Annotated in this window: 179 protein-coding genes, 3 tRNA genes, 2 pseudogenes and 2 riboswitches (1 of these 186 cut by a window edge); of the genes and pseudogenes, 75 read left to right on the top strand and 109 right to left on the bottom strand. The window is 62.8% G+C overall.

Annotated features, from left to right (window positions below):
* The first annotated feature begins 121 nt into the window (after nt 1-121).
* Entirely contained in the window at nt 122-1,018 is an 897-nt protein-coding gene (locus tag STHERM_RS01380; RefSeq protein ID WP_013313089.1) for a 1-acyl-sn-glycerol-3-phosphate acyltransferase, read from the top strand.
* On the opposite strand, the gene STHERM_RS01375 is transcribed toward STHERM_RS01380, so the two are convergent.
* The 3 genes from STHERM_RS01375 to STHERM_RS01365 are packed head-to-tail and all read right to left on the bottom strand — an operon-like array spanning nt 990 to nt 5,743.
* Nucleotides 990-1,886 carry a UPF0158 family protein gene (locus STHERM_RS01375; RefSeq protein WP_013313088.1) on the bottom strand — a complete coding sequence of 299 codons (897 nt, stop codon included), beginning with the start codon at nt 1,884-1,886 and terminating at the stop codon, nt 990-992. The genes STHERM_RS01380 and STHERM_RS01375 overlap by 29 nt on opposite strands.
* Nucleotides 1,873-3,570, bottom strand: a complete 1,698-nt coding sequence (locus tag STHERM_RS01370) for a proline--tRNA ligase (RefSeq protein WP_041623691.1) — start codon at nt 3,568-3,570, stop codon at nt 1,873-1,875. Before STHERM_RS01370 ends, STHERM_RS01375 begins: the two co-directional genes overlap by 14 nt.
* A 43-nt stretch (nt 3,571-3,613) precedes the next feature.
* Nucleotides 3,614-5,743, bottom strand: a complete 2,130-nt coding sequence (locus STHERM_RS01365) for a substrate-binding domain-containing protein (protein WP_013313086.1) — start codon at nt 5,741-5,743, stop codon at nt 3,614-3,616.
* 39 nt (nt 5,744-5,782) lie between these two features.
* Here STHERM_RS01365 and STHERM_RS12495 point away from each other — a divergent pair, with 39 nt between their 5' ends.
* Nucleotides 5,783-6,451, top strand: coding sequence for a sensor histidine kinase (locus tag STHERM_RS12495; protein ID WP_257719907.1), 669 nt, complete (start codon nt 5,783-5,785; stop codon nt 6,449-6,451).
* 113 nt (nt 6,452-6,564) lie between these two features.
* Nucleotides 6,565-7,218: a peroxiredoxin gene (locus STHERM_RS01355; protein ID WP_013313084.1), complete on the top strand. Its 654-nt coding sequence runs from the start codon at nt 6,565-6,567 to the stop codon at nt 7,216-7,218.
* Nucleotides 7,219-7,275: 57 nt separating this feature from the next.
* Here the strand turns inward: STHERM_RS01355 and STHERM_RS01350 are convergent, their stop codons facing one another.
* The 15 genes from STHERM_RS01350 to STHERM_RS01280 form a co-directional block, all read right to left on the bottom strand.
* Complete coding sequence (locus tag STHERM_RS01350) at nt 7,276-7,995, bottom strand: hypothetical protein (protein WP_041623131.1); 720 nt, start codon at nt 7,993-7,995, stop codon at nt 7,276-7,278.
* A gap of 61 nt (nt 7,996-8,056) precedes the next feature.
* Nucleotides 8,057-8,449: a hypothetical protein gene (locus STHERM_RS11550; RefSeq protein ID WP_041623129.1), complete on the bottom strand. Its 393-nt coding sequence runs from the start codon at nt 8,447-8,449 to the stop codon at nt 8,057-8,059.
* Between the two features lie 76 nt (nt 8,450-8,525).
* Nucleotides 8,526-8,930 carry a metallophosphoesterase gene (locus tag STHERM_RS01340; RefSeq protein ID WP_013313082.1) on the bottom strand — a complete coding sequence of 135 codons (405 nt, stop codon included), beginning with the start codon at nt 8,928-8,930 and terminating at the stop codon, nt 8,526-8,528.
* Nucleotides 8,931-8,939: 9 nt separating this feature from the next.
* Nucleotides 8,940-10,250 (bottom strand): ATP-dependent 6-phosphofructokinase, encoded by a 1,311-nt coding sequence (locus STHERM_RS01335; RefSeq protein ID WP_081439527.1) that lies wholly within the window; start codon nt 10,248-10,250, stop codon nt 8,940-8,942.
* 56 nt (nt 10,251-10,306) lie between these two features.
* Nucleotides 10,307-11,980, bottom strand: a complete 1,674-nt coding sequence (locus STHERM_RS01330; protein ID WP_013313080.1) for a glycoside hydrolase family 9 protein — start codon at nt 11,978-11,980, stop codon at nt 10,307-10,309.
* A 53-nt stretch (nt 11,981-12,033) separates the two neighbouring features.
* A complete protein-coding gene (locus tag STHERM_RS01325; RefSeq protein ID WP_013313079.1) occupies nt 12,034-13,896 on the bottom strand; it encodes a methyl-accepting chemotaxis protein in 1,863 nt (620 codons plus the stop codon).
* A gap of 24 nt (nt 13,897-13,920) precedes the next feature.
* Nucleotides 13,921-15,726 carry a beta-N-acetylhexosaminidase gene (locus STHERM_RS01320; protein WP_013313078.1) on the bottom strand — a complete coding sequence of 602 codons (1,806 nt, stop codon included), beginning with the start codon at nt 15,724-15,726 and terminating at the stop codon, nt 13,921-13,923.
* A 6-nt stretch (nt 15,727-15,732) separates the two neighbouring features.
* A complete protein-coding gene (locus tag STHERM_RS01315; RefSeq protein ID WP_013313077.1) occupies nt 15,733-16,869 on the bottom strand; it encodes a carbohydrate ABC transporter permease in 1,137 nt (378 codons plus the stop codon).
* Nucleotides 16,869-17,783 carry a carbohydrate ABC transporter permease gene (locus STHERM_RS01310; RefSeq protein ID WP_013313076.1) on the bottom strand — a complete coding sequence of 305 codons (915 nt, stop codon included), beginning with the start codon at nt 17,781-17,783 and terminating at the stop codon, nt 16,869-16,871. The genes STHERM_RS01315 and STHERM_RS01310 overlap by 1 nt, the downstream gene beginning before the upstream one ends.
* Before the next feature lie 82 nt (nt 17,784-17,865).
* A complete protein-coding gene (locus tag STHERM_RS01305) occupies nt 17,866-19,152 on the bottom strand; it encodes an extracellular solute-binding protein (protein WP_013313075.1) in 1,287 nt (428 codons plus the stop codon).
* Between the two features lie 199 nt (nt 19,153-19,351).
* Nucleotides 19,352-20,281, bottom strand: coding sequence for an aldose 1-epimerase (locus STHERM_RS01300; protein WP_013313074.1), 930 nt, complete (start codon nt 20,279-20,281; stop codon nt 19,352-19,354).
* Nucleotides 20,262-21,071 carry a PIG-L deacetylase family protein gene (locus STHERM_RS01295; RefSeq protein WP_013313073.1) on the bottom strand — a complete coding sequence of 270 codons (810 nt, stop codon included), beginning with the start codon at nt 21,069-21,071 and terminating at the stop codon, nt 20,262-20,264. The genes STHERM_RS01300 and STHERM_RS01295 overlap by 20 nt, the downstream gene beginning before the upstream one ends.
* Nucleotides 21,072-21,075: 4 nt before the next feature.
* Nucleotides 21,076-22,086, bottom strand: coding sequence for an SIS domain-containing protein (locus tag STHERM_RS01290; RefSeq protein WP_052295653.1), 1,011 nt, complete (start codon nt 22,084-22,086; stop codon nt 21,076-21,078).
* An 18-nt stretch (nt 22,087-22,104) separates the two neighbouring features.
* Nucleotides 22,105-23,286: a diphosphate--fructose-6-phosphate 1-phosphotransferase gene (locus STHERM_RS01285; RefSeq protein WP_013313071.1), complete on the bottom strand. Its 1,182-nt coding sequence runs from the start codon at nt 23,284-23,286 to the stop codon at nt 22,105-22,107.
* Between the two features lie 230 nt (nt 23,287-23,516).
* Complete coding sequence (locus tag STHERM_RS01280; RefSeq protein ID WP_041623122.1) at nt 23,517-24,548, bottom strand: aldose epimerase family protein; 1,032 nt, start codon at nt 24,546-24,548, stop codon at nt 23,517-23,519.
* A 140-nt stretch (nt 24,549-24,688) separates the two neighbouring features.
* On the opposite strand from STHERM_RS01280, the gene STHERM_RS01275 reads away from it, so the two are divergent.
* The 4 genes from STHERM_RS01275 to STHERM_RS01260 all read left to right on the top strand — a co-directional run bounded on the left by STHERM_RS01275 (nt 24,689) and on the right by STHERM_RS01260 (nt 28,256).
* On the top strand, nt 24,689-25,852 hold the full coding sequence (locus tag STHERM_RS01275; RefSeq protein ID WP_237223320.1) for a M20/M25/M40 family metallo-hydrolase: 1,164 nt from the start codon (nt 24,689-24,691) through the stop codon (nt 25,850-25,852).
* Nucleotides 25,836-26,876 carry a glucosyl-3-phosphoglycerate synthase gene (locus STHERM_RS01270; RefSeq protein WP_013313068.1) on the top strand — a complete coding sequence of 347 codons (1,041 nt, stop codon included), beginning with the start codon at nt 25,836-25,838 and terminating at the stop codon, nt 26,874-26,876. The genes STHERM_RS01275 and STHERM_RS01270 overlap by 17 nt, the downstream gene beginning before the upstream one ends.
* 41 nt (nt 26,877-26,917) lie before the next feature.
* Nucleotides 26,918-26,990: transfer RNA gene (locus STHERM_RS01265), tRNA-Pro, on the top strand.
* Nucleotides 26,991-27,059: 69 nt separating this feature from the next.
* A complete protein-coding gene (locus STHERM_RS01260) occupies nt 27,060-28,256 on the top strand; it encodes a hypothetical protein (RefSeq protein ID WP_013313067.1) in 1,197 nt (398 codons plus the stop codon).
* A 9-nt stretch (nt 28,257-28,265) separates the two neighbouring features.
* Here the strand turns inward: STHERM_RS01260 and STHERM_RS01255 are convergent, their stop codons facing one another.
* Nucleotides 28,266-29,465, bottom strand: coding sequence for an ROK family transcriptional regulator (locus STHERM_RS01255; RefSeq protein ID WP_013313066.1), 1,200 nt, complete (start codon nt 29,463-29,465; stop codon nt 28,266-28,268).
* 131 nt (nt 29,466-29,596) lie between these two features.
* Between STHERM_RS01255 and STHERM_RS01250 the strand changes: the two genes are divergently transcribed.
* Nucleotides 29,597-32,026 carry a beta-mannosidase gene (locus STHERM_RS01250; protein WP_013313065.1) on the top strand — a complete coding sequence of 810 codons (2,430 nt, stop codon included), beginning with the start codon at nt 29,597-29,599 and terminating at the stop codon, nt 32,024-32,026.
* Between the two features lie 56 nt (nt 32,027-32,082).
* Here the strand turns inward: STHERM_RS01250 and STHERM_RS01245 are convergent, their stop codons facing one another.
* Nucleotides 32,083-32,970, bottom strand: coding sequence for a hypothetical protein (locus tag STHERM_RS01245; RefSeq protein WP_041623118.1), 888 nt, complete (start codon nt 32,968-32,970; stop codon nt 32,083-32,085).
* Nucleotides 32,971-33,506: 536 nt separating this feature from the next.
* Between STHERM_RS01245 and STHERM_RS01240 the strand changes: the two genes are divergently transcribed.
* The gene (locus tag STHERM_RS01240) at nt 33,507-35,630 is read left to right on the top strand and encodes a methyl-accepting chemotaxis protein (protein WP_013313063.1); all 2,124 of its coding nucleotides are present in this window, start codon (nt 33,507-33,509) and stop codon (nt 35,628-35,630) included.
* On the opposite strand, the gene STHERM_RS01235 is transcribed toward STHERM_RS01240, so the two are convergent.
* On the bottom strand, nt 35,605-37,905 hold the full coding sequence (locus STHERM_RS01235) for a substrate-binding domain-containing protein (RefSeq protein ID WP_013313061.1): 2,301 nt from the start codon (nt 37,903-37,905) through the stop codon (nt 35,605-35,607). The genes STHERM_RS01240 and STHERM_RS01235 overlap by 26 nt on opposite strands.
* 144 nt (nt 37,906-38,049) lie before the next feature.
* Between STHERM_RS01235 and STHERM_RS01230 the strand changes: the two genes are divergently transcribed.
* Both STHERM_RS01230 and epsC read left to right on the top strand, forming a co-directional pair.
* Nucleotides 38,050-38,970 (top strand): patatin-like phospholipase family protein, encoded by a 921-nt coding sequence (locus STHERM_RS01230; RefSeq protein ID WP_041623116.1) that lies wholly within the window; start codon nt 38,050-38,052, stop codon nt 38,968-38,970.
* On the top strand, nt 38,946-39,869 hold the full coding sequence (gene epsC, locus STHERM_RS01225; RefSeq protein ID WP_013313059.1) for a serine O-acetyltransferase EpsC: 924 nt from the start codon (nt 38,946-38,948) through the stop codon (nt 39,867-39,869). The genes STHERM_RS01230 and epsC overlap by 25 nt, the downstream gene beginning before the upstream one ends.
* Before the next feature lies 1 nt (nt 39,870).
* Here epsC and STHERM_RS01220 read toward each other — a convergent pair whose 3' ends face one another.
* The 15 genes and pseudogenes from STHERM_RS01220 to STHERM_RS01155 all read right to left on the bottom strand — a co-directional run bounded on the left by STHERM_RS01220 (nt 39,871) and on the right by STHERM_RS01155 (nt 56,821).
* Nucleotides 39,871-40,545, bottom strand: coding sequence for an SPOR domain-containing protein (locus STHERM_RS01220; protein WP_013313058.1), 675 nt, complete (start codon nt 40,543-40,545; stop codon nt 39,871-39,873).
* A gap of 3 nt (nt 40,546-40,548) precedes the next feature.
* A complete protein-coding gene (gene coaE / locus STHERM_RS01215) occupies nt 40,549-41,166 on the bottom strand; it encodes a dephospho-CoA kinase (protein ID WP_013313057.1) in 618 nt (205 codons plus the stop codon).
* Between the two features lie 8 nt (nt 41,167-41,174).
* Nucleotides 41,175-43,868 carry a DNA polymerase I gene (gene polA, locus STHERM_RS01210; protein WP_013313056.1) on the bottom strand — a complete coding sequence of 898 codons (2,694 nt, stop codon included), beginning with the start codon at nt 43,866-43,868 and terminating at the stop codon, nt 41,175-41,177.
* Nucleotides 43,869-43,870: 2 nt separating this feature from the next.
* The gene (flgN, locus tag STHERM_RS01205) at nt 43,871-44,335 is read right to left on the bottom strand and encodes a flagellar export chaperone FlgN (protein WP_013313055.1); all 465 of its coding nucleotides are present in this window, start codon (nt 44,333-44,335) and stop codon (nt 43,871-43,873) included.
* An 8-nt stretch (nt 44,336-44,343) separates the two neighbouring features.
* A complete protein-coding gene (gene fliS, locus STHERM_RS01200; protein ID WP_013313054.1) occupies nt 44,344-44,739 on the bottom strand; it encodes a flagellar export chaperone FliS in 396 nt (131 codons plus the stop codon).
* A 70-nt stretch (nt 44,740-44,809) separates the two neighbouring features.
* Nucleotides 44,810-47,092 carry a polysaccharide deacetylase family protein gene (locus tag STHERM_RS01195; protein ID WP_013313053.1) on the bottom strand — a complete coding sequence of 761 codons (2,283 nt, stop codon included), beginning with the start codon at nt 47,090-47,092 and terminating at the stop codon, nt 44,810-44,812.
* A 47-nt stretch (nt 47,093-47,139) separates the two neighbouring features.
* Nucleotides 47,140-48,426, bottom strand: a complete 1,287-nt coding sequence (locus STHERM_RS01190; RefSeq protein ID WP_013313052.1) for a PhoH family protein — start codon at nt 48,424-48,426, stop codon at nt 47,140-47,142.
* A gap of 121 nt (nt 48,427-48,547) precedes the next feature.
* Nucleotides 48,548-49,171 carry a class II SORL domain-containing protein gene (locus STHERM_RS12100; protein ID WP_237223317.1) on the bottom strand — a complete coding sequence of 208 codons (624 nt, stop codon included), beginning with the start codon at nt 49,169-49,171 and terminating at the stop codon, nt 48,548-48,550.
* 134 nt (nt 49,172-49,305) lie between these two features.
* Nucleotides 49,306-49,497, bottom strand: coding sequence for a 50S ribosomal protein L28 (rpmB, locus tag STHERM_RS01180; RefSeq protein WP_013313050.1), 192 nt, complete (start codon nt 49,495-49,497; stop codon nt 49,306-49,308).
* 122 nt (nt 49,498-49,619) lie between these two features.
* Nucleotides 49,620-52,982, bottom strand: a complete 3,363-nt coding sequence (locus STHERM_RS01175; RefSeq protein WP_013313049.1) for an adenosylcobalamin-dependent ribonucleoside-diphosphate reductase — start codon at nt 52,980-52,982, stop codon at nt 49,620-49,622.
* 158 nt (nt 52,983-53,140) lie between these two features.
* Nucleotides 53,141-53,689 carry a methylated-DNA--[protein]-cysteine S-methyltransferase gene (locus tag STHERM_RS01170; protein WP_052295652.1) on the bottom strand — a complete coding sequence of 183 codons (549 nt, stop codon included), beginning with the start codon at nt 53,687-53,689 and terminating at the stop codon, nt 53,141-53,143.
* Nucleotides 53,690-53,885: 196 nt separating this feature from the next.
* Nucleotides 53,886-54,059, bottom strand: a pseudogene (locus tag STHERM_RS12735) (putative signal transducing protein); the annotation flags it as partial.
* Nucleotides 54,060-54,138: 79 nt separating this feature from the next.
* On the bottom strand, nt 54,139-55,062 hold the full coding sequence (locus STHERM_RS01165) for an AEC family transporter (RefSeq protein ID WP_148223924.1): 924 nt from the start codon (nt 55,060-55,062) through the stop codon (nt 54,139-54,141).
* 32 nt (nt 55,063-55,094) lie between these two features.
* Nucleotides 55,095-56,024: a hypothetical protein gene (locus STHERM_RS01160; protein WP_013313046.1), complete on the bottom strand. Its 930-nt coding sequence runs from the start codon at nt 56,022-56,024 to the stop codon at nt 55,095-55,097.
* The gene (locus STHERM_RS01155; RefSeq protein WP_013313045.1) at nt 56,021-56,821 is read right to left on the bottom strand and encodes a DUF4037 domain-containing protein; all 801 of its coding nucleotides are present in this window, start codon (nt 56,819-56,821) and stop codon (nt 56,021-56,023) included. Before STHERM_RS01155 ends, STHERM_RS01160 begins: the two co-directional genes overlap by 4 nt.
* A gap of 74 nt (nt 56,822-56,895) precedes the next feature.
* On the opposite strand from STHERM_RS01155, the gene STHERM_RS01150 reads away from it, so the two are divergent.
* The 7 genes from STHERM_RS01150 to STHERM_RS01120 all read left to right on the top strand — a co-directional run bounded on the left by STHERM_RS01150 (nt 56,896) and on the right by STHERM_RS01120 (nt 61,613).
* A complete protein-coding gene (locus STHERM_RS01150) occupies nt 56,896-57,441 on the top strand; it encodes a hypothetical protein (protein ID WP_013313044.1) in 546 nt (181 codons plus the stop codon).
* A gap of 95 nt (nt 57,442-57,536) precedes the next feature.
* Entirely contained in the window at nt 57,537-58,058 is a 522-nt protein-coding gene (locus tag STHERM_RS01145) for an STAS domain-containing protein (RefSeq protein ID WP_013313043.1), read from the top strand.
* An 85-nt stretch (nt 58,059-58,143) separates the two neighbouring features.
* Nucleotides 58,144-58,788 carry a lactate utilization protein gene (locus STHERM_RS01140; RefSeq protein WP_013313042.1) on the top strand — a complete coding sequence of 215 codons (645 nt, stop codon included), beginning with the start codon at nt 58,144-58,146 and terminating at the stop codon, nt 58,786-58,788.
* Between the two features lie 23 nt (nt 58,789-58,811).
* The gene (locus STHERM_RS01135; protein WP_013313041.1) at nt 58,812-59,186 is read left to right on the top strand and encodes a RidA family protein; all 375 of its coding nucleotides are present in this window, start codon (nt 58,812-58,814) and stop codon (nt 59,184-59,186) included.
* On the top strand, nt 59,183-59,737 hold the full coding sequence (locus tag STHERM_RS01130) for a 5-formyltetrahydrofolate cyclo-ligase (protein ID WP_013313040.1): 555 nt from the start codon (nt 59,183-59,185) through the stop codon (nt 59,735-59,737). The genes STHERM_RS01135 and STHERM_RS01130 overlap by 4 nt, the downstream gene beginning before the upstream one ends.
* Before the next feature lie 33 nt (nt 59,738-59,770).
* The gene (locus tag STHERM_RS01125) at nt 59,771-60,358 is read left to right on the top strand and encodes a DUF6657 family protein (RefSeq protein ID WP_013313039.1); all 588 of its coding nucleotides are present in this window, start codon (nt 59,771-59,773) and stop codon (nt 60,356-60,358) included.
* A gap of 31 nt (nt 60,359-60,389) precedes the next feature.
* Nucleotides 60,390-61,613 (top strand): MFS transporter, encoded by a 1,224-nt coding sequence (locus STHERM_RS01120; protein ID WP_013313038.1) that lies wholly within the window; start codon nt 60,390-60,392, stop codon nt 61,611-61,613.
* Here STHERM_RS01120 and STHERM_RS01115 read toward each other — a convergent pair.
* Nucleotides 61,567-64,269 carry an ATP-binding protein gene (locus STHERM_RS01115; RefSeq protein ID WP_013313037.1) on the bottom strand — a complete coding sequence of 901 codons (2,703 nt, stop codon included), beginning with the start codon at nt 64,267-64,269 and terminating at the stop codon, nt 61,567-61,569. The genes STHERM_RS01120 and STHERM_RS01115 overlap by 47 nt on opposite strands.
* A gap of 98 nt (nt 64,270-64,367) precedes the next feature.
* Between STHERM_RS01115 and STHERM_RS12095 the strand changes: the two genes are divergently transcribed.
* Both STHERM_RS12095 and STHERM_RS12490 read left to right on the top strand, forming a co-directional pair.
* Nucleotides 64,368-65,612 (top strand): cache domain-containing protein, encoded by a 1,245-nt coding sequence (locus tag STHERM_RS12095; RefSeq protein WP_013313036.1) that lies wholly within the window; start codon nt 64,368-64,370, stop codon nt 65,610-65,612.
* Nucleotides 65,507-66,337, top strand: coding sequence for a methyl-accepting chemotaxis protein (locus STHERM_RS12490; protein ID WP_081439526.1), 831 nt, complete (start codon nt 65,507-65,509; stop codon nt 66,335-66,337). The genes STHERM_RS12095 and STHERM_RS12490 overlap by 106 nt, the downstream gene beginning before the upstream one ends.
* 121 nt (nt 66,338-66,458) lie before the next feature.
* On the opposite strand, the gene STHERM_RS01095 is transcribed toward STHERM_RS12490, so the two are convergent.
* Nucleotides 66,459-66,845 carry a hypothetical protein gene (locus tag STHERM_RS01095; RefSeq protein ID WP_013313034.1) on the bottom strand — a complete coding sequence of 129 codons (387 nt, stop codon included), beginning with the start codon at nt 66,843-66,845 and terminating at the stop codon, nt 66,459-66,461.
* A 95-nt stretch (nt 66,846-66,940) separates the two neighbouring features.
* A complete protein-coding gene (locus STHERM_RS01090) occupies nt 66,941-67,957 on the bottom strand; it encodes an Ldh family oxidoreductase (protein WP_013313033.1) in 1,017 nt (338 codons plus the stop codon).
* Between the two features lie 170 nt (nt 67,958-68,127).
* Here STHERM_RS01090 and STHERM_RS01085 point away from each other — a divergent pair, with 170 nt between their 5' ends.
* The 3 genes from STHERM_RS01085 to metH are packed head-to-tail and all read left to right on the top strand — an operon-like array spanning nt 68,128 to nt 73,446.
* Nucleotides 68,128-69,033: a pantoate kinase gene (locus STHERM_RS01085; protein ID WP_013313032.1), complete on the top strand. Its 906-nt coding sequence runs from the start codon at nt 68,128-68,130 to the stop codon at nt 69,031-69,033.
* A complete protein-coding gene (locus STHERM_RS01080) occupies nt 69,030-69,788 on the top strand; it encodes a 4-phosphopantoate--beta-alanine ligase (RefSeq protein ID WP_013313031.1) in 759 nt (252 codons plus the stop codon). Before STHERM_RS01085 ends, STHERM_RS01080 begins: the two co-directional genes overlap by 4 nt.
* Nucleotides 69,789-69,804: 16 nt before the next feature.
* Nucleotides 69,805-73,446, top strand: coding sequence for a methionine synthase (gene metH / locus STHERM_RS01075; RefSeq protein ID WP_013313030.1), 3,642 nt, complete (start codon nt 69,805-69,807; stop codon nt 73,444-73,446).
* On the opposite strand, the gene panD is transcribed toward metH, so the two are convergent.
* The 4 genes from panD to panB all read right to left on the bottom strand — a co-directional run bounded on the left by panD (nt 73,441) and on the right by panB (nt 75,939).
* Nucleotides 73,441-73,803 (bottom strand): aspartate 1-decarboxylase, encoded by a 363-nt coding sequence (panD, locus tag STHERM_RS01070; RefSeq protein WP_013313029.1) that lies wholly within the window; start codon nt 73,801-73,803, stop codon nt 73,441-73,443. The genes metH and panD overlap by 6 nt on opposite strands.
* Nucleotides 73,804-73,864: 61 nt before the next feature.
* Nucleotides 73,865-74,551, bottom strand: a complete 687-nt coding sequence (locus STHERM_RS01065; RefSeq protein WP_013313028.1) for a phosphopantothenoylcysteine decarboxylase — start codon at nt 74,549-74,551, stop codon at nt 73,865-73,867.
* A complete protein-coding gene (locus STHERM_RS01060) occupies nt 74,548-75,087 on the bottom strand; it encodes a flavoprotein (RefSeq protein ID WP_013313027.1) in 540 nt (179 codons plus the stop codon). The genes STHERM_RS01065 and STHERM_RS01060 overlap by 4 nt, the downstream gene beginning before the upstream one ends.
* Before the next feature lie 57 nt (nt 75,088-75,144).
* A complete protein-coding gene (panB, locus tag STHERM_RS01055) occupies nt 75,145-75,939 on the bottom strand; it encodes a 3-methyl-2-oxobutanoate hydroxymethyltransferase (protein WP_014623885.1) in 795 nt (264 codons plus the stop codon).
* Nucleotides 75,940-76,119: 180 nt separating this feature from the next.
* Between panB and STHERM_RS01050 the strand changes: the two genes are divergently transcribed.
* The 6 genes from STHERM_RS01050 to STHERM_RS01025 are packed head-to-tail and all read left to right on the top strand — an operon-like array spanning nt 76,120 to nt 81,952.
* On the top strand, nt 76,120-76,839 hold the full coding sequence (locus STHERM_RS01050) for a TetR/AcrR family transcriptional regulator (protein WP_013313025.1): 720 nt from the start codon (nt 76,120-76,122) through the stop codon (nt 76,837-76,839).
* Nucleotides 76,826-77,515 (top strand): ABC transporter ATP-binding protein, encoded by a 690-nt coding sequence (locus tag STHERM_RS01045; RefSeq protein WP_013313024.1) that lies wholly within the window; start codon nt 76,826-76,828, stop codon nt 77,513-77,515. The genes STHERM_RS01050 and STHERM_RS01045 overlap by 14 nt, the downstream gene beginning before the upstream one ends.
* Entirely contained in the window at nt 77,512-78,777 is a 1,266-nt protein-coding gene (locus STHERM_RS01040; RefSeq protein ID WP_013313023.1) for an ABC transporter permease, read from the top strand. The genes STHERM_RS01045 and STHERM_RS01040 overlap by 4 nt, the downstream gene beginning before the upstream one ends.
* Nucleotides 78,778-78,787: 10 nt before the next feature.
* Complete coding sequence (locus STHERM_RS01035) at nt 78,788-80,041, top strand: ABC transporter permease (protein WP_013313022.1); 1,254 nt, start codon at nt 78,788-78,790, stop codon at nt 80,039-80,041.
* A 10-nt stretch (nt 80,042-80,051) separates the two neighbouring features.
* Nucleotides 80,052-80,792: an outer membrane lipoprotein-sorting protein gene (locus STHERM_RS01030; protein WP_013313021.1), complete on the top strand. Its 741-nt coding sequence runs from the start codon at nt 80,052-80,054 to the stop codon at nt 80,790-80,792.
* Entirely contained in the window at nt 80,786-81,952 is a 1,167-nt protein-coding gene (locus tag STHERM_RS01025) for a hypothetical protein (RefSeq protein ID WP_013313020.1), read from the top strand. The genes STHERM_RS01030 and STHERM_RS01025 overlap by 7 nt, the downstream gene beginning before the upstream one ends.
* A gap of 38 nt (nt 81,953-81,990) precedes the next feature.
* Here the strand turns inward: STHERM_RS01025 and STHERM_RS01020 are convergent, their stop codons facing one another.
* Nucleotides 81,991-83,565 carry a DUF5312 family protein gene (locus tag STHERM_RS01020; protein ID WP_013313018.1) on the bottom strand — a complete coding sequence of 525 codons (1,575 nt, stop codon included), beginning with the start codon at nt 83,563-83,565 and terminating at the stop codon, nt 81,991-81,993.
* A 43-nt stretch (nt 83,566-83,608) separates the two neighbouring features.
* Between STHERM_RS01020 and STHERM_RS12485 the strand changes: the two genes are divergently transcribed.
* Both STHERM_RS12485 and STHERM_RS01010 read left to right on the top strand, forming a co-directional pair.
* Nucleotides 83,609-84,559 (top strand): epoxyqueuosine reductase, encoded by a 951-nt coding sequence (locus tag STHERM_RS12485; protein ID WP_148223841.1) that lies wholly within the window; start codon nt 83,609-83,611, stop codon nt 84,557-84,559.
* 93 nt (nt 84,560-84,652) lie between these two features.
* Nucleotides 84,653-85,945, top strand: a complete 1,293-nt coding sequence (locus STHERM_RS01010; RefSeq protein ID WP_013313017.1) for an aminotransferase class I/II-fold pyridoxal phosphate-dependent enzyme — start codon at nt 84,653-84,655, stop codon at nt 85,943-85,945.
* Nucleotides 85,946-85,986: 41 nt separating this feature from the next.
* On the opposite strand, the gene STHERM_RS01005 is transcribed toward STHERM_RS01010, so the two are convergent.
* Nucleotides 85,987-87,612: a methyl-accepting chemotaxis protein gene (locus STHERM_RS01005; protein ID WP_041623107.1), complete on the bottom strand. Its 1,626-nt coding sequence runs from the start codon at nt 87,610-87,612 to the stop codon at nt 85,987-85,989.
* Nucleotides 87,613-87,710: 98 nt separating this feature from the next.
* Complete coding sequence (locus STHERM_RS01000; protein ID WP_041623682.1) at nt 87,711-88,664, bottom strand: TIGR01212 family radical SAM protein; 954 nt, start codon at nt 88,662-88,664, stop codon at nt 87,711-87,713.
* 64 nt (nt 88,665-88,728) lie between these two features.
* On the opposite strand from STHERM_RS01000, the gene STHERM_RS00995 reads away from it, so the two are divergent.
* Together STHERM_RS00995 and STHERM_RS00990 are read left to right on the top strand one after the other, a co-directional pair.
* Nucleotides 88,729-89,913, top strand: a complete 1,185-nt coding sequence (locus tag STHERM_RS00995) for a substrate-binding domain-containing protein (protein WP_013313014.1) — start codon at nt 88,729-88,731, stop codon at nt 89,911-89,913.
* 69 nt (nt 89,914-89,982) lie between these two features.
* A complete protein-coding gene (locus STHERM_RS00990; RefSeq protein ID WP_013313013.1) occupies nt 89,983-91,080 on the top strand; it encodes an ABC transporter ATP-binding protein in 1,098 nt (365 codons plus the stop codon).
* Nucleotides 91,081-91,146: 66 nt separating this feature from the next.
* Here STHERM_RS00990 and STHERM_RS00985 read toward each other — a convergent pair whose 3' ends face one another.
* The 3 genes from STHERM_RS00985 to STHERM_RS00975 are packed head-to-tail and all read right to left on the bottom strand — an operon-like array spanning nt 91,147 to nt 94,158.
* Nucleotides 91,147-92,211 (bottom strand): FecR family protein, encoded by a 1,065-nt coding sequence (locus STHERM_RS00985; protein ID WP_013313012.1) that lies wholly within the window; start codon nt 92,209-92,211, stop codon nt 91,147-91,149.
* Nucleotides 92,208-93,296, bottom strand: a complete 1,089-nt coding sequence (locus STHERM_RS00980) for an SPL family radical SAM protein (RefSeq protein WP_013313011.1) — start codon at nt 93,294-93,296, stop codon at nt 92,208-92,210. The genes STHERM_RS00985 and STHERM_RS00980 overlap by 4 nt, the downstream gene beginning before the upstream one ends.
* Nucleotides 93,271-94,158 carry a hypothetical protein gene (locus STHERM_RS00975; RefSeq protein ID WP_013313010.1) on the bottom strand — a complete coding sequence of 296 codons (888 nt, stop codon included), beginning with the start codon at nt 94,156-94,158 and terminating at the stop codon, nt 93,271-93,273. Before STHERM_RS00975 ends, STHERM_RS00980 begins: the two co-directional genes overlap by 26 nt.
* Before the next feature lie 95 nt (nt 94,159-94,253).
* Between STHERM_RS00975 and STHERM_RS00970 the strand changes: the two genes are divergently transcribed.
* On the top strand, nt 94,254-95,576 hold the full coding sequence (locus STHERM_RS00970) for a homoserine dehydrogenase (protein ID WP_013313009.1): 1,323 nt from the start codon (nt 94,254-94,256) through the stop codon (nt 95,574-95,576).
* Nucleotides 95,577-95,615: 39 nt separating this feature from the next.
* Here the strand turns inward: STHERM_RS00970 and STHERM_RS00965 are convergent, their stop codons facing one another.
* On the bottom strand, nt 95,616-96,302 hold the full coding sequence (locus STHERM_RS00965) for a DUF554 domain-containing protein (RefSeq protein ID WP_013313008.1): 687 nt from the start codon (nt 96,300-96,302) through the stop codon (nt 95,616-95,618).
* 253 nt (nt 96,303-96,555) lie between these two features.
* Here STHERM_RS00965 and STHERM_RS12080 point away from each other — a divergent pair, with 253 nt between their 5' ends.
* Both STHERM_RS12080 and STHERM_RS00955 read left to right on the top strand, forming a co-directional pair.
* On the top strand, nt 96,556-96,711 hold the full coding sequence (locus STHERM_RS12080) for a hypothetical protein (protein ID WP_237223315.1): 156 nt from the start codon (nt 96,556-96,558) through the stop codon (nt 96,709-96,711).
* 20 nt (nt 96,712-96,731) lie between these two features.
* The gene (locus STHERM_RS00955) at nt 96,732-97,145 is read left to right on the top strand and encodes a tetratricopeptide repeat protein (protein ID WP_013313006.1); all 414 of its coding nucleotides are present in this window, start codon (nt 96,732-96,734) and stop codon (nt 97,143-97,145) included.
* Between the two features lies 1 nt (nt 97,146).
* Here STHERM_RS00955 and STHERM_RS00950 read toward each other — a convergent pair whose 3' ends face one another.
* The 3 genes from STHERM_RS00950 to STHERM_RS00940 form a co-directional block, all read right to left on the bottom strand.
* A complete protein-coding gene (locus STHERM_RS00950) occupies nt 97,147-98,250 on the bottom strand; it encodes a vWA domain-containing protein (protein WP_013313005.1) in 1,104 nt (367 codons plus the stop codon).
* Nucleotides 98,251-98,294: 44 nt separating this feature from the next.
* Nucleotides 98,295-100,118: a glutamine--fructose-6-phosphate transaminase (isomerizing) gene (glmS, locus tag STHERM_RS00945; RefSeq protein WP_013313004.1), complete on the bottom strand. Its 1,824-nt coding sequence runs from the start codon at nt 100,116-100,118 to the stop codon at nt 98,295-98,297.
* Between the two features lie 70 nt (nt 100,119-100,188).
* On the bottom strand, nt 100,189-100,812 hold the full coding sequence (locus tag STHERM_RS00940; RefSeq protein WP_013313003.1) for a Crp/Fnr family transcriptional regulator: 624 nt from the start codon (nt 100,810-100,812) through the stop codon (nt 100,189-100,191).
* A 51-nt stretch (nt 100,813-100,863) separates the two neighbouring features.
* Here STHERM_RS00940 and STHERM_RS00935 point away from each other — a divergent pair, with 51 nt between their 5' ends.
* Nucleotides 100,864-101,868, top strand: a complete 1,005-nt coding sequence (locus tag STHERM_RS00935) for a hypothetical protein (RefSeq protein WP_013313002.1) — start codon at nt 100,864-100,866, stop codon at nt 101,866-101,868.
* Here the strand turns inward: STHERM_RS00935 and trxA (STHERM_RS00930) are convergent.
* The 8 genes from trxA (STHERM_RS00930) to STHERM_RS00895 form a co-directional block, all read right to left on the bottom strand.
* Complete coding sequence (trxA, locus tag STHERM_RS00930) at nt 101,865-102,185, bottom strand: thioredoxin (protein ID WP_013313001.1); 321 nt, start codon at nt 102,183-102,185, stop codon at nt 101,865-101,867. The genes STHERM_RS00935 and trxA (STHERM_RS00930) overlap by 4 nt on opposite strands.
* Nucleotides 102,186-102,233: 48 nt before the next feature.
* Nucleotides 102,234-103,007, bottom strand: coding sequence for a tryptophan synthase subunit alpha (trpA, locus tag STHERM_RS00925; protein ID WP_013313000.1), 774 nt, complete (start codon nt 103,005-103,007; stop codon nt 102,234-102,236).
* Nucleotides 103,004-104,227 carry a tryptophan synthase subunit beta gene (gene trpB / locus STHERM_RS00920; RefSeq protein WP_013312999.1) on the bottom strand — a complete coding sequence of 408 codons (1,224 nt, stop codon included), beginning with the start codon at nt 104,225-104,227 and terminating at the stop codon, nt 103,004-103,006. Before trpB ends, trpA begins: the two co-directional genes overlap by 4 nt.
* Nucleotides 104,211-105,653 (bottom strand): bifunctional indole-3-glycerol phosphate synthase/phosphoribosylanthranilate isomerase, encoded by a 1,443-nt coding sequence (locus STHERM_RS00915; protein ID WP_013312998.1) that lies wholly within the window; start codon nt 105,651-105,653, stop codon nt 104,211-104,213. Before STHERM_RS00915 ends, trpB begins: the two co-directional genes overlap by 17 nt.
* The gene (locus STHERM_RS00910; protein ID WP_013312997.1) at nt 105,650-107,248 is read right to left on the bottom strand and encodes a bifunctional anthranilate synthase component II/anthranilate phosphoribosyltransferase; all 1,599 of its coding nucleotides are present in this window, start codon (nt 107,246-107,248) and stop codon (nt 105,650-105,652) included. Before STHERM_RS00910 ends, STHERM_RS00915 begins: the two co-directional genes overlap by 4 nt.
* Nucleotides 107,229-108,647 (bottom strand): anthranilate synthase component I, encoded by a 1,419-nt coding sequence (locus STHERM_RS00905; protein WP_013312996.1) that lies wholly within the window; start codon nt 108,645-108,647, stop codon nt 107,229-107,231. Before STHERM_RS00905 ends, STHERM_RS00910 begins: the two co-directional genes overlap by 20 nt.
* Nucleotides 108,648-108,834: 187 nt before the next feature.
* The gene (locus tag STHERM_RS00900) at nt 108,835-110,289 is read right to left on the bottom strand and encodes a hypothetical protein (protein ID WP_237223313.1); all 1,455 of its coding nucleotides are present in this window, start codon (nt 110,287-110,289) and stop codon (nt 108,835-108,837) included.
* A gap of 89 nt (nt 110,290-110,378) precedes the next feature.
* Nucleotides 110,379-111,437, bottom strand: coding sequence for a mannose-1-phosphate guanylyltransferase (locus STHERM_RS00895; protein WP_013312994.1), 1,059 nt, complete (start codon nt 111,435-111,437; stop codon nt 110,379-110,381).
* A 155-nt stretch (nt 111,438-111,592) separates the two neighbouring features.
* On the opposite strand from STHERM_RS00895, the gene ilvE reads away from it, so the two are divergent.
* On the top strand, nt 111,593-112,687 hold the full coding sequence (ilvE, locus tag STHERM_RS00890) for a branched-chain-amino-acid transaminase (protein WP_013312993.1): 1,095 nt from the start codon (nt 111,593-111,595) through the stop codon (nt 112,685-112,687).
* 69 nt (nt 112,688-112,756) lie between these two features.
* Here ilvE and flcA read toward each other — a convergent pair whose 3' ends face one another.
* Nucleotides 112,757-115,651, bottom strand: a complete 2,895-nt coding sequence (gene flcA / locus STHERM_RS00885; protein ID WP_013312992.1) for a periplasmic flagellar collar protein FlcA — start codon at nt 115,649-115,651, stop codon at nt 112,757-112,759.
* A gap of 88 nt (nt 115,652-115,739) precedes the next feature.
* Here flcA and STHERM_RS00880 point away from each other — a divergent pair, with 88 nt between their 5' ends.
* The 3 genes from STHERM_RS00880 to STHERM_RS00870 all read left to right on the top strand — a co-directional run bounded on the left by STHERM_RS00880 (nt 115,740) and on the right by STHERM_RS00870 (nt 116,662).
* Nucleotides 115,740-116,462 carry a hypothetical protein gene (locus tag STHERM_RS00880; RefSeq protein ID WP_013312991.1) on the top strand — a complete coding sequence of 241 codons (723 nt, stop codon included), beginning with the start codon at nt 115,740-115,742 and terminating at the stop codon, nt 116,460-116,462.
* Nucleotides 116,463-116,501: 39 nt separating this feature from the next.
* Nucleotides 116,502-116,575 (top strand) — tRNA-Arg (locus STHERM_RS00875).
* A 13-nt stretch (nt 116,576-116,588) separates the two neighbouring features.
* A tRNA-Arg gene (locus tag STHERM_RS00870) sits at nt 116,589-116,662 on the top strand.
* Nucleotides 116,663-116,730: 68 nt separating this feature from the next.
* Here the strand turns inward: STHERM_RS00870 and STHERM_RS00865 are convergent.
* The 3 genes from STHERM_RS00865 to STHERM_RS00855 all read right to left on the bottom strand — a co-directional run bounded on the left by STHERM_RS00865 (nt 116,731) and on the right by STHERM_RS00855 (nt 126,324).
* A complete protein-coding gene (locus STHERM_RS00865) occupies nt 116,731-121,419 on the bottom strand; it encodes a hypothetical protein (RefSeq protein WP_013312990.1) in 4,689 nt (1,562 codons plus the stop codon).
* Between the two features lie 14 nt (nt 121,420-121,433).
* A complete protein-coding gene (locus STHERM_RS00860) occupies nt 121,434-125,951 on the bottom strand; it encodes a hypothetical protein (protein ID WP_013312989.1) in 4,518 nt (1,505 codons plus the stop codon).
* A 151-nt stretch (nt 125,952-126,102) separates the two neighbouring features.
* Entirely contained in the window at nt 126,103-126,324 is a 222-nt protein-coding gene (locus STHERM_RS00855; RefSeq protein WP_041623102.1) for a YgaP family membrane protein, read from the bottom strand.
* A 91-nt stretch (nt 126,325-126,415) separates the two neighbouring features.
* A riboswitch (ZMP/ZTP riboswitch) is annotated at nt 126,416-126,501 on the top strand.
* Nucleotides 126,502-126,525: 24 nt separating this feature from the next.
* On the opposite strand from STHERM_RS00855, the gene STHERM_RS00850 reads away from it, so the two are divergent.
* Nucleotides 126,526-128,034, top strand: a complete 1,509-nt coding sequence (locus STHERM_RS00850; RefSeq protein WP_041623680.1) for a glycine hydroxymethyltransferase — start codon at nt 126,526-126,528, stop codon at nt 128,032-128,034.
* Nucleotides 128,035-128,047: 13 nt separating this feature from the next.
* On the opposite strand, the gene STHERM_RS00845 is transcribed toward STHERM_RS00850, so the two are convergent.
* Nucleotides 128,048-128,575: a nitroreductase family protein gene (locus tag STHERM_RS00845; protein ID WP_013312986.1), complete on the bottom strand. Its 528-nt coding sequence runs from the start codon at nt 128,573-128,575 to the stop codon at nt 128,048-128,050.
* Between the two features lie 51 nt (nt 128,576-128,626).
* On the opposite strand from STHERM_RS00845, the gene STHERM_RS00840 reads away from it, so the two are divergent.
* The 5 genes from STHERM_RS00840 (at nt 128,627) to STHERM_RS00820 (ending at nt 134,026) form a co-directional block, all read left to right on the top strand.
* Nucleotides 128,627-129,271, top strand: a complete 645-nt coding sequence (locus tag STHERM_RS00840; protein ID WP_013312985.1) for an NUDIX hydrolase — start codon at nt 128,627-128,629, stop codon at nt 129,269-129,271.
* Between the two features lie 41 nt (nt 129,272-129,312).
* Complete coding sequence (locus STHERM_RS00835) at nt 129,313-131,706, top strand: Lon protease family protein (protein ID WP_013312984.1); 2,394 nt, start codon at nt 129,313-129,315, stop codon at nt 131,704-131,706.
* Between the two features lie 104 nt (nt 131,707-131,810).
* The gene (locus tag STHERM_RS00830; protein WP_013312983.1) at nt 131,811-133,304 is read left to right on the top strand and encodes an HDOD domain-containing protein; all 1,494 of its coding nucleotides are present in this window, start codon (nt 131,811-131,813) and stop codon (nt 133,302-133,304) included.
* Between the two features lie 72 nt (nt 133,305-133,376).
* Nucleotides 133,377-133,610, top strand: coding sequence for a glutaredoxin family protein (locus tag STHERM_RS00825; RefSeq protein ID WP_013312982.1), 234 nt, complete (start codon nt 133,377-133,379; stop codon nt 133,608-133,610).
* On the top strand, nt 133,610-134,026 hold the full coding sequence (locus STHERM_RS00820; RefSeq protein ID WP_013312981.1) for an OsmC family protein: 417 nt from the start codon (nt 133,610-133,612) through the stop codon (nt 134,024-134,026). Before STHERM_RS00825 ends, STHERM_RS00820 begins: the two co-directional genes overlap by 1 nt.
* Here the strand turns inward: STHERM_RS00820 and STHERM_RS00815 are convergent.
* Genes STHERM_RS00815 through rsmI form a run of 4 tightly spaced genes read right to left on the bottom strand, consistent with a single transcriptional unit; the run spans nt 134,010 to nt 136,983 of the window.
* Entirely contained in the window at nt 134,010-134,807 is a 798-nt protein-coding gene (locus tag STHERM_RS00815) for a TrmH family RNA methyltransferase (protein WP_013312980.1), read from the bottom strand. The two genes, STHERM_RS00820 and STHERM_RS00815, sit on opposite strands and share 17 nt — an antisense overlap.
* Nucleotides 134,808-134,809: 2 nt before the next feature.
* A complete protein-coding gene (locus STHERM_RS00810; RefSeq protein WP_013312979.1) occupies nt 134,810-135,949 on the bottom strand; it encodes an iron-containing alcohol dehydrogenase in 1,140 nt (379 codons plus the stop codon).
* A 22-nt stretch (nt 135,950-135,971) separates the two neighbouring features.
* On the bottom strand, nt 135,972-136,256 hold the full coding sequence (locus tag STHERM_RS00805) for a flagellar biosynthesis anti-sigma factor FlgM (RefSeq protein WP_013312978.1): 285 nt from the start codon (nt 136,254-136,256) through the stop codon (nt 135,972-135,974).
* 46 nt (nt 136,257-136,302) lie between these two features.
* Nucleotides 136,303-136,983 (bottom strand): 16S rRNA (cytidine(1402)-2'-O)-methyltransferase, encoded by a 681-nt coding sequence (gene rsmI / locus STHERM_RS00800; RefSeq protein WP_013312977.1) that lies wholly within the window; start codon nt 136,981-136,983, stop codon nt 136,303-136,305.
* Between the two features lie 51 nt (nt 136,984-137,034).
* Here rsmI and STHERM_RS00795 point away from each other — a divergent pair, with 51 nt between their 5' ends.
* From STHERM_RS00795 to aspS, 3 genes are read left to right on the top strand one after another with little or no spacing between them, the layout of a single operon-like run.
* Nucleotides 137,035-137,448, top strand: a complete 414-nt coding sequence (locus tag STHERM_RS00795) for a hypothetical protein (RefSeq protein WP_013312976.1) — start codon at nt 137,035-137,037, stop codon at nt 137,446-137,448.
* Nucleotides 137,411-138,382, top strand: a complete 972-nt coding sequence (locus STHERM_RS00790) for a cation diffusion facilitator family transporter (protein ID WP_013312975.1) — start codon at nt 137,411-137,413, stop codon at nt 138,380-138,382. Before STHERM_RS00795 ends, STHERM_RS00790 begins: the two co-directional genes overlap by 38 nt.
* Before the next feature lie 46 nt (nt 138,383-138,428).
* Entirely contained in the window at nt 138,429-140,222 is a 1,794-nt protein-coding gene (gene aspS, locus STHERM_RS00785; RefSeq protein WP_041623100.1) for an aspartate--tRNA ligase, read from the top strand.
* Here aspS and STHERM_RS00780 read toward each other — a convergent pair.
* The gene (locus STHERM_RS00780; protein ID WP_013312973.1) at nt 140,219-140,929 is read right to left on the bottom strand and encodes an RNA methyltransferase; all 711 of its coding nucleotides are present in this window, start codon (nt 140,927-140,929) and stop codon (nt 140,219-140,221) included. The two genes, aspS and STHERM_RS00780, sit on opposite strands and share 4 nt — an antisense overlap.
* Nucleotides 140,930-141,031: 102 nt before the next feature.
* On the opposite strand from STHERM_RS00780, the gene STHERM_RS00775 reads away from it, so the two are divergent.
* The 3 genes from STHERM_RS00775 (at nt 141,032) to STHERM_RS00765 (ending at nt 148,221) form a co-directional block, all read left to right on the top strand.
* On the top strand, nt 141,032-142,015 hold the full coding sequence (locus STHERM_RS00775; RefSeq protein ID WP_013312972.1) for a LysM peptidoglycan-binding domain-containing protein: 984 nt from the start codon (nt 141,032-141,034) through the stop codon (nt 142,013-142,015).
* A gap of 214 nt (nt 142,016-142,229) precedes the next feature.
* Nucleotides 142,230-147,095 (top strand): Ig-like domain-containing protein, encoded by a 4,866-nt coding sequence (locus STHERM_RS00770; protein ID WP_013312971.1) that lies wholly within the window; start codon nt 142,230-142,232, stop codon nt 147,093-147,095.
* Between the two features lie 127 nt (nt 147,096-147,222).
* Complete coding sequence (locus tag STHERM_RS00765; RefSeq protein WP_013312970.1) at nt 147,223-148,221, top strand: hypothetical protein; 999 nt, start codon at nt 147,223-147,225, stop codon at nt 148,219-148,221.
* 85 nt (nt 148,222-148,306) lie between these two features.
* On the opposite strand, the gene STHERM_RS00760 is transcribed toward STHERM_RS00765, so the two are convergent.
* Together STHERM_RS00760 and STHERM_RS12075 are read right to left on the bottom strand one after the other, a co-directional pair.
* Complete coding sequence (locus STHERM_RS00760; RefSeq protein WP_237223397.1) at nt 148,307-154,933, bottom strand: Ig-like domain-containing protein; 6,627 nt, start codon at nt 154,931-154,933, stop codon at nt 148,307-148,309.
* A gap of 1,614 nt (nt 154,934-156,547) precedes the next feature.
* A pseudogene (locus tag STHERM_RS12075) lies at nt 156,548-156,814 on the bottom strand (Ig-like domain-containing protein); the annotation flags it as partial.
* A gap of 307 nt (nt 156,815-157,121) precedes the next feature.
* Between STHERM_RS12075 and STHERM_RS00755 the strand changes: the two are divergent.
* The 9 genes from STHERM_RS00755 to thiC all read left to right on the top strand — a co-directional run bounded on the left by STHERM_RS00755 (nt 157,122) and on the right by thiC (nt 165,578).
* Nucleotides 157,122-157,811 (top strand): winged-helix domain-containing protein, encoded by a 690-nt coding sequence (locus STHERM_RS00755; RefSeq protein ID WP_013312968.1) that lies wholly within the window; start codon nt 157,122-157,124, stop codon nt 157,809-157,811.
* Complete coding sequence (gene serC / locus STHERM_RS00750) at nt 157,808-158,899, top strand: 3-phosphoserine/phosphohydroxythreonine transaminase (RefSeq protein ID WP_041623097.1); 1,092 nt, start codon at nt 157,808-157,810, stop codon at nt 158,897-158,899. Before STHERM_RS00755 ends, serC begins: the two co-directional genes overlap by 4 nt.
* Nucleotides 158,899-160,092 carry a phosphoglycerate dehydrogenase gene (locus tag STHERM_RS00745; RefSeq protein ID WP_013312966.1) on the top strand — a complete coding sequence of 398 codons (1,194 nt, stop codon included), beginning with the start codon at nt 158,899-158,901 and terminating at the stop codon, nt 160,090-160,092. Before serC ends, STHERM_RS00745 begins: the two co-directional genes overlap by 1 nt.
* Nucleotides 160,093-160,135: 43 nt before the next feature.
* A riboswitch (TPP riboswitch) is annotated at nt 160,136-160,245 on the top strand.
* A gap of 106 nt (nt 160,246-160,351) precedes the next feature.
* A complete protein-coding gene (gene thiS / locus STHERM_RS00740; protein WP_013312965.1) occupies nt 160,352-160,549 on the top strand; it encodes a sulfur carrier protein ThiS in 198 nt (65 codons plus the stop codon).
* Nucleotides 160,549-161,334 (top strand): thiazole synthase, encoded by a 786-nt coding sequence (locus STHERM_RS00735; RefSeq protein ID WP_013312964.1) that lies wholly within the window; start codon nt 160,549-160,551, stop codon nt 161,332-161,334. The genes thiS and STHERM_RS00735 overlap by 1 nt, the downstream gene beginning before the upstream one ends.
* Nucleotides 161,331-162,458, top strand: a complete 1,128-nt coding sequence (thiH, locus tag STHERM_RS00730) for a 2-iminoacetate synthase ThiH (RefSeq protein WP_013312963.1) — start codon at nt 161,331-161,333, stop codon at nt 162,456-162,458. The genes STHERM_RS00735 and thiH overlap by 4 nt, the downstream gene beginning before the upstream one ends.
* The gene (thiF, locus tag STHERM_RS00725; RefSeq protein WP_013312962.1) at nt 162,455-163,159 is read left to right on the top strand and encodes a sulfur carrier protein ThiS adenylyltransferase ThiF; all 705 of its coding nucleotides are present in this window, start codon (nt 162,455-162,457) and stop codon (nt 163,157-163,159) included. Before thiH ends, thiF begins: the two co-directional genes overlap by 4 nt.
* Entirely contained in the window at nt 163,156-164,307 is a 1,152-nt protein-coding gene (gene thiE, locus STHERM_RS00720; protein WP_013312961.1) for a thiamine phosphate synthase, read from the top strand. Before thiF ends, thiE begins: the two co-directional genes overlap by 4 nt.
* Nucleotides 164,304-165,578 (top strand): phosphomethylpyrimidine synthase ThiC, encoded by a 1,275-nt coding sequence (gene thiC / locus STHERM_RS00715; protein ID WP_013312960.1) that lies wholly within the window; start codon nt 164,304-164,306, stop codon nt 165,576-165,578. The genes thiE and thiC overlap by 4 nt, the downstream gene beginning before the upstream one ends.
* A 4-nt stretch (nt 165,579-165,582) precedes the next feature.
* Here the strand turns inward: thiC and radA are convergent, their stop codons facing one another.
* Genes radA through STHERM_RS00685 form a run of 6 tightly spaced genes read right to left on the bottom strand, consistent with a single transcriptional unit; the run spans nt 165,583 to nt 173,488 of the window.
* Nucleotides 165,583-166,926 carry a DNA repair protein RadA gene (gene radA, locus STHERM_RS00710; RefSeq protein ID WP_013312959.1) on the bottom strand — a complete coding sequence of 448 codons (1,344 nt, stop codon included), beginning with the start codon at nt 166,924-166,926 and terminating at the stop codon, nt 165,583-165,585.
* Between the two features lie 10 nt (nt 166,927-166,936).
* A complete protein-coding gene (locus tag STHERM_RS00705) occupies nt 166,937-169,192 on the bottom strand; it encodes an ATP-binding protein (protein WP_013312958.1) in 2,256 nt (751 codons plus the stop codon).
* A gap of 31 nt (nt 169,193-169,223) precedes the next feature.
* Entirely contained in the window at nt 169,224-169,973 is a 750-nt protein-coding gene (locus tag STHERM_RS00700) for a YdcF family protein (RefSeq protein ID WP_013312957.1), read from the bottom strand.
* Nucleotide 169,974: 1 nt separating this feature from the next.
* On the bottom strand, nt 169,975-171,168 hold the full coding sequence (locus STHERM_RS00695; RefSeq protein ID WP_013312956.1) for a TraB/GumN family protein: 1,194 nt from the start codon (nt 171,166-171,168) through the stop codon (nt 169,975-169,977).
* Nucleotides 171,165-172,127, bottom strand: a complete 963-nt coding sequence (locus tag STHERM_RS00690; protein ID WP_013312955.1) for a DHH family phosphoesterase — start codon at nt 172,125-172,127, stop codon at nt 171,165-171,167. The genes STHERM_RS00695 and STHERM_RS00690 overlap by 4 nt, the downstream gene beginning before the upstream one ends.
* Nucleotides 172,124-173,488 carry a tetratricopeptide repeat protein gene (locus STHERM_RS00685; RefSeq protein WP_013312954.1) on the bottom strand — a complete coding sequence of 455 codons (1,365 nt, stop codon included), beginning with the start codon at nt 173,486-173,488 and terminating at the stop codon, nt 172,124-172,126. Before STHERM_RS00685 ends, STHERM_RS00690 begins: the two co-directional genes overlap by 4 nt.
* 117 nt (nt 173,489-173,605) lie before the next feature.
* On the opposite strand from STHERM_RS00685, the gene STHERM_RS00680 reads away from it, so the two are divergent.
* Nucleotides 173,606-175,426: a hypothetical protein gene (locus STHERM_RS00680; protein WP_148223840.1), complete on the top strand. Its 1,821-nt coding sequence runs from the start codon at nt 173,606-173,608 to the stop codon at nt 175,424-175,426.
* Nucleotides 175,427-175,484: 58 nt separating this feature from the next.
* Here the strand turns inward: STHERM_RS00680 and STHERM_RS00675 are convergent, their stop codons facing one another.
* From STHERM_RS00675 to STHERM_RS00650, 6 genes are all read right to left on the bottom strand, one after another.
* On the bottom strand, nt 175,485-176,987 hold the full coding sequence (locus STHERM_RS00675) for a xylulokinase (protein WP_013312952.1): 1,503 nt from the start codon (nt 176,985-176,987) through the stop codon (nt 175,485-175,487).
* Nucleotides 176,988-177,117: 130 nt separating this feature from the next.
* Complete coding sequence (gene tkt / locus STHERM_RS00670) at nt 177,118-179,088, bottom strand: transketolase (protein ID WP_013312951.1); 1,971 nt, start codon at nt 179,086-179,088, stop codon at nt 177,118-177,120.
* Nucleotides 179,089-179,171: 83 nt separating this feature from the next.
* On the bottom strand, nt 179,172-180,713 hold the full coding sequence (locus tag STHERM_RS00665; RefSeq protein WP_013312950.1) for a hypothetical protein: 1,542 nt from the start codon (nt 180,711-180,713) through the stop codon (nt 179,172-179,174).
* 2 nt (nt 180,714-180,715) lie between these two features.
* The gene (locus STHERM_RS00660) at nt 180,716-181,855 is read right to left on the bottom strand and encodes an ABC transporter substrate-binding protein (RefSeq protein ID WP_013312949.1); all 1,140 of its coding nucleotides are present in this window, start codon (nt 181,853-181,855) and stop codon (nt 180,716-180,718) included.
* Between the two features lie 6 nt (nt 181,856-181,861).
* Nucleotides 181,862-182,431: a phosphoribosyl-ATP diphosphatase gene (hisE, locus tag STHERM_RS00655; protein WP_013312948.1), complete on the bottom strand. Its 570-nt coding sequence runs from the start codon at nt 182,429-182,431 to the stop codon at nt 181,862-181,864.
* Nucleotides 182,428-183,189: a HisA/HisF-related TIM barrel protein gene (locus STHERM_RS00650; RefSeq protein WP_041623094.1), complete on the bottom strand. Its 762-nt coding sequence runs from the start codon at nt 183,187-183,189 to the stop codon at nt 182,428-182,430. Before STHERM_RS00650 ends, hisE begins: the two co-directional genes overlap by 4 nt.
* A gap of 112 nt (nt 183,190-183,301) precedes the next feature.
* Between STHERM_RS00650 and STHERM_RS00645 the strand changes: the two genes are divergently transcribed.
* The 4 genes from STHERM_RS00645 (at nt 183,302) to STHERM_RS00630 (ending at nt 186,356) form a co-directional block, all read left to right on the top strand.
* Nucleotides 183,302-183,856 (top strand): DUF4230 domain-containing protein, encoded by a 555-nt coding sequence (locus STHERM_RS00645; RefSeq protein ID WP_013312946.1) that lies wholly within the window; start codon nt 183,302-183,304, stop codon nt 183,854-183,856.
* Entirely contained in the window at nt 183,853-184,527 is a 675-nt protein-coding gene (locus STHERM_RS00640; protein WP_013312945.1) for a DUF4230 domain-containing protein, read from the top strand. The genes STHERM_RS00645 and STHERM_RS00640 overlap by 4 nt, the downstream gene beginning before the upstream one ends.
* Before the next feature lie 27 nt (nt 184,528-184,554).
* Entirely contained in the window at nt 184,555-184,911 is a 357-nt protein-coding gene (gene trxA / locus STHERM_RS00635; protein WP_013312944.1) for a thioredoxin, read from the top strand.
* 182 nt (nt 184,912-185,093) lie between these two features.
* Nucleotides 185,094-186,356: a hemolysin family protein gene (locus tag STHERM_RS00630; protein ID WP_013312943.1), complete on the top strand. Its 1,263-nt coding sequence runs from the start codon at nt 185,094-185,096 to the stop codon at nt 186,354-186,356.
* Here STHERM_RS00630 and STHERM_RS00625 read toward each other — a convergent pair.
* The 12 genes from STHERM_RS00625 to pyk form a co-directional block, all read right to left on the bottom strand.
* Complete coding sequence (locus STHERM_RS00625; RefSeq protein WP_148223839.1) at nt 186,353-187,474, bottom strand: aminopeptidase; 1,122 nt, start codon at nt 187,472-187,474, stop codon at nt 186,353-186,355. The genes STHERM_RS00630 and STHERM_RS00625 overlap by 4 nt on opposite strands.
* 53 nt (nt 187,475-187,527) lie before the next feature.
* Nucleotides 187,528-188,124 carry a 3-isopropylmalate dehydratase small subunit gene (gene leuD / locus STHERM_RS00620; protein ID WP_013312941.1) on the bottom strand — a complete coding sequence of 199 codons (597 nt, stop codon included), beginning with the start codon at nt 188,122-188,124 and terminating at the stop codon, nt 187,528-187,530.
* 9 nt (nt 188,125-188,133) lie between these two features.
* Entirely contained in the window at nt 188,134-189,537 is a 1,404-nt protein-coding gene (gene leuC / locus STHERM_RS00615) for a 3-isopropylmalate dehydratase large subunit (RefSeq protein ID WP_013312940.1), read from the bottom strand.
* A 55-nt stretch (nt 189,538-189,592) separates the two neighbouring features.
* On the bottom strand, nt 189,593-190,660 hold the full coding sequence (locus tag STHERM_RS00610) for a protein-glutamate methylesterase/protein-glutamine glutaminase (RefSeq protein ID WP_013312939.1): 1,068 nt from the start codon (nt 190,658-190,660) through the stop codon (nt 189,593-189,595).
* A 3-nt stretch (nt 190,661-190,663) separates the two neighbouring features.
* Complete coding sequence (locus tag STHERM_RS00605; RefSeq protein ID WP_013312938.1) at nt 190,664-191,152, bottom strand: chemotaxis protein CheD; 489 nt, start codon at nt 191,150-191,152, stop codon at nt 190,664-190,666.
* Between the two features lies 1 nt (nt 191,153).
* Nucleotides 191,154-191,966, bottom strand: a complete 813-nt coding sequence (locus STHERM_RS00600) for a CheR family methyltransferase (protein WP_013312937.1) — start codon at nt 191,964-191,966, stop codon at nt 191,154-191,156.
* A 9-nt stretch (nt 191,967-191,975) separates the two neighbouring features.
* On the bottom strand, nt 191,976-193,553 hold the full coding sequence (locus STHERM_RS00595; protein ID WP_013312936.1) for a methyl-accepting chemotaxis protein: 1,578 nt from the start codon (nt 193,551-193,553) through the stop codon (nt 191,976-191,978).
* Nucleotides 193,554-193,555: 2 nt separating this feature from the next.
* Nucleotides 193,556-194,077, bottom strand: coding sequence for a chemotaxis protein CheW (locus tag STHERM_RS00590; RefSeq protein ID WP_013312935.1), 522 nt, complete (start codon nt 194,075-194,077; stop codon nt 193,556-193,558).
* 17 nt (nt 194,078-194,094) lie between these two features.
* Entirely contained in the window at nt 194,095-194,460 is a 366-nt protein-coding gene (locus STHERM_RS00585) for a response regulator (protein ID WP_013312934.1), read from the bottom strand.
* Nucleotides 194,461-196,671: a chemotaxis protein CheA gene (locus STHERM_RS00580; protein ID WP_013312933.1), complete on the bottom strand. Its 2,211-nt coding sequence runs from the start codon at nt 196,669-196,671 to the stop codon at nt 194,461-194,463.
* A gap of 106 nt (nt 196,672-196,777) precedes the next feature.
* Nucleotides 196,778-199,078, bottom strand: coding sequence for an MFS transporter (locus STHERM_RS00575; protein WP_013312932.1), 2,301 nt, complete (start codon nt 199,076-199,078; stop codon nt 196,778-196,780).
* 50 nt (nt 199,079-199,128) lie between these two features.
* The gene (gene pyk / locus STHERM_RS00570) at nt 199,129-200,553 is read right to left on the bottom strand and encodes a pyruvate kinase (RefSeq protein ID WP_013312931.1); all 1,425 of its coding nucleotides are present in this window, start codon (nt 200,551-200,553) and stop codon (nt 199,129-199,131) included.
* Between the two features lie 165 nt (nt 200,554-200,718).
* On the opposite strand from pyk, the gene STHERM_RS00565 reads away from it, so the two are divergent.
* Entirely contained in the window at nt 200,719-202,323 is a 1,605-nt protein-coding gene (locus STHERM_RS00565) for a methyl-accepting chemotaxis protein (RefSeq protein ID WP_013312930.1), read from the top strand.
* Nucleotides 202,324-202,443: 120 nt separating this feature from the next.
* A complete protein-coding gene (locus STHERM_RS00560; RefSeq protein ID WP_013312929.1) occupies nt 202,444-204,840 on the top strand; it encodes a hypothetical protein in 2,397 nt (798 codons plus the stop codon).
* Between the two features lie 4 nt (nt 204,841-204,844).
* Here the strand turns inward: STHERM_RS00560 and STHERM_RS00555 are convergent, their stop codons facing one another.
* From STHERM_RS00555 to STHERM_RS00530, 6 genes are read right to left on the bottom strand one after another with little or no spacing between them, the layout of a single operon-like run.
* On the bottom strand, nt 204,845-205,879 hold the full coding sequence (locus STHERM_RS00555) for a hypothetical protein (protein ID WP_013312928.1): 1,035 nt from the start codon (nt 205,877-205,879) through the stop codon (nt 204,845-204,847).
* Nucleotides 205,873-207,054 carry a hypothetical protein gene (locus tag STHERM_RS00550; protein WP_013312927.1) on the bottom strand — a complete coding sequence of 394 codons (1,182 nt, stop codon included), beginning with the start codon at nt 207,052-207,054 and terminating at the stop codon, nt 205,873-205,875. The genes STHERM_RS00555 and STHERM_RS00550 overlap by 7 nt, the downstream gene beginning before the upstream one ends.
* Complete coding sequence (locus STHERM_RS00545; RefSeq protein ID WP_013312926.1) at nt 207,045-208,004, bottom strand: hypothetical protein; 960 nt, start codon at nt 208,002-208,004, stop codon at nt 207,045-207,047. Before STHERM_RS00545 ends, STHERM_RS00550 begins: the two co-directional genes overlap by 10 nt.
* On the bottom strand, nt 207,998-209,089 hold the full coding sequence (locus tag STHERM_RS00540) for a hypothetical protein (protein WP_237223310.1): 1,092 nt from the start codon (nt 209,087-209,089) through the stop codon (nt 207,998-208,000). Before STHERM_RS00540 ends, STHERM_RS00545 begins: the two co-directional genes overlap by 7 nt.
* 33 nt (nt 209,090-209,122) lie before the next feature.
* Entirely contained in the window at nt 209,123-210,784 is a 1,662-nt protein-coding gene (locus STHERM_RS00535) for an adenylate/guanylate cyclase domain-containing protein (protein WP_013312924.1), read from the bottom strand.
* A 13-nt stretch (nt 210,785-210,797) separates the two neighbouring features.
* The gene (locus STHERM_RS00530; RefSeq protein WP_013312923.1) at nt 210,798-212,987 is read right to left on the bottom strand and encodes a methyl-accepting chemotaxis protein; all 2,190 of its coding nucleotides are present in this window, start codon (nt 212,985-212,987) and stop codon (nt 210,798-210,800) included.
* Nucleotides 212,988-213,040: 53 nt separating this feature from the next.
* Between STHERM_RS00530 and STHERM_RS00525 the strand changes: the two genes are divergently transcribed.
* A complete protein-coding gene (locus STHERM_RS00525) occupies nt 213,041-214,045 on the top strand; it encodes a tRNA dihydrouridine synthase (RefSeq protein ID WP_013312922.1) in 1,005 nt (334 codons plus the stop codon).
* 11 nt (nt 214,046-214,056) lie between these two features.
* Here STHERM_RS00525 and STHERM_RS12610 read toward each other — a convergent pair whose 3' ends face one another.
* Nucleotides 214,057-214,737, bottom strand: coding sequence for a hypothetical protein (locus STHERM_RS12610; protein WP_013312921.1), 681 nt, complete (start codon nt 214,735-214,737; stop codon nt 214,057-214,059).
* A 21-nt stretch (nt 214,738-214,758) separates the two neighbouring features.
* On the bottom strand, nt 214,759-215,859 hold the full coding sequence (locus STHERM_RS00515) for a hybrid sensor histidine kinase/response regulator (RefSeq protein WP_013312920.1): 1,101 nt from the start codon (nt 215,857-215,859) through the stop codon (nt 214,759-214,761).
* Nucleotides 215,860-215,987: 128 nt separating this feature from the next.
* Between STHERM_RS00515 and STHERM_RS00510 the strand changes: the two genes are divergently transcribed.
* On the top strand, nt 215,988-216,842 hold the full coding sequence (locus STHERM_RS00510) for a UTP--glucose-1-phosphate uridylyltransferase (protein WP_041623082.1): 855 nt from the start codon (nt 215,988-215,990) through the stop codon (nt 216,840-216,842).
* On the opposite strand, the gene STHERM_RS00505 is transcribed toward STHERM_RS00510, so the two are convergent.
* The 3 genes from STHERM_RS00505 to STHERM_RS00495 form a co-directional block, all read right to left on the bottom strand.
* Entirely contained in the window at nt 216,810-217,694 is an 885-nt protein-coding gene (locus tag STHERM_RS00505) for a glycosyltransferase family 2 protein (RefSeq protein WP_013312918.1), read from the bottom strand. The genes STHERM_RS00510 and STHERM_RS00505 overlap by 33 nt on opposite strands.
* A complete protein-coding gene (locus STHERM_RS00500; RefSeq protein WP_013312917.1) occupies nt 217,660-219,555 on the bottom strand; it encodes a methyl-accepting chemotaxis protein in 1,896 nt (631 codons plus the stop codon). The genes STHERM_RS00505 and STHERM_RS00500 overlap by 35 nt, the downstream gene beginning before the upstream one ends.
* A 163-nt stretch (nt 219,556-219,718) precedes the next feature.
* Entirely contained in the window at nt 219,719-220,426 is a 708-nt protein-coding gene (locus tag STHERM_RS00495) for an acyl-[acyl-carrier-protein] thioesterase (protein WP_013312916.1), read from the bottom strand.
* 66 nt (nt 220,427-220,492) lie between these two features.
* Between STHERM_RS00495 and STHERM_RS00490 the strand changes: the two genes are divergently transcribed.
* Nucleotides 220,493-220,957: a peroxiredoxin gene (locus STHERM_RS00490; protein ID WP_013312915.1), complete on the top strand. Its 465-nt coding sequence runs from the start codon at nt 220,493-220,495 to the stop codon at nt 220,955-220,957.
* A 1-nt stretch (nt 220,958) separates the two neighbouring features.
* On the top strand, nt 220,959-222,092 hold the full coding sequence (locus STHERM_RS00485) for a hypothetical protein (RefSeq protein WP_013312914.1): 1,134 nt from the start codon (nt 220,959-220,961) through the stop codon (nt 222,090-222,092).
* Nucleotides 222,093-222,122: 30 nt separating this feature from the next.
* Here STHERM_RS00485 and STHERM_RS00480 read toward each other — a convergent pair whose 3' ends face one another.
* On the bottom strand, nt 222,123-229,067 hold the full coding sequence (locus STHERM_RS00480; protein ID WP_013312913.1) for a FlgD immunoglobulin-like domain containing protein: 6,945 nt from the start codon (nt 229,065-229,067) through the stop codon (nt 222,123-222,125).
* A 103-nt stretch (nt 229,068-229,170) separates the two neighbouring features.
* On the opposite strand from STHERM_RS00480, the gene STHERM_RS00475 reads away from it, so the two are divergent.
* Together STHERM_RS00475 and STHERM_RS00470 are read left to right on the top strand one after the other, a co-directional pair.
* A complete protein-coding gene (locus STHERM_RS00475; protein ID WP_013312912.1) occupies nt 229,171-230,391 on the top strand; it encodes an AGE family epimerase/isomerase in 1,221 nt (406 codons plus the stop codon).
* Nucleotides 230,388-230,686, top strand: the 5' portion of a protein-coding gene (locus STHERM_RS00470; protein ID WP_013312911.1) for a glycoside hydrolase family 130 protein. 883 nt of this gene lie beyond the right edge of the window; only the first 299 of its 1,182 coding nucleotides appear in the window; the start codon lies at nt 230,388-230,390; its stop codon lies beyond the right edge, outside the window. The genes STHERM_RS00475 and STHERM_RS00470 overlap by 4 nt, the downstream gene beginning before the upstream one ends.

Here is a 230,686-nt window from a genome sequence, read left to right as displayed (position 1 = left end):
ATATTATCGTATCGTAAATATAGTATTTTTGCAAATGCTTTCGCCCCCTCCCTTCTCAGCCCACAGCCGAATTTGTATACTATAGTGCTGGAAACGACATCGAAGAGGAGTGAACCACGCCATGAAAGGCCCCATTTCCAAGGTATACGCCCATCTCATCGAGGAGATGCTCGACAAGACCCGTCATCCACAGAGGATCACCCCCGAGACCGTGTGGCAGCCCGCCAATCTCGAGATCAGGCCCTACATCCACAGGATCATAGAAGAACTCCTCCTCCCCGGAAGCAGGATCGAAGGCCTGGAACACCTCTACACACTCCACAAGGAAGCTCGAAAGGGAAAATCGTGCCTCCTCCTGGTGGAGCACTACAGCAACTTCGACCTTCCTGTGCTCGTGTACCTTCTCGAGAGACAAGGGGGAGAGCGAGGGAGGCAGGTCGCTGACGCCATCGTCGCGATCGCCGGCCTCAAACTCAACGAGGCGAACCCCCTGGTGAAGGCCTTCACCGAGGCCTACTCACGCATCGTCATCTACCCCTCCCGTAGCCTCTCCAGGCTCGATCCGTTGAAGATGCCCCAGGAACTCCTCAAGAGCAGGGCCATCAACAGGGCGGCGATGCACGAGCTCATACGACGAAAACATTCCGGCTACATCACCCTCGTCTTCCCCGCAGGCACCCGATACCGACCGGGCAAACCCGAGACCAAACGGGGGGTGAAGGAGATCGATTCCTACCTGCGGAGCTTCGATCTCGTCTCCTTCGTGGGGATCGCAGGGAACATCCTCAGGATCAATCCCGACGACGAACGAATGGAGGACGACCTGGTGGTTGAGGACAAGGTGGTGATCCTCGTATCCCCACCGGAAGACGCGCAGCAATTCCGCTCGTCAGTCCGTGAGACGGCGCCCCACCTCGCGGACAAGAAGCAGTGGGTCGCCGACAAGATCATGGAACGCCTCGAGGAACTCCACACGGAGGCGGAGGCCCTCAGGGCGAGCGATCCTCCTCGGGGATGAAGAGGTAGGTCGTGCTCGCGGCCTGAAACCCCGCCATCTTCACCTCGTCCTCGAGTTCCTTCGCCTTTCCGGGAAGCTCCACGAGGGCAGTCCCGCCTCTGCGCTCCACCCCTTCCCACCACCTCCGCCACAAGGCCTTCTCGAGTCCCAGCCCCTGGAACTCGGGGAAGACGTGGAGGAGCAGCAAGTGGTGCAGGGAGTCCCCCGCCACCTTGTACCAGCAGAGTCCTGCGATCTCATCGGAGGGCGTGAGACACACGAGGTACCGGTCCTCACCCTCGAGAGCAGACATCACCTCCTTCATCCTCAGCCCGATCACCCCTCTCCCCCCCGGGAAAAGCTCCGTCCACGCGCCATCCACGAGGGGGGTCACGGCGTGGGAAAGACTCTCGCCCTTCAGATCGAAGAAGGAGAACTCACCCTCCAGGAGCCCCTCGATCTCCAGGTCGTCCTCCATCTCCAGGGGGAGAGAGGAGAGCCCCCAGGACTGTCTCAAGGCATTGTACCACTGGACCACTTCGCGGCGCATCCATCGATCCTTGAAGGCGAACCAACGCCTCTCCACGAGTGGGAACTCCTTGAGGGCATCCTTGAACCTGCGGAATACCTTCTCCCGGGAAGAGAGGATGCGCCTCAGGCGTTCCTTCACCACCCGGTTCCTGAGCGAGGCCACGAAACTCTCCATGAGACGATAACCCTGTACCGGTCCCCATGGGGGCAGGTCCACGTAACGGTCCTCACCCTCTTCCCTCCCCTCCACGGGGCAGAGGGTGCAGGTCTCCGTATCGAAACAGAGCGCCCGCTCCTGGTTCTCCATGCCGTAGACGATCAGGTCGATGATCTCCGGGGTGAGGTCAAACCGGGCCATACTGCTCCTCCAGGTAGTGCACGAAATCCTCCACCCGCTGGTAGGCCAGCTTCCACACCTTGCCGGTGCTCCGTTCTTTCACCTCCACCTTCCCTTCTTCGAGGAGCTCCTGGGTGAGGAGGATACGGTACGGGATCCCCAGGAGGTCTGCATCGAGGAACTTCCGGCCGGGGGAGAGGTGCCGGTCGTCCAGGAGGGCCCGATCCCCCAGGGCCTCCGCAAGGGCCTCGACTTTCCGCTTCATCGAAAGCGAATTACCGATCGACATGAGAAAGACCATGAAGGGGGCCACCTGGGGAGGCCACACGATACCGTGCTCATCGCTGTTCGTCTCCACGATCATGGAGATGAGCCGTCCCATCCCTATACCGTACGAGCCCATGTAGGGGTGGATCTCCCGTCCCCTCTCGTCGACGAACGAGAGTCCCATGCGCTGCGAGTAGAAGTCCCCCAGCTTGAAGATGTGCCCTATCTCCACGGCGCGTTCCTCCTGCATGGGGGTACCGCAGTAGTAGCACCTGTGACCCGCCCACACCTTCGCGATGTCCGCCACGAGATCCCCTTCGAAATCCCTCCCGAAGTTCGCATTCACGTAGTGATGGTCCTCACGCCCCGATCCTATCACCAGGTTCGAGGAGTCCGCCACCGCGGTATCGACCACCACCACGATCCCGTCCCTGCGGTCGAGGGGCGAGAGGTAACCGGGAACGAGCCCCCTCTCACGCAGCTCGGTGGAGGAGGCGAGGCCGAAGACAGGGGTTCCGAGCACCTGGGAGAGCTTCTCGGTACTCACCTCGTAGTCCCCCCGCACCACGGCGAGGACGAGCCCCTTCCCCGTGTGATAGGCCATAGTCTTTGCGAGACCACTCTTCGGTACGGAGAGGTGCGTCACCAGATCATCCATTGATACGCATCCTGGTGTCTCCACCTCCTCCATGGGAAGAGGGATCTGGGTCCTGAGGGGCTTGATCCCGATCGCGATATCCTGGTTGGCCGTATATCCGCACGAAGGACATCGGATCACCACGTTGTCTCCCCTCTCCGAGGGGACGAGGAACTCGTAGGATCGTTCACCCCCCATGTACCCCACCCCCGCCTCGGCCACGATATAGGGGACATTACAGGTTCGGAACACCCGCTCGTACGCGTGAAACACCTTGGGGAAGAAGTTGTTGAGATCCGCGTAGGTTCTGTGGAAAGAATAGCCGTCCTTCATGATGAACTCCCGGGATCTCAGGAGACCGATCCTCACGCGCTCCTCGTCGCGATACTTGGTCTGGAACTGGTAGAGAAACACGGGGAGCATCCTGTACGACCGCATGCTCTGCCGGAGAAGCTCGACCATGGCCTCCTCGTGGGTGGGAGAGATCACCATCTGACGTCCCGCCCTGTCGGAGAACTTCACGAGGTCACCCCCCACCAGGAGGTCCCTCCCCGAACGCTCCCAGAGCTCCATCGGGTTCACGAGAGGCGCCAGCACCTCCTGGCCGCCGAGGCGCTTCATCTCACCGGCGATGAGGCGTTTGAGCTTGTAGAAGACCCGAAGCCCCAGGGGGAGGAAGGAGTAGAGCCCTTGCCCCAGCCCTCTCACATACCCCCCCTTCACGAGGAGGCCGTACGGTGTCCCCTCGTGCTCTCTCGGGAGGGTCCTGAGGGTGTGCGGGAAGAGCTGCGAATACCGCATGCGTGTATTGTGAGGGATGTACACACGCGAGGTCAAGCATTTCCTAGGTAGAAAGCTCCCGGACCCCGTCGTCCCCCTTTATGAGCGATGAGAGTACCGAGAACAAGAAGGAGTGGTACCCCACCTGCGCCACCTGGTATTCCTTGAGCACCTTGAAGAAATCGTCCCTGTTGCTCACCCCCACCTCGTTGTAGATGGAACTGAGGTGCACCTTCACCGTATTCTCGGAGATCCCCAGACGCTTCGCGATCTCCTTCCGGCTGTAGCCCTGTATGTAGAGGAGGAGCACCTCCTTTTCCCGGGGGGTGAAGTGGTAGTGCGAGAAGAAGATCTCCTCAGGCATGATGATCGAGGAGAGGAACGGTTCCACCTCGAGACCCACCACCCTCACTCCCCCGCACCGTCCCTCATGCACGATCGGACCGCCCTGAGCGAGCACGTGATGCACGACCCCTTCCGGAGTGGCGATCCTGAACTGGGTGGAGGAGACCTCTCGCCCCGCCTTTATCCGTTCGAGGAACTCCTCTACGTGCTCCTGATCGAGATCCTCCACGAGCATGAGGAAAGGAAACGGCGACTCGAGCCCCTTCTTCTGGATGAGCCTCCGGGCCGTGTGATTCGCGAAACTCACCATCCCCTCTTCATCGAGTTCCCAGATGAGGACGGGAAGGAAAAGCGCCATCTCCCGGAAATAGTGCTCACGCTTCCTCAGTTCCTCCTCAACCTGCCTCCTCTTGTCGATCTCACGGTTGAGGGTTTCGTTAGACCGGGCGAGTGCCTCGCTCTTCACCTCGAGGATCCTCGTCTTCTCCGAGAGTTCCCGTACGAGTCGTGCCACGGCATAGCCCACGCTCACTCCGTGTCGTATGCCCTCGTACACGTGCACGTTTTCCCAGGAGAAGTCGAAGAGGATGTATCCGATGTGCTCCTCCCCCTTGAAGAGGGCGTGGAGCACACCGACGAAGGGGTGGGGTAATGTCTCCCATTCCTCGTCCGGGAGCAGGAGGCGGGAGTCGAGCCCCTTCTCGCCCTCCCCGTATTCCCGCCTTCTCTCATCCACGGAAAAGAAACGGAGGGAGGCCCCCTTCAAGGGATCGGAAGGGGCATCATACGTGGCGACGGCACAGCAGTCTATGCCGAGTTCGGGGAGATGAGTCCTCAGCTTCTCGTGTATCTGGGGGATGCTGGTGGAGGAGATGATCTCCTCTTCGAGTGACTTCGCCTTCTCGTACGCATAGCTCACCACTCCCATCTCCACCACCTCCTCCAGATAAGAGGACCGATATCCCTGCTCCGCGACATCCTCCCTCCACCTGCACCCGCACGAGTCCCTCATCACCATGCCGGTGGGGATGATCCGGGGACGGGCCTCTCCCCCCTCGCAGAGGAGGTGGAGGAGCTCGCACCCTTCCTTGCCGAGAAGCTCCGGAGGCTGGCGCACCGAGGTGAGCCCCACGAATCGGGAAGGGGCGAGATCGTCATACCCCGTGACGGCGAGCTCCTCCGGCACCCTCACCCCCGCTTCCCAGAGCGCGCTGAGCGCCCCCAGGGCCACGAGGTCGTTGCTCCCGACGATCACCTCCACGGGGAACCGGCTCCTGCGTTCCCGCTCCTCGAGCAGGCTCCTCGCCACCCCCACCCCGTCCTCCATCACGAGCGAAGTGGGAAACACCCAGACATCGGACTGGGCAATCCCCACCTCCTTCGCCTCCTCCATGAAGAGGCGGTACCGGATCTCCATCTCCGGATTCTCGAGTGGCCCCCGGAGAAAGGCCACGCGCCTGTAGCCGTGGTCGCGGAACAGGTGCCGGAGGAGGGCGGAAAATCCCTCCCGGTTGTCGAAGGCCACATAGGGCATGGTCCCGAGCGGTGCGCCGAGGCTCACTGCAGGCCTGGAAAGACCCGACACCAGTTCCTGGAGGCGGGCATCCCCCTCCCACGAGATGAGCGACGGTGTGAGGAAGAGGAAGGCGTCGAAGCGGGGTGAATCCAGGAACTGGAGAAAGATGTTCCGACTCCACTCCAGAGGGTTGCGGCACCCTATGCGCCCGCTCACCACACACATGAGATCCCACCCCCTCGCCCTGCACCCCGCGGCCGCCCCTTTCACCACGTTCACATGATAGGGTGAGCTGAGCCAGTCGAGGAAGAGCCCTACCGTGAAACGAGACATACCTCCCCCTTTACGGAAGTATATCATGGACCCACAGAAATAAGCAAATCCAACGATCCTCGAACCACCGACGGGGGACACGCGTGCAGGCAGTCCCAACGGCTCCAGGAACGGAACACCCTCCTCAAGGAAGTCCATCACCGCACGAAGAATACCCTCCAGCTCATCGTCTCCCTCCTCTCACTCAAGGGGGCCGACGCGCACTGCGAAGCAGACAGAAGGCTGCTCTCCGATATAGAGACCAGGATCCGTGCGCTCGCCCTCCTCTACAATCGTCTCTATCAGGAGGGACTCCTCGCCCGGGTGGATCTCTCCTCCTACCTCAGGGACGTGGTGGAAACCATCGTGCAGATCGGGCACACCGCGCCCCATCTCATCCGGCGGGATCTCCACCTCACCTCCCTCCAGCTTCCCCCGGAAAAGGCCGTCCCTCTCGCCCTCATCCTCTCCGAATGCCTCCTCAACTCCCTCACGCATGCCTTCGGTAGGACTGAAAAGGGACACATCCGTGTGGAACTCCTCGAAGAAAGCGACCGTGGACACCTCACCTACGAGGATTCAGGCCCCGGTGTGCCGGAGGGAACGCCCCGGAGGTTCGGGTTCACCATCATGGAATCCCTCGCGCGGAGTCAGCTCAAGGGCACCATCGAGTTCTCCTCCTCTCCCGAGTTGGGAGGATGGAAGGTCTCGATCGAGTTCCCCCTCTGAAAGGGAGCACTCAGAGGTTGTATCAAATACAAGATGACACTTGACACAATTTAAGGAATGAGGTATGCTCTGTGTGTGTTTTAGAAACAAAACTATATGCGAGGGAGGAAACCATGTATCAGCAGGAAACAGGACGATTCCCTTTGATCGGTGAGGCGTTTCCGGAGATGGAGGTGCAGACCACCCACGGGCCGAAGCGGCTCCCCTCCGATTACAAGGGGAAGTGGGTGGTCCTCTTCAGCCATCCGGCGGATTTCACGCCGGTGTGTACCACCGAGTTCGTGGCGTTCGCCAAACGCTACGACCAGTTCAAGGAGCTCAACGCCGAGCTCGTGGGCCTCTCCATCGACCAGGTCTTCAGCCACATCAAGTGGGTGGAGTGGATAGAGGAGAAATTGGGCGTCCAGATCCCCTTCCCCATCATCGCCGACGACCAGGGGAGGGTGGCACAGCGACTCGGCATGCTCCACCTCGAGGCCGGCAGCAATACCGTGAGGGCCGTGTTCCTCATCGATCCCGAGGGTACGGTGCGCCTCGTCCTCTACTATCCCCCGGAGGTGGGGAGGAACATCGATGAGGTCGTGCGGGTCATCAGGGCCTTCCAGCTTTCAGACAAGCTCAAGGTCGCCATACCCGCCAATTGGCCCAACAATGAGCTCATCGGGGACAAGGTCATCGTGCCTCCACCCACGAGCCAGAAGGAGGCGAAGGAACGCCTCAAGAAGTACGAGGGCTACGACTGGTGGTTCTGCTACAGGGATGCGTGATCGGTTCCTCAATCGCGGCATAGGGGCCGTCCGGCTGCGCCCGGCGGCCCCGTCTTTTCAGGGACCGGGAACGGCCCCCGACTGGATGTCGTACGTGCTGGTGAGGAGATAGCGCTCGTAGAGGCGTTCCTCGTAGGAGGGGGTGGAGAGCATCCTGATGCCGCTCACCACCGCACCGAGACTACCGGTGAGCCAGTAGCCGTCCACCCCCTCGCCCCAATCCTTGCCCTGGACGAGGTTCACCCCTATGAGGGTCCCGAGGGCGACCACCGGGGTGAGGATGGTCCACGTTCCCTGCCTGGTCCTCCGCTGGCGTGCGGCCTCGGCCACGTCCCTGAGCACACCGGAGGCGAGCACCTCCCTGGTGGCCGGGTCGGAGACCTTGAGGACCTCTGCGTAGGCCGCCTCGACAGCCGGCCGGGGCACGGCGAGACCGTGGAGCCCCACCGTGGTGAGCACGATCCCCCCTCCTGTGAGGACCCACGCCGCGGTGTAGGTGGTGCCGTACGACCAGGAGGGATTGCCCGAAGCCATGAGGGATGTCACGTCGTCGAGCCAGATGAAGAGACTCGATCCTGCCCCGATGAGCACCAGACCCGTCATGAAGGAGGCGAACTCGTCCACCTGAGAGGCTGCTTCGAGCTGCTTGTGTGCCACGTACTCCCGCAGGAGGACGGTGGCCACCCCGGGCTCATCCACCACGGACACGGCCTCCTGCCCGAAAAAGGGAAGCGCCACACACACCACGAGGAGACATCCCGCTGTGATCCGTTTCATGTTCCTGCTCCTTTCGGTTCCACTTCTATCATCATAGCGCATCGGGTTCCGTATCGCCACCTCATACCGACGTATCGTCGAAGACGAGCTCCCGCTCCTCCCCTTCATCCGTGAGATAGACCCCCCATCCCTTCCCTTCTTCGATGAGGAGGTAGGAGATGCCTCCCACGCCATAGAGCCTGGAGTAGACCATCCCGGTGTCCACACAGAGGTACCGCCCTTCGTACCCCAGGAAGAAACGCCCCTCCTGCTGAGGGGTGTGGCCGCAGATGTAACGCACACCTTCGTTCCTCTCCAGGAACGAGGCGAGCCGGTCCGCGAACGCAGCCTCCTCCCCCATCTGCGCATCCCTGCACCACAGCACGCTCCGCGCCTCGTCGAACAGCCCCGGCCACGCCCCGAGCTCCCCCACCCCCGCACCTCCCCCACCTCCCGCACCTGCCCCATCACCCACGCATCCCCCTCCTCCACCCGCACCTCCTCCCACCCCACCGGCACGTCGCCGTGACCGAAGACGTACGGCCCCACCCTCACCACCGCGTGCTGCCGCTCCAGCCACTCCCGCACCCACCCCCCTTCCCGAACGCGCGCCGCACCGCTACCCGGGGATCTTCGTCCCCGTTCACGTACCCCTCCATCTCCTCGACGGTCATGTAGGGCGAGATCCCCGCGAGGTTGAGGGCCTCGTGGTTCCCCACCAGGAACACCACCCGGGAGTCGCACTCCGGCGCCTCCCCCTGCCACCGCTGGATCGCTCGGTAGAGCGAGGCCGAATCGTATCCCCGGTCACACACATCCCCCAGGAACACGAGACACACCCCCTCCGCACACCACCGCCCCTCCCCATCCACCACCCCCGCGTGCGAAAGCAGCCCCACCGCCTCCCGGTAGAGCCCATGCAGATCCCCCACCACCACGATCCTCCGCCACCCCATAGCCCCTCCCTAGTCGTTCTTCATCCGCAAAGGCTGCTGCGTGGCCTCGAGCACATCCCGCCACAGACTCCCCTCGGGATCGATCCTCTTCCGCTGGGAGACCACCACCTCCATCGGGAGGTGGACGAAGTGGTTGTTCACCAGCCCGATCACGAGCCGCGTCTTACCCGCCATGGCCGCGTGCACCGCATTCGTCCCCAGCCTCGAGCAGTACACCGAATCGGAGGCACACGCCGGCGCGCTGCGGATCATGTAGCTCGGATCGATGTAGCGCAGGTTGATGGGGATACCGCGCCTGGAGAAGTGCTCCTTTATGCGATCCTTCAGGAACGCCCCGACGTCCCGCAGTTTCACGTTCCCCGACTCGTCCCGCTCCTCGGAGGGGCCCATCAGGTCCTGACCCGCCCCCTCCGCCACGATGATCACCGCGTGGTTGCGACGCGCGAGCCGCCGCTCCAGGTGGGCCAGCAGGCCGTTCTCACCCTCGAGGTCGAACGGCACCTCGGGGATGAGCACGAAGTTCGCCTCGTGCACCGCCAGCGCCGTGTGCGCCGCGATGAACCCCGACTCCCTCCCCATCACCTTCACCAACCCTATCCCATTGATGGCCGAGTGCGCCTCGGTGTGCGCCGCCGAGACCGCCTGGGCCGCGAGCGCCACCGCGGTTTCGAACCCGAACGACTTGTCGATGTACATGATGTCGTTGTCGATGGTCTTCGGCACCCCCACCACCGCGATCTTGAGCCCCCGGCGCTCGATCTCCTTCGCCATCCGCAACGCCCCCCGCTGGGTCCCGTCCCCCCCGATCGTGAAGAGCACGTTGATGTTGAGCTGCTCGAGGGCATCCACCAGCTCCTCGGTCCGCTCCCCCCCGCCCCGGGAAGAACCCAGAATCGTACCTCCCAGCTTGTGGATATCGTCCACCACCTCGGGATCGAGGGGGATCACCGGGTACTGGTACTCGGGGAGCAGCCCCCGATAGCCGAACTGGATACCGGAGATCCTCCTCACCCCGTAGCGGAGCCACAAACACCGGACGATCGACCGTATCACATCGTTGAGCCCCGGACAGAGCCCCCCGCAGGTGACGATCCCTGCGTGCACGTGCTTGGGATCGAAGTAGAGCCGCTCGCGGGGCCCCGCCTTCTCGAGCACCACGGTCTCATCCGCGGCCACCTGCTCGCCCTTCCGCACCTCTATTCGGTGGAGGACCCCCTCCTCGTCGCTCACATAGTTGGCGATCGAATCCCCCACCACCGTGGAAAGACCGATGGGGGAAGGGATCTTGGGAGTACCCAGCGTGGCAATCTCGAACGACATCTTCTCCATACCTGTAACTATAGCCGGGAGCCCCCCCTCCTGCAAGCCGAAGCCCCTCACCCCCTGTAGTGTGCGTATATCGACAGGGCGAGGAAGAACCATGCCGCGTGAGGGATCCACTGCTCCGCCCACCGCCACCGGTGCGCCATGTCCGAGGCGTACGGCTCGGGAAGGAAGGCGATGTCCTCCTCGTCCTCCACCCCCGAGGTGATCCCGTTGCAGATCCCTCCCGGCGCGTTGGGGAAGCCCCGCTCATACGCAGGGCTATGACGCCCCTTCCCCTGCATCATGCACACGTCGAAGGGATTGAGCCCCAGTATCCAGTAGATCGGCGCCTCGCCGTAGGCCCAGAGCTCCCCGTCCCCTATCCCCTCACCGGCAGCCCAGAAGGCCGCAGCCGCGAGGGAGGCCAGGCGCGCGTTCTCCCCCTGCCACCAGTAGCCGCTCTCGTTCTCGTGCGGGATGAAGAACTGGACCCGCCCCTCCCTTCCGGGAAGCTTCACGTACTGACGAGGATAGCCGAACGGGTTGGGCACCTCATGTGTCCGTTCCACCTCGGCGGAAAGCCCTCGAGCCACAAACTCCTCGGCCCTCGCCCCCAGTCCCCCCTCGTCCAGCACCTCACGCATCCGGAGCACGCTCACATACGGGAAGCCCGCCTCCACCGCATGGAAGAACGACCGCTGGCCCCTCTCGTCCGCCATGAGCACCCCCTCGGGAGTGAGCCGCCCCTCGAGCCGTGAGAAGAACTCCTCGGCCGCCTTCCGGTATGCCACCTTCCCGGTGGCCCTGTAGAGCTCCACCGCCGCGAGCAGGCCACAGTACTCGTCGATGATGTTCTCCGTTCCATCGGGAAGGTACTCCGCATTGTGTGCGCGAAGGTGCGCGAACCCCCGCTCCGCGGTGGCGAGGTACACCTCAGGGGTGTAGTCGGAGGCCTCCCCGAGGAGAGAGGCCCGTGCGAGGGCGGCGATCGCCGCCCCTGCCCCCATCCTGAGCCCCGCCTTGTAGTCCGCGGTCTTCATCCCCTGCTGGGTCTCGTAGCTGCAGACCTCCCGCTCTTCAGGATCGTGCGACCACCGGTCGAAGACCGTGAGGTAGAAGAACCCCTCCGGATCCTGCATCCGCACCAGGAAGTCGGCGCCGTAGAGCGCCTCCTCCCGTATGCGCGCGAGACTGAACTCCGGGAACCCTCGGCTTTTGAGGAGATCGTGCCCGTGAAGAAAGGCCCACACGACCAGACCCGTATGCTGAGGGCACATGAAGTTGGTGTAGGCCAGGTGGGAGAGATACTTGCTGAAATCCCCTGCCGCATCGTACCAGCCCCCGTGCACGTCCACCTTCCGGTCCGAACCGAAGAGAGGCACCCCCCGGTCCTTTCTGTCGTACACCCCCGAGCACCGCTGGCCCCTGAAGTAGAAGACGATATCCTCGAGGAAGAGCGAGGGAAACCCTTCGACAATAGGAAAGTACTCCGACCGCACCCCATCCTCGAGACACACCGCGTACTCACCCGGCTCCCTCACCTCAGAGAACTCACCCCTCGCGAACCACCCACGCCTCCATCCTGGCACCTTCACCGGGGGATCGAACCTGCCCTCGTATACCACCTCTCCTCTCGTATCCACCACCCGGAACACCCCCTCCACAGGCACCTCTGACTCCACCACCACGTACTTCATCCCCTCTCTGGGATACCCTGCATGGGAGATGAATACCTGCTTCTTCATACACTTTCCTTGTAAGTATCATAGCATACGGAAGCTCATAGAAGAGACTTCCGCTATTCAATCCGAAATAGGGAGAGGTGGTCCCGGAGGGAGGCTACCACAGTCGCCGTCTGCTGGGCGAGCTCCCGAGTATGCGTCACCGCTTGGAGGATCTCCCGGCCTCCTAACGCAATCTCGTCCATACCGCGGGAGAGGGTCTCCGCACGCGAACGGGCATCCTGGGCAGCGACGTGGATCCCTTCGGTCTCCTTGGTGATCGTCCTCACACCCTCGGTGATCCTTCTCGCCCCCTCAGAAAACAGTCTCAGCACCTCGTGCACTGTGCCGGTCGAGTCGGCAAGCTGGTGAATCGCCTCCATGATCTCACCAAGGGCATCCTCCACCCTCCTCATCAGATCCGAGACCTCGTGGTAGGCCTGCTCGCTTCCCTCACTCTGTTTGAGTGCCAGGGAGACCTCCTCTACGATCTTCCTGAGCGACCCTTCTATGCGCGAAGCATACTGAGAGGAAGATTCCGCAAGCTTTCGTATCTCCTCCGCCACCACAGAAAATCCCTTGCCGTACTCACCCGCGTGCGCACTCTCGATGGCCGCATTGATCGAGAGCAGGTTGGTCTGGGAGGCAATGGTGTTGATGATCTCGATGATCTCCTGAATCTTGTGCACCTCGCTGTGGATATCCCCCACCACCGAGGCACTCTCACGGACCTTCTCGCCCGAAACCTCTAGCTGGCGCACAAGGTGCAACACCTGTTCCCTATAGTCAGAAGAAAGCTCGCTCACTCTCCTCACGAGGGCATGGACCTTCTCGAGCGCCGCCGTGCTCTCATCCACCCTCGCCGCATACGTGGCCGTCTCCTCGGTGATGGTTGCCATCTCCTTATGTATCCTATCGATGGCATCAAGGGTCTGCTGCGAGCTCCGATCCACCCCCCGTGCCACCTCTTGAAGGGAGGCGAGGTTGCGGTTGATCTCCTCCACCGAGGCCACCACCTCTTCCGAACTCGTGCTGAGCGCCCTGTGAAGCTCCGCAACCTTCTCCACAAGGTTCGAGACCGCGGTGAGGAAACCCCTGAACTCCCTTACCACCGTGTTGAACCCCTCGCGTATCCTCCCAAGCTCATCAGAGCGAGCACCCTCAAGAGATGCGGTAAGGTCCTTCTCCTCCACTACATGGACCACCCCCTGAGAGATAGAGGAGATTCCCTGACCAAGGGCATGGATCACCAAAAAGACAAACACCCCGCTCGAGAGGAGCACCGCCACACTCACCCCAATCTGCACCAAAGAGGCGGTACGAGAGAGGGTACCCACGTAGTGGGTAATCTCCTCGCTCAAAGGGGCGAGCTGCCTTCCCACAAAGTCCTGAAAGGTGGCATTGAGCCCCTTCAGTTTCGTCCACGTGTTCTGCACACTCCACACGAGATCTGAGGGAGGTTCCGGCAGGGCCATGAGGTAGCGATGCACCTCCATGAGCCCCCTTGTCTGCTCAAGCGGCAGGAGTTCTGAGCGTACGATACGCGCTATCCCTTCGGAGATCTCAGGAAGCCCCTTCCTCGCCTCCTCCCAGAAACGGGATGCCTTCATGAGGTTATCGCGAAGCTCCGCAGGAAGCCAGACAATACCTCTCATGTCCATGAGGTCGGTGAAGGCCCGTTCAAACGCCCCCACCTTCTCCTCCCACTCCTTCACCACCAGGTGCAGATAGTTGTTTGGCCGCAGATCTATCTCATAGGCAATGAGATCCACGTTTTCCACCATCACCTCATGAGCAAGCGAAAGCACCCTGAGGGCCTGGACCTGCACCTCGCGCACCTCCTCCACCACCCGATCCTTGAATCGGCCCACCACCAGCACCACCACGAAACTCACCACGATGAGTCCGAGCACAAGACCGAGGCGCTGTCGAATACTCACATTAGCACCTCCCACAGGGAAGACCTAGCGCTCAAGCAGGACCTTGAGCGCCCGTAACCTCCCCACACTGTCCGCGAATCCCCCCTCCCTGTTCCTCAGCTTCCATCGCACCTCGTACTCGAAGAGAAGCGTGTCGAGATGCTCCGCGAGGCTCCTTCGCACCTCCCGAGGTATCTCCACCACCGAAAAGTCGGGAGTGGCGAGGAAGTGCCGTGCGAATTCCACCGCAAACTCCAGCATCCTGGCGGTGAAGGCGAGCTCCTCCCTCAGGATCCCCCCGCCTCCCACGCCTGCGATGAGGGAAGAGGCGCGCTCGATCTGCTCCCCGTCCTCATCGAAACTCATAGCGGCGAGCCGTGGATACTCCTTCCGGTAGTAAGGATACACGTGGTCGATGAGGAGTACTGCAAAGGGCGAACTGTTGTGAAAGCGGGCCTTCTCGATGGCAGGGAGAGAGGAGAGGAGGAGGTGTGCCTCTGCGAGGGCCCCGGAGCCATCCCTGTATATGTGGGAGGAGAGGACCCGTGTGGTCTCATCCTCCCACTCCTCCACACCATCCAAGATCGAGATGTGCCATGAGGCCAGGGCATAGGCAACGAGGGGGAGGAGCATCGCGACCCACTGCTGGAAATGTCCCTGATCACCCCACTCAGTGAGGAGCACCCCCTCTCCACCATGGGCGGCGGCAGCCTGAACCCCACGCCGTATGTTCTCCCGGGCATTCGGCCATCGCCCACCGAGGGAGAGCCAGCATGAGGTTCCCACACACGTGGAAAAGGGGATCCCCGCCTCTGCGAGGAGGGCAGCGTTCCGCTCGAAGGGACAGTCCGCCTCGTACCCCCAGTCGGCCACCTCCACGTCACGGGGGAGCTCCCCCAGTATCTCAGGGTGGGAGAGCACGAAGTCCCCCCACATCTGCATCCTTTTCCCGAAGCGCTCCACCATCCCCTTGAGCCGCATCATGTAGGCGAGGTACACCTTCACCGCCCCCTTCCTCTTCACCTCATCCGCACTCCTTCCCGTCCCGAATTCGAAAGGCTCATCTCCTCCCACATTACACAGCCCTGCCGGGAAGAGGGGGAGAAGCTGGGAGAAGAGACCCTCCAGGAAGGGGAAGACCCGCTCGTCCACAGGGCACAGGGTGGTGGGGATCTCCCGCCACACCCCCCACGGATCCATGAAGCCCTCGGGCTTCTCGGCCAGGATACGGTACTCCGGGTGGGCGAACCACCGTTCCATGTGGCCCAGGGAGTTCTGATTGGGGATCACCGTGATACCCCGCTCGGCCGCGTACGAGACGATACGGGAGACATCCTCAGGGGTATAGGCGCCCGCATCCTTCCAGACCCGCTCGTGTCCCAGATACGCAAAGGTGTGCTCGGTGTAGAGCTGGAGCTCGTTGATCCCCAGGAGGGCGCACACATCGATGAGCCAGAAAAGCGTGGAGAGGCGGGGCACCTTGTCCCTGCTCACATCGATCATGAGCCCTCTTCGGGGAAGATCCGGCCAGTCCTCCAACTCCACGAACGGCACCCACACCATGCCACACTCCTTCTCCCGATCGGCGAGGAGCCGCAGAGTCTGGACCGCGCGGAAGGCCCCTGGATCGCCCCCCGCCTCGATCGAGATTCCCCCCGCGCCCACCGCGATCCGGAACCCCTCAGGGGGAAGACCGGAGGATCGGGTGAACGAGACAGGCCCGGCAGGGGGCGGGCCGTACCGCCCCCCCTCGAGCCCCGCCCACTCGCCGGCCGGCACCTCCAGCACACCCCCTCTCACCACCAGACGCCTCGGCCGATGGACGAGCCGTCTCAGGATCTGCTCTTCCATACCACATCACCCCTTGATCGCCCCGGCCACGACCCCCTCCGTGATCCGCTTGTTGAAGGCGAGATACAGGATCACCACCGGAAGGGTCACCAGCACGAGGGCGGCGAGCTGCCACCCGAGCTGTGTGCTCGTGAGCGAGGTAAAGGCATACACCGCCACAGGCAGCGACTTGGTCGCCTCGGAGCTCGCGAGCACCAGCACGAGGACGAACTCGTTCCATATCCCCAACCCGTTGATGATGGCGATGGTGACCGCCACCGGCATGGACATGGGGAGGATCACGCTCCAGAAGGTCCTGAAGACCGAGGCCCCGTCTATCGCCGCGGACTCCACCAGGCTCGACGGAAGCCCCGAGATGAACTGGGTGGAGAGCATCACCCCGAGAGGGAGCCCAAAGGCGGTGTAGACGAGGATCACCCCGATCCTGGTGTCCACCAGGTGCAGGCTCCTCATGAGAAGGAACAGGGGGATGATGATCGAGGGAATGCTCAGGAGGTACCCCAGGCCGAAGTACCCACCGATGATCTGTGAGAGCCTCCGAAAGGGGAACTTGCTGAGACCAAACCCCACCATGATGCTCAAGAGCACGATGAGCACCGTGGACACGCCCGCATAGATCACGCTGTTGACAAACTTACCGGCCAGCTTTCCGTAGGAGATCGCCGAGATGTAGTTGAAGAACACCGTCTTCCAGTGGATCTCACGCTGGAACTTCGGAGGAAGGTCCCTCACCCGCAGGGTGTCCCCCGGTTCGAGGGAGGCGATGTGCGGGGGCAACTCGTCCTTGGGAAGGAAGAACACGTGGATCCGCCGCTGGGGGGCGATAGAGGTGGACTCGATGATGAGCCGCTCACGCGTATCCTTCTTAGGATCATAGGGATACCTAAGGGTCGGGCTGGGCCGTATCACCACATACTCGTCTTCACTGTTGGCGAAGAGCTCGTACGGAAACGCGAAGATGTCCCTGTTGAGCTCCTCGTTCGACTTGAACGAGGAATACGAGAGCCAGAACAGGGGGAGAAGCGTCACCAGGGCCCATGACCCGAGGAACACGTAGGCGAACACCCTCGAGACTATGATGAGCACCCGCTCGGGAAGCGATCTTTTACCTTCCACGATGTGCGTGCCGTTGGTTCCTGTCATCACTCCACTCCTCTCGATGCGAACCGTCGCGATATGAAATTCGCGAGGAGGATGAGTCCCACGCTGATGAAGATGATGCTGTTGGCGATGGTCGCCCCGTAGGCGAAGCGGAGCGGATCATCGTAGTTGTGGAATCCCACCTGATACATGTAGATCGAGAGTACCAGGGCATTCTGACGGGTGAGCCCCCTGTCGGTGATGGCAAAGATGAGATCGAAGCTCTTGAGCGACCCTGCAATGGCGAGTATGGAGGAGACGAGGATGGTCCCCGACAGAAGGGGCATGATGATCTTCACGAAGATCTGCGGCTCCGTGGCCCCGTCTATCTTCGCCGCCTCGATGAGCTGGGCGTCGAGCTTCTGCAGATTGGCGAGAAAGACCACCATGTAGAACCCTGTGTACATCCACAGGAGCACGAAGGCGATGGGATACATCACGGTCTCCGGCCGTAACATGTAATCGAACTGTGCTGAAGGATCTCGGGTGAACCACTGAATGAGCCGTGCCACCGGGCCATCCGCCTCGAAGAGGCGTTTCCAGAGGATACCCACCACGATCGTGGAGAGAAACTGTGGGAGGAAGATCACGGACTGGAAGAATCTCGGTGAGCGTATCATCTTCCGATAGAGGATGTACGCGAGGACGAAGCCTATGGGGATCTGTCCGAAGACCGAGACCGCCACTACGATAAGATTGTTCTTGAAGGCATGCCAGAAGAGGGGATCCCGGACCATCCTCAGATAGTGAGACACCCCCACGAACTTCCCCGTACCCTCGACGTTGGGATTGTAGTCCGTGAAACTCAAGCCCAGGGAGAACACCACCGGATAGGCGAGAATGAGGGTGTACAGGAGCAGGGCCGGCCCCACCAGGGAAAAGTAGCCCATCAATTCTCTTCGTTCTCGAACGGTCATCAACGCACGCTCCTTTCCTGCGAAAGTGTGGGGGAGGGAACTCCTCCCCCACACGCACACTTTCCCTCTACCGAGAATCCTATTACTGTCTGGCGAGCTTTTCCACCTGAGCAGCCACCTCTTCAGGCGTGGCCTGGCCACCCACGATCTTCTGCATCCCTGCGTTGAGGGCGTCATTGGCGGCGCCCGAGAGATGAGCGTCGATCACGTCGGTGATCACCTTCACGCCCTGCGCGAAGACCACCTTCCTCTTCACGATGGTGGGAAGGTCATCCGGAAGCGGGAAGTTCTTGAGAATGGGGGCCACGATGGCACCGTCCCGGAGCCGCTGCTCGACCCACATCGGGCTGTTGAAGTACTGGAGGAACCTGAGTCCCGCCTCGCGCTTCGCAGGATCCTCAGCCCCAACCTTGGTGAGACCGTATCCCACCGAGATGGCGGCTGCAGCGGAGCCGGCCACATTGGATTTCTCACCAGGAAGCGTGGGAATCGGAAGGAGCTCCACGTTCTCGGCAAGGGTAGGATCTATACCACCGGCTCTCCACTGCCCGTCGATCATGAAGAGCGCCTTCTGGTTGTTGAAGTTGGAGAGGGCGGTTCCGTAGTTCACGAGCAGAGATTTGGAGGAGAGCACCCCGTCGTCCACCATCTTCTTCAGCAGCGCGAGAGAGGCGACAAACTCGGGATCGGTGAACTTCTTCTCCCCCTTCACCGCCTTCTGCACCCAGGCGGGATCGCCGGTGACCCTGCCCACGATCCCCGACATGAGACAGGAGCCCCACACCCATCCATCGGCCCCTGCGATCTCGACCACATTGAGGCCCTTCGCCCGGGCGGCAGGCACCATGGCGACGAGATCCTCATAGGTCTTGGGTGCGGAGAAGCCGAGCTGCTCCACCAGGGCACGGTTCATGTAGAGGACCGTGGTGATGTTGGAGGTGCCGAGCGGCACGTACCATACCTCGCCGTTGGGCCCCATGGACGGGATGAGGCTCAGGTCATAGTATTCAGGATCGAGCCACTCCCTGTGATCCACGAGAAGGCCCGCCTCCATCCAGTCCTTTCCCCACCTCGCATCGGCGCCCAGATAGGCGAGATCGGGCACATCGCCGGCTGCGATACGAGCCGTCCGCTTCTGGTGATACGCCTCGTCGTAGAGGAGCTCATACTTGATCTCGATGTTGGGATTCTCGCTCATGAATCCCTCCACTATATTGATCCACTGCTGTCCCTCCACGTTGGCCGCATCACCGTACGCGAGCACGTCGAGCGTGACTTTGCCAGCCACCGCCCCTTCCTTTTCCCCGCCAGCGAAGATCGTTCCCGCCAGCAGGAAAAGCGTGAGCATGAGGCACAAGACTCTCTTCATCACATCCTCCTCACTCATCAAACGAAAGGTCGTCCTCCCCAACGGGGATCCTCGAGTATTGTACAACGGGTCCATGCCGCTGTCAATAAAAACTTTTTAACTTGTTTATTTATTTTTTATCTTTTGATCGCAAGTAAAAGAAAAATGATGAATTAGTTTATAAAATGAATTATTTGATATTGGTTTATAAATCGAACTTTCACCTCTCCGCCCTTATCCACACCTCTCCCCACCTGTGCTCCCCCGGCTTGAGGACGGGCGCGCCCCACTCAGGATGATTGAAGCCGTCCGTGAGCGACGCCACCGGCTCCACCGCAACCCCATCCCTCTGAGGCGGCACGAAGACCTGGACATAGGAGAAGATCCCCCCGAGGCGCATGATGAGGCGATACCTGTCCGCGGAAACCGCGATCATCCTCTCCTTCCCGAAAAGAAAGAAGCCCATGTCGCAGGGGGTCGAGCCCAACCTTCGCCCGGCCCTGAAATCCCACGGCGTCCCACCGACCGGAAGTATCCTGCCCGTAGGGAGAAGCCGTTCGTCCACCTCGAGTACAGCCTCTGCAGGAATCCGGAGCACCAGATCGTCCACCTGCATCCCGGCCCCTGGAGAGACATAGGGGTGCCACCCTATGCTCACGGGCGCCGCGACACCTCCCGCGTTCCACACGTGGGCACGCAGAGAGAACCCGTCTCCCCCCACCTCATACCTCACACGCAGCCCCACCTCGAACGGGTATCCTCTGTCCGACCCATCGGTGACGTACTCGCACTCCAGCCATTCCCCCTCTCTCGTCTCCCCACCCCGCCTCACCCTCATGGGTCTCTGCCAGAGGAAACCGTGAAGCGCATCATCTCCTTCGGTGCACGGAAATGCGTATTCCCTCCCCTCAAAGCAATACACACCACCCGGAATACGATCATTGAACGGAAAGAGAAGCCGCCCCCGAAACCAGGGGTTCGCGAGGAGCTCCTCAGGCGCATCCTCCACGAGGAGTCGGTGGGGCTCCCCCCCGAAGACCCACCACATCTGCCTCACGATACCCCCCAACCCGGGAATCACCTCCACTGCGCAACGCTCCCCCTCCAGCCTCACCACCTCCACACCGCAGTCAAGAGAAAAACGCTTCATACACTGCAGGATCGTAGAGCTTGAAACCGTACTCCCTCACATACTCGACCGCCGGACGCTCCCTCAGGATGGACACCAGCGAGGCGATAATCTCCTTCTGGGAGACGAAGAGATCGAGCGCCCGGAGTTTTCGCTCCTTCAATTCCTTGGTTCCCTCCACGCGAATCGAAGGAAGGGCCACAAAATCACCGTATGCGGCGAGTTCATAGACCCGAGGGAACCCACCGGTGGGTGGGCCGAGCTCCGCCCATATGGGATTGTGCGCATGAAACAAAGAGATAATGGCCTCCTCGTGGACCACCTTGTGGTCCGGGTGATAGTCGTTGAGGGACATGAGGAACACCCGCGAAGGGAGGAGCTTCCGATAGAAAAAGGTGAGGGCATTCTGAAGTCCCGTGTACCCCTCAATCATCCCAGGATCACCATCCTGAGCCCTCCGCCTCCCCTTGAACAGATGAAGGCTCCCATCGGGAAAATCCAGGAGATGGACCTGGTGCACCCCTATCGCTCGATACGCGAGGGCCGTCTCCTCCCTCCGCACTTCGACAATAGAATCCCGGAGGGAGAGATCACAGTACCCCTGCGCCCCATCCGTGGTCACCAGGACGTGGACATCCACCCCCTCTTCCAGTGCCCGTTGAAGGAGAATACCTCCACCGATGAGCACATCGTCATCATGGGGAGATATGAAGAGCCACCGTTCCTGCGGTTGCCACCGAGGAAAGGCCTCGGCAAGACGCTCATGTACGACCACCTTTCCCGTGCGTTCATCTCGTATCTTTACCTGCATACACTCACCCCACGAATTCGTTTCCGACTTTACGTGCTCTCTGCGGCTTGTCGAGATGTATACCCGACCGCACCCCCACCTCCACGAGAAGATTCCACCCTGCCACCAACTGAAGATAGGGAGCGCACCCTTGCTCCACCTGGGGAAGCAGAATCGTGGGGAAACGGGTCTCCCTGTGCGCGATAGCGAGCACCTTCACACCCACCCCCTCCTCGAGCACAGAGGCGAATTTATCCTCTTCCTCCTCAAAGGGGTCGATGAGCACCACCACCTCTTCGGGACTCATCACCTCTTCGATCCCATGGACCGCGTATGTACCCTCGAGGTAGTCCGACTTCTTCCGGGTAATCTCGTTCGTCTTGAGGGTGAGCTCCTCCGCCACCCCGTTGTTCCGACCGGCGAAGTACAGCACAGGGGCTCCCACGAGAGGCCGGACCAGTTCCTCAGGAAGATCCATCCAAAAGACCTCCTCGATGAGGGCGGCGAGCTCATCCCTTCGAGCGGCAGCCTTCTCGCCCCTCAGAACCACATCGTAGAAAAAGGCCTGCTCCACCACCGACTTGGTCGCCGCCACCGCCTCCTCAGGACCGCACCGGAGCTCGTACACCGCATCCGCTCCCCTCCCTATAGGGGAGTCCTTCCTCCCCACCACTGCACCCACCACCACATCACGCGCCTTCTCCCGGAGCGAAGCGAGGAGCCTCACCCCCTCTGCCGTCTTCCCCGAGTTGGAAGCCACAAAGACCCCCCACCCATCCAGGGTATACTCCCGGGCCTGCATCGCCCCTTCCACCTCCACCCTCACGGGGCTCCCCTCACGAAGCAGCGAGGCCCTCACATTCCCTGCGGGGAAGATCCGGGAAGAGCCCTCGCCTGTGAGGAGGAGGCGGCCCCTCTCCCCCACCAACGAGAACTCCTCCCGCACCTCGTCCACCGGAAACCTCCTGATGACTTCCGGAGTCTCTGCCATCTCTTTTACAAGAGAAAACCGCATATAGTCCTGCGTGCGCTTCATCATCACCTCCACACATTCCTAAAAGAGTCGGGCAAAGCGTTCGATATCGCCCACCAGCGGGCGGATGTACTCCTCAAAAGCCTCACTCACGAAATGACCCTCCGGAGTGAGGAACTCATCGGGCATAGGTTTGGTCTTACGAGCCACCTCCCCCAGGGGAATGCTCCCCAACGTGAACCGGTACGGCTTCGAAGAGCTCCTCTCTATGGTCACCATGATCCCCGAACGCCCTTCGCTCGCATACGTGACAGCCTTTCGCCCACAGGCATAGGCCTCTTCCCTGTCGATCGCCGAGACCCGATCACTCGCACACATCGCGAGCGACTCGGGAATCTGAAACTCGCCCCTGAGACCGAGCCGATCCTTGAGGATGCGATGGAGGGTCAACGCTGCACTGGCTCCTCCCATCGCGCCGAACTCTATGTTGGAGAAGCTGTCCTTTTCCTGCGAGGCCGAGACCGGGGTGCCGTCCTCCCACACCACCCCTTCACCCACCACGATGTAGCAGTACCCGTACGATGCAATGGCGCGCTCCACGTCCGCGAGAAAGCGATCCAGGGTGAGGGGACGCTCGGGAACACAGATGAGGTGAGGCGCCTCGTCAGGACGCCGCTTCGCCACCACACTCGCGGCTGCGAGCCACCCCGTATCCCGCCCTACGGTTTGGTAGATGGCGAACTTGTCCACACGCTGCATGTCGGCCGCAAGGCGCCCCCCCTGGAGCACGGAGAGAGCGACGTACCGCGCCGCGGAGGGATACCCCGGCGTGTGATCGGTGCCCACGAGGTCGTTGTCCACGGTCTTCGGCACACCTACGCCGAAGAGCTCGTATCCGGTACGCCGACAGTAGGCCTCGACCCTGTGGATGGTCTCCATGGTATCATTCCCACCGATGAGAAAGAGGTAACGGATATCGTACTTTTCGAGGAGCTCCCTCACCCGCGGCAGATCCTCGTCAGTGAGCTTCCTTCTCGTGGACCCCAGGGCGGAGCCGGGCGTGGCCTTGAGAAGTCCCACCTCCTGATCCGGCAGGGAAGAGAGGTCGAGGAGATCCCCCTCGAGGAAGCCCTCGATCCCGAACCTCATGCCGTAGATCCTGCCTCCGGATCTCTCCCGTACCCCTTCGATGATGCCGGCGAGACTCGCATTGATCACCGAAGTCGGCCCGCCCGACTGTCCCACGAGTGCGGCTCCCTTCATGAACCATCCTCCCACGTGCGGTCTTCAATGGAGATACTAACGCATATAACATAAATAGTCAATATTTATGTCAAATATTTTTATCCAGCAAAAAAGTTTAAAAAATAAATTAAACGAATAATTTCTTTAATGAACCAAATCGCCCTCTTCTGGAACCCGCGCCTCCGCCCCCTTTACGGACACAAGAAAAGGGGCCGGGATCCCGGCCCCTCGGGCGCACCACCGTGCGATCACTCCACCGAGAACCTGAGCTCGGTCCTGTGACGATAGGTCTCACCCGGCCTCAGGATACACGGGGGGAATACGGGCTTGTTTGGGCTATCGGGAAAGTACTGGGTTTCCAGACAGAAAGCCCCATACGAGGGCACGGTCACCCCACCTGCGATCTCGATGTCGTTGAGATGGTTGCCCGTGTAGAACTGTACCCCCGGCTTCGTGCTCCACACCTCCATCCTCCTTCCCGTCGAAGGTTCCCGGACCACAGCCACCTGACGGAATCCCTCACCATCCACCACGAAACAGTGATCGTATCCCCCCTTCACCTCATCGAAATCTCTTCCTATCGGCTTTTCCTCCCTGAAGTCGAAGGGCGTACCCTCCACGGGGATCATCCGCCCCGTGGGGATGAGGCCCTCGTCTACTTCGAGGTAGTATGAAGCGCGGAGCGTGAGCAGGTGGTCGAGCACCAGACCCGAACCCGGCCCTGAGAGGTTCCAGTACGCGTGGTTGGTGAGGTTCACGGGCGTGGGTCTGTCCGTCTCTGCGGCGTACTCCAGGATGAGGTGTCCCTCTTCGGTGAGGGTGTAGGATGCCGTAACCTCGAGGTTCCCCGGGAACCCCTGATCGCCATCCGGGCTCCGGTACGAGAGGACCACGGTCGCGGCATCCTCCCGCGAAAAGGCCTCGGACTCCCAGACCACGGCATGAAACCCGCCCGGCCCGCCGTGAAGCTGATTGGCTCCCTCGTTGGCCACCAGCCGGTACTCCACTCCATCCAGGACGAAACGCGCCCCTCCGATCCGATTCGCGAACCGCCCTATGGTGCTCCCGAAATAGGGGTTCCTCTCCTCGTAGTCGGAGAGCGAGTCGAAGCCGCAGGTGATCTCCCCCACCCGCCCCTCTCGATCGGGCATCCTGAACGAGAGCAGGGTGGCGCCGTAACTGATCACCGTACACGAGAACCCTTTTTCGGTGTCGAGGGTATAGGCATACACCTCCCTTCCGTCGCGCGTGGTTCCGAAGGTCTTCTTGTCCACCTGCATCGATCGCCTCCTTGATCGTTTTCGGGCTCCGTAGATCATATCCCCCCATCCCCCGTTGCACAAGGGAGAGGAGTATTCTACACTATTGTCATGCATCCGTACACTTCCCTTTCTTGAAAGGAAAAAACATGCATCCCGGAATGAAAGAAATCCTGGAGCTCCTACCGCTCATCCAGGAGAAGACCCGTGTAGCGAACGAGATCCTCCTCTCGAACCTCATCATGATAAGCGAAATACCGGCTCCCACCTTTCAAGAGGAGAAGCGCACCGAGTTTCTCCTGTGGAGGTTGAGCGAGCACAACCTCATCAACTGTTCCACCGACGAGATAGGCAACGCCCTCGCCATCCTTCCGGGAACCGAAGGGACTCGGAACATCCTCATCACGGCCCACGTGGACACCCCCTTCCCGGAGTCGGTGGATCACACCATCAACGTCCTCCCCGGAACGGTCACCGGCCCCGGTGTGGGGGACAACGGGCTCGGGGTGGCCGCCCTCGCGACCCTTCCTGTGTACCTCGAGCATCTCGGGTTCCAGCTCTCCTCGAACCTCATCCTCATGGGATCCGTGAAGAGCCTGGGCAAAGGGAACATCGCAGGGATGCGCTTTTTCCTCGACCACACCAACTATCCCATTCACGCGGGCATCTGTATCGAGGGAGTACGACTGGGGAGACTCAGTTACTCGTCCATCGGCATGCTGCGGGGGGAGATCGCAAACAGGGTGCCGGAAGAATACGACTGGAGCAGGTTCGGGGCGGGGGGAGCCATCGTCAACATCAACGAGGTGATCAATCGGATCCTGGAGATCCCCATCCCGAGGAGGCCGCGCACGAGCATCATCTTCGGATCCATAGAGGGGGGCTCATCATTCAACGTCATCCCCACCACGGCCACGCTCCGACTCGAGATCCGCAGCGAATCCGATGAAATGGTGGAACGGCTCAAGGAGGAGATCCAGAACATCGCGGCCGAGGTCTCCTCCCAGACAGGGACCGAGGTGGAATTCAGGGAGTACGCCCGAAGGAGGCCCGGGGGCCTCCGTTTCTCCCATCCGCTCGCCGAGAACGCCCGGACCATCCTGGAGAGTCTGGGGACCATCCCCCGCATTTCGCCGAGCACCTCCGAGCTGTCGGCCTTCATCGACCACAAGATACCCGCGGTCACCATCGGCCTCACACACGGGGAGAACCTCAACGAGGTCAACGAGACTATCGAGATAGAACCCATCACACAGGGCATCGCCCAGCTCATCGCGCTCATTCTCGCCATCGACAGGGGGTACTGTGATGAAGCTCAACCTTAACGCATGGATCAGGGAACATACGTTCCACCACTCCCAGTTCGCCGATCTCGCGGCCCTCGTGCAGGAGAAGGAGCGCCAAGGTCTTTCCATCTCGCTCTGCATCCCCACCCTCAACGAGGAGAAGACCATCGGAAAGGAGGTGGTGATCTTCAAGTCGGAACTCATGCATCGTTACCCCCTTCTCGATGAAATCGCCGTCATCGATTCGGGCTCCACGGACAAGACGAGGGAGATCGCCGCCTCCTTCGGAGCGGACGTGTACCTTTCCTCCGAGATCCTCCCCCACCTGGGGGAGCGGAAGGGCAAGGGAGAGAACCTGTGGAAGGCCATCTATCAGCTCAAGGGTGATATCATCGTATACATCGATGCCGACATAAAGAACATCCATCCCCGCTTCGTCTACGGCCTGGTGGGACCACTCATCTACAACCCTTCCCTCAAGTACATCAAGGCCTTCTACGACAGGCCCCTCGCCTTTTCCCAGGGTATACGTCCCACCGGCGGCGGGCGGGTCACCGAGATACTGGTGCGCCCCCTTTTCTCGCTCTTCTTTCCAGAACTCACCGCCATCATCCAGCCCCTATCGGGTGAATATGCAGTGCGCCGCGAGGTGTTGGAACAGATACCCTTCCCCATCGGCTACGGAGTTGAGACCGCCCACCTCATCGACGTCTATCGGATCTACGGCCTCGAGGTCTTCGGACAAACCGACCTCGACCAGCGGGTCCATCGCAACCAGGAGACCAGGGCGCTGGGGAAGATGGCCTTCGGCATACTCCAGACCTTCCTGAGACGCATGGAAGCCTACGAACTCCTCACCCCCAACACCGAGTTCTCCACTATACTGAGGCAGTTCCAAGTGAAGGAAGACCAATTCGAGCTGGTGGAGTATCGTATTCAAGAAGAAGAACGTCCTCCGATGAACACCATAGACGAATACATCGAGAAGAGGCCCACGTCCTCACCGAGGAAAAAGCGGAGGAGCAAGAAGGCCGGGAGCCCCTCCCTTCCTGAGGATACATAATTGACACACCCCCCGCTCCATGCTATCTTGTACTCGTACATCGGGCTGTAGCGCAGGGGTTAGCGTACAGGTCTGGGGGACCTGGGGTCGGCGGTTCAAATCCGCCCAGCCCGACTCCTGCAGGAGCTGTTCCTGCAGGTTTTTCTTTATCTATCTCCATTATTCTGAGATCCAGGTGTTCCTTTGAGCCATCGCAGGGTCATTCTCCTGGCACTCCTTTTCAAGTGCTTCACCATCACCGCGGAGAACATCCGGGTGCCCGAGGACTATCCCACCCTTCAGGAGGCCCTGGATCGAGCCCGAGACGGAGACAGGATCCTTATCGCGGGGGGAACACATCGAGGCCCCTTTTCAATCCGCACCTCGGTCTCGATAGAAGGAGAGAAGGGGACCCTCCCCATTCTCTACGACGACACCTCGCCGGTCCGTATCATACCCCTCCTGCTCGTCCAGAACGCAGGGGAAGTCCGCCTTTCGAATCTCATCATCCAGGGTGGAGATCCCTCCCAGGGCGTAGGGGCCACCTCGGTGGGGATCCTGGCCATCCAGAGCCGCATCCGGCTCTCCGAGGTGAGCTTCAGGAACATCCTCCAGTACGGACTCCTCCAGATCGGAGGAGAATTCGAAGCCGAGGCGGTGAGTTTCCTCACCCCCTCGCTCCCCGGAAGGCTCACCGATACGGGCCTCGCCTTCTTCGGCGTATCCGGAGTGACCACCGAGCACCTCGTGTGCGACGACCCCATACTCAGACAGGGGATCACGATCAACAGCGGCCTCCCTTTCGGGGCGAGGACCTCGCTATCCCGACCATTCATCTTCCATCCCTCCACCGGGGCTCCGCTCACCCTTCCCTCACCACCCTCGGACCCCACCCAGGCGAGGCTCTCGGGGATACGTCTCCGCATCCCGTCCGAAGAGGAGACAGCCGGCGTCGTAGTGGGGGGACCGACCACCCTCACCATAGAGGACAGCTACTTCTACATGGGCCCGACCCGTCCCCGCCCCCTCTCTCCCACCGCCGTCATCGCGCGGGGAAACCCGCGGATCGTGATTCGGAACACCACCTTCAGCGGCGTCACCCGGGGGATCCTCCTCACCACCGGCAGCCCCTCCCTCCTCCTCGAAGACGACACCTTCACCCAGCTCGGCACGGCGCTCACCCTCCGGGAAAACCCCGGCTCGGTACTCGACTTGGGAGGAGGGCCGCTCGGCAGCCGGGGAGGCAACCGCTTCCAAGGCAACACCTCCGACATCCTCCTCGATCCCCTGTCCGTCCCCCTCCCCATCCCCGCCAGGAACAACCTCTTCTCGCCCTCCCCCCTCGTACACAGCACGAGAGAGGACGGCGGCCTGCCCGAGAGGATACTCCTCACCGAATGAGAGATGCACCTATGCCCGACTCCGTTTCACAAGGGGGAGCGTATGCCGTACGAGGACCGGGAGAAACGCCTTGTCCCCCCTCTTGTCCCAGAAGCTCTGGTGGAGACGGTTCCTGAAGATCCTGTCGAGAATCATCCCCGCGGCACCGTACGCCACGGCGAAATCATGGAGCGAGGAGAGAGAGACGTTACATGGGATGGGGAGGGGATACATCCAATTCCTTCTTACATACGACATGAACGTATCGCAGATCTCCTCCCCCAGACCCTCGATATCCCCGCCGAAGAAGACATGGGACACATTGAGGGTGTTGACGATACACGCGAGATTCGAGAACAGTTCGTGGAGGAACTTGTTGAGCAGCACCCTGTTGTGGGGAAGTTGAGCGAGCTCCTCGGGGGAGAGGGAGAACTGGGAGGGCATGGTCCCCTCGGAGAAGACCGATCTGAATTCCCCCGCGGAAAACGTGTGCCCGTAATGGAGGCGGCCGTCCAGGACGATCCCGAACCCGACGCCCACACCCCCGAAATCCTTGATGTGAGACCGCTCCTCCTTGAACTCCACGAGCACGAAGATGAAATCCTTGTAGGACTCGCCCTTCTTGAAGGCGAGCTCCCCCCATGCGCAGGAATTGGAATCGTTCTCCACGAAGACGGGAACATCCAGGAACTCCGCGAGCTCTGCACACACCTGAAACGGCTCATAGATGGAGAGAGGGATGGAATAGACGATACTCCCGTCCTCGGGGTTGATGATACCTCCGGCCCCTATCCCTACACCCAGCACATGGACGTAACCCTTCTCCTCGAGGATCCTCGAGAGTTCCTCCATGGCCTCCAGGAAGAGGGGGATGAAGTTTCTCCGGGTGATGGGGCCGGTATCCTTTTGCCACTTGAGGAGCACGGTCCCGGCCAGATCCACGGTCACCGCCCTCATGGCCTCGGCCTGGACCCCTACACCGATGACGACCCCATACTCCTTGTTCAATCCCAGTGCTATGGGTTTCCTCCCCCCGGTAGAGACCACGTTCTTCTGTGCCCTCTCTTCCACCAACCCCAGTTCGATGAGCTCGGCCACGAGGTTCGTCACCGTGGACTTATTGAGTCCCACACGTTTTGCGATTTCGATCCTACTGATTCCCTCCTCGTACCAGATCTGTTGGAGGATGAGTCCCATGTTCTCTATCTTGGTTCGACGTTTTCCATTCATGATCCATCACTCCCATCTTTTTGACTGGTTGATACGAAGGCTCAGACAATATATCATACATTTCCCACATGGTCAAAGACATGCCATGACCAGGAAACTGATATATTAGTTTTCGAAAAGAAGGAGATAGTATGAAATACATCGACCTGAGCGGAACCTGGAACCTCTCCTGCATCACCAGGGACCTCCCCGAGGTCCCCATGGAGGTACCGGGGGACGTGCACTCCGCGCTCATCCAAGCCGGGATCATCCCCGATCCCTACCAGGGCACCAATGAGCTCGAAGTCCAGTGGGTAGGCCGCGAGGACTGGAGGCTCTCCACCACCGTGTCCCTTTCGGAGATCCCCAGGGGGCCTGTATTCTTCAGGGCAGAGAGCATCGATACCATCTGCGAGGTACTCATAAACGGCCACTCCGCAGGAAGGGGAGAGAACATGTTCCTTCCCGTGGAACTCCGGATAGGGGAGTATCTCAGAGAAGGCGAGAACACCATCGAGGTGCTCATCCGTTCAGCGGAGCGAACGGCCGTGGAAAGGGCCGGGCGACTCCCCTATCCCATTCCCCACACCTCTCATCCTGTGCAGTCCCCCCACAGAAACTTGGTCCGCAAGGCCCAGTGTCATGCGGGGTGGGACTGGGGCCCCTGCCTCATGGTGGCCGGGATCTACGGCGGAGTGGGACTCATCGACGCCTCCGAGGGCTACATACGGTGCGTGCATACGGATCAGCGCTGGGAGGGGGACGACTGCCTCCTCGACATTCACGTCGAGTTCCTCTCCTCCGAGCCGGGTGCGATACCCCTCTCCATCTCCTGCGCCGGAGTACGCCACGAAGCACATGTGGAGGTCGGGGAAGGGTCCTCCACCATCACCCGCACCCTTCGTATCCGGTCGCCTGAGCGTTGGTGGCCGGCGGGCTACGGCCCTCAGAGGCTCTACGACCTAGATGTGACGGTCGGATCACACCAGGTTCACAAGCGGGTGGGATTCCGCACCGTTCGGCTCATCACCGACGAGGATACCCATGGATCCCGGTTCGTCTTTGAAGTAAACGGGGTGGAAGTCTTCTGCAAGGGTGCGAACTGGATCCCCCAGGACGCCCTCCCTTCGAGGGAAACCCCGGCCCGGGCGCGCTACCTCCTCCAAAGCATGAGAGAGGCACACATGAACATGGTGAGGGTGTGGGGAGGAGGAAAGTATGAACCTGAGTACTTCTACGACCTCTGCGACCAACTCGGGATCATGGTGTGGCAGGACTTCATGTTCGCCTGTGCCATGTACCCCTCAGATCATGGATTCCTCCGGACGGTCGAGGAGGAGGCCCGCTACCAGGTGAAACGGCTCAAAGACCATCCTTCCCTGGTCCTCTGGTGTGGAAACAACGAGAACCTCGGCGCCATTGGCTGGTTCGAGGAGACTCGAGCCAATCCCGCGCGGTATCTCGTGGACTTCGATCGCCTCTACGAGGCCACCATAGGACGGGTCTGTGACACCCTCGATCCCGGAAGACCCTACTGGCCGAGCTCCCCGTCCGCGGGAAGGGATGTCTACGACTACAACTGGCACGACGACTCACGAGGCGACATGCACTACTGGGACGTGTGGCACGGGGGAAAATCCTTCGACGCATTCTACCTGGTGAGACCCCGGTTCTGCAGCGAGTTCGGGTTCCAGTCGTTCCCATCTCCCGAGACCATACGGACGTTCTGTCCTGAAGACCAGATGAACCCCACGAGCCCCGTGATGGAACACCATCAGCGGAGCCCGAAAGGAAACAGGGTCATCATCGAGAGCATGGCGAGGTACTTCCGCTTCCCCGAATCACCCGAGGCCTTCCTCTATCTCAGCCAGGTACAACAGGCCTACGGGATCCAACACGCGGTGGAATACTGGCGTGCCTTACGACCGCGGAACATGGGAATCCTCTACTGGCAGCTCAACGACAACTGGCCGGTGGCATCCTGGTCTTCCATAGAATACACGGGACGCTGGAAACCTCTCCACTACGTGGTGGGGAGGGCCTTCGCCCCGGTGCACACCGCTGCCTTCATGAAGACCCCTGGGATCCTCACGGTGGTCGTCTACAACGATACGAGAGAACCCCTTCCTGGGAAACTCTCTGCCACCTTCTACGACTTTGAAGGAAAGGAGAGGAAAGGCATCGAATGGGAAGTATGTCTCGAAGGGGAAGCATCCTCCATCATCGAGCAGGTCCCCCTCGATCGACAGGGAATCGATCCTCACAACACCTTCGTTCGGCTCGAGCTCGAACTCGAGAACGGGATGCGGACGAGCAACACCCACTTCCTCTCCCTCCCCAAGCAGTGTCCCCTCGCAAGAGCCGCGGTCCATGCGACCGTCGAAGGCGATCGGATCACCCTCACCGCCGACGCTCCCGCCTTCTTCGTGGTGCTCGATCACCCCGGCGGCAGGTTCTCGGACAACTGTCTCCACCTCCTCCCAGGAGAGGAGAGGACCATCCGGTTCATCCCGAGAGAAGAGGGGATCACCCTCGATCCCTCCCGCCTCTCGGTCATGCATCTCAGGGAGACGTATCGATAAAAAAACAGGTGGGGGATTTCCCCCACCTGCCAAGGAGGGATGAGAGAAAGGTTCTGCTACTTCCTCTTCTTGTCTTTTTCCTTCTTGCCCTGCTCTCTCTCGGATGCCTCGGTCACTGACGCAAGGATCTTCCGGAGTTCCTGGGCGATCCTCTTCAGTTCCTTGTCCTTCTTGTGCTCCTTCCAGAGGTCCTGGAGATCGTCCCTGAGCTCCTCGGGATCATCGGAGATCGCAAGCTCATACGTCCCCTGGTCGGTGCTGATCACGAGATACCCCGCTCCGTCGATGACGACCTTCCCTGTCAGATCCTTCGAGGCGGCCACCGCTTCTTCGAGAGCCGCAAGGAGGGAATCCTCTTCCGCCTCAGCGGCGTCTCCGCCCGCCACGGCCCCGCTCTCCTCGTCCGCACCCTGGCCGTCCGCACTCACCTCTGCGACCACGTCCTCGCTCCCCGACGCGGATCCGGCGGCGCTCTCCGCCTCAGCGGCAGCTCCGCCCGCCACGACCCCGGTCCCCTCGTCCGCACCCTGGCCGTCCGCACTCACCTCTGCGACCACGTCCTCGCTCCCCGACGCGGATCCGGCGGCGCTCTCCGCCTCAGCGGCGTCTCCGCCCGCCACGACCCCGGTCCCCTCGTCCGCACCCTGGCCGTCCGCACTCACCTCTGCGGCCGCCTCCCCACTGCTCTGGGAAACCGTCGGCTGTGGATCCTCTCCACTCTGTTCCGCCGTAAGATCCTCCGAAGACTCGTTCCCGGTCTGGGGAGTATCGGCGGAGAGGTCGACATCGTCCGTGCTCTGGGACCCGTCTTCCGACGTCACGGAAGCCGCGATACGTTCTATATCGCTGTTCACCGGGTTGGCGCATCCTACGGTGAGCAGCAGTCCCAGGAGAACCAGGAGCATCGATCCGATCACCAAGGTTCTCTTGTCTCTGTGCTTCATGGTATATCCTCCATGTGGTGTTTCGGAGATCAATAAGCAGGAATCGTGCCAACCTTTTCGTCTCCTCCACCACTCTTTCGCCTTGTCCTGTCGTGAGATACACATCCCCCTCCCCTTCCCTCCCCACATCGCCGTTCCATCTGCATGGCACAGTGCATAGTCCCCCTCTCTTCTATGCTCTTTGCATACCATTCCCCCGACTCCCGGAATTCCATTGTGCATAACACCCCCACCTTGCATTGCAAAACGCATAGGTATCCCCCGAAAGCACCCCCCTCCCATACCCGTGCTGCCATACATCTCTTTTCATGAAAACAAGATACTATCAGCCACCGCCTCTGGTGCATTGGCACGTGAATTGCTTATGATATCGATGAATCCCTCCCCCATAATAACCCCCTTCCATTTGGGCTGCTTCGTATGAAGCAGCCCTTCTTGATCTCCCTTCTCTCACAGACATGAACACAGGTACGAATCTCGATGTTGCACACCGCCCGCGTTTGCCCTATAGTGAACAAGAGAACGAGGAGGATTCCATGCCGAAACGAAAACTCGGACCGGGTAAACTCTTCATACGTCTCACACTCGCCATGCTTCTCGTCATGGGGATCGCAGGCGCCGTCACGCTCGTCCTCACCTATGGGAACGTAAGGGACTATGTCCTCGCCGTGCAGAAAGAGAACCTCACGGAGATCGTGGAGGAGGGAGGGACGCTCCTGAGGATCTACATCTCTCAAATGAGGCTCCTCCTTCAACTCTCCTCCCAGAACCCCAACGTCCTCTCGGCGTTCCGGAACCCCACCCCTTCGATCCTCGATGAGGTGGAAACCACCATCTCACTCCAGACCGAAGGGGTGTGCAAGGACGTGATATTCCTCTCCCCCTCGGGAGAAGCCCTCGCAGCACGGGACAGGAGCACGGTGTCACAGCTCGGTCTCTCTCCATCTTCGATCGCATCGAACTACAGCCGCACCCGGTCACCCGTCCTCCTCGACACATACCTCCCCACTCAGGGAGGAGTCCTCGCCTATCTGGTGACACCCGTGTTCCGACCGGGGAGCGAAGAACTTGAAGGCTATTTGGCCTGGGGACTGGACCTCTATTTTCTGTTCGTACGCTTCCTCTATCACTCACAGGGAAAGACCGGAGGCACCATTCTCATCGACGACGAGGGCACGGTCCTCGGCTACAGAGATGCCACACAGCTCCTCACCTCATTTCGGGATACTCCACTCTTCCAGGCCCTTTCGACCGAACGGACGAACAAGGGAAGCACCGCCGGCTCCCTCTCCTTGAAAGGGGAAAGGGGCAACATCGTGGTCGCCTACTACTGGATCCCCCAGGAGGATATGCCCTGGGCCGTGGCGTTCTCTATTGAAGAGGCTGACCTCCTCTCGACCCTCCGTCGGAGTTTCACCTACTCGGCAGGCATCATCCTCCTCGGCCTGGCCGGGGCAGTGGTATTGATTCTCCTCATACTCCGGGCCTTGGTGGGAAGGAGGATAGAACTCCTTCAGACCTACTTCACCAGGGCCTCCCAGGGCGATCTCACCGTCCAGCCACGGGTGAGAGGCGACGACGAAATCGCCTACATCTTCCACCTCTTGAGGGAATTCCTCGCCACCCTCCGGAACCTGCTTCTCGACGTACGGCGCAGGATGGGGGCGCTCGAGCATACGGGCATCACCCTGGAAGAGATCGCCGAGGAGACATCCACCGCGGTCGAGCAAATACAGCGGACCATGGAACAACTCACCCAGCACGCCCACAGCCAGACCACCAGCGTGGTGGAAACCTCGGCAGCCATGGAGCAGATGGCGAAGAACATAGAGACCCTCACGAGGGCCATCGAACATCACACCTCCACCATCGAGGTCTCCTCGGCTTCCATCGAAGAGCTCGTGGCCAACATAGACTCCCTCGCGGAGGTCGCGAACCGCCTCATGAAGGGGGTCGAGGACCTCCATCAGGCCTCCGACACCGGCAAGGAAAAGCTCTCTTCGCTCATCGATCTCACCGGTCTGGTTCAGGAGGCCTCTGCGAAGCTCCAGGACGCCAACACCGTCATCGCGACCATCGCTTCACAGACCAACCTCCTCGCGATGAACGCCGCCATAGAGGCCGCCCATGCGGGAGAGAGGGGCAAGGGCTTCGCCGTGGTGGCCGATGAGATCCGAAAGCTGGCAGAGGAGGCGGGCTCCCACTCCAAACGGATCCGGCTCCAGATCAAGGACATCACCGGCGCCATCGAACAGATGGCCGCAGCCTCTGGGGAGGCGGATACCGCCTTCGGCACCATCCTGGGGAGGATCAACGAGCTGACCGGCCTCATCCAGGAGATTCAGGCGGCCCTCACCCAGCAACGCACGGGGAGTCAGGAGATCGTCTCCTCCCTCGTGGAGATGAAGGACCTCACCCACCAGGTGAGGAGCGGCGCACGGGAGATGGAACAGGGCAACAGGCAGATACTGGAAGCCACCACCAACCTCAAGGAGATCACTGAAGAGGTGAAGCAGGCCATACGTGAGGTGGAAGAGGGCACGTCCCGCATCGTGGACTCCATCCTCAAGGTCCGCGCCCAGAGCGAGGAGAACCGTACCCACATACAGGCCCTCTCGCAGGCCCTCTCACAATTCAAGATCCATGAGGAAGGGGATTAGGGGCCCCCTCCGGTTGCTCCACCAGGGAGGCAAGTCTCCTCCCCTGATCAGAGAACCGAGAAAGGTGCGCTTCAATAGTAGTGAGCGCGGTCTTGAACTTGTCCATCTCCTCCTTCAAACCTGCATACGTATTGTAGAGGTTCTCTCCAAGCGTCCGAGAAGTTTCTATGTTGGCAACCACCTGCTTGAGCACCTCAGTCGTCTCCTTCGCCCGCCGGGCGGTGGTATCCGCGAGTTTTCTCACCTCCTCCGCGATCACCTTGAACCCCCTGCCGTGCTCTCCGGCCCGGGCGGCCTCTATCGAGGCATTGATGGCCAGGAGATTGATCCGCTGAGTCACATCGTCGATCAGCGAGAGCAGGTCCTGCATGAACCGGGTGTGCTCTGCGATGGAAGTGGTGAGCTGGAGATTCTGTTCGAACATCCCACTCTTCCGCGAGATCTCCTCGGTGATCCTCGTCATCTCCTGAACCTGTTCCCCCGATATGGCCCCCACCGACTCGAGTGCATCGAAGAGCGAGGAGACCGTGGTCCGGATCTCATCGGCCCACACCTGGAGCTGGTCCGCGGTCTTTCGCATCATCACGAGAGTACGAATGGAAAGCACCGTGCTCGCCACCTGGGAGGCGAGCGAATGGTAGAACCCGGTGAAGATCTCACCGGCTGACACCATCATGTAGCCCAGATAACGCTGCCCGATGAGCAGAGGGAAGATGGAGAAGGCGCCGGGGCGCTCCGGGGGAAGGATGCGGGGAGGAAGCAACTCGAGTGTGTTGAAACCGACATCGCCTTCCCCTCCGGTTTTTCCTGAAACGAGGAGCGAGGAGGTCTCCGGAAGGACGGCCCCGGTATAGCAGGATTCCCACTTCTCGGAGGGGAAGAGGACGAGATGGAGATCCGAGATCGCGAGCCTCTCCTTCAGTTCCAGGAGCGAAGACTTCAGCATTCCCATGTCTTCGGACGAGCGGATCGCCCGCAGGAGATCCTGCGAACGAAGGAACTTCTCCGTGGTGCTCATGAGATGACTCTGTGCCTCGTGGGAGACCGCCTCTATGAAGAGCACGTAGGCCTTCTGGAGGAATATCGTGAACTGGGAATACCGCTCGGGCCTGTAATGCTGATACGAGGAGGCGATCGCCCCCAAGATCCGGAGCCACCGCTCCATGTCCTGGTTTTCCCTCCTCTCGTGGACGAATACGGCGAACGCGGTCCTCAGACAGGCCTCCAGGTGGTCCCTGTCCGGCAGATCGAGGTAGGCATCCAGATGTCCCACGAGTGTGCTCAGGAGGGACTCCTCGACAGGCGTGAAGGATATGTCGAGACGCTCCTCGCAGAAACGAATGAGGACCTCCTCCGGTCTCTCTTCCTCGCCCTTTTCGAAGGTGAAGGCCATCTCTCCTCCCGCCATCTCCACGTTCCGCGAGAAACACCCACAGGAATCCCGGAACCGCGCCTGCGCGACGGCGACCTTCGACCCGGGCCTCTCCCCGGAGGAGATCCACTCGTGGAGGAGCCGGAGCGCCTCCATCCCCTGCTCCTTGACGGGCTGATACACCGTGGAGAGCGGCACCTCATTGCTCCTCGCGGCGGGGATATCGTCGAATCCGGCGAGGAGTACATCATCAGGAACTCCCACACCCCGCTTCACGAGGTACTCATAGGCTCCCAGGGCCATGAGGTCGTTCGCAGCGACTACTGCCCGGGGTTTCCTGTCGGAGGCCTCCCATATCGCCTCCATGGCCGCAGAGCCGCTCTCCTTCTCGAAGCTACCTTTCCCTACCCACTCTTCTCTCACGGGAATTCCATGCGCATCGAGGACGCTCTCGAATACCCTCCACCGAGTCCGAGCCTCCGGGTTGTGGTGCGGCCCCCCGATGAAGGCGAGCTCCCGCACCCCATGGTGACGAACCAGATGTTCCACGAGGAGACGCATGCCGGCCTCGTTGTCCACCCCGACCACGGGCAGGCCTTCGTACTCCACCCCGATGGAGACGAGCGGCACCGAGGTACGCTCCCTCACATAGGAAAGGATCCGGGCGGGGTCCCCATGTGTCGCATACGTGCTCGTCGCCACGATGCACCCATCCCACGAGGGATTCCTCAAGAAGTCGTAGAGGGTGTTGACCACCCGGTCTTCGGGATCGGGGCTGTCGATGAGTTCTCCGGGCAACGCGATGCACTGGACACCCAGCTTCTCGGCCTCCTCCTGCACCCCCTCCCAGAGTGCGAGCTGATAGTCGTTCATGAGCCTGTTGATAAGGAATGCCACCCGCATACCCCATCCTCCTGCGCATTGTCCTCTTGCAGTATAGTATAAAACCGTACATATACTGCGTGCAACTCGTTTACGACCGATCCCTCACTCCCGCTCTCTATTGACAGCGCCATGTCCATATTCTACTGTGACCCCGGGGGTGACATGGCGAAACGATGGGCACTGGTACTCTCAGGCGGTGGAGCCAAGGGCCTCGCTCACGTGGGCGTCCTCGAGGCCCTCGAGGAGCTGGGGTACAGACCCTCGCTCGTGGTGGGCACCTCCATGGGCGCCATCGTGGGCGGTCTCTACGCCACGGGCATAGGTCCTGCCCGCATGAGGGACTTCCTCGAGGACTTCGACATCAGGGACTACCTCACAGGCTTCTCATTCCAGCTCCCCGAGAATCTCCCCTTCATCCGCATCCTCCAGGCAGGCGAGGCACTCGGCAATCTCCTCAAGGACACCGGGATGGAACCCGGCACCAAGATCTACGAACTGATCAGGGACCTCACCCAGGATCTCTCGTTCGAGGAGCTCGCCCTTCCCTTCAGGTGCAATGCCGTGGACCTCATCTCCGGCATCCAGCAGGTCTTCTCCGAGGGAAGGCTTGCCGATGCGATCAGGGCCTCCATGTCCTTCCCCGGTGTCTTCAAGCCCTGGAAGATAGGCGAGGGCCTCTACGTGGACGGCGGGATCGTGGACAACATGCCCGTGTGGATCGCGAGGATGATGGGTTACTCTCCGGTCATCGCCGTGAACGTGGCGCCGAAGACCCCGGTGAAGGAGGTGCACATCCAGAACGGGATCGACGTGATCATGCGCTCCTTCTCCCTCGTCGCGTCCCGGATACCGCGCCACTACCAGAACGTACCCGACCTTGAGATCGTGGCGAGCGATGGGACTTCCCCCTTCGACTTCTCACGGAAGGACGTCCTCATCCGCCTGGGAAAGGACCTCACCCTCGCCCACAGGGACAGGATAAAGGCCCTCGTGAGACCGGGGCTCTCCCGTCTCATACACCTCCCCGACAGGCTCATCTCATACATAAGGAGGAAACGATGGGTGCCAGACTGGAGAAGATAACCGGTATGCTCATATCCTCCTACGAGAGAGAGGGGGGCATCAACTACACGGATGAGTGCAACCTCCCTTCGAAGATGGGGGTGATCCGCATCCTCTCCGATATAGAGGCTCTCCTCTTCCCGGGTTTCAGGGAGAACGACGGGATACGCCGGGACACCGTCCGCCTCTTCACGCAGGAGATCCTCACACGCCTCTTCCGCGACCTCTCCGAGGAGGTGGAGAAGAGCATCCACTTCAGCGAACGGCGCACGCGGGGCGGGCTCTCCCGGGAACACAGGATCAAGGTGAGGGAGGAGGCCGAGGAGATCACCTATCGCTTCCTGGAGCGCCTCCCCGAGGTGCGACGGCTTCTCATGTACGACGTGAAGGCCACCCTCGAGGGCGACCCGGCCGCGAAATCGGAGGAAGAGGTGATCCTCTCCTACCCGGGGATCGAGGCCATCCTGGTGTATCGTGTGGCCCACATTCTCTGGACCGAAGGCGTCCCCCTCATCCCCCGGATGATGACGGAGTACGTCCACGGAAAGACGGGGATCGACATCCATCCCGGCGCCACCATAGGGGAAGGACTCTGCATCGACCACGGTACCGGTGTGGTGATAGGCGAGACCACGGTCATAGGCAACAACGTGAAGATCTATCAGGGGGTCACCCTGGGCGCCTTGAGTGTGAAGAAATCGGAAGCGAATGTGAAGCGTCATCCCACCATCGAGGACAACGTCACCATCTACGCTGGCGCCACCATCCTCGGGGGGAGCACCGTGATAGGACACCACTCCATCATCGGGGGCAACGTGTGGCTCACGAGCTCGGTGCCTCCCTACAGCAAGATCTACAACCAGCCTTCCCGTTACGTGATAAAACCCGGGAAAGAGGAGCCACACGACTTCCAGATATAGCCTAGGGATCCCTTCGGTACACCAGGGAGATGTAGCTCTTCTCGTACCCCTCGAGATTCCGTATGGAAGCGAGGAACTTCTCGGCTTCGGCCTTTTTCTCGTAGGGACCGAGGCGTACCCTGTAGTAGGTGACCCCATCCATGGTCTTGGTGACGATCCTGGCCGTGATCCCCTTCTCCCTGAGATCCTCGACCACGTGGGCGGCCCTCGCCTGGGACGTGAACGAGGCAATCTGGATCCAGAACTCCTCCCGCACCACGGGAGTGGGAGTATGCTCCACCGCCCTCGTCTCCACCCGGGGAGCCGGGGTTCGGGTGGGAGCGGGGACGGGAGCCCGGTCACCCCGGGAGACCGGGCGCACCGGGGTCGGTGAGGGGGCGGCCTGTACCGCCACGGGGGCAGGAGAGGGCGTGGCGGACTCGCTCCCGAAGAGGGTCTCGGTCACGATGAACTCGTCTTCCAGGGGCTCCTCCCCTTCGAGGAGGCCGGGGAACCCCTCCCCCTCCCTCACCCACTCCACTGCATCGAAGCCGCTCTGCTGGGGCTGCTCCCCGGCGGTCACCACCTGCACAGGCTTCTCCTCCCGAGGGGAAAGCCACCACATCCCCACGAGAACCACCACGAGGAGAAATACACTCACACCCACGAGCACGACAAGGATGCGTTCTCTGTCCATATCCTATGAAACCCCCTCTCTGAGATACCCCCACCGTACGAGGAGGGTGGCGATCTTCTGTCTGAGATGCCGTTTCGATCCCACGTTGATCACATATTCAGTATCGACACCGCAGGAAAAAGGTTGAGAGAAGAGACCACGTTGCGCCCGGAGGATCCTCACCGCCTCGCACACCGACCTCCCATCCCTCCGCACAAGCCGCCACACCCGCACCCACCACGGCGCCCGCACCACCAGCACCCGATCACACACCGCCTCCAGCCCCATCCTCCCCAGCAGCGCCGCATCCACCACCACCGGCCCCCTCCTCCCCCCCACCCGCCGTATCACCTCCTCCCGCATCCACGGGTGCACCACCCGTTCCAGCCGTTCCCGCGCCCTCCCGTCGCCGAAGACCAGCCTGCCGAGCGCCCACCTGTCCACCCGCCCCTCCCTCACCACCCCCTCCCCGAAGATCCGCACCACCTCCCCCCGACACACATCCAACGCCTTGTGGCCCACCTCGTCCACATCCACCACCTCTCCGCCGAGCAGCTCCGCCACCATCCGCGCCACCAGGCTCTTCCCCGCCCCTGCAGGCCCCGTCACCCCTATCACCGGCGGCCGTACACCCTCTCCCACACGCCCCCCTAGTGGGCCTCTCCCCAGTTCCTCCCCACACCCATCTCCACCCGGAGCGGCACCGAGAGCCGCACCACCCCCTCCATCCGCTCCCTCACCAGCCGCTTCATCACCTCAAGCTCCTCGGGAGGCACCTCGAAGATGAGCTCGTCGTGCACCTGGAGGATCATCCGGGAGGCGAGCCCCATCCTGCGCATCTGGGCGTCCAGATCGATCATCGCCAGCTTGATGATATCCGCTCCCGACCCCTGGATCGGCGTGTTCACCGCGATCCGCTCCGCTCCTGTCTTCTGCGTCTTGTTCCGGCTCGTGATGTAGGGAAGCGGCCGCTTCCTCCCGAAGAGGGTGGTCACGTACCCCTTCTCCTCCGCCTCGGCGATCGTCCGTTCGATGAACGCCCTCACCCCCGCATACGTGGTGAAGTACGCATCGATGAACCGTTCGGCCTCCTTACGCGGGATACCGAGCTCCCTCGAGAGCCGGAAGGCCGACATCCCGTAGATCACGCCAAAGTTGATCGTCTTGGCGATCCTCCGCTGCTCGGGCGTCACCGCCTCGGGCGGTACCCCGAAGAGGAGACTCCCCGTAGCCCGGTGTACGTCCTCGCCCTCCCTGAAGGCCCTGCAGAGAGCCGGATCCTCCGAAAGATGGGCCAGGATCACCAGCTCGATCTGGGAGTAGTCCGCGCTCAGGAACCACCAGCCCCGCTGCGGCACGAACGCCTCCCTGATCCGGCGGCCCTCCTCGGTCTTGATCGGGATGTTCTGGAGGTTGGGATCCTTGCTCGAGAGCCGACCCGTGGCCGTCCCCACCTGGCTGAACCACGTGTGAAGCCGACCCGTCCCCGGGTTCACGAGCCCGGGAAGCACGTCCACATAGGTGTTCTTCAACTTGGTGAGACTTCGGTACTCCAGCACCTTCGCCGCCACCGGATCCCGAGCGGCCAGCTCCTCCAACACGCTCGTGTCCGTGGAAAAACCGGTCTTGGTCTTCTTCACCGGCGGCAGCCCCCGCTCCACGAACAACACCTCCTGGAGCTGCTTGGTGGAACCCACGTTGAACTCGTGCCCGACGAGCTCGAATATCTCCTTCTCTATGGTAGAGATGCGTTCCTCGAGCTCCCTGCCGAAGGCCGACAGGGCCTCCCCGTCGAGCCCGATCCCCCACTCCTCCATCCGAGCGAGGATGGAGAGGAGCGGCATCTCCATCTCGTAGAAGACCCGCCCGAGCCCCTCGGCCTCGAGACGCTCCTTCAAGACCCGGGAGAGCCGCAAGGCGATGTCCGCATCCTCGGCCGCGTACACCCCTGCCTCCGCCACCGGCACCGTCTCGAACGAGGCCCCCTTCTCCACCACGTCCTTGTAATGGATGGTGCGCCACCCCAGATACTTCTCCGCGAGCCTGTCGAGGTTGTAGCGCCCGGCATCCGACTCCAACAGCCATGCCGCCACCATGGTGTCGAAGAACGGCCCCTCCGGACGGACGCCCCACCGCCTGAGCACGTGGTAATCGAACTTCAGATTCTGCCCGACCTTCACCACCTCGGTGGACACGAGGAGCGGTGAGAGGACCTCGCGTACCACGTCGGCGGGAAGCGGCCGCACATCCGGGGCCGCGAGCGGCACGTAGCACGCCCGCCCCTCGTCCACCGCGAACGAGACACCCACGAGACGGCACGTGAGGGGGTCGAGCCCATCGGTCTCGGTGTCCACGGCCACCGCCCCCCTCTCCAGGGCCTCCTCCACCCATCGGGAGAGGGAGGCCCGGTCGGTGACCACCTCGTAGGAGACACCCGCCCTGGAGGGACCCTCCACCTCGAGGGTCGGCTTCTCCCCCACGGAAGGACTCCCCCCCACCTCCTGAGCCAGGCTCCGTATGTCGTAGGCCAGGAAGAGCTCCCTCGCCCGCTGTACCTCGGGTTCCCTGCGCCTGAGATCCCCTATCGTGAGGGAGAGATCGAGATCCGTCCGTATCGTGGCGAGATCCCTGCTCAGGAAGGCCCGCTCCCTTCCCTCCTCGAGCTTTCTCCTCAGCGAAGGGGAGAGCTCGTCGAGGTGGGCATAGACTCCCTCGAGCGACCCATACTCGGCGAGGAGTCGCTGGGCCGTCTTCTCACCGATCCCCTCCACACCCGGGATGTTGTCGGATGCATCCCCCACCAGGGCCAGGAAGTCCACGATCTGATCGGCCCGCACCCCCCACTTCTCCTTCACCCCCTCCTCGTCGAGCACCACGAAATCGTCCTTGTCCATCCGGACGATTTTTACGCCCTTCGTGACCAGCTGGGCGAGGTCCTTGTCGCCCGATACCACGAAACACGGACGCCCCTCCGCCTGGGCCATGGCGGCGAGCGTACCCATCACGTCGTCCGCCTCGAACCCGTTCATCCGGACGGTGGCGAACCCCAAGGCCTCGAGGATCTCCTCGATCACCGGGATCTGCGGGTGGAGATCCTCCGGCGTCTTCTGCCTGGTGGCCTTGTAGGCCTCGAAGGTCTTCTCCCTGAAGGTGGGCGTGAGGGAATCGAGCACCACTCCGCAGTAGACCGGATCGTACTCCTTCACGAACCTGAAAAGCATACGGAAGAAACCGTAGATCGCGGACGTGTTGCGCCCGTCCTTGGTCCGCATGGGGGCCCGGATGAGGGCGAAGTAGGCGCGATAGATGAGGCCGTAGGCATCTATGAGGAAGAGCGGTTTCATCCTTAGGTGAGGATATCAACCGAATGGGAGGTATGGGAAGAGGCGAAGAGATTCTTCCTGAACTGAGGGATACGCAGGGCCTCTATCCGCTCTTTGAGCGAAGCCATCTGGAGCTGGAGGAGCTTCCGGTTCTCCTCGTTGTGCGCGAAGGCCTTGCGGGTGAGCTCTCCCACCGATCGTTCCAGGTGCTCGATCTCTCTGTGTCCCGTGGGATACATGGCCCGGTACATCTCCTTGAGAGGGACGATCACCCTCTGGAGCGAGAAGAGATCCTTGAGGATGCGGTGCTCCATCTCCACGTGGATGTGGAGCCGCTCCACGTCCTCAGAGGTGATGGCCTCCTCCTCGCGATCAAGGAGCTCGAGGTAGTCCACCAGCCGTTCCCGCTGTTTTACGAGGTAGTCCCTCAATCTCCTGAGGAGCGCCACACGGGCGTCAAGCTCCTCCATGGTGAGCATATCCGCCATGCATCCTCCTACACCTGCGCCTCAGGGGCCATGTGGGCGATCTGCGCCCACGCCTCCCGGAGGGAAGCGAGCATATCCCGCACCTTCCTGAGCAGCTCCGGATCCTTGCGGATGTTGGCCTCCATGAGCTGTTCGTCGAAGAAGAGGTAGAGACTCAAGAGGTTCTTCGCGAGGTCCCCCCCCCGATCGAGATCCAGAGAGGAGGCCAGTTCAGCCACGATATCCTGAGCCTTGATGACGGCATTGTGGACCCTGTCGAGCTGCCTGGTCCCCTGCTCGAGGAGCTCGATCGCCGTATCGATGTTCCTTATGGCCCCGTCGTAGAGCATGACGATGAGCTTCCCCTGGCTCGCGGTCTTGATCGAGGTCTGTTTGTAGGCATTGATGGCGTTCTGTGGTTTCAAGGTCCTACCCCTCTCTGCATTATCTATCGGAGCGACGGACGCTCCCCTTTATGGAAATGTCCCGAGGATCTCACCGCGCGTGCTCCATGAGTTCCGAGACCGTCACGAACCGGTATCCCCTCGCGATGAGTTCATTCAGGAACACGTCGAGCTTCTGGAAGAGATAGTCCTCACGCCGCCGAACCGGGTCCTTCTCGTCCGGCCTTCCCACGGTGAAGGCCACGATCGACCCAGGCTTCTTCATACGCACGATCCGTTCCACGAGCTGGGCGGCCGGGGCGTAGAGCCTCGACTCCCCCTCCCTTGTGAACTGGGGCACCCAGTCGAGGCTGTCGACATCACAGCCCACGTACACGTAGTTCATGGCCGCCGCCGCCTTGAGGAGATCCTCCCTCACGAAATAATACGGCGCGTGCCACAGAAGGGCAAGCTCTCTGCCGGTGATCTCGAAATACTCGTCCTCGGTACGGGCGAGTCCCTGTTGTATGAACTCTTCGGAGAGTGAGAAGCGGGAATCCGACATGTCGAAATGGGTGTAGAAGAGCGATCCCACCTCAGCCGCGAAGGTGGAGATCTGCCTCGTAGCCCCGGGATTCTCCCTCATGAAGTCGCCGTTCAAGAAGAACGTGGCCTTCACCCCGTACTCCTTGAGGAGCTCGAGGACCCGGGCCAACCCCTCGGCAGAGGAGATCGCGTTGAACACCAGGGCCACCTCCCGTCTCCTGAGCCGGGAGCCATGCGTGAAGTAGATGAAGTCCACCGGTTCGTCTTTCTCGGGAAAGGGTTCGTACGAACGCTCGGGCGGGGGGAAGAGCGGGTATGTCGAGAGCCCCTGCAGATCCCTCACCATCACGATGTTCCGGTAGGGCTGTTCGGGGAGATCCTGGAGATACACACGGTAGGCACTCGTGCTGAGGACGGGCGCCCCGGCGGCAGGACGATCCTCCCGCACCTCGAAGACCGCCCGGTCGACATCCCACTGCACCGTATCCTCCCCTGCCCACACCACGGGCCGGTAGTCCCCCACCGTGAAACCGAGTCCTTCCGGCTGAGAGATGCAGAGCAGGGCCTTGAGCCTCCCGTCCCTGCCGTATCGGGACACCGACCACCTGCCGCCCACCACGAGGTCGTCTCCTGCCCATGCGAGCACCACGGGCTCGGGGTGATCGATCCTCCCCACCTCGGTCCACGAGTCGTAGCGGTAGAGGCGGATCCCATCCTCCATGGCCAGGGCGAGGTAGGACCCGTCCTCGGACAGGGCCCACACCTGAGGTCGTTCCTCTCGTTCCTCGAAGGCCCGCTGGGAACCCACCACCATCCAGAAGAGGCGCCTCTCCACCGTGCCGTCGTGCACCTCCTTCACGAACAGGGTGAGCTTTCCCTCGTCGTCCCACACCACGTCCTCGAGGTACATGCGTCGTGGGAGCACGAGCGACGGTTCCTGAAGGGCACCCCCCTCGTAGTCCTCACGGTCGAGGGGATAGAGGAAGATGTCCCGCCCTGCCCTGCAGAGCAACACGAAGTTCTCCTCCGGTCCGATCCACAATCGGTCGAAATTGGGATCAAAATGGAAGGGGAGCTTCCCCACCACACGGCCCACCTTCACCACCCCGTAGTAGAACCCATGGGTGAAGATCTCCTCCTTCCGGAAGACCTTTATGACCGTGCCCTCCACGAAGTAGAGACGCCCTCCCCCTCCCCAGAACACCGAGCCGATCTTTCCCCGCCCTATCACCCTCCGCTCCGGAGAGAGAACCCGCCCCTCCCGCCACTGGGAGATCGAGAAGTAGTAGACCATACCATCGTGGGCGTAGAGAAAGAGCGAGCTGTCAGGGGCCCAGGAGACAGGGATCTCCCGGTACGAGAGCTCGATCCCCTCGGCCACCACCGCCTCCTCCCCGGTCTCGAGGTCCACCATCACGAGGCTGCCGTAGGCCGGGGAGTCCTTCTCGAAGTGGACCAGGTACCGGCCGTCGGGCGAAGTAGCGATGGGAAGCGGAGAAGTGGTCGCGATCTCGGCTCCTTTCACGAAGGCGGGGAATCCCTCCACCACCTCGACCCTTCCCCCCTCGAGAGGGATACGGAAGAGGCCGTAGCGATTGTAGATCTGCACCTTTCCCAGGGCGGGAAGGAACCTCATCCGTTCAGGGAAGAACGAGAGCTGCTGGAGTGTGCCGGTACCCGGCTCGGCCCAGAAGGCGGTACGATACGCTCCTACTCCGGGCACGGAGAGCGAGGCGGTGAAGAGCACGGTGTTGAGCGGAGAGAGCACGAGGTCCGAGAAGACCACCTCCTCCGCAACGAGAGGAAACGAGCAGAGGAGACCCAGACTCACGAGGAGACGACGCCACATCTCTCTTACTCTCGGCAGATCACACCTCCCGGTTGAGGAGAACCTCCCTAGAGGAGCTCGGCGGCGAGCTCCGCAAGGGTGCTCCGTTCGGACTTGTGGAGCGTCACGTGACCGAAGATCTCCTCACCCTTGAAGGCCTCCACGAGATAGGTGAGGCCGTTGGAGTTCGCATCGAGGTAAGGGCTGTCGATCTGGAAAGGATCGCCGGTGAGGACCATCTTGGTGTGGTGGCCCGCCCTGCTCACGATGGTCTTTATCTCGTGGGGCGAGAGATTCTGTGCTTCGTCGATGATGATGTACTGGTAGGGAAGGGACCTCCCCCTGATGAAGGAAAGCGCCTCCATCTCGATCACGTCCTGTGCGAGGAGCTCCTCCACGCTCTTGACGTGTCCCCTGGAGTACACGCTCACCAGGTAGTCGAGGTTGTCGAAGATCGGCTGCATCCAGTGGGAGAGCTTCTCCTCCTTGTCGCCGGGGAGGAAGCCGATATCCTTGCCCATGGGCACCACCGGACGGGTCACGAGGAGACGTTTGTACGCCTTCTCCTCGAGCACCTTCTTGAGTCCCGCGGCGAGGGCGAGAAGGGTCTTTCCCGTACCGGCCTTGCCCACCAGGGTCACGAGCTGCACCTCGTCGTCGAGGAGCAGGTCGAAGACCATTTCCTGCTCGCGATTGCGCGGCTTCACCCCCCAGACGCTCGAAGGTCGGGGGATCACGTACCTGAGGGTATTGGTCTCGTGGTGGTACCGCGTGAGCATCTCCCTGCCCGAGTGCGCACCCTTGAGCACCACGAACTGGTTGGGATAGAACGCGCCGGGCGCCGGCACGGCCTCCTCCCGGTCGAGCTCGTCGAGTGTCTCCTCCTTTGCGTCCTGCTCCACGTACCCGCTGTAGAGACTCTCGATGTTCACCTTCTGCTTCTCGTAGTCCACGGCCTTGAGCCCGAGGGCCGTGGCCTTCACCCGGGCATTGATGTCCTTCGAGACGAAGAAGACCTCCTTCCCGTGTTTCTGCAGGTGGTAAGCGGCGAGGAGGATCTGGTTGTCCGGCCTTTCCGAGAGGAACCCCTTCTCGTCTTTCCAGAAGCCGAGGAGCACACGGAGCACGATCCCGTGCTCTATCGCCACTCCCTCGCTCAGGTTTCCCCTCTTGCGTCGCTCGTCCAGGAACCTGATCGCGGCACGGGCGTTCCTGCCCCGCTCATCGCTGAACGTCTTGAGCTTGTCGAGCTCCTCGAGCACCCAGATGGGTATCACCACCTCGTTGTCCTTGAAGCTGAGGATGGCATCAGGCCTGTGGATGAGGACGTTGGTGTCGAGGACGAATGTCTTCATGGTCCCTCCCCTCCTGGCGGAGCGGCCCGTCGCAAAGCCCTCCAGAGGCACAGGGCCGTGGCTCCCATTCCAGGATACACCACAGCCCTTGCTTTTTCCTGTGAAGGGAGGACAGGCCTCCTCAGGCCTCCGGCTTCACCTCCACACTGCTCTCCCAGAGGCCGTGGATGTTGCAGTAGCTCTCGGCCACCAAGGTGCCGGGTGTGTCGAGCTTCACCTTGAAGACCGCCACCGGCTCGGTGTAGGCAGGACCGGTGTTCGGCCCCGCAGTGGTGGCGCCATGGGCATTGAACTCGGCACACCCCAGGTCGATGGCGAACTTTCCATCCACATCCTTGTAGTAGAGGCGGATCCATTGGATGAAGTGCTCGGTGGTGTTGGGATGGGGGATCTCCTTGCCCACCGTCACCGTGACGAGCACCGCCTCCCCCTTCTTCACCTCCCGGGGAAGCTCGATGACCGGCACATGTTTCTCGGTCTTGAAGTCGTCGCTCTTGATCCATTCTCCAAGGGCCATACGCTCCTCCTCGTGATTCTGATCGACAGGAAAAGTATATACCCTCGCCCGGGCGGGCGCAAGGAGCGCTCCTCTTCCTCCGGAACCGGGGGGCGATCCGGAGGCGAGGTGCACGGAGGAACACCGCCTCACCATCCCCGAGACCATCCAGATCCACGCGGGGCGGCCTTCCCCCACACCTCCCGCATCCCCTCGAAGGCGGGGAGGCCCGTGGGCTCGGGCCGGCACACCACCCCTCCTCTTCCAGTCCATGGGCACCCCGCAGCCGACAGGAAGCGGGGCCCTGTCTCCTCCGAACGAGAAGGCCGGGGACGAAAAAAGACTCCCCTCTCCGGGGAGCCCTCTCTGCACAGAGGTCCGCGTCAGACCGCCTTCACCACTTTCCCCGACTTCAGACACCTCGTACAGATCTTGATGGTCCTCACGCGCTTACCGTCCACGATCTGGATCTTCTGGATATTCGGCTTGAAGGTGCGCTTGCTCCGGTTGTGGGCATGGCTCACCGTAAATCCACTGCGCGTCTGTTTCCCACAGATTTCACAACGCCGTGCCATCGGTAACTCCCTCGTGCGAAATGTGGCACCACTATACCAGAAACCCGTATCCCTGTAAAGTTACCCCCATCCCGGCCCACCGCACCTCGCCTCGAAGACCGTTCCAACAGAGTCCACCCGTCTCACGAACACCCGGTGGTGGCCCCGCAGGTCTCACACTTGAGGCAGGTACCGTTCCTCACCATGGTGAAGTTGCCGCACACGGGGCACGGATCGCCCTCGTAGCCCCTCCTGCGGGCCTCTTCCCGCAGGACATCCTTCCGCGAACGAGGGACCTCCTCTCCTCGATGCAGAGGTTCCTCGAGGGATACCTCCCTCCGCAACTCGGTGGAAGAGAGGTCCTCCGGAGTCACGTGGGCGAGATCGTAGCGCTTGAGGTAGGAGATGGCCAGATCACGGAAGATGAGGTCGATGACCGAGGTGGCCATCTTGATGTAGGGGTGTCCCTGCACCATGCCGTTGGGCTCGAACCGGGTGAAGACGAAGGCGTCCACGAACTCCTCGAGCGGCACACCGTACTGGAGCCCCAGAGAGACTGCGATGGCGAAACTGTTGAGGAGGGATCTGAAGGCTGCACCCTCCTTGTACATGTCGAGGAAGATCTCGCCCGGGGTTCCATCCTCGTACTCGCCGGTTCTGATGAAGAGGCTGTGTCCCCCTATCTTCGCCTTCTGCGTGTACCCCGTACGCCGTGGCGGGAGGACCCGTCGCTTCCCCCGAGGGAGTCCCCCATCCTCCACCCGCCCGGCAGGCCGTGCCGTCCCCACCCCCCTCTCCGTCTCCGCGATCACCTCCGCGGCCCTGTCCCGCGCGCTCCCCGCCCCCACGAGCGGCTGGCTGAGCTTCGACCCGTCCCGATAGAGGGCCACCGCCTTGAGCATGCTCCGCCAGGAGAGGAGGTAGGCCTCCTCGACATCCCGCACCGTGGCGCTCTGGGGCATGTTGATGGTCTTGGAGATCGCCCCGCTCACGAACGGCTGCACCGCCGCCATCATGAGGATATGTCCCCGCCACGAGATCGCCCGGCTCCCCTTCCGCCCCGAAGGGGTAGCCGTGTCGAAGACCGGCAGGTGCTCCTCGCGAAGATGCGGCGCTCCCTCGAGGGTCATGGCACCGCAGGCCCACTCCTCGGCCGCCGACACCTCCTCCTCCGAGAACCCCAGGAACCCGAGGAGATCGAACGACGGATCCTTGCGCGCCTCTTCCGGCACCCCGAGCCGATCGAGCGTCCCCGGCGAGAAGGCCCACACCCCCAGGACGCCCCTCAAGGAGAAAGCCCCCCTGAGCCGCTCCTCCACGGCCTCGAGCTCCTCCTCGGGGATCCCCTTCTCCCTCAGGGCCTCGTACGAGACCCCGGGCGCACCCTTGAGCGTCCCTCGCCCCACGCAGTACCGCACGATCTCCTCCACCTGCTCGGCCGAATAGCCGAGCCGTCTGAGGGCCGGCGGTACCGACCGGTTGATGATCTTGAAGTACCCCCCTCCTGCGAGCTTCTTGAACTTCACGAGGGCGTAATCCGGCTCTATCCCCGTGGTATCGCAGTCCATGAGCAGCCCTATCGTCCCCGTGGGGGCGATGGCGCTCACCTGCGCGTTCCTGAAGCCGTGCCGTTCCCCCCATTCCAGGGCCTCGTCCCACACCCGCCTCGCAGTCTCCAACAGGTACCCCGGGGTGTGGTCGGGATCGAGGCCCATGGGAGTGACCGAGAGCCCCTCGTACTCCTCCGGCGGGGCGTGACGCGCCGCCCTCGCGTGGTTGCGGATCACCCGCAACATGTGCTCCCTGTTCGCCTCGAACCTGGGGAACGGCCCCCACTCGGCCGCCATCCTCGCCGACATGTGATACGCCCTTCCGGTCATGATCGCCGCGATCGCCCCCGCCACCGCACGACCCTCCTCGCTGTCGTAGGGAAGCCCCATCACCATGAGGAGGCTCCCCAGATTGGCGAAGCCGAGGCCCAGCGTCCGGTAGAGGTAGCTCCTCCGGGCCACTTCGGCGGAAGGAAACTGGGCCATCACCACACTGATCTCGAGGATGAGGGTCCAGATGTCCACCGCATGGACGAAGGACTCCACGTCGAACCTCCCCTCTTCCTCGTCGTAGAAGGCGAGGAGGTTGAGGGAGGCCAGGTTGCATGCCGTATCGTCGAGGAACATGTACTCCGAACAGGGGTTGGAGGCCCGGATACGACCGTCCGCGGGACACGTGTGCCACTCGTTGATGGTGGTATCGAACTGGAGTCCGGGATCCGCACACCGCCAGGCCGCGAGCACGATCTCGTTCCACAGGTCCCGCGCCCTCACCGTGCGCACCACCTCCCCCGTGGTGCGGGCGGTGAGCGGCCACTCCCTGTCCTCCTGCACCGCGAGCATGAACTCGTGCGGGACCCTCACGGAGTTGTTCGAGGACTGCCCGCTCACCGTGGCATAGGCCTCGCCCTCCCAGTCGGTGGTGTACACCGGAAACTCCTCGGGCCCCATCCCCTCCTCGGCGAGCCTGAGCACCTGATGGACGAACTGTTCCGGCACGCCCGCCTCCAGGGCCCTCCCCACCGCGTCGCGGACGGCCGCGGCCCCCACATCACCTTCGCTCCGGTAGGCCGAGAGGATCTCCCGGGCGTGTCGTGCCACGAGGCGGCTGCCCGCCACCAGGGACGCCACTTTGTACTCCTCTTCCACCTTCCACCGCACGAAGGTGAGGATATCCGGATGATCCACATCGAGGACCACCATCTTCGCCGCGCGTCTCGTGGTACCACCGCTCTTTATCGCCGCGGCCGACCGGTCGAAGACCTTGAGGAACGACATGAGCCCGGAGGACATCCCCCCGCCGCTGAGGGGTTCGCCCTCGGCCCGGATCTTGGAGAAATTGCTCCCGGTTCCGGACCCGTACTTGAAGATGCGGGCCTCCCTGTGGAGGGCGTCCATGATCCCCCCCTCACCAACCAGGTCGTCCTCCACGTCGAGGATGAAGCAGGCATGCGGCTGGGGCCTGCTGTAGGCATTCGCGGACTTCTTGAGCTCCCCCGTCCGGTGATCCACGTAGTAGTGGCCCTGCGGCGGCCCCTCTATCCCGTAGACCGCGTGGAGCCCCGTGTTGAACCACTGCGGCGAGTTGGGCGCCGCCATCTGGTGAGCGAGCATGTAACACACCTCGTCATAGAAGACCCGCGCATCCTCCTCTGAGTCGAAGTAGCCCGCCTCCTTGCCCCACCACATCCAGGTGTAGGCGAGCCGGTGGAAGACCTGCCGTGCGTCATACTCCCTTCCGTCGGGAGAGACCTCCACCGGCACTCCCCTGCGCCTGAAGTACTTCTGCGCGAGGATATCGGTGGCGATCTGTGACCAGAAGGAGGGTACCACCACGTTCTCCTGGCGGAAGATCACCCTCCCCTCCACATCCCGGATCTCACTCACCCTCGTCTCCCAGGTGATCCCATCGTACGGATCGGAGAGCCCCTCCGTGAAACGACGCGCTATCTTCATCCTCCACTCCTTGCGCTATATGTAGGGTTCTATCTCACAAGTATGGAATATATCACCTATATGTGGGGCTGTAAAGGGTAGACGACAAAAAAAGTCAAGAAACCGCACCCAGCCCGACGATCGGAGCGTCCTCACGAGGCGTCTTCACATATCCGGTCTTATCCCCGCCATCCCTCCCGCTCCAGGAGCACCCTCTTCCTCCACACCCCCCATCGATAGCCCCCCAGGCTCCCCCCGGCTCCCACCACCCGGTGGCACGGCACCAGCACCGCCACCCTGTTCGCCCCGCACGCTGCACCCACGGCCCTCGCCGCCCCCGGCCGCCCCACCGCCCGCGCCACCTCGCCGTACGTCCTCACCTGCCCCGCCGGAATCCCCCGAAGCGCATCCCACACCGCCAGCTGGAACGGCGTCCCCACGAGGTCGACGTCCATCCCCACCTCCCCCCCCGGCTCCTCCACCGCCTCCAGCACGCCGGCCAGCACCCCCTCGCGAAACCCCTCTCCCCCCTCCTCGAGCAGGGCCCCCGCGAACTCCCTCACGAGCAGCCCCACGAGCTCCCCCTCCCCCTCGCCGAACGCCACCCTGCACACCCCCCGCTCCGTCGCCGCCGCCAGCACCCACCCCAAACCGCACTCGGCCGTCCCGTACCACACCCTCCGATCCCGCCATGCGTCCGTCCTCTTTCCTTCGAGCACCATCTTCATACCTCCCGACACGTGTGCTTCTCCACCAGACGAGCCCGCAGCCGCGACACCCCACCCGCTCTAGCCCCGCGAGCCTCCCCAGCGCTCCGAACACCCCTCCCGCAGGCCTCGGCTCCGGCTCCCCCCCGCAGACAGGACAGGCGGGAGGAACAGACCTCAACACCGAGAACGGCGCCTCGAGGAGCCCCGCCTCCTGCAGCACCCCCACCGCCTCGTCTCTGTCCTCCTCCCTCACCAGCACCCGACACGCAGGCTGCGCATCCGGCACCGGGAAGAGACGGAAGACCCCCTCCTCGGGCACCACGCACCCCACCCCTGCCTCCTCCAGTGCCTGCCTCGCCCGCTCCGCCTCGAGCCAGTCGCCTGTCACGAGCACCGCCACCAGCCTCACACGAAAAGTATACGCACCGCCCCTCTCCCCATCAATAGAACCACCCACCCCGAGGATCTCACCCCCACCCCGCCGTGACCGCCGCGATCCCCCACAGGAGGAAGAAACTCACCACCACCGAGACATTCGCATACGTCCCCGCGTACTCCACATCGAGCCCGTGCTCCACCGCATAGGGGATCACCACCAACGGAGCCGGGAGGACCACCCCCATGAGCACCAACCGCCGGAGAAACACATCGAGCGGGAGGATCACCCAGAGGAGAAGACCCGCCGCAAGCCCCACCCCATACCGGAACAAGAGGGTCCTCCCCAGGAGGCGGCGCACCTCACGAGGGAAGCGGAACCTGAGGGTCATCCCCAGCACGAGAAGCACGAGACCGTTGTTCGCCCGTGCGAGGAGCCCGAGCACCTCCTCCACCGGTCCGGGAAAGGAGAGCCCCGAGAGATTCATCCCCGCCCCCACCATGTAGCTCATGAACGGGATGGACCCCAGGAGGGTCCGCGCGATCCTCCCTGCAGAGATCCGCTTCTCCCCCTCCCCCCCGAAGTACCACGAGACCAGGTAGAGCAACCCGAAGGTGAGGAAGGCGTTCCCCACGTCGAACATCGCCATCCCCGCGAGCCCCTCCCTGCCGTAGAGCCCCTCGACGAGCGGATAGGCGAAGAGCCCTATGTTGTAGCCCACCACCACGAGGAGGGCGTTCCCCAGGAAGGGCCGTTCGAGCCTGCCGAAGAGGAGACCCGCGAGGAGCAGGTTCAGCATCCCCACACCCAGACAGATGAGGGGGAAGGAGAGGAGCGCCGGTACCAGTTCCACCTCGGGCAGGGTCGTGAGGATCACCGCGGGGAGGGTCACGTTGATCACCAGCCTCGAGGCACTCCGCCCCATCTCGAGCGAGAGCACCCCCGCACGCGTGAGCCCATACCCCAGGACGATCACCGAGAGCGAGAGGAGAAACGGGTAGTGTATCCCCACCATGACCTCCGGAGACATCACATGATCTTCCCCAGCTACTGAAGTGGATCCTCAGTCGCACCCCCCGCCACCCGTCCCGAGGTAGCCCCTGCACCGAACCCGAACCCCCTCTCCAGCGACTCCTCGAGTGCAGCCGCCCCCTGGAGGAGTTCCCCCACCACCCGCTCGGGCGGCTGCTCAGGCCCCATCCCCACCGCCCCGGCCCGTGGGAGGATCCGGGCACGGATGTACCAGGGGAGCTCAGGAAGAGGCTGCTGGAGGAGATAGGCGAAGAGCTCCTTCACCACCAGACCGTAGGAACCCACATCGTAGCCCATCCAGGAGAGGAACCCCCTGAAGACCCGCCGGGTCTCCTCCGAGAATCCCTCCCACACCCGATACGTCGCCATCCTGAGACGAGGGTCGGCGTAGTAGAGTGCGTGGAGCGACTCGTGCGTGAGGAGCATCGAGAGGAGGGCGGGAGGACTCTCCCTGCTCACGGAAATGAGCCCTCCCCCGCCCGGTGCATACCCCGCCCTCAGCGGGACGAGCACCCCGGCGGACACGAGCACCTCCCTCAGCCACTCCTCCTCTTCCAAAAGGGGCACTCCCCTCTCCCGGGCCATGGAGAAGAACCGCGCGAGCACGACGTCCTCGTAGTCGTGGGCGTTCCATCCGTGGAGAGAGGCGACCTCCTCCCACGAAGGTATCCGCCCACGATACCCCGGCTTCTCCGCAAAAAAGGCGAGTCGCTTGAGCGTCCTGTCCTGCCTCCCGTAGGAATCGAACACGAGGATGAGGAAATCGGGCAGCACCTCCCACCGGAAGACGTGCACCGGCTGGGATTGGGGCATCTCGAGCACCCGGTCGAGGCTCACCCTCGGTACGGAGGCAGGCTCCGGGGGCTGCGCACCCAGGGAGACGCCCATCGGAACCAGTGCGAGCAGGCAGGCGCCGAGGAGGCCCGAAGGAAAGGAAGATCTCATGATCCCTCGTCCGCGAGACACATCTTCACGACATGACGGGCCAGGTTCTCGGCGATCTCCCGCTTCTTCTCCATGGGGAAGTCGTGCGAGTACCTCACGAACTGCTGGAAGTAGCCCTTGAACGAGTAGGGGAGCTGAGGAAGGGAGAAGACATGGCGCTCCATCTCCCTTCCCCCCGGTTCGAAACGCCGGTTGACGGCGAAGAGCACGGCGCACACGCTCTGGATGAACCCGGAGGCCGAGACGAGGAAGAAGTACTCGTCCTCGAGGGCCGCTGCGGCACAGAGATCGGAGAGAAAGTGCTCCATCTTGGCCCTCGCCTCGTCGCGGAGTACCCTCCAGAAGGAGGAGGGCAGATCCTCGAGCCGCTCACGCACCGAGGCGAGCCAGTCGGAGCGGGAGAAGAGGATCGTGCCGTTCACGAGGCGGTAGAACATGTAGCTGACCCTGTCCTCCACCAGTTCGAAGGCCCCGGGCTCCGCACCCAGCACGGCTTCCACGTCCGGTATGGACTTGTATTCGAGCCTCACGGGCAGATCGCCCACCAGGAACCGGTCCTTGCGATTGCCGGGCGCGGACTCGAAGGCCCCGGTGAAGGACAGCTCTTCCATCCGCTCCTTGTAGGAGGGAAGCTCGCCCGAGAAATACACGTCGAGGCTGATGAAGAAGTAGGGGTCGTAGATGTCCTCGCGATCCCGATCGAGGAAACACACGGTATCCACCGCATCCCAGCGTGAGAGCACCTCCACGAGTCTCTCCAGGACCGCTTCGATCTTCATCCGCATCGGAACCCCCATGAAGACTCCTTGTACCGCCTCCTCTTACATAGTAGCATGCGACAGGGACAATGAGAAGTGAAGAGGGAGGAACCATGGAGCTGGTGGTGACCGGCGTACGGCTCCCGGGGAACATGGAGGCCCTCGTCGAGGAGGCACGGGCCAGGCTCTTCCACGAGCACGGGATACTCACCGCACGGTCCGCCTTCCCCTTCTACGCCCTCAGGGTGGACGAGGAGCCCCTCCCCGTATCCGTGCTCGAGGGGGCGCGGAAGGTGGGATTCCTCCCCTTCCGGGGCGGCCTCGTCCGCCGGGAAGGCGATTTCCTCGTCCTCCCCACCCTTCCCCCGGACCCGTGGGACCGCCTCAGGAGATGGCTCGAAGGCACGGCCGGCGCGCAAGGCCCGTGGCCGCACTGGGTCCCGGGGACGGGGTTCTTCATCGCCGTCCGAGAGAAGGCGCCCCCACCCCTCGAACCGCTCGCGGGGCGCACCATCAAGGCGCCGATCCTCTTCTCGGCCCTCTTCGACTGGGAGGACGGGGAGGAGCCCTGGCGGGCGGTGCGTTGGAAGGTGCTCTGGCAGAAACCCCTTTTCAAACATCACGTGCGCAAGGGGGTATTGCCCGACGAGGTTGTGTGATGCTATAAACCAATCATGGGTTACCTGAGTCGCCTCCAGGGGTGGATGAAGTCGCATGTATGTGGTATCTTAGTTAGGTAGAGAAATTAGAGATTATGGAGACTTTAGAGATCATTCATTACCTCAAGGAAGGTGACAAGCTCATCTTCTTCCTTCCCCGCCACCTGAGGGCGGTGGGCGCGTATTCCCTCTTCACCCATGCAGAGAAGCTCATCCAGGAACACAACCCCTCGGCGCTTCTCCTCGACCTGAGTGGTACCGAATACATCGACAGCACCACCATCGGCACCTTCCTCAAACTCAGGGCCTGTATGCTCGGAAGGCAGGGGGCCTTCCTCCTCGCCAATCTCCACCCCAAGGTGGCGCGCATCCTCTCGGACATGCACCTCTACGACTATTTCTCCCGTTTCAGCGACGAGGCGCTCTCACGGGTGCGGGAGAAGGTGCTCGACTCCGTGCCGATGATCGACAAGAGGTTCCTCGCACCGTGGTACCTCAAGGAGACCCACGAGTGCCTGGTGAAGGCCGCGCCGGCCTTGAAGGAGTCCTTCCTCCCCCTGCTCAGGGCCCTCGAGGCGAAGATCGCCCTCTCGTGCAACCAACGCGCCGGGGTCTGATTCCCCTTCACATATCCCCTCTCAACGGGTAGGCTGATACCTCGAGAGGCCGCGAGAGGCCTCACGTCTCAGACAGGAGGTGCGTATGCCGACCGCAGAGGTGCTCAGGGAGTTCTCGCTCGCACGCGCAAAGGAGGTCAAACGTGTCTTCGAGCGCCGGGGTTTCGAGGTGTTCGTGGCTTCGTCGGTGGCCGAGTCACGCGAGGTGGTGGAGCGGATCGTGCCCGAGGATGCACTGGTCGCCTGGGGAGGGTCCATGACCCTCGAGGAGTCGGGGATAAAGGACCTGCTTCGGACGGGCCCCTATCGGGTCCTCGACAGGGACAGGGCCGCCTCCGCCGAGGAGGTGGAGCGGATCTACAGGGAGACCTTCTCCTGTGACTACTTCTTCATGAGCGCCAATGCCCTCTCGCTCGATGGACACATCGTGAATATCGACGGCAGGGGCAACAGGCTCGCGGCCCTGCTCTTCGGCCCCAGGTACGTGGTGATGGTGGTGGGGTGGAACAAGGTGGTAGCGACCCTCGACGAGGCCCTCGCCAGGGCGAAACACCTAGCCGCGCCACTCAACGCGACGCGCCTCGAGAAGCACACGCCGTGCAGGAGGAGCACGGTGTGCGAGGACTGCCTGGGGGACGAGTCGATCTGCTCCCACACGGTGATCACCAGGCGTTCCGTGCCCCGGGGAAGGATCAAGCTCATCCTGGTGGGACAGAGGCTGGGATTCTAGAAGACCCGTCACGAGGAGGTGGTATGGAGTACGTGCATGCCGAAGGTGCTCCCGAGGCGATAGGCCCCTACTCCCAGGCCGTTCGCGCAGGGGAGATGGTGTTCTGCTCGGGCCAGATAGGGCTCGATCCCGCCACGGGGAGCCTGGTGAGCGGCTCCATCGAGGCGGAGGTACGGAGGGCGCTCGAGAACCTCACGGCGGTGCTCGAGGCTGCAGGCTGCACGAGGGAGGACGTGGTGAAGACCACGATCTTCCTCGTCGATATGGCGGACTTCGAGGCCGTGAACCGGATCTACGGCGGGTACTTCCCGCACCGGCCCGCCCGCTCCACGGTGGCGGTCAAGGCCCTCCCGAGGGGGGCGCGGGTGGAGGTGGAGTGCATCGCGGTGCGCCGATGAGTGAGGAGAAGGCGCGGCTGCGGGCCGTGCTGCGGGCGCGTGTGGCCGGTATGGGGGCGCAGGCACGCGAGGAGGCGGGCAGGGCGATACGGGAGCGCATCGCAGCCTGGGAGCGCTGGCGCGAGGCGAGGGTGGTGGGCGGGTTCCTCCCGCTGCGCGACGAGCCGGACGTGCGCCCGCTCCTGGACGAGGCCCTGCGAGAGGGGAAACGTGTGTACGTGCCGAGGATCGCGGGAGGGCGCATAGGGTGGGGGCGGTATGGCCCGGGGGTCGGGCTCGTGCGGCAGGAGCTCGGGTTCCTGCAGCCGGAGGAGGAGGGGGAGAGTGGGGTGAGGCCCGAGGTGGTGCTGGTGCCGGGGCTGGGGTTCGACAGGGCGGGGAGGCGGCTGGGGAGGGGTGGGGGGTGGTACGACCGGCTGCTCGCGGGGGAGGCGCGGGCGGTGGGGGTGTGCTTCGGGTGCCAGGTGGTGGAAGCGGTCCCCGAGGAAGAACACGACGTGCGGGTGGCGTATGTGGTGACCGAACAAGGATTTTTCCGCTGTTACACTTGACAGGCGTCCCCCTTCATGCGCATTCTATAGCACATGGGAGAGATAAAATCGGCACTGGAGAAGGCCCTCGAGCGGGCTGCCGCGATAGAGCCCGACAAGGGAAAGCTCGAAGAGGAACGGTGGATCACGAAGGGCAAGCAGAGCGCCGCCCGTTTTCTCGAGGACCGCGAGTTCGACATAAAGAAGGAACTCAAAGGGCTTTCCGCCGAACAGCGGTCATGGTTCGTGAAAGGATCCGTGGAGACATTCCTCGCCAACCTCACCCTTCCTTCACGAGAGGAGGAGCTCGAGCGGCTTCCCCTCGTCATGGAGGGGCTGAGGAAGGTGCTCGGAGAGGCCCCTCTCTTCGGCATGCTCGAGCAACAGCTCTCGCAGTTCTTCTCCCAGTATCTGGCCACCTACCGGCAGGTTGAGACGGCCCTCCTCCAGCAGTTCGCACCCAGGTTCCGGGAGAAAGAGACGCTCCTCTCCCAGCAACTCGGCATGCCCGTGAAGGTCGCCCCGGAGACCGATCCCGAATACCAGGCGGCCTTCAGACAGCACATCGGCCAGGTGAGGGCACAGTATGAACAGCATCTCTCCCAGGTAAAGGCCCAGATCCGGAAGATGCTCCTCGCCTAGCACACCCTGTACATGATCCGGAGACTCGCACATGGGAGCCCCCTCGGAGAAGTTCAGACTCTATCTCCTCCAGTTCTTTTACTTCTTCGCAGGGGGGAGCGCCCTTCCCTTCCTCACCCTCTACTTGAAGGAGGTGCTCCTCTACCCCGACGGCAGCCCCGCCTACAGTCTCATAGGGGGGCTCTTCCTCGTCTCCGGGCTCGCGGGCCTCGTCGCCTCGCCGGCGGCAGGCTATATCGCCGACACCTTTCATGCGGAGAACAGGCTCCTCTCCATCTCGGGACTCATGTACGCCCTGGGAAGTTTCCTCTACATGGTGCTCTGGTTCCTCCCCCCTTCCTATTACGGCCTCGCGTACGCCCTCGTGATCGCGGGGAGCGTCCTGAGGGGCATATTCATGCGCCCCATCATCCCCCTCCTCGACGCACAGATCCTCGCCTACTTCCACCATGCGGAGGGCAACGCCCGTAACTACGGAACCATCCGTTGGATGGGCTCGTTCGCCTGGGCCTTCAGCCTCGTGGCGAGCGGCATCCTCCTCCAGCTCACCGGAAAGCTCGTCTACCCCATCGCGGTCCACGTGACCGGACTCCTCCTCTTCGCCTTCATCGCCCTTCCCCCCAGTGGGACACCCCGCACCTCCGAGCCCACGAGATGGGAACACCTCCTCAAGGACCGCCTCTTCTTCGGCTACCTCTCCGTCATCTTCCTGGTGGGCTTCAGCGTGATGGGGAGCTACAGCTTCACCACCTACCTCATGGAGGAATCCGAGGTGAGCTACCTCCTCATGGGTCTCTCGTTCGCAGTGGCGAGCCTCCCCGAGATCCCCCTCATGTACCTGGGCAGGAGGTTGCTCGCGCGCTGGGGTATGAGCTCCCTCTTCCTCATGGGTGTGGGGCTCCATGCCCTCAAGCTCGTCCTCTTCCTGCTCATCCCGCAGGGGTCATCCGCCCTCCTCTTCGTCCTTGTCCAGATCCTCCACGGGTGCGGGTACGCCTTCTACTACCTGGGACACATCTCCATCGTGGACGGATTGTCCCATCACACGCTGCGTGCGACCTACCAGAACCTCCAGCAGTTCGCATGGGGCCTGGGCGCCTCCATCGGAGGGCTCGCCGGAGGCATCATCATAGAGCACACCTCGGTGCGGGTCTTCTTCGGCGTGGATGCCGCCATACTCGTCCTCGCGATGGGCATCTTCTCATCCTTCATCCTCCCGGCTCTCCACCGCCGCGCCCTGCGAGAAACGTCCTGATCTCCTCCTGGAGACGGGAGAGCTCCCTCCGTACCGCATCGAGTAGGTCGGGCATCCTTCCCTCGTCGTGCTGCCTCGCCGCCTCCTGTGCCGCGAGGGCCGCGTCCCGGAGCGACCGGGCGTAGAGGTTGGCCGCTCCCCCCTTGAGGGCGTGCACCTCCCGGTGGAGGGCCTCCCAATCCCGCCCTTCCCAGGCACCTTCGATCCTCTCCCACTGGCGCTCCGCCTCATCCAGGAATCCTTCCAGTATCTCGAAGGCCCGTTCCCGGAGATCGCCGAACTCCTCCACGAACGCCCCGATCCCTTCCCGGGCGTCCTCCTCCCCCTCCGATCCCCCGCGTCCCGAGAGCAGCCGCCGCACCTCCTCGACCATCTCCTTCCGGCGGATCGGTTTTATGAGGACCCCGTCCATCCCCGCCTCCCTGCACCGCCGCACGTCCTCCCGGTAGGCATCGGCCGTGAGCCCCACGATGGGGAGATCCCCTCCCACCAGGGCCCTGATACGCCGCGTGGCCTCCAGTCCGTCCATCACCGGCATGTGGACATCCATGAGCACCAGGTCGTACCGTCCCTGCGCCACCTTCTCCAGCGCCTCTCTCCCGTTCACCGCCACCTCCACCTCGGCCCCCGCCTCCGAGAGCACGAGGGAGACGATCTTCTGGTTGGGCATGTAGTCCTCGACCACCAGGATGCGGTGGCCCTCCAGCACTCCCCTCGTCCCCTCCTCCAGGGCTCCACCTTCCGCCTCCACCCCGGCCATCGCCTCCACACAGGGGATCCTGAACCACACCCTCGTCCCCTTTCCCACCTCGCTCTCGAGCCATACGTCCCCTCCCATGAGCCGCACGAGCTCCCGCGCGATCGTCATCCCCAATCCCGACCCACCGTACCGCCGGGTAGTGCTCGTATCTGCCTGGACGAAACTCTCGAAGACCTTCTCCCGCATCTCCTCCGGTATCCCTATCCCCGTATCCCGCACCTCGACCTCGATCCAACGCCCTTCCCCCTCCTCCACACACCCCACCCTCACCCGCACCCCCCCCTCCTCGGTGAACTTCACCGCATTCCCCACGAGGTTCATGATCACCTGTTGCAACCTGAACGGATCCCCCACCACCCACACGGGCACACCGTCCTCTATCTCGAAAGAGAACGAGAGCCCCTTCCTTCGCGCATTCTCCTCCATCACCCTGCACACATACCCCACCACCTCGTGGAGGTTGAACGGACTCTCATCGAGCGTGAGCTTCCCCTGCTCCATCTTCTCCACGTCCAGGATCTCGTCGATGAGCACCTTGAGACGCTGAGCCTCCGAGAGCAGGAGCTGGAGGTGTCCCTCACGCTCCCTCGGATCCTGCTCTCCCTTGAGGGCCTCGGCGAAACCCATGATCGCGTGGAGCGGGGTCCGCATCTCGTGGCTCACGTTGGCGAGGAACTCGCTCTTGGCCCGGTTCGCCTTCTCGAGGAGCCGGTTCGCCTCTCTGAGCTCCCGGGTCCTCCGCGCCACCTCCTCTTCGATCCCCGTGGAGTACTCCTCGAGCCTCGCGTACACCCGCATGGTGCGCGAAGCGAGCGTGATGAAGATCATGGCCTCGAAGATGAAGATCCCTATCCCCTGGAGCCATACGAACGGTTCCCGACCCATCACCTTGTAGACGATATCGTGCCCTCCCAGGAGCACGAGGAGACCGGTACCGATGAGGAGGAATCCCCCTTCCCGTGCTCCATGCCGGAAGATGATGATACTTATTACCACGTATGACACGAGGAAGGCGAACCCGAGCACGAGGGATGACGCGAACACGCGTTCCGCATCCTGGAGGGTCTGAGGCACGAGCACCATGAACCCTCCCACCACCCAAACGAGGGTGAGGACATACCGTTTGAGACGATCCGAACCCCGGAGCGAGAAGAATTCGAAATAGAAGACGAACAGATATCCCAGGGAGACGATGAGCCCAGCCTTCGAGACCGAGTAGCTGAGGACGGGGGGCAGAAAGGCGAGGGGGGATGCCATGCGCACGAAATAGAGGGCGATCCCCAGATTGCTCACCGCATAGAAGAAGAACCCCCGCTCCCTCCTCCGGTTCGCGTAGAGACCGAAGAAGTAGAGAGAGACGAAGAGACTCAGGAACGCGAAATACCCGTAGATGCGGGCGTTGAGGACATTGCGCACGTTCCGCACAAGGAAGGCTTCCCTCTCGTCCACGAGGGCCACGCGTCGGATACGTATCCTGCTCCTCTCCTCATAGGCCACGATGACGAGCTCGTTCTCCTCCCTGAGCTGCATGGGGGGGATGTACCGCACATAGATATCCCTCCTCGAATGGGCGAACCGTGGAGGGAACCCTCCCTCTTCGTCGAGGAACACGCCGTTCAAGATGTAGCGGTAGGCTCCCGGAAGACGATCCACCAGGAGGTACACCGGCTCCGTGGGAGACGAGGGGAGGGTGAACGTACAGCGGAGGAGGATCTCTCCCCGCGGTCCGGCGGGTCGATAATCGAGGGGAAGCGAGACATCCTGGGGTCCACCACCCGGGAAGAGGGGGACGAGGGTCCATCCCGAGGAAAGCTCATGGGGAAGGACGAACCCCTCCTCCCCGCTCAGGATCCCCACGACAAGGGAGAGGAGCAGGACACAGGACACACCTTTCATGTGCACCTATAGTGTAGTGGGAGCAGGGATGGATTGCAACGAACCCACCCAAAAAACGCTTGCACGCCACCGGAGTCCTCTATACTATGGTAGGTAGGATGAAGTGGTACAGAATCCTCTTCCCTCTCTATCTCATCATCCTCGCAGCCTTTCCTTTCCTGCTCACCTTGTCGTTCCCGCAACAGGACATCGATCACGCAGAAACCCTGCTCCGGTCCGAGATCCGGCGGATCTCCGACCTGTACACCCGTCACTACCAGAGCGTAGAGGCCCGCATACGAGAAGAGAAGGAAGAGATCAGATCCGAACTCGAGAAACGGCTCAGTATAGGTCTCGCCATCGTGGAGACCTACCATGAACTCTCCCGTGTCCGTCTCCTCTCCACCAAGGAGGCCCAACGGAGGGCCCGGGAGGCTCTCCGGAACATCCGTTACGAGGACGAAGGCTACTTCTTCGCAGACACCGTCACCTACATCTCCCTGGTGAATCCGCCCAACCCGGAGCAGGAGGGACTCGACAGGGAGAACCTCACCGACATCACCGGCACCCCCTATGTGAAACAGATGATCGACACCGCAAAGGCCCGTGGAGAGAGCTTCCAGGAGTACTACTTCCCCCACCTCTCCGGAGGGGAACCGGTGAAGAAGTGGGGATATGCGAGGCTCTTCGAGCCGTGGGGCTGGGTCCTCGGCACCTCGGAGTACATGGACACTCACGAGAGGAGGTGGGAGCGCCTCCTCGAAGAAGCCCGCCGGGCCCTCCCCCTCCAGTCGGACACCGAAGGAATCCGCCTCGCCCTCCTCTCCCCCGACGGGGAAGTGGAGGGGGTCCCCATCCTCTCCTCCCTCTCCCCGGAGGAGCGTCGAGCCCTCATCCAGGAGGCCTTGACAAGCCCTCGTGAAGTGCACGGCCAGCTCATCGCGGCCTCTCCCCTCCCCGACGGCCGCACCCTCGTCGCCGTCCTCCCCCTCACCCCCACACCCGCCGACCGCCTCCCACTCGTCCTCTCCGTGTCTCTCGTGCTCATCACCCTCCCCTTCCTGCGATGGCGGACCGGGCGGAGGGAACAGCGCGCACATCCGGCATCCTCGACCGCCGCTCCCCCGAACGCGAACCCGAGCCCTCCTCCATTCCACAGCCCGTCCCCCCGTCCACGGAGGAACCCTCACCCCCTGAGCCCCCCTCCGCACCGCCCTCCTCCACTCCCCCTGAACCCCCCACCACGCCTCCACACCCCATCCCGGAACCCCCGACACCCGCCCCCACCGCTCCTCCGACCCTACCCGCCACCCTCCACCTCGCATCCCTCACCCCGCTCCTTGAGCGGCAACGGGAAGTCCTGAGTTCGCTCCTCAAGGCCGTAGAATCCCTCACCCCGCCCCCCCGGCTCGAAGCCCTCCTCTCCTCCATCGACACCGCACTCGCAGAGATCTCTGCACCCTCCCCCTCCCGCCCCCCCTCCTCACTCCAGCACCTCACCGAGACCATCCGGTCGCTCCTCGAAGACCTGGAACGCTACGAAGACGAAGCGGAAGAGGCCCTCCTCCACATGGAGACCGTCCAGACCACTACCCACGAAGTGGAGGAGTTCCTCCAGGCCATAGACGAGATCTCGGAACGCATCAACATCCTCGCCCTCAACGCAGCCATCGAGGCCGCCCACGCAGGCGAAGCAGGAAGGGGCTTCTCGGTGGTGGCGGACGAGATCAAGAAACTCGCCGAGGCCACGGCGGAGCACACCACCTCCATCTCCTCGGCCGTCACCACCCTCACCACCACCCTCAAGACGACCACCACCCTCACCCCCGAACGGACCCTCTCCCCCCTCAAGACCCGGCTCCAGGAACTCCTCGATCGGATCCTCCAGCTCGAGGAAGACCTCGCGCGCCCCACCCTCGAAGGAGAGAGGGGCAGCCTCACCTCGCGCCTCCGGACGCTCAAGGAGGAGCTGGTCTCCCTCCAGGAACGCACCCTCCACTCCTTCCAAGAGACGAAGCAACGCATGACACACGGACTCCGCGAACTCGAGGACATCCTCGAGACCCTGGAAGACCGGATCCAGCCCTGAGCGTGCCGACCGGAGCTGCCCTTCACCGAAGGGCACCCGCGGGGACGCGTTCACGGACCCCGCATGTGCGGTTCCCCGAGGGCACACCCCGGCGCAGTCATGGGGACGTGCTCCCGGGGATCTATCCGGGGAGCCTCCATTCCTTGCGCACGCAGCGGCAGAACCCGTGCATGGTGGCGCACACCCCGCCAAGGATGGCGAAGACCCCCCAGAAGAGGGGCTGGCCGAGGATCTGGAGGAGGGAGAGCCTCCCCGTCTCCTCGACCGCGCGCTGGACGATCGGGGCGTAGTACACCCCGGCGGCCACCAGGAGCGCGCCGCAGGTCATGATGAGGTGGCCGAGGAGCACGAGGGCCCAGCGGGCCTCGGTGAACGAGACCGCGATGAGGCCTCCCCCTATGAGGAGCTTCACCACGGCCCAGAGGGTAAGCCCCACCACGAAGTGGTACACCGCATACCCGAGCAGCAGGAGACCGATGACGAAGGTGAGGGGACTCGGTCTACGCATCGTGTCCTCCTTTTTTGTGTTCATCGTATCATCGATTGTTGGGGAAAACAACCAGTCCGTCCGGAGAATCCCCTCTGCGAGGGGGGGGAGATCCCTCACCGCCCCTCTTCGAGATAGCGCCACACCGGTTCGGCGAGGGGGATCCCCTCCTTGAGATACCGTTCCATGGTCCTCTGCTCCGGTTCCCCGGGAACCATCACCTGCTCACCCGAGACAGAGGGCTGTGCGTGGATCTCGTCCACCAGCTCCTGACAGAGAGCCTTCACCTCGTCGGCGGCCCTGAACAGCCCGGGGTCGATGAAGAGCATCCACATGGCGAGGTTGCGCTGTTTCTCCAGCTCGCCGTACATCTTCACCAGGTGAGGTCCGAAGGCCCCGCCTATGAGCACACTGGTGAGGAGCTCGATCATGAGGATGATACCGTAGCCCTTGTAGCCGCCGAACGGGAGGAGCCACTTCGCCCTGTGGGGATCGGTGGTGGGATTGCCCTCCTCGTCCACGGCCCAGGTGGGCGGGATGGTGGTGTTCTTCTCCCTCGCGTAGAGCACCTTCCCCAGGGCCACCTCGCTCGTCGCCATGTCGAGGAGCACGTGGTCCTTCAGCCCCGGAAAGCCGAAGGCGAGGGGGTTCGTGCCGAGAAAGGGAACCTTGCCGCCGGGAGGGACCACCGCGGGATCGGTGTTCGCCACCACGAGGGCCGCAACCCCCGCATCGAGGGCTTTCTGCACGTAGTACGACATGGCGCCGGCGTGGCTGGTACGACGGATGCCGGCGAGGGCGAGTCCCTCCTTCGAGACGAGCTCCAGAGCGGCTTCGGTGGCCTTGTTCGCAGCCACGTGTCCCATCCCTCCCTGGGCATCCAGGAGAAAGGCCACTCTGCCCCGGGGAGAGATCGGGAAGGTGGAGGAGGTGTTGATGCCTCCCCTCCTGATCCGCTCGGCATAGTGGGGGATCCGCATCACCCCGTGGGAATGGACGCCCCGCAGGTCGGCGAAGACGAGCACCTCGGCCACAACAGCGGCCTGGTCACGAGGCAACCCTGCCTCCGAGAGCCTGAGTACAGCCTTCTCCTTGAGCCATTCGGGCGTGGTGGTGATCATGCGCTCTGACATATACCCTCCTCAACAACAGATGGATACCCCATGCTCACAAGTAACACGGTCTACGGAAAGACTAATATATTTGATCTCAGAAGTCTATCCCCCTCAGACCGATGATGTTGACAACTTCCCCATACCCTTCTACTGTAAAGAGACGCGTATCTTTCACAGCGAGGGGTGCGATGCAGCAGGTAACCGTCTTCTGTCCCGGTCACGTCACCGGGCTCTTCCATGTCCCCCCGCAGCCGGACGACCTCCTCTCACAGGGATCGCTCGGTGCGGGTTTTTCCATCGACCGTGGGGTGCGCACCACGGTCTCGATCGAAAAGGGCGAGGGGATCGAGGTGTACATCGGCGGCACGGAGGCCGAGGATCCGCAGCTTTCGGTGCAGACCGTGGCCGCCTTTGCCCGCGCGGCCGGAGGGCTCCCCGAGGGCAAGGTGGTGGTGCGCCACGAGCCCGAGGTGCCGGTGGGCGCAGGACTCGGGACGAGCGGGGCCGCGGCCGTGGGGATCGCCCTCGGCCTCAACGCCCTCGTGGGGGGGAAGCTCTCGGAGGAAGAGGTCTACCAGGTGGCCCACAAGGCCGAGATACTCGCACAGACCGGCCTCGGCACGGTCCTCGGCCTCTACGCCGGGGGATGCAAGGTGAGCGTGACGATGGGCGCGCCGGGGAGGGGCGAGGCGCGGACCATTGAGGCACCCGAGACGATCCGGGTGGTGATAGGGGTGGCAGGCCCCTTCCCCACCCAGACGGCCCTCCAGGACGAGGGGGTGAGGGCCCGGGTGGAGGAGGCAGGGAGGGCCCTCCATGCGGCACTCGCCGCAGAGCCCACCTTCGAGCGGTTCCTCGACCTCTCCCGGGAGTTCTCCCGCAGGGTGGACCTCTTCTCCCCTGCGGTCCGCCCCCTTGCAGAGGCCTGCGCCAAGGAGGGGATCCACCACGCCATGCTCATGTTCGGCGACGGCCTCTACTCCCTGGTGGAGGAGGCCCGCGCCCCCGAGGTGGAGGCCCTCTACCGAAGGCTCCTCCCCGGCGCCACGATCTTCGTGTGCTCCATCACCAGGGAGAGGGGGAAGGTGGTATGAGCGTGGAGATCCCCCCCGACCATCCGAGGTACCGTTCCCTCCTCTACAGGGAACGGCTCATCGAAGGGATGGAGAAGAAGGTCACCGCGCCCGCAGGGCTCATCGCCCACGGGAGGGGCGAGGCCTTCGACTATCTCCTGGGCGAGCGGACCCATCCCCACGCCCACACGGCCATACGTCAGGCGGCCTTCCTCTTCCTCACGAGCAGGCACCCGGTCGTCTCGGTGAACGGGAACGTGGCGGCCCTCTGCCCCGAGGAGCTGGTCCGCCTCTCCAAGGTGACGGGGGCCCCCCTCGAGGTGAACCTCTTCTACCGGAGCCGCGAGCGCGAGGAGGCGATCACACGGGTGCTCAGGGAACACGGTGCCGAGCGGGTGCTCGGCGTGGGGGCCGAGGCCGTCATCCCCGAGCTCTCGAGCGAGCGGCGCAGGGTCGATCCCGAGGGGATCCTCGAGGCGGACTGCGTCTTCGTGCCTCTGGAGGACGGCGACCGCACCGAGGCCCTCGTGCGCCTGGGAAAGAAGGTCATCACCGTGGACCTCAACCCCCTCTCCCGCACGGCCCGGACCGCCACGGTGACCATCGTGGACAACATCGTGCGCGCCCTTCCCCTCTTCATAGAGGTGATCGAACGCCACAGGGATGACCCCTCCTCCCTCGCGGTCCCCGACTACGACAATAAGAGGATCCTGGCCGAGGCCCTCTCGGCCATCGTGCGCCACCTCACCGCCATAGCCCACGAGCTCTCAGACTGAGTGCACGGGAGGTCCGATGACCCACCCTATAGAGGAGCTCCTCAAGGAGCGCATCCTCATCCTCGACGGTGCCATGGGCACTATGATCCAACGCTACCACCTCTCGGAGGCCGACTACCGGGGGACCTTGTTCGAGAGGGGGCCCACGGTGGACGGACGCGAGGTCGCTCTCAAGGGGAATCACGACCTCCTCGTGCTCACCCGGCCCCACGTGATAGAGGAGATCCACCGGGCCTACCTCGAGGCGGGCGCCGACATCATCGAGACCAACACCTTCAACGCCACCAGGGTCTCCCAGCGCGAGTACGGGACCGAGGACCTGGTGGAGCGGATCAACCGTGAGGCGGCGCGCCTCGCCCGTCGCGTAGCCGACGAGTACTCGGCCCGTACCCCTCACAGGCCGCGGTTCGTCGCAGGGGTGGTCGGCCCTACGAGCAAGACCCTTTCCCTCTCGCCCCGGGCGGACGACCCGGCCTTCCGCGAGCTCTCGTTCGGGGAGCTGGAGGAGGACTATTTCGGTGCGGTGCGTGCCCTCGTGGAGGGCGGGGCGGACCTCATCCTCATCGAGACGGTGTTCGACACCCTCAACGCCAAGGCGGCCCTCGCAGCGGTCGCGCGGTTCCGCAGGGAGAGCGGGCGGGCGGTGCCAGTGATGCTCTCGGCCACCATAAGCGATGCGGCGGGCCGTCTCCTCTCGGGTCAGACCCCCCGCGCCTTCCTCCACTCGGTGCTCCACGGCCGGCCCCTCTCGGTGGGGTTCAACTGCGCCTTCGGCCCCGAGATGATGCGCCCGCACCTCAAGGCCATCCAGGATGCGCCCTGCGCCGTGAGCGTGCATCCGAACGCCGGGCTCCCCAATGCCCTCGGTGAGTACGACCAGGGGCCGGACCAGATGGCCGCAACCCTCGCCCTCTACGCGAGGGAGGGGCTCCTCAACATCGCAGGCGGGTGCTGCGGCACCACGCCGGACCACATCCGGGCGATCGCAGGGACCCTGGAGGGGATCGCGCCCCGTCCCATTCCCTCCCCCCGACCGGTGGCGGTCTTCACCGGGCTGGAGGTGCTCGACCAGGAGGTGGCGGGCTTCATCCTGGTGGGCGAGCGCACCAACGTGGCGGGATCGGCGAGGTTCCGCCGCCTCCTCAGGGAGGAGCGGTGGGAGGAGGCCCTGGAGGTGGCGCGGGCACAGATCTCCGCGGGCGCCCACATGATCGACGTGAACGTGGACGATCCGCTCCTCGATCCTCCTCGTCTCATGCGGCACTTCCTCTCCCTCGCCGCCTCTGAGCCCACGGTGGCGCGCGTGCCGGTGATGATCGATTCCTCTGACTGGGAGGTGCTGCGGGCAGGGCTCGAGTGCCTCCAGGGTAAGGGGGTGGTCAACTCCTTGAGCCTCAAGGACGGGGAGGCGATCTTCCTCGAACGGGCCCGGGTGGTACGGGAGATGGGGGCTTCGGTCCTCGTGATGTGCTTCGACGAGGAGGGCCAGGCCGAGACCTTCGAGCGCAAGATCGCCGTGGCACAGCGGGCCTACCGGCTCCTGGTGGAGGAGGTGGGGATCCCGCCCTGGGATATCGTGATCGATCCGAACATCTTCGCCATCGGGACGGGGATGGAGGAGCACGCCCGCTACGGCGTGGACTACCTGGAGGCGGTGCGCTGGATCAAGGAGCATCTCCCCCACGCGCGCACCTCGGGTGGGATCAGCAACGTCTCGTTCGCCTTCAGGGGGCACGAGGGCCTTCGCGATGCGATCCACGCGGTCTTCCTCCACCACGCGAGGGCGGCGGGGCTCGACATGGCGATCGTGAATCCCCAGCGGATGATGGCCTACGAGGAGGTGCCGGAGGAGGTGCGGGCTCTGATCGAGGATCTTATCTTCGCCCGGCGGAGGGATGCGACGGAGCGCCTGCTCGAGGCAGCCCAGGGGCTTTCCAGTGCCGGGCCGAGGGGGCGGGGGGAGGATCGGGCGTGGAGGGAGCTGCCGGTGGAGGAGCGGCTCGCCTATGCCCTGAAGGAAGGGATCCAGGGGTACCTCGGAGAGGATCTGGAGGAGGCGCACCGGAAGGCGGGGAGCGCGCTGGGGGTGATCGAGGGGCCGCTCCTTACGGGGATGGAGGAGGTGGGGAGGCTCTTCGGCGAGGGGAGGTTGTTCCTGCCGCAGGTGGTGAGGGCGGCGCGGGTGATGAGGGAGGCGGTGGCGATCCTGGAGCCGAGGCTCAAGGCGGAGCAGGGAGGGGTCGGGAAGGCGAGGGGGGTGGTGGTGCTCGCCACGGTGAAGGGGGATGTCCACGATATCGGGAAGAACATCGTGAAGGTGGTGCTCGAGTGCAACGGGTACCGTGTGGTGGATCTGGGGGTGATGGTGCCGCCCGAGAGGGTGGTGGAGGCGGCGCGGCAGGGGGCCGATGCGGTGGGGCTGTCGGGGCTCATCACGCCGTCGCTCGAGCGGATGCGGGAGACGGCCGAGGCCCTCGATCGGGCGGGGCTGGCGGTGCCGCTCCTCATAGGGGGGGCGGCGACGAGCAGGCTCCACACGGCGCTCAGGATCGCCCCGGCCTACCGAGGGCCGGTGATCCACGTGCGGGATGCCTCGGAGGCGGTGCAGGTGATGGGGCGGCTCCTCTCGGAGGGGCGGGAGGAGTTCGTCCGGGAAGTGAGGGCGGAGCAGGCGCGGCTGAGGGAGCAGGGGGTGAAGGGGAGAGGGGGCGTGCTGGGGCTGGGGGAGGCGCGGCGGAGGAGGCTGCGGCCGGGGCCGGCTTCGCCGGTTGAGCCACGGGTGCGGGGGCCTCAGGTGGTGCGGATGGGGGTGGCGGAGGTGCGCCCCTACCTGGACTGGCGGATGTTCTACAAGGGATGGGGACTCCCTGCGCGCACGCCCGAGCGGATGCGGGAGGCGGAGCGGGCGGAGGCGGTGCGACTGCGGGAGGAGGCGGAGGGGGTGCTCGCGCGGATGGAGGGGAGGGTGCGGATCGAGGGGGTGGTGGGGTTCTTCCCGGCGCGGGATGTGGGGGAGGACTGCATCGGGGTGCTGGGGTGGGGGGGAGAGGGGGTGATCCGGCGGCTGCCCATGCTACGGCAGCAGGCGGTGAAGGAAGGGGAGCCCACCCGGTCCCTCGTGGATTTCCTGCCTCACGAAGGGCATGACTATCTCGGCCTCTTCGTCATTACCGCAGGCAAGGACATAGAGCACTTCCTCGCAGAGGAGGGGCCTGGAGAACCCTATCGCGAGCTCATGGTACGGCTCCTCGCCGACAGACTCGCCGAGGCGGCGAGCGAGTACCTCCACATGCTCGTGCGCACCACCCTCTGGGGCTATGCCCCTGAGGAACACCTCTCCCCCGAGGAGGTGCTCGCAGGCACGTACCGGGGCATCCGACCTGCGCCCGGACACGCCGCCTGCCCCGACCACAGCCTCAAACAGGACATCTTCGAGCTCCTCGGGGCGGAAGAACGCCTCGGGATCAGGCTCACCGAGTCGTTCATGATGGTCCCCCCATCCTCGGTGGCGGGCTTCTACTTCTCGCATCCCGAGAGCCGCTACTTCGCCGTGGGACGCATCACCGAGGAACAACTCCGCGACTATGCACGCCGCAGGGAAAGGCCTGTTGACGAAGTGCGAGGCTGGCTCGACCACATCGTGGTCGCAGATTCATGAGCCGGGCTTCAGCACCTCCTTCACCGTGTTTCGATCGTCCACCAGCACCACGGTGGGCTGCCAGGAAGAGGCCTCTTCCGGGGTGAGGTGCGCATAGGAGACGATGATCACCAGGTCGCCGGGCTGGGCGAGCCTCGCGGCCGCGCCGTTTATGCAGATCTCCCCGGGTCTCCCGTCGATGAGGTAGGTGGTGAAGCGGGCGCCGTTGTTGAGGTTGAACACATCGACCTTCTCGTGCGGGAACATACCCGCCGCTCGGTAGAGCTCGGGATCCACCGAGATCGACCCCTCGTAGTCGAGTCTCGTCTCGGTCACCACAGCCCTATGGATCTTGGACTTGAGCACCTCTATGAACATCAGCCTCTTCCTTACATCCCTCAAAGGAATCTTTTAAGAAAAGATACTAGAAACTCACTGTTCAGGAAAGGACCCGCGCTTCCAGAAGGCCCACAAGCCGGGAGGCGAGCGCCTCGGTGGTAGGCACCTCCTCCGCCTCCCCCGGCGAGGTGAAGATCCGCGCCCTCACCCCCCTCCCCATCTCCTCCATGTCGTTGTGCACCACGAGATCGGCCCCCTCCTCGAAGATACGTCTCACCGCCTCCTCCATCACCTCGTCCCGCGCCCCCACCGTGAGCTTGAACCCGACGAGCACCACCCCCGGCGCCCATCCCTTGATCCCGGCGAGGAGCTTCTCGTTCCTCGCGAGCCCGATCCAGACCGGCCCGGCCGAGTCCACCTTCCCGCCCCCCTCCACCCGCCTCAGCACCACCCGCAGTCTCCCTTCCTCCTCCTCCCTCGCCTCCTCCTCCCACACCCCTGCCACGCTGAAATCGCTCACCGCAGCCGCATGCACCACCGCATCCCAGACACCCCCACGCAGGAGCCCCTCGAGCCGCCCGGCAAGCTCGGCGAAACAGGAGAAGCGCACCACCTCCACCCCCTCCGGCACCACCTCCGCCACCCCCACCAGGGCCGTCACCTCATGCCCCCTCCGCGCCGCCTCCTCTGCCACCAGGGCCGCGGTCCTCCCCGTGGAGGTGTTCACCAGGGCACGCACCCCGTCCACCGGCTCCCGGCACCCCCCACCCGTCACCAGGATCCTCACAGCTCCTCCTTTATCTTCTGGAAGACGAGCTCGGGATCCGCGAGCTTCCCGGTCCCCACCGTGCCGCAGGCGAGCCTCCCCTCCACCGGGGCAAGGATCACCACCCCCCACTCCTCCAGGACCTTCAGGTTGCGCTGGGTGGCGGGGTGGAGGTACATCTGCGTGTTCATCGCCGGGGCGAGCCACACCGGCCTCTGGAAGTTGTTCGCGAGGAAGATCGCGCCGAACAGGTCGTCGGCAAGCCCTGCAGCCAGGCGCGCGATGCAGTTCGCCGAGGCGGGATACACCAGGAGCAGATCGGCCCACTCCTGGGCGAGGGTGATGTGGGGGATGAAGTCGGGCCGGCCCGCGAACATGTCGGTGAGCACGGGCCGTCCGGTGATCCCCTCGAAGGTTGCAGGGCCAATGAACCGGAGGGCGCGCTCGGTGGCCGTGGCCTGGACCTCGTACCCATCCTTCACGAGCATCGAGGCGAGGGCCGCCGCCTTGAAACAGGCCACCGAGCCCGTCAGGTGCAGGAGTATGCGCTTCGCCATCGTCACCATCCTCCTCATCCGTTCATGCGCGGGGGAGGCCCATCGAAGAGACCGGCCTCACTCGTCCTCGAAACTCTCCTCCCGGGTGGGGAACCGACCCTCCACCACGTCCTCCACGAACCGATCCACCGCCTCTTTCACCGCGAGCCCCACCTCGGCGTACCGCCTCACGAACCTGAAAGGCTTCTCCAGCCCCACCCCCCCAAGGTCGTAGAGCACGAGCACCTGGCCATCGGTGTCGGATCCCGCCCCTATCCCGATCGTGGGAATGGAGATGCGCTCCGTCACCACACGGGCGAGTCCGGAGGGGATGCACTCCAGCACGATCCCGAAGCACCCGAGCGCCTCCAGCCTCCCGGCGCCCTCCAGGATGTAGGTGCGGGAGGCCTCGTCCCTCCCCTGCACCCTGAACCCGCCGAAGGCGTAGTAGAACTGCGGGGTGAGGCCCAGATGCCCCATCACCGGTATCCCGGCCTGCACCAGGTGGGCGATCTCCTCCTCGATCCCCTTCCACCCCTCCACCTTCACCGCATCGGCCCCTGCCCGTATGAGCTCCCCTGCAGCGTGCACCGCATGGGCCTTGCCCTGCTGCATCGAGAGGAAGGGCATGTCGGCGATGATCATCTTGTCGGGCGCCCCCCGTCGCACCGCCTCGGTGTGCCGGACCATCATCTCCAGGGTTGCGTGCACCGTGGTGGGATACCCGTAGATCACCATGGCGAGGCTGTCCCCCACGAGCAGGCAATCCACCTCGGTCTCGTTGAGGACCCGTGCGAAGCTCGCATCGTAACACGTCACCATGGAGATCTTCTTGCCCTGCCTCTTACGGGCAAGGAAACTCCGAACGTTCACCTCTTGCCTCCTCGATCCGTAAGAGTAGCACAAAAGGGTCCATTCTGTCCAATCGTGTCGCCCGGTTCGAGCAGGGATTGCGATATTTCGAGCATCGCGCTTGACGATGCGCACGAAACACACTATACTTCCCATTAGACCGACGGTCGGTCGAGTACGTCCTGCGGAGGAATTGCCTGCATGACCGGATCAGATCTTCACACGGTCCGCGACACACGCGCCCGTATCATAGAGACCGCCTCCCGACTCTTCTGGGAGCACGGCTACGATCGCGTCCCTGTAGAGCGGATCATTCGTGAGGTGGGCATCGCAAAAGGCACCTTCTACCACCACTTCCGGTCGAAGGAAGACCTGCTGGACGCCGTGGTCGAGACCTTCACCGACTCGATCATCGACCGGCTGGACAAGACCCTTCGTGACACCTCCATCCCCATCGAGGAGAAGCTCACGCTCCTCATCAACCAGTCCGTGCAGTTCAAGCTCGAGAGCATCCCCCTCATGCTCACCATCCTCAAGACATGGCTCGACCCCGCCAATGTCACCTTCCGCGAGAAGATGGAGCAGCTCTCACTCGAGAAATTCCTCCCCCTCATGGCCCGCTTCATCGAGGAAGGTACCGAGGCCGGGATCTTCCACATAGGCAGGATGAGGCCCCGGGACGTGGCGCGATTCATCATGACCCTCTCGTTCGCCATCACCAACGAGACCGCCGAATACCTCCTGGGCCTTAAGGATCATCCCGAGTACGAGGAGAAGTTCACCACCCTCTACGAGAGCTTCCAGTACGCCTACGAGCGGATGCTGGGGCTCCCGGAGGGATATCTGGACTCCAGGATCGGAGAGTTTCTCCGGGCCACCAAGGCATACCTAGAGAAAGGAGCAGACAATGGCGATCGTTGAACTTTCCGGAGTGAAGAAGGACTACCACACGGGAGAGACCGTGGTACACGCCCTCAGGGGGGTGGACCTCCAGGTGGAACCGGGCGAGTTCCTCGCCATCGCCGGACCCTCGGGTTCGGGCAAGACCACCCTCCTCAACATCGTCGGCACCCTCGATTCCGCGGACGAGGGGACGGTGATCATCGACCACACCGATATCCCGTCCCTCGATCCGAAGGAGCGAGCCCGCTTCAGACGCGGAAAGATCGGCTTCGTCTTCCAGACCTTCAACCTCATCCCCGTACTCACGGCCTACGAGAACGTGGCCTTCGCCCTCGACCTCCTCGACCTTCCTGAACGCGAGGTGAGGGAGCGCACCATGCAGATCCTCAAGGACGTGGGGCTCGAGGGCATGGAGGACAGGAGACCGGCCCAGCTCTCGGGTGGTCAGCAACAGCGCGTGGCCATCGCCAGGGCCCTGGTGAAGAACCCCATCCTCGTCCTGGCCGACGAGCCCACCGCCAACCTCGACTCCGAGACCGGAGAGGCCATCGTCCACCTCATGCAGGAGCTCAACGAGAAGTACGGCACCACCTTCATCTTCTCCACCCACGACAAGATGGTGATGGACCACGCCCGCAGGCTCGTGCTCCTGCACGACGGACTCATCCAGGAAGACATAAGGAGGGAGTCATGAAGGCAAAGACCCTCTTCTCACTCTCTCTGAAGAACCTCACGCGCTACACCAGGCGTACCATCATCACCGCCTCGGCCGTGGCCGTGGGGATCCTCCTCTTCATCTTCGTGGACTCCATACTCAAAGGTGCAGAGAGGGACTCGGAACGCAACCTCCTCTGGTACGAGACCGGGAGCGCTCAGGTCTTCACCGGGGAGTTCTGGGAGGAGAAGGACCGCCTCCCCCTCAACAAGGGTATCGAGGAGCCGGACGAGGTGGTCTCGTTCCTCGCCTCGAAAGGCGTGAAGGCAGCCCCCCGCATCACCGCCCTGGGCGAGCTCGTGGTCTACAAGGACCCCTATCCCGAGGACGGCTCGCTCCAGGTACGGATCACCGCCGTGGACCCGGTACGTGACCCCGAGGTCTTCAGGCTCGAGGACGAGGTGGTGGAGGGCTCCTGGTTCTCGGGATCGCCCGGTGAGGAGGGCGTGATCCTGGGCCAGTGGCTCGCAGAGGACCTCGGCGCCAGGGTGGGCTACCCCGTCACGCTCGTCACCCGCACCCGGGACGGGGCCTATCAGACCATGGACCTCACCATCGTGGGGATCGTGGCGACCCCCAACCCCGTGGTAAACCGGACCGGGGTGTATCTCCCCCTCGACACCGCCGACTTCTACCTGGACATGGGAGGGACGGTCACCTCCATCGCCCTCTCCCTGCCCGAGCACATCCCCGTGGAGGAACAGGTCGCCGCACTCGGGCCCGAGCTTGCGGCCCGTTTCCCCGGCCTCACCCTCAAGACGTGGAAGGACCTCGCACCGGGGTACGTGGCCATCGCCCAGGCAAAGCAGGGAGGCACGAGCATGATCCTGCTCCTCCTCTTCGTCATCGCCGCGGTGGGGATCTCCAACACCATGCTCATGTCCATCTACGAGCGGTTCCGCGAGATCGGCATGATGCGGGCCCTGGGCATGAAGGAGTCGCAGATCGGACTCTCCTTCCTCCTCGAGGCGGCGGGCATAGGCTTCCTCGGCGCCCTCATGGGGGTGATCCTCGCCGTTCCCATCAACTACTTCCTGGTGGAGTACGGGATCGACTACGGCTGGCTCATCAGAGAGATGGACGTGGGCTACCGCATCGCCGGGGCCTTCAAAGGGACATGGGATCCGGGCTCCTTCCTCACCGCGTTCGTCATGGGTGTGCTCATCGCCACGGTGGTCGCCGTATTCCCGGTCCGCAGGGCCTTCAAGAAGAGCATCGTGGACTGCCTCTACTACCACTAAGGAGGAGATGATGAAACTCTCACAGATCGCCTGGCGCAACATCTTCAGGAACAGGAGGAGGAGCCTCCTCTCGGTGCTCGCCCTGGCCATCGCGGCCATGAGCCTGGTGCTCCTCTTCGGCCTCATAGACTGGATGAAGGACGACTTCAGGACCAACCTCTTCAGGTTCTACACCGGCCAGATCCGCATCCGGGACAGAGAGTTCGACACCTACGAGCACCTCTCCCCCCTCCACCTCAAGGTGGAGCACGCCCTCGACCTGGTGGAAAAGATCGAACAGATCCCCGGCGTGAGGGCGGCCGCAGCCCGCATAGGCTTCCCGGCCATGGTCCTGGAAGAGGAGGGCACCTTCCTCGGCGTCTACGGCAGGGCCATGGATATGGAACAGGAGCGAAAGGTGGCGAACCTCGACGAGTACCTCCTCACTGGCGAGTTCCCGAAGGCAGGGTCGAGGGAGATCCTCCTCACCCCCTCCCTCGCAGAGGAACTCGGCAAACAGGTGGGGGACACCCTCACCCTCATGGCCCGGACCGCCACCTACGGCACCAACGCCATGACCTTCACGATCACCGGACTGGTCCGCTTTCCCTTCAGCTCACTCGACCGGGCCTTCTTCATCCCCCTCGACACCGGACAACGGCTCCTCAGGATGCGATCCCAGGACGGGAGCACATTCGATGCCGCGAGCGAGGTGGTGGTGCTCCTCGAGGAGGGGGTGAAGGAACGAGACGTGCTGCCGCACATCCAGTCGCTCCTCGCCACGGGGAGCTACGGAGACGTCGAGGCCAGGCCCTGGCAGGAGCTTCCCACCCTCTACTCCGTCATCCGGATCACCGAGATCACCTACAACGTGATAGGGCTCCTCTTCCTCCTCCTGGGCAGCACGGTCATCATCAACACCACCATGATGGTCATCTACGAGCGCATGAGGGAGATAGGGACCATGAGCGCCATGGGCATGGAGGGGGGCCAGCTCGTGCGGCTCTTCTTCCTCGAGGCCCTCTACCTCGCACTCATCGGGGCCGCGGTGGGGGTGGGCCTCGGCGCACTCTTCGCCTACCCCTTGGGCATCTACGGCATCGACTACACCGCCGCCACCCAGGACATCCAGTGGCCGGTCTCCAGCATCTACTACTGCACCCCCACGTGGCGCACCTACCTCTTCGTCTTCCTCTTCTCCGTGGTGGTGGGGGCCGTCACATCCTTCATCCCCTCACGGAGGGCGGCGAAGCTCAATCCCATACAGGCACTCAGGACCATATAGGAGGCGTGTCATGAACACACGACGCATCGCATCGACACTGCTCGTATTCCTCCTCGCAGGAGGGCTCCTCTCCGCCCTCACGCCCGAGGAGATCCTCGACCTGGTGGAGGAGAATCAGACCTTCTCCACCTTCCGGGGAGAGGGCAAGATGGTGATCACCGACAGGTTCGGCACCCGCACCAAGACCTTCAGATTCTACGCAAAAGGCGAGGAACAGTCCCTCATCGAGTTCACGAGCATAGACGAGGCAGGACAGAAGATCCTCCGCACCGAGGACGAGATCTACCTCTACTACCCCGACGCCGAGGAGCTCATCCGCCTCCAAGGGGCGGCCTTGAGGGAATCGGTCGCAGGCTCCGACCTCTCGTACGAGGACCTCACCGGCGGCAAGGAGCTCAAGGACAAGTACCGCGTGAGACTCGAAGGCGAGGAGACGGCCAACGGTCGTCCCTGCTACGTGCTGGTGCTCGAGGCCAAGGTGAAGGACGTGGCCTATCCCAGACAGAAGCTCTGGGTGGACAAAGAGCTGTTCGTGGGATGGAAGGCCCAGTACTTCGCCCTCTCGGGCAAGGTGCTCAAGGAGGTCGAGGTGAAGGAGATCGAGGAGATAAAGGGCCACTCCATACCGGTCCACTACGTCTTCAGGGACATGCTGAAGCGCAACTCCTCCACCGAGTTCCTCATCTCCGGGATCGAAGTGGACATCCCCCTCGACGAACGCATCTTCTCGCTGGAGGAGCTCACATGGTAACCCACCGCTCGAAGTGGATCATCCTCTCGACGGTCCTGCTCCTCGGGGTCATCCCCCTGTGGTCGGAGCAACAGATCAGGGTGATCATGGATACCGCCCTCTTCGGTATGCGTATCGACGAGGAGACGTGGTCGCTCTTCTCGACGGGGAGCGGTGAACTCGACCTCCAGAGCAGGGGGAACAGGAACGTGCGGGCCCGTCTCTCCCTCACCGCCTCACTCGGCCAGGAGGTGGGCACCGACGAAGGCACGTCGAGCCTCACGGGAAGGGAGACCGCCACCTTCGGCATCCACTACGCCTACGTGAAGGTCCGCATCCCCCTCGCCGAGCGGTACGCCGTGCGTCTCTCCATGGGAAAGAACGCCCTCACCTGGGGGGTCGGCTCGCTCTTCAACGCGGGAAACATCGCCTTCAACCCCACGGCCACGCAAGGGGCGAGTCTGCTCGCGGTGGAAGGCCCGGTGAGGGAGGACACCGCGTGGTACGCCTCCCTCTACCTCCCGCTCGGCACCTACGCCTTCCTCGAACCGGTGGCCCTCGTGGCCCTCGCCCCTGCCTCGGAGGCCCCCCTCTTCCCCACACCGGAGGAGACATCGCTCGGCGCACGGCTCCACACCAAGGCCGGCCCCCTTCTCCTCGAGGCCGCCTACCTCCATGACGGAAGAGAGGCCCGGCACGTAGGGGCCCTTACCCTCCAGGGCAACCTGGGGGCCGACCTCTACCTCTCCGTCTCTTCCTCCCTCCCGGGCGAGACGGACGACATCCTCTCCTCCCTTAAAGAGGGCCTCATCATCTCCACCGGCGCCTTCTGGCTCAACCCCATAGAGGTGGGTGAGGGGCTCAGCCTCAGGATCGAGGCCCTCGTCATCCCCGACGCATCGTGGGAGGAGGGAACGGCAGGAGACCTCTCGGACTACGGCATCCACCTCTACCACGAGCTCAGCCTGGCCCCCTCGGACCGGCTGACCCTCCTCTTCCGGGGGCTCCTCTCTCCCATCGATCTGAGCGGCGTGGGAATCGCCGGTCTCGACTGGAACCTCGACCAGGGCCTCCACCTCTACTCCTTCTTCTCCCTCCAGGTGGGGGAGGAAACCGACCTCTACAGCCCCTCGCACCCCGGAGGCATCGCCCTCGCAGGAGGGGTTCGCTACACCTTCTGAACCACACGGGGAAGGGGAAACCCCCTTCCCCTTTTCACTCACTCCTCGGGTTGCCGCTTCCTGGTGAAGAACAGCTGGAGGATCTGGATGAAGTAGTAGATCTTCTTGTACGTTTCGACCATATCCCTCTGGAGGTCTTCCCCCTCATAGGCGTTCTCCACCTCGCGCCAGTTGAGGATGACCTCCCGTTTCGACCCCTGGGAGTCCTCTATGAGACTCTTGAAGATCTTGCCTATCGAGATGAGGTTCTGGGCGGTCTCCATCACCATCCGCCGGACGGCCTCGTTCACGTCGTCTATGTACTGCTTGAGGACGCGCTTCACCGCCGGTTCCTTTCCGCTCCCGCTCCGGTGGAGGTACTGACGGATCTTCTGTCCCCGCTCCCCCTCATCGCTCAGGGACTCGTCGAGCTCCACCACCTCCTGGGCGATGTCCATCACCCGGTAGTAGGCGTCCGAGAGCTCCTGGGAGACCTGGGGAGCGGTCCACTTCCCGCGCACGATGAAAAGCTCGGCGAGCATCCTCACGTCGCGCTTGTAGAAGTCCAGGAGAAAGGCCTTGAGGTAGTTGAACGGCTCCACGTAGAGGAAGGTCCCCACATCGTGACGGGCGAAGGCCGAAGCCGTGGCCTCCGTGTAGTACCGGGACCTCGCCACGGCATCGGTCCCGAAGACCATCCTGAGGAGCTGGCCGAGCTTCACCTTCCGCTTCTCTTCCCTGAGTCCTCGTATCACGGCCTCCGCATCCCGTCTGAGCTCTTCGAGCACCCCCTCGACGATATCCTGGCGTGAGCCCCTCACCTCCGGCTGAAAGGCAGGATTCTTCTCCACATGCTGCACGATCTTCACCAGGATATCGCTCCGCTTCACCGCCATGAGGGCGTTGAACATCCGCTGCCAGAGCCTCGGATCGACCACCTCCACGCCCTTGTAGAGCCTGAGGACGGGAAAGACCTCCTGCCACGGAAGGGCTGGATCGAGGGGCCCTATCACATCCAGGAAGTCCTTGAGATCGTCCACCACGTACTCGGCCGAGATGGGTTCGAACCTGGGGGTATACGAGGGGTCCTGCTCGGGGAAGGAAGCGTCGAACTTCTTGAGGAGGAAGTAGAAATCGAACTTCACGAATCCCACGAGGTAGAGGATGGTCTCGTAGACCCTGTTCATCCGCTCGGCTCTGTCGCGGCTGCACAGATCGTAGAGCTCGACGAGGTCGCCCTTCACCTCCTCGGTGAGCTGTTCGAGCGACACCTCCTTCACCCTCACGCGGAGCGCCCCTGGATCGAGCCGGGCGAGGATACCTCGCTTCTCCTCGGGGAGGAAGGACTCCACCACGAGACGCCTCAGCGCCTTCGAAGAATCGGCGTGCTGGAGGAGTGTCTGCGCTGGACCGATCACCTGGTATATCTGGAAGAAGAACTGGGCGAGCTGTGGGAGGGCTTCATCCGACCGGGGGTTGTAGAAGCGATACTTGCTCCTGCGTATCTCCTTCGCGATCTGTCTGAGGGCGCGCCTCTTCTGACGAGCGGGATCGTTCGCCCCCAGGATGATGTCGAGTATCCTCCCCAGAAACCCTTTCCGCACCGGAGCGGTTCCCGGAATACCGTCACTCATACTTTACATACTAGGTGAAAATATACTGAACTGTCAACGAAATATGAGCAAGGGCCTCACCTTCGAAGCGATTCTCGACCTCTCCCGGGAGACGGGTCTCACGGAGGTCTACCCGGCCTCTTCCGAAGGCATCCCCGGCCTCGACCCGCACCGCCACCCCTCCTTCCTCATCACCCACCTCCCCTACACCGTCCCCACCCCCCGCCCCTCCCCCCTCCCCTCCGCCCGCATCGCCCCCTTCGCCTGCGCGAACCACTACCGGGAACTCTCCCACACCCTAAGAAGGCTCGTCTCACTCATCGGGCAGCGCACCGGCCACCCGAAGTCCGCCTTCCGCGTCTTCTCCAACTCACCCCTCCCCGAACGGGCCATGGCCCACCGTGCGGGACTCGGGGTCCCCGGGAGGAACGGGCTCATCATCCACCCGGTCTACGGCTCCTACATCGCACTCGGCGGCATCCTCCTCCCCTTCCCCCTCGACATCCCCCCACCCCCACCCCCCCCGCCACCCCTCTCCCCCTGCGGCCCCTGCACCGCCTGCCTCACCGCCTGCCCCACCCACGCCCTCCCCGGCGACGGCACCCTCAGGAAGGACCGGTGCATCCAGTACTGGGCGGGCACCCACGGGATCGTCCCCGACCCCGTCAAGGCCGCCTGGGGCCCCACCCTCTACGGCTGCCCCCACTGCCAAGCCGCCTGCCCCTACAATAGACGCCCCGCCCCCGGACGCAGGCCCGTCCTCCGCGGCCGGATAGGCCCCACCCTCCCCCTCACCCTCCTCCTCGGCACCCCCGCCTCCCTCCTCAAGGCCCTCCTCCGGAGCTCCGCTCTCCAGCTCGGCTGGCTCTCCCCCCTCACCCTCCAGCGCAACGCCCTCCTCGCCGCAGCCGCCACCGGAGCCCGCCCCCTCTTCCACTACGTGGAACCCTACCTCACCCACCCAGACCCCGTCCTCAGGGACGCGGCCCGGTGGGCCCTCCACCGTCTCTCATGAACCTGGATGAAAGCATAAATATACAGAAACGTCCCTATTTTTGCATTAATATGCATTGACAAACCTCTCCCGTTCCGCCATCATAGGCTTGCCATGAAACTCAACCCACTCGCCCAGTCTCTCAACCAGACCCTGGAAGGGAGCGTCGCCTACAGGCTCCTGTCGGATGTGGGGAAACGCATGTTCTTCCCCAGAGGAGTCGCAGCCCAGAGCATGGAGGCCAAGGAGAAGGCCCACCGATTCGACGCCACCGTGGGCATCGCGAACGTGGAGCAGGGAAGACCCATCATCCTCGAAGAGATCCACCGGTGGGTCCCCGAGCTCTCCCCTGCGGAGATCGTCTCCTACGCCCCCACCCCCGGCGATCCGGAACTCAGGAAGCTCTGGCAGCAGGAGATCCTCAGGAAAAACCCTGAGGTACCACTGGATCGCATCTCCCTCCCCATGGTCACCTCGGGTCTCACCGGTGCCCTGAGCCAGGTGGCCGACCTCTTCGTGAACCCGCACGACCACGTCCTCGTCTCCGACTTCTTCTGGGGCAACTACCGCCTCCTCTTCGAAGGACGGCGCGAGGCTCAGCTCGTCACCTATCCCCTCTTCACCGAGGAAGGCTCCCTCAACCTGGAGGCCATGGAGCGCACGCTCAGGGAGATCCCCGCGAAGAAGGCCGTCCTCGTCCTCAACTTCCCCAACAACCCCACCGGCTACACCCCCACCGTGGATGAGGCACAGGCCATGGCCGGCCTCCTTGCCAGGTGCGCCGAGGAGAAAGACCTCCTTGTGGTCTGCGACGACGCCTACTTCGGCCTCTTCTACGAGGAAGGGATCTACCCCCACTCCCTCTTCAACCTCCTCGCCACCGCGCACCCCAACCTCCTCGCCGTCAAGGTGGACGGCCCCACCAAAGAGCTCTACGTGTGGGGCTTCCGCATCGGCTTCCTCACCTTCGGATCCCCGGTCCTCACCGCAGCCCAGTTCGACGCACTCAACCAGAAGCTCGCAGGATCCCTCCGCGCCACCGTCTCCAACTCCAACCGCCTCGCCCAGAGCCTCCTCAAGCGCGCCCTCACGAGCGCCCACACCCCCTCAGAACTCGCGAAGTGGGCCGACCTCCTCAAGGCCCGCTATCAGAAGACCCGCCAGATCCTCTCGCGCATGGGCGACGACGTCCCCCTCGTCCCCCAACCCTTCAACTCGGGCTACTTCATGTGCTTCAAGACCAGGGGGATCGATGCAGAGGCACTCAGACAGACTCTCCTGGAGAAGGGCATCGGGACCATCTCTCTGGGAAGGGACGTGCTCCGCGTGACCTTCGCGAGTATCCCTGAGGAACACCTGGAGGAACTCTTCTCGGAGATCTTCGAGACCGCCCGCAACCTCGCATGAGAGGCGATCCACCACGGTCCGGAGAGGTCTCCGGACCGTTCTCATCCCATCCTGTCGAGCTCCTTAAGCCCCTCCATCACCCGCCTGTAGGCCGCGAGGTTCTCCTCACCCTTCCGGGAGAGCTCCCGTGTGCTCTCCAAGACGGCATCCGCATGAGACGCCACGCGTTCCACCTCCTCGCGCACCACATCCACCAGATTCCGCATCCTCTTGATGGAAGCCCCGCTCGCATCCAGTTCTCCCTCCATCCTCCCGAGCGCCTCCTCCACCTCCTGGGAAAGCGTGGAGAGGCTCGCCACGGCCTCCTCTATCTGACGATACCCGGCCGCCGACTCACTCATGCCTCCGAGTATCTCCACGAGCGAATCCCTCGTCTCCTCTATCCTCTCCTTCATCCCCGCGAACACCTCCCTGAACTCCTCCAATGCCTGGACGGCCTCCTGCACCAGGGCGTTGTTCTCCCCAAGCGTCTCGCCGATCCTCCGGGCCTGGGCGTTACTCTCCTCCGCGAGCTTACGGATCTCCTCGGCCACCACGGCAAACCCCTTACCCGCCTCACCGGCATGGGCCGCCTCTATGGCCGCATTGAGGGCAAGGAGGTTGGTGCTTCCGGCGATCTTCGTGATGGTCTGGACGATCTGGAGGATCTCTCCGGAGTGCGCACCGATCCTGTGGAAGAGCTCCCGCGCCCCCTCGAACCTCCCGAGCACTGCAGCCGCCTCGCCCGCAAGAGCCTCCAGCTCCTCCCGACGTGAAGAAGCAGTGGAGGCCATGTTCCGCACCTGCGCCTGGAGCTCCTCCACCGCAGAGGAGGTCTGGGCCACCGCCTCCTTCACCGCCCCCATCCGTTCCCTCACGAGCCCCCTCGCCCCCTTCACCCGCCCTTCCGCCTCTCCGGCGCTCGCCGCATAGTCCGAGAGCTGAAGGACGAGCTCACCCATGCGAACGAGCCCCTCCCTCATCTCGGAGGACCGTTGGGCGTTCCTCGCGGCGTGCTCGCTCAGGTGCTCGCCGAGGTTGAAGGCCACGGCCGACTCCTCCACCAGGCCGTGAAGGCCTCGGTACCGGGCCACGGCAACCTGCGCCTGTTCCTGGAGTTCCCTGAACGAACGGTACTGGAGGTTGAAGATGTGTACGATGAACGCAGCGCTGAAGATCATGAGGATGAGGGCCACCAGCGCCTCAGAAAGGCCATCCCCCGCACCGGCAGAGAGGGCCACGGGTCGGATCCGGACCGCATACGCGAAGACGAGCGTGAGCACGTTCAGGACGATGAGGGTGATCACCTGCCACGAGGCATAGGCGAGCAGGGGAAGAGAGATGAGCGTGGGAATGAGATACGTCGCCTGGACGTAGATGTCCCGAGGGGAGACGATCTCCCGCATGAAGAAGAAGACGAGCGCAGCCAACCACATGAGGAAGACGTTCCCCGTGCTCACCAGCTTGAAACGGCCCAGCAGCAGGAGTGCCACGTAGACGAGGAACACCCCCGCCACGACCAGCTCCCCCACCCCCATCCGCACCATCCCCTGGAAGAGGCGCACCAGGGCGAGGCACACGAACCCTATACCAAGGAACGTATCGAGGAAGAGGAGGGAGGAGACCTTCCGCTTCACGATGAGGTCGGCCCCCTGATACGATCTCTCCAATACACGTTTCCACCACATACCTCGTTCCTCCTTGCTAATGTCTGTATCGTCAACATCCAGGGGAAAACCAAGCCTTCGGACACGAACCTCCAGGATCATCGATCTCCCTATTATGTTCACCTCGTATTTCTCCCCCCGGCTTCAACCCACAGCCTCCCCTGCCGTGTCCCCCTCCTCCTCATCTCATCCTCGAGCCTCCTCAAGAACCGGCCCTTGGGCATGTAGTGTCTCGGCATCCCCCTCCTCTCAGGCGGGGTGTCGGTGACGAGCCGCATCACCACCATCTCGGGCCGTATCCGTTCCAGGGCTCCCATCACGTAGTCCAGGTAGCGCTCCCGTGAGAGGAGGGAGAGCTCACCCCTCAGGTACTCCCGGAAGAGGGGTGCACCCACCGGGAGGTGGAGATCGTGGAACTTGATCCCCTCCACTCCGGATTCGGCCACGAACCGGGCGCTCTCCCAGAACTCCTCCCGCCCCTCCCCGGGGAGGCCTGCGATGAGATGGGCCGCGCGGAGGAGCCCGGCCTCACCTGCCCGCCGCACCGCATCCTCCCACTGGGCCACGGTGTGCCCCCGCCGTATCCGCCTGAGCGTCTCGTCGAAGGCGGACTGGAGCCCCAGCTCCACCCACACCTCGAGGCCCCGCGCCTTGTAGGAAGCGAGGAGGTCGAGCACCTCGTCGGGAAGGCAGTCCGGTCGGGTAGAGACGATCAGCCCCACCCATTCCCCCTCATCCGCCGCGAGCCCCGCCTCGTACACCCTCCGGAGCTCCTCCACCGGGCCGTACGTATTGGTGTACGCCTGGAAGTAGAGCAGGAACCGCGAGGCCCCGTAGCGCGCCTTCAGGAACCCCTTGGCCCGCCGCACCTGCTCCTCGAGCCCCCGGACATCACCGAGATAGGGAGCCCGGGACCCCTCCACATCGCAGAAGGCGCACCCCCGTCCCTCCCTCGAGTCCCGATGGGGGCAGGAGAATCCCGCATCGACTCCCACCCGGTAGACCATCCCGCCGAAGCGTTCCTTGAGATAACGCGAGAACGAGCGGTATCGCAGTCCTTCTCGGTTTCCCATCATCTCAATAGTCACCCATACACCACGGATTGACAAGAGCGTGCACCGTCTCTAGAGTGAGGCCATGAGAGGCGTGCTCCTCTTCCTCCTCATCGTGTTTTCCTTCATAGGATGCGAGACCACCGTGGATTTCTCGGCCCGTCTCCTCACCACGATCCCGGAGACCACCCTGTGGGTGGAGGCCTTCCATCGCACCTATTCTCACGACCACATCGAGGTCCTCTATGCTCCCTCGCTCGAGGAAGGCCTCTCACGCTACCGCGACATCGACCTCGTCATCTCGGAAGAAACCCTCCCGGCCTCCAGGCTCTTCCCCTATCCTCCGGGAGCGGAGAACCCCCTGTGTGACCCGGATTCGTTCTATCCCGGTATCCTCGCGGCCCTGGGCAACGGCAGCACCCTCATCCGGTATCCCCTCTCGTTCTCTCTTCCCGTGCTTGCCTATGAGAGTGCGTCCCTCACCGAGCTCCAACCCGGTTCCCTCACCGATCTCGAGACCATCATCGAACTGAGCGCAGACCATACCACCACGAGGAGGGGCGCCATCACCCGCATCGGATTCTTCCCGGGGCTCGCACCCTCGTGGGTGGAACACTACCTGCCCCTCTTCGACGTCACCTTCCTCCTCGGCCCCGGCGGGAAGATCATATGGGACCAGCGCTCGCTCGAAGGATTCATGGACTTTCTGACCTCCTGGTATAACCGGGCCGGCATCTCCCATCGGGAGGTCGTCCATTACAGGGAACGCTACCTCACCCTCCCCCCTGCAGAGAACCTCCGCCAGGGGAGGGCTACCATGGTATACCTCTCCCTCGCGACCTTCTTCATGATACCGGAGGAGGCCCGATCCTCCCTCGATTTCGTCTACCTCTCCCATCGGGGACGGGTGCCGGCCATTCCCCCCGTGACCACCGCCTCCATACTGAGAGATGCCCCCCACCGCGATACCGCCGAGCACTTCCTCCGATGGCTCCTCAGCCCCGAGGGACAGGAAGAGATCCTCGCCCACCTGGGCCGTACGGGGATCCCCTTTTTCGGCCTCGCGGGAGGCCTGAGCAGCCTCGTGGAGGTGAGTGAAGGCATCCTCCCGCGCATCCACCCCCGACTCGCAGGAGAGATCCCACCCCCGAACGCCATCCTCTTCACCCCCCCTCCCCGTGAAGAGGTGAGACGGTTCTACGCCGAATCATTCCTCCCCTGGCTCGAGGCGGCACTCGAAGGGGAAGCCGGGAAACCCCTCTCCCCGTGAGAATTGTTTGACAAATCCTCCGCCATACCGTATCATGGGAACGATAAGATATACCTATCGGAGGTTCGTATGGCAACGGTAGAACTCAAGAACGTCACCAAGGTCTACGGCGGCAAGGTGACGGCGGTGAAGGACGCGAACATCAGCGTGGAAGACGGTGAGTTCGTGGTCCTCGTCGGCCCCTCGGGATGTGGGAAGACCACCACGCTCCGCATGATCGCAGGCCTCGAAGACATCACCGAGGGCGATCTGTTCATCGACGGGGCCAGGATGAACGACGTGCCCCCCAAGGACAGGGACATCGCCATGGTGTTCCAGAACTACGCCCTCTACCCGCACATGAGCGTGTATGACAACATGGCCTTCGGGCTCAAGATCCGCAAGTTCCCCAAGGAGGAGATCGACCAGAGGGTCCACAAGGCCGCGCAGATCCTCGACATCGAGGAGCTCCTCGAGCGGAAACCCAAGGAACTCTCGGGCGGTCAGAGGCAGCGTGTGGCCGTGGGAAGGGCCATCGTTCGTGAGCCCAAGGTCTTCCTCTTCGACGAGCCGCTCTCCAACCTCGACGCGAAGCTCAGGGTGCAGATGAGAGCCGAGCTCTCCGCCCTCCACCACAGGCTGGGCAAGACGATGATCTACGTCACACACGACCAGGTGGAAGCCATGACCATGGCCGACCGCATCGTGGTCATGAGGGACGGCCTCATACAGCAGATCGGAACCCCGCTCCAGCTCTACAACCATCCCGTGAACCTCTTCGTGGCGGGCTTCATAGGGTCGCCTCCGATGAACTTCATCTCCTCCACCATCAGGGAGGAAGGCGCCCACCTCGTGGCCGACGAAGGCGACTTCCAGATCATCGTGCCTGAGAAGTACGAGAAGGCCCTCAAGCCCTACGTGGGCAAACAGATCATCTTCGGTATCCGACCGGAGGACCTCACCTACGATCCCTCGGGCAAGGGCGAGATCAAGGCCACCGTCACCGTGGTGGAGCCCCTCGGTGCTGAGATCCACCTCTACATCACCACAGGCCAGAACCAGATCATCGCCCGCACCCCACCGCAGCACGAGTTCAAGGTGGGCGAGAAGGTCTCCTTCAAGCCGAACCTCGAGCGTGCACACTTCTTCGATCCCGAGACCGAGCGCTCGCTCACGGCGGAACTCTGAACCTACCCTTCAAACCGACGGGGCTGCCGTACGGCAGCCCCTTTCTCCATAGGCGCACCCCTCATTTTAGTCCTCGAAGAGGAGCGACTCGCCCAGGAGCGAACGTCCCCGCTGTTCAAAGAGGAACATGACGAACCGCACGTACTGGAGCCTCGAGGCCAGCTCCCTCGCCTCTTTCTCCACCTGTGCGACGAAGCTCCCTATCCCCTCGCCGGTATCGAGCCTGCCGTGCCCCACTCCCTCGTGGTAGTACGACACCAGCTCGACCAACCTGTAGTAGACGCGCGAGAAGAGGAACAGTTCCTTCCTCAATCGGAGCATGACCCCCGCAAGCTCCTTGCGTTCCCGTAAGGCCTCGGGTCCCCCTTCAGAAAGCCTCCCCTGCTTGTAGCGCCGTATCCACTCGTTCACCACCTCCTGCCTCCTGAGGAGATCCCTGTAGGCCTCATCGAAGGCCCCCTTCCTCTCCCGATAGAGGCGGGCATAGAGCGAAAAGACGCGGGGTGCGTTGGCCCTGAAGGCCTCCATCCGCTCGGTGAGCCAGTTCCGCTTGAGGTCCTCGGCCTCGGCGAGCCGGAAGAGCACGGTTCTCAGCCGTTCCCCCACCCGGCGCTCCACGGCCTTACCCGGCTCGGCGAAGGCGGTCTCTCCCTCCCCAGTCCGGCACGCCACCCTCCCTTCGGTACAGACCACCAGGAGATCGCCCCCCGCGGAGGTGATCACCTCGAACTCCGTCCCCCGTACCCCCATCGCCGCACCCTCGGTACGCACCACCACCTCGTCGGTGCCCGCGAGCCGCTTCACCTTCAGGAAGACCTGACCGGCGAAGAGTTCCATGGCCGTGGTCTTCTCCTCTTCCTCGCGCACCACCTGGAACACGCTTCCCGGCCGTATCTCCACCGAACCGGATATGCCCCCCTCCTCCAGGAAGTCCACCACCACGTACCCGTCGTCCCCCGTCCTTATGAGGTCGTACTCTCGCACCTCCATCCCGAAGTCCACCGGGAGAGGCTCCCTGTCCTCTCTGAGGAGCACCACCTCGCCTTCCACATAGCTCACCATACCCACCTCGGAGCCCGCGGCATACAGGCCCACCCATACGAGCAGGGACACGAGCACCATACGTTTCATCGCTTCCCCCTTTCTCCTGAGAGTGCTACCCTCTCAAATATAGCCCAAAGCCCGGGAATTTTCTGGGGGAGCGCACCGAATACGCGGTACCAGACCGCGGCGCTCTCCATGCACAGGTACACGGGGACCCCGGGCCAGATACCCGTGACGAGGTCCCTCATCCGCCGGTACACCTCCACCCTCATCGACTGGAGGTACCTGAACTTGCCGTCCCGGGAGAGGACGAACTCGTCGTAGAGATAGGGGCGCCCCGCCATCCTCTCCTTCAGGGCCGGCAGGTACCGGATGGTCCCCAGACTCACCCATGCGATCCGCTCGGCCGGGAACGAGGCGAGGGCCTTCACCACCCGGGCATAGGCATCCTCCCAGCCGGGAAAACGAAAGACGGGGTCGAAATGGAAGGAGAGGCGGAATCCGGCATCAAGGGCCTTCCCCGCCGCCTCGAGACGTTCCTCCAGCGGAGCAGCGGCTCCTTCCTCTTCCGCCACCACCCGGGGAGGATTGAGGGAGAATCCCACCACGGCCCGTCCCTTGGGAGTCACCCCGAGCAGGTGATCCACCGACGCGGTCTTGGTCTTCAGCTCGAAGCTCACATGGGGATAAGGGGCGAGAGCCTGGATGAACTCCTCCGAGAGCCTGAACACAGGGTCGAGGAATAGCGAATCCCCCACCTCACCCGTGCCCACCCGTATCGGCCGGTCGGGATGGGTCTCCGCGAGCCGCACCAGCTCCTCCACGGCGGGTCGAGGATCCACGTGCACCACCAGCGGGGAGAAGTTGAGATATCCCCTCATCACACAGTAGGAACAGCCGAGCGGGCATCCCACGTAGAGGTCCACCGTGAGGTAGTTGCAGCACACGTGCCCTCGTGACCCGGGACACCGCCCGACGATCCTCCCCTTCGGCCGGGTGAGGAAGAGCGTCCTGCTGTTGAGGTCTTCGGGAGGTATCTCCTCCTTCCCTTCCACCACGTGCCACGAGGCCCCTGCGAGGGACTCCCTCGCCCGCTCAACTGCAGGGAGGGAGAGCGCGCCCCGCTCTACGTAGACGTGACCGATCTCAGCCAAGGAACGAAAGGAACTCATCCAGATGCTCCTCGAGTTTCGAGAGCGCCTTCATCCTCCGCGCAAACTCCGTACGGGAGGAGAACCGGAAACTCACCCTCAGGGAATGCCCCTCGAATCCCGGGGGCGCCTCCAGTGCCACCCCGGTACCGTCGAGGAGCCTTCGCCTCGACGCAGTGAAGGAATCCTCCATGCCGGCGAGGCGTGGGAAACGGGCCCTCCGCACCGCTTCGAGGGGTTTGGGCGACGCGAGCAGTTCCCCCGCGCGGTGCATCGCCGCACGCTCGTCGAGCCCCTCCCGCCGGACGATCTCGGCCAGCATCACGAGGATCTGTCTCCTTTCCGAGAAGGTCATCCTGTGGGGATAGTAGGAAACGAGCCCTCCCACCGGATCCGGGAGATCCCTCACCTCCCAGGCCGTCTTGAGATCCACCTTGCCCTCACGGACCATCTCCCTGAACGACGCAGGAAGGGACAGGTAACGCTCCACGTGGGAGAAATCGCGCTTGCCCGGAACCACGAGAGGGACGATCCGCTCCGCCTCCTCGAGGAGGCCGTAGGTCCTGCAGAGCTCGTAGATATGCGCCTGTTCCTCCCAGGTGTAGGCCCCTGCCCTGTTCTCGCACTCCAAGGCGGCCGTGATCCGGTTGAGGGGACGTGCCTCCTCCCCCTCGAGCAGTACCACGGGGATCTCCTTCCACCCCGCCTCCCGGAGACGATCGCAGAGGGCCCCGCTCCACACGAGCCCGTCAGGGGCCCAGAGGAGCGGGGGGACCACCCCCCTTCGGAGCGCACCCTCGGAAGGGAGGGAAGGCTCCTCCCAGATCTCCGCCTCGGGGAGTCTCCTCTTCAACGCCGATACAGGATAGACCGCACGCTTCATGCCCCTACTCTACCATGCAACCCGGTCATGCGGCCACCGCCGATATTGACACCTCCACGAGGTTGCCCGTACCATACCGGCACCAAGGAGCAGCTATGGACCGACACAAGATCGCCCTCATAGGTTGCGGCACGGTGGGGAGCGGCGTGGCCGCCCTCCTCACGAAGGATGCGGATCTTCTCGCACAGAGGACCGGTCGACACCTCCATCTCGCCTATGTCGTGGACAGGGACTTCTCCCGGGCGCGCGCCCTGGGCCTCGACGAGCGCCTCTTCTGCGACGACTACCGGAAGGCCCTCGCAGACCCCGAGGTGGAGATCGTCGTGGAGCTCGTGGGCGGCACCGGTGTAGCGAAGACCATCACCGAGGAGGCCCTCAAGGCGGGCAAACACGTGGTCACCGCGAACAAGGCCCTCCTCGCGCACCACGGCCCCGACCTCCTGCGCCTCGCGAGGGAGCATGGAGTGGCCGTCGCCTTCGAGGCAAGCTGTGGAGGAGGGATCCCGATCATCCGCGCCCTCTACGACGGCCTCATCGCCAACCGCATCGACGCCCTCTACGGCATCGTGAACGGCACCTGCAACTACATTCTCACCCGCATGATAGGAGAGGGGATACCCTATGAAGCGGCCTTGAAAGAGGCGCAGGAACAGGGTTTTGCAGAGGCAGACCCCACCCTCGACGTCTCGGGCATGGACTCCGCACACAAACTCACCATCATGGCATCGCTCGCCTTCGGTTGCAGAGTCGATCTCAACGCCGTCCCCGTGCAGGGTATCCACAGGCTCGAGCTCCTCGACATCACCTACGGTCGAGAGCTCGGATACGTGATGAAGCTCCTCGCCGTGGCGAGACGGGAGGAAGGGGGTCTCTCTCTGGTGGTGAGACCCTCCTTCATCTCCACCGAACACCCCCTCGCGTGGGTCTCCGGCTCGTTCAACGCCGTGAGCGTCTACGGCCATGCGACAGGCCACACCATGTACTACGGGAGGGGCGCCGGCTCCCGTCCCACCGCCTCCGCCATCGTGGCCGACATCGTGGCCCTGGTGACGGGCACCTATCCCCGGCTGTTCCAGGCCCTCCCCCTCTGGCCCGACAGGGGGACTCCTCCGACATACCTCCCCCTCGAGGCCACCATCTCGCGGTTCTATCTCCGCATCATGGTGGAAGACCGTCCCGGTGTCCTCGCCCGGATCACCGGTATCCTGGGAGAGCACGACATCAGCATCTCCTCCGTGCTCCAGAAGGAAGTCCCCGAGGGCAGGAGCACGAACCACGTGCCCATCGTGATCATCACCCACACGGTGGGAGAAGCCCGTGTTCAGGAGGCGGCGGACCGCATAGGGAACCTTCCCACGGTACACGAGCGACCCGTCATCATCCCCATCGTGGACGAACACGAAGAGTCCATAGGATAGGGGGCGAGGGAACCCCTCGCCCCCTTCCACATACAACCATCAAAACCAGGGCACGAAACAGAGGGGGACCACCAGGATGAGGGCGGGAAAGAAGTTGCCGGTCTTGATCCTGGTCACTCCCAGGAGGTTGAGACCTATCATCATCACCATGGCCCCTCCCACCCCTGTCACCTCATTGAGGATCGTCTCCGTGACGAGAGGCTGGAGGAACCCCGAGAGCAGGGTGAGCCCCCCCTGATACACCAGTATGGTGAGGGCGGAGAAGGCCACCCCCATCCCCAGGGCCGCGGTGAGGAGGATGGCCATGAAGCCGTCCATCACCGACTTGGTGAGGAGGAGGGTGTAATCCCCCTCGGTCCCGGCCTTGAAGGCCCCCACCAGGGTCATGGCACCCACGCAGAACAGGATGGAGGCGTCGAGGAACCCCGAGGCGAAGGTACTCTCACCCTCCGCCCGCGCCACCCTGCGCTTGAGGAACTCCCCGAAGCGGTAGATCCCTCCCTCTATGTCCCACCACGTGCCGAGGATCCCTCCCGCGACGAGGGAAAGGGCCATCCAGAGCACCCGCTGGCTCTCGAGGGCCATGCTCAACCCGATCACCAGGGTGAAGATCCCCACCCCCTGGTAGACCACCTTTTTGAAGTCCTCCGAGATCCTCGCATGGAACAGAAGCCCCAGCAGGGATCCCACGATCACCGTCACCATGTTCACGAACGTCGCTATCATGAAGCGTAGTATATCAGAAGCTCGTTACATGTAAAAGAGATATATCTAAACTATTGACCGGTAAACCACGATGATAGTAGTATACCGGTGCCAAGGGGGGAGGATGGGAAAGTCGGGTTCCACTCTCTCATCCAGAGAGAAAAAGAAGAAGATCTACTGTGCAAACTGCATTCACTGCAAGGTGTCTGCAGAACCAACCGGAGGGGGGTACCTGCTCAGGGTACGTTGTGCTGCGGGCAAATGGAGGAAGAAGATGGGTGCCGAGAAGCTCTACCGCCTCTCCACCGTCATGAGAAGGGTGATGACGGAATGTGAGGCCTATGAACCGATGGGAGACGAGGAGGAGTTTCTCAGGGAACTCAAGAAGACCCTTCCCGTGCAGGACGACCCCTACGAGATTTCATCCTAACCATCAGGTGGAGGCATGCGATGCGGCGTACAGCGTTTCTGGTCGGCGTCCTTGTGATCACGATCCTCTCGACAGGTGCATGCAAGAGCACCCCGCCCGAGATCCCCGAGGGTCTTTCCCGGGAAGAGCTCTTCCAGCGGGCACAGGAGGCCGTCGATCGGGGGGACGAACAGACGGCGCTCCTCTACTATCAGACGGTCCTCGAACGCTATCCCGACGATCTCGAGGGACGGGCCGCCGCGGAGTACGAGATCGCCCACATCTACTACAAACAGGGGCTCTACGGAGAAGCGAAGGACCTCTTCCTCACCATCCTGTCCTACTATGACACGCAGGAGGGAACCTCGCTTCCCCTCTGGATCAAGGTCCTCTCCGAGAAACACCTCTCCTGGATCCAGGAGAAGGAAGCCGAACAGGAGGCACAGGGTTCCTGACCTACTGGGGGAGGAGCACGGGGTAGATCCGCACCTTCTTCCTCTCCGCCTCCCGGCGTACCATCTCCTCGGTGACCGCCCCACGGGGTCTGGGATGAGGAGGTGCGTCTCCCACCAGTATGATCTTCCTGTCCTCGGCCTGCCAGTCGAATCGGACGAGGGCCGCATACAAGGCCTCATGGACCGCCTCGGGGAGATCCCGCCCGCCTGAGACCCTTATGCCCTGGACGAGGCGCTGGAACTCCCCCATATCCCTCTCGAACGGTATCACCTTGTTGAGATATTCCTCCATGTAATCCTTGTAGAGCACCACACCTATCCTCACGCTCCGGTAGGGGGCACACACACGTCGGACGAGCGGCCCGAGCTCCCGTTTCACGTATGGAATATCGTCTTCCATGCTCTGTGTGGTATCGAGCACGACCACCAGGTCGAGGGTGTCCCCCTCCCTCTCCGAGAGCACCTCCTCTATCCTCTTGAGCACATCCTCCTGTCCCGTGGAATAGAGGAGGGGAGTCCGGCTCTCCTCGGCGAGCTTCCTGAAACTCTCCACGGCCGCGGGCATGTAGTTCTCCTCAGGGGGGCCCTCGAACGGCTTCTGTATCACCCTGAGGATGAAGGGATTGTCCTGGAAGGCCCCGGTGTAGTCGGCATAGCGCTTCTCGAAGGTGCGCACATTGAGGTAGGTCCCGTCCACCACGAGGAGCTCACCCGAACGCGACCATGGATAGCCGTAGATCACCACGTACGGGATAAAGATGTGAAAGGCCTCGCCAAAGACAGGGTGGGATTCCGGGGTTGAATCCACCAGGTGGTAGCCCCTCGAGGTATCGAGGAACTCACCGTCGAGGATCCGCCGCTCGTCCCCGTTCACGGGATTGTACACCGTGGTGCGGAAGGCGTAGGATGCCACCTTTCTCGCTGGGTCCTCCGTGGACTCCGTGAGCAGGACCGAGGCGATGTCCGGTTTCTTCCTGATCCAGAGGTGATACCCCCCCTCCAGGGCCTGTTCGACGAGAAGGTCGTCCGAGGAAAGAGAGAGATCGAGTCCTCCGAGCGCGCCGACGGAGAGGAGGAGACACGCCAAGACACCACTGCCTTTCATCCCACTATACAGGATCGGCACCCATGGGGAGGTGGTTTATCCCGTCATTCCACCGTGACGCTCTTCGCGAGGTTCCGCGGCTGATCCACATCGCGTCCCAGTTCGAGGGCCATGTAGTAGGCGAAGAGCTGGAGAGGAACCACCATGAGGTAGGGATACATGTACCGGTAGACCGCCGGAATCTCGATCACATCATCGGCGATCTCCCTCACGTCCGGATCTCCCTCGGTGCACAGGGCGACCACCTTCCCCCCTCGTGACTTGACCTCCTTCATGTTGCTCAGGACCTTCTCACGTAGCTCATCATGGGGCACCAGAAACACGCTCGGCGTCTCGGGATTGATGAGCGCGATGGGGCCATGCTTGATCTCCGCCGCACTGTAGCCCTCGGCGTGGATGTACGAGACCTCCTTGAGCTTGAGCGCCCCCTCGAGGGCCACCGGATAGTTGAGACCTCTTCCGAGGAAGAGGAAGTTCTTCGCCCATGCGTACTTCCGGGCAAGGGCCTTGATCTCCGGAGCCTTCTCGAGCACCTCCCGCAGTCTTTCCGGAACCTCGCGGAGAGCCCGTATGAACAGGAGGCCCTCCTCGTAGGAGAGATGGCGCATCCTCGCCATGAGGAGCGCGAAGAGGTAGAAGGCCGTCACCTGCGAAGTGAAGGCCTTGGTGGATGCCACCGCGATCTCCGGTCCCGAGTGGATGTAGACCCCGCCGTCGGACTCCCTGGGGATGGAGGAGCCCACCACGTTGCAGATCCCGAGGATGCGGGCCCCCTTCCGCTTGAGCTCTCGAAGGGCGTAGAGGGTGTCAGCCGTCTCACCCGACTGCGAGACCGCGAAATAGAGGGTGTTCTTCCTCACCACTGGATTTCGATAGCGGATCTCGGAAGAGAGCTCCGCCACCGAAGGGATCCTCGCGAGCTGCTCGATCACATACGCCCCGAGCATTCCTGCGTAGTAGGAGGTGCCTGCACCGATGATCACCACCTGCTCCACCTCGAGGAGCTCGCGACTGGTCATGTTGAGCCCTCCCAGGTGGGCGGTGGCATACTCCTCGTCGATCCTCCCCTGCATGGCACGCTTGATCGACTCAGGCTGTTCGAAAATCTCCTTGAGCATGTAGTGCTGGTAGGGTCCCTTCTCTATTTCCTCCAGCTCCCACGTGATGAGTTCTACCTTCTTGTCGATGACGGTGTTCCTCAGGTCCGTGGTGAGGAACTCCTCAGGGGTGACCCTCACCACCTCGTTGTCCTCCAGGTAGACCACCTGTCGGGTATGCCCCAGGAGGGCGGAGACATCGGAGGCGAGGAACATCTCGTGTTCCCCCACTCCCAACACGAGAGGGGAGCCGTTCCGCGCACCGACGATCACCTGAGGCTCGTCCGCGTGCACACACAGGAGACCGTACGTACCCTTCACCAGGGAGAGGGCGCGTTTCACCGCCTCTTCGAGCGATCCCTCATAGAAATCCTCGATGAGGTGGGCGAGCACCTCGGAATCGGTCTCGGATACGAACCGATATCCTCGCTCCTCCAGGGTCTCCTTGAGCGACTGGAAGTTCTCGATGATCCCGTTGTGGACCACGGCGATCTTTCCGTTTTGGGAAACATGCGGATGGGCATTGGTGTCGGTGACCCCCCCGTGCGTGGCCCACCTGGTATGCCCTATCCCATACTCGCCGTCGAGATCCTGCGGGACGATCCCCTCGAGGTCCTTGATCTTGCCCGCCCGTTTGATCACCGTGAGCGCGCCGTCCCGCACGGTGGCGATCCCCGCGGAGTCATAGCCCCGATACTCGAGTCGTTTGAGCCCCTCGAGCAGGACCCGAGCGGTGGGTTTTGGACCACAATAGCCGATGATTCCACACATGGAAGGGCCCCCTTCACGAAGTTCTATACATCAACATACCACATGGGAACGCTCTCTTCAATTTCCCACGTTATCTTTCGGCCCCGTCGACCATGGCCTTGAGGCCGTCCATGTCCATGAGCACGAGGTCGTTCCCCGATCGTTCCAGGATCCCCCGCGCGATGAGATCCTGTATCGCGCGCTCCACCTCAGCCGCATCCACTTCCTTGTTGAGGGCGATCTCGTGCACGGTCTGGTTGTAGGGGACGGTCCGGACGAGCCCCTGCGTCCCCTTGAAGACGAAGTAGAGATCCAGGAGGATGAGGTTCTTGAGGTTGCGTCGGACCAGATACTGGAGCTGGAGGTTGGTCTGATTGAGCCTGCGGCAGAGCTTGTCGATGATGGCGAGGGCGATACGCGCGTTCTTCTCCACCATGCTCTGAAACCCCTCGCGGGTGAAACCCAGGGCGAGCACATCGGTGACCGCCGTGGCCGTGGCGGTGCGAGGCGATCTCATCACCAGGGCCATCTCTCCGAAAAAGTCCCCTTTCTCGAGTATCGCGAGCGTATGGTCCTTCCCTCCCACTTGCTTCGAGATCCGTACCTTGCCTTCCTGGATGATGTACATCTTATCGCCGGGATCTCCTTCCTTGAAGATGATCCTACCCGCGGGAAACAGCTGTCCGTACTTCTCCACGAGGGGGTTTCCTGCCATGCATGCTCCTTTCTTGAAGCAGATTCACCGAATATCCAGTATAGCCCTATGATGAGAGAAGTGCAAATACTCCTTGTCGTCATCTCTTGCGTGATAGCGAGTGCATGCCTCGAGGAGGGGATAGAAGAGGCCTTCGACCTTTCACCTCCGGAACTCGTCTCATGGGAGGCGGTCTCCGAAGAGGAGATCCTCATCACCTTCACAGAAGAGGTGAAGGCCTCACCGGATGACTTCTTCCTTCCACAAGGGAAAACGCTCACCTCCCTCACCGTGGAAGGTGAGGACCTGCGGCTCACCATCTCCCCCCCCTCCTTACCGGGGGAACCTCTCCCCCTCGAGGGGAGAGTGAGGGACAGGGTCGGCAACTCCCTCACCTTCTTCCTCGTGGTCTACGGGTACAACGAAAGGGTCCCCGAGGTGCTCATCAACGAGTTCACCACACAGGGGAGCTCCTCGCACCCCGATTGCGTGGAACTCTACCTGGTCACCGAGGGGAACATAGGCGGCCTCGTCTTCTACGAGGGCACAGACACGGACTGGGATCAGATGTTCGTCTTCCCCCCTCTCGACCTTCCTGCGGGAAGCTTCGTGATCCTCCACACCAAACCCGACGGGATCCCGGGAGAGATCGATGAGACCACCGACCCCGCCGCCTCGGGAGGAAAGGACAGTCACCCTTCCGCCTGGGACTTCTGGCTTCCCGACGGGAAGGGACTTTCCGGCAACAACGGGGTCCTCACCCTCTATACACGCCCAGGGGGCCGCCTCCTCGATGCGGTGGTCTACAGTACTGGGACCTCTGAGAGATACGAAGGGTTCGCCCAGAAAAAAGTCCTCGATCGGGTGAGAGAGGTGGAGGATCTCGGCGGGTGGAAGGGGGCATCCTCTCCCCTCACTCCCGACGACTGTATCGACCCGGACCCCTCCACTGCCACGCGGTCCATCTGCAGGGCCTCTGTTCCTCAAGACACCGACACCAAGGAGGACTGGCACATCGTCACCACGGGAGGGGCCACGTTCGGCGGGCCCAACTCGGACGAGGTCTACACCCCCTAGCCGAGATGGGGCTGGATCATCTGCTCGAAGACCTGGCGGGGAGCGGCCCCTATCTGCTGGGCTGCCACCTGACCATTCTTGAAGAGAAGGATGGTGGGAATACTCACGATGCCGAACCTGCTCGCAAGGTCCGGCTCCTCGTCCACGTTCACCTTCACCACTTTGAGTTTCCCAGCATACTCCTCGGCAAGCTCGTCGAGGATGGGCGAGACCATCCGGCACGGCATGCACCACTCCGCCCAGAAGTCCACCAGCACGGGGATATCGGCCTGCAAGACTTCCTTTTCAAAGTCGGCTGTCTTCACATGAAGCGACATGACGACCTCCTGCCTGCTATGGTTGTCAGGAAAAATATCACAAAAAATTTATATACCGTCTACTCTCGACGGTTCCCCCTCCTCTGAGCAGAGGAGTTCCCGTATCTTCGCCTTGAGGGGAGCCGCAGGGCTCCCGCTGCATGAGGCGATCACCCGGACAAACGCCGATCCCACCACCACCGCGTGGACGTGGGGTGCGAGGAGGGCCACCTGCTCGGGCGAATCGATGCCGAACCCAGCGAGCGTCCTCGTCCCTGCGGCCTCGAGCGTGCCGAGCAAGGAGAGGTTCTCCTCGCCGATCTCGGTGTGATACCCGGTGATGCCCTTCCTGAGGGCCGCATACACATAGGCAGGGGAAAGGGAGAGGATACGGGAAAGTCGTTCACCTCGAATCTGCGGAATCACCACCGGCACCACCGGGACCCCATGACGGGCTCCGGCACCGTAGAGGCCTTCGTCGTAGTCAGGAGGAAGGTCGGGAACGATGAGGCCCTCGAGTCCGAGATCTGCACACCGGGCTACAAACGCCTCTACCCCCTTTCGCACCGGGATACTCCCATAACACATGAGGAAGACCGGGAGATCGGGCCACCGTCCCTTCAGCCATTCGAGGAACCGGAACCCCTTCTCCACGGTGAAACCCGCCTCCAAAGCCCGCGTGCAGGCCTCCTGGATGGCCGGTCCATCTGCCGTGGGATCCGAGAAAGGGAACTGGACCTCGAGGGCCCAGGCACCGCCCTCCACGAGAGCCTGTGCCACCTCCCTGGAACGTGCCTCGTCCGGGAAGAACGAGACCATGTGGGCCATGATGCGTGCACTCATGAGGAAGCCTCTCTCAGCAGGAATTCCCGCCACTTCTCCCCGTCGATCGCCTTGGCGGTGATAAAGATGTCCTTGTCCCCCCTCCCGGACATGTTCACGATGATCGCCTTGTCGGGAGAGCCCTCCCTCGCCATCTTCATGGCCACCGCCCCTGCATGTGCGCTCTCGAGGGCGAAGACCACCCCTTCGTGCCGGGCGAAGAACTTCAGGGCCTCGAGGGCCTCCGCGTCCGAGGCCGTGGTGAACCTGATCCGCCCAATCCTCCCGAGGTAGGCGAGTTGGGGACCTATGCCGGGGTAGTCGAGCCCGGCCGAGATCGAGTGGGTAGGGAGCACCTGCCCGTCCTCATCGAGGAGGAAGAGGCTCTTGTAGCCGTGGACCACCCCCTCCACCCCTGCCCCGCTCATCCGGGCGGCATGCTCCCCCGGACCGTTCCCCCTCCCCCCGGCTTCCACCCCTATGAGTTTCGGCCGGTCGGCCTCGATGAACGGGGCGAAGAACCCGATGGCGTTCGACCCTCCCCCCACGCATGCCACGAGGGCCTCCACCTCCTCACCCACCTGCTCCCGGATCTGCTCCACCACCTCCCTTCCCACCACCGACTGGAACTCACGCACCATGTCGGGGAAGGGACTCGGCCCCAGGGCCGAACCGAGCAGGTAGTGGGTGTCCTCCCAGGAGGCGGCCCAGTCGCGCAGGGCCTCGTTCACCGCATCCTTGAGGGTGCGAGACCCGCTGCGCACCGGCACCACCTTTGCGCCGAAGAGCTCCATGAGGTAGACATTGGGCCGCTGTCTCGCCATGTCCACCTCGCCCATGTACACCGTACACTCAAGCCCCAGTCTCGCGCACACGCTCGCCGTCGCAACCCCGTGCTGCCCGGCCCCGGTCTCTGCGATGATCCTGCGCTTCCCCATCCGCTTCGCGAGCAGGGCCTGCCCGAGGGCGTTGTTGATCTTGTGGGCCCCTGTGTTGGCCAGGCCTTCGAGCTTTATGTAGATCCTGCTCCCCCCCAGCGCCCTGGTGGCATTCTCCGCATACATGAGAGGCGTGGGACGTCCCACAAAATGGCGCTGGGCCTCGGCGAGTTCTGCATGGAAGGAAGGATCAGCCATAGCCTCCAGAAACGCCTGTTCCAGCTCGTCGAGGGGGCACCTGAGGACCTCCGCCACATACCTGCCTCCGAACGTCCCGAAAAAGTCGTTATACACCTTCTGCATCGCGGATCTCCCTGAAGAATCGTTCGAGCTTCTCCCTGTCCTTCACCCCCGGCGCCGCCTCGAGCCCGGAGGAGGCATCCACCAGTTCAGGCCTGAACCGCCGCACCACCTCCCCCACATTCCCCGGCCCTAGCCCCCCCGCCAGCCACACCGGCCCCCTCCTCGCCGCCTCCTCCACCACCTCCTCCGGCACCCGCACCCCCGTGCCCCCACACACCCCCTCGACCCGCGCATCCAGCAGCACCCGCACCGCCCCGTAGCGCTCCCCCCCCTCCAGATCCCCCCGCTCCCTCACCCGCACCGCCTTGTACCACGGCACACACAGCGATCCCACCACCTCCGGATCCTCCTCACCGTGGCACTGGATCCCGTCCAGGAGACCTTCCTCCACCAAACGCACCGCCTCCTCCAGCCCACCCCCCTGCTCTCCGACCACCACCCCCACCCTCCTCGCCCGCACCGGCCCTATCCGCTCGAGGAACGAGCGATCCACCTGCCGGGGAGAGGGGGCGAGGATGAAGCCCAGAAGATCGGCCCCCAGCCTATCCGCCAACGCCACATCCTCCTCACGCGTGAGGCCGCACACCTTCACGAGCGTCCTCCCGGCTGGGAGCCCGCTCCAGAACCGCCTCCCCCGCACCCAATCCCGCTTACCGGCGGCAAGCCCCTCCATGATCTCCCGCACCCTCCCCTGCTCTCGCATCACCGCCTCTCCCACCAGCACCCCCCACGCCCCGCTGCTCCCCGCCACATACCCATGCGCCCTCGTCCAAAGCCCCGACTCGAAGACCACCCTCGCATCCCAGTCCACGAGGCCCCGCAGCCTCACGGGATGAAGGAGATCCACCCTGAACGTCGCGAGATCCCGTGCATTGATCCCCACCAACGGCGGCTCGAACCTCCGCACCTTCTCCACATCCTCAGGCGTGTGCACCTCCACCAGGGCCGTCATCCCACACCTCCCCGTCAGATCGAGCATCCTCCCGAGACGATCCTGCGGCAACACGCGGGCGATGAGCAACACCGCATCCGCCCCGGCCCGATAGGAGACCTCCACATCCTCCTCCGAGAGGAGAAAATCTTTCCGGAGCACTGCAAGATGCGGGAACCGCTCCTTCACCCGCATGAGATCAGCGAGCGACCCACCGAAATACGCCTCCTCGGTGAGCACCGAGACCGCCCGCACCCCCTGCGCCACGTAGGCACCCACCTGGACCACGGGATCCGCCTCGTCGCAGATCGCCCCGCGGGAGGGGGAACGGCGCTTGAACTCCGCAATCACACAGGGCTCCTGCACGAGGGGCACCAGCGGCACCTCCCTCCACGCAGGAATGCGAACCCCCTGGGCAGGCCCCTCCTCCGCCACACGCCTCCGCCGCTCCTCCACGATCCTATCGAGGATATCCCCTGAGACCCCGCTCCTCATACCCGCTCCTTCCCGTAGGAGGCGAGCCGCTCCACCAGCTCCCTCACCCTCCCCGAGGAGAGCACATCGAGCGCCATCCGCACCCCCTCCTGCGGACTCCCCGCCGCCCCTGCCACGTAGAGGGCCACGCCCGCATTCGCCGCCACTGCATCCCGGATCGCAGGCCTCCCCTCACCCGCAAAGAGCCGCCGCGCCTCCTCCACGTTCTCCTCAGGCGTCCCGCCGAGCACCTCCTCGAGCGGGTGGCGCCCCACCCCAAGCTCCTCCGGCTCGAAGACCCCCTCCTCCCTCCTCCCCTCCGCATCCAGGTACACATAGAACGTGCGACCGGTCACCGAGACCTCGTCCTGCCCGTCCTCCCCGTGCACCGCCATCACCCGCCTCACCCCCAGCTGGAGCGCCGCCTCGGCCATGAGCTCGAGGTAGTCCCGCGAGAACACGCCCACCAGCTGGTACTTCGCGCCCGCCGGATTCGAAAGCGGACCCACGAAGTTCATGATGGTCTTGATTCCCAGATCCCTCCTGGGCCCTGCCGCATACTTCATGGCGCCGTGGTACCGCGGGGCAAAGAGGAAGACAAACCCCTCCTCTCTAAGCATCCTGGCCGCCTCATCGGGGCCGAGGTCTACCGGGATCCCCAGCGCTCCATAGAAATCCGCACTCCCAGACTTCGAGCTCACCGCCCGGTTCCCGTGTTTCGCCACCGGCACCCCACACGCAGCCGCCACCAGAGCCGCACACGAGGAGATATTGAACGTACCGAGCCCATCCCCCCCCGTACCGCACGTATCGAGGAACTCGCCCCGCGCAGGAAACGGGACCGCCTTTCGCCTCAGCACCGCCGCACAGCCCGCCACCTCCTGCGGGGCAAATCCCTTGGCATTGAGGGCCACCAGCACCCCTGCGATCTGCGCAGGCGTGAGATTCCCGCTCGTGAGCTCATCCATGAACTCCTCGGCCTCCTCCCGGGAGGCATCCTCACCCTCGAGGAGCCTGCCCAGAAACCCACGGTAGTCGAACGGCTCGCGCTTGTAGGAGAGGAAATTGGCGAGCATACGCTTTCCCTCCTCGGTGGCGATCGACTCGGGATGGAACTGCACCCCCTCCAGGACCCACTCCTTGTGCCGAATCCCCATGATCTCGCCGTCGGAGCTTCGGGCCGTCACCTCGAACTCGGGGGGGAGACTCTCCTCGTCGATCACCAGAGAGTGATAGCGGACACAGGTGAGCGTCCTGGGAAGCATCCTGAAGATCCCCCTCCCGTCCAGGTGCACGGTGTCGGTCTTGCCGTGCATGATGCGTTTTGCCTGCACGATCCGCGCACCGAAGGCCTGGCCGATGCACTGGTGCCCCAGGCACACCCCCAGGATGGGCACCCTCCCGGCGAACCGGCGGATCACCTCCAGGGAGATCCCCGCATCCTCGGGCCGCCCCGGACCGGGCGAGATGATGATCCCCTCGGGCCGAAACTCCTCCACCTCTTCCACCGTGATCTCGTCGTTCCGCACCACCCTCACCGGCTCGCCCGTGAGCTCACAGAGGTACTGATAGATGTTGTAGGTGAACGAATCGTAGTTATCGATGAGAAGGTACATGGGCATCCTCCAGTCCTATGGCATGCATGAGGGCAGCGAGCTTCTCCTCGGTCTCTTCGAACTCCCGTTCGGGCCGCGAGTCGTAGACCACACCAGCGCCCGCCTGGAGGAAGAGCATATCGCCCTTCTTGAGCCCGCTCCGTATGGTAATGCACGTATCGAGGCTCCCGTCCGGCTCGAGATACCCCACCACCCCGGCATAGAAGCTCCTCGCCACCGGCTCGAGCCCGCTCACCACCTCCATGGCCTTGATCTTGGGGGCCCCGGTCACCGTCCCCGCGGGGAAGCTCGCGCGCAGGGCATCGATCCCGGTCTTTCCTTCCCTAAGCCTCCCCCGCACCTCAGAGACGATGTGCATCACGTGGGAGTAGCGCTCCACCACCATGAGGTCGGCGACGTGTACGCTCGCAGGCTCGCAGACCCTCCCCAGGTCGTTCCGCGCGAGATCCACGAGCATGAGGTGCTCGGCCCGTTCCTTCTCGTCGGCCAGGAGCTCGGCCTCGAGGGCCCTGTCCTCCTCCTGATCGCGCCCCCTCCTCCTCGTCCCTGCGATGGGCCTGATGACCGCCTCGCCGTCCTTCACCTTCACGTGCACCTCGGGAGAGGAGCCGAAGAGCTGGAACGACCCGAAGTCGAGGAAGAAGAGATAAGGCGAGGGGTTCACCGACCTGAGGATCCGGTAGGCCTCGAAGGCAGGCACCGCGGTCCTGAGTGTCTTCCTGCGGGAGGGCACGGCCTGGAGCAGGTTGCCCCGCACGATATGGTCCTTTATCACGGTCACCGCGTCGAGAAACCACTGCTGATCCCCTGAGAGATCCTCCACGGGATACCGACCCTCCTCAGGGGCCTCCAAGAAGGAAAAGTCCAGGTTCTCCAGTCTCCTCTCCACGGCATCGAGCGCACGCTCAAGATCCACCTCGGCCTCGCGGTAGTTCATCCCCACCAAGTACATCCTGTCGGTATAGTGGTCCATCACCACCCACACGTGGCCGAAGAGGAAGGCCCCCAGCGGAAGACCGATCGGATCGGGCCTCTCCTCGAGGCGGATGGTATCGCAGTAGGTGCAGAACTCGTAGGAAAGGAACCCCACCCCCCCTGCGGGGAACGGAAGCCCGCCGTCGAGTGGCGCGTGTTGTCGTGCGAAGTAGGAGAGCACGTCGAGGAGGTCGCGCCCCTGATGCCTTACCCTGAAGGTCTTTTCCCCCCGAGAGAGGAAGACGCCCTCCCTGGTCTGAGAGACCCTGAAGGCCTCGTCCACTAGAAGCAGGGAGTACCGTCCCCTCCCCTGCTGGAGCGAGGCCGACTCCAGCAACACCCTGGCCCCAAGCTTTCTCGCGAGGCTGAACGGCGTGAACCTCTCCGCGGGGAGCATCCGCACCCGGATATCTGGTCGCTCCACAGCGCGCTCCTTTTCAAGGGATCTTTCGTTTCTTTAAATAGAAACACATGCAGCACTATACCACACCTTATACCCCCTGTCAAGGCACTTTTACGAGGAAGTGGGGCCTTTCCTAACGAGGAGTGGTCTACACAAAAAAAACGCGCCCTACCTTAAGGCAGGGCGCGGACTCGTCACCAGGTATGGTTTAGTAACTGATCTTGATGGCGAAGGTGATCTCACCGAGGCGGGCACCGCTGTCGTTGGTGTACACATCAGCGGTGTAATTAGCCACAGACTCCTCATGGGTGAGGTCACCCGAGGCATACTGCAGGGTGAAGGTGGTGTTGGGCACCACAGTGATATCAGTACCCACCTTGATCATGAGGTCGGTCTTTGCATCGTCGGTGGTTGCATCATCACCAAGATCCTGCTCGTAGATAACCCCAGCATAGGGACGGGCTACACCAAGAGCCGCATCCAGATCAACGGTAAGGGCCATAGCGGAGTCTTCAGCCTTGGTGTTATCGTTCTTGGACATACCGTACTCAGCCTTGAGCCCGAAACCGGCAACAGGCACCACGCCACCATCGGCAGGCTCGGAGACGCTACCCTTCACAAGCAGGCGGCTCTCCTTCTCGGCAGGGAGCACGTAGATGGTATCCACGCCGGCAGAGAGGCCGCTGTAGCTCACAGAGACACCACCCTTCACCTCCTGGGCACTCTCATCACCCTTCTTGATGAAGTCATAGGCCACAGCGGGGGTGATAGAGATACCGGAGGCATCCACGCTCACCGCGAGATCAGCACCAAGGATGAGAGGATTGTTCGCATCCTCGCCGATACTCTTTCCACCCTTACCAAACACACCAGTGGTCTTCACACCAAGGGACACGGGAGCCACATTCACGCTCACCTCACCGGAGATGAGACCGGCATTCTCATTGCTTCCGTTCCAGTCGTCGTTCGACCCAAGGGTGACGGATGCACTCACCATGTCCACATCCACGCCGAAGGTGAGGGTGTTGTCATCCTCATCGAGGCTCACTGCCGAGACATCGCTCCCACCAAAGGCCTCTTCCTTGATGTAGTCAGGCTCAAGGCTCGCCTTGTTCACATCGGTATCCTTGGTGGTGATAAGGAGGTAGGCAGGACCCATCATGAGCTTGGCGGTGATGCTGGGAGGAGTGATCACGAAGTCACTCTTCGCCTTGATGGAGTCCACATTAACCCCGCTGCTTGCAAGTACACTCTTCACATCCTCTGTGATGTCGTTGCCATCTGCATCGTAGAGGACCACATCCTCTTCAACGATGTTGTTCCCGGCCTTTGCGGAGAAGCCTTCGAGCTTGATCCAGCCGTAGACCGGGCCGTCACCGCCCTTTTCCTCTGTGCCCTCCACAAAGGTGATGGTGAGATCAGCAGAGGTCTCATTCTTGATCCCGAAGGTCTTTCCATCGAGATCGTACCCTACCGTGGAGGTTGCGCTCCCACTTATCGAATATTCAACCTGAGCCGAGGTCTCGGCAAAGGCAAGGGAGGCCACCACGGTCAACGCCAGCAAGAGCATCAACCCTCTCTTCATAGCAAGTTCCCTCCTTGCACAAGATTGGAGTTCCGAGGGGGATGATCGAAGATCATCCTTATCCTCTTTAGCGGTCATTATATCCGTCCCCTCTTATAGTTGTCAAGGTTTTTTCGCTGCGAAAACAAATCTTTTTCGATCTGTCACATCCAGGAAAGGGCCGTCCTTCACGCTTCCCATCCTTTTCCCTCCCATCTCATCCGCTCCACCGCCTTCTTCACGAGCTGTCCCCTCCCCTTCCTGAGCACCAGTATCCGGCCGTTCCGGCAGGAGACCACCAGGTCCTCCACCCCGCAGAGCACCACCGGTAGGTCGCTCACCACGGTACACCCTTCCGACTCCACCTCGAGCACCTCGCCCAGGTGATCGCCCAACCAGGCCGTATACTCCTCCCAGCTCCCTATATCGCTCCAGGAGAACCTCGCCGGCACCATGGCGGCACGCTCGGTGTGCTCCATGAGGGCGTAGTCTATGGAGTCGGCGGGGATCCGGGCGTAGAGCTCCTCGAGGACATCCCCCCTCACAGGTCCCCCTGCAGAGGCGAGTCCCCCGAGCCCCGCCTCGAGGAAGGGCCGGGCGATCCGGGGGGCGTAGCGCTCCATCTCCTCGAGGAACACGTCCCGCCTGAAGAGGAACATCCCCGAGTTCCAGTAGTAGGTCCCCTCTTCCACGTAACGCCGGGCAGTGGCCTCATCCGGCTTCTCGGTGAACGACTCCACGATAAACCCTCCTTTATAAGGGGCGCCCACGTGGATGTACCCGTATCCTGTCTCGGGACGTACGGGGGGTATCCCGAAGGTCACATGGTAGCCATCGCGGGCGATCTGGGCCGCCTTCCCTACATCCTCCACAAAGGTCTCGAGCGGCCTCACCAGGTGGTCCGCGGTGAGCACCACCATCACCCCCTCCCTCTCTCTCATGAGAGTTGCGGCACACATCACGGCCGGGGCGGTGTTCTTCCCCTCTGGTTCCCCCACCAGGCGCGTGGCCTCCCTCTGCTCCCGGGGGAGCCGGTCTACGATCTCCTCCGTGGCCTCCAGGTACCGATCGCCTGTCACCACGATCACACCCTCTCCCGGGGCAAGGGCCCAGGCCCGCAGGAGGGCCTCCTCGAGGAGCGTCCTCCCTCCCTCCACCGTAAGGAACTGCTTGGGATGGGCCTCGGTAGAGGCAGGCCAGAGCCTCGTGCCCTTGCCCCCGGCGAGTACGACCACCACGTCCACCATACGACACCTCCTCTCTATCGTCGCTCATGTTCTCTCACCTCAAGACTACCTTTTTTTCGGAGTCGAGACCACCCCGGAGGAGGATTCTCCTTGACGCATCCCCTTCTCCGGCATACAATTCATGCTATCTTCCATCAGCAAGGAGCACGGAGTCCATGGCAAAGAGCTTCAGCCTCTCCCTCTACCCCTGGGTGTACAAGGCCCAACACCAGCCCGACGGCTCGTGGCAGGAAGCGTTCGAGGCGAAGGTGCACCTCGCCCCCGAGGCCGAGGCGACCCTCCCCCACGAGGCGAGGATGGCCCTCCTCGCGAGGCGCAACTCCTTCCCCGACCTCCCGCTCGTCAACTACAGCACCCAGTACGGGTTCTCGGTCTTCGAGGGGCTCAAGGCCTTTCCTCAGAAGGACGGCTCGCTCAAGCTCTTCCGTCCCGAGGAGAACGCGAGGCGCATGCGCCGGTCCATGGAAGGACTCAAGATGCCCGGGTTTCCAGAAGAGCTCTTCGTACGTGCGGTAAAGGAGGTAGTGCGCCGCAACAAGGAGCTGGGGTTCTATCCCCGCTACAACCCCGAGTGGGAGAAAGACGGTTTCCTCTCAGGCCATGCGGTCTACGTACGCCCCTTCTCCTACACCGAGCCGGGAATCGGGCTCGACCTCTCGCACCACCCCTGGGTGGTCATCATCACCACACCGGTGGGCCCCTACTTCGAGGGCCCCAACAACAAGGCCGTCACCACCGACAGGATACGCGCCACCCCCAAGGGTACTGGCTGGATCAAGTGTTCCGCGAACTACGTGATCCCCACGCTCGTCAAGAAGGAAGCGAACGAACAGGGCTACATGGAAGCGATCTTCCTCGATGCCCGCGAGCAGCGGTACGTGGAGGAAGGCTCCTCCTGCAACATCTTCTTCTATCTGAAGAACGGCACCCTCGTCACCCCTGAGCTGGGCGACACCATCCTCCCCGGCATCACGAGAAAGAGCGTGCTCGCCCTCGCCGCCCACGTGGGCATCCCCACCGAGGAGCGCAAGATCTCCATAGACGAGGTCCTCTCCGAGGCAAAGGAGGTCTTCGTCACGGGTACGGCTGCGGGCATCTCCTACATCGAGTCGATCACCCACAAAGGAAAGACCGTGGTCTTCAACAACGGGAAGATGGGGGAAGTGACCCGGACCCTGCTCCTCACCTTGAAGGGGATCCAGTACGGAGCGAAGGAGGATCCCTTCGGCTGGATGATCCCCGTGGAGTGATCGGGCCATACATCCGATTCCCGAAACCGACACCGGGGCGAGTCTCCAGTGTGTTCATGGCTCTCCCCCCTACGGCCCCGAGAGCCCCCGAGCCTTCACATCCACGGGAAGGCTCCGGTAGATGGCGAGGGGAAGCTGATCGAACGGCACGGTGGGATGGAGGATGGCGTCCATGTTGAGGTAGGCGAGGTTCACCGCTCCAGCTCGCTCCATGGTCTCGGGATCACGGTAGAGGTTGACAAAGAGCTCCTGGGCGTCGGTGAGGAAGGTGAGGGCCTCAGGATAGGCGGGGTGCCCTTCTCTCCCTCCGGATCTCTTGAAGAGCGTCACCCCCAGGTTGTTCTCCACCCTGATGATACCTTCGACCAGAGCCCGGTGGTCGGGGTTCTCGTCCACCCTGACGGCCGGAAGGGCGGCCTTCTCCCGCTCCAGCATGTCGAGGAGACGCCGGTAGTAGCCTTCGGCGGCCGTGTAACTGGCCTTGAAATAGAGCGCATTGGCCAGGGCGAAGAGCACCACCCGGTTGTTTCTGAAGGCTTCCTCGGACTTCGCGAACTCCGTGAGCGCCCTGTCGTAGAGCCCCTTGCGGTAGAGCAGCCGCCCTTTCTTGTACGCGTTCTCCGGCGTCACGTAGCCATGCGATTCGGCCGTCTCGTAGAGGGTGAGCGCGGTCTCCTCTTCGGCTGAGTGGTAATAGTAGATATCGGCGAGGGAGGCGTAGATGCTCCCGAAGCGGGCGGAGCGCTTGAGGAGCCTCGAGGAAAGGGCCTGCTCGTAGAGCCGGATGGCCTCCCGGTAGGCGTCCTCCGCCGACAGGAGTTCCCCTTGAGCGTAAAAGAGATCCCCCTGCCGCCGGTAGGTATCGACGAGTTGGGCGGTCTGACGGCGCGTACGCATCGGGAGCTCTTCGAGGAGAAGGCGTGCAGCCTGGAGGGCCTTGGCCTCGTCAGCCGGGCGCTCCACTATCCGGAAGTACCGGGCGAGCTGGTAGTGGACCTCCGGATGGGGGTCCTGGATCTCTCTCGCCCTGAAGAGGACGTCCCGGACCCTGTCGATACGGTTCCTGTCGATGAGATATCCCCCCGCCCGGGCGAGCTCTCCCGCATCGACGGCCAGCTTCGGACGCTCCAGGATGTACTCCACCAGTTGCTCCACGTGGGAGAGGTTGTCCACATCGGTCCTCCCCAGTTCCAGCGCCTTCTCCTCCTGGTGCACGAAGTACATCAACATGCGCTGGACGATCGGGGCCCTGCTTCCGTGATACTCCATGGCGCGGGCATACATCTTGCGGGCCTCTTCGAACCTGTCGAAGTCCTCGGCTCCTCCCTCGTCGGCCCATCTGAGGAAATTGTCCCCACGGGCGAGGAGCACGTCGAGATCCTTCAGGTTCTCGAGCCGGAGGTACCGCTCGAGGGGCTGGTCGGCCTTCTCGTAGTTGGCGAGCACCCTGCTCTCGAAGTCCGCGTACTCGAGCGTGGCCTCCTTGTCCAGCGGATAATGAGCGAGGAGCTGCTCGTACTTCTCCTCGGCGAGAGGATACTGGCGCATCTCGGTATAGGCCCGTGCGTATCTGAAGAACCACCCCTTCATGCGCCACAGCCTCAGTCCCTGCTCGAACCTGAGCAGCGAAGCGTCATACTCTTCCTGGAAGATCTGACGGTAGCCCTCGGTATAGAGGAGGTGGGCCCTGACCGGACGATAGATGAACTGGAATACCGCGGCCGTGAGACCTGCGAGGATGAGGGTACCCACCAGCACGGCCCTCACCACGGGGAGCAGGCGGTACCTCACGAGATACCAGAGTCCGCCCTTCGCCTTCTCGAATTCGGCCCCCGTACCCCGCTCGTAACGGGCCGGTATCCGTATGCGCTTGCCCGTGAGGCGGCCCACGAAGGCCGCGAGCGCCCGGGGGGACTCCCCCTCGACGAGCATCCTCACGAGCCGCTCCAGGTCCTCCCCCCCCACCTTCGCCTCGGCCACCAGGGACTCGATCTCCATCTTCAGGTTCCGGGGCAGGGAGAAGAGGTGCTCCTGCAGGCGTCTGAACTCCTGCTCGGTGAGGCCGAACCCCGTCTCGGGAAGCTCTTCCACCGCCTCGGGGGTGATGGCCATGGCGGGGTTGAGGGATTCCTCCTCGGCGATGAGTCCGGGCTCCTCCTCCACCACGCCGAATTCCTCACCCAGATCCCTGAGGCTGAACTCTTCGACCTCTATGTCCTCGGGGAATTCCTCGGCGAGGAGGGCCTCCTCCTCCAGGGCGAGATCCTCAGGGGATGGGACCGAAGGGATCTCTTCTTCCGGAGGCGCCGGTGCGGCCTCTCCCTCCTCTTCGGTGAAATCGAGGGAAAGGCCGAGATCCTCGTCAGGCCCCGGAACCGCCTCCCCTGACTCCTCCTCGAGGTCATGGAAATCGGGGAGTACGAATTCCTCCGTCCCCTCCCCGGCCGGTTCCTCGCTCCCCACCCCCTCCACCGCTGAAGTCACCCCGGCGTCCTCCGGCGACACCCCTTCCGGGCCTTCGAGCGGCGGGACCGCCTCCTCCGGCCCTTCTCCTCCGGGTTCCGGAAGCTCCTCGAGCACTCCCAGGTCCTCACCGGCGGAAGCCGCCTCCTCCTCGAGGTCGAAGAGACCCTCGGGGAGCTCCTCCGGGAGCTCCGCCTGCGGCATCTCGCCCTCGACCTCCTCCTCGAGAGGCTCGAACCCGAGCGCCTCGAAGGCATCCCCCTCGGGCGCCTCCTCCTCGGCCTGCTCGTCCCCGAACCTCGAGAGGAGCCCCTCTATCGACTCGTCCCCTTCATCGGCACGCGCCCCTTCCTCCTCCGTGTGCGGGACCCGCGGGTGGACCTCGGGCTCCACCGGGGGAGGGATCTCCACCGTCTCCCCCCATTCGTCGAGCACACGGGGCTCTTCCCTGAGCTTGAGGAGTTCCCGGCCCAGCCGTTCTATGTCGCGCTCTTCAGGCATCGTCCCTCTGTATATGAGTCGGCCGTTATGGGCCTGGGATAAAACCCTTTACTTCGCCGGCCCATCTTCCGAATACTGTAGCAGAAAGATGGAAAAAAGCAAATTCGTCCTTGCGGGTGTGTGGCTCCTCTGCTTCGGTCTTTCCCTCTCCTCCCAGGACCTCGGATTCATCGTCGAGGACAAGGACCTCCACCTCTACCTCCTCGATCTCAAGGAGGCGAGGCCTCCACACACGAAGAAGAACCGCCTCGTCTTCACCTTCCAGGGGAGCCCGCGGACGAGGAGCGTGGGCATCGCCTTTTCCTTCGAACGTTTCCGAACCGTCCACCTCATGGCCCGCAATCCCTCCCGCATCTTCTTCTATGTACTCGATCCACCGGAGGACCGATTCACCTACCGTCTCGTGGTCGACGGCGTGTGGATGGCGGACCCTTCCAACCCCCTGGTCGTGGAGGACGAAGACGGCGTGCGCCTCTCACTCGTATCCCTGACGCCCCTTCCTGCGGAGGAGGCAGGGCCGGTCCCGTTGGAAGGGGAGGTCGCATTCCTCTTCAGGTACACACCGGGTAGACAGGTCTTCCTGGTGGGCGAGTTCTGCAACTGGGACCCCTTCCTCCTCCCCATGGAAGAGGTGGAGCCCGGACTCTACCGGAAGACCCTCTCCCTCCCTGCAGGGACCTATGCCTACTACTTCCTGGCCGACGGGAAGCGCATCGCCGATCCCGAGAACCCGCGTCGGGTGTATCTGGACGCGATCCCGGTGTCGCTCGTGGAGGTACCGCCCCGCATCTCGGCCCGGCTGCAAGATTGACACAACCCCTTCGATATGGATACTATATAGAGACGGAATGCCCCGGTAGCTCAGTCGGATAGAGCGACTCCCTCCTAAGGAGTAGGTCATGCGTTCGAATCGCATCCGGGGTAGGAGCAAAGACATGCCCCGGTAGCTCAGGTGGATAGAGCGACTGCCTCCGGAGCAGTAGGTCGGACGTTCGAGTCGTCTCCGGGGTATGTGAAAGGCGGGGGTGCCCAGCATCCCCGCCTTTTCTCTGCCACCTCAACTAAGAAGGTAGGGCCCCTCATTCACGCAAATAGTCACGGATGAACACCTCTCCATCACCCTCACGGGCGAAGATGAACTCACCTCTATACTGCCCATTGATAGTCGCATAGAGGCTGGTCTGGATACGCCTGCTCTCACCTGGAAAGAGGGGATAGTACTCTCTGAAGGGCACAAAGGCGTTCTTGCTCCACCCCCATCGCCACGGCCCCCTCGCCGCCTCCTCTACGGTGGAGGGTGTGGTGCCCCAGAGGAGTCCGATGTAGGTGGTGGAGACCACCTCCCACGTCACCCAGTACCACTCCTGAGGATCTGAGGAGAGTTGGGTCATGAGTCTTACACCCGAGTAGTCGTAGTGATTCCACGAGAGGGGGAGTCCGGGGATGGTGGGGGGACCTGCCTTATCGTCGCTCCCCCGTACCCACATCGACTCCGGGAGAGTGCTGTCATTCACCACAAGCTCATTGGTATTCCTATCGTAGAGCGGGCCGCCTGGATAGTCGGGAATCGCATCCCCCCTCCCCCCGTCATAGATGAAGCTTACTACCGACTTAAAGGCTACCTCGTTGGCTATCTCTGAAGGCTCACTCCCCTTATAGGCGCGGGCCTTGATCCAGCACTTATATCCCTGGAGGGTATCCGCAGCGCCCCCAATCTCAAACGGAGCCGTATACTGAGTAGAAGCGCTCGCAGGATCAGCCGGCTCAGAGGGGCCAGGATCAGGAGTAGGCGGATTGCCCTCCGGATTCGCCACCGGATCTGGATCGAAGAGCGCCTCTGAGATGGTGTAGTAGATCTCCACCCCGGGAGTAGGGGAATTCATCTTTAGCCACACGGTAAGCGGCTGGACTGCCACCACCCTTCCATTCCGTTCAGTAAGAGTCTCCGAACGCCGGTCTATCCGAATCACGGGAGGATCCACACCGGGGAGAGAGATATTCCTTTCCGATGAGAGGCTCGGGTGACCCACTGTATCAACCATAAACGCGGAAGGAATGCTCACTGTGTAAGAGGCCCCTCGTACAGGGAGGGCGTAGCTCCCACTGAGAGAGACACGCACCACCTTTCCGGAGATCGTGACAAACGAGGACTCCACAGGGATGCGTCTCTCATGGAGCGAGGCTGCGGTATAGGAGGATACAAGGGCAGGATCATCGGGGTCCTTATCGAACTCTAGCACATACACAGGATCGAGGAGAGGCTCTCCAGAGGAGGTAGCCCCGTTGGTCATATACCTGTAGTGTGCTGCGAGGTCTGGCGCCTCCTGGGATACGATCTCATACTCCCTCTCACTGAGGACTACAGGGACCTTAAGGCCCTCCTCATGTTGGGTGATCGTGAGCTCTCCCACACCCCTATAGACGGCTCTATCAAACTCGATCCAGAGCTCCTCCCCCGAAGGTGAAATCTCGATAGAGACGACCTCAGGAGGAGTGGTAATGAGACGGATGCTCCGCTGTCCCGAGAGACGGTTCTCCTGATCAAGGTCATCAAGCGATATCCACTGGGTCACATCCGTGCCGCTCTCATCGGTAATCTCTACTCCGGTAAGGTCGATCCCCACCACATCGAGCACACCGTCGTTCGCTATCGCATCCCCCTCCTGTATGGTATAAGAGAACACAAAGGCAGTGGTGCCGGAGCCACTCTCGTAACCCGCAGTACGCTGTGGCTCGGTGTTGAGCACCAGCGACGGTGTTCCACTCTCTACGATGAGAGGCTTCCTAAAGGTGAGGACGATGTGGAGGGTCTGGCCTTCCTTGTAGATACCGTCGGGTTCTTGAGAGGAGATGCGTGTAAGAAGACTGCCATTGTCCACCCTGATCTGTACAGGAGTACTTTTAGGAGAGGTGTTTCCCGCCTCATCGATCTGGCGCGCCACAATGGTGTACGTGCCACTTGTCGTGAGAGAGGCCCCTGTCCCTGTAAGCCACGTTTGCCCGCCATTTGTGGAGTACTGCACCCATGCCCCATCTTCAACACCTTCCACAGTAAAGGAGACTTCTCCGTAGTAGGTAGCCCCATCCGAGATGCCCGCAATCTCCGGGGCCTGTGGAGGCACCGTATCCACCCTTACCTCTCTGTCGAGGGCTCCGCTATCGGGAAGGGCCGTGCTGAGAGGATTCCCGGCTCGATCAGAGATCGTCCCACTCTGGAGATCGATCCCCTCCACCGCAAGAGGTGAGGCATTCTCCCCAGCTGCCACGGTGTAGGAAAAGCGGAGATAGTCTCCCATATTCCCCTCATAGAGGGCATAGGCACCGTCCCCGGAGGAGAGGGCGAGGCGCGGGGCCTCATTCACCACCACCTCTTCCGAGACATAGGCTGCGATCACCACGGTAGCACCTGCGCGATAGGCATCCGCATGGGAAAGCACCACAAACTGTGTGAACTCAGGAGGCGTGGTATCTATGATAATATCCTTCCCTCCTGCGAGGCTGTTTACCCCTGTGGGAAGAGTGGAGAAATCCACCTCTGCGCCACTCTCATCGATCACCGGGCCCTCGCACACCACCTCTACCACATCGAGGTCGTCCACATCCTCCCCGCTGGCGACTGTGTAGGAGAACTCAAGCCTGGCGCTTCCCTCCCCTCCCACGTACGAGGCCGTGGCGCTGTTGTTGAGGGTAATGGAAGGCGGTGTTCCCCCAAAGCTCACCGGCTTGTTGAACTCGAGATAGATAGGCACTTCATCTCCCACACTGTAGTACCCGTTGGGGAGGAGACTCGTAATCCTCACGAGGAAGGGGAGATGAGTCTCAACACGTACTGAGCGAACACTCGAGGCCTCATTCCCTCCGATATCCCGAATCCGGGCCTCAAGGGTAAGGACGGCTACACTCTCAAATGGGATGTGGTCGCTCTCCCATGTGGCATCGGAGTTGCGTGTGGTGGATACCGGGACCCCATTACAGGAAAGCTCCACCTCTCCAATCCGGGAAGCATCCTGCCAGTGGGTGGTGGTATTGTCACTCCAGGATCCTCTGAATCGGATCTCATCGCCATCCTGAGGAGGGGGAAGGATAAGGTTGTCGTCAATCGTATAGGTCTCTTCCTGAAGATCAGCATGCCGCACAATAACAGCGTCAATGCTCACCTCCGGAGGGGTGGTATCGCCCTGGAGGGTGTGCTTCACGGTGGAGGCCCTCCCGTTCGTATCTTCCACCCTGAAGACAAAGGTCTGAGTACTAAGGGGAAGAGAAAGGGATATCCCGAGATCATCGAAGAGATTGATCGTACGAGAGAAGGGACGCTCATACCGGCCAGTACCGGGATTGTAGGTCTGATTCCCCAGGGAGACAGAGAACACGATGTTGCCACTACCGTCCGGTCCAGTAGACTCCCATCCTTCATAGTCCCTGTTAAGATACGAGAGGAGACTCTCATCGTAGTGGGAGGGGTGAATCCACACGAGCTTCACACTCTCCACGCCTGAATCATCATCGGCATACCCTGAGAACACAAGATTCCCTTGTTCATCCCCGAGGGCGAGTTCCCCTTCTGGAGGAGACTCTACTATCACTCGAGGGGTATTGACATCCGCCACATCTATGTAAGAAGTCCTCTCCTCCCCGGCCTGTCCATTGATATCAGAGACGGTGGCCTTAATTCGATAGATACCGCTTTCCTGGGGTGCGTTCACGTACCATGCGTAGGAGGTAACCCCTCCAAACTCATCACTCCTTACGCTGAGGGAACTCACCTCCTCCCACCCTGCTCCTGTCTCCCTTTCCACCACTACCTGAAGCGATCCCAGCCCGTCATCGTCGTAGGCATATCCCTCGAGGCGCTGTCCGGGATAGGTGGTCTCCACAGGGGGGTATCCCGCCTCACCGGGCATCTCCACCCATGGGATATCGGCCTCTGGCCAATAACAGAACCACCCATGTGCTCTCTCATCTACATTCCCTGCGGCGTCCGTGCTCTTTACCACCACCTGGATGAGGGTCTTTCCCTGTATCCCCTGGAGCTCCTCCTGGGGAACGGTGAGGGAGAAATTCCGCAGCATGGATCCGTCTTCCAGGACCTTACTCCATAGCACAGTCCCTTCATGATCGGTAAGTCTGATCTCGAGGGAAGAGAGCTTCGCGTTCTCCTCCTGATACCCGCGTATCTCCACATCCCCATTGAGAAGCTCAGAGAGCACGGTATGATCTTCGAGCTGGTACGATGCGTACTTCGTCTGGGCCTCATCGTAGCTCCCTACAAAAAGTATCGGCTTGGTGAGGTGGACCTTGGGGGGGATGACGTCTACCACCACGGTACGCCGCTCTATAGAGAGGGATCCCACATTCCCAAAGGCGTCCTCGCAGCGAATCTCGAGCACGATCTCCCCTGTGTGGTCCGGGGGAAGTACGATCTCCACCGACCAACGGATGGTTCCATCCTTTTGAGTCTCCCATGTCCCGCTGGCCGGGGCCCACTCCCTTCCGTTCTGGGTGTACCTCCACCGACCATCCTGGTGTTTCCACTGATACGCGCTTCCCACCAGGTTCACTACCAGCACCCTCACCTCTGAGTCGTCTTTCACCGTACCTTCCAGGGTGAAGGTGGACTGCACGTTCTCCATGTAGTCGGGGCGTACTACCCTCAGCACAGGAGGGCTCAGATCTACATCGGGACCCAGTCCCGGCGTGAGGAGATCACATCCTCCCATCACGAGGAGTATGCCTATAAGTCCCATCCAGCGCGTGATATGCCGTGTCATTTCATCCCTCCTTATTACCAGTAGGGCTGGTTTTCTCTATAAGTGAGCGCCCCATAGTCTCCTGGATTGTAATTCTGCTGCCAATTGCTGCGATAGCTGGTCTGCATCCAGGAGGTCACGATCTCCCACGAGATCCACACCCAGTCGTTGTTCCCGAATTGGTACATGTACTTGCTGTAGCGTGGGTCGGGATCCGCATCCCGTAAGGGGAATCCCGGCGTGGTAGGAGGCGCACCAGCCTCCTCGGTTCCCTGAATCTGGACAGGAGCCGATCCCCCTTGCGGATCTACTAGGACCACCACGGTCTTGAAGGCCCCTGCGTAGCCATACGAGCTACCCAGCTGGGGATGTTCGGCCACTGCCTTTATGTAGATGCGCTGGGGATCGTCTTCGTTCGCTGCCTGGCTGGTACCCGGGGTGAGGGGCTTTCCAGCTGCGAGAAAATCGGTGTAGGAGGCGTGTGTAAAGCCATAGACGGTGGAAGGCTCACCAGGCACTTGGGGATCATCCGTCACGAGGTACCTGATGGTGACACCCGGGGTCTGGGAGTCTATCCTTACCCGGACAAACCCCGTGGGCTCGGTAGTCGTATCCCCAGGTCCTACGTCCCTGTATCCTGTGATGGTACCCGTAAGGCCATCTCCCGCGGGAGTAGCCTCGGGTTCCCTCGCCCCTTCCCCATGGCTGTACCTGTCTATCCTTATGATAGGAGGAGAGACCCCGTCCGACCAAAAGCTACACGTGATCTCTGGTGAGGGATTGCCTGCGCTATCCCGAAAAGCCCCTGCATCTATCACGAGATCCCACTGGATCCCCGGGGGAATCCCTTCAGGAAGGGATATGGTGACCACCTCACCCTGGATCTGTATCCGTGAGGAGGTCACATTGACATCAAGGAAGATGTGATATCCGGCCTTCTCCAGGACTGTGCGAATCTGCTCATCAGCAAGGCCTCGTTCAAACGCCAGGACATACTTTGTGCTGAGATCCGGCACATACTCACCGCCCTCCTGCAGGAGCCCATGGGTAAGCTTTCGATACGGGCCTACAGGCTGACCCGTCTGATCGAGGAGAGGAGCACCCTGATCATCTGTCTCCATCAGGACCTGTCTGTCCTCTGAGGTGAGTGCAGAAGCATAGTAGACCGCGGTGAACTCCTCTTCACTCATCACAGGTGGGATGAGCCATCCCTGATGGCGCCTCACCACTACCGCTCCCGATTCCTTGAATACAGGCTCGTCGAAGGTCAGCGTGAGATTACCTCCCGTGAGGATACCTCCCTCAGTCGGAGAGGTACTCTGGAGCGCAGGAGGTACTGCATCAACGCGGAGATTCGGCCTTCCGAGATCCGGGAGGGTGTCCCCCTCGAGCACAGGAGGCGCAAGATTCCCACAGAGGTCCTCCACATGGGAAAGGGTAAGTCGAGTAGCCTCTACAGGGTTGAGGAACGCCCCATCAGGCACGGTGAACGCAAAGTAGAGGACATACGCCCCGTCGGGATCCTCCTCCACCCCGGCTGTATAGGCGTTGTTGAGTTCAAGTGCCGCGTCTCCGCCTGTGGTACGGACCTTCTCGGAGAATACCACCTTGAAGGTGAGCGTAGCCCCTGCGCCGTACACTCCGTCAGGGTTGACGCAGGCGACCTCCACTACCTGAGGAGCTCCTGTATCGATCCCTATCTCCTTCACAGGAGAGACCTCAGAGACATTACCCGCCTCATCGATCTGGCGGGCGCATACCTGGTACACCCCATCCCCGGTTATCTGAGGAGGATTATCCTGATCATACTGGAACCAGCTGAGCCCCCCATCAAGGGAGTACTCCACCACAGCCCCCTGTTCTATCCCCTCTATCGTGAGGGTCTGGGGTGTGTTATAGATACCCTCACCAAGGGTAATCACCGGTGGATCCGGGGATGTGGTGTCGATCGTTATGGGGAGTGTGCCGTCGGTGAGGGAAGAGAGGTCGAGGGGATTCCCCGCCGCATCGGTAATACGTGAAGGATCGTTCACCAGCGTGGCCACTGTATAGGAGAGGGAGGCGGCGTTGATCCCGTCCTCAACGAGATACACAAAGATGAGATCCCCATTCTCAACCCTGTCGAACTGGCCCTCGATCGTATCCGCACCTGCAGCACAGACCAACCTCACATCCCCACTCACCAGGACATCATCCTCCACCGAGAGGGAGAGCTCCACTGTCTGAGCTGCGCGGTACGTCCCACTCCCTGTGAGCCCGGTAGCTCGGGGGGCGATACCGTCACATCCTATACTGCTCCTCCCCTGGAGGGTATCCTGCTCCTCCAGTAGAGGGATCTCTACCTCTCCCCCTTCTGCACCGACGATGCTTCCCCCTGAAAGGTCAAATGGTTCCTCATACGCGGTGTAGAGCTTATCTACCTGCACCCCGGAGGGCACGGTGAACGAGAAGAGCAGGGTGGACGATCCAGCACCACTATGGTACGTGGCGTAGGCATCTGGTGAGTCCAGTGTGGCGTCGTAGTAGAGCTTGAGTCTGGGTGTTCCCGAGACCTCCACCGGAGAGGAAAAGACCGCCTCAAAGAGGAGCTCATCGCCAGCCTTGTACACACCATCGGCGAGTGGGGTACCTATGTACTGAAGTACAGGACGGGAAGTGATGCGGACCGTACGTTCTTCCTCGCATATGTTCCCAAACACATCCGTGGCAACAAACCGAAAGCTCCTTAGCCCCTCTTCCAAGGGAGGAGAGAAAGTGTATGAGAGCGGGGAGGTGCTCCCTGTAGTAAGAAGCACCGGATCTCCTGAGGTCACCTCATACAGTGCGAGTGTGTGAATGGGTATCCCGTTCTCCTTAGAGGCCGAGAAGGAGAGGGTGAGCTCCTCATCTGATGTGTAGAGCTGATAGTCCTCTTCCGGCTGGGAGATACCAATAACGGGCAAGGAGGTGTCCCCGACGAGCCGGAAGGCCGTGTATGCCTCGTTCCCACTGTCATCCTTCACATAGAGGAGGAAGAGCTTGGTCGTATTCTCGAGTACTCCTTCATACATAAAGTCCTGAAGCACATCCACCTCTTGTGCGAAGGGATACCGCTTGTAGGTCCTTCCCCCTATCGTGATCTCCTCCGGTCCAGAGAGGGAAAGCCCCCACACGACCATACCGGCGTCATCCACCACCTTATCGCCCGGTCCCACGGAAACAGAGGAGAGGAGCTGCCGTGTCTCTTCGAGATGAGCCTCGGCCCCTCCGGGAAGCCCCTCCGGCACCCACGCGAGCCTCGCCTCTTCCACCGCACTGTTATCAATGCAAGCACCCTGGAGTACCCACCTTCCTGCAGGATCCACCGCAGGAAAGGTATTCTCCTCCGGTGAGGTGATCACCCCAAGGGGTTGATCAGGATCCGTGACCGTGAGGCGATAGGCTGCCCCAGACCACACCGGGGGATCATCGTAGGGCTTGGTATCCCGCACCAGCGCCACCAGGACGTAGGATCCTGCATCCTGAGGGGCAGAGAGGGTGTGGTTGTACGAGCGTGCCCCATTCCCCTGAAGAGCAGGACCGAGGAGCGCCTCTCGCATATCATCATCCTCTTCAAGGGTGGCGAGCTTCTCACCATCGGTCTCTCCCTGGATACTCTCCCACGCCGACTGCGAGAGCACACCTACATATATGAGATCCAGCCCGTCATCATCGACAAACGAGAAGGGAACCTCAGCGCCCTGTCCTACGGTAATCACCCCCTCCCTGGCATCACCCTGGATAATACGGGGGAGATCGGCCTCAGGATAATAACAGAACCATCCTCCCTGATCGGTATTCTCGTTGCCTCCTATGTCCGTGGAGGAGACCGTGACCCTGAAGTATGCCCGTCCACTCACGTATCCCGTACCTTCAAAATCAGAGGCAGAGAGCGTGAAGACCGGAGAGAGAGGAGGCGCATCATCATCCACCGGTTTGGTGAGCACCTCTCTCCCCTGCTCATCCAGGAGGTGGAGCGTGACATCGTGCACTGTGAAGTTCTCTCTAATCTCACCCTTTATCCTGAAGGTGCCGTTTTGAAAGTAGTCAAGGAACTGGATATCCTCTGGATCATACCCCTGAAGCTCCTCTCTGCTCTTGAGCGGAACCGTGTAGCCAGGGCCCCTCTCAAGGGAGAGCCCTTCCAGAAAGGGCGGCGTTGCATCTACAAGCAGGGTGATCTGATCCATTGATTGGTCGGAGCTGTTGTTCCACACATCATACCCCGTGACCCGAACCGTCTGCTCACCCTCGGGGAGCGTGAGCCATATGGACCACTCCTTCCCCTGGATACGCGCCTTCCCCACGGTCTCCCCTGTCTCAGGTAAGGAGACCAGGATTCTTGAGATCCCTGACTCGTCATACCATGAACCACGCAGCTCACACTCCCGGGGGACATAGTCCATGTTCGAGTGGCTCTCTATGGTGATGACAGGCCCCTGGAGATCGGTCTCGGGCCCCAATCCCACCTCACAGGAGAAGAAGAGCACCGCGTATGTGAGACATACCGACCAGAAGACTCTCCTCTTGTTCATAGACACACCTCCCTCCCTATGCCCTCTCTTTCTGGATAACAGGAGGATCGCTCACCTCGCTTCACTTATACAGTCAATCAACCTGTTGCCATGCACAAAAAGAACGCCCCTCCCGAGAGGGAGGGGCTGTTTCAGATGCCCGTGAGCGCCTTCAGGTCTTCGAGGAGTCTGTCCCCTCCTTGCGGGGGCAAGTGGAGATCCCGAAGAGGGTGTAGAGCCCGCAGAAGCCCACCGCTCCCGTGACGAGGGAGATAGCCCCGATCACGGTGAGCCACCAGTAGGCCCCACCCCGGACGAAGACCCCCAGGCCGATGAGCACCAGTCCCAGGACCACCCTGATGATCCTGTCGATCGTTCCGACGTTTCCTTTCATGCCTCGCTCCTCAAGATATAGTCTTTTACTAATATACTCAGGATCAGAGGCGCCGTCTGCCTTCATTGACACCCCCCTGCACTTCCCGCGATAATGGGACGACGACTGGCGCCCTCCGAGGCGGAATCGACCGCCGGGGAGTCTTTTCCTCACCTGTCGCGCGCCTGGGCAGGGGGAGATACCACACGCATGGAGGAAAGGATGGCCTCTACACTCCTTGGTTCGTACCTCGCGCGCACTCCGCAGGCTGCGTCCAACCCCGAGATGGTGGGTTTCGTGGCCCAGCTCGAGGTGATCGCCCGGACTGCGCCGGACGTGGCCCGGGCGATCGTGAAGGAACTGCGGGATCAGCGGCGGAACATCAAGCTCATCGCGAGCGAGAACTACTCCTCGCTCGCCACGCAGTTCGCCATGGCGAACCTCTTCACCGACAAGTACGCCGAAGGCTACCCCGGTCACAGGTTCTATGCCGGTTGCGACAACGTGGACGAGGTGGAAAGCCTCGCCTGCGAGGAGGCAAAGGCCCTCTTCGGTGCCCAGCACGCCTATGTCCAGCCCCACAGCGGGGCAGACGCCAATCTGGTGGCCTTCTGGGCCGTACTCCAGTGGAAGGTTCAGGCCCCGGCCCTGGAGAAGCTGGGGAAGAAAAACCTCTACGACCTCTCACGCGAGGAGTGGGAGGCCCTGCGGAAGGAGCTCGGCAACCAGCGGCTCCTGGGACTCGACTACTACTCGGGAGGCCACCTCACCCACGGCTACCGCTACAACGTCTCGGCCCAGATGTTTGAGGCCTACTCGTACGGCGTGAACCCGGAGACCGGGCTCCTCGACTACGACGAGATCGCCCGCCTCGCACGGGAGATACGTCCCCTCATCCTCCTCGCCGGGTACAGCGCCTATCCCCGAAAGATCGACTTCGCCCGGCTACGCGAGATCGCCGACGAGGTGGGGGCCGTCCTCATGGTGGACATGGCCCACTTCGCAGGCCTCGTGGCGGGCGGGGTCTTCGAAGGCCCCTACAACCCCGTGCCCCACGCCCACATCGTCACCTCCACCACCCACAAGACCCTCCGCGGGCCTCGGGGGGGCATCGTCCTCTGCGTGAAGGAGCTCGCCGAGTTCGTGGACAAGGGGTGCCCCATGGTCCTCGGCGGCCCGCTCCCCCACGTGATCGCGGCCAAGGCCGTGGCCCTGAGGGAGGCGCGGAGCCCGGCCTTCCGGGAGTATGCGCATAAGATCGTCGAGAACGCCCAGGCCCTCGCCGCCTTCCTCCAGGAAGAGGGGATCACCGTGGCCACAGGTGGCACGGACAACCACCTCATGCTCATCGACGTGCGGCCCTTCGGGATCACCGGCCGCCAGGCAGAGGCGGCGGTGAGGGAGTGCAGCATCACCCTCAACCGCAACGCGCTCCCCTACGATCCCAACGGCCCCTGGTACACGAGCGGGCTCCGCATAGGCACCCCCGCGGTCACCACCCTCGGGATGGGCAGAGAAGAAATGAGGGAGATCGCCCGTATCTTCAAGCTCATCCTCACCCACGTGAGGCCCGAGGTGAAGGACGGCTCCCCCAGCAAGGCCCGCTACCGCCTCGACCCTTCGGCCAAGGAAGAGGCCCGCGCCCGGGTGGAGGCCCTCCTCTCCCGCTTCCCCCTCTACCCCCGGCTCGACCTCGCCTTCCTGGAGGAGGCCCTCGGCCTGCAGGGCTGACCCCTGCAGGCCCCTACCCGGTCGGCCGCCATACCCTCCCCCACCGCCCGTGGAAGACCCGCCCCTCCATCCACCCCTCGTGAGGCCGCTTCGTCTCCGCAGGGTAGCCCAACACCACCAGGGAGAACGGCACCACCTCGGGCGGCAGGCCGCACACCTCGCGAAGCACCCCCATCCTGTCCTCGTGCGGGAAGAGCCCCACCCACACACTCCCCAACCCCAGCTCCGTGGCAGCGATGAGCACGTTCTCCGTGGCCGCAGAGAGGTCCTGCGGCAGGAAGTCCGGCTCCTTCATCCCCTCCGGGAGCCCGCACACCAGCACCGCCACCGGCGCCTCCCTGCACATCGCCGCATACCCATGCCGCCGCGCGATCTCCTCCAGGGCCGCAGGATCATCGATCACCACGAAGGCCCACGGTCTGCCGTTCCACGAGCTGGGAGCCGCCATCCCCGCCCTCAGGACCTCCTTCAGAACCCCATCCGGCACGGGATCGGACCGGTACCTTCGGATACTCCTCCTCGCGAATATCGCATCGAGCATCGCGCACCTCCTTGCCTGTTTTCCAGGATTGTACCATAGTTTTCCCCGAATATGGAGGACTTCCCCCTTCCCGGCATCCCCTGCACCCCCGACGCCCCTCCCTCCCCCCTCATCCTCAACGCCCCCGAGTTCACCCAGGCCGCCGTCCTCGTCCCCTGCATCCCCACCCCCACCGGCTGGCACATCGGCTTCGAGGTCCGGGCGCACGGCATCCCCCAGGAAGGGGAGATCTGCTTCCCCGGAGGCCTCGTCGAGCCCCACGACCCCTCCCCCCTCCACACCGCCCTCAGGGAGACCCATGAGGAACTCGGTATCCCCGGTTCCCGCATCCCCCACATCCGGTACGCAGGCGCCTTCCTCTCGGCGAGTGGAAGGCTCATCCACGTCTTCCCTGCCCTCGTCCCCTCGTGGGACGAAGCGCACCCCTCCCCGGACGAAGTCTCCCACCTCTTCACCCTCCCCCTCTCCTGGCTCCGCACCACCCCTCCCCGCATCCACCACGTCCGCCTCACCCTTCACCCACGCGAAGGCGAGACCGAGCTCCTCCCCGCCTCTAGGCTCGGCCTCCCCTCCCTCTACCACACCCCCTGGAAAGGCCCCCTCAGGCCCATCTACCTCTGGCACACCCCCCACGGTCCGCTCTGGGGCATCACCGCCGGCATCCTCTACCACCTCCTCCACCCTTCCAGAGGGTGATTTACTCTCGGACCCCACTTCGCTACCATAGAGGCCACACCATGCAGCACGAACCATACAGACTCTCCCCGGAAGAGGTGGGATTCTCCATTCCCGAGGAACACATCCAGGCCCTGCAGGAGGGCGTCCAGCCCGGCACCATCATCGGTCAACCCCGGGCCGTGGAGGCCCTCACCCTCGGCATACAGCTCTCAGGCAAGGGCTACAACATCTTCGTGGCAGGACCCCCGGGCACGGGCCGGCACACCGCCATACGCCGTATCCTCGAATCCCTCTCGCCCCCCAACCGCTGGGGGAAGGACATCGCCTACGCCTACAACTTCCAGAACCCGCAAACCCCCCGCGTGCTCTACTTCCCTGCACGGACCGCCGCACGGTTCAAGCGCGCCCTCAGGCGCACCTTGGAGAAGCTCACCAAGGGCATCCGCCACAGGCTCACGAGCGAGAGCTACCTCAGGAAGAAGACTGCCCTCATGCGGGAGGTGGAAGCGGAGGAACGCAGACTCCTCGAACAGTTCCAGGAGGAACTGCGCCGCGAGGGCTTCACCATGCTCGAGCGGCCCGGTGACAGCCAGACCTTCACCGACCTCGTTCCTCTGTGGCACGGACAACCCATCGAGTTCGACGAGCTCGCCCAGAAGGCCTCACGGGGCGAGGTGCCCCACGAACTCGTCGAGGAGCGAAGGCAGAAGTACTTCCCCCTCCTCGAGAAACTCCAGGACCTCTTCGCCACCTTCGATCTCAAGCGCCTCGCCGCAGAGGAACGACTCGCCGAGATCCAGCGCACACACGTGGCACCCGACGTGAGGGCAGAGATCCAGCGCCTCGCCGCCTCCTTCCACGCCGAAGGGCCCCTCCTCCAGCACCTCAAGGAGATGGAACGAGACATCCTCGAGCATCTTGCCGCCTTCCTCGAAGAGGACACGGCCGGCGAAGAGGACGGCATGCCCATCTCCCTCCGCTACACCATCCACATCATGCACGAAGTGGAGGATCCGGACCGGGCCCCTGTGGTCTTCGAGTCCCAACCCGACTACACCACCCTCTTCGGCACCATCGAGAGCATACCCGAGAAGGCCGGCGAGGAGCGGGCCAACTTCCTCATGATAAGGCCCGGATCCATCCTCAAGGCCAACGGCGGCTTCATCATCCTCAGGGTGGAGGACCTGCTCCGTCACGAGGAGCTGTGGGCCACCCTCAAGCGCGTGCTCCTCGACGGCCGACTCGAGATCCGCACCCCTCCCGGCCCCTTCAGTGCACCGAGCGCCCTCAAACCCGAACCCATCCAGGTGGACGTAAAGGCCATCCTCATAGGCAACGAGTTCCAGTACGAGTACCTCTTCCTCCAGGACGAGGACTTCGGCAAGCTCTTCAAGATCCCCGCGGAGTTCGACACCACCATCCCCTTAAACGACCAGACGATACGCGAGTACATCGGCTTCATACGCGCCACGTGCGAACGCAAGCACCTCCTGCCCGTGGACACCTCGGGGATCGCCGCCCTCCTCGAGTACGGTGTACGTCTCAGCGAGGAGCGTGACAAACTCACGGCCCGCTTTTCCCTCGTGACCGACATCCTCAGGGAGGCGGACCATTGGGCGCGTACCATGGGGAGCGACCACATCGACCGCCACGTGGTCGAGGCGGTCCAGCGCCACAGGAACCACCTCTTCGGGCTCCTCGAGGAGAAGATCGACGAACAGATCCTCTCGGGAGAGCTCCTCATCCAGCTCGAAGGCACGGCCGTGGGAAAGATCAACGGCCTGGTCATCCTCGACCGGGGATTCCACTCCTTCGCCAGACCAGTGCTCATCACGGCGCGCACGGCCCCCGGCACCGAGGGCATCGTGAACATCGAGCGCGAGTCCGGGCTCTCGGGCGAGCTCCACGACAAAGGGGTCTACATCATCCAGGGCTACCTCCAGAGCCGGTATGCGCGTCGCTTCCCCCTCTCCATCAAGGCGAGCATCGCCTTCGAACAATCGTACGTGGAGATCGACGGCGATTCGGCCTCGCTCGCCGAGATGTGCGCCTTGCTTTCCGACATCGCAGGGATCCCCCTTAGGCAGGAGATCGCGGTCACCGGGTCCATCAACCAGATGGGCCAGGTGCAACCCGTGGGAGGGATCAGCGAGAAGGTGGAGGGCTTCTTCAAGGTGTGCAGGAAGAAGGGACTCTCCGGCACCCAGGGGGTCATCATCCCGCGACTCAACCTCAAGAACCTCATCCTCGAAAAGGAGGTCCAGGAGGCAGCGCGCGAGGGCCTCTTTCACATCTATGCGGTGGAGACCATCGATCAGGCCATGGAGGTGCTCACCGGGATGGAGGCGGGCACTCGCACGAGCAAGGGGATGTTTCCTCCGGGTACCATCAACGAGCGCATCGAGACCAGGCTCAGGGAGATGGCCCGTGTGGTGAAGGAGTTCGGGAGCTGATTCCGGGAAAGGTACGCTCAAACCGCTCCGAAATTTTCTTGACACCGTGACCTCGAGAACCCATACTGAAAAGGAGGGGGTTCTGTCATGACAAGGAGAGACTCGTGAAGAAGGCAGTCGTGGACAACTCCAAGGTACTTCAGGCGATCCGCCACAACCTGCCTGTCACCATCAAGATCCACGCGATGACACCCGAGATCGAAGAGCGTGTGGAGGAGATCCTCGACCTCGTCCTCACCGACATAGGCAGGGAGAAGATGCGGGACGCCCTCCTCTACTGTCTCAAGGAACTCGTCGCCAACGCACAGAAGGCCAATGCCAAACGGGCCTTCTTCCACGAGCGGGGTCTCGACATAGAGGACGAGGAGGAGTACGAAGAGGGCATGCGGGTTTTCCACGAAGTCCTCTCGGAGGACCCCCGCCACTACTTCGAGCTCCTCAAGGAGCTGGGGCTCTACACCCGCATCACCTTCCAGCTCAAGAACGACATCCTCTACCTTATTGTGGCGAACAACTCCCCCCTTCTTAAGGAAGAGCAGATTCGTATCTTCGACAGGGTGGCGAGGGCACGGCTCTTCGAGACCCTGGAGGAGGCCCTCAGCACCGCCTACGACGTCACCGAGGGAGCGGGCCTGGGTATCGTGACCCTCATCATGATCCTCAAGCGACTAGGCCTCTCCGAGGAGGCCTTCGACATCGACGTGGTGGGGGAAGAGACCGTGGCCCGGCTCACCATCCCCATGGACCGGATACACCTCTCACGGCTCACGGAACTCACGGAACGGGTGGTGGACGAGATCGAGTCCCTCCCCCAGTTTCCGGAGAACGTCCTCTATCTGCAGAAGCTCATCGACGACCCGAACAGCACGGTACAGGACATCGCCCGGCAGATCTCCACGGATCCCTCGCTCACCGCCGACCTCCTCAAGGTGGTGAACTCCGCCCAGTTCATGCTGCCGAAGAAAGTGGACTCCATCCTCGAGGGGGTGAAGATACTGGGTCTCAGGGGACTCAAGAACCTCCTCTATACCTACGGGACCCAGAAGATCCTGGGCCTCGGCACCGAGGAGCAGCAGCACCTGTGGGACCACTCGCTCCGGACTGCCTACTATGCCTACAACCTCGCACAGACCGTCTTCAGGGACAAGGAGCTCATGGAGGACGTGTACGTGGGGGGCATCCTCCACGACATGGGAAAGATCGTCTTCTCCCGGGTGCACCCCACCCTCCTCGAGAAGATAGAGATGCTCCGCAGGGAAAGGGACATTCCTCAGAACCTCCTGGAGGAACTCTACGGAGGGCTCCACCACGCCGAGATAGGGGCGCTTCTCGCCGAGAAGTGGAACTTCCCCGACCTTCTCGTCGCCGCGATACGCTTCCACCACACTCCGGAGGGCGCACCGGGTGAGATGGATCGGATCGTCCAGACGGTATACGCGGCGAATGCCATCGCCATGTTCGAGGAAGGACGGCTCACCTGGGAACAGATGGACCACGGAATCCTCTCCCGGTTCCAGATCACGGACAAGGAGGGCCTCGATCAGCTCAGACGTTCCCTGAGAAGGAGCTTCGAGCGGGAGATGAAGCGTCGGTCCTGAACCGCCTCTTGACGGCACGATGCAAATGCATCATCTTATATTAAGAAAATCTAATACAACATGGAGGAGACGATGAAGGTCGTGCTCTATACGACTCCCACGTGTGCCTACTGCAAGATGGCCAAGGACTACTTCCGGAAGAACAGGATCCCCTTCGTGGAGTACAACGTGGCCCAGGACATGCGCAGGGCCGAGGAGATGGTGCGCAAGTCGGGGCAGATGGGCGTGCCGGTCATCGACATCAACGGCAAGGTCATCGTGGGTTTCAACCTGCCCGAGATCGAACGTGCCTTGAGGAGCGCGTGATGGCGGCTAAGGTCACAGCCCGCCATACCGGGGATATGGCCTTCGACGTGGAGGTGGACGGTCACACCCTCACGGTGGACGCCCACCCGGAGTTCGGGGGAAAGGATGCGGGCCCCCGGCCCAAGAACCTCCTGCTCGCCGGGCTCGCGGGATGCACGGGGATGGACGTGGTCTCCATCCTCGGCAAGATGCGCATGCCGTACGACTCGTTCACCCTGCACATCGAGGCGGACCTCAGCGAGGAGCATCCCAAGGTCTTCACCCGGATCCACCTCGTGTACGCCTTCACCGGGGATGCGCTCGACAGGGAGAAGATCGAGAAGGCGGTGCGTCTCTCCCAGGAGAAGTACTGCGGGGTCTCGGCGATGCTGGGGAAGACGGCCCGGATCACCTACGAGATCAGGCTCGACGGGTGAGGGCCCTGCTCCAGTAGCAGAGGAGGATCCCTGCGGCCACGCTCACGTTGAGCGATCCCTTGGTCCCCACGAGGGGGATGCTCACCCTTCCCTGCGAGGACTCGGCGAGGGCGAGGAGTTCGGGGCTCACGCCGAGTTCTTCGTTTCCCACCACGACAATTCCCTCAGGAGGAAATGGATAGGTATCGATGGGGGTCCCTCCTGTCTCCAGGGCAAGGATGGGGAGACCGAGCCCGCCGAGTCGTTCGGCCGGGAGGCGCTCCCAGGGGAGCACGTGCTGGGTGCCGCGGGCGGTGCGCGCGGCACGGGGATGGTCGGGTGTCGGGGTGGCGGGCGAGAGGTAGATGCCAGAGGCGCCGAAGGCCTCGGCGCTCCGGAAGATGGCGCCCACGTTGTAGGGGGAACGCAGATCTTCGAGGTAGACCCAGATGGGGAGCGAGGTGCGGGGAGGGAGCGCTCCCCGGGGCTCGAGTGAGAGGTCCCAGTCGGCGGTCCAGGTGCCGAGGAGTTCGTCGAGGAGGATCTCGGCCCTGAGGAAGGGCCGGGCGAGAGCTTCGGGGTCGGTGGTCTGGGAGATGTAGGGGAGGAGCCCGGCGCAGGCTTCGCGGAGCGACGCTGGGGCCTCCTCGTCCCGTGCCACGAAGAAGAGGATGTCGCGTACCATGGGCCGCACGGTCTCCCATTCGGGGGGGGAGAGGGTGCGCCAGGCGCGCAGCAGGGTGCGGAGTTTCCGCAGCCGGGCCGAGGGGGTAAGACGCGCGAACTTGCGGGGAGTGATCATGGCTAGCAGGCGGCTTCGAGGAGATTGAGGAGGAAGGCCTGGTCGGGCGAGGAGGGGAAGGCGGCGAGCTGGCGGAGGGGGTGGTCGAGGTCCCAGGCGGTACGGGCGATCTCGGGGAGGGCGGCGCGGGGGAGTTCGAGGTCGGTGAGGCGGGTGGGAAGGCCTGCGCGGGCGAGGAGGCGGCGCACGAACGAGGCGGTCTCGGCGGCGGCGACTTCTGCCGCTACGCCGGTGATTCCGAGGGAGGCGGCGACTTCCTCGAGGACTTCGGGCGCGAGTTCGGCGAGCCGCGGGGCGGCGTGGACGAAGAGGAGGGCGGTGGTCCAGGAACCGGGGAGACCGCGGCACGAGAGGGCGAGGGAGAGGAGGGTGAGAGGGCCGTCGGGGGTGAAGCGACGGGCGAGGGCGGAGAGGAGGCCTGCCTGGAGGAGGGCGGGACGGAGGGGGGATGGGTCGGGCCGGAGCACGGTGGGTTCGGCGGTGCGGGAGAGGATGGCGAGGGTGTGGGAGGCGCAGGCAGCGGCAAGGCCGGGGGGCGAGACGAGGAGGGTCTCGGCGGCGTCGGCGAGGAGGGCGAGGAGGGTGGAGGCGGTGGCTCGGGGGGGGAGGGTGCGGGTGAGGACAGGGTCGGCGAGGAGGAGCGAGGGGACGTGGGGAAGGGGGACGAGGAGGTGGGGGTCGGGGGGGTCCTGGACGAGGAGGACGCGGGGGGCGAAGAGGTGGGGGATGCGGGGGGTGGTGGGGAGGGCGACGAGGGGGAGGGGGTGGAGGGGGACGGACCGGGGAAGGGACTGGAGGAGGTCGAGGTCGCCGCGGGTGGCGGAGAGGAGACGGGCGGTGCGGAGGGCGGTGGGCCCGCCGAGGGCGACCACCACCTGGGCGCGGGAAGCCGAGAGGATGCGGCCGATGCGCACCAGGTCGTGGAGAGAGGTCGTGTGCGAGATCTCGTGGAAGAGCACGGCCTCGACGCGGGAGGCCTTGAGCAGCTGGAGTACAGGGGTATGCAGGTCGTGCTCCACCGCCACGGGGTCGGCGAGCACAAAGGCACGGTCCCCCATCCCTGCGACGAGGGGTCCCAGCCGCGAGAGTGCATCCGTTCCTTCTACGATGGTGAAGGGAAATTCGAGTTCTCGATAGGCCACGGTATGCCCCGGGGAGGAGGGCCTAGAGGCCGAACATCTTGAGGACCCTGTCGGCCACCACCTCGATCACCTTGTCGTCGATATAGGAGGGGTCTTCGAGCTTCTTCCTGATCTCCTCGACGCGGTCCTGTCGAATGTCCGGAGCCTGCTTCACCAGTTCGATCGACTTGTGCAGTTCTGCGCGAAACTTCGCCTCTTCCGAGAGGGTGATGCTGTCGCCTTCCTGTTTCTTCACCACCTTTTCGGTCTTCTGGGTCTTGAGGTACCGACCGATGGGATCGACAGGTCCGGTTCGTTCGACTGTCATGGCTCCGTCCTTTCACTAGCAGTATCGTCACCCGCTCCCTTCAATTTTACCCCTTTTTGGTCCCACAGACAAGCACAGAAAACTCTCCTCGAACGGAATTTCCCTCCTTGAGCGAGGTTGCGACCTCTTCAGGGGTGCCGCTGAGTATCTCCTCGTGTATCTTGGTGAGCTCGCGTCCCACTACGATGGTCCTGTCGGGGGAGAGGACCGAGAGATCGTCGAGGAGCTTGAGGATGCGGTGGGGCGCCTCGTAGAGGAAGAAGGCCTCGCCCCGGTCCAGGAGCTCGGCGAGCCGGCGTCTCCTCCTCCCCTGTTTGGGCGAGAGAAAGCCCTCGAACGTGATGGTCTTCTCCTCTATGCCGCTCGCGCTCACGAGGGTGGTGAAGGCCGATGGACCGGGCACCGGAACCACCCTGAACCCCGCCTCCCTCACCTTCGCCACGAGAAAGGCGCCGGGATCGCTCAAGGCCGGTGTGCCCGCATCGGTCACGTAGGCCACGTCCTTGCCTTCCTCGAGGGCCGAGAGTATGGGGGGCACGCCTTCCTCCCGCTTGTGGCTGTGATAGCTTATGGTGCGGGTCGCGATGCCGTAGTGTGAGAGGAGGATGCGGGTCCGTCGGGTGTCCTCGCAGGCGATGAGCGACACCTCCTTGAGCACCCTGAGTGCCCTCAGGGTGATGTCCTCGAGGTTGCCTATGGGGGTCGCGACCACGAAGAGACTCGCCACGTATCCTCCCTCGTGTGGTAAAAATGCGCGGGTTCCAGTATAGTACACCTCGTGGACCCTGTCATCCTGATACTGGGGACGGTCACCGTGATCCTCATAGGCCTGCTCGCCGCCGGGATGGTGAAGGACGTGCTGAGCAGGGAACGGGCCCGGATCTCCGGGAGAGATTCCTCTGCCCTTCCCCGCTGTCCGGTCTGCAGGACGCCCCTCGCCCCGGGCGAGCGGGTCTCATCCCGCGTCTTCTCCAGAGGGAAACAGGCGAACCATCTGGGCATCGTGGAGAGCATGGCCCACATCCTTGGATGTCCCCACTGCTACCCCGCCCCCCGGGAGGTGAGACGGAGGTGCCCGGTGTGCGGGAAAGACCTGCTGGTCACGGACGTGCTCGTGGCCCGCATGTTCGAGAACACCAGAACAGGGAGGAAACATGTACGGATCCTCGGATGCTCAAGGTGCAGGGACTAGCGGAACGACCGGCCACGAGATGCGGACGATTCAGAGGGCAGGCTTCCTCTCCATCGTGGGAAACGTGGTCCTCTTCGGCATAAAACTCGCCGCAGGACTCACCAGCGGATCCATCGCCGTGGTGGCCGATGCCTGGCACACCCTCTCGGACAGCATCTCGTCGATCGTCCTGCTGGTGGGAGCCCGTACCGCCCGCAAACCCGCCGACGACGACCACCCTTTCGGCCATGGGCGGGCCGAACTCATAAGCACGGTGATGATCGGCACCATCCTGGGGATGATCGGCATCACCTTCGCCCTCGACGCCGTGGAACGCCTCTTCCACCATGAGGGGGCCCACTACACCGACTTCACCCTCTGGGTGGTGGGGTTCTCCATCCTCGCCAAAGAGGCCATGGCCCAGTACGCCTTTGCGGTGGCCCGGAAGACCGGCTACTCTTCGGTAAAGGCCGACGGCTGGCACCACAGGAGCGACGCCCTCTCCTCGCTCCTCCTCCTCGTGGGTATCCTCGCAGGCGGCAGGTTCTGGTGGATGGACAGCGCCCTCGCCCTGGGCGTGAGCGTGTTTCTGGGCTACACCTCGTACAGCATCCTGAAGGAGGCCTTCTCTCCCCTTCTCGGTGAGGCTCCCCCTGAGGAGCTGGAGACCCGGATACAGGATGTGGTGCGGCGAACCCAGCCAGAAGGCCCTGATATCCACCACCTCCACGTCCACCACTACGGGCGGCACACCGAGGTCACCTTCCACGTGGTCCTCGATGGGGAGACCTCGCTGAGGAAGGCCCACGAGATCGTCTCGGTCATCGAGCAGGATCTGAGGAGGGAGCTGGGGCTCGAGGCTACCATCCACGTGGAACCCTTCGAGACATGGAAGGATCGCCAGCTCCGTCGGCGATCGAGGAGTAATGAGCCCCCCGCGGATCCGGGTGCATGAGAGCTCTTCCTTGCCTTTGCCCTCTCACTGTGTTAGAGTTGCACCCATGGCACACGAGACCCCTTTTTCGGCGTGGAAACGCACCACCACCTGCGGAGCACTGCGGGCAACAGACGCAGGGAAGGAGGTGATCCTCAACGGCTGGGTCCACAGAAAGCGTGACCACGGGGGGATCCACTTCATCAACCTGAGGGACAGGTACGGGATCACCCAGGTGGTGGTCGACGAGGAGAGCCCCGAGGAGGTGCGCAGGCTCGTCGAAGCACTCAAGTACGAGTACTGTATCGCGGTGAAGGGCGTGGTACGACTGCGGCCCGAAACCATGCGCAACCCCCAGATGCCCACAGGGGACATCGAGGTGCTCGCCACAGGGATCCGCCCGCTCTCGGCCTCGGAGATCCTCCCCTTTCCCATAGACGACGCCATCGATGCCCGGGAGGAGCTCAGGCTCCAGTACCGGTACCTCGACCTGAGGCGGCCCCGCATGCAGCGCAACCTCACCCTCCGGCACCTGGTGGCCTGGCACGCGCGGGAGTACCTCGTGGGAAAGGGGTTCTACGAGATCGAGACCCCGACCTTCATCCGATCCACGCCGGAAGGGGCGCGGGACTTCCTGGTGCCTGCGAGGCTCCATCCCGGCAGGTTCTACGCCCTTCCCCAGTCGCCGCAGCTCTTCAAGCAGCTCCTCATGGTGGCGGGGTTCGACAAGTACTTTCAGATCGCCCGATGCTACCGCGACGAGGACGCAAGGGGAGACCGCCAGCCCGAGTTCACCCAGATCGATATGGAGATGAGCTTCGTGACCCAGGACGACGTCCTCGCCGAGACCGAGGGGCTCATGGCCCACATCTTCCAGAAGGCCCTGGGCGTAGACCTCTCCCTCCCCTTCCCCCGCCTCACCTATGAGGAGGCCCTCGACCGTTACGGCACCGACAAGCCCGATCTCCGCTACGGGCTGGAGCTCAAGGACTTCACCCCTCACGTGGACAAGGGTTCGTTCCAGGCCTTCCGTAACGTGGTGGCTCAGGGCGGCGTAGTGAAGGCCCTCGTCGTAGAGGGAGGAGCCTCGTTCTCGCGCAAGGAGATAGAAGCCCTCGAGGAGGTGGCGAAGACGTATCGGGCTGCAGGTCTCGCCTGGATGAAGGTGACCGAAGGGGGGCTCGAAGGAGGCGTCGGCAAGTTCTACCAGGGAACCGCTCCTGCGCTCATCACGTCCCTCGGCGCCCGTCCGGGTGATCTCATCCTGCTCGTAGGGGATGCCTGGAAGACGGCGTGTACCGCACTTGGCGCGGTGAGGACGGCCGTGGCCCGCACGCGCGGGCTCATCCCGGAGGGAGCCTTCTCCTTCTGCTGGGTGGTGGACTTTCCCATGTTCGAGTGGAACGAAGAGGAACAGAAGTGGGATCCGGCCCACCACATGTTCACCATGCCCAGAGAGGAACACCTGCCGCTCCTCGAGGAGGACCCCGGTGCGGTCAAGGCGGCGGCCTACGACCTCGTGTGCAATGGATATGAGCTCGCCTCAGGGTCCATCAGGATACACGATCCAGAGCTCCAGAGGCGCATCTTCAAGGTGGTGGGATTCAGCGAAGAGGAAGCCGCCTCCCGGTTCGGGTTCCTCACCACGGCCTTCAAGTACGGCCCGCCCCCTCACGGAGGCATCGCCCCCGGGCTCGACAGGCTCGTGATGATCATGGCGGGGGAGGAGACCATACGAGAGGTCATCGCCTTTCCCAAGACCGCCGCAGGACTCTCCCCGCTCGACGGATCACCCGCCGAGGTCGACCCTGCACAGCTCGAGGAACTCCACCTGCGGGTGGTACTCCCCGAAGAGGACTAGTCCTTCCCGTGGAGGTCGAGCCTGGCCGCCACGTGCGAGAAGAAGCGGGAGACCCTCACGGCGGTCTCCCTGTCCCTCACCATGCGGGCGATCACCTTCCTCACCGCGAAGGCCACCTTTTCCTCGGGGATGTTCCGGTAGTAGCCCAGTTTTTCGAGCACCTCCCTGGCCCTGACAACCGCCTCGTCGAGATAGGGCCGCAGATCCTCCTCCCGCCTGGGCGCGAGCGAGAGGAAACTCGCCCGCATGAGCTCGTAGAGCACCACCATCACCGCCTGGGCGAGATTGAGCGAAGGACACGCCCCCGACGAGGGAATGGTGAGGATGAGGTCGCACGCCTGCACTTCTTCTGAGGTGAGGCCTGTCCGTTCCCTTCCGAAGACGAGCGCCACGTCCCTCCCCGTGAACTCCGCGAGAAAGGCGGGGAACTCCGGGAGGTAGAGATCGGGCATCCGGTACTGGCCGTGCCGGCGGGTGACCGCCACCCTGAGATCCACACCATCCAGGGCTTCCGCCAGGGTCTCACACACCCTCGCCCCTTCCAGGATGGATTCGGCGTGCACCGCATAGCGCCGGGCCGGTGGAGAGAGGTGGTCACACGCAGGCCGCACCAGGACGAGTCTTTCGTGTCCCATGTTCGCCATGGCACGGGCCACCATCCCCACGTTCTCCGCTCCTTCAGGCTCAACCAGTATCACGCGGACCATGGCCCTATCTCACCACAAGATCGTACGCCGTGCAAGGGACCCCTTGTTTTTATACCTTGGAGTGACGATAATTAACATAGACAGTCAGTAGAGAGGATCCCCATGGCACGACCCCGTATCGCCATAAGGCTCGCCGACAACAGCCTCTTTCCCGTCCTGGAAGAGGGGACCCCTTCGCGGAAGCGCGTGGTGCTTGAGCCTGCCCACACCCATCAACGAGCGGTCCACATAGACCTCTATCGCACCCTCGACGAGGAAGGAGGGGAATACCTCGGGACCCTCACCGTCGACCTCCCCGACTACAACGGCGAGAAGCCCGAGGTGGAACTCGTCCTGGAGATGGACGAACACGAGCACCTCTCCGCCACCGCCCGGGAGAGGACCTCGGGGGAGACTCGGCACCTCGAGCTCACCATGGAGGAGCCCTCTCCCGACACAGACTTCTCCATGCTCACCCGAATGCACGAAGAAGGGGAATACGAGGAGGAGGCATCCCTCCCGGAACGTTCCTACGACGAGGACTTCGGCACCCCGTTCGATGAGGAGGCTTCCCTCTCATACGAGGAGGGCGAGGAAGAGGAAGGGTTTTCGTTCGAAGAAGAGCGACGTGCCTCCTCCAGCCTCATGAGCGAGGAGGAACAGAACCTGCTGCAGTCGGGATTCGAGCGGGAGGAAGAAGAACGGTCGGCCGCCCTTCCCGTCGAGAGAAGGCCCTCCATGTGGGTCCCCTTCATCCTCGGCTTCATCCTGGGCGTGCTCGTAGGGGGAGTACTCTCCTACCTGTTCCTCCCCCGTGTCCTCGGAGAGGTGCCGGCTCCCCAGGTCTCCACCGCACCCCGGCCCACCCCCGCCGTAACTTCGACCCCCGCCCCCACCCAGGCACCCGAGGCAGCACGACCTGCACCCTCCGAGTTCACCATCATCTACACCCCCACGTGGGGGGATACCCTCTGGGACCTTGCCGACTCGTTCTACAACAACCCATGGCTCTATCCCATCATCGCCGAGGAGAACCGCATCGCCAATCCGGACCTCATCTATGCGGGAAGGCCCCTCAGGATCCCGCACATCAGGCCGCAGGAGTAAAACCTATGCATTTCGCATAGAACTCCTCCTTGGGGAGAAGAGCCTCTCCTCCCTCCCCTGATGGAAGGGTGTATTCTCCTGTATGAATGCGAGATACCTTCCCCAACATGTCTGAACACAGATGAAGCGCGATGCGCTTTTGGTATGTTATTTGCATTGAAAGATGTGCGTCACAAGGGCATGCGACAACTATACCCAGTAAGGAGGGCCTTATATGAAGCTCCGCAGCCTCACGATGTTCTTCCTCTTTCTCCTCATCTCCACCTGGCTGTATGCCGGTGGTACCACTGAGTGGCAGGAAGCAGAGGGGGAAGAGGACTGGAAAAAAGAGTTCAACATCCAGGACGAAAAACCCGGTACCCACAACGTGATCATAAAGGCCATCGATTTTGCAGGAAACGAGTCCATCGCCGGACCGTTCAACATCAAGGTGGATCCTGCCTCCGATCTCCCGGTCGTCCGTATCGTCTCCCCACAGGAGCACGAGGTGGTGCGTAATGCCTTCAACATCGTGGGCGTGGCGGTCGACGACGACGGCGTGGCACGGGTCCTCGTGAAGCTCGACGACGGCTCCTACCAGACGGCCGAGGGAACCGAGTACTGGCGGGTCGCAGTACCCGCCTCCCGACTCACCGAGGGAACCCACACCATCTCGGTGAAGGCGGTCGACGTGAACGGCACCGAGGGACCGGAGATCACCTCCACCTTCGCACTCGACACCACCCCACCAGTGATCGAGGTGACCTCTCATCAGAGCGGGGTCCTTGTGTCGGGAAAGATCGTGCTCGAGGGGGTGGTGAGGGATGAAAATGGCGTAAGAGGCCTCAGCGTGACCATACCCACCTATACCACGGTAAACAAAAAGGGAGAGGAGGAACAGATCCCGGAGAAGACCCTTACCCTTGGTGTTAAGTACGACAAGGGTGAAGGAGTCTATCGATTCTCCCTCCCCGTCGATACTAGATCCTTCCCCGACGGTCCCTATGTGTGGTGGTTCACCGCCACCGACGGCACCGGCACAGAGGTCCGCAGCCCCTTCCTCCTCTTTGTGGACAACGAACCTGCGGCCCTCAACGTGCTCAGCCCTGAAGACGAGGCCGTAGTCTTCGGGAAGGTGGGCATCACCGGCACGGTGAGGGATGCCATAGGGGTGAAACGGCTCTGGTACACCTTCAAGGGCGAAGAGCACGACCTTGAGCTCATACCAGGCAATCCGTACTGGCACCTCACCTTCGACACCTCGCAGGAAAAGGACGGAACCCTCGAACTCACCGTGCACGCCGAGGATGCGAGCGGCAATCGCTCCTCCCAGAAGATCAGGCTCAAAAACGACAGAAAGGCCTTCCAACCTCAGGTAGAACTCCTCTTCCCCGCCCTGGAAGAGGGAGAACCGGTGCTCACCCCGGATGAGGTGCTCGTGGGCCGTATCGTGGGACCCAACCCGCCTGAGAAGGTAAAGGTGCTCGGCATGGGAGACGATCCCAAACAGGGAGTGGAGATCCCCGCCTCCATGGGGTTCTACGTGCCCCTCGAGGGACTTCCTCCGGGCCGACACACCCTCACCCTCATAGGGGTGGACGTCTATGGCCTGGAGAGCCCTCCGGTGAAGGTCTCGTTCCAGATCGCCCCCACCGCGCCGGTCCTCACGGTCGAGGAGCTGGTCTATACCGACACCGGGGAATCCCTCACGTGGAAGAACGGCCTCACCTACGAAGCCTCGCGCAAGGCCGTGCTCCGGGGAAGGATTGTGAGCCAGGAGAAGCCCTCTTCCGGTGTGCTCTACGTGGGAGGGGAGGACCTCTGGGCACTCATGCCTCTCGATCCCGAGAACCTCCCGCAGTTCCCGAACACGGTGAGAAAGACGAGTCTCAAGATCAGTCCTGCCGAAGAAGGCGGCTATGTCTTCGAGGCCTCCCTCGATCCCAAGGCAGGCCACGGGGCCCTCGCCGCGGTCTTTGCGCTCACCATGCGCGACGGGAAGAGGTATCTCTTTCCCCAGGTGATCTCCTACCAGGCACCTCCGCCGAAGAAGGAAGGCGAGACCCTCCCCCCGCCCACCAAGCCCGATGAGGTGTTCCTCCTCGACCACCGCCTCTCCAACGGGACCATGATCTGGACGGATCGCACCCCACTCATAGGCTTCTTCTCCGGGGAAGGGGTGCGAGAGGTGGTCCTCGAAGGGGCCGGCGACCTTCTCACCGTGAGACACGAGGGCAACCACCTCATCATCACGCCCCAGAAGGCGGGGAAGGCCTCGGGGGTGCAGGTGGTGGTGACCTCGACCGACGGCCGCACCTACCGCTCATCTCGCTTCACCGCCGAGATCGATCTCGAGGCCCCTGTGCTCACGCTTCAGACCCCCTCAGATGGCGCGTACCTCAACACGTCGCTCACCATCGAGGGGGAGGTGCAGGACGACGCCGGCCTCCCAGGGCTCGCCTACAGGCTCGACGGCGCCCCCTGGGTGAGCATATCCGTCTCAGAGCTCCGCTTCTCCACCACGATGGCCGTGTCCCAGCTCACCCCCGGCCCACACCTCCTGGAACTCAAGGCAGAGGACGGCGCAGGCCATGTGAGGTATCAACGCATCCATCTCTTCTACGATGCCACCCCGCCTACCCTCGCCTTCACCACCCCAGAGGTGGGGAAGACGGTGAACGGCACCATCCTGGTGGCAGGATCCATCGCCTCCGAGGCCCCGGTGATCCGTTTCGGCTACCTGCTGGAACAGGGCCCTCCTGAACCCTCTGGCTCACCAGGGGAGTCCGAGGAAGCAGCCGCCAGTACCCCGGAACCCTCCTTCACCCCCCTCTCTCCGGAAGACGGGATCTTCTCGTTCACGGTCGATTTCTCCCGCCTCGCCGAGGAGGGGAAGACCATGAAGCTGATTGCGGAAGATGCGGCAGGCAACACCTCCGAGACCCTCCTCTCACCCTCCGTGGACCTTTCGCTCGACAAACCCCGCGTGGAGATCCAGACACCGCCCGACGACTTCGTGGTCACCAAGGACGTGACGATTGCGGGCATGGCCTTCGACGACGACGGCATCTCCAAGATCGTGTGGAAGCTCGACGACGGCACCTGGCAGGAGGTGCCTGCGCAGCACACCTTCTCCTTCACCATTCCCCTCTCCTCCCTCTCCGACAATGAACACACCGTGGAGATCTACGCCGTGGATCTCTTCGGGCTGCAGGGGGAGATCGCCTCGAAGACCCTCAGGGTGAGTCTCAGCGAGCCGGAGGGGGCCATGGTCTCACCCACGGTCGAGGAGACCGTAAAGGGAACGGTGATCCTCAAGGGAACGGCGAGCGATGCGAACGGAATCGACTCGGTACGGGTCTCCTTCGACAACGGAAACTCCTTCCACTTCGCGCACCTCACCATAGACGGCACGGAGTGGACCTATCCGCTCGATACCACCATCCTCACGGACGGTACATACGCGGTGCAGTTCGTGGTGCGCGACGGCTACGGGATAGAGGCCTCCTACTCCGCGCTGGTGAACGTGGACAATACGCCTCCCGAGATCACCCTCACCACCCCGGAAGAAGGGGTCACCGTCTCAGGAGAGGTCCGGCTCTCAGGCCGCGTCTCCGACAACATACAGCTCACCTCCTTCAAGGGGATCCTCGAGCCCATCAACAACCAGCTGGACCCGGTGGAGGTGACGCTCCCGCTCGAGAGGGTGCTCACCACCCGCATACCGTTGGGTGAGCTCTCGCCCGGATGGTACAACCTGAGGCTCGAGGCCCGGGATGGGGCAGGCAACGTGGCCCTCGTGGACAGGAACCTGTTCGTGGTGGCACGGACCGAGGGCGCCTCGGTCCGCATCCTCTTCCCCTCCGAGGGTGAGGTGGTCCACGGCCCCGTGGTGGTCGAAGGTGTGGCGACGGCTCCCTCGCCGGTGGAGAAGGTGCAGATCTTCCTCGAGGACGGATTCCTCACCTCGGCCGACGTGAACCCCCGCGGATACTTCAGGGCAGTGCTCGATCCCGGCAAGCTCCCCGACGGCGAGGTCACCCTGAAGGCCGTGCTCTCCCACGATGGGGCACGGGTGGAGAGCGAGCCGCGGAGCTTCATCTACCAGAAGATAGGACCCTACCTCACCCTCGAGAGCCACATGATAGGCGATATGCTCGCCAACAGGCCCTGGATCAGGGGGACCGCCGCCTACCTCACCACGCTCGATCCCGAAGATCCGGACTACAGGAAAAAGATACGGGAGTTCGAAGTGGTGCGCATACAGGTGAGTCTCGACAACGGGCGGACCTTCCAAGAGATCCCGGCGAGATCGCAGTGGAAGTACCGGGTGGAGACGGGCTTCCTCCCCAATGGTCCGCTCCCTGTCCTGGTGCAGGCCTCCTTCCGAAACGGCGAGACTGCTGTCCTGCGCACCCTCTTCGTGGTGGATAAGATCCCGCCCGAGGTGAAGGTGATAGCCCCGCTCGAGGGTGACAGGGTCAACGAGAAGCTCGTGGCGTTTGGTGTCGCGGACGACAACTTCGGGCTCGAGGACGTGCAGATAAGCCTCAGAGCCGGTGATAAGGCCGGGTACGAGATACCCGAGTTCATCCAGGGTATGTACCTCGATGCACACTTCCTCGGCATGACCTACTGGAAGGCGGGCCTCGGCCTCACCTTCTTCGACAACAATGTGAAGCTCCAGGTGAGCTATGGGCTTGGCCCGCGGACCACCGCCGACGGCAAGCCTGCGCGCCTCTCGGGTCAGTTCATAAGCGGCAAGCTCCTCGCGAGCCTCCTCTACGTGCCGTTCGAGTCGTTCCTGGGGCCCGACTGGGACTGGCTCTCGTTGAAGCTCGCCCTTGGCGCGGACTTCAGCTATATCCTCCTCTACGATCCCATCGAGGTGGAGGAGGCCCAGGAGACCAGGACGATCTCCTCCGTGGTCTTGAGCGCCATCCTCGCCCAGCTGGAGTTCCCGATCGTGGAGGTGAAGCGCTTCCCGGCCTTCCACACCTACAGCCTCTACGTGGAGCCGGAGCTCTGGTTCATCCCCTCGGACGTGGATCCGAAGATCGTGCCCAAGCTCACCTTCGGGACGCATGTGGTGATGTTCTAGAGCGGCGCGCCGAAGGATGCGACAGGCGGGCTCCCCCGGGAGCTCGCCTTTTTCGTACGGAGAGACTACAATAGGAAGAAAGATCCTCGGACGAGGCATACAGGAAGAGAAGTCATAAGGAGGATCCATGAACAAGCGGGGTTCGCGGAGGAGAAAGGGTCCACGGGGTAAGGATTCTCACACGAGAAGAGGAGTACCGTGGTGGCTGGGGGTGGCGGGAGGGCTGGTCGTGGTGCTGGTGGTCCTGGGGATGTGGTGGTACGGGGGCTACTATGCCCCACGGTGGTACGTGACCCCGGAGACCGAGGAGCTGTGGCAAGGCTTCCTCGAGGAAGAGGAGGGGGCGCCGTGGAGGAGGGTGGAGCGGTTCCCGGGAAGCTACGAGGCGTGCAGGGCGCCGGGGATCCTCATCGCATGGGAGATCCCGGAGGGAGAGGCGCACGGATTCGACCTCGAGGGGACAAGCCGCCTGTTCCCCGAAGGGTGGGGGCGTCTGCTGGGGGAGGGGAAAGTGCCGGAGGGGAGCGTGCCGCTGGTGGTGGATGTGTGGATGGTCTTCAGGCGGGTGCGGCAGGAGCGGCTGACGCGCGGGGAGCTTGCCTCTGGCCGGGGCCGGGTGCTGGTGGCGGGGGGGACGCCGCGGGGGCGGTGGGGGGCAGGGGTGCAGGCGGCGCGGTTCGGCGTGGGGGCGGAGGAGGGGGTGAGGGTGTGGCTGGATGAGGGGGTGTGGGCGAGGGGGTCGGAGACGGCGGTGTGGGAGGATGTGTGGGCGCGGTTCTTCGAAGGGGAGGGGCTGTGGGTGTACGGGCCGCTCTCGGAGGCGGTGAGGCTGGGGCCGGGGAAGGTGGGGCTGCTGGAGGCCGACCGGTTCCCCGATCCGTCAGAGGCGGCGGAGTACGACCTGCCGGTGAGGGTGCTGTGCGCGGTGCCGGTGGGGGTGAGGAACAGGAGGGCGGTGGAGGCGGGGCTCGCATGGGTGCGGGAGGGGCGGGTGCAGGAGGGGCTCGCGCGGCGGACGGGGCTCGTGCCGGCTCTTAGGGGGGCGGAGGCGCCCAACCCGCTCGCGTGGCGAGCGAAGGCGGCCTGGGATGCGGCCACCCGGCTGGTGGTGGAGGGACTACACTAGGGCTGCCCCCATCCGGATACGTGATGAAAAACAAGGAAAGGGGGCTGCCGGAAGGCAGCCCCCTTCTCTCTGTCTCGAAAGGCCTTTACTTTACGTAGTAGGCCACCCGGTAGTAGTCACTCGAGGCATACCCTATCGCAGCCCACCAGGCGTTGTGGTCGTTCGTGTCGTACTCCATGCTCAGCCGCTTGTTGTCGATGTCGTACCCGAGGGCTGCGTACATGGTCTCCCACCCGTCAGAGGTATCCGGCTCACCTGCCACATCCCCGCTCTCTCGTTCGAGTGCAGGATCGTAGAAGGCCATCTTGAGCCCATCGAAGGTGTTCACCAGGGAGAAGTCGAGGTAGGTGATCACCGGCCTGTCGTCGTCCGTGAGGGAGATGTCGGCCCAGATCCCCACCGAGCCCTCGCTGTCGACCACCACGGTAGGACCGAAGGTGTAGGCCGTGGTCCCGTCCTGCGGGTTGTTGGTGGACTTCATGTAGATGAGGTCGCCTGTGCTCACCCTGAAGAAGGCGAGGTGCACATAGCCCTGACTGTCGATCCGCATGGAGATGTACTTCCCGGAATAGCGGTAGTTGGGATCGGAGGTGCCGATGACGTCCTGGAGCACCCAGTCGGCCGCAGTGGTGGGCGTGGTGCTCGTGGCCCTGGCGATCCGCACGGTCTGGCGGGATATGTCGTAGTAGGCGATCACCGGATACCCTGCCGGCGTCACGTCGATGGCGCTGAACTCACCTGCAGCAGAGACCCGACCGGTGGAGACCACTTGGGTATCATCACCATCGGATCCTCCGTCGAGATTGACCCAGGAGTGCTCTGCGGTGCTTGTGTCGCCGCTCTGGATGTACATGTACTTGAGGGCCTTGGTCTCCGTATCGTAGTAGCTGACGTGGATGTTATCCCCAACCGTCACCACTCGCTCATTGATGAACTGCATGAGGTAGTGGTCGTGCCCCATGTTCTCTCCTTCATAGAAGTAATCATTTACTCCTCCAGAAGTGAACTGATACGGAGCCTGAGGATCCCAGACGTAGAGTCCACCGTAGGTAGAGGCGCCGTCATAGTAGTTCGCATTGTAGGCGATGACCGGTCGTACACCGTAGTCGATGTCGGTGTGCTCAGAAGGGTCGTAGATACGGAATACGGTGGTTCGCGCTCCATCATCTATCGCCGCTCGGTAGACCCGGCAAGAGGCATAGTGAGACCAACTTGCATACAGAGTTCCTGTTGAAGGATCTATGGTCATGGCAGGATGCACCGGGGTATCGCTCTCCGGGAAGTAACCACTATCGAAAGTCCCCGTGGTATCGTTGGACTGCCAGATGTGAGCATAGCGGTCGTCGGTCCAAAGGGCCGAGCGCGGGTCCGCAGGATCGTACTCCTGGTTGTAGGGCTCGGTGTTGTCGTTGATGTTGTTGAGGGCCTCAAGCCCGTTCACCGTAAGGGTGATGGCACCGGAGACGGCGCTCGTGGGCACGGTCACCGAGAAGGAGGTGGTGGTGGCACTCGAGGGGAGGTTCACGCTCGCACCGCCAAAGCTCACGGTATCGGCAGTGGAGTTGTAGAGGTTGAATCCTCTCACCACCACGGTCTCGCCTCTCCGCAGGGAGTACCACCCGTACCTTGATCGATAGGTGTTGAAGTTGGCGGGATCGCGCTGCACATCGGTGATGTAGGGTCGTACATCCACCGTGTAGCTCACAGCCGTGCCTGTATTCCCCGCGCTATCCTCTACGTTGAAGGTGAGCGTCACGTCATCCTGTGCCACGTTCTGCACGGTCGCGGTGTTCCATGCGAACCTCCAGTTGATCACGTGTCCGTTGTCCACGGTGAGGGACTCGCTCCCCGGGGCAATCTCAAAGGCCCAGGCAGCGGTCCCCGCTTCCACGTCGGCAATGGTCGCACCGTTGGCCGAGACGAGGGTGCCACCGGAGGCTACTGCGATGTCAAAGGGTTGTCCCACACCGTTTCCGCCATCATATCCTGTGATCTGGACCCGGATGCGGTTCATGTTCTGGTTGTCGTAGGCCTTGCCCATGAAGATCACCTTACCGCTCACATCCGCATCGGTATCGCTGCTCGCAGCGGCGTACTGCACGTAGCCGTGGCGCGTACCGTCGGCCGAGGTGACGATGTTGTCTTCGTAGGCGTCCACAGCCTGGAGCACCCTGTCGGCATAGGCCTCGGCGATGGTGTAGGTCTGACCCATATCTGCCACCGCGATCTCCGGGGCCGCTTCATCGGTGTTGTCCACCGTGAGGCCTACGAGCACGGCGCTTGCGAGCTGCTCGTCCTCTCCACCTGCCGGTACGGTAGAGTCGTACACCTTGATGATGAACTGCCGGTCGTTGGGAGCGCTCGAGTCCGGGATGCTCGTGAAGTCAGTGACGTCCACCACGTTGCTGGTGAGGGTGGCGTTGAGCTCGGTGGTGGTGTAGGAGATGGCCGTACCTGAGCCTGTGCCCGGACCTGTAGCCACAAAGGTGATACCCGCCTGGTTCGCAGGGGCCCCGAGCTTGGTCCAGTCGGTATCCCCTACGGTCTCTATGGTGTACACACCACCCCTCACGAGGCTCGAGGCCGGCACGCTCGTCGTCCCGGTGACGTAGCCCACGCGGTAGTGGAGCTGCCCGTTACCGGAGGAGGCGTTGATCTGGAACTGGAGGTAGTTGTTGCGCACCGTGAACCCGGTGGTCTCGTAGTTGGTGTTGTAGAGCTTGGTCTCGCTGGGATCGATGGTGCCACTGTTGTCGAGGTCGGTCCCTATCACTACACCGTCTATCTGCGGGATGTTGTTCTGGATGTAGAGGTCCTGGGTGTAGTGCGTGGCGTTGCCTGCCCCATCGATGACCACGTAGTGGAGGGTGACAGGCCCATCAGCGAGCACCGTGGTATCGTAGATCGCATACCAGTTCTTGTAGATGCCATCCGTGGAGAATCCTTCCACGTAGCCGTCACCGTCTATGTCCACACCGATCTCGTTCGTATCCACCCAGATACCGCTCGCCGTATCGGCCGGGAAGGTCACGTCCTGGTACGTCCCTCCTGCGGACTCATCCTTCACGTAGCGGGTTGTCCAGGAACCAGCCCCCCCTGCGAGGTCGATGAAGGAGCCGTCTCGTTCGAAGTAGAGGACCACTGCCCCAATCCCTTGGATGGGTCCCGACCCGGTACCGCTGTCCCAGGCCCTCCCCTGGATGTAGTACTCGGCGGTGGCAGCATTGGGAGAGGCCAGGTACTCACCCGCAGGATAGTAGTTGTCGATCTGGAGGTTGAGGCTCTGCTGGCTCATGTAGGGCGTGGGCGAGGCGTTGTCGGTCACCCTGAGGTCGAGCTGGTAGAACCCGCTCGTAGCGTCGTAGGCCCCGCTATTGAGGGTGGTAGAGTCAAGCTGGAGGTGGAAGCGATACACGAAGCTAAGCTTCTCCGGCTCTATGGCAAAGCCATCACCACTACCAGCACCTGTGGCCGTAAAGGTGGTGCCTGCGTTGTTGTCGGGTGCCCCTACTGCCGTCCAGTCGGTGGCACCGGGCTCATAGATCCGGTAGATCTCGCCTACCGCGAGCTCCGTAGCTGCCACAATCCGGAAGGCGATGCCGTCGCCTGTACCCGCACCGGTTGCAACGAACGGTGTGCCTATGCTGTTGTCGGGCGCACCCGCTGCGGTCCAGTCGGTGGTGCCGGGATCGAAGATGGCGTAGGCTTCACCGGCCACCAGCTCGGTTGCAGGCACGAGGGGCGGGGTGACGGCCATGTAGGCCGTGCCGGTACCGGTTCCAGATCCTGTGGCGGTGAAGGTGATCCCCACCTCGTTGGAGCTCGCCCCTATGGCCGTGAAATCAGTGGTACCCACCGAGGTGATGAGGTACTTCACCCCGGCCCGTATCTCGGAGGCGCCCACCTCGGGCGGGGTGGTCACCACCGTGGGATCCGAGAGCACATCGGTGAAGAGCGTAGTCCCCTCACCCCTCCACTCGATCTTGGAGAGACCGCCCTCGTCCCTCATCACCGCCTCCACGGTGAAGGTCCCCGCCACACGCTCGCCTGCGGTGTACGGCACCCTCGTGCTATCGGCCTTGAGCACCTCCACATCCTCAATCACCGGCACGTTGCTGTCGAATCTGAGGCGAATGCTCGCCACATCTCCTTCTATACCGCGACTAAGCCCGTTGTCTTTGCTGTCTACAGCCCTCACCTCTACCAGGACCTCGTTTATCTCGCCCGGAGGAGGATTGAGGGACCCGTCCTCATTGAGGTTCACATACCAGTTCACCTGGGTGCCCGCCCCTATCCTGTTCGCACTGGTCCATGAGCCAAAGCCAGAGCCCGTGCCCGTGGGATCCACACGATACTCCACATCGTAGACCCAGTCGTCGTCGGTAGCATACCCTGCAAGCCGCACCGTGCCGCCCACGGTCTGGTTGTTGCTGTGGCTCGTGATGTAGACCAGAGGGGTGTCCATGTCAGGATCGATCCAGAGCTCGTAGGAGAGCTCCTCATAGGCATTCCCCGCCACGTCGGTGACCCTCACCTGGAAGGGGAGGGCCCACACATTGGTACCGCTCTGGGGATTCCCTGTGGCAGGATCGATCTCTGTAGCATAGGTATCATTGGCATAGGACTCGATCTGAGCGAAGGTGTAGCTCCAGCTGTAGAGCCCCGAGAGCCCGCTCGTCTGCCAGGTGGTGGCGTTCTTGCCGAATCGGTACTCCACCGTGGAGACCGCCACGTTGTCCGAGGCCGTGCCCCGTATCGTCACCTCGCCGTTCACCCTGGTCTGAGAGGCAGGCTCAAGAATGGTGACCGCAGGCGGATCGCTGTCGAACACAAAGGGCTTGTTGAGCATCACTGTCTTGCCTGCACTGTCCTCCACCTGCACGTACACGGTGTGATCCCCGGAGGAGAGGCCGGTAGTGGGGACCGTAACCTGCCACGTACCCGTGCCGTTGTCATAGGTGGCATCCACAGCACCGGTGGAGAAGTCGGTATCGTCCACTTTTATCTTCACACTCGCCACGGCCCCATCGTCGGAAGCCGTCCCCGTGAGGAGGAAGTCGCCGTTCTGATACATGTCAAGCGCATCTATGCTGAGCTGAGGAGCCTGCTGGTCTATAGCGAACTCTATATCGGACTTTTCGGCCTGGTTCGCGGTATTCTGGGCCATGTCGGTGGCCCTCACCGAGATGCGATACCGCCCTGCACCAAGGTTAAGCCCGGAGGGGCCGAGGTCCTTGCTCCACACATACACCGTGGCCCCGGCCGGATCACCTGCACTCGTCCAGTCCTCCACGAGACTCCAGGACGAGGCGGAGTAGTCGTACCGTTCTATCCTCGTCTCGATGGAGCCCACCCCATACGTGTCAGAGACAGCACCGTTTATCACAGGCGAGGCGTCCTGAAGCACCGTGCTCCCATCCTCGTTGATGTTGCTGAACGAGATGACAGGCGCCTGAGCGTCTTTCACGAACTGCCAAGTGAGGAGCGTACTCCTCCCGGCGAGATCCGTGGCCGTCACCTGGATGGTGTGAGGACCTTCCGAGAGAGCATCAAAGAGGGTCTTGTCGACATCGAACGACCAGACCGTGGAGGAACCACCGTTGCTCAGAGGTGTGCCCTCGAGATCGGCGCTCACGGCATCGAGGAGGGCGTCGGAGGCCGTGCCGGTGAGGGTGAAGACCTCACCAGAGCTCACCGTGCCGTAGACCGTTCCCTCTGGAGGAGCTGTAATGGAGAGGGAGGGAGCGGCACGATCTATCCTGAACTGTACATCCAATACCTCGGTCTGGTTACCGAGGACATCAGTTGCCCTTATATCGATATCGTGCTGACCATCGGAGAGGCTGCTCACATCGATGCTGAAGGTGACCGTCTTACCCGACCCGGTCACACCGGCCTGCTGCCAAGGATCAGGATCGGCTCCGTCGATACGGTACTCTATCTGAGAAGCGATGTTCGAGTAATCGTCAGAGATGCTCCCTGCGACTACCGGGTTCATGGAGGTGAGGATAGTATTCCCTCCCTCCTGGATGCTCGTGAAGATGACAGCCGGACCTGTGGTATCCTTGTAAAACGTGACCTGGACCGCGGAAGTCTGACCCACCACATCCACCGCCTCTACCGTGAAGGAGTGAGCTCCCTCAGAAAGGCCATCAAAGCTCGCCCCTAGATCGTACGTCCATGAGTAGTCAGGCGCACTCCCTGTGGGCGTGAGCTCCTGCCAAGAGTCGGTATCCATCTTCACCCGAACGATCTGCAGGTGCGCTTCTGTCACCGAACCTGAGGCAACAAAAGTACTGTCAAATGTGTCGCCTTCCGTAGGTTCGCTCACACTCACCACGGGGCTGGTGGTATCATAGGTAAAGCTGAGAGGTCCTTCAGTGGCCGTCACTGCAGTGGGGTTGCTCCCAAGCTTGGCGGAAGGGTCGTCGCTCCCCCTCACCTCGATCTGCTTCAACCCATCGGCACCGAGGTCGGGAAGGATGTAGGTGAAGCTCACATTTTTTCCAGTACCGGTCACCGAATCGGGCGAGACCCATGAACTCCACGTAGTCCCTCCATCGGTGGAGTACCGCACCTGGATGCTCGTCACATCCACCTTGTCGTCGTCCGCCACTGTGCCGCTCAGTACCTGTCCTGCGCCGGCAAACCCACCGTCACTGGGGCTTGAGATCGTGATCACCGGCTCATCGGTACTCTGGTCTACGTTCATAGTGTAGAAGTCTACAGCTACATTCCCGTTCCTATCGACTGCTAAGAGTCCTACATAGTTCGTCCCATCTGAAAGCTGAGTGGTATCGTACTCGAGATTCCAGGCATTCTTGTTGTCGGTATATGGTGTCCACGCAGGAGGAAGTCCTGTCACGCCAGTAGCTCTTCCAAAGATATCTCGTTCTACTGTGTAACCAGGGGGTGTGTTATCTGGTCCAATGTAGTAGTAGAGGAATTCTACAGCGATGCCATCCGAAATAAGGGCCGACAGCTCTACCACCCCGTTAAAGGCAGGCACAGGATTGGAGACAGGAGCAACAGTGGTGAATTCGAGGGCAGGAGGGGTGGTATCCACCACGACTTGGCATACCTTCGTGGTGACGATTCCACTGGCATCCTGTGCTCCTATTTCATAGGTGTAGGTCCCATCAGGCTTCCCTGTGAGGTCCAGAGACGCATTAAAGGTGCTCTGGTTCACCGTTTGGCTGTAGATCTCTTGAGAGTTCTCCTTTATCCACACTGAGGAGAGCTCTGCATTATCGCTCGCGGCAAACGAGATGGTATAGTCACCTTCCGTAATGTAGTACATCCCTGAGTCTGGAATGTTACTAAGTCCATCGATACTGATTTGGGTAATCTCAGGCGGCTGGCTGTCAGAGGCGATCACCTTAAAGACTTTCGTAGGTGTCTGAGAGGGAGAGACACCACCTGCATCGTGCACTTCGATCTCTGCTTTGTAAAACCTGTCTACCTCAAAATCAGAAAGGCTATATGCAAATTGGTACAAGGTAGGGGTTTCCTTGAGGACGGTCACATGTGGGTCTTGGGAAATCACGTCCCATCCTGAGAGGGTGAGGTCTGCGGTCGAAGGGAAATTATCAGGATCGGTAGAGCTATACCATCGAAGTGTGAGTGACGCCGGATCGATGGCATCATCATCTTCTACCTCTATCGTAAGCTTTCCTGACTGATAGAGCTCTGATCCAGTCTCAAGAAACCTCACAAGAGGCCTGTCGCCATCCTCATCGAAGTACACCACAAACGTTTGGATCGCCTTCTGCAGCAACTGCTCATTGGTTACTCCCTCGACGGTTCCACCCTCTATGATCGTCTTCACCTGCTCTACTGTGAGGTGCTTCCCCGCCACACTGAATACGTCATCTGAGTGGAAGAAAAAGGTGTTCGTGTTTCCTGCCTTGTCCTCGGCAGTGAATACAAACCGGAAATACTGCTGTGCCTCTCCCGAAGGATACTCTGGAATAAAGGTATAGGTAAAAGGAGAGGCTGTCTGAGAGAAGTTCTTTGGATAATCAGAAAGGTGCTCCCATGAGGTACCATCAGAACTCCTCCACACATCCACTGTGAAGGCCACGAGAGGAGAATAGTCGGCGGCATGGATACTGAGCGTCACTTCCTGGTTGAAAGGATTCTGAACCGGATCAGCCGCCTTATCAGGGGAAGAGATGAGGAGGACCGGAGCATGGTTGTCCACGATGAATACCAGCTCTTCGGTCTCGTAGGAATGGCCAGCCTCGTCGAATACTTTAAGTACTACATAGTAGCGCCCATCGGGGATCTGCTGTGTATCCCACACATACGTCCATTCATAGCCGTCGCCTTTCTTCTTCAACGAATCGACGGGCTCAAATGTCTTCCCTCTATCAAACGATATCTGCACTTGGGAAACGCCGCTATCGTCTGTAGCCGTACCGGAGAGGATGACCACCCCTTTCACGTACTCGCCCGACTCGTGGCTGGTGAGGGCCACTCTGGGACGGGCCACGTCCACCTGCTCACCGAGTCCCACGTCACACCCTGTGAGGCTCACCACAAGGACGGCGAGCGCTCCAAGCACAATACCTACAAAAGATATGTGTTTCATAACCCCCTCCTTCCGGGAAAGCGATATATTTCTTCGGTCTTCACACCGAGGCATGTCTACTCCTCTCGCACGGTAGTTTTCCTGAACATATAAATTCAATAAGCGTGCCATCTTACCCCCCCTATTCAGAGCATTCTCAAGGAACTGGATCTCTATTCGTTTGATTTAACACCAGATTTGCACATCCTGCTTCAAGGGTCCCATTCGATGTGCGAGGATCATGCAAAACGCATAAAACCCTATGACATTTTCATAGGCCCCTCACGATCCATTGACAGAAGTCCTGACACATGCTACACTCCTCTCTGTGAAAAAAATCACAGATAAGACGCCCCACATCCCCCTCCCCTCCCTCGAGCGGCTCGCATCCCTCTACAGCGCTCTCGAAGAGGCGGGAGAGAGGGGAACCACACACCTCTCTTCGCGCGACCTCGGCAGTATGCTGGGCTACCCTCCCCACCTGGTGCGCAAGGACATAAGCACACTCCTCAAGGCCACCCAGCCGGGGGGAAACCTGGGTGAGGGTCCCCGCGGGTATCCGGTGGAGGCCCTCCTCTCCCTCCTCACCACGGCCTTTGGTCTTCAGACCCGCAGAAGGGCGTGCATCGTGGGCCTCGGCCGGCTCGGGAGCGCCCTCCTCCACTACAGCGAGCAGGCCCTTCCCGAGTACGAGCTTATCGCGGGCTTCGACAGCAACACCAACCGGCTCGAGCTCATCTCCACCCCCATCCCGCTCTATCCCGCCTTCCGCATCCCCGAGGTGGTGCGCCGCGAAGGGATAGAGGTGGGTATCCTCGCCGTGCCTCCCGAGTCGGTGGACACCTCGGTGGAGCGCCTCAGGGCGGGCGGGATACGCGGGATCGTCAATTTCACCTCACGGCCCATCCCCCGGGAGGAAGGGGTATGGGTGCGTGCCATATCGCTGCGCGCAGAGATGCGCGTGCTCTCCGCCCTCCTTATGGCGGGCGACCATCCCACGAAAGGAGCACTCCGATGAGACTCGAACGCGTGTACAACTTCTCTGCGGGCCCCTCGGTCCTTCCCGAGGAGGTGCTCAAGAAGGCAGCCGACGAGATGCTCGTCTACCGCGACGCGGGGATGTCGGTGATGGAGATGTCACACCGCTCAAAGGCCTTCGAGCGGATCATAGGCGGGACCGAGGAGCGGCTCCGCAGGCTCTTGGACATCCCGGACGACTACGCGGTCCTCTTCCTGCAGGGCGGCGCCTCGCTCCAGTTCGCCATGGTGCCCATGAACCTCATGGGGCGCACGGGGAAGGGGGGGTACGTGGACACAGGACACTGGTCGAGCCGCGCGATCAAGGAGGCGGGGCTGTTCGGCGAGGTAGAGGTGGTCGCCTCCTCGGCCGACAGGGGCTACACCACTATCCCCGAGATCCCGCCCCTTCCCGAAGGGCTCTCCTATCTCCACATCACCACCAACAACACGATCTACGGCACCCGTTACACCTCGCTGCCGGCGACAGGGGATGCGCCCCTCGTGGCCGACGCCTCATCCCACATCCTCTCCGAGCCGGTGGACATCCGGTCCTTCGGGATCTACTACGCAGGGGCGCAGAAGAACCTGGGGCCGGCCGGGGTGACCGTGGTGATCATCCGGAAGGACCTGGTGGGCGGACACCTCCCGCACACACCCACCATGCTCCGGTACGACATCCACGTGGAGAAGCGGTCCCTCTACAACACCCCGCCGTGCTACGCCATCTACATGGTGGGTCTCGTGCTCGAGTGGGTGGAACGCCAGGGGGGTGTCCAGGCCATGTACGAGCGGAACCTTGAGAAGGCGGAGCTCCTCTACCGCTTCCTCGACGAGTCCGATCTGTTCACCACCAAGGTGGAGCCTGCCTACCGCTCGCTCATGAACGTCCCCTTCTTCCTCCCCACCGAGGAGCTCACCGCCACCTTCCTCGAGGAGGCCGAGGAGCGAGGGCTGGTGAACCTCAAAGGGCACAGGAGCGTGGGAGGACTGAGGGCGAGCATCTACAATGCCATGCCCAAAGAAGGAGTGGAGGCACTGGTGGCCTTCATGAAGGACTTCGAACGACGGTATGGAAGGAGGCGGTGATGTTCAAGATCCAGACGCTCAACAAGATCTCTCCCAAGGGGCTCGAGATCTTTCCGCGCGACCTCTATGAGGTGGCTTCCGAGTTCACCCACCCGGACGCCATCCTCGTGCGGAGTGCTGACATGCACCAGATGGAGATCCCCTCTTCGGTGCTCGCCATCGCACGGGCAGGGGCTGGGGTGAACAACATTCCTGTGGAAAGGTGTACCGAACGGGGAATCGTGGTCTTCAACACACCGGGCGCCAATGCGAACAGCGTGAAGGAGCTCGTGATCGCGGGCCTGCTCATCGCCTCCCGCAAGATCATCAGGGCCGTGGAGTGGGTGCGCTCGATCGCGGATGAGGGCGACAGGGTGTCCGAGCTGGTGGAGAAGGAGAAATCACGGTTCACGGGGCCCGAGATCAAGGGCAAGAAGCTGGGGGTGATCGGCCTCGGTTCCATCGGGGTGATGGTGGCGAACGCGGCCGTGTCCCTCGAGATGGAGGTGATAGGCTACGACCCCTACATCTCGGTGGAGGCGGCCTGGGGGCTCTCGAGCAAGGTCCAGCGGGCCGAGACCCTGGAGAAGCTCATCAGGGAGGCGGACTACATCACCCTGCACGTGCCGCTCAACGACGACACCCGGGGGATGCTCAACTACGAGAAGTTCCGCATGATGAAGCGGGGGGTGAAGATCCTCAACTTCGCCCGCGGCGGGTTGGTGAACAACAGGGACATCCTCAGGGCCATCGAGGAGGGGATAGTGGACAGATACGTGACAGACTTCCCCGAGGCAGAGCTTCTCCGTTGTGAGAACGTGATCCCCATCCCCCACCTGGGTGCCTCCACACCCGAGGCCGAGGAGAACTGTGCGATCATGGCAGTCCAGCAGCTCCGTGACTTCCTGGAGAGGGGGAATATCAGGAACTCGGTGAACTTCCCCACCTGCCAGCTCGACGTGAGCGGGGATACACGGATCCTCATCGCGAACCGGAACATCCCCGACATGGTGAGGCAGATCACGGGCGTGCTGGGCAGCGCCCGCATCAACATAAGCGACATGATCAACAAACACAAGGGGAACATCGCCTACAACATCATCGACGTGGACGGGGAGGTCCCCTCCGACATCTCCGAGGACCTCTCTCAGATCGAGGGGGTGATCATGGTGCGAGTGCTGAGGCCGAAGGAATTCTCACCTCTGGACAGTTGAGGGAGGCGGGTGTATACTGTCTCCGACGATCTTTGAGAGTGCAGGGCTGAAGTGGGGGTGCTCGGCATGAGGCCGGGCTGAGAAAGGGCGGGGCCCTTACCCTTCGAACCTGACGTGGGTAATCCCACCGTAGGGAACTTCGGCCGGAGTATGACCGCGCACTCGAGTACGCGGACGTCCTTCGACCAGAAGCAGGGCATACCCTACGGTATGCCCTTTTTTGTTTCCCCCCTTTCCCCTGCACCGTCGGGAGGCGCACATGAGGCTCATCGTGAACGGTGAACGGCTTGAGACCGGGGCCACCACGGTGGGAGGTCTGCTCGAGGAGAGAGGGATCCTCCCTGAACGCGTAGTCGTGGAACTCGAGGGCAGGATCGTCCCCCGAGAGGAGTTCGAGCGCACCCCTCTCTCCGAGGGGATGCGGGTCGAGATCATCTCGTTCGTGGGAGGCGGTTGATGGACGATTCCCTCGTCATAGGCGGCACGAGTCTCGAAAGCAGGCTCGTGCTGGGTACCGGCAAGTTCCCCGACCGGCGGCTCATCCCTCGGGTCATCGCCGAGAGCGGGGCCCAGGTGGTGACCGTGGCCCTGCGACGGGTGAACCTGGCGAACCCCGAAGACAATGTGCTCTCCTACATCCCGAAGGGTGTGGTGGTGATGCCCAACACCTCGGGCGCCCGGTGCGCAGAGGAGGCGGTGCGGATCGCCCGGCTGGCGAGGGCGGCGGGGTGCGGGAACTGGGTGAAGGTCGAGATCGTGCCCGATCAGGTCTATCTCATGCCCGACAATCAGGAGACGCTCCGGGCAACCGAGATCCTGGTGAAAGAGGGGTTCGTGGTCCTGCCCTACGTGCTCCCGGATCTGGTGATAGGGAGGAAGCTCCAGGATGCAGGGGCGGCTGCGGTGATGCCCCTCGGTGCGCCCATAGGGAGCAACAGGGGGCTCAAGACCGCCGAGCTCATCCGGATGCTGGTAGAGGAGCTGGAGGTACCCATCATCGTGGATGCGGGAATCGGGAAGCCGTCGGAGGCAGCGGCGGCCATGGAGATGGGGTGTGCGGCGGTCCTGGTGAATACGGCCATCGCCACCGCAGGGGATCCGGTCGGGATGGCGCGGGCCTTCGCCCTCGCGGTGGAGGCAGGGCGCCGGGCCTTCCTCGCAGGGCTCGGTCCGGTACGGGAGTATGCGGAGGCCTCCTCACCGCTCACCGGGTTCCTCCAGGAGCTGGAGCAGCCCACATGAGCGTGCTCGGCGTGATCAATGAGTGGAAGGACTTCGATTTCGAGGGCTTCTTCGCCCGGGTGAGGCCTTCCCGGGTGGAGGTGGTGCTCGCAAAGGAGGGTGCGCTCTCGCCCGAGGACCTCCTCGTGCTCCTCTCGCCTGCGGCCGTGCCCTTCCTCGAGGCCATGGCTGTGAAGGCGAGGCGTCTCACTGTGCAACACTTCGGCCGGGTCATCTCGCTCTATACCCCGCTCTACGTGAGCAACTACTGCGTGAACCGGTGTGTGTACTGCGGGTTCCACGCCGGGGCCCCGGTACAGAGGAGGCAGCTGTCGTTCGAGGAGATCGAGCGGGAGGCGGAGGCCATCGCGCGTCAGGGGTTCAGGGACGTGCTGCTCCTCACGGGGGAGGATCGGCGTCGAACCCCGGTGGCCTACATCGAGGAGGCGGTGCGGATCCTCACGCGGCTCTTCCCCTCGGTGGGGATAGAGATCTACCCCCTCGAGGAGGATGAGTACCGGAGGCTCATCCAGGCCGGGGTGGACTACCTCACCCTCTACCAGGAGGTGTATCACCCAGAGGAGTATCCCCGGTTCCATCCGGGCGGACCCAAGGCCCGTTATGACTACCGACTCCTCGCCCCGGAGCGGGCTGCGCGGGCCGGGATGCGGGCGATCACGGTGGGGGCCCTGCTCGGGCTTGGCGAATGGCGCAGGGAGACCTTCTTCACGGCCCTCCATGCGAGGTACCTTTCGAGGGTGTTCCCCGAGGTGGAGGTGGGGGTCTCACTGCCGAGGCTCCGCCCGTGCGTGGGCGGGTTCACTGCTCCGCATCCTGCGGGCGAGCGCGATCTGGTGCAGGCGATACTCGCCCATAGGCTCTTCGCCCCCCACTGCGGGATCTCGCTCTCCACGCGGGAGCGGGCCTTCGTGCGGGATCACCTCATCGGATTGGGTGTCACGAGGATGTCGGCGGCCTCGGTGACGGCGGTGGGTGGGCATGCGACGCGCGCAGAGGAGGGGCAGTTCGAGGTGGCCGACACCCGCGGGGTGCGGGAGGTGTGCGAGGCGATCAGGGCGCGGGGGTTCCAGCCGGTCTTCCAGAACTGGGTGGAGGGGCTCGCGGGGGTAGGAGGTGGGCGATGAGAAAGCAGGGGACGGTGGGTGAACCGGCGGCTCGGGTCTTCGAGGAGGGGCTCTCCCGGTATCTGGGGCCCCGGGAGCGGGGGGTGCTCGCAAGGGTGCGGGTGGGGATCCTGGGGGCGGGAGGGCTGGGGTCCATGGCGGCGCAGGCGTTGGTGCGGACCGGGGTGCGGCACTTGGTGGTGGCAGATCCGGATGTGGTGGAGGCCTCCAACCTCAACCGGCAGTTCTACTTCGTCGATCAGGTGGGGCGGGCCAAGGTGGAGGCGCTGGGGGAGAACCTCAGGCGGATCAATCCCGAGGTGGAGGTGGAGGGTCACCGGCTGGAGGTGCGATCGGCGGAGGAGCTGGAGCGGGTCTTCAGGGGGTGCGAGGTCCTGGTGGAGGCGGTGGACGGGGCTGAGGTGAAGCGGATGGTGGCCGAGGAGGTGCGCAGGCGGCAGGAGGCAGGGGGTGGCCCGCGGGGAAGGGTGTGGGCGCCGTACCTGCTGGTGAGCGCCTCGGGGGTGGCGGGCTGGGGGGCGGTGGATGAGGTGCGGGTGCGAGAGGTGGGGGAGGGCTGGGTGGTGGTGGGCGACGGGGTGCGCGAGGTGGGGGAAGGGGTGCCGCCGCTGGCCCCACGGGTGTGGGTGGCGGCGTCCATGGAGGCGGATGCGGTGGTCTCGTTCGTGCTCGGCCATACGAGGTTGTGGGAGGATGTATGAGGGGGCTCTACCGGATGCTCGATGCGAACTGGAACAGGGCGGCCGAGGGGCTTCGGGTGCTGGAGGATGTGGCGCGGTTCGTGTGGAACGACGGGCCGCTCGCGGAACGGCTCAAGGGGATGCGGCACCGGGTGCGGGGGGTGCTCCGGGAGCGGGAGGGGCTCATGGCAGGGGCGAGGGATGTGGAGGGGGATGTGGGGAAGGGGATGGGGGTGCGGGGGGATGGGAGGGAGGGGCTCGAGGGGCTGGTGCGGGGGAACTGTGCGAGGGTGGAGGAGGCGCTGCGGAGCATGGAGGAGGCGCTGCGGAGCATGGGGCTGGAGCGGGAGGCGGGGGTGTGCGAGGAGGTGCGGTACGGGATGTACGAGGTGGAGGGGCGGCTCGCGGGGTGGCTCAGGCGGGTGCGGGTGGCGAGGGCCTTCGACGGGGGGGTGTACGCGATCACGGCGGAGGAGTACTCCCGGGGGAGGGGGAACCTGCGTGTGATGAGGGAGGCGCTCGAGGGGGGGGCGCGGATCGTGCAGTACCGGGAGAAGGAGAAGTCGTACCGGGCGATGTACGAGGAGGCGCGGGCGCTCAGGGAGCTCTGCCGGGAGTACGGCGCGCTCTTCGTGGTGAACGACCACGTGGAGCTGGCCCTCATGGTGGAGGCGGACGGGGTGCACGTGGGACAGGACGACTGGCCGGTGGAGGAGGTGCGGAGGGTGGTGGGGCCGGGGATGGTGGTGGGGCTCTCCACGCACGGGCCTGCCCAGGCGCAGGCGGCGGTGGAGCGGGGGGTGGTGGACTACATCGGGGTGGGGCCGGTCTTCCCCACCAGTACGAAGAAGGATGTGTGCGCCCCGGTGGGCTTGGAGTACGTGGCCTACGCGAGCAGGGAGGTGAGGATCCCCTGGGTGGCGATAGGCGGGATAAAGGAGCACAACCTGGATGCGGTGTGCGAGCTGGGGGCGCGGTGCGTGGCCATGGTGACGGAGATCGTGGGGGCGGAGGATGTGAGGGGGAAGGTGCGGAGGGTGCGGGAGCGGGTGGAAGGGTGGAGGGGGAGGGCCCCTGCGCCGAGGTGGGTGAGGGAATGGGAGGCGGTGCTCGCCAGGCAGGAGGCGCCTACCGATCAGAGACGACCTACAGGAGAGGAGGAGCTATGACCCAGCTGGAAGCGGCCCGGAAGGGCATCATCACCTCACAGATGGAAGAAGTAGCCCGGAAAGAGGGACGTACTCCTGAGGAGATCCGGGCCCTGGTGGCCGAGGGCGCAGTGGTGATCCCCGCCAACAGGAACCATAGCGGTCTTTCGGCCTGTGGAATAGGCAGGGGACTGCGCACCAAGGTGAACGTGAACCTCGGCATATCCCCCGACTGCCGGAACCACGAGGTGGAGTTCGCCAAGGCAGAACTCGCCGAACGGCTGGGAGCGAACGCACTCATGGATCTGAGCTGCGAGGGGGACACGCGACCGTTCAGGAAGGCGCTCATCGCCCGAACCAGGCTTCCCGTGGGAACGGTCCCGATCTATGACGCGGAGGGCATGGGCAAGAGTCTCGAGGACCTCACCGCCGACGATTTCCTCTCTATGCTCGCGCGCCACGCCGAGGACGGTGTGGACTTCGTCACCCTCCACGCAGGCATCACCCGGGAGTGCCTCGACTTCCTGGAAGAGGGGGAGAGGATCATGCCCGTGGTCTCCCGCGGTGGTTCCCTCATCGCGGAATGGATGAGGAAGACGGGGGAGGAGAACCCCTTCTACGCCTGCTTCGATCGGGTGCTCGACATCTGCAGGGAGTACGACGTGACCATCAGCCTGGGCGACGCATGCAGGCCCGGGGCGGTCCATGACGCGACCGACAGCCTCCAGATCCAGGAACTCATCACCCTGGGGAGACTCGTGAAGCGGGCGCGGAAGGCCGGCGTACAGGTGATGGTGGAAGGCCCGGGGCACATGCGACTCCCCGAGATAGAGGCGAACATCCTCCTCCAGAAGAAGCTCTGCCACGGCGCTCCCTTCTACGTGCTCGGCCCCGTGGTCACGGACGTGGCCCCGGGTTACGACCACATCACATCGGCCATAGGGGGCGCCCTCGCCGCCTGGTTCGGCGCCGACTTCCTCTGCTACGTGACCCCGGCCGAGCACGTCAGACTCCCCACCCTCGAGGACGTGCGGGAGGGGATCATCGCGGCCCGGATCGCAGCCCACGCCGCCGACCTCGCCAAGGGGATCCCCGGGGCAGAGGCATGGGACAGGCGCATGAGTGAGGCAAGGGGAAGGCTCGACTGGGATGCCATGATGAAGGAGGCCCTCGACTCGGAAAAGCCCTCCAGGATGCGGGCCGAGTCGGTGCCCGGGGATCCCCGTGTGTGCACCATGTGCGGGAGGATGTGCTCGATCAAGCGCATGCAGGAGGCGGCCCCCCGCCCCTGATCCCTCACCCCCCTGCCCCGAACACCGCCCGCACCGCCTCCTTCACGTTCCTCACCACCAGGAGGGGGTCCGCCCCGTCACCCGGCGGACTCACCACCCGCTCGAAGCCCAGCTCCCTCGCGGTCCGCACCCGCCTGCGCAGGTCCCGCACCGCCCTCACCTCCCCTGCGAGCGACAGCTCCCCCACCACCACCAGCCCGGCCGGCACCGCGAGCCCGGTGCGCGCCGAGTAGAGGGCCATGGCGAGCGGCAGTTCCACCCCCACCTCCTGCACCCGAAGCCCCCCCGCCACATTCACGTAGAGATCCTGACTTCCGAACTGGACCCCCACATGCTTCTCCAGCACCGCCGCCACCCGGGAAACCCGCGCCGGCTCGATGCTCCCCGCATAGACCCGCGAGACCCCCGACTTCGCCGGCACCGTGAGGGCCTGTATCTCCACCAGGAAGGCCCTCGACCCCTCCACCACCGGCGCCACCACCACCCCAGGCGGCACCCCGCCTTCCCGCTGCACCAGGAAGAGCCTGCTCACCTCCGCCACCTCCACCAACCCCTTCCCCGTCATCTCGAACACCCCTATCTCATCCACCGATCCGAACCTGTTTTTCACCCCCCTGAGGATCCGAAGGTTGTGTTCGGCCGCCTCCACGTAGAGCACCGTGTCCACCATGTGCTCCACCTGCTTGGGCCCTGCGATCACCCCCTCCTTGGTCACGTGCGCCACCAGCAGCACCACCCCCCCCTGCTCCCTCGCCCACTGCGCGAGCTCGTAGGCGCAGAACTTGAGCTGGTTCACCGTCCCCGGTGCGCTCCCCATCTGGGGCGAGTAGAGCATCTGGAGCGAATCCACCACCACCACGTCCGCCCTCCGCTGCCTGAGGAGCGCCTCGAGGCTCTCCACCTGCGTCTCCGCCGCAAGCTCCACCTCGGCCTTCCCGCACCCCAGCCGCGCCGCCCGCGCCGCCACCTGCCCCACCGACTCCTCCCCCGCCGCGTACACCACCTTCACCCCCCCTGCGAGACGCGCCGCCACCTGGAGCACGAGCGTGGACTTGCCGACCCCCGGCTCCCCCCCCACCAGCACCACCGAACCCCGTACCAACCCACCCCCCAGCACCCTGTCGAACTCCCCCACCCCCGTCACGATCCGCTCCTCACCCTGCGCCACCACCTCCGGGAGCCGCATCACACCCGATCCTGCCCTCCGCTCCCCCCGTTCCCTCCCCCTACCCCGCACCTCCTCCACCATACTGTTCCACGCACCGCATCCCGGACACTTCCCCACCCACTTCGACACCTCGTACCCGCACTCCGTGCACACGAACCTCGACTTCACCCCCTTGCCCATACCACCCCCCTCACGTCCGTTTCCTCCCCTTCACCCACCTCTCCACCAGCCGCCTGAGATCCTCCAGGCGCACCGGCTTGAGCAGCATATCGTCGAACGCTTCCCTCATGAAGAACTCCTTGTCCTCCGCGAGCGCCTGACCCGTGAGTACCACGAGCACCCCCTCCCCCACCGACCCCTCCCGACGCATCACCCCTGCGGCCGTCACCCCGTCCATCACCGGCATGTGGTAGTCGAGCACCACCAGGTCGAACGGCCGCTCCCGCACCCGCTCCACCGCCTCCTTCCCGTTCTCCACCGTCACCACCCGTCCTCCCATCCGCGAGAACATCCTGTGGAGGAGGACCCTGTTCGCCTCGTTGTCGTCGGCCACGAGCACCCAGAACCCACCCGGCTCCTCGTCCTCCACCACCTCCTCCCCCAGACTCCCCCGCCACTCCACCTGTTCCTCGAGCCCATCCCTCACGAACGGGAGGACCCGGGCGGAGGACACCGGCACCTGGAAAGGAATCCTCACCGTGAAACACGACCCCTTCCCCTCCTCGCTCTCCACATCGATCCTCCCCCCCATGAGCTCCACTAGATCCTTGGCGATCGACAACCCCAGCCCCGAGCCCTGGAAACGGCGCGTGACACCCTGATCCACTTGGTGGAATCGTTCGAACACCCGGGGGAGCTCCTCCCTAGGGATCCCGATCCCCGTATCCCGCACCTGGAAGACGAGCTCCGCCCGACCCTCTTCCTCCTCCATCCACACCCGCAGCACCACCTCCCCCCGGCTCGTGAACTTGATGGCGTTCCCCACCAAGTTGAAGAGCACCTGGGAGAGCCGCGCCTCGTCCGAGATCACCACCGCCGGAATCTCGGAAGCCACCTCCAGCACGAACCTGAGGTTCTTGTGGATAGTCTGAGGATAGAGCGTCTTGTACACGTGGAGGAGCACGGCCTTGAGATCGCACGGTCGTCGTTCCACCTTGAGCTTCCCGGACTCGAGCTGCGAAATATCGAGGATATCGTTGATGAGGGCCAACAGGTTCTCACCCGCAGTCTGGATGGTCCGCGCGTACTCGACCAGCTCGCCCGAAAGCCCGCTCGACATGAGCAGCTCGCTCATCCCTATGATCCCGTTGAGAGGTGTACGGAGCTCGTGGCTCATCGTGGCGAGGAACGCACTCTTCGCCCTGTTGGCCCGCTCCGCCTCCTCCTTCGCCTCCTTGAGTCGCTCCTGATAGGCATGGATCTCCTCGGTATCCAGGATGATCGCGTTGAGATAGAACGTCCCCTCGGCCGAGGGCGTCACCGACACCGTGACCCTGAACCATCGATGCCCCCTCCTCGTCCGAAGCCGCACATCCCATCCCAACGGCACCGAGATCCGATCCAAGTTCCGGATGGTATGGACGATGGCCCTGAGCTTCTCCTTCGGCATGAACCGCAGGGTGGCGAAGGGGTTCTGGAGTATCCGGTCCACCTTCTCTCCGAAGATCTCGCGGGCCTGATCGCTTATGTAGGTATAGTAGATGTTGCCCGAGACGCTCATCTCGAGCTGGAGGATGACCCCCGGGATGTTCTGCACGATACCCTCGAGCCGCTCCTCGCTCTTCTTCAGCTGGATCTCGGAACGGGCCGCCTTGGCGATGAAGTCGATCACCGTCACGAGATACGCGGCCCCGAGACCACTGTAGAAGAGGAGCACGGCCCCTCCCGCCACGATGCCCACCGGATCCAGGAGGAACGAGAAGTACGGCGCCCCCTCTCCCACGCTTCCACTCTCGCGGAGGACGAAACCCACCACCGAGAACCCCACCGCCCCGCACACACCGGCGTATACCGTCGAGAGCGGGCTGTACCGTGCGAGCGAGGAGAAGATCATCCCGAAATACATCACGTAGAGCAAAGTGATGAGCGAGACGAAGGGGAACCTGAGCACGAAGACGAGGAAGGCCCCCGAGACCAGCACGGTATCGATACTGATCGAGATGTACCCTATGTGCTCGATCTTTTTCCCCCGAATCCGCCATTCCACCCAGATGATGTGGAGCACCGAGAGAAGAAGGAGCACGGCACCGTAGCCATGCACCCTTGGAAGCACGTAGCCCTGAAGCGCCACATACCCGAGGAGGGCCACCCCGAGGAGCAAGGTGACCCCTACCCTGGCCCTGTTGATGAAACGCTCACCCCGAAGGAGCTCCTCCTCCAGGAGGGGGAGTCCGAAGAGATACTGCTTGAGTCTCTGACTCGAGATGAGAGAGACGAGGGATTTCACCCCTTAATGGTAGTAGGACCCCTCTCCGAGGTCAAGGAAGCCCGGCCCCATAGGCGACCCGGTACCAGACCATGCCGACGTATTCCCTGAGGGCCGCCTGTACATCCCTGGCCGCCTCGGCGGAGATCCCCAGGTAGAAGATCCAGTGGGCGGGCCGCTCATCCCGAAAGTCCACCGGCGCGGGGATCACCTCCACCCCCTGGGCCCTGAAACACCACACCGCCCGCTGCATGTGATAGGCCGAGGTCACGAGGAGCACGGGCCCCCTTCCCACCATACGGGCCGTGTTGCGGGCATTCTCCCACGTCGTCCTGCTCTCCCCCTCCACCACCACCTCCTCCCACCCGAGCTCCCGTACCAGATCCGCCATCATCTCCCCCTCGCTCTTCCCCTCATCCCACACACTCCCCCCCGCGAGCACGAGCGGCACCCCGAGCATCCGGGCGTACCGCAGCCCGCCCCACAACCGCGCGAGTGTCACCACCCCCGGCACATCCCCGGCCGGGGTCCCCGCCTGTGCCCCTCCCCCCAGCACCACCACGTAGCGCACCCCGCCCCCGCCATCCCACACCGGGAAGGCCCGCTCGAGCGGTGCGAGGAGGAGGTGCTCGACCAGGTGCGTGTTCCCCAGGTAGAGGAACCCCGCGAACACCCAGGCCGCGACGGCCCCCCGTCGGGAGCCCCGGCGAAGAGAGACCACCCCCACGAGCAGGGCGAAGACCACCCACAGCCCCGGAGGCACGAGGAGCGTCCCCACGAACTTGGAGAGGAGGAAACGCACCTCATCCCCCCAGGAACGAAGCGAGCCAAGGGATACCCACGAAGGTCCCTATCACGCTTCCCACGGAAGAGAAGAAGAACACCAGGAGGATACGAGTGACCCTATTCCGGAAGAACCCCTTCCAGGAGGCGATATCCTCGTTGAGCCGCTCGAGATCGCCCACCCGAGGCCTGCGGAGCGAGGCCTCCACCAGGCCTGTGACCAGCCCCACCCCCACCACGGGTGTCATCGAGGTGAACGGTGCGGAGAGAACCCCGGCGAGTATGGTGAGCGGATGACCGCCCGCCAGGATCGTCCCCAACCCCGCGAGCCCCCCGTTCACCCCCACCCACAGGAGGAACATACGCAGACCACCTTCCCAGCCATGTCGCACCACCCCGCCCGCGATGAGCCCCACCACCACCGCCGGGATAAGCCACCCCACCACCCTCCCCGCCCTTCCGGAAGGAGGAACCGTCTCCAGATCCCCGAACGCCACCCCCTCATCGCCTGCGGCGCACCGCTCGAGGTGGCGCACGACCCCCTCCAGGTGCCCCGCCCCCACCACCGCCACCAGCTTCCGCCCCGGACTCTCCCATATCCTCCGCGCCAGGTACACGTCCCGTTCGTCGATGAGCACCTCCTTGACCTCGGGGAGGTAGGAGGCAAGCTCCTCCATCATGGCCTGGAGGGCGTCGGTCCGCTTGAGCCGTTCCACCTCGTCGGCCGATATCTTCTCGTCCTCGAATGCGGAAGCCAGGAGAGCGGCGAGCAACTTCGCCCTCCCCCACAAGGAAGTCCGCGCCCAGGCCCTTCGCAGGGTCACCTGCACATCCCTGTCGCACGTGTGGTACGGTATTCCCAGCTCCTCGGCGCTCTCCACCGCAGCCTTCATCTCCTCCCCCGGCTTCACCCCGGTCTCGAGCCCAATCCTCCGCTGGAACGAGGAGAGGACCAGGTTGGCCAGGAGCATGAACCCCCTCCCCTCCCGGAGCACCCGATAGACATCGAGGTTCGTCCACCTCTCCTCCTGCCTCAGGACGGAAAGGCGCTGTGGATCGATCTCCACACACACCCCGTCCGGCGCTTCCTCCCTGATCACCACCCGCACATCCTCCACGCTCTGTTTCGAGACGTGCGCCGTGCCCACCAGAATGATCTCCCTGTCGGCGAAGACCAACCGCTTCACCGTATCCGTCGTGTGCACATCGCTCATACCAACTCCTTTACCACCGATATGAATCGCTCCCTCATCACCTTCTCGCCCGGCCACACCCCTGCATCCACCCGTCCCCCACCCATGTGGACGTGTCCTCCTCCCACACCATACCCCTCGAGCACCCGGCGTACCACCATCCAGGCCGGCAGCCGCCCGTCCTCGCTCCTCACCGAGATCCTGTAGCCGTCCCCATCCCTCGCACAGAGGAAGACGCAGGTGATCTCCCTGAACCGGAGGATGAGGTCCCCCATGACCGCCATGACCTCGCTCCTCGCCGGCCCATCCACGAACACGAAGCCCCCCGGAGGAGACAACTCGAGCCTGCGCCACATCCCGGAGAGCACAGGAAGGTCCTCGATCACGAGCGAATTGGAAAGGATACCCGTCGCCTCGGAGAGATCCCCCATCCTGTAGAGCCCGGCGAGGGCGTCCATCTCCGCAGGCGAGACACCCCTTGCCAGGAACTCGGTGTCCATGAGGATGGCGAGCATGAGGAACGTCGCGAGCCAGGAGGGGGGGGAGAGGTCGAGATCCCGGAGATACTCGTACACGATGGAGGCGCACGCCCCGTACGAAGGCCTCACATCCACGAAGGGAATCCCCTCAGGCGGGGGAAACGCCTCCGGTTCGTGGTGGTCGATCACTCCCATCACCTTCCCGCCCACGGAGGGCACGTGGCCGCTTCCATAGAACCCGTCCACCACCACGAACTGGACACTCGTCTCGTCCACCCCGTCGAGGGACGAAAGCGGCACGGGATAGCGGGAGAGCGCTTCCTTGAGCGACTCACTCTCCAGCATCCCCCTGTAGACCACCTGCGCCTCCCACCCCCTCCGCGAAAGGAGCCACACCAGTCCTGCAGCCGAGGCCACCGCATCATGGTCGGGATAGTCGTGCACCAGGACGCACACCGGCACACCCGGAACGAGCACGTCCAGGAGCTCGGACACCCTCATCGGTACTTCTCCATCTCCCACGACGCCATCCTTCCCTCGATCGCCCGGAGGGAGGGGTTGTCCGCCACCTCGGTGAAGTAGGTCTGGGCGAGCCGGGGATGGCCCTCCTCTTCGGCCATGATCCCCAGGAAGAAGTACACCCTCGTCCTCTCGACCTTGTCCGCTATGTCCCGAAGCCTGGTGAGGACCAGGCTGTCACCCTTCCCCTCGAGGTAGTAACGCGCCACGAAGTAGTAGATGGAGTCCCGGGGGATCTGAGGCATCCTCCGGGTGAGATAGTCCCGCATCATCCGGTCGTCCCCGGCGCGTTTGTAGGCCGTGGCCGCAAGGAGGATCAGAGGGTATTCGGAGGGGTACGCATCGAACCCCTTGTCGAAGTACCCCGCAGCCCCTCGGTAGTCCTTTTCATGGTAGAGACTCACCGCGTAAGGGACGTAGATGTAATAGTAGTCCGGCCTGAGCTCCAGGGCCCGGGCATAGTCGCTGCAGGCCTCCTTCATCATGCCCTTGCCGTCGTATATCCTCGCCCTGTAGACATAGGCGAGAAAATTGGAAGGATCCAGGAGGATCGCGCGTGAGAGATCCTCCAGGGCCCGATCCATCTGTCCCTCCGAGATGAGGATCCTCGCGCGGTCGTAGTAGTGCCATGAGAACCCCGGGTCGAGTTCGATCGCCCGTGAGATGTCCCGCTCCGCCTTCTCGGGCTCATCCAGCATCTGCCAGGCCCTCGCCCTGTCGGCATAGGCGAAAGGATAGTCGGGGGCCTCCTGGATCGCCCGGGTGAGCACTTCGGCCGCCTTCTCGGCCTTCCTGGTCCTGAGGTACACGTTGCCGAGTCCTACGAGGGCCACCAGGTCCCCGGGATCTTGCTCGAGAACCGTGGTGAACTCCTTCTCGGCCCGTGCGTACTGTTTCTTCGAGAGAAGGAGCTCGCCGAGCGCGGCTCTCGCACCCGTGTGGTGGGGATCCAGGACCAGGATGCGCTCGAGGAGACGTCGGTGTTCCTCTTCCCTGCCCCGGGCACCCTCGAGGAGGGCGAGGGTGTAGAGGGCACCCACGTGGTCGGGGTACTCCTCGAGGATCTTCGAGAGCTCCGCCTCGGCCTCCGTCTCCTTCCCCGCCATGAGGAGGAGGTTCACGTAGAGGAGCCGGGTCTCGGGATCCTCCGGGGCACGGGCGGAGGCCTCCTCGAAGGCCCTGATGGCGTCCTCGGGCCTGCCGAGTTCCACGAAGTAGCTGATCGCCTGATAGGGGAACTCCTCCTCGGGCAGCACGGTCTCACCGGGCTGTGTCGTCCTGCAGCCCATCGAGATCATCACCAGAAACGACGCCGCGCAGACCGGAACGATCCGCAGTCTCATCGGTACCTCCCGCGCCCACAACTTTACCCGAGCCCCTCACGAGGTGCAAGGAGTCACTTCCCCTTCACACACCGGTCCTCTTTGACATTCCACCTCCCTGTTGTTAGAATGCGGCCGATGATCGAGGTCAAAAGAACGTGGTACCGTCTCCTCCTCCCTGTCGGCTATCTCTTCCTCCTCTTCCTCGTCGTCCTCCTCTCCTTCTCGGGAGGCAGGGTGCTCACCTCCTCCTGGCACGGTCTCACCGTCCACACCCGCGAGGTACCGGGACCGGAAGGGGTATCCATACTCGAGGAGGTGCGTATTGACTACCACGGTCTCTCCCTTCGCTTTTCGCGGAAAACACCACTGGAAGCTTCCACCGATTCCGGCGGGAAACTCCCCGTGGTACCCCTCGCCTTCACCGGGTCCTCCGACGAACTCACCATCGAGGCCTCGGAAGGGGTCCGGATCCGGATCATTCCTTCGGTCGGAGACTCCCTTCGCATCGTCCTCAGCGCTCCACCGCGGATGACCAGGCTCACCATACCCTTCTCCCTCTCCGGTGGCCTCAAGGCGCAGGTCGCCGAAGACCTTCCGATACTCGCCCTCAACCCCTCGGGGGACGACCAGTACTACCTCTCCCTTCCCGGAACCTCCCGCATCCTCCTCGAACAGCGGATACTCGAGGTGGGGCTCTCCCGGGACGGGAACGGAACGCTCACCCTCGGCGCGCCCTCGGGAGGGAAAGCGGTCTTCGCCTTCTGGTACCGGAGTCAGAACAGGTCCATCACCCCGCGCCAGGTCGCCGCGGCCATCCAGCAGTTCGTGGACTCGGCCTACAAGGGCTGGCAGTCGCGTCTCCTCCCGGACCGGCTCGTCTGGAACTACGAGACGGAACGAGGGATCCATGAGGAGACGGTGATCGCGTATGCTGCGGAGTCCATACGCAGGAACACCTTCCCGGACGTGGTGGACACCCTCGCCCGTATGAGGGAGGCACATCCTGCGGCCTTCACCTTTCTCTCGAATCCCTATCTGGGAGATCTCCAACGCACCTCCGAGGCCTTCTTCCAGGACCTGGACGACCTCCTCGAGGCCTACCTCGACTCGCTCTCCCCCGGCGCACCCTCCCCGCTCCACACGATACCCGATCTCTACGACCTGCTCGTCATGAGCCGGACCCTCGGGGGAAGCGGGAGATGGCTCTCCCGGGTGCAGGGACTCCTCTCGTCCCTCGATCCGGAACGTCTCTCTCCTGCCCAGGCGCTCGAACTCCTCCGGCTCTTCCACCGCGTCCGGCGATCCTCCCCCGCGCTCCTCGATACGACACCCATCGAGCCTCTCTTCGACACCGTCCTCTACCCCGCACTCACCCTCACCGACGAGGGACTCTTCGTGGCGAGCGGCGGACGGGCCGACATCCGGCTCTCCCTGGCCGCCGCAGCCATCCTCTCCATGGAGGGCGCACGGAGGGGAGACCCCCTCATGGAGGAAGTCTCCCGCGACCTCTACGTCTCCTCGCTCAAACTCGTGGGGCCCTCGGGTACCCTTCCCGCCTCCTTCCCGGTGGACGACCCCCGGCAGAGGGAAGGGATCGTCTTCCCCGAAGAAGTCTACCCCTTCGTGATGCCCGACGCCCCCCTTCCTCACATCGTCCCCCTCCTGCAGGGGGAAGATCTCACAGGGTGGGTGTGGACCATCCTCGAGTTTCCCCGGATCTCGGTCTCAGAGACGGAACTGCTCATGGAGTTCGAGTTCCCGGAAGGGTGGATCCATCACATGGTGATCCAGGGCGTCCGCCCCTACACCCGGCTCGAGATACTCAGACTCACCTGGCGTACCACCCCGGTGTTCGAGATCTATCCCATGGGTGCGTACTATACCCCCGGGAACGAGACCCTCTACGTGAAGTACCGGCACAGGGAGCAGAGGGAGCGGATCCTCGTCACCTACTGATCCTCCCCACACGGGAAGAGGGGCCGGTGCGGCCCCTCCCGCGCATGGTCCGACTCACCTACCCGCCCAACACGGTGCGGAGGGTCTCCTTCCACCGTTCGTAGGCCTCGCGGTATCGCTCCATGAGGTCCGGCTCCGGCGAGACCTCCCCCTTCCGGGAGAGCCCCACGTAGGCCTCCTCCGGCCTGGAGTAGATCCCGACACCCACGCCCGCACCCCTCGCCGCACCTTCCGAACCATCCGTATCGAACAACTCTATTCTCGCACCCGTGGTGTTCGCAAAGGCCTCCCTGAAGAGGGGGCTCAGGAACATGTTCGCATGCCCGGCGCGTACCACCTCGGTGGGCATCCCCATCTCCTCCATGATCTCCATGCCATACGCAAGGGCGAAGACGATCCCCTCCTGTGCGGCCCTGAGGAGATGCTCCCGCCGGTGTATGTTGAAGTTGAGGTGATGGATCGAGCCCCCGATGTCCCTGTTCTCCAGGGTCCGTTCCGCCCCGTTCCCGTACGGCAGGATCACCACCCCCTCGCTCCCCACGGGCACCCGGGAGGCCCACTCGTTGAGGACCTCGTAGCCCACCGTACGATCGTCGAGATCCACCGCCTGTTGCTTGACCCACCGGTTGAGGATCCCCGTACCGTTGAGGCAGAGGAGCACCCCGTAACGGGGATGGGTTTTCCCGTGGTTCACGTGGACGAAGGTGTTCACACGGGATCGGGTATCATAGGCCGGTCGGTCGGTCACGCCGTAGACCACCCCCGAAGTACCCGCCGTGGCGGCCGCCTCTCCCGGATTGAGCACCGCCAGGGAGAAGGCGTTGTTCGGCTGGTCCCCCGCCCGGTAGGCCACGGGGACCCCCGCGGGAATCCCCAGTTCCTCGGCCACCTCCTTGAGGACGCGCCCCTGATCGGAGAACGAGGGTACCACCTCGGGCAGGATATCCTCGGGGAAGCCGAAGTACTCCATGAGGAAGCGGGCGGGTCCGTCATCCTTCACGTCCCAGAGGATACCTTCGCTCAACCCCGAAGGGGTGGTCGCCACCCTCCCCGTGAAACGGTACGCGATGTAGTCCCCGGGGAGCATGATCTTCCAGATCCTCTCAAAGACATCGGGTTCATGCTCCTTCACCCACGCGAGCTTCGCGGCCGTGAAATTGCCGGGCGAGTTGAGCAACTCGGCGAGACATCGCTCGGGTCCGAGCGCTCTGAAGGCCTTCTCCCCATAGGGCACGGCCCTGCTGTCACACCAGATGATGGCATCACGGAGCGGCCTCCCCTCCCTGTCCAACGTCACGAGCCCGTGCATCTGGTAGGAGATCCCGATACCCGCCACCTGGGCCATCCCGGAGGGGGCCTGCTCCCTCACCATGGCCGCGGCCCGCTTCACGTGTTCCCACCAGGTGAGGGGGCTCTGCTCGGCCCACCCCGGTTTCAGCGCCTTGATCTCCAGTTCAACCTGCGGAGAGACGGCCTGGGCCACCCTCTTTCCCGTCTCCGCATCCAGGAGAGAGGCCTTTATGGAAGAGCTTCCCACATCGAATCCGAGAAGGTATGCCATGACCAACTCCTTTCGTAAAGGTGATACTCACATACTAGCACACTCTCCCGTGTTTTGCAAAACCTTTTAAAAAGACTCGTACACTATCCCCCACGAAAAAACCGCCCGGAAACCGGGCGGTCGACGTCTCTCACTGCCCCATGATCCTCTGTTTCACCCGCTCCTTCGAGAGGCCGAGCGCCTCGGCCACCTGGCCCCCGGGACCGGACAAGCCGAATCGATCCAGGGTGACGAGGTCGTCCCTCCGGGCGACGAACCCCTCCCATCCGAGGGCCACACCGGCTTCCACCACCACGGTCCTCACATCGCGGGGAACGATCCTCTCCCGGAAGGCTTCGTCCTGTGAGAGGAAGAGCTCCCTCGAAAGCATGGAGACCACCCTGACCCGCCTTCCTTCCGCCTCTCCTGCGGCCGCAAGGGCGAGCGAGACCTCGGACCCGGTGGCCACCACCACCACATCGGGGGTGCCCTCGCAGTCCTTCACCACGTAAGCCCCACGCCGTGCGTCCTCTTCCCAGGCTGCAGGCTTCTCGTAGACGGGCAGTCCCTGCCGTGAGAGGGCGAGCACCACCGGGGTGGAGGAGCTCTCCATGGCGAGCCTCCAGGCCAACACCGTCTCCTCCGCATCCCCCGGCCTCAGCACCAGGAGGTTGGGAATGGCACGGAGGGAGGCCAGGTGCTCCACCGGCTGGTGGGTCGGGCCGTCCTCTCCGACGAAGATCGAGTCGTGGGTGAAGACGTACGTCACGGGGAGCCCCATGAGGGCGGCGAGCCTGATGGGGGGACGCATGTAGTCTGAAAAGACCAGGAAGGTGGCGCAGAAGGTGCGGAGGCCCCCATAGAGGGCGATACCGTTCGCCACGGCCCCCATGGCGTGCTCCCTCACCCCGTAGTGGAGGGTCCTCCCCGTACGATCCTCGACACTGAAGTCCCCATATCCGGGGAGGGCCGTGTTGTTGGACGGCGCGAGATCCGCGGACCCGCCCACCAGGTTCGGGACACCTGCGGCAAGGGCCTTGAGCACCTCCCCGCTCGCCTTTCTGGTCGCCACCTTGCTCCCACGCTCGAAAGAGGGGAAGCTCACCTTCGAGAGATCGACCGGGCCGAAGAACCTGTCCCATTCCGCCTTCTTCTCGGGGTACGTGCGCGCCCACTCGGAGAACATCCGCTGCCACCTGTCGTACTCCCCCCTCCAGGCCTTCCGTCGCTCCTCGAAGTAGGCGTAGGCCTCGGGTGCCACGTAGAACTGCACGTCCTCGGGGATCCCCAGCCTCCGTTTCGAGGCCTTCACCTCCTCGGGCCCCAACGGAGCGCCGTGCACCTCGTGGGAGCCGGCCTTGTTCGGAGCGCCTTTCCCGATCGTGGTGTGAAGGATGATGAGCGTCGGGCGTTCCCGTTCGGCCTTCGCCTTCTCGACGAGGGAGAGGATCCCCTCCATGTCGTACCCGTCGCCTTCCAAGACCTGCCAGCCGTACGCACTGAAACGAGCACCCACATCCTCGGTGAAGGCGAGGTCGGTCTCACCCTCTATGGTGATACGGTTCGAATCGTAGAACACGATGAGCCTGCCGAGCTTGAGGTGCCCCGCGAGAGAGGCGGCCTCTGCACTCACCCCCTCCATGAGACACCCGTCGCCTGCGAGGGCGTACACGTAGTGATCGATGAGAGGGAACTCCGGAGTGTTGAACCTGGCGGCGAGCATCTCCTGCGCGATGGCCATGCCCACCGCGTTCGCAAACCCTTGCCCGAGCGGGCCCGTGGTGGTCTCCACCCCGGCCGTGTGACCGTACTCCGGATGCCCCGGCGTCTTGGAACCGAGCTGGCGGAACCGTTTGATCTCGTCCAAGGGGAGATCGAAACCGGCGAGGTGGAGGAGGGAGTAGAGCCACATGGAACCATGACCTGCCGAGAGGACGAACCGATCCCGGTTGATCCAGGCCGGATCATGAGGCGAGAGCCTGAGCACCTCCCCGAAGAGCACCGCACCTATCTCTGCCGCACCCAGAGGAAGACCAGGATGTCCCGACTTGGCCGCCTCCACCGCGTCCATGGAGAGACTACGTACCGAGAGCGCTATCTTCTCCAGAGCTTTCCTGTCCATACGGACTCCTTTCGGTTTGTGGAATAGGGCAGTGCTGATTTATAATCAGCATTTAAAAACTCCTTCCACAATGATACACCTATTCACCCTTTCTGCCTACCCCGGCTCCCGGGAACATCCTCACCGGCAGGAAGCGCCATCTCACACAGGAGCCCTCCCGCCACTCCCCTGAATCCAAGAAACCCGCCCTGCAAGGAGAGAACTCTCTCCGCGAGGAGGATGCCTGGGTCCTGGAGCCCGGTATCCACCCCCTCCATGGGCCTACCCCCAAAGGAGGAGGCGAAACCCTCGGGCCCTGCCGGGGTATAGAGCGAAATCATCGTGTACTCTCCCCCGCTGAGGACCCTCCGTGTGGTCCTGCACACCACGAACGCATCCTCGTCGAAGGAGAACAGCACACGCACGACATTCTCCAAGGCGATCGCTGCATGCTCCCGGCTTCCCCTGAAGGAAAGGGAGGGATCCGAAATCACATCCAACCTCCGGACCAGATCCTCACCCAGACGTTCCCCCACCAGTGCAATGAGGCTCACCACCGTCCATACCCCCACATCCCCGGGCTCCCCCCTGGAGAGGATCCGGACCTGGTGCGCAAAGGCACGGGCCTTCGCAAGCTCACGGGCGAGGACCACGCCCCTCTCGGCCACATCCCCTCCCCTCTGTGCGAGCTCCCCCAGCATCGTCTTCACCATTCCGTACATACCGGTGAAGAGGTTGGAAACCACATCGGCCGTCAATCCCAACAGGGAGAGATCCTCTCCCTTGGATCGGGACACCGTATCGATCGTGGCCCTCACGCGTCCCTCCCCGGCCTTCACGCTCAGGAGGATCGCAAGGTAGCCACCCACGGCGAGCACACCCCACAGGAACAAGAAGAGCGGAGGAAACACAATAGAGGCCGGACGCATCGCCACGAAAAAGAGACCCACCTCATCCATCCAGGAAATCCCGTAGTACCACGACCTCCCCTGATACCGCATCCTCCCCACACCCCCATCCCCTCGGCGTAGGATAGAGAGGAAGCGCTCCTCCAGGAGCTCCTCCTCGAGAGGAGTTCCGAACCCATCGAGCAGCACCACATGGGATCCCACGCGGTGGAGCCTCTCCTCGAGATCATCCAGAGAGAGGTAGACCACCAGGAGAGCCCCTCCCCGGCTCCTCATCCACACCACGGCCTTGTGCGAGAGGAACACGGGAGAGAGGTAGACTCCCTCCCACACCGGACGCTCCGCCTTCGAGGAAGCCCTCCTGAAGAAAGGCTCCCTCCAGAACGGGAGGTCTCCGGCCGGAATCGAAACACGCGCATCGCCCAGAGGAGAAAGCACACACACACGCTCGAAGAGAGGAACGCGTCCGAGGAGATCCTCCAGGAAAGGGATCAGGTCGGAGGGGGATCCCTCCTCGAGAAGGACCGCCCTCACCGCGGGATGAGCCGCCAGCACCTCCACCGCGGCGAGAGCCCCCTCACGCCAGAGGGCGGCCACCTCGTGGGCCCGATCGAGCTCCTGCCGGAGATCCCGCTGTACCCCGCTCTTGGCGGTCTCCACCACGAGAAAGAGTCCCCCCGCGTGGATGAGGAGGAGCACACCCGTGACCACCACGAGGTGGAACCTTCCTCCCCTCATCACTACTCCACAGGGTCCAGCGAATCTCTCACCACCGTCCTCCCTCCGGGCAGCCGTTCCATCACGTACAGGTGTCTCCAGGGCTCCCCGTCCTCCAGGAACACGCACGAACCCAACGCCCCGACGAACCCCCTCTTCATCGTCAACGCATTCCGCACCTCCTCAGGGGAGAGGAGATCCAGCCCCTTCACACTCTCCCAAAGAAAGAAGAGGGCGTCGCAGAAGTATACGTACACGTCCGGTTCCTCTCCTCTCTCGGCGAGAAACCGCTCGAGGAATCGGGAGGAAGGACTGTCGTTGAACGTGAAATCCCAGTGGGTCACCCAGTATCCGGAGATCCTGTCCTCGGGGGTGAGCGTACCCCACGAATCCGGGCCGAGCAAGGACCCGGTATACCCCGCCGCTTCGAGCTCTCCCGCGGCCAGGACGAGCTGCTCCCTGAAGAGGGGAAGCACGACCCCCTCGGGCTCGTGCCCCACGAGCCTCTCGAGGGCCTCACGCCGCTCCTCCTCCGAGACGAACCCCTCCACCACCACCTCACCCCCCATGACGGGGAAGATGCGGGAGATCTGAGCGGCCATATCCCTGCTGTAGTCGTCGGCCCCATCGAAGAGGACCCCCATCCGTCTGACTCCGAGCCGTTCATACGCATACCTGCAGAGGACCCTGGCCTGGAACTCGTCGGAAGCCACCAGCCTGAAGACATACTGCCGTCCTCCCACCACCGCCGGATGGGTGGCGATCGGGGCGATGAGGGGTATACCCAGGCTCTCCGCCACCCCTCCGGCAGGGATGGCCGTCCGGGAGATGTGAGGACCGATGAAGGCAACCACGTCCTTCCCCGAGAGAAGGAGCGATCTCATCGTCCGGATCACCTGCGCCGGATCCCCACCGGTATCGAGGAACTCGAAACGAAGCCGCCAGGGAAGCTCCTCCGGCTCCACCACCTCCTCGGAGAAGCGTTCCACGAGGGCCTTTATCCTCCTTCCGATGGGGGCGAGCTCTCGATCTCCCAGGGGGAGCAGGACACCCACGGTATAGACCCGCCGACCAGAACCGGAGGAGGCGATCCAGACCCCTCCGGCCACCACGACGAGAAGCACGAGGACGACCATCACGTACCGGAGGACGGAGGACCTCATATCACCTCACTGATCGAACCGGCGGGAGAGCTCTTCCAGCACGTCCCGAAACGGGATCCCTTCCCATACCAGGAGCACCATGAGATGGTACAGGAAGTCGGCCGCCTCATAGACGATCCTGTCCCGGGAGGGTGCGAGAAGGAGCTCGATCGCCTCCTCTCCGGTCTTCTTCCGTATCTTCTCCCCTCCGGACGAGAACAGATGGGTGGTATACGATCCCTCAGGCATGGCGCTCCGCCTCGCCCGCACCACCCCCTCGAGCCGCTCCAACACCCCCCCCTCATCCGCCCGCACCACCCCCTCCTCCCCCTGCACCTCCCCGCTCCCCTTGCCCCTCACCACCACCCGCACCCACCCATCCTCCTGCACCACCCGCACCACCGGCCCCATCCCCGCCGGCACCACCCGCCCCGTCGCCGGGTGGACCATCCAGACCTCCTTCTGCTCGAGACTCTTGTCCCTCGCCTTCTCGTTCTGGAGCACCGCCCCCACCACCCGCCCCTCCCCGTCCACACACACTGCAGGGAACACCGCCTCTTTCACGAACGCCTCCTTGGTCTCGCTCTTGTGCGTCACATCATCCTCCCCTCGAGTCGGACGAGATCCCCCTGCGGGAACTCCCGGAAGAGCGCAGGCAGGTCCACCCTCCCCTCGTAGACCGCCTTCCCCAGGATCACCCCGCGCACCCACCTCCCCCCCTCCGCGGCCACCCGCCGCACATCCTCCACCCCCCCGACCCCTCCCGAAACCACCACCGGGAGCCCCGCCGCCTCACCCACCCGCTGTGCACCCTCCACATCGGGCCCTGAGAGCATCCCGTCCCGTGCGATATTGGTGTAGATCACCCCGCACAACCCCAGGTCCCTCGCCCTCCCCGCGAGAGCCACATCCTCCACACCCCCCTCCTCCTCCCACCCCTGCACCCTCACCACCCCGTCCCTCGCATCGATCCCCGCCCAGAACACCCTCCCGTACTCCCGCACCCACCGCTCCACACGCCCCGGATCCCGCACCAACACCGTCCCCACCACCAAGGCCCCCGCCCCGACCGAGAGGAGCTCCTCCACGTCCCTCTCCGTACGCACCCCTCCACCCACCTCCACCACTACACCCTCCCCCGCCGCTCTCACCATCCGAGCGATCACCCCCCGATTGTCCCCCCTCCCCCTCGCCGCATCCAGATCCACCACATGGACCCTCCTCGCCCCCGCCTCCACGAAGGCCCGCACGCGGGCCACGGGATCCTCGTCGTACACCGTCACCCGCCCATAGTCCCCCTGCAGGAGCCGCACCCCCCGACCTTCCAGCACATCGATTGCAGGCACACACCACATCCGTGAACCCTCCCGCATAGGATATCCCTTTACCCAAGGAGTATACGCCATTCGCGCAGAAAAATACACACACCCCTCCACAAATCCCGATTTTAGGGTATACTGAAGGGGGATGAAACCTCTCCTCCCGTTCGCACTCCTCCTTCTCCTCCTGTCCACCTGCAGACCCTCCCCACCCCCACCCGAACGGATCGCATACCACATCAAGGAAGTACTCCTCCTCGGGACCTACGAATACACCTACAGGGACATCATCTACATAGAAGACCCGAACTGGCTCGCCCGACTCTTCAAAGTCGACCACCCGCTCCTCTTCTCCATCGTCTACCACATCCAGGCCGGCATAGACCTCTCCACCCTCACCATCACCCGGCACCCCACCGACCCCGGGCACCTCATCATCACCCACGAACCCGCCCGCATCCTCTCCATCGACGCCGACGAGCGCGCGATCCACGAGTACTTCGGAGCCCCCAACACCTACCCTCATCCCCGCCTCCTCGAGGAGATCAACCGGAGGAAACCGGCCGTGGAACAGCTGGCCATCTCGCAAGGACTCCTGGAGAAGGCCCAGACCAGAGGCCACCTCCTCGTGGAGGAATTCCTCCGTGAAGCGGGCTATACCACCATCGAGTGGCACATCGAGAGCGGAGGCCCCGAAGGATGAAACGGATCCTCCTTGCCCTCCCCATGGCGATCGTCGTCATCCTCCTCGCCGTCACCCTCGTCCTCCTCCGCTTCCGCCTCGACACACCGCCATCGATCGACGGCAGCACCCCACAGTTCCTCTCGGAACGCGAGCTCTCCCTCCTCGTCACCACCGAGTACACCGTGAAGATCGTCTTCCCCCACGACTTCCTCCCCGCCGGCACCACCCCCTCGGTCTACCGCACCCTCACGCGAAAAGCCGCCTCAGGAGAGCCCCTCACCCCGGACGAGACGGCCAACATGGAAGTCTACGACTTCCTCGATCGCCTGGGGCACCCCTTCTACCTCTTCCCCTACGACTTCATCGTGGTCGACCTCACCGTACGTGCAGGCTACGACTTCTCGGACCCCACCCTCCCCCCTCTCGCCGCATGGTGGAACGAAGACGGCCTCCTGGAGGTCCCCCCCGCCGCCATCCTCTCCATCACCATGGGGGACACCCCTCACACCGAGCACTACCCCGCCATCAGGCTCAGCGCCTCCCAGTGGAAGGAGACCTCAGACTTCATCATCTCCCACGCCCCCTCCATCCTCCCGGTGGAAGACATACTCGAACACGCCACCCGATCCGCCCGCCGCGCACTCGGCGCCCTCTTGAGTGGACGGCGCGCCTCTTCTATGCTATATTGAAAGAAATACTTTATGTAGAGGTGCTTGATGACACACAAACTTACCACCGAAGACTTCAAGGAAAAGGTCTTCGACTACGAGAACGAGACCGAATGGAAGTATAAAGGAGAGGTTCCCGCCATCATCGACTTCTATGCCGACTGGTGCGGCCCCTGCAAGATGGTGGCGCCCATCCTGGAAGAAATCGCCGACGAGTACGAAGGCAAGCTCGTGGTCTACAAGGTGAACACCGACGAAGAACAGGAACTGGCGATGGTCTTCGGCATTCAGAGCATCCCTTCCATTCTCTTCATCCCTGTGGAAGAACAACCTCAGCTCGCCGTGGGCGCCATCCCTCGGGAAGTCTTCGATCAGGCCATCAAAGAAGTGCTCCACGTGGAATGATGCACCCCTGAGGTCTCAGGGAGCGCCATGGAAGACGACGACCCTTACCCACGAAGACAGGCTGCCTTCCCCGTGAAGGTGGCCTTATCCGACAGCCCCTTCCCACATACCTATTACCTTCTTCCCCCGAAGAAAGCGCATACCTCCCACAACACGTCCGTGCATCGAGAAGGAGCACAGGTATGATCGTACCCCTCCTGGTCCTCGCCTTTCTCCTCTTTCTCTCGGCATTCTTCTCGGGGACCGAAACGGCCTTCACCTCCCTCTCCTTCGTGGATATCCAGACGCTCAAGAAAAAGGCCCCGAAGAAGGGACACCTCATAGAGAAGATGCTCTCCCAGCCCGACATCTTCCTCACCACGGTCCTCATCGGAAACAACCTCGCGAACCTCAGCGCCTCCGCCTTCACCACCACCCTCACCATCCGGCTCGCAGGGAGTACCGCGGTGGGACTCTCCACAGGGGTACTCACCATGGTGGTCCTTCTCTTCTCGGAGATCCTGCCCAAGCGCCTCGCCTTCCACCACAACACCTTCATCGCGCTCCACACCGTCCGCATCCTCTGGATACTCTCGTTCGCCTTCAGGCCCGTGATCTGGATCCTCTCCGGCATCACCCGCATCCTCCTTCCTCGGAACGAACAACCACCGCTCACCGAAGAGGCCATACTCCACACCCTCTCCCTCGCCCACAGCACCGGTGCCATCGAACCCTACAAGACCCGCATGATGCGGCGTATCATACGCTTCAGCGAGGCCACCCTCCACACCATCATGACCCACAGGACACGCATCTTCAGCCTTCCTCAGGCACTCACCGTGGGGGAAGCCCTCCCTCACGTCCTCGCGCGACCCTTCTCGCGAATCCCCCTCTACCACCAGAACCCCGAGGACATCAGCGGAATCGTGCACCTCAGGGATCTCCTCAAGGCTCACGCAGAGGGAAAGGCAGACACCCCCCTCTTCAGACTCGCCGTCACCCCCCTCTTCCTCCCCGAGACCATGCGGATCTACAACGCCTTCACCGCCCTCACCAAGGCGCAACACAAGATGGCCATCGTACTCGACGAATACGGAGGCCTCGCCGGTCTCGTAACCACCGAGGACATCATCGAGGAGATCGTGGGAGAACTCTACGACGAGAACGAGCAAAAGGAGGAGACCCCCCTCCGGCGCCTCCCACACGGCTGGTACAAGGTCGCGGGGAAGGCCCCTCTCTACCTCCTGCTGGAGACCTTCGAGCTCGATCTGGAGGAAAAACCGGATGCCTCCACGGTCGCCGGTTATCTCACGGAAGTACGCGGCACCCTCCCCGAGTCGGGAGAGGTGATCGAGACACCTCTCGGCACCTTCAAGGTGACGGTTCGCTCGAGGACGTCGATCGATTGGGTCGAGTACCTGCCACCGGGAAGAGAGGAACACGGGGAGGGCCCCCTCCCCCGCTAACCGACGAGCGTCCCTTCCTCCATCAAGACCTCCCAGGAGGAGTCCCGTCTCACCCTGATGGTAGGATTCTTCACCAGGGCATCCAGGTGGATGAGGGCCTTCGCATCCTCGTCGTAGTTGCTTCCTATGGCGAAATGACACGTGCCGTAGACCTTCTCGTCCTCGAGCATGTTGCCCACGATCCGTGCCTTCTCGTTGAGCCCTATTCCGAACTCACCGAGATGCCGCGCGTTTCTCGCGTAGACCTCCCCCTGCCCCCGAGGGAGCAACCCCTCCTGCTCGAAGGCCAGGGCCCGCTTCTTGCCTGCCTCGAGGGAAGCCGAGAGGAGCTCCGCCGCCTCGTCCTCCCCTTCCACCGAGACGACATACCCCTCCTCGAACGTCACCCGCACCGGGGTGGAGGGGATGGCGATGCCCTCCGCAAGGGCGATGCTCCCGTCGAATGCGACCATCCCCTCGGCCGAACCCACCACAGGCGAGACGAAGACCTCACCCGCCGGGAGGTTACCCCCCTCACCCGGCTCCCTGAAGAGCCCGTCGTCGAGAAACGGGGTGCGTCCCTCCACCGAGAACCGCAGATCGGTGCCCGAAGGTGAGGTGACGTGCACCTCCACGGCACCTTCGAGTCGCGCCTTCACCTTCCGGCATACCGAGGCGAGGGCCTCGTAGTCGATGTCCACCGTCCTCAGGAAGGTATCGAGGGTGAGCGAAGGAGACCAGAAGCTCCTCATCACCTTCTTCCCCTCGCGGAGGAAGCCGTGTATGTGGTCGTACTCCTTGCCCTCCCAGACGTACGGCCGGGAGAGCCCCCGTCTGTCCTTACCGAGCTTCTCCTCAGAAAGGGAGCAGAAGACCTCCGGCTCGCTCGCGAGGGCCTCTATCACCGCATCCTCTGCGTAGTCGAGACTCGTCTTCCTGGGCTGCACCACGAGGACCGGCCGTGCCCCCAGCTCTGCCGCTGCATCGTAGACCGCAGAGGCGATGCGGAAGATCTCCGCCCCCGGATTGGTCACGATGAGGACCCGTTCACCAGCCTTCACGCCGAGACTCTCCTGCACCACGGCCCGCGCGGGCTTTACGAGACGTTCGTCGTGGATACCCATAGTGAGGAAACGCACTGAGTACTCCTTCTTCTTCGGATTCGACCGATGCACGTATCGGCCCGAAAAGCTTACTCGAAACCCCTCACATAGGAAAGGCCCGCCGCCACCTTCCGGGTCTTCTCGATGTTGCTCAGGAGCAGGGCCGTGGAATCCCAATACCCCTTCAGGAAGGCCTCCCTCCTTCCCTCGGGCATGGAGACGGGGTAGGAAAAGCCCTCTCCCCGCACCACCATCTCCTCGAGGTCGATCTCCACCCGGGCCTCGGGGCGTGCCTCGGCGAGGGTCTGGAGGGCCTCCACCACCTCCTGCGAGGCCACGACCGGTGGAACCCCTATCATGGTGCAGTTGCCCGCGAAGATCTCCCCGTACGACTCGGCCACGATCGCCCGGATCCCCCAGCGCATCACCGCCTGGGCAGCGTGTTCTCTGCTCGACCCGCATCCGAAGTTGGCGTTCGCCACGAGGATGCTCGCCCCTGCGTAGCGGTTGAACGGATGGTCCGTGGGCGTGCCGTCCTCTCCGAAACGCTCGTCGTAGAAGGCGTACTCACCCATCCTCTCGAAGGTGATCTCCTTGAGATACCGGGCCGGGATGATCCTGTCGGTATCGATGTCGTTCCCACGAACCGGCACCATGGTACCCGCTATGCGGATGATGTTCGTCATAAGGCTCTCCTATCCTACCTCTCGTATATCCACTACCTCCCCTGCGATGGCCGCAGCAGCCACCATCTGCGGGGACATGAGCAGGGTGCGCCCCTTGGGACTCCCCTGACGGCCGATGAAGTTCCGGTTGCTTGAGCTCGCGCTGATCTGGTCGCCCTCGAGCCTGTCGAGGTTCATCCCCAGACAGATCGAGCATCCGGCCCCACGCCACTCGAATCCGGCATCCATGAAGATCTCGTGAAGCCCTTCCTCCTCGGCTTGCCGCTTCACCTGCATCGATCCCGGCACCACGAAGGCCCGGACATGAGGCGCCACCTTCTTGCCCCTCACCAGTTCCGCCGCGGCCCTGAGGTCGGAGATCCGGCCGTTCGTACAGCTCCCCACGAAGGCCACGTCGATCCTGGTGCCGAGGATCCGCATGCCCGGCCTGAATCCCATATGGCGGTACGCCAGCTCGGCGATCTCCCGCTCGCTCTCGGGCAGGGCCGCCGGATCCGGGAGCACGCCGTCCACGGGCACACTCTGCCCCGGCGTGATCCCCCACGTCACCATGGGCGCGATCTCGGCAGCATCGAAGACCACCACGTCATCGTAGACCGCATCCGGATCAGAGGCCACACTCCTCCAGTAGGCCACGGCCCTGTCCCACGCCTCTCCCCTGGGAGCGAACTCCCTGCCTTTGAGATAGGCAAAGGTCTTCTCATCGGGGTTCACGTATCCGATCCTCGCCCCACCCTCTATCGACATGTTGCACACCGTCATCCGACCGTCCATCTCCATGTCCTCGAAGACATCCCCTGCATACTCATAGGCGTACCCTATACCCCCCTTCACACCGAGCCGGTTGATGATGAAGAGGATCACGTCCTTCGGCGTCACCCCCGGACCGAGCCGCCCGTTCACCTCTATCTTCCTCACCTTGAGCGGCTCCATGGCGAGGGTACCCGTGGCGAGCACATCACGGATCTGACTCGTGCCGATACCGAATCCGAGCGAGCCGAAGGCCCCATGCGTCGAGGTATGCGAATCGCCGCACGCGATGGTCATACCGGGCTGGGTGAGACCGAGCTCCGGCCCTATCACATGGACGATCCCCTGACGTCCGCTCTCCAGGTTGAAGAACCTGATGCCGAACTCGCGCACGTTCTTCTCGAGCTCCTGCATCATGCGTTCCGCCTGTGGATCCACGAAGGGCCGCCCCTGGTCGTGGGTGGGAACGATGTGATCCACCGTGGCGAAGGTGCGCTCGGGGAACGCCACCTTGAGCCCCTTCTCCCTCAGGGCCGCGAACGCCTGGGGGCTCGTCACCTCGTGGAGGAGATGGAGCCCGATGAAGAGCTGGTACTGCCCCGTGGGCAGTCGATCCACCACGTGTGCCTCCCACACCTTTTGAAAGAGGGTCTTCCCGGCCATGGTCACTCCTTCCCTTTTTATGACTAAACATATCAAAAATGCTGAGCCTCGGCTATCATCCCCCGCCCTCTGACGAGACGACCTTCACCATCCGCTCGGCGATCCGATCCAGAGGGAGGACCTCCTTCGCTGCCCCCATCTCCACCGCAACCCTCGGCATCCCCCACACGATCGAAGAGGCCTCGTCCTGTGCGATGGTGTGCCCCCCCGCCTCCTTTATCCTCAGGAGTCCCTCCGCCCCGTCCTTGCCCATCCCGGTGAGAAGCACACCAAGGGTGTTCTTCCCGGCCACTTCCGCCGCAGACTCGAAGAGCACGTCGACCGAGGGACGCTGGAAGTTCACCTTCTCGTCCCGGGTGAGACGCACGTAGAGGAACTCGCCCCGCCGTTCCAGGACGAGGTGGTACCCACCCGGTGCGATGTACACTGTTCCCTTCTCGAGACGCTCCCCATCCTCGGCCTCCTTCACCCGCAGCGTGCAGAGCTCGTCCAGCCGTCGCGCGAACTGGGCGGTGAACACCGGCGGCATGTGCTGCACCACCACCACAGGCGGCATCCCCCTCGGGAGCCGGGAGAGCACCTCCTCCAACGCCACCGTGCCGCCGGTGGAGGCACCCAGCACTACGAGCTTCTCGGTGGTCTCCACCACCGAGAGATGGTGGGCAGGAGGACCTGATCTCGCCCCCTTCTCCTTGAGGAGGCGCCACTTGCCGATGAACTGATCCCTGTACCTGTAGGCCGCACGGATCTTCTCGAGGATCTGCTCACCCACCTCCCCCACGCTCGTACTGTCCCCCGGCTTGTTCACCACGTCGAAGGCCCCCAGCTCCAGAGCCCTCACCACCGCCGTCGAGTCCTTAGTGGTCACCGAGCTCACCACGACCACCGGGAGGGGGCGGTAGTGCATGAGCCGCTCGAGGAACGAGAGCCCGTCCAGACGAGGCATCTCGATGTCAAGGGTGAGGACATCGGGGTTCGTCCTGAGGATCTTGTCCCTCGCGATGAAGGGATCCGGGGCGGTCCCCGCGAGCTCCATGTCAGGAGCCCCCCCTATGAGCCGTGAGAGGACCTCCCTCACGATCGCCGAGTCGTCCACCACCAGCACGCGGATCTTCTCGCTCATGAGTCACGCCTCCGGGTTGTAGAGATCATCCACGGTCACGCCCTTTATCTGTTCGACGACCAGCCTGTTGGTGTGAGGTTCAAAGAGGACCCTCCTCCCGTAGTCCCCGCCCGTGTTCATCTGGAGCACATAGACGCCATGCTCCTTGAGCAGCCTGAGTGCGACCTCCACGTTCCTGTCACCCACGAAGAAGATCTCCCGCTCGTCGAAGACCACGAACGCCCCGCCTATCACCGAGGCCAGCAGATCCTCCTTCCGGGATCCCGCCTTCCCCAGGAACTTCGAGAGCAAGACCCGTATGGCCACGTCACCGTACTTGGTGCTCCGCTGTTCGTCCGTGGGGGCCACGGGGAGGAGGTAGTGGCACATCCCCCCTATACGCTGCACCTTGTCGTGGAGGCACACCGCCACACATGACCCCAGCACGGTCTTTACGAGCATGTGGCGTCGGGAGAAGATAAGCTCTCCGGGATGCAGGAAGTACTCGTGCATATCACCCCCTCTTGGTGTAGATGGAAGCCTTGAGGTGAAGAAACCGGTGGCGCACACCCACGAGGCTCTCCGAGAGGCCCAGGATGAGATACCCTTCCGGTTTCACCACGTCGTAGACCTTCGAGAGGATCCGCTCCTTCTCGGGGAGGTCGAAATAGATGAGCACATTCCGGAGGAACACCACATCGAACATGCGTCTGAACGGATAGGGGTCCATGAGGTTGAGGCGCCTGAACGTCACCAGCCTCTTCACCTCATCCTTCACCTCGAGGATACCCTCCCTCTCGTCGAACCTGCAGTAGCGCGCGAGGAGATGGTCGTACGGAGACGACTGGATTTTCCTCAGCGGATAGACACCAGCATGCGCCACGTACAAGACCTCGGGCGAGATGTCCGTACCCAGGATCTTGAGATCCCGCGCATCCACATCGGGGAGGGCATCCCTCACCACCATGGCGATACTGTACGTCTCCTCTCCGGTGGCGCACCCCGCGCTCCATATCCTCACATAGGGTTCCTCCCTGCCTCTTCCCTGGAGATACTCACGTACCACCGGGAAGTGCAGGGACTCACGGAAGAAGTAGGTGTAGTTCGTGGTGAGGAGGTGGACGAAGAGCCCCCTGAGCTCCCCCGTGTGGTCCTCGCGGAGCGCCTCGTAGAGCTCCTCGAACGAGGAGAACCTCCGATCAGGCCCCACGAGCCGCATGAGGCGGTATTCGAGGAGATACCGCTTGTACTCCTTGAGCCGTATCCCGGTGATCTCGTAGAAGAGCCCGGAAAGCCGGGTGAACATCGAGGGAGAGAGGGCGGACATCATCTTCCCCTAGAAGATGATGATGGAGTCGTCCGTGGGTGAGACATCCTCTTCCCATTCCTCTCCCAGGAACTTCCTGTAGAAATCCTTGAGGAGGAGACGTTCCCGCTTGGTCGTGATCCTCGATTTGAGTCGCTCGAGGATGGCCCTCACCACCTCCTTGTTCTCCCTGTAACTCTCCTCACGGGAGACGAAGTCCTCGAGGTGTTTCTGGAGACCCTGCATGAGCTCCTCGACAAAGGCATCCCGGTGGAGCAACTCCTCCTGGACGATCACCAGTTGCTGGGCGATCTCGAAGAACCGCATGAGGAGCCGGTTCGCCTCACGCCCGTACTCTTCGATGTTGCCGATACGCTTGAGCTGCATCTCGAACGAATCCGAGATCCTGCGGACGCTCTCGTCGTATCGATCAAGCTCCTGGGTGAGGGAACTCGATTCCCCCATGATCCGTTCGAGTTCCTCAAGTTTCTCGAGTTGGATCCTCCTCTCTTTCTCCACGGTCTGGGTGGTGAGGCTCACCCTCCCTGTGATCTCCTTTGCGAAGAGGGACACCTTCTCGGAGAGGGTCCTGAGTTCCCTGGCGATGAGGGTGAAGCTCCTGTCCCCCGCCTTGCTCGCCTCGATGCTCAGTTTGAACGAGACCATCTTCACGTTCTCCGCAATCTCTGAGATCTCTTTCACCACAGAAGGGATACCCTTGAGTTCATCGAAGTACCGCTCCATGCTGAGAGAGAACTCGTACTTCACCTTCTCCATCACTTCGAAGAATTCCTCGAGCCTCCTCCTCTGGAGGAGGAGGAACTCCCTCGCCTCCTCCTGTTGGCGTTTCATCTCGGGGATGTCCCCGGCGAGGACCTTGAGGGTCTTCTCCAGCATCTCCCGCATCGGCGCGATCTCCTGGAAGCTCTGGGAGACCTCCTTCACGATGAGCTGATCCGACAGCTCGTCCCACCGTTTTATGAGGTCGTGGACGATGGAGACCTCCACCAGCCCGCGGGACATGCTCCTGGAGAGCTCGAGCTTCTCCGAGATCACCTCCTTCATCTTCTTTACGACTGTCCCCAGTATCACCAGGGAGGCGAGGATGTACCGTCGGCTGATCACTTCGAATCCCGCCACGCCGCGGAGGAGCTTCTTGAGATCGACTCCTTTGAGGCCATCGATCCTCTTCCGTTCCTCCTCTATGAGCTTCGCGAACTCGGTCTCTGAGGAGAACACCCTATCCAACATGGACCGGGACTCCTCGACCTCGGCAGGCAGAGGAGAGAGGTACTCCTCTTGAAGGGAGAGCATGTCCCTGTAGATGTCGCCGATCGCGAGGAGAAGCTGGAGGGAGACACCCCGATAGGCATCGATGGTGTGCTCTACCACCTGTTCCAACTCCACTATGTAGCGCCGCTCCCTCCTCAGGAAAACCACGAGGCCGAGGAGGACGAAAAGCACCACGAGGAGGAGGGGGAGAAACGTCCATCCCTCCATGTCGAACACCTGCATCATCACGAGTAGCAACAGAGAAGCGACAAGCCCTACTTCAGCGAGGACGGTGAGTGCACGGATCGAGGCGAACCAGGAGCTCGTTCGTTTCATGCTTATCCCTTACGCTGGGAGGGAGAGGGTTCCGGTGAGACCTTCTGGGGCTCCACCTTCTCCGAGATCTTCACTACTTCTTCGGTGCTCAGGATCTCCTCGAGATTGAGGAGGAGGACGAGTCGGTCATCCAGCTGCACCAGCCCGTAGAGGTAGTGCGACTTCATCTTGCCCCCTACGCTGGGCATCTTCTCCACCCGTGTATCCGGTATCTCCACCACGTCCTCCACCGCATCGACGGCGAGGCCGACCAGGTAGGGACTGCGGGGACTCAAGACCTCCACCACGATGAAGACCGTCCGATCCGTGTAGGGTCTCTCCTCGAAGCCGAACTTGAGCCTCAGATCTATGATCGGCACGATCCTTCCCCTGAGATTGACCACCCCCTTGAGGAAGCGGGAGGTGTCGTGCAACCTGGTGATGGGGATGTATCGTACCACCTCCTGGACCTTGGCGATGGGGATCCCGTAGTGTTCCTCCCCGAGGGAAAAGAGCAGATACTTGTTGAGAACCGGATCAGCCATAGGGCCTCCTCTTCAGATTACCCGAGGTACATCTTCACCACCTTGATGAACTTCTCGCCCTCGAAAGGCTTTATGATCCATCCGGTGGCACCGGACTCCCTGGCAGCTATGATCTTCTCTTTGTCGGTCTCCGTGGTGAGCATGATGATGGGCGTGGTCTTGTCCAGGGCCCTCACCTCCTTGAGGAGGGAGAGACCGTCCATCTCCGGCATGTTCACATCGAAGATATAGAGCGCGATCTTGCCCAGGTGTTCCTTGATGATAGGCAGGGCATCCTTTCCGTTGGATGCCGTGAGTATCTGGGAATACCCATGCATCTGGAGTGTCTGACTCACGATCCTGAGGATGACCTCCGAGTCGTCCACCACCATGATGTGTTTCATTCACACCTCCCTCAATACCGTCTTGGCCGCCGATCTGGCCTCCGCCTCTTCTATCAATCCCTGGATGTCGAGGACGAAACCTATACTCCCGTCCCCGAATATGGTACCACCAGAGAGATAGCGATAACCGGAGAGCAATCCCCCCAGATTCTTGATCACCACCTCCTGCTTTCCCACGATCTCGTCCACCACCACGCAGTAGGAGGAACGCTCGTGGAGCACGAGGACCCCGAGGAAGGAATCCCCTTCTTCGTGCCTCTCCTCTCCTAGGATGCGATGGGAGAAGAGCACGGGGATGTGCCGCCCCCGATGGAACAGGAGGGTGGCGTTCTGCTCCTCCTCCATACGGAGTCGGTCCCGGGGTATCACGGCGATCTCCTCCACCGCCCCGAAGGGGAAGATGTACCGATTCTTCCCGATCACCGTGACGAGTCCGTCGATGATGGCCAGGGTGAGGGGAAGTCCGATGATGAATCGGGTGAACTTCCCCTCTTCGCTCTCCACCTCGACCCTGCCGTGGATGGACTCGAGATTCTTCTTCACCACGTCCATCCCCACCCCCCTGCCCGAGGTGGTGTCCACCCGTTCCTTGGTGGAGAACCCTGGAAGGAAGAGGAGGTCGTAGACCTCCTTCTCGCTCATCCGCCCCGCATCCTCCTTGCGGACGAGGCCGAGGAGCAGGGCCTTCTCCACCACCTTCTTGCGGTCGATACCCCGTCCGTCGTCCTCCACCACGATCTGGATGCCGCTCCCCCGGTGTTCCGCGCGCAGGGAGATCTTGCCGACCCTGAGCTTCCCCGCCTTCTCCCGTTCCTCGGGGGATTCGATACCGTGATCCACGGCGTTCCGCACGAGGTGGAGCAGGGGGTCGTAGAGCACCTCCAGCATGTTCCTGTCGAGTTCCGTCTCCTCTCCCTCGGTGTCCACGATGATCGCCTTGCCGAGCTCCTCCGCGGTATGCCGTATGGCCACCCTGAGCCGGTTGAAGAGATCGCCCATGGGGAGCATGCCGAGTGAGAGGACCAGGTTCTTGATGGTCGAGGTGGTCGTCTCCAGGCTCGTGAGCGTCCTGTCGAGCCGCTCCCTGTCCTCCTCTGCCAGAAGGTGTTGCTGGAGCATCGATTGATGGATCACCAGCTCCCCCACCAGATCGATGAGCATGTTGAGCTTCTCGTTGGAGACCTTCACGTATCCCAGCCGTCTCGCCTTGGCCCGCTGATCCTGCTGTTTCTTGAGGGCCCCCACCACGTCCTCCGGCATCACGAGCCGCTCCTCAACAGCGAGTTTCCCCAGGGGCATCCGTTCTCCCCCTCCCTTCTCCTGACGCTCAAGGAGCACGTGGAGGTCTTCGGGCTTCAGCTTCCCCTCCTCCTGGAGGATCTCGCCGATCTTCTTCACCGTATATTCCGTGAGTATACGCTCCATGAGGTGGAGGTAGGTGAAGATATCCACCTGGAGGAATGCCTGGGTCATCTTCTCCCGTTCGAATCCGGAGGTCTCCATGATGTCGAGCAACACCCTGATGAGTTCTATCCCGTAGAACACCACATCGATGAGATCCCGAGAGAGAAAGATCTTGTCATCGCGCACGAGGACGAAGAGATCCTCTATACTGTGACTGACCTCCTCTATGTTCCTGAGGCCGAGGAACGCGGAAGACCCCTTGATCGTATGGAAGTTCCGGAAAATGTCGTTGACGAGTTCCTTGTTCGTGGGATCGTACTCGAGATCGAGGAGCGTGTACTGGGCCTCGTTGAGGTGGTCGGACGCCTCGTGGAAGAACTGCGAGAGAAGCCGGTCGTCGTCCACGAGGGCGTCGAAGTAATCGGAGGGATACCGGGGACGCCCCTTCTCCTCCCGTGGGGCTGAGGAGGAGAGCATCTCCTTGAGTCGAGGGATGAAGGATCTGAGGTGGGCCGCGAAGGTCTTCGCCTCGATCTTCCTCGTGAAGAAGAGGATGAGATCACCCACCACCCCCGAGAGGAGCTCCACGAAGCCGGCCTCCAACCCCGGATCCGAGGCGAGCCGGTCCGAGATCTGGAGAAAGGTAGCGAGCACGCCTTCGAGTTTCTTGAGCGAAGGGGTCCTCTCGAACTCCCTCCGGACCTCACCGAGGAGCTCCCGGATCTCGGCGAGTGCGATCACATCCCCTGGAACATACGAGGAGAGACACCGTTCCAACGTCTTCAGGTTCTTCAGAAGAGCCTTCACTCTCACCCCCTGGCTGCCCGACACTATACAGTATGGTAGCCTCCCTCGTGAAATTCAAGGAAACAGGGGGGAATGTCCGCACTTTTTCGCTGAGCCCCTCAAGGGATCACGGGATCTCCATCACCCCGAGGGCGTAGAGGAGGACGAGAAGATCGAGTTCCAGCTGCCCTGGATCGTCGGTCTCCCGGGCCTTCTTGAGGAGCCACCACCACACGCCGAGGCGCTGATCCAGCCGGCAGGCCTTTTCGAACACCGTGCCCTCTTCTACGTTCCTCGCCTCTGCACACAGGAGGACGAGCCTCTTGCCCACCTCTCCGAGGGTCTCCCTGCACTCCTCCTTCCTCCCCTCGAGGAAGAGGTCGACCGCTTCCGTGATCCCCTTCCGGATCGTCTCCACCTCCTTCGAAGGAAGGCCCATCCTGAAGAGGAGTCTGCTGCATTGGGCAGGGAGCGATCGGAGCATCCTCTCCCGCACCTCTTCCTGTTCACCCCCGGTCACCAGTCGGTAGAACTCCCCCGGTCTCCCGAGGAGGTTCGCGAGGGCGATGGCGAGCTGTGTCTTGAGTACGCGATTCGGAGAACGGTGCATGAGAGGAATGATCTCCCATGCCGCCTCCAGCACACCCAGTTTCGCCGCGGCCGTGGCCCCCGAGACCTTAAGATGCTCGGGCGACTCCTCGTCCTTGAGGGTGGAGAGGAGCACGCCTGCGGCCTCCTCGCCCCCTATCTCCCCCAGGGCATAGGTACAGGCGAGCTGGAGCTCCGGGGAAGAAGAAGTGAGCCCCTCGATGAGCGCCGGGATGGCCCGCGGGTCACCGATCGCCCCCAGGGCCCGGGCCGCCTCCACCCTGAGGGAGGAGGAGTCGTCACGGAGGTGGGAGACGAGCAGGTCCACGGCCGAGGAGGCCCGCAGTCTGGCGAGCGCCTGTATCGCCTCACGCCGCACTTCCTCGTCGGGGTCGTTGAGCCGCGCCTTCACCTCCTCCAGGAGGAGGCTGTCTCGCTCGTTCACCGCCCTCAGGGCCGAGACCACACGCTCGGAGGGGGCGGATCCGCGGATGATACCCATGTTCACGTAGGTCCGGACCACCCCCGGGTTGGCGAGCCGGGCGAGGACATACCGGGCCGTCTTGCCCTTCCCTTCTTCGATACCCATGAGCACCATGAGGGCCACGGCACACAGGAACAACGAGAGCGAGAGCACCACCTGGAACCCGTCCACCGGCCCCACCCCCCGGATGGAGAAGGAGGCTGCATCCACGGCATCGCTTATCACGCCGCCCAGCGCCGATCCTCCCGCCGATGCCACACCCCACACGAGCCAGAACCAGGCCACGTAGGAGACCCTTCCCCGCTCAGGGGCGAGAGAGAGCATCATCTGTTGCATACCGTCCCAAAGCGGGGGGCCGAAGATGCCGGTCACGATGGAAGCGAGGGGGATGATCACCTGGTAGTTCGTCGGCGAGAGGAACAGGAACCCCACCCACGAGAGACGTCCCAGGACGCCGAGCACCACCGCCGGTTTCCTCCCGAACCGGTCCATGGAGAGCCCCCAGAGGGGTGCGGTGAGCACCCAGGTGATCTGGAAGAGTATGAACTGGATCCCCAGCCAGAAGTTGGGGGCCCCCACGTGCCGCGGATCCACGATATAGGGGGACAGGAAGGGCATCGAGAGGTTCACGGCGAAGAGGACGGTCCCTATGACGAAGAGGAAGGGCCTGAAGCGCTCGTCCTTGAGAGGTTCCCACAGCCCCTTGAAACCGACACCCTGCTCCCGCTCATGGGATCTCGCCGGCATGGGCAGATGGAAGAGGATGTCCGCGAGCCCCCCTATCCCACCGATGATGAACACCACACCCCAGAAGAGAAAGACACCCTCCTCGGGAACCAGATCGAGCGAAAGACTCACCGCGAAGAACCAGATCATGTTCACCACATTGGAAAGGGCGGAACGTTTTCCGAAGAACTCCGCCCGGATCTCCTCGGGGAAGAGATCCGCCATCCAGGACCACCACCCTGAACCCGTGAGGTTGGTGAGGGCCCAGCTCACCCCCATGGTCACGACAATGATCCAGAACCCCGTCTCCTTGTCGCCCCCCGATGCCACGGAGAAGGCCACACCGGCGAGCACGAAGCTGTGAAGCCGATGGATGACATGGGTGATGAGCCACAACCATTTCGGCGTCTTCACCATGTTGAAGAGGGGCACCGCGAAGATCTGAAGCACCCCCATCATGGAGATGACCGCGATGAGGAGACCCAGGCCGCTCGCCCCTGCCCCAAGATGATTCTTTATGAACACGTTGAAGAGCGACTGAGGGGAACACACCTGGAACCAGAAGACGAACGCCACCCCACTCAGGAGGGAATAGCGCATGGTCCGCTTGAGCTCTCTCTGGGAAAGCATACCTGCTCCTCAGTGTAAGGATCTTCGAGTCTTGTGAAGGCGAGGCGCCCCTATCCCCGCTCCTTGAGATAGGTGGCGACGGTATTGATCTCCAGGAAGTTCGAGCTGTTGCTCTGATGCGGCGGGGATCCTGCGAGGATCAACACCAGATCCTCGGGACGGACATCCCCTTCCGTGAGGAGAGAGGAGATGCTCTCCTTCACCAGCTCGTCGGTGCTCTCGGGAAGTTCTATCACCCGGGGGTACACCCCATACGAGAGGGCCAGCCTTCGGGCCACGCGGGAATCATGGCAGAAGACATACACCGGTGTCTTGCCCCTGAAAGAGGACACCAGCCTCGCGGTCCTCCCGGTGTAGGTATGCACGATGATGGCCGCGATGGGAAGCCGGTAGCTCGCCTTCATGGCCACCTGCGAGAGGAAGTAGCGCACAGGGTTGGTATAGCCTACGATGTCGTGTTCAGGGAGCTCGGGCCTCATCTTCTCGGCCGTGGAGGCCACTCGCACCATGGTCTTCACCGCCTCCACGGGGTACTTGCCGTACGCAGTCTCTCCGCTGAGCATGAGGGCGTCCGTACCGTCGAGCACCGCGGTGGCGATGTCCGTCACCTCGGCCCTGGTCGGCCGGGGGTTCTCTATCATGGAGTGGAGAAGCTGGGTGGCGGTGATCACCGGCTTCGCCCGCTCCATGCACAGACGTATGAGCCTCTTCTGGATCGCCGGGACCTCCTCGGCCGGTATCTCTATCCCCAGGTCTCCCCGCGCGATCATGAGCCCGTCACATGTGTCGAGGATACCCTCGGCGTGGTCCACCCCCTCCCGGTTCTCGATCTTGGCGATGATCCCCACCGTGCCGGCATCCCCTCCCGCCCTCTCGAGGGCCTCTCTCACCTCCTCCACATCCTCCCGGCTGCGCACGAAGGAATGAGCGATGTAGTCCACCCCTTCTTCCACGGCGAAGCGTACGTATTCCCTGTCCTTGCCGGTGAGCGCCGGAAGCGAGAGGTGCACGCCCGGGACGTTGATGCTCTTCTTGTCCTTGACCACCCCTTCGTTCTCCACCCTGCATACCAGCCGACCTGCCTTCCGCTCCTCCACCAGGAGGCCGATCTCCCCGTCGTCGATGAGGAGTCTCGCCCCTTCCGGCACATCCTCGACGAACCGCTCGTACGAGGTGGAGAACCAGGGGGCATCCTCAACAGGTTCACCCCCCACCCATACCACATCTCCCTCCTGCACCTCGAGCGGGGCCCCACCGAGCCGTGTTCTCACCTCGGGGCCCTTGGTATCGAGCACGATCGCCACATGGGATGAGACCTTGCGGATCGCATCCACCACCCGTTTGCTCGTCTCGGGTGTCTGGTGCGCGGTGTTGAGCCTGAACGCGTCCACCCCTTCCTCGATGAGGGCTTTGATGAAGGAGAAGTCGCACCGACTGTCGGAGATCGTCGCTATGATCTTGGTATTCTTTCTCATGGCCGGCTCCCGGTCAGTATGATCCCAGGTGTTGTATCACAATTCCAGTGAAAAGAAAATATCGTTTTCTCGTCATCTTCTATTGAAATCTCCCGAGTCATGTAAAACAATAGATTATGGGGGTCCATGTATGAGAACCTCCCGCACACCAGGAGGAGGCGGCCCATGCTCAAGAACCTGAGACTGTCCTACAAGATCATCCTCATCGCCCTCATCATCATCGTGCTCTACTCGCTCTTCGTGCTGCTCTACGTCTATCCGGAGGTGAGGAAGGACCTCTACGCGGAGAAATACCTCAAGACCCGACACGTGGTCGAAGTGGCCTATGGCGTGCTTGTGTTTTACGCACAAAAGGCCCAAGAGGGAGTGTTTTCCACACAGGAGGCGCAGGAGCGCGCGAAGGAGCTTGTGCGACAGTTACGCTACGAGCAAGAAGAGTACTTCTGGATAAACGACACCCGTCCCTACATGGTGATGCACCCCTACAAACCTGAACTGGAAGGTACCGACCTCTCCGATTACGAAGATCCCAACGGCAAGAAGCTCTTTATGGAGATGGTGAAGGTGTGTAACGAGAAGGGTGCCGGATTCGTGGACTACATGTGGCCCAAACCGGGTTTCGACAACCCCGTACCCAAGATCTCGTACGTGAAGCTGTTCGAGCCGTGGGACTGGATCATAGGGAGCGGGATCTACCTCGACGACGTGGAGGCCGAGACCGGGGCCCTCTTCAACCTCATCCTCGTCTCCATCGCCGTCATCGTGGCCATCTCCCTCGGTCTTGCCATCCTCATGGCGCGGAGCATCTCCCTCCCCATCACCAACGTGAGCGGCAACCTCCTCGCCTCCTCCAACCAGCTCGAATCGGCCGCCACCCAGGTCTCCTCCTCCAGCCAGGAACTCTCCAGCGGCGCGAGCGAGCTCGCAAGCTCGGTCGAGGAGATCACCAGCAACATGGAGGAACTCCAGTCCATCATCGAGTCCAACACCAAGACCGTCACCGAGGCAGAGCTCCTCATGAAGGAGACCAACGAGAGCGCCGGCCTCTCCACCCGGCAGACCGAGGAACTCCAGAACGCCATGACCCTCATAAGCGAGAACGCCAGAAAGATCGTCAAGATCAACAAGGTCATCGACGACATCGCCTTCCAGACGAGCATCCTCGCCCTCAACGCCGCCGTGGAGGCCGCCAGGGCCGGTGAGGCCGGCAGGGGCTTCGCCGTGGTCGCCGAGCAGGTCAAGTCCCTCGCCCAGAAGAGCGCCGAGGCCGCAAAGGAGACCACCGAGCTCATCGAGACCGTGGTCGACAGCATAGACTCCGGCCAGGAGAAACTCTCCACCGTCAAGGAGAGCGCCCTCAAGGTGAGCACCCTCGCCGGCAAGGTCAACGTCCTCCTCGACGAGATCACCACCGCCTTCAAGGAACAGTCCAGGGGTGTCTCCCAGGTCACCAAGGCCATCTCCCAGGTCAACACCGTGGTACAGGGGACGGCCGCCTCCTCCGAGGAGACGGCCAGTGCCGGTGAGGAGCTCCTCTCCCAGGTGGAACAGCTCCGTGAGGTCGTGGTGGTCCTCAACCGCATCGTGAACGGCGCCCGCGCCGCCGCCGCCGCCCACGCGGACGGCGAACACCACACCGAGAAGGACCGTCCCCCCGCCAAGACACCGCCCCGGACCACACCCCCACCAAGGGATCCCCACGACCACAAGGACGTCGAGATCATACGCCCCGAGGAGACGCTCCCCCTCGACGACTTCAAGGACTTCTGAGGAAGGAAGGGTGAGTACTCTGAAGAATAAGGAGCTGTCTCCCGATGAGAACATGGAGAACACCAGAACTCTTCACCGTAGAGAGTGAGAGGAATCCACGAAGAAACGAGGGAGTAGGACGTGGGCGGGCTTCTCGAACGGGCGAAACGCTATAGGGCGGAAGGTGGCTTCATCATCATGGAGGAAACCGGTCCTTCGGAGACAAGACGACCGACTCTCAACAAAGAGGAAGAGCAAGAAATCCTCAAAGAGATAGAGGAGATCGTCGAAAAGGAGCGTATCCGGGTCGACGAGACCACCTTCCGTATCACTGCGAGAAAAAGAGGAGTGTTCCTTCCGCTCCTCATCAATGTGTTGGCACTCCTCGCCATCGCGGGCGCCTTCATCGGCTTCCGATACCTCACCACACAGGAGCAGGAGAAAATCGCCTCGGGCAGGGGAACCATCAACGCCGTGGAGGCCCGTCTCATCCAGGAGATCCAGCGGGAAGCCCAGGAGAAGCTCAGGGCAAAGGAGCAGGAGATCGCTTCAATCCAGAAACGGCTTCAGGAACTGCAGGCTCAGCAGGAACAGCTCCAGACCGAGATGGAGGAGCGCATCAGGGAGAAAGAGATCCAGCTCCGGGAGCAACTCTCCCTTGAACTGGCAAAGGAAAGAGAGCGCCTTCAGGCCGCCGGTGTACCTGAGGAACAGATAGAGACCAGACTTGCCGAGTTCGAAGCCCAGAAGCAGCAGGAATTCGAGCAGGAACTCGCCCGGTTCAGGGAGGAGGCGGAGGAGGAAAGGCAGCGACTCCTCGAGACCATCACCCGCCTCCGGGAGGAGTACCAGGCTACCCTCACCCGCCTCACACAGGAGCGGGAGACCCTCCAGACCGAGTTCCAGCGGCGCGAGGCCGAACTACGGAGGCAGTACGAGGCCCGAACCGAGGCCCTCCAGGCTCAGACGAGGGAGGCGCAGACCGCACTCGAGGAGGCCAGGGCCGAACTCGGACGTCTCTCCCGCATGGAGGAAGAGGCGCGGGCCGTGGAGAACCAGATCCTGGGCCTCTACCGGGAGATCAGGTCTGCCATCCAAAACCAGGAGTACGGCCGGGCACGCGAACTCCTCACCGCGCTTCAGGACCTCCTCACGCAGCCTCGGGTCGCAGCACTCACCCCCCTCTCGGGCAGAAGGCAGATCGACCTCTTCATTACCGAGACCCTCTCCAGGCTCATCGAGCAGGAACAGCAGGCCCGCCTCGACACCGCCACCCTCCTCGCCCAGAGCCGACTCCTCTCGAGGATCGAGGACCTCGTCGCCCAGGCCCGTACGGCCCTCTCTTCCGGGGATACGGCAAGGGCCGAGGAGCTCTACACCGCCGCGCTCGATGCGATCCCGGCCGTCAAGGAGAGTCACGAGTATCTCCTCCAGATGGTGAGCGAGGAAGAAGCCCGCCGTAGGGAGGCCCTCACCAGCGCCCTCTCCCGTGCGGAGGATGCCTACCGGCGGGGATCCCATCAGGAGGCCCTCGCAGCCTACAGGGAAGCCCTCACCTATCTCCCGCTTCCCGCCTCCCGGAGGGAGGCCCTCGTATCTTCGCTCCTCGACATAGGGGGGCGCACGGCCCTCGCCCGCGTGGAGAGGGAAGGAGAGGATGCCGCCTCCACCCTCCTCACCCAGGCCCGGAGCCGGGAGGCCGAAGGAGACTATCCCTCGGCCATGGAAGCCTATGCCCGTATCCTCTCCCGTCTCTCCCGGACACCTGCGGGGAGGCAGGCCTTCGAGGGTCTCACCCGCAGTATGCGGGCGTACAACAGGCAGGTGGAACAGGAGGACACGGCCCACGAGAGAGAGGCCGCCCGGTTCATGGAGCAGATCTCGTCCCTGGAAGAACAGATCGAAGCACTCAGATCCGAAAACACCCGCCTCAGGGAAGAACGCGATCGCATGGCCCGGGAGACGCCTACCCTCCCGCCGGAAGAGGAAGCACAGCTCCAAAGGGAGATAGAGCGGCTCACCCAGGAGAACGACACCCTCACCGTGAAGATCCAGGAACTGACCCGGCAACTCGCAGCAGCACAGGAAGAGCTCGAAGCACGCCCACCTGCCACTACGGACGAGGAACTCGCATCCCTCAAAGCCAGGATCGAAACCCTCGAGGAAGCCGAGGCTCGACTCGAGGCTCTGAGTCGGGGCTATGCCTCCTATGCCCGGAGCGAGGATCAGCTCCTGAGCCGCTACGGCGAGCAGGGGAGGGTGGAGGCGAAGTCATATCTCGACGCGTTCCTCGGTTCTTCGGAGGTGGAAGCCACCTTTCCGGGACTCCTCACCCGGATCAAGGAGTACGACCGGGCCTTCGAGAAGGCGGGAAGGGAGGCAGCACTCCTCGAGGTAATCGACCTGGTGGAGGCACTCACTGTGCTCCCCTCGCGTGAGGAGAGGCTCGATTTCCTGGAGGAGCAGGCACAAGAGGCAGAGGAGGGTTCTCTCCTCAGAGAGGTGATCCAGGCGCTCAAAATCCTCCTGGGGAAATGATCGATCACTCAAGTGGATAGGCGTATACCTCGAAGAAGGCTGCAGCCCCCTCTTTCGTCTGGAGGATGTGGGGAAGGGAGAAGAAGAAGACCTCCTTCCCCTCCCACTCGTACCACCCTGCAGGTGAGAGACGTCCGGCTGAGAACCGATCCTTGAGCGAGAACGCGGAATCGTAGACGAGGAACTCGCCGGTCGATTCCTCATAGGTGAGGAGATACCCCGAGGGCGTCACCTCAAGCGGCACACCCTCAACCGGCACATCCCTCTCTCGGAGCGCACCTTCTTCCTCGTACCACACATGGAGAGAGGAAGCTCCCGGCCCCAGGAAGAAGCTCTCATATCGAAACACGTCGAAGAGGTAGACTCCTGGTCCGGACACCCTTGAAAGGGATATACCCGACGAACCAAGCTCTCTCAAGTCCAGGTTCACATCGTAGGGAGAAAGCCCCCACACACTCCCGGTGGCCACATGCTCGTAGTAGGTGCCAGCTCCATCCCCGGAGAGGAGGGCGACGTACAGCGGTTCCGAAGGGGACCCCTGGAAGGAGGCGAACGCCCCGTACACGACAACACCTGCGGATGGGAAGAGGGAAGAGAGGGATTCGGGATTCCCCCAGGAGACTCCCTCCCCATTCCTTTCTCCCGGCATGATCCACCATCCTCCTCCATCGTAGTAGAGGAGGAACGCCTGCGCCTGCTCCTCGTTGGAGGAACCCATCACCACCCGAGCCACCCCCGGAGGCACACCCTGGTCCATGAGGTTCTTTTTCCCTGAGATCCACCTCACCTGTGCATGGTCGCGCCCCCTCATCAGGACCACCCCCCTCTCGATCGCATCCCGTTCCGGAAAGTATGCGAGGTCCTCGTAGGAGGAATCCCAGAGGACCCCCACGACCCCCGTCTCCCCTACCTTCTCCAGTCTTCCATCGAGGACAAAGAGGGTGAGGAGGAGATCCTCGTCGTACGGCGGAAGCATACACCCCGTGATCACCAGGAATGAGAAAAGAGCTGCCGATACCCGGTGCCGATCCGTCACCATGTCACCTCCACCCCGGCCTTCATCCCCGGCCGGAAGATACTCCTGGCGATGTCCTCCGCCTGTTCCGCCTCTTCCCCCAACATCTCGTAGAACAACAGTCGATTCTTCGTCATGTAGGCGGAGAGGCCCCCTTCCACCACCATCGCCCACCTTCGGGAAAGCGGCAACCTGATCCCGCTTCCGAGGACCACACCACCCGGAGCCACCGGATCGATCCCCCATAACCCCTCGGGGTACACCACCCGGAGGAACACGCGCATAGCACCGAAGAGGGATACCCCGCTCCTCCAGCGAATGAAGGTGGTCCGCAGGCCGATCCAGGGCTCGATGAGGGCAAAGGAGACGAAGCCCGCCTGCCGGTCGCTCTCCCACGGACGCTCGGGGAGGTAGAGCCCCACACCGTACCAATCCACCCCCCCTCCCGCCGAGAACCAGTCGGGGACCACCTCGTACATGATCGACCACCCGGGAAACTGGAAATACTGGAGGTTCACGCCGGTGACCACCCCCACGACCCGCTCCTGAGGAAGCACCACCCTCGTCTCCTCCCCCACCCGCAGCACGGCCACCGTCTCCTCGGTGGTATAGCCCTCCCGGAGCCCCCTCACCACGTAGGTGGAAGGAGCGGGCAACCTGAACCGTATCACCCCCTCCTCCCCCACCTCCACCGGATCGGTGAAGATCCCCTCGAGAAGCGTCCCCGGCACCGCCTCCACGACGAGCATCCCCTCACCCTTCGTGGCCAGGTCATGCACACCCCTGAAGCGGGCATCGAGTCCGTCCAGGGCTTCCTTGAGGGGAGAGAGCCGGGCCTTCACCACCAGGGGAGAAGAGACGGCCGTATCCACTCGAAAGTCGAAGACCTCTTCCTCCGTGTCGAACCGGTAGGCGCGGTAGCGGAGGGCGTCATCTTCCGCGGTGATGAGGAGCGCCGCCGAGACCCCCCGTCGCTTCGCATCGTCACGCCAGCCGGGAGGAAGAGAACCGGCCTCCTCGACTGCCACCCATGAGTAGGAGGTGAGAAGCGCGAGCGTCTCCTCGTACCAGATGGGGGCTTCGTGCACCTCGGGATCGGCGTAGACGGCCACCCGCACCGTCTGTCCCCACATACCGCCGGCCAGCACACAGAAGAGAACCACCGCACCCAGCCGGCGAAGTCCGTCTCTCACCACCACACCGGCCCCCTGAAGACCTTCTTGAGCACGGGATCGAAGACGTAGAGGGCATCGCCCGTGGGGGCATAGGCCCAGAACACCTCGTAGTCCCACGGCATCTCGGCAGAGTCCACGAACTCACCTTCAATGTTGTACCGCTCGTGGATGCGCACGTCCTCCTCCCACTTCGAGACGAGGATACCCTCCTCGGTCACCGAGACCGCACCGTCGTAGCCCTCGAAGGGAAGGGGAAACCATGGATAGTTGTCGAACAGAGGAGAGGTCCATGAGGTATACGAATCGAACGGCAGTATGAGAAAACGGCGCTCCCCCTCCTTCTCGCACTCCAGGACGACGCGGTCCTTCACCCTCCATCCCTCTCGTACATCCCAGTCGAATGACATGGTATACGTGGTGGAAGCCCCCCAGTTCTCAGCGCACACCTCTATGTGGAGATCGGTACCGTCCCCCCATAGCCTGTAGTTGTAGAGGCTCCCTCCCTCTTCCCCCCAGAACCGCTTCCCTTCCAGGTACGTCCCCCCCTGGATCAGCTCGGGATCCCCGCTCCCCTCGGGATCGATCCAGTAGTCCCCGAACACCACCTTGTCCGAGGCATCCACGAAGGGCCTCCCGTAGAACCGCTCGGGCTCCTCCACATCCTCGGCATCCAGCACCCGTCTGATGCGGAGCGATCCGTCCATCACGAAGAGCCTGCCCCTCATCCCGTTCTTCTCTCGTATCCCGAGCACGACATACCTCGAAGAGGGCCCGTCCGATACCGTGAAGACCGCCTCGTAGTGTTCATAGAACGGAGTGGCACCAAAGTCCTCCAGGTACGCCCCGAGGTCCACGCCCTCCTCGGCCCACCGGTCGTAGAACGGAAACCGGGAAAGCTCAAAGAGCGAGCAGGCCGTCCCGAGCAGGAAGGAGACCAGGAGCCCCCATGCTATGGAACGTGCGCGTCCTACCATCGGTAACCTACTCCCACAGAAAGTGCAGGCCCTCCCTTGGGATACAGAAAGAGCCCGCCCTGGGGCAGAAGCCCGGTGCCCGCGGCATAGTCGTACCCCGTGCGTGCATACAGGGCCCATCCGGGCCTCACCACCCACTCCACCCCCAGCCCGATGAGGTGGTAGTAGAGATCGAACGGCATCCCCTCCACGAACGAGAGGTACCCTCCGATACCAGTCTCCATCCACAGCCGCACGGCCGAGCTCACCCCTCCCACGAGGTACGCCCCGGCCACCACCTCGGTCTGGCTGCGGAACACCACCTCGGGCATCCACCACCGGCCGCCTCCCTCTCCATAGACGTACTCCCTGAGCCCTGCGAAGACCTGATCCGGCAGGGCGTACCACCGTGCCTCCACCCCCGCCCCTTTCAGCTGGCCGAGCGTGCTGAAGAGCCCCACCTCGAAGCGATGCTGTCGGAGAAGGGGGGGGAGCTCCACCACCACGGGACTCTCCTCGATCACCACCTCCACATCCCTCGGGAAGTAGCCCTCCTTCTCCACGGTGAGCTTCACCCTGCTTCCCAGCACCACCCTGAACGGATCCCCCACGAGCACCCCCTCCTCGATGGTCCCGAGCACCACATCCCCTACCTTCACCACCGCACCCTCGTCCGGTCCCCTCACCTCCACCGGGAAGACCGCATCTTCAGGGGCAGCCACCTCCGGAAAACGGCTCAGCCACCGGTGCAGGAGATCCTCAACGGCCCTGTCCACCTCGGCGTAGAAGGAGAGGTTGAGAGGGAAGGAGGCCACCACGGCCGCCACGAGACTCCTCGTCTCTCCTTTCTCCACGTAGAGCCGGAACGCGATCACGCCCCGTCTCCCTCCGCCCCACACCCTCGTCGTGAGCACGTAACCCGCATCATCCTCCACCAGCACCTCCCTCGCCTCCAGCGAAGCGACGAGGGCCTTCACCACGAGTTCCGGGGACAAGTCCAGCTCCTCCACGACGGGCTCTTCGAGCCTGACCTGGGGCACGGCGGAGAGGACGGACACGCCCCAGAGCATCCCTACCATCGTCAGCAGGGCCTTACGCATCCTCATCACACTCAAGTATAGTACGTTCTCTCTGATTTTTCACTTCACCAGCATCTTCTCCACCCCGTCCCAGTCGGGAGGAGGCGGTTCCACGACATAGAGCCTGCACCGCCTGGAGAGCATCTGCGCGGGATAGTCCTGGGGATCGAGCTCCAGGATCCGCTGGAAGAGCACGGCTGCCTCGTCGAACCGCCTCGCATAGTAGAGCTCCATCCCCTCGTTGTGCAGCTTCCAGATCTCCTCCTGCCGTGGCGAGAGCTCTCGCTTCACCGTGTAGATACGCACCCCCCGGTGTTTCCCCTTCACCGCCACGGTATCGAGGAGCCTCACCGGAAGCTTCCCCTCCACCTTTCGGAAGAGGCTCTCCGATATGACGATCTCCTGATGATAGTACTTCGTGAGTCCTTCCAGACGGGAGGCGAGGTTCACCATGTCCCCGATCACCGTGTAGTCCATCTTCTTCTCGCACCCTATGTTTCCCACGGTGACCAGGCCGTAGTTGATCCCCACCCCTATCCGGAACTCGGGCTTCCCCTCCTCGATCTGCCGCTGATTGAACTCCTTCACCTTCTCCGTCATCTCTATTGCAGCCAGCACCGCGTTGTATCCGTCGTCCGGCCGCTTCACCGGGGCACCAAAGAAGGCCATGATGGCGTCCCCTATGTACTTGTCTACGATCCCGTTGCGGGCGGTGATGATGTCCACCATGAGGGCAAAGTAGCGGTTGAGGGCCTCGACCAGTTCGTCGGGAGGCATACCCTCCGAGATAGTCGTAAAACTTCGGATGTCGGAGAAGAGCACCGCGAGCACCCGGTTGTCGCCCACCAGCATGGATTCGGGATGCTCAAAGAACTGGTCGATGATGTCCTGCGGCACGTACTTCTGGAAGATGTTGCGGATCTTCATCTCGTTGCGTCTGGCGACCACCGCCTCCATGGCGTAGTTCTTGATGCTCGTATAGGCCCGATCCAGTCCCTCCACCATGAGGTTGAAGGTGTGTGAGAGCTCACCTATCTCGTCGTGGTATTCCACCGGCACCCGCTGGGAGAGATCGGTGGATGCGATGATCCCCTGCATGGTGGAGACCACCCGGGAGAGGGGGCGCAGGAGATACCCCACGAAGAAGAACACGAGGAGCGAGGCGAACAGGATACTTCCCGCCACGATGTAGATCGTCTGGGTGGTGATCTTCTCCACATCCTGGTAGAAGGTAGTCCGCGCCTCGGTGAGGACCACATACCAGGAGAAGGGTTCGAAGAAGAATCCCCTTCCCACGCGTTCCGTATCCCCCAGCCTGAGGGTGAAGAACCCTTCCGCCCTCCCGGTCTCGAAGACCTCCCGTATCGTGTCCCACTCTTCCGGAGTCAGCTCCACCGGGGAAGTGGAGAAGGCGAGCGCACCGTCGCCGTCGACGGCGAGGATGAGCTCAGTGGTACTCCTTATGAGGGTGGCGGCGAACGAAGCCATCCCCTCCTGCGTGGCAGCCCGCATCTCGGGCCTGTCGGAGAGTCCGCTCTCCACCAGCACCTGCCACTGTGTGAGCATGTACTTCTCCAGCTCATCGGCCTTGAAACCGAGGAATTCCCTCGCGATCCTGGTGATACCGGATGTGGCGAAGAAGTATGACGAGAGCCCTGCGATCAAGAGCGAAAGCACGAGGATGGGGATGATGACGAGCACCACCTTTATCCGTATGCTCACGCGGACCTCACTCCTACCTCCAGGACATGAACTGGACGATGGCACCTTTCAGGGCTTGCGCCGTACCGGCGAGCTGACGGGCCATGTCCCGGATGCTCCCCATCTGGGCGAAAAGCTCCCGGATGGCGGCCGAGACCTCTTCGGTGGCCGCCCGGTTCTGCTCGCTCACCGCCACCACCTCGTCTATCATGGTGTTCACCTGTTGGGCGTCCCGATCCATAAGGTCGGCCTGCCGCTTGTTTTCCTCTATCACTTCGGAGACCCGTTCCACCGAATCGAGGAACTTCCCGATGAGGACCTGAAAGCTCTCCATGAGCGACGAGAGACTCCCCATCTGCTCCTGTATCTCGCCGGAGAGTTCCTCCATGGAGGCCGAGGTGAGGCCCACCTGCTCCTGTATCTGGGCGACGATCTGCGCGATCCTGGAACTCTCCACCCCCGACTGCTGGGCGAGCTTGCGCACCTCTTCCGCCACCACGGCGAAACCCTTCCCGGCCTCCCCCGCATGTGCGGCCTCGATGGCTGCATTGAGGGCGAGGAGGTTCGTGCGCACCGCCACGTTCTCTATGGAAGCCACCACCTCTCCTATGGTCTGGGAGAACCCACCCAGTTCCTCCATCCTCCCCACCACCTCGCTCATCTTCTCCCTCACATGGGTGAGCCTGTCCACCTGGTGGCCGAGGGTACGCACCGCATCCCGCAGGTCCCCGCGCAGGGCGCTGGAGGCATCCACCGCCTCCACCTGTCTGTCCACGCCCTCCCTCACACGCTGGATGGACCCCATGAGGTGCGAGACCGCCTCGGCACCCTTCTGCACCGTGGATTGCTGCGACTCCACGCTCTCGGCGACCTCGGTGATGGCGCTCTGGATCTCCCTCATGGCGAGATCCGACTCCTCCGTTCCCTGTGCGAGCACCGTGCTGAGACCGAAGAGATCCTGCGCGGTCTCGGAGATGCCGTAGAGCAGCCCTCGAACCGTGAGAGGCTCGGTGTTGTACGTGGCGATGGGGAGCCCCTCATGCGCCAGGTGGTTGAGGAAGGGAAAGATCCTGCGGTCCTTCACGGTGACCGCGAGGGCGTCGGGAGAGGTCTCGGCGATCTTTTCCTTGATGTAGGGGATGAGCTCGTATGCGGAGAGCATCTTCCCTCCCCTCACCCGGTGGGCGGGAGGACACGCCCACTCCACCTCGGCGTTGTAGCCGGAGAGGACCTCGGCCACCTGGGAGACCCCCTGTTTGATCTGCTCGAAGACCTCGTATCGTTCGTCTCCTATGAACAGGATCTTCACCGGCCTGTCCGCCGGTCCCATGGGCTCGGCCCTCCGCGCGAGACGCTCCTTGGAGATCCTCACCCCCTTGCCCGGTTCCCAGAAATCCCGGAAGTTCTCCTTGGTCACCCGGTCCACCGTGGTGGGGATGTGCGAAGAGGCGGGCCTCCAGGAGTGGACAACGTAGTTGAAGAGGTGCACCGCGGTATTGTAGCCCTGGAAGAAGAGATCCTGGTCCATGGCCACGTCGAGGGTCCCGTCTTCGAAATAGGGGATGAGGGCATCCCTGAGTTCGTGTACCACGAGATAGAGATCCTTCCTCCCCGCCTCCTTCACGGCCCTGCACACACCTTCGGGCGACGTCTCGTCTGCGCAATAGAGGGCCGCCACGTCGGGATGCGCGCGAAGCACCTCTCGAACCGACCTCACGGCATCCTCCACCGTACCCCCGGTGAAGAACGGACCGAGGATCTCGAGATCGGGGAACCTCAGGCCCGAGATGTTCCGGAATCCCTGAACCCTGAGCATGTTTCCCACGTGGCGGGGAGAACGGGCGAAGAGGGCCACCTTGCCTCTCCCGCCGAGTCTGCCGCCGATGTCCTCTGCGCAGGTAATACCCTCCAGGAACAGATCGCTCCCCACATAGAAGATCCGGTGGAGCGGCTCTCCGGTGATCCTGTTGACCTCCCGGACGAGCCTGAAGAGGCGGGTCTGGATCGGCCTGAGAGGCCCGGGCGTGGCCTTGAGATTCCCGTCCCTCGACAGTCGGATCGATGTCTCGAGATTCCCCTGAGAGATCTCCTCCAGGGCATCCTCCACCACCGAGAGAAGACGCATCGTGTTCCCTACCCCTTTCCCCATCCTCCCCTTGAGCAGGAAGAAGGCCATCCCCCCACCAAGGACGATACCGGCAACGAGCAGCCCTACTTGCAGCATTCCCTTCTCCTTACTAAAGTCACAATTCTTATAGTAGCAGAAAGGGGGACAAGATGCAAACAAATCCTTCCCTGTTCCCGCTTAACGGGGAGTTCCCCCTCTTCCTCGCACCCATGGCGGAACTCACCCATTCCGGATTCAGGGCCCTCCTCCACACATGGGGAGGATGCAGCGTCTACGCCACGGAGATGATAAGCGCTCCCGGTCTCCTCTCGAAGGGACCCTACGAGCGTTTCTATCTCGACTTCTCTCCGGACCCGTCGCGCACCATCGTCCAGCTCGTGGGTTACGACACGGACTCCCTCGTACAGGCGGCCGGGATCCTCGCGGAGTACCCGATCCTGGGGGTGGATATCAACATGGGGTGCGCCGCCCCTGAGATACGCAAGCGGGGAGGCGGTGCAGGATGGCTCCTCAGAGGAGAAGAGGCCGTACGCCTCGTGGGGGAAGTCCGCAGGGTCCTTCCCCCTCACCTCTCCCTCTCCGTGAAGATCCGCATCCCGGAATCCCTCCCTCTCGAGGAATTCATCGCCTTCCTCCAGGGACTCATGGGACAGGGCCTCTCCTTCATCACCGTACACCCCAAGGGCCTCAAGGAGAAACACGACCGGCCCGCACGCTGGGACCTCATCCCTCCCCTCCTCGAGGAGATCCCGATACCCGTGGTGGGAAACGGAAACATCACCTCTTTCGATGTGTACCGGAAGAGGAGGGAGGAGATACCGGGCCTCGCAGGCATCATGATCGGACGAAAGGCCGTCCAGGCCCCGTGGTTCTTCGCCTACCTCCGGTCGCGGGACCGAGGAGAGAGAGAACCGTTCACCGTGAATCTCGAGGAGGCCGCCCGTTCCTTCCTGGAGCTTCTCTCCCGCCACCAACCCCCCGAGTTCCACCTCTCCAGGGCGAGGAGATTCTTCAGGTACTACACGAGGAACCTCTTCTTCGGGCACACGCTCCTCTCCGCGATCCTCAAGGCCGATTCCCTCACAGAGATCGAACGCCTGCTATCCGCGTACTTCGAACGGCATCCGGAAGAGATCCTCCACGAGGAGGAATGACAGGCGGCACGTCACTCCCAGGAGATCTCGTAGTCCCTCTCCTCTCCTGCGAGAAGGGGGAAGAAGGGAATCGTGAAGACCGCGGCATCCTGTCCCTCCCGAACGCCCCCCTTCACCGCCGCCACGGGGGCATCTGCACTCACCCTGAGCACGAGTGCGGCTCCGTCCAACATGAGATTCACCTCGTGCGGCGTGGCGTACTCCTCGAAGACCCAGTGGAAGTAGGCCCGCATGTCCTCAGGCGAAAGTGCGGGAGGCGGGAGGAGCCGCTCGGCGGTCTCCTCGTCCCCCAGTACGAGCGAGAAGATCCAGACGAACAGATCCCTGTCCGCTTTGATCGTCAATCCCCTGTTCGTACCCGCGGATGCCACCTCATCCCTCCCCAGAGAGGCGAGGAACCTGCGCACCTCCTCCACTTCGAAGGAGAAGGAGAGCACCCCTTCCCCCTCGGGGTCGAGCGAGACGAACCGAAACCCCGGATACCGTGCGGCCGTGGACTGCAGACGTGCGAGATCGAAGAGGGGAGCTTCCTCCACCTGGAGGTCCTTCCAATAGGCGAGGAGGATGGGATCCACCACCACCTTCCCCGCCCCCCGCGCCCCCTGGCCCCCCAGCACCAGATCCACCTCCACCCTGCATCCCCCGAGGGCGAGCATCCCCCCGAGCATCACGAGACCCAGCACCTTCTTCACACCGCCACCTCCTTTCCCCGATCATAGCCCATCCTCTCGGTCCCGCTCAACCGTCCCTTCGAACTCCACCCAGAAGACCGCCCCACCCCCCTCCGCATCCTCCACCCCCACCCGCGCCCCGTGCAGCCGTGCCACCTCCTTCACCAGCGCGAGCCCGAGCCCCATCCCCCCCTCCTTCGAAAGCGACACGAACTCCTGGAATATCCGTTCCCTGTCGCTCTCCTTCACCCCCGGCCCCTCGTCGGCCACCGCGAACCGCACCCTGCCGTCCCGCTCCTCCAGCATCACCCGCACCAGGGTGTCGGGATACGTGTACTTCACCGCATTGCCCACCAGGTTGTCCATGAGCTCCTCGAGGAGCAGGGGATCGCCCTGCACCGTCCAGCGCCGCCCCCGATCGAACCCATAGGCCACGCCCACACCCTTCGCCCTCGCCCGATCCTTCCACCGCTGGACCACCTGGAGGAGGAGCACCGAAAGGTCCACCGGCGCTCCTCTCTCCAGATCCACGAGACGCCGCACCCGCACATACCCCAGGAACCCCTTCACCAGGTCCAGGATCCGACGTGCCGCATCCTCTATCCCCGAGAGATACCGCCGAAGCCCCGGCGGAACCCCTTCCCTGAGCAGGGCTGCCGCCTGGAGGATGCTCGAGGCGGGAACCTTCACGTCGTGAGCCACCAGGTTGAAGAGCCGTTCCTTGAGCCTCAGGAGCTCCTGGAGCTCTTCGTTCTCCTCCACCGCCCGTTTGAGCCGGATGAGGTTCCGCACCCGGGCGAAGAGCTCGTCCTCCTGCGGCGGTTTCACGATGTAGTCGTTCCCACCGGCATCGAGGGCCCGCGCCACCTCGGACGGCTGAGCCAGGGCAGTGAGGAAGAGGACGGGCAACCTGAACATGGGATACCGTTCCCTGATGAGCTCGCACACCTCCACCCCGCTCAGGCCCGGCATGACGATATCGAGGAGCACGAGATCGAACGCCTCGAGTTCCTCCACCCGCCGGACCGCCTCTCCCCCCGAAGACACCCCTTCCACCTCGAACCCCCGCCGCTCGAAGAGCTTCACGAGGAACGAGAGCGTGAGGATGTCGTCCTCCACCACCAGGATACGGCCCTCTGACACCGCAAGGCTCCTTGTCGAGACATGGTACTATCACCATTCTAGTACACCCCATGATCCCTTTCCAGTTTTCCATCCCCATTTCCCACACGCACTTGCGTCCCCCCGGTCCAACCTGGTATAACCACATCATGAAAGGCGTCATCGTCGCGGCCGGCTACGGCACCCGCTTCCTCCCCGCCACCAAGACCGTACCCAAGGAACTCCTCCCTCTCGTCGACACCCCCTCCCTCCAGTTCATCATAGACGAGTTCACCGCATCCGGTGTCGACGAGATCCTCGTCATCTCCTCGCGCAGGAAGAAGGCCCTCGAGGACTACCTGGACAGGGAGATCGAGCTCGAGCTCGCTCTGGAACGGGCAGGGAAGCGGGACCTCCTCGCCCGCATCGCCCCACCCCGGGCCCACGTCTTCATCGTGCACCAGCAGGAGATGAGGGGCACGGGTCACGCCCTGCTCTGTGCCAGACCTTTCATCGGTGACGAGCCCTTCGTGGTGGCCTATCCCGACGACCTCCACTTCGGGAACCCGCCCCTCACCGCTCAGCTCATCCGGACCTACCGGGAGACGGGCTGCTGTGTCCTTGCGAGCATACACGACCCGCCCGACCTCTCCCGCTACGGTGTGCTCAAGCTCGCCCAAGACGGCATCCACGTGGAGGACATGGTGGAGAAACCCGCACCCGGCACGGAACCGAGTCGCGAGGTCTCCATCGGAAGGTATCTCTTCACGCCCGACGTGTTCCCCCTCCTCGAAGAGGGGTGGAAGGCACACACCGGAGGGGAATACTACCACCTCTACGCCCTGCGCCGTCTCATGGCCCAGGGGAAGGTCGTCCACACACGCGTGGAAGGGAAACGGATCGACACCGGGGAACCGTCCGGCTACCTCGAGGCGATCCTCGAGTACGCCCTCACCAGGGACGACCTTCGGGTACCCTTGGAACGATGGATCTCACGGCACGTCGGATTCTTCGACGGGACATGACCAGGGATCCGGGCCCCCCTTCTCTCCCCTCCTGTAGGCCTCAGCGCACGAGAGGAAACGCTCCGCCTCCTCCATCCTCCCCCGCTTCCGAGCCCCCCGGGCGTACACCTCGCACTTGCGTATGAGCTCCTCCCGGGCCACCGCCCTGTGTTCGGGAAGGAACACGTCCCCATCCACGAGAGGCTTGAGGGCCATGATCCTGAAGACCTCGATGTGACCGTACTTCTCCGAAAGCTGTTCCCAGGCTCCCGCCCGTTTCACCACCACCGGCTCGTCGAGGTAGGCCACGGGACACCTGTCCGTGAGCCTGAGCCAGAGCTCGTAATCCTCGGCGATCTCCAGGTCTTCCCTGAAACCGCCCAGGTCCTCGAAGACGCGCCGCTCCATGAGCACCGTGGACGGACCGATGATGCACTTCTTCACGGCCCAGGCGAAGACATTCCCCTCCCGTCTGTGCACCTGCCCCGCCTGCGAGATGATCCTCCCCTTCCTCATCCACTCCTCGCGGGTATGGACGAGGGGAATCCCCTTCCGTGCGCACCCTTCCCATAGGGCCATCTGGCGGGTGAGTTTCTCAGGCTTCCAGAGATCGTCAGAATCGAGAAAGGCGATGAGCGCTCCCCGCGCATGCTCCACCCCCACGTTCCTCACCTTCCCCGGCCGGCCGCAGTGCGCCATCCTCACCACTCGGGCACCCCAGCGCTCCCCCACCTCGGCGCTCCCGTCCTCGGAGCCGTCGTCGACCACGATCACCTCCAGATCGCGCCAGGTCTGGCGTACCACGGAGGCGAGGGCTTCCTGCAGCAAGGAAGCCCTGTTATGGACCGGTATCACCACGCTCACCAGAGGCATCGTCCTCGCCCCCCTCGAGCACGTACTCACCCAGCATGCCGGAGAGACGTTCCACGTACTCGGACGTCCCTCGGGCAAGTCGTTCGATCTCCGAGGCGCCCTGGAGTATCTCTCGCGCTCCCCCTTCTATCTCGGTGAGCCCTCGAAGGACGTCCTCCGAGAGACTGTACACCGATTGGATGGAGCCTCGCAGTACGTCGGCACCACGCGAGACGTCCTTCATCCGCTCGTCGATGAGCCGGGCGTCCCGTGACACCTCCTGGCTTCCCTCGAGGACCTGCGCACCCCCCTTCGCCATCTCCGTCACGCTCGCCACCACCTCGTTGAGGGCGAGCACGGACTCGTCGATCTCCTTCACCACCGAGTCGAAGACCTGCACGCTCTCACGGCTCGTGCGGGTGGCACCCTCTACCTTATCGCGCATCTCCCGAAGGGTGGTGGTAATCCGCGAAGCGTAGCCCGCGGTGGCCTCAGCAAGCTTCCTGATCTCCTCTGCCACCACCGCAAACCCTCTCCCGGCCTCTCCTGCGTGGGCGCTCTCGATGGCGGCGTTGAGGGAGAGGAGATTGGTCTGGGCTGCCACGGTGTTGATGATCCCGATGATCTCCATGACATTGGAGATCGCCGCACCTATCTCCTGGACCGCACTGTTGGCCAAGGAGAGGAAATCTCCTCCACGGTGCACCATCTCTCGCACCTGCTCGAATCGCGCCATCCGTTCCTCAAGAAGGTGAGTCACGTTCTGGATCGAGGCGTTCACCTCCTCGATGGAACTCGTGATGGTCTCCACGTTCTCACGCTGGTGGGAGACCACCTGCGAGAGCTCGGCGATGGCCCGGTGGATCTTTTCCACCTCCTCCACCGCCGGACCGGCTTGTTCGTCGAGCACGCGCCGGAAGGCGGTGCTCAGGGAATCGAGGTTCCGATTGATCTCGGTCACCGCGGCCACGGTCTGGCTCGAGGTGTGCGCGAAGGTGAGTCGGAGATCGTTCAAATGGGCCACCGTCGCCCGAACCGAGGAGAAGAAGGCCTGCAGCGCATCCAGCACGGTGTTGATGTAGGAGGCCATCTCGGCGAACTCGTCCTTCCCCCTGAGGTCGGCCCGTACCGTGAGATCCCTGTTGTTCACCTGGTTGAGCACGCGTTCAACCAGACGGATGCGGCGGGAAAGGACCACCAGGATCCGCGCGATGAGCAGGCTCACGAGAAGAAGGACGAAACCTATGGCCACCACCACCGAGACCTGCGTCTGCCGGATGAGGAGGACCACCCGCTCCTGCACCACGGCCGACAGACTCTGAAGCTCGGCCCCCAACTGGTTATCGAGGATCCTGAGGTTGTCCTGGAGCTCGGTGATGGTGTCGTGGAGCTCGGCCACCCGGGCATCCTGCCCCTCTTCGAGGATGAGGCGGGTGTAGAGCACGTAGAGGCCTCGTCTGTACTGAGCGGGGAGAGAGGGATCCTTCGAGAGCGCGCGCACCGTCTCCTTGGTCGGCCTCATCCGCTCCACGGTGTTCCTCCAGAGGCCGTACAATCCCTCGACCTCGCTCTGGAGGGATTCGTCCATGAGGGCCTTCCCCGGATGAGCGATGAGGAGGGACAGCTCCCGTTCGAACGAGGTCTCCGCGAGATCCCAGAGTGACATGAGTTGCACGAGCGTGGTGCTGCCCGCCTCCTGGCTCATCGTCATTCTCACGGCGTTGCTGTACTGGTAGAACTGGCCGATGGCCCGTTCCATCTGGATACCGAACCCGGAGGCGTCCTCAAGGCGCCGCATCCCCGCCCGGAAGATGAAGATGGAAAGGATGCTCCCCACGAGGAGCGTTCCGATGATGAAGAGTAGCGTGGTACGTAATCTCATGCGTCGTAACCTCGTGCTCTATCTCGATTCTCTCGTCGTTGGATCAACCATGGATCTGGAAGGTCATCCGCCGATCGCATCAGCTTCTTCCTGAGGCAACAGGTAAAGAATACTATATTCTACGGGGAAATTCCATGCTCATGGGAAGAACCCCACCGATCTCTCACGGCGAACCGGGTTCCACCCTCATCCTCGCGAGCGCCACATCCCCTTTCCTCACCTCCACCCCCCCATTGCCCACCCATATGGTGCACACATCCCCCTCGTGGGCCTCTCCCACGAAGTTCACGTGGTACCCCCTCCAGGTCTCGGGCCGCCCGCCCCGAAGCACGAGGCCCGCGGTACACCAGCCGATGTACCGCGTGTTGTTCACGTGGCCGTTGGGATCCACGTCCAGGTACCCGGCGATCACCTCACTCACCCTCTCCACCTCCCCCTGCGGTCCCAGCTTGAGCGGCGCATCCTCGATCGCGGATTCCTCCAGAAGTCCGGTCCGCACCAGCCTCTCCGGCCTCACCGGCCGCCGCGAGGCGGCCTCGAGGAGCAGCCAACGGCTCGTCGCCCGGATGCACACCCCTCCTTCCGCGTCTTCCACCAGGTAGTCCCTGCAGGCGAAGATCCCCTCCGAGGGGCGGGGCCAGGTCGTCACCACCACCTCCTCCCCCCACCGGGGGACGCGCTCGTATCGCACGAGGAGGCGCGAGAGGACCCATGCCCACCCGTGCTCCACCACTGCACGGTAACCGAATCCGAGCGCCTCCGCACTCTTCCACGCGGTCTCCTGGAAATAGCCTGCGAGCGCATCGGGCCTGAGAAACCCCCTCCCGCATGCCTCGTACGATCGCACCACGAACTGTTCCGAGTATTTCATGACTATACGTCCTGTGGTGTTTGGTATTCCTGCGAAAAACCGATATCTTTATATACGGAGGCTAGCATGTTACGAGAGGGAGAGAAAGCCCCTGCGTTCACCCTTCCCGACGACAATGGCGAGGTGCGAGACCTCTCCGACTTTGCCGACAAGAAGAAGGTGATCTACTTCTATCCCAGGGACAACACCCCGGGCTGCACCAAAGAGGCCTGCGGCTTCAGGGATATGTACGAGACCATCCTCGCCACAGGGGCCGTGGTCATAGGGATAAGCCCCGACTCGGTGCGCTCCCACGCCTCGTTCAAGACCAGGTACGACCTCCCCTTCTTCCTCCTGAGCGACCCCGAGAAGAAGGTGATCCGGGCCTATGGAGCCCTCACCGTCCGAAAGGTGAAGGGCGAGGAGAAGGAACGAGTGCGACGGTGCACCTACATCATCGACGAGCACGACGTGATCAGGGCCGTGTTCCCCGACGTGCGGCCCGAGGAGCACGCGCGCGAGGTGTTGGAGATTCTCTCCCGGATGGAGTAGAATGAAGGGTGTGAGACATGCTCCGATGCCACACCTTTTCCTCCTTATAGGGGGAGCCATCCTGGTGGGGATGGGCTCCTGTTCGCTCCACGACTTCCTCGGCCCCTACCACGGCGTGAACCTCCTGGAAGACCACCCCTTCCCGGCCTGGACGGCCGACGACGGGACGGGCACCTACATGGTGTGGGAGGAGGAGGCCTCGGTCCAGTACGACGGGGAGAACGCCTACAGGCTGCGCACCTGCAACCTCCTCCCCAACGGCGACTTCGAGGATGCGAGTGACCCACCCACCGGGTGGGCAGCGGCAGGAGGGGCGAGTGTGACGAGAGAGATCGTCTCCCCCCTCGAGGGTACGGGATCCCTCCGGGTTTCCATACCCCAGCAAAACGACCACGTGTACTACCCCCTTACCTCTCTCATAGGGTGGCCCTATCCCGAAGGTACGCCCCTCACTGTACGGCTCATGTATCGGGTGGAGCAGACCATCTCCTCCTTTCCGGTTGAGTACAACGATACCTCAAATCCTCAGCCTGATACCTGGTGCTACAGGGTGACGGCCACGGATGTGGGGACGGTGTATCACCTTCCTCCCTCAGAGGATGAAGCCCTGTTCTTCTCCGTGGATACCTCAGGGAGCCCAGCCTTTCTCATCAACAGTCTCAATCCCATCGAGCAGGCGATTAATCTGGAGGTTACCCTCGACAATGTGAAGATCACGAGGTTGGATGCCCCCATCTGGGCCCGCCTCTCCCTCAGGGCCTCGGGGGATACCCCTATGGAGCTTGTGTCCGGTACCTACCGCCTCTCGTTCATGGTTCGCCAGGATCCACAGGCCGGTTCCAACAACGTATTCCCCGCCTCTCGGATCGCGGTGCGCTTCAATACCCTCTATGACACCGAGAGCGGCTCCTTCGTGGACAACGGGTACATTCACAGCATCCCCGCGGAACCGAGTTGGGATGCGGGATGGGTCGAGGTCTCCGTGGAGGAAGATCTCACCATCTTTCCCCCTGCGAACCCGGATGACCCAGTAGTACAGATCTGCATCTCGGCCACCGATCCCTCCTCCCCCCTCACCATGGATGCGGGGAGCATCCTCGTGGCCCACCCACGACTCGAGCTGGTACAGGAGTAGGGAAGCTCTGCGCTTCTTGTGAGGCGGCCCTCACTTCACCACCATCACCTTGCGGTATTCGTCGATGCCTGGTCCCACCACCCGTATGAAATAGAGCCCCCTCGCCACCACCCTGCCGCTTCCGTTCCTCCCGTCCCACGCCACGGTGTAGGTACCAGCCCCCTGAAGTCCCCGCTGGAGCGTACGCACGAGGGAACCGTCCAGAGCGAAGACCTGGATGGTCACCATACCGGCTCGCGAGAGACGGTAGTTCACCACCGTCACTTCGCCCTGGGTGGGGTTGATGACGTTGTTGAGGATGGTCACCCCGGCCCGCTGCTCCTTGAGCCCGGAGAGCACGAACGACCAGGGGGCGAGGGTGCGCGGATCATTCTCATCGGTGAGCCTTGCACAGTAGAGGTTGTTGAGGTAGAAGAGAAACTCAACCGTGCCCCCTTCCCTCATCTCGGGATCGCTCCCCGGGACGAGGAAGGTGCGGAGGGCCCCCTGGGAGGAGAAGGGTGAGACGGTCCTCACCTCGGTGTTGGGTTGGGGGTTCACCCCTGGAAAGAGCACGGGAAACCACATCTCAGGGAACGTGGTGCGGTCGTACTGGTCGGTGGTGATGTACACATCCTCAGGAGGATCCACATCGTACACGAGGAAGAGGGAGGAGGTCTCCAGCGAGGAGGCCTGGATCCGTGCCTGCAGGGTAATGTCGCCCGGGAGGAGGGCACCTGAGCCGTCGAAGACCTTGAGGCTGGAGAACCCGCCTCCCGTCTCCTCGCTGTGCACCCTGTCCGCTGCCCACAAGGGCTCCACGATCCCCAGGCCCACATCCGTGATCCTGTGCGTATCGGCCGAGCGCATCGCATTTCCTGCGGCATCGTAGATGCTCGTATCATCGACCGCCCCGATCATCGCCTGCACCGCCTCATCCGCGGAGAGGGGGCGGGTGAGGGTGAGGAGGACGTCCCACACCCCCACTCCATCAGCTGCGAGGGTGAGCCTCTCTACTCCACCCACCCCAATCCCTGTCACACCGGAGATGGCAACGTCTGAGGCACCAACGGGGAGGGTATGGGCCTGATTCCCGTACACCGGCTCGGAGAAGCGCACGTACATCCGGTCGCTCCCTGCAGAGGCGAGGGTAAAGACGATACGCGGGGGCACCTTCTCTATGAGGGGAAGCGGGCCAAAGGACTCCAGGAGGTTCCCGGCAAGATCCGTGAAGGAGGCCTTGGTGTGGTCATAGCGCACCGAGAGGTTGAGGTCCACGAGCTGCCAGGGCGCCCCGGAGAGGCTGAGGGAGAGGTAGGGATCGTCGGGCTGGTTGATGCTCCCAAAGAGGCTGTTGTTCACCGCGGTGGAAAGCCCTTGGTTGTAGCCGGAGGTGGGATTGTTGGACCCGGTGATCTCGAACGAAAAGGCGAGGTGTTGATTACCCGGATAGGAGGAGAAGACATCCCGTATCCCTCCTGTAGGATCGGGGTGGTCGTTCTCGGAGTTCCAGCTGCCTGCATCCTGGGAGTTATCCAGGAAGTGGAAGTCCACGGTGTCCACCTTGCCGTCCCCGTCTGTATCGAGGAGCACCCCCTCATAGGAACCGGACACAGGGCTGTACGGCGCGAGTGCGGGCGGGTCCACATCCCACGGATTGTCCCAGTCGGAGGAGCCGGTACTCGAGGAGTCTATGGTGGAGGCATGCACGCTCGTATCGAGGGGATTCCCAACCATGTCCACTATCTGTCCACCCAGATCGTAGACCGCATCGATCGTCCCGCCTGCAGGGTTGGGGACGTTGCGGTGCCAGCCGGGCCAACCGGTGCCGTCGTGGTAGCCGGAGAGGAAGATCACCAGCTCGTGGTCGGGACTGGTGATGAGGCCGGGGAGCGTGCGGTAGAGGGCGTTCGAACTGGACCCGCCCGGCGTACCAGGCTGTACTCCCCGCTCCATGGAGACAGGGGCACCGAAATCGATGCTAAAGTACCCCTCGACGACGAGGCGGGTTCCGCCATCGTCCTCTATATCGCCGCCCTTAGTAGAGACGAGATCCTCACTCCGCTCATTTGCCGCACCTGTGCCGAGGCTCCCTATCGTCACAGGCTCCGAGTAGTAGAGGTGGAAGAAGTTGTGGCCGTGGTATTGAGTCCCTGCCGTGGTGGCCGGATCAGCCCTGCCGTATTCCACCCTGTAGAGCACGGGCGGCACCCCATCCACAGTCGAGGTATCGGGGGAACCACCGTTTATGCCATACGGTCCTATGGGGTTCTTCGCGGTATCGAAGAGCGCCCCCTTCTCTATCCAGAGGGAAGGGGTAAGGGTACTGTGAGTGCCACCCGTATCGGTGGAGTTGGTATCCCCGGGACCAGATCCCGTGGCGTCGGTATTCCAGGTCTCGTTCGGTCCTGTCGCCTTGAGCCAGAACTCGCCCACGTCACCTAGAGGAAGGGGGATGCTACAGGCTGCATCCTGGTACACCTCGTCGAAGGTGTAGGTGCCGGTTTCGTCGTTGAAACGTATGAGCCCGTTCTGCACCGCCAAGGTGATCTCGCCGTTGCTGTTCTCGAGAGGCTCCGAGAAGGTCACGTGGAGTACGTTGTCCCACACCGTCTCCACACTCACAATAGACGGTGAACCGAAGTCCCACCCCGAGTTGTTTCCCCCATCGGTGTTCCCGTTCCCCGTTGAGGCAGAGACCACACCGGGGCCGGCGTTGCTGTAGGCGACCGTGCAGTTGTAGACCACCGCGTATGTGCCCGATCCGCTGCCGTAGACACCACCCGGCACCGGGTAGGCGATCCTATCCGAGGCGGAGTTGTCGGGGATGGTGAGGGTCCAGGTGGAGGAGGCGACAAGGTCCACCCCGTTCGCGTAGAAGTCCTGTCCCACGATGATGGTGCTCCCACCCAGGGAGGCGGCATCGAAGGCCCCGCCATAGGAGCCCGGGTCGTAGACGGCCGAGAGGGTCGCCATATCCGGATAGGCGAAGTTGGTGTCCACGGGGGTGGTCTGGGGGTCGTCCTCACCGTAGTTCGGACCGAAGAGGACCACATCGCCCGTGGTGCTCTCTATGGTGTTCCCGTTGAGGAACACGGTCCCGTTGTAGAGCACGAAGTTCCCGGCCCGGATGTTCCCCGAGATGGTGATGTTGCCCGTGATGTCGAGGATGAGGTAGGCCGGCTCGTTCACCGCACCCACGTCGGCGGAGAAGGTGAGGTCGCCCCCCCCTATGAGGATGAGGTTGTGTGCCCCCGATGCGCTGTCCTCCACCGTGTCGGAAAAGGTGATGTTTCCGATACCGCTGTCCACCCAGATATCAGTGGAGGCCGAGGTGAGTCGCACGGGGGGGGTAATGGACACAACGGCATTGTCGGTGCGCATGCTTCCCCCCAGATCCACACGGCCCCCAGAGGAGACGGTGAGGACTCCTATCCGAGTGGTGGCCCCTAGGTCACCGGAGAAGACCACGCTCCCCGTGCCTGCGCTGATCGTCACCGACTCACCCCCCACCGCTCCGTCCACCGTTCCCGAAAAACTCACATCCCCTCCCCCACCGCTCGTGTCGATCACCACGTCCGCCGAGACCACCACCGGCCCCACAAAACCCACATCCCCCACCGCCGTCACGTCCGCCCCCACATCGATGCTCCCCCCACTCACACTCAAAGCCCCCACGGGCACGCCACCTCCCACCGCACCTCCCAACACCACATTCCCCGTCCCTGCACCGATCGTCACCGACTCACCGCCCACCGCTCCATCCACCGTTCCCGAAAAGCTCACAGCACCCCCCCCGCCGCTCGTGTCGATCACCACGTCCGCCGACACCACCACAGACCCCACAAAACCCACATCCCCCACCGCCGTCACGTCCCCTCCCACCTCGATGCTCCCACCGCTCACGCTCAATGACCCCACCGGCACCCCACCACCCACATCCCCCCCCAGCACCACGTTCCCACCGCCGTTCACGTTGAGCACGTACCCCCCGTCCACCGTCCCCCCCAGGGTCACCCCCCCCGTCCCGGCATCCACCGTGGTGTCGGCCGCGAGCGACACCGGGGTGTCGGCGTCGCCCAGAGAGACGTCCCCTCCGGCTCCCGCCGTGGAGACCGTGCCCCCCACCTGCACAGAGGAACAGGCCGTGGCGGTGAGGATACCTGCCGCCTGGAACGAATCGGCCGCCGCATTCCCCAGGCTCAGACTCCCCGTGTGGGGGAAGGTGATCCCCCCGGGGAAAGAGGTGGTCTGGCCCCCCGGACCCGCATTGAAGGCCAGGTCGTACCCGGCCGGGGAGAAGGAGACGCTCGTGGTCACCGTGAGATCTCCCTCGAAGACCACACTCCCCGCGCTCATCACCTGGAGGGTGCCCGTGACCACCGCATCCGTGAACCGCACCTGGCCGCCCGTGTTCGCCACTTGGAGCGTGGCAGGCTGCGCCCCTCCCAGACCCACATTCTGAGCCCCGGCCCCGTCGAGTACGCAAGTAGCGCCGGTGAGGGTGAGCGTCCCTGTAACCGAGAGGTCACCCCCCACGGTGAGCGTGATGCCAGAGGCATCGAACGTCCCTCCCACCGAGACACCCCCCGTCACATCCACATCGAACCCCGCCGCACCGAGCGCGGTGCCTGCAGGCACGGAGAGGTCGCCCCCGAGCACGAGAGAAGAACCCAGGGTCACCGAGGCGGACCCCGAGAGGATGAGGTTCCCCAGGGTCTGCGAGGAGGTGAGGGTGGTCGACGTCCCCGACATGGTGAGGGTGCACTGGGCCGAAGGATCCGAGAAGGTCCCGCTTATCGAAACATCCCCAGAAGGGGTGATGCTGTTGGCCCCTGTACTCGTGAAGCTCCCCATGCTCGTGAAATCCCCAGTGGTGATGTCCCCTGCACTCTGCACTGTACCGTCCGATGAGAACGTGCCCGCACTCACCTGTCCTCCGGCCTGGAGATCAAGGCTCCCTGTCACCGTGAGAAGACCACTTACCAAGAGCGTCCCCGAGACCGTCACCGTACCATCATCCTGGAAGCCACCGTTCACCGTGAGGCTCGAGCCTGCATCCAGGGTGAGGGCGCCGCCACTCATCACCACCACCTGGGCCACGGTGTGACTCTCGCCCGAGACGAGCTGGGGATAGTACGTACACCCGGCCGGGATCGTGATCTCGGCCGTGCCGTCGTCGGGCGGCGGACTCCCGCCCTGCCAGTTGTTGCCGTCGTTCCATGAGGTGCTCGTATCCCCGTCCCAGACATAGGAGCTCCCCTGCAGCACGATGGCCTTGTCGTCCACACTCACCCAGCTCGTCCCCCCGTCCACCGAAAGCTCCAAGTACCCCGAAGAAGGCGAAAGGCTTGCGCTGTCGAGAGCGAGTCCGGAGATGGTCACCTCCTCCCCTGCCGCGAAATCGCCCAGTACAGGGACGAAGACCACCGTATTACCGGACTCGTACGAGACAGAGACGGGGTTCGCCACCCTCCCGTTGGAGACCGCAGTCCCGCTCATAGAGAGACTCGTGACCGTCGCATCGAACTGGGCCGAAAGTCCGCCTCCGAGGCGTATCCGGATCCCATTCAAGGCTGTCACCTGCCCCCCGCTCACGTCGGTGATCGTGACATCCGCGAGGGTGTAGGGCCCTGTCCCGATGGGAATGGTGGTATTCGCGGCACTCGAGATCGTCGGTGGAAGGGATGCCGCCACATCCACCGTGGCCGTGGTATACGAGGCAGTGCCGAACGAATCCGACCCGCCGGTACCGTCCCAATAGACCGTCACGGTGACGGTCTCTGCACTCGCGTCGGTCACGGTGAAGGTGGCGATCCCGTCGGATGAGGTGGCAATGAGTTCCTCCTGGGCCGTGCCGTTGTTGTCGGGCGAGATGGTCGCGTTCCCCGAGACCGTCACGTAGAGGTTCCGCACATAGGGCACCGGGTTCCCGGAGGCATCGACGATCTGGAGGGTCACCGAGGCACCCTGACCGGTCTGCACGGTCTGAGAGAGGGGTGAGATCACCACGTGGTCGGGGGCCGGCGGAGAATAGGGGGCCGAGTAGGTCTTCAAGGGCACGTCGGTGTCGTCGGCCGCGATATCGTTGAGGGTGAACCAGAAGAGCGATGTGTTGATGGCAGGCTCCCCTCCATTCCCCTCCGTGATCTGGAGGCGCCAGGTCCCGTTCGTCTCCGAGCCTATGGTGTATGAGGAGGTCGCCACATCATTGGGCCAGGTAGTGCCATTCCCAGAGATAGATGGTGAAGGAGAGAGGGGATTCCCGCTCTTGTCCCAGGCAGCCAGGGTCTCCCCCCCGTCCATGTCCCAGTTCTTGTAGTCGATGGTGTCGGTGGGGCCTGCGCTGTCAGGGACAAATGGGTAGAGGTCCCACGTGGTGCCCACGTTGTCGAGCAGGGCGAGGGTCCACACGTAGGCAAAGGCCCTGATGTTCGAATCCCCTGTAGGGGTGCCTGTGTTGGAATAGGAGACATCGCACCTGAACCCGTTCTTGCTGTCATCGGGGGCCTTGGCCACGATCTTGAAGTAGTACCTGTTGCCGATGTGCTCCCCCTGCGAGGGGACCACCCCGTCGAAATACACCCAGCCGGTCTCGTTCGTGGCCTGGATGGTGGAGAGCACGGTCCCCGCGAGGACCTCGGCATCGTTCGCGAAGTTGAGCTTCCTCGACTGGGTGAGGGCCCCTGTTCCCCCTACGAGAAAGAACTCCCACGTCCCACCTGTGCCCTGGTCAGGCGCTGCACCGCTGAGCCCCGGATGTTCCACCGCAAAGTAGAGTGTGCTCGTGATGGTATCCGGGACCTCGTAGAAGAGCACCATGTAGGGGTCCTGGTCACCGTTCTGAGGGGTACCCGTGACTTGCAGGTAGTTGCCGCTCTGGGCCGGGATGGCACTCTGGCCGAAGAGAGCCCCACCGGTTACCCCCACAAGCAGGAGAAAACAAAGAAAGTCCTTTCCCGAAAATCCATCGAGGAATGCCCGTAGTGCGCTCACCAGTATTAGTATAGCCCATCATCCACCCCTCTTTCCAATCCCCTTGCACGAGAAGCGGAAATGGGCTACAACGTATATAAACCGGTTTCTAAAGGAGTGCACGATGCCTCTTCCCACTACCCTTCGTCCTACCCTCAGACAGATCCGCAGCGAGTTGGCAGCCCAGCTCTTCGACCACATCCTCCCCTTCTGGCTCGGCCAGCAGGACCCTATCCACGGGGGCTTCTACGGCTCCATCACCACCGGCCCCGATCCCACCGCACCCAAGGGACTTGTGATGACTGCCCGCCACCTCTGGACCTTCTCCCAGGCCTTCCTCTCCCGCCCGAATCCCGCCTACCTTGAGGCCGCGGGGAACGCCTATCGGTTCCTCACCCATGCCCTCTACGATGCCACACACCGGGGCTTCTTCTGGAGCGTGCACCCCGATGGAACCCCCCTCTCCAGGGTGAAGAAACTCTACGGCAACGCCTTCGCCGTCTACGCCCTCGCCGCCTACCACACGGCCTCCGGAGACAGGGAGGCCCTCACCCTCGCGTGGGAGACCTTCGACCTCCTGGAAGATCGGGGGAGGGACAGGAGGCACGGGGGCTACTACGAGGCCTTCACCGAGGACTGGTCCACCCCCCTCCCGGAGCCCCTCGGAGAGGGCGAGACCCCTGCGCCCAAGACCATGAACACCCACCTCCACATCCTCGAGGCCTACAGCACCCTCTTCCGCACCACGAAGGAGCCGAGGGTGAGGGAGGCCATGGAGCACCTCATCCTGATCTTCCGCACCCACATCGCACCCTCCTCGCACCTCGGCCTCTACTTCGCCGAGGACTGGGCACCCATGGGGGGCGGGATCTCCTTCGGCCACGACATAGAGGCCACCTGGCTCCTTACCGAGTCGGTCGAACTCCTCTACGGAGACCCTCTCCCCGAGTGGTTCCTCTCGTGGATACGCCCCGTGATGGAAGAGACCGCACGGGCGCTCGACACCCACGGAGGAAGCCTTCCCAACGAACAGCGGGAAGACGGATCGGTGGACCGGGCACGCGTCTGGTGGGTGCAGGCCGAGGCCTTCGTTGGCTTCCTCAATGCCTACAGTCTCTTCGAGGAGCCCCGCTACCTCGACCACGCCTGCACGGTGTGGCGGTTCATCATGGACCACCTGGTCGACAGGGAGGGAGGGGAGTGGTTCTGGGCCGTCACGCCCGAGGGGAGCCCCCTCGCCGGGTACGAGAAGGGGGGCATGTGGAAGGCGAGCTACCACAACAGCAGGGCATGCCTCGAAGGCATGCGCCGGATCGATACCATCCTCGAGGAGGAACGAAGATGATCGAGCTTTCCTTTGCACAGCGCAAGGCCCTCGTGGAGGAGGAATACGAGAGGCTCATCTCCCGTCGAAACGAACCGATCCTCCCCGGAAACGGGATCTTCGTCCGCTACAGGTACCCCATCCTCACGAAGGACCACGTCCCGCCCACCTGGCGCTACGACTACGACCCCAGCACCAATCCCTTCTTCATGGAGCGGCTGGGGGTGAACGCTGTCTTCAACGCAGGGGCCATCAAGCTCGACGGCACCTACTACCTCATGTGCCGGGTGGAAGGGTACGACAGGAAGAGCTTCTT

Source organism: Spirochaeta thermophila DSM 6192 (assembly GCF_000147075.1).
GTDB lineage: Bacteria > Spirochaetota > Spirochaetia > Winmispirales > Winmispiraceae > Winmispira > Winmispira thermophila_A.
The sequence above is the reverse complement of the archived record's forward strand: the minus strand, read 5'-3'. Positions and strand labels throughout refer to the sequence as shown.

Excerpts from the sequence above, each read along its gene's own strand:
- STHERM_RS00505 (WP_013312918.1), bottom strand. The coding sequence starts at position 217,694 with ATGCCTCTGGTGAGCGTGGTGATACCGGTCCATAACAGGGCTTCCTTG.
- trpB (WP_013312999.1), bottom strand. The coding sequence starts at position 104,227 with ATGCAGAAGGTGTATAACGACTTTTTCGGGACGTTCGGAGGCAGGTAT.
- STHERM_RS00650 (WP_041623094.1), bottom strand. The coding sequence starts at position 183,189 with ATGTGGTGTGTGCCTGCAATCGATGTGCTGGAAGGTCGGGGGGTGCGG.
- STHERM_RS00955 (WP_013313006.1), top strand. The coding sequence starts at position 96,732 with ATGCGGCGTACAGCGTTTCTGGTCGGCGTCCTTGTGATCACGATCCTC.
- STHERM_RS00820 (WP_013312981.1), top strand. The coding sequence starts at position 133,610 with ATGGCGGCTAAGGTCACAGCCCGCCATACCGGGGATATGGCCTTCGAC.
- STHERM_RS00555 (WP_013312928.1), bottom strand. The coding sequence starts at position 205,879 with ATGGTGACGGATCGGCACCGGGTATCGGCAGCTCTTTTCTCATTCCTG.
- STHERM_RS01080 (WP_013313031.1), top strand. The coding sequence starts at position 69,030 with ATGAGCGTGGAGATCCCCCCCGACCATCCGAGGTACCGTTCCCTCCTC.
- STHERM_RS00865 (WP_013312990.1), bottom strand. The coding sequence starts at position 121,419 with ATGACACGGCATATCACGCGCTGGATGGGACTTATAGGCATACTCCTC.
- STHERM_RS00595 (WP_013312936.1), bottom strand. The coding sequence starts at position 193,553 with ATGAAACGAACGAGCTCCTGGTTCGCCTCGATCCGTGCACTCACCGTC.
- STHERM_RS00805 (WP_013312978.1), bottom strand. The coding sequence starts at position 136,256 with ATGACAGTCGAACGAACCGGACCTGTCGATCCCATCGGTCGGTACCTC.
- STHERM_RS00680 (WP_148223840.1), top strand. The coding sequence starts at position 173,606 with ATGATCGAGGTCAAAAGAACGTGGTACCGTCTCCTCCTCCCTGTCGGC.
- STHERM_RS01235 (WP_013313061.1), bottom strand. The coding sequence starts at position 37,905 with ATGCGGGTGGCATTCCTTATCAACAGGCTCATGAACGACTATCAGCTC.
- STHERM_RS00940 (WP_013313003.1), bottom strand. The coding sequence starts at position 100,812 with ATGGCAGGAAACCCCCTCGTGGAGAAGTACGGACAGCTGTTTCCCGCG.
- STHERM_RS01375 (WP_013313088.1), bottom strand. The coding sequence starts at position 1,886 with ATGGCCCGGTTTGACCTCACCCCGGAGATCATCGACCTGATCGTCTAC.
- STHERM_RS00980 (WP_013313011.1), bottom strand. The coding sequence starts at position 93,296 with ATGAGTTCCTTTCGTTCCTTGGCTGAGATCGGTCACGTCTACGTAGAG.
- radA (WP_013312959.1), bottom strand. The coding sequence starts at position 166,926 with ATGGGCAAGGGGGTGAAGTCGAGGTTCGTGTGCACGGAGTGCGGGTAC.
- STHERM_RS00770 (WP_013312971.1), top strand. The coding sequence starts at position 142,230 with ATGAAGCTCCGCAGCCTCACGATGTTCTTCCTCTTTCTCCTCATCTCC.
- STHERM_RS00900 (WP_237223313.1), bottom strand. The coding sequence starts at position 110,289 with ATGACCGCTAAAGAGGATAAGGATGATCTTCGATCATCCCCCTCGGAA.
- STHERM_RS00935 (WP_013313002.1), top strand. The coding sequence starts at position 100,864 with ATGAGAGAAGTGCAAATACTCCTTGTCGTCATCTCTTGCGTGATAGCG.
- STHERM_RS01000 (WP_041623682.1), bottom strand. The coding sequence starts at position 88,664 with ATGGGAAACCGAGAAGGACTGCGATACCGCTCGTTCTCGCGTTATCTC.
- STHERM_RS00995 (WP_013313014.1), top strand. The coding sequence starts at position 88,729 with ATGAGAGGCGTGCTCCTCTTCCTCCTCATCGTGTTTTCCTTCATAGGA.
- trxA (WP_013313001.1), bottom strand. The coding sequence starts at position 102,185 with ATGTCGCTTCATGTGAAGACAGCCGACTTTGAAAAGGAAGTCTTGCAG.
- STHERM_RS00990 (WP_013313013.1), top strand. The coding sequence starts at position 89,983 with ATGGCAACGGTAGAACTCAAGAACGTCACCAAGGTCTACGGCGGCAAG.
- STHERM_RS01315 (WP_013313077.1), bottom strand. The coding sequence starts at position 16,869 with ATGACAGGAACCAACGGCACGCACATCGTGGAAGGTAAAAGATCGCTT.
- panD (WP_013313029.1), bottom strand. The coding sequence starts at position 73,803 with ATGTTCATAGAGGTGCTCAAGTCCAAGATCCATAGGGCTGTGGTGACC.
- STHERM_RS01240 (WP_013313063.1), top strand. The coding sequence starts at position 33,507 with ATGCCGAAACGAAAACTCGGACCGGGTAAACTCTTCATACGTCTCACA.
- STHERM_RS00600 (WP_013312937.1), bottom strand. The coding sequence starts at position 191,966 with ATGTCCGCCCTCTCTCCCTCGATGTTCACCCGGCTTTCCGGGCTCTTC.
- STHERM_RS00685 (WP_013312954.1), bottom strand. The coding sequence starts at position 173,488 with ATGAGACTGCGGATCGTTCCGGTCTGCGCGGCGTCGTTTCTGGTGATG.
- STHERM_RS00950 (WP_013313005.1), bottom strand. The coding sequence starts at position 98,250 with ATGAAAGGCAGTGGTGTCTTGGCGTGTCTCCTCCTCTCCGTCGGCGCG.
- STHERM_RS00790 (WP_013312975.1), top strand. The coding sequence starts at position 137,411 with ATGTACGGATCCTCGGATGCTCAAGGTGCAGGGACTAGCGGAACGACC.
- rpmB (WP_013313050.1), bottom strand. The coding sequence starts at position 49,497 with ATGGCACGGCGTTGTGAAATCTGTGGGAAACAGACGCGCAGTGGATTT.
- STHERM_RS01245 (WP_041623118.1), bottom strand. The coding sequence starts at position 32,970 with ATGAAGCACAGAGACAAGAGAACCTTGGTGATCGGATCGATGCTCCTG.
- STHERM_RS01250 (WP_013313065.1), top strand. The coding sequence starts at position 29,597 with ATGAAATACATCGACCTGAGCGGAACCTGGAACCTCTCCTGCATCACC.
- STHERM_RS01120 (WP_013313038.1), top strand. The coding sequence starts at position 60,390 with ATGGGAGCCCCCTCGGAGAAGTTCAGACTCTATCTCCTCCAGTTCTTT.
- STHERM_RS00815 (WP_013312980.1), bottom strand. The coding sequence starts at position 134,807 with ATGATCACTCCCCGCAAGTTCGCGCGTCTTACCCCCTCGGCCCGGCTG.
- tkt (WP_013312951.1), bottom strand. The coding sequence starts at position 179,088 with ATGGACAGGAAAGCTCTGGAGAAGATAGCGCTCTCGGTACGTAGTCTC.
- STHERM_RS01255 (WP_013313066.1), bottom strand. The coding sequence starts at position 29,465 with ATGAATGGAAAACGTCGAACCAAGATAGAGAACATGGGACTCATCCTC.
- STHERM_RS00975 (WP_013313010.1), bottom strand. The coding sequence starts at position 94,158 with ATGAAGCGTGCGGTCTATCCTGTATCGGCGTTGAAGAGGAGACTCCCC.
- thiS (WP_013312965.1), top strand. The coding sequence starts at position 160,352 with ATGAGGCTCATCGTGAACGGTGAACGGCTTGAGACCGGGGCCACCACG.
- STHERM_RS00675 (WP_013312952.1), bottom strand. The coding sequence starts at position 176,987 with ATGGCATACCTTCTCGGATTCGATGTGGGAAGCTCTTCCATAAAGGCC.
- STHERM_RS00965 (WP_013313008.1), bottom strand. The coding sequence starts at position 96,302 with ATGATAGCGACGTTCGTGAACATGGTGACGGTGATCGTGGGATCCCTG.
- STHERM_RS12095 (WP_013313036.1), top strand. The coding sequence starts at position 64,368 with ATGAAGTGGTACAGAATCCTCTTCCCTCTCTATCTCATCATCCTCGCA.
- STHERM_RS01190 (WP_013313052.1), bottom strand. The coding sequence starts at position 48,426 with ATGAAGACATTCGTCCTCGACACCAACGTCCTCATCCACAGGCCTGAT.
- STHERM_RS01290 (WP_052295653.1), bottom strand. The coding sequence starts at position 22,086 with ATGAAGCGCACGCAGGACTATATGCGGTTTTCTCTTGTAAAAGAGATG.
- STHERM_RS00530 (WP_013312923.1), bottom strand. The coding sequence starts at position 212,987 with ATGCTGCAAGTAGGGCTGCTCGTTGCCGGTATCGTCCTTGGTGGGGGG.
- STHERM_RS00610 (WP_013312939.1), bottom strand. The coding sequence starts at position 190,660 with ATGAGCGAGAAGATCCGCGTGCTGGTGGTGGACGACTCGGCGATCGTG.
- STHERM_RS00545 (WP_013312926.1), bottom strand. The coding sequence starts at position 208,004 with ATGGTAGGACGCGCACGTTCCATAGCATGGGGGCTCCTGGTCTCCTTC.
- STHERM_RS00735 (WP_013312964.1), top strand. The coding sequence starts at position 160,549 with ATGGACGATTCCCTCGTCATAGGCGGCACGAGTCTCGAAAGCAGGCTC.
- STHERM_RS00855 (WP_041623102.1), bottom strand. The coding sequence starts at position 126,324 with ATGAAAGGAAACGTCGGAACGATCGACAGGATCATCAGGGTGGTCCTG.
- STHERM_RS01060 (WP_013313027.1), bottom strand. The coding sequence starts at position 75,087 with ATGGCGAAGCGCATACTCCTGCACCTGACGGGCTCGGTGGCCTGTTTC.
- STHERM_RS01115 (WP_013313037.1), bottom strand. The coding sequence starts at position 64,269 with ATGAAAGGTGTGTCCTGTGTCCTGCTCCTCTCCCTTGTCGTGGGGATC.
- thiE (WP_013312961.1), top strand. The coding sequence starts at position 163,156 with ATGAGGGGGCTCTACCGGATGCTCGATGCGAACTGGAACAGGGCGGCC.
- STHERM_RS00690 (WP_013312955.1), bottom strand. The coding sequence starts at position 172,127 with ATGAGGGTGTCCGAGCTCCTGGACGTGCTCGTTCCGGGTGTGCCGGTG.
- STHERM_RS01040 (WP_013313023.1), top strand. The coding sequence starts at position 77,512 with ATGAAGGCAAAGACCCTCTTCTCACTCTCTCTGAAGAACCTCACGCGC.
- STHERM_RS00490 (WP_013312915.1), top strand. The coding sequence starts at position 220,493 with ATGTTACGAGAGGGAGAGAAAGCCCCTGCGTTCACCCTTCCCGACGAC.
- STHERM_RS01135 (WP_013313041.1), top strand. The coding sequence starts at position 58,812 with ATGGAGTACGTGCATGCCGAAGGTGCTCCCGAGGCGATAGGCCCCTAC.
- thiC (WP_013312960.1), top strand. The coding sequence starts at position 164,304 with ATGACCCAGCTGGAAGCGGCCCGGAAGGGCATCATCACCTCACAGATG.
- STHERM_RS01085 (WP_013313032.1), top strand. The coding sequence starts at position 68,128 with ATGCAGCAGGTAACCGTCTTCTGTCCCGGTCACGTCACCGGGCTCTTC.
- thiF (WP_013312962.1), top strand. The coding sequence starts at position 162,455 with ATGAGAAAGCAGGGGACGGTGGGTGAACCGGCGGCTCGGGTCTTCGAG.
- STHERM_RS01140 (WP_013313042.1), top strand. The coding sequence starts at position 58,144 with ATGCCGACCGCAGAGGTGCTCAGGGAGTTCTCGCTCGCACGCGCAAAG.
- STHERM_RS01335 (WP_081439527.1), bottom strand. The coding sequence starts at position 10,250 with ATGTCGTTCGAGATTGCCACGCTGGGTACTCCCAAGATCCCTTCCCCC.
- STHERM_RS01025 (WP_013313020.1), top strand. The coding sequence starts at position 80,786 with ATGGTAACCCACCGCTCGAAGTGGATCATCCTCTCGACGGTCCTGCTC.
- STHERM_RS01365 (WP_013313086.1), bottom strand. The coding sequence starts at position 5,743 with ATGTCTCGTTTCACGGTAGGGCTCTTCCTCGACTGGCTCAGCTCACCC.
- STHERM_RS01220 (WP_013313058.1), bottom strand. The coding sequence starts at position 40,545 with ATGGACAGAGAACGCATCCTTGTCGTGCTCGTGGGTGTGAGTGTATTT.
- STHERM_RS01310 (WP_013313076.1), bottom strand. The coding sequence starts at position 17,783 with ATGACCGTTCGAGAACGAAGAGAATTGATGGGCTACTTTTCCCTGGTG.
- STHERM_RS00895 (WP_013312994.1), bottom strand. The coding sequence starts at position 111,437 with ATGGTGGACGTGGTGGTCGTACTCGCCGGGGGCAAGGGCACGAGGCTC.
- STHERM_RS01295 (WP_013313073.1), bottom strand. The coding sequence starts at position 21,071 with ATGCAGGTAAAGATACGAGATGAACGCACGGGAAAGGTGGTCGTACAT.
- STHERM_RS00910 (WP_013312997.1), bottom strand. The coding sequence starts at position 107,248 with ATGTACCTTCTCATCGATAACTACGATTCGTTCACCTACAACATCTAT.
- STHERM_RS00850 (WP_041623680.1), top strand. The coding sequence starts at position 126,526 with ATGGCCTCTACACTCCTTGGTTCGTACCTCGCGCGCACTCCGCAGGCT.
- STHERM_RS00985 (WP_013313012.1), bottom strand. The coding sequence starts at position 92,211 with ATGAAACGTATGGTGCTCGTGTCCCTGCTCGTATGGGTGGGCCTGTAT.
- STHERM_RS00540 (WP_237223310.1), bottom strand. The coding sequence starts at position 209,089 with ATGAGGATGCGTAAGGCCCTGCTGACGATGGTAGGGATGCTCTGGGGC.
- STHERM_RS00585 (WP_013312934.1), bottom strand. The coding sequence starts at position 194,460 with ATGAAACACATCATGGTGGTGGACGACTCGGAGGTCATCCTCAGGATC.
- STHERM_RS01370 (WP_041623691.1), bottom strand. The coding sequence starts at position 3,570 with ATGCGGTATTCGCAGCTCTTCCCGCACACCCTCAGGACCCTCCCGAGA.
- STHERM_RS00630 (WP_013312943.1), top strand. The coding sequence starts at position 185,094 with ATGATCGTACCCCTCCTGGTCCTCGCCTTTCTCCTCTTTCTCTCGGCA.
- pyk (WP_013312931.1), bottom strand. The coding sequence starts at position 200,553 with ATGAGAAAGAATACCAAGATCATAGCGACGATCTCCGACAGTCGGTGC.
- STHERM_RS01095 (WP_013313034.1), bottom strand. The coding sequence starts at position 66,845 with ATGCGTAGACCGAGTCCCCTCACCTTCGTCATCGGTCTCCTGCTGCTC.
- STHERM_RS01320 (WP_013313078.1), bottom strand. The coding sequence starts at position 15,726 with ATGGAAGAGCAGATCCTGAGACGGCTCGTCCATCGGCCGAGGCGTCTG.
- STHERM_RS01175 (WP_013313049.1), bottom strand. The coding sequence starts at position 52,982 with ATGAAGATAGCGCGTCGTTTCACGGAGGGGCTCTCCGATCCGTACGAT.
- STHERM_RS00860 (WP_013312989.1), bottom strand. The coding sequence starts at position 125,951 with ATGAACAAGAGGAGAGTCTTCTGGTCGGTATGTCTCACATACGCGGTG.
- STHERM_RS01150 (WP_013313044.1), top strand. The coding sequence starts at position 56,896 with ATGGAGCTGGTGGTGACCGGCGTACGGCTCCCGGGGAACATGGAGGCC.
- STHERM_RS12485 (WP_148223841.1), top strand. The coding sequence starts at position 83,609 with ATGAGCAAGGGCCTCACCTTCGAAGCGATTCTCGACCTCTCCCGGGAG.
- STHERM_RS00745 (WP_013312966.1), top strand. The coding sequence starts at position 158,899 with ATGTTCAAGATCCAGACGCTCAACAAGATCTCTCCCAAGGGGCTCGAG.
- STHERM_RS01155 (WP_013313045.1), bottom strand. The coding sequence starts at position 56,821 with ATGGGGGTTCCGATGCGGATGAAGATCGAAGCGGTCCTGGAGAGACTC.
- STHERM_RS00845 (WP_013312986.1), bottom strand. The coding sequence starts at position 128,575 with ATGCTCGATGCGATATTCGCGAGGAGGAGTATCCGAAGGTACCGGTCC.
- STHERM_RS00780 (WP_013312973.1), bottom strand. The coding sequence starts at position 140,929 with ATGGTCCGCGTGATACTGGTTGAGCCTGAAGGAGCGGAGAACGTGGGG.
- flgN (WP_013313055.1), bottom strand. The coding sequence starts at position 44,335 with ATGGCGGATATGCTCACCATGGAGGAGCTTGACGCCCGTGTGGCGCTC.
- STHERM_RS00665 (WP_013312950.1), bottom strand. The coding sequence starts at position 180,713 with ATGAGGGGAGGAAGGTTCCACCTCGTGGTGGTCACGGGTGTGCTCCTC.
- STHERM_RS00765 (WP_013312970.1), top strand. The coding sequence starts at position 147,223 with ATGAACAAGCGGGGTTCGCGGAGGAGAAAGGGTCCACGGGGTAAGGAT.
- STHERM_RS00760 (WP_237223397.1), bottom strand. The coding sequence starts at position 154,933 with ATGAACGTAGACCAGAGTACCGATGAGCCGGTGATCACGATCTCAAGC.
- STHERM_RS01275 (WP_237223320.1), top strand. The coding sequence starts at position 24,689 with ATGAAAGAAATCCTGGAGCTCCTACCGCTCATCCAGGAGAAGACCCGT.
- STHERM_RS00695 (WP_013312956.1), bottom strand. The coding sequence starts at position 171,168 with ATGAGCGATGTGCACACGACGGATACGGTGAAGCGGTTGGTCTTCGCC.
- STHERM_RS00590 (WP_013312935.1), bottom strand. The coding sequence starts at position 194,077 with ATGGCTGATCCGGTTCTCAACAAGTATCTGCTCTTTTCCCTCGGGGAG.
- STHERM_RS01270 (WP_013313068.1), top strand. The coding sequence starts at position 25,836 with ATGAAGCTCAACCTTAACGCATGGATCAGGGAACATACGTTCCACCAC.
- STHERM_RS00970 (WP_013313009.1), top strand. The coding sequence starts at position 94,254 with ATGGACCGACACAAGATCGCCCTCATAGGTTGCGGCACGGTGGGGAGC.
- STHERM_RS00485 (WP_013312914.1), top strand. The coding sequence starts at position 220,959 with ATGAAGGGTGTGAGACATGCTCCGATGCCACACCTTTTCCTCCTTATA.
- STHERM_RS00510 (WP_041623082.1), top strand. The coding sequence starts at position 215,988 with ATGAAAGGCGTCATCGTCGCGGCCGGCTACGGCACCCGCTTCCTCCCC.
- flcA (WP_013312992.1), bottom strand. The coding sequence starts at position 115,651 with ATGCCTGAAGAGCGCGACATAGAACGGCTGGGCCGGGAACTCCTCAAG.
- STHERM_RS01350 (WP_041623131.1), bottom strand. The coding sequence starts at position 7,995 with ATGAAACGGATCACAGCGGGATGTCTCCTCGTGGTGTGTGTGGCGCTT.
- STHERM_RS01280 (WP_041623122.1), bottom strand. The coding sequence starts at position 24,548 with ATGCAGGTGGACAAGAAGACCTTCGGAACCACGCGCGACGGAAGGGAG.
- STHERM_RS00495 (WP_013312916.1), bottom strand. The coding sequence starts at position 220,426 with ATGAAATACTCGGAACAGTTCGTGGTGCGATCGTACGAGGCATGCGGG.
- STHERM_RS01305 (WP_013313075.1), bottom strand. The coding sequence starts at position 19,152 with ATGAAGAGAGTCTTGTGCCTCATGCTCACGCTTTTCCTGCTGGCGGGA.
- STHERM_RS01035 (WP_013313022.1), top strand. The coding sequence starts at position 78,788 with ATGAAACTCTCACAGATCGCCTGGCGCAACATCTTCAGGAACAGGAGG.
- STHERM_RS01020 (WP_013313018.1), bottom strand. The coding sequence starts at position 83,565 with ATGAGTGACGGTATTCCGGGAACCGCTCCGGTGCGGAAAGGGTTTCTG.
- glmS (WP_013313004.1), bottom strand. The coding sequence starts at position 100,118 with ATGTGTGGAATCATCGGCTATTGTGGTCCAAAACCCACCGCTCGGGTC.
- STHERM_RS01380 (WP_013313089.1), top strand. The coding sequence starts at position 122 with ATGAAAGGCCCCATTTCCAAGGTATACGCCCATCTCATCGAGGAGATG.
- STHERM_RS00880 (WP_013312991.1), top strand. The coding sequence starts at position 115,740 with ATGGAAAAAAGCAAATTCGTCCTTGCGGGTGTGTGGCTCCTCTGCTTC.
- STHERM_RS12080 (WP_237223315.1), top strand. The coding sequence starts at position 96,556 with ATGGGTGCCGAGAAGCTCTACCGCCTCTCCACCGTCATGAGAAGGGTG.
- STHERM_RS01230 (WP_041623116.1), top strand. The coding sequence starts at position 38,050 with ATGGCGAAACGATGGGCACTGGTACTCTCAGGCGGTGGAGCCAAGGGC.
- STHERM_RS01010 (WP_013313017.1), top strand. The coding sequence starts at position 84,653 with ATGAAACTCAACCCACTCGCCCAGTCTCTCAACCAGACCCTGGAAGGG.
- aspS (WP_041623100.1), top strand. The coding sequence starts at position 138,429 with ATGGCACACGAGACCCCTTTTTCGGCGTGGAAACGCACCACCACCTGC.
- STHERM_RS01340 (WP_013313082.1), bottom strand. The coding sequence starts at position 8,930 with ATGGGGTGGCGGAGGATCGTGGTGGTGGGGGATCTGCATGGGCTCTAC.
- STHERM_RS00835 (WP_013312984.1), top strand. The coding sequence starts at position 129,313 with ATGCAGCACGAACCATACAGACTCTCCCCGGAAGAGGTGGGATTCTCC.
- STHERM_RS00500 (WP_013312917.1), bottom strand. The coding sequence starts at position 219,555 with ATGAGATTACGTACCACGCTACTCTTCATCATCGGAACGCTCCTCGTG.
- STHERM_RS00915 (WP_013312998.1), bottom strand. The coding sequence starts at position 105,653 with ATGAGGAGCGGGGTCTCAGGGGATATCCTCGATAGGATCGTGGAGGAG.
- STHERM_RS01285 (WP_013313071.1), bottom strand. The coding sequence starts at position 23,286 with ATGAAGGGAGCCGCACTCGTGGGACAGTCGGGCGGGCCGACTTCGGTG.
- STHERM_RS01145 (WP_013313043.1), top strand. The coding sequence starts at position 57,537 with ATGGAGACTTTAGAGATCATTCATTACCTCAAGGAAGGTGACAAGCTC.
- STHERM_RS00575 (WP_013312932.1), bottom strand. The coding sequence starts at position 199,078 with ATGCTTTCCCAGAGAGAGCTCAAGCGGACCATGCGCTATTCCCTCCTG.
- STHERM_RS00525 (WP_013312922.1), top strand. The coding sequence starts at position 213,041 with ATGCAAACAAATCCTTCCCTGTTCCCGCTTAACGGGGAGTTCCCCCTC.
- STHERM_RS00660 (WP_013312949.1), bottom strand. The coding sequence starts at position 181,855 with ATGAGGTCCTCCGTCCTCCGGTACGTGATGGTCGTCCTCGTGCTTCTC.
- leuD (WP_013312941.1), bottom strand. The coding sequence starts at position 188,124 with ATGACGAACATCATCCGCATAGCGGGTACCATGGTGCCGGTTCGTGGG.
- STHERM_RS01300 (WP_013313074.1), bottom strand. The coding sequence starts at position 20,281 with ATGAAGCGTTTTTCTCTTGACTGCGGTGTGGAGGTGGTGAGGCTGGAG.
- STHERM_RS00605 (WP_013312938.1), bottom strand. The coding sequence starts at position 191,152 with ATGCACGAGTACTTCCTGCATCCCGGAGAGCTTATCTTCTCCCGACGC.
- STHERM_RS01045 (WP_013313024.1), top strand. The coding sequence starts at position 76,826 with ATGGCGATCGTTGAACTTTCCGGAGTGAAGAAGGACTACCACACGGGA.
- STHERM_RS00475 (WP_013312912.1), top strand. The coding sequence starts at position 229,171 with ATGCCTCTTCCCACTACCCTTCGTCCTACCCTCAGACAGATCCGCAGC.
- STHERM_RS01030 (WP_013313021.1), top strand. The coding sequence starts at position 80,052 with ATGAACACACGACGCATCGCATCGACACTGCTCGTATTCCTCCTCGCA.
- STHERM_RS01160 (WP_013313046.1), bottom strand. The coding sequence starts at position 56,024 with ATGAGATCTTCCTTTCCTTCGGGCCTCCTCGGCGCCTGCCTGCTCGCA.
- serC (WP_041623097.1), top strand. The coding sequence starts at position 157,808 with ATGAGACTCGAACGCGTGTACAACTTCTCTGCGGGCCCCTCGGTCCTT.
- epsC (WP_013313059.1), top strand. The coding sequence starts at position 38,946 with ATGGGTGCCAGACTGGAGAAGATAACCGGTATGCTCATATCCTCCTAC.
- STHERM_RS00565 (WP_013312930.1), top strand. The coding sequence starts at position 200,719 with ATGCTCAAGAACCTGAGACTGTCCTACAAGATCATCCTCATCGCCCTC.
- STHERM_RS00775 (WP_013312972.1), top strand. The coding sequence starts at position 141,032 with ATGGCACGACCCCGTATCGCCATAAGGCTCGCCGACAACAGCCTCTTT.
- trxA (WP_013312944.1), top strand. The coding sequence starts at position 184,555 with ATGACACACAAACTTACCACCGAAGACTTCAAGGAAAAGGTCTTCGAC.
- STHERM_RS01195 (WP_013313053.1), bottom strand. The coding sequence starts at position 47,092 with ATGTGGCGTCGTCTCCTCGTGAGTCTGGGTCTCCTCTGCTCGTTTCCT.
- STHERM_RS01125 (WP_013313039.1), top strand. The coding sequence starts at position 59,771 with ATGGGAGAGATAAAATCGGCACTGGAGAAGGCCCTCGAGCGGGCTGCC.
- STHERM_RS00640 (WP_013312945.1), top strand. The coding sequence starts at position 183,853 with ATGAAACGGATCCTCCTTGCCCTCCCCATGGCGATCGTCGTCATCCTC.
- STHERM_RS01090 (WP_013313033.1), bottom strand. The coding sequence starts at position 67,957 with ATGTCAGAGCGCATGATCACCACCACGCCCGAATGGCTCAAGGAGAAG.
- STHERM_RS01130 (WP_013313040.1), top strand. The coding sequence starts at position 59,183 with ATGAGTGAGGAGAAGGCGCGGCTGCGGGCCGTGCTGCGGGCGCGTGTG.
- STHERM_RS01355 (WP_013313084.1), top strand. The coding sequence starts at position 6,565 with ATGTATCAGCAGGAAACAGGACGATTCCCTTTGATCGGTGAGGCGTTT.
- STHERM_RS01330 (WP_013313080.1), bottom strand. The coding sequence starts at position 11,980 with ATGAAGAAGCAGGTATTCATCTCCCATGCAGGGTATCCCAGAGAGGGG.
- ilvE (WP_013312993.1), top strand. The coding sequence starts at position 111,593 with ATGGCAAAGAGCTTCAGCCTCTCCCTCTACCCCTGGGTGTACAAGGCC.
- STHERM_RS01050 (WP_013313025.1), top strand. The coding sequence starts at position 76,120 with ATGACCGGATCAGATCTTCACACGGTCCGCGACACACGCGCCCGTATC.
- STHERM_RS01170 (WP_052295652.1), bottom strand. The coding sequence starts at position 53,689 with ATGAAGATGGTGCTCGAAGGAAAGAGGACGGACGCATGGCGGGATCGG.
- polA (WP_013313056.1), bottom strand. The coding sequence starts at position 43,868 with ATGAAACCGCTCTTCCTCATAGATGCCTACGGCCTCATCTATCGCGCC.
- STHERM_RS00645 (WP_013312946.1), top strand. The coding sequence starts at position 183,302 with ATGAAACCTCTCCTCCCGTTCGCACTCCTCCTTCTCCTCCTGTCCACC.
- thiH (WP_013312963.1), top strand. The coding sequence starts at position 161,331 with ATGAGCGTGCTCGGCGTGATCAATGAGTGGAAGGACTTCGATTTCGAG.
- metH (WP_013313030.1), top strand. The coding sequence starts at position 69,805 with ATGACCCACCCTATAGAGGAGCTCCTCAAGGAGCGCATCCTCATCCTC.
- STHERM_RS00840 (WP_013312985.1), top strand. The coding sequence starts at position 128,627 with ATGGAGGACTTCCCCCTTCCCGGCATCCCCTGCACCCCCGACGCCCCT.
- leuC (WP_013312940.1), bottom strand. The coding sequence starts at position 189,537 with ATGGCCGGGAAGACCCTCTTTCAAAAGGTGTGGGAGGCACACGTGGTG.
- trpA (WP_013313000.1), bottom strand. The coding sequence starts at position 103,007 with ATGAGTGCACGCATCATGGCCCACATGGTCTCGTTCTTCCCGGACGAG.
- STHERM_RS01005 (WP_041623107.1), bottom strand. The coding sequence starts at position 87,612 with ATGTGGTGGAAACGTGTATTGGAGAGATCGTATCAGGGGGCCGACCTC.
- STHERM_RS00825 (WP_013312982.1), top strand. The coding sequence starts at position 133,377 with ATGAAGGTCGTGCTCTATACGACTCCCACGTGTGCCTACTGCAAGATG.
- STHERM_RS01165 (WP_148223924.1), bottom strand. The coding sequence starts at position 55,062 with ATGGTGGGGATACACTACCCGTTTCTCCTCTCGCTCTCGGTGATCGTC.